Below are 227,073 nucleotides of genomic sequence, written 5' to 3' on the forward strand. Positions count from 1 at the left end.
CTCGACCGCGCGGCCACGTCTGCCGAGGAGGGGGATCGCGCATGCCGGTACGTCGCGGGGATAAGTGGGAGGGCCGGTTGAAGGTCGGCGGGCAGGTCGTTCGGACCAAGCGTTTCGATCTGCGGCGCGCCGCGGTGGCCTGGGAGCAGCGGCAACGGGCGACCTTCGAAGAGCACGGCTACGACCCGAGCACAGGAAGGGTCGCTGTGGAGGATCTGCTCCCGGAGTACCTGACGCAGCGCGAGGGTCAGGTGAGCAAGACGACCCTGGACACCGATCGCTACCTAATGCCAACCGCAGGCCAGCTCGCCGGCACGAGCAAGCGCGAGCCGGTACTGCCACTGTGGTTCCGCAAGCTCCAGGTCGGCAAGGTCACCAGCGCGGCGATCGCGAAGTGGCAGGACGACCTGGGCAAGCGCGGCCTGGTCGCGAGCACGGTGATCCGCTACCGCGACTCACTCTCATCGTTTTTCTCCTGGTGCGCCTCCGAGGGCTACATCGCATTCAACCCAGTGACGGCGACCAAGCCACCGAAGGACCGCCGCGCCCGCGAGGACATGCGCCCGCTACCGGCGCCCGAGTTCGACGCGGTCGTCAAGGATGTCACCGAGCTGAGCCCGGTCTTCGGCGACCTTGTCTTGGTGCTGGGCCGGACGGGGCTGCGCTGGGGCGAGGCGCGGGCCATGCAGGTCCGCGACTTCGTCGAGGTGCCCATGCCGATGCTGCACGTCATCCGCAACCAACCCGAGGGCGCAGCGGTCAAGGCACCGAAGTCAGGCAAGGGCCGCAACGTGCCGGTGCCGGACTACCTCGTGCCGGTCATCCGGCGTTTCGCCGCCGGCAAGGCACCGACCAATCTGCTGTTCACCAGCCCGCGCGGCGCGCAGCTCCACCGCACCTCGTTCGTCCGGGCGACGAACTGGGAGGCCACCGGACGCGGACGCACCCGGCACGACCTGCGACACACCGCCGCGTGCGAGTGGCTGATCCAGGGCGTGCCGCTGACCACCGTGCAGCACTGGCTCGGCCACGGCTCCATCGCGATCACCGCCCGCTACCTGCACCACCTCGGCGACTTCGCCGACCGAGCTGCGCTCGAGGTCCTCAACACCGCCGCGAAGAAGTCACTCGACGAGCGCGCCGCACGGCTGGGTCGAATCGACACCACGGCGCCACTCGGACGGACGCCCGACCGCGGACGCGGGCGAGGGCTGGGATAGACCAGCAAAGCAGGCCGGTTCTGCACCTCGGGGTGATCCCGGGGTGATTCCGAAGCATGCGACAGCCAAGGCGCCTCGGCCATGGAAACGAAAAATCCCTGGCCTGACCAGGGATTTTTCTTACTGTGGGCGATGCCGGACTCGAACCGACGACCTCTTCCGTGTGAAGGAAGCGCGCTACCAACTGCGCCAATCGCCCGCTGTTGTGCCCCTCGATGCTAGCCGACCGGCGGCGCATTTCACGAATCGGGACACGGCCCACGCCGATTTGAACTCAGTGCAAAACGTGGGTTATGGTTGACAAGTCGCCGGGACGGGGCCGAGAGAAACCGGGCCGGAAAGACAAAATGCGGATGTAGCGCAGTTGGTAGCGCATCACCTTGCCAAGGTGAGGGTCGCGAGTTCGAGTCTCGTCATCCGCTCGAGTGTGAGGTGTTCTCCGACTTCATGCGGGCCTGGTGGCGTGGCCGAGAGGCGAGGCAGCGGCCTGCAAAGCCGTATACACGGGTTCGAATCCCGTCGCCACCTCCACACTCACTCCCGTCTTCTCCCTGTGGTTCGCTAGAGTGGTGAGGAACAGGGCGCGATTGGCGCAGCGGTAGCGCGCTTCCCTGACACGGAAGAGGTCACTGGTTCGATCCCAGTATCGCGCACAAGTAAACCCCCAGGTCACTGGGGGTTTCTTGCGTTAACAGATCAGGCACGAGCCCCTCACCCGCGCCGAGGGGTGGCGAAACCGGGTTCTGGGAGCGGAATTCCCCGGTTTCGCCACCCCTCGGCGGCGCGAGCTCAGCCCGCTACTTCAGCTGCCACGGGCCGTTCTTGTCGCCCGGCTTCTGGTTGCGGGTCCACCATTTGGCGACGTAGGTCTTGCCGTCGTAGACGACGACGTCGCCGGTGGTGAAGACGCGGCTCGCGGTCCAGACGGCGGTGCCGTCCTGCGTGGTCACGATCTGCTCCCACGGCCCGTTCGGGTCGCCGGGCTTCTGGTTCTGCGTCCACCACTGGGCGAGCCAGGTCGACCCGTTGTAGAACACGTAGTCGCCCGTGTTGTAGACGGTCTTCGCGTTCCACGTCGGCGACACGGTCGGGTTCAATCCCACGACGACCGGGTCGTGATCGGATGCCGCGAACGGGTCGGCGCCATTGAAGAGCAGCGTCGCGTTGTAGTTGTACCGGCTGTACGCGTAAGCGACGGATTCCTGCGCGTTGATCTGCCAGACATCCGCACCCGTCGCGAGCTTCACCGCGGCGGCGTTCGCCAGCACGTGGTCGAGAGAGCCCTCGAGGCCGTTGTACGAGTACGTCTGCTCGGTCGGGTCCAGCGTGCTGCCCAGGTCGGTGTAGCCATCGGCATACAGCGTCTCGAGCGGGTCCTCATGCGTGTAGGCGTTGAAGTCGCCGACGAGGAACACCGGCTGTGCAGGCGCCGCGATGGTGCTCACCCAGGCGTTCACGGCCTCGGCCTCGTGCACGCGGGTCGCGTTGAACGCGCCCTGGTCGACGGCCGGCGAGGAGGTGTCCTCGGCATCACCGGGGTAGAGGCCCGCCGAGTCGGAGCCCTTCGACTTCCAGTGGTTCGCCACGACCAGGAACGCCTGGCTGTCGAGCGCGCCGGCTGCCTTGAACTGCTGCGCGAGCGGCTCGCGCGCGATCGAGAAGGGCTGACCGTCGCCCGACTGGTCCGCGAGCACCTGCGAGGCGCCCACAGGGCTGACGTCGGCCGGCTTATAGATGAACGCCGTGCGGATGACGTCCTGCTCGTCGAGCGGCGGCAGCTTGTCGGCTGCGGGCGAGGGCACGTAGGCCCAGACATCCGACCCGGCCGCCGCGTTCAGCGCGTCGACCAGCCCTGCCAAGGCGGTGTCGCGCGGCTCGCCGAACTTGGCGGAGTTCTCGATCTCCTCGAGCGAGACGACGCTCGCGCCGAGGCGGTTGATGCCGGTGACGATCTTCGCCTGCTGACGCGCGAAGCTCACGTCGTTCGCGGCGCCGCGCGGGCCGGCGCCGCCATCGGCGGTCGTGCACGTGTTGACCGCGATGCGGTTGCCGTCGCGGTCCGTGTAGTAGGAGCAGGTGCCCTGCCCGCTGTTCACGAAGTCTTCGCCGGTCGTCGCGAAGTAGTTCTCGACGTTGAACGTCGCGAGGCGGATCGCGCCACCGGTCGCGCTCGGCTGCGCGTTGCCGGTGCGCAGGTCGCTGAAAGTGGCGACGGCTGCCCCGTCGTCGGTCACCGGAGCCGTGGGCTGGAAGTTCCACAGCGAGAAGCGGTAGTCGAGAACGACCGGCTCGTGGAAGGTGACGGCCGAGCCGACGGTCACCGGGTTGCTCGGTGTGAGCCAGGGCAGCGGCGTGTCGGCAGCCGCGCCCCCCGAGAAGTTCGTGCTCGAGCCGTCGTCCAGCGTGATGGTGCGCGCGGCGTTGTCCGCGGCGGCGGCCTGCGCCGCGGCGGAACCCGCGGGGCCGGCATCCGTCGGCTGGCGCAGCGGGGTCGTGCCCGCGGCCAGCGTGAACGAGCCGTAGAAGTTGGCGTCGTAGTTGTCCGTCACGGTGAAGGCGCCCTGCGGGGCGATCAGCTCGCCCTCGTGCGCCTCCTTCTGCGCATCGGTCGTGAGCTCCGACCAGGGCAGCGCCTCGGGGGTGACCGGCGCGAGCGCCGTCGCCAGCTCGGTGACCGTCGGCGAGCTGATCTCGGTCTCGCCCTGGTACTCCTGCACCGTTCCGGCGACGCTCACGCTGTCGCCGACGTGCACCTGCTTGGCGGAGTTCGACCCGAAGACGAAGACCGCGTCGGACTCGCCCGGGGTCTGATCGGGGCCGGACCCGGTGCCGGCGGTCTCGAGGAAGAATCCGTTGAATCCTCCGGTCGCGTAGACGGCGGTGACGACGCCCTGCGTGGTGACCCTCTGGCCGACGTATGGCGAGGTGTCCGTGGTGCCCTGGATCTGGGCGATCGTGAGGGCCGTGCCGGGGTCGGTGCCGCCGTCTCCGCCGCCGGGGGGAGTGGTGCTGCCGCCCGTGCCACCTGAGTTCTCGGGCGTCGGCGCCGCGACGCTGAAGTCGGCCGCGTTGTCGTCGGTGTCGGTGCCGGCCGCGTCGCGCTGGTAGCTCAGTGTGATGGAGTTGCCGCTCGCCGCGGTGCCCTCCGGCGAGTTGCTGGTGCCCCAGCCGATCTTGTCGATCACGCTCGGATCGGTCGGCAGGACGCCGGCCGTGCTCGCGGCGATGAACAGCGTGCCACCGCCCGCGCCCGGGTTGATGCTGCCGCCGGTCGACAGGTCAGGCGTCGGCAGCGCCGCGCCGGGGTTCGTGCTCGCGTTGTTGCTCGGCAGCTGGATCAGGAAGTGCGTGTGAGCTGCGACCGAGCCGCTCAGGGCGAAGACCTGTGAGCCGCTCGGCGTCACGGTGCTCGTGGGCGCGCGGTACTGCAGCGTGTCCCCGTCGAGCGAGATCGCGGCGGAGCTCGGGTTGTACAGCTCGACGAACTTGTTCAGGTAGCTCGCCCCTGACGAGCCGCCGTTGACGTAGGCCTCGCTGATGACGAGGCCGGTGCCTGCGGTGTTGGCGAACGCGGGCGCGGTGAGGCCCGCGCCGAGCAGGCAGGCCGCCGTGGCGGCCGCGGCGAGTGCGATTCGCCGCGAGAAAACAGAGGGCATCGATGCCCACCTCCGTGGTCGGTGGATTGCGTGGAAATCCCGGGTCGCGCAGAGCGCGGCCCAAGATCACGACGCTATGTCCCCGAGACGGGTGACGGGAAGAGCGGGGTGTTAACAGCAGGTGACGGATTCCCCACCGGGCCCTGCCCGAGCCCTCATGCGCCCGCCACTAGAGTTGAGGCATCCCTCGTACGACTGAATTGGAGTGGTTCACGTGGCCGACGGCTTCGAGCTCTTCCCTGACCGGAGCGTTGTCGCGATTCGCGTCAACGGCGAGCTGAAGGACAAGGCGACCACGACCACGACGGAGGACGTCGTCGAGCCGATCACGATCAATTCTCCCGACGGTCTGAGCATCCTGCGCCACTCGGCCGCGCACGTGCTCGCCCAGGCCGTGCAGCAGGTGAACCCCGACGCGAAGCTCGGCATCGGCCCGCCCATCACCGACGGCTTCTACTACGACTTCGGCGTCGCAGAGCCGTTCACCCCCGAGTCGCTCAAAGAGCTCGAGAAGACGATGCAGCGCATCGTCAACCAGGGCCAGCGCTTCGTGCGCCGCGTGGTGACCGAGGACGAAGCGCGCGCCGAAGAGGCGAACGAGCCGTTCAAGCTCGAGCTCATCGGGCTGAAGGGCGGCTCGTCCGCGGGCACCGACGTTGCGCCGTCTACTCGCCCTTCGGGCGACGAGAACGTCGAGGTCGGCGCCGGCGAGCTGACCATCTACGACAACGTCGACGCCAAGACCGGCGAGACGGTCTGGAAGGACCTCTGCCGCGGACCGCACCTGCCCGACACCAAGCTGATCGGCAACGGCTTCGCGCTCACCCGCGTCGCCGCCGCGTACTGGCGCGGCAGCGAGAAGAACCCGCAGCTGCAGCGCATCTACGGCACCGCGTGGCCGTCCAAGGACGAGCTGCGCGCCTACCAGGAGCGCCTCGCCGAGGCCGAGCGCCGCGACCACCGCAAGCTCGGCAAGGAGCTCGATCTGTTCTCGTTCCCCGACGAGATCGGCTCTGGGCTCTCGGTGTGGCATCCCAAGGGCGGCATCGTCCGCTACGAGATGGAGCAGCACGCACGCCGCCGTCACCTCGAGCAGGGCTACTCGGTGGTCTACACCCCGCACCTCGCGAAGTCCGACCTGTTCTCGATCTCGGGCCACCTGCAGACCTACGCCGACGGCATCTGGCCCCCCATCCGCATGGACGAGGAGCGGAACGCCGACGGCCAGGTCGTCAAGCAGGGCGCGGACTACTACCTGAAGCCCATGAACTGCCCGATGCACATCCTGATCTACAAGGAGCGCGGGCGCAGCTACCGGGATCTTCCGCTGCGGCTGTCCGAGAACGGCACGGTCTACCGCAACGAGCTGTCGGGTGCGCTGCACGGTCTCACCCGCGTGCGCGGCTTCACTCAGGACGACGCGCACCTGTTCGTCGCGCGCGACCAGCTCGAGGCCGAGACCACGAAGGTGCTCGAGTTCGTCATCTCGCTGCTGAAAGACTTCGGCCTCACGGACTTCAAGCTCGAGCTGTCGCTGCGCGACGACGAGAAGTCGAAGTGGATCGGCGACGAGCAACACTGGGCCGAGGCGACCGACGCGCTGCGGCGCGTCGCACTGGCATCCGGTCTCGAGCTGACCGAGGAGCCCGGCGAAGCCGCGTTCTACGGTCCCAAGATCGACCTCAAGACCACCGACGCCTTGGGTCGCAGCTGGCAGCTCTCGACCGTGCAGGTCGACTTCAACCTGCCCGAGCGCTTCCAGCTCGAATACACGGCGCCCGACGGCTCGAAGCAGCAGCCGATCATGATCCACCGCGCGCTGTTCGGCTCGATCGAGCGGTTCTTCGCGATCCTGCTGGAGCACTACGCCGGGGCGTTCCCGGTGTGGCTCGCGCCCACGCAGGTCATCGGCATCCCGGTTGCCGAGGAGTACGCGGCGTATCTCGACGAGATCGTCGGGCGGCTCACCGCGCAGGGCGTTCGGGCCGAGGTCGACCACTCGGCCGACCGCATGCAGAAGAAGATCCGCAACGCGGCCAAGTCGAAGGTGCCGTTCCAGCTCATCGCCGGCGAAGAGGACCGTTCGAAGGGCACCGTCAGCTTCCGCTTCCGCGACGGCAGCCAGCTGAACGGCATCCCGGTCGATGACGCGATCGCACGGATCCTGTCGTCGATCGCGTCGCACGAGCAGGTCGACACCGCCTGGGCCCAGAACTCCTTCGCGGAGGAGTGATGGCGCGGCTCTCGCTCGACGACTACGGGGACAGCGATGAGACGGATGCCTCGGCATCCGTCTCTCTCGACGATCCGTCGCATCTCGCGGGCGTGCCCGACGAGTTCCAACGGCTGTGGACCCCGCACCGCATGGTGTACATCCAGTCGGGTCAACAGCAGCCGCACGGCGACGACTGCCCGTTCTGCGTCGCACCGACGCTGAGCGACGAGGAGTCCCTCATCGTGCACCGCGGCCGCACCGCGTTCGCGCTGCTCAACCTGTTCCCCTACAACAGCGGGCACCTGCTCGTATGCCCGTACCGGCATATCTCGCTCTACGACGAGGCGAACGAGGAGGAGGTCGGCGAGATCGGCGCGATCACGCAGACCGCCATGCGGGTGATCCGCGAGGTCTCGCGCAACGACGGCTTCAATCTCGGCATGAACCAGGGCGCCATCGCCGGCGCGGGGATCGCGAGCCACCTGCACCAGCACGTCGTGCCGCGCTGGGCCTCCGACGCGAACTTCCTGCCGATCATCGCGAAGACGAAGGCCCTGCCGCAGCTGCTGGGCGAGGTGCGCGCGACGATCGCCGCCGCCTGGCCGCAGTAGGGCCCGAGCGCGGCTACCGCAGCCGGCGGGGTTCGAACTCCATACGGGGATGCGCGTAGTGTTCCTGCGCCTGGACGAGCTGCAGTTCGCGGTCGCCGGACGCGAGGGTCTGCTCGATCAGGCCGAAGACGCTCGAGGCGGTGCGGGCCAGCGCGTCGGCGGCCGAGCCCGTCGCGCGGTAATGCGCGGTGAACAGCGCCGCCGTGACATCCCCCGATCCGTTCGCCTTGAGCGGCAGCAGCGGCGTGCTGACGATCCAGGCTCCCTCGTCGTCTGCGGCGATCATCTCGATCGTGCCGGGCTCGGCATCCGGCCGCTCCACACTCGTGACGAGCACCGCGCGCGGGCCGAGGGCGCGCGCCCGCTCGACCGCGTCGAGGGTCGAGGCGAGGTTGTGCGGGTCAGTGCCGGTCAGGTAGCCGAGCTCGAACTGGTTCGGGGTGATGAGATCGGCGACGGTGACGACCCGGTCGCGCAGCAGCACCGGGATCGCGGGGGCGACGAAGCATCCTGACTTCGCGTTGCCCATGACCGGGTCGCACGCGTAGATCGCGCCGGGGTTCGCCGCCTTGACCTTGGCCACCGCCTCGACGACGACGTCGGCGATGCCCTCGCTGCCCTGGTAGCCGGACAGGACGACGTCGATGTCGCCGAGAACGCCTCGCTCCTCGATGCCGGCGATCACCGCGCGCACGTCCTCCGGGGCGATCATCGGACCGCGCCAGGCCCCGTAGCCCGTGTGGTTCGAGAAGTTCACCGTGTACACCGGCAGCACCTCGACTCCGATGCGCTGGAGGGGGAACACGGCGGCCGAGTTGCCCACGTGCCCGTAGGCGACGGCGGACTGGATCGAGAGGATCTTCACCCGTCGATCCTCCCATCCCGCTGACAGGGGGCCGCGCCGCCGCCCCCGGTAGAATCGAGAGCACTATGACCAACGGAGAAGTCGGCTCGAGCCGCGTCAAGCGCGGGCTCGCCGAGATGCTGAAGGGCGGCGTCATCATGGACGTCGTCACCCCCGAGCAGGCGCGCATCGCCGAGGACGCGGGAGCGGTCGCCGTCATGGCGCTCGAGCGCGTCCCCGCCGACATCCGCGCGCAGGGCGGAGTGGCGCGCATGAGCGACCCCGACCTGATCGACCAGATCATCGCCTCCGTCTCGATCCCCGTCATGGCGAAGGCCCGCATCGGGCACTTCGTCGAGGCACAGGTGCTGCAGGCGCTCGGCGTCGACTACATCGACGAGTCAGAGGTGCTCTCGCCCGCGGACTACGTCAACCACATCGACAAGTGGAACTTCACGGTGCCTTTCGTGTGCGGTGCCACCAACCTGGGCGAGGCGCTGCGCCGCATCAACGAGGGCGCCGCGATGATCCGCTCGAAGGGCGAGGCGGGCACCGGCGACGTCTCGGAGGCGACGAAGCACATCCGCAAGATCACCTCGGAGATCAACGCCCTGAAGTCGATGACGAAGGACGAGCTCTACGTCGCCGCGAAGGAGCTGCAGGCCCCGTACGAGCTCGTGGCAGAGATCGCCGAGACCGGCAAGCTGCCCGTCGTTCTCTTCACCGCGGGCGGTGTCGCCACCCCGGCCGACGCGGCCATGATGATGCAGCTCGGCGCCGACGGCGTGTTCGTCGGCTCGGGCATCTTCAAGTCGGGCGACCCGGCGAAGCGCGCCGCCGCCATCGTCAAGGCCACCACCATGTACGACGACCCGCAGACGATCGCCGAGGTCAGCCGCGGTCTCGGCGAGGCGATGGTCGGCATCAACGTCGCCGACCTGGCTGCGCCGCATCGCCTGGCCGAACGCGGCTGGTAAGTGACCTCGGAAGAGAAGGTGCGCGTCGGCGTCCTCGCGCTGCAGGGCGACTTCCGCGAGCACCTGGCGGTGCTGCGCGAGCTCGGGGCGGATGCCGTTCCGGTCAGGCGACCTGAGGAGCTGGCATCCGTCTCGGGTCTCGTGATCCCCGGCGGCGAATCGACCGTCATGGACAAGCTGTCGCGCACCTTCGGGCTGCGCGAGCCGCTTCTCGACGCGATCGCGGGCGGTCTGCCGGTTTACGGCACCTGTGCCGGGCTGATCATGCTCGCCGACCGGGTGCTCGACGCGCCCTGCGGCCAGCAGACCCTCGGCGGCCTCGACGTCACCGTGCGCCGCAACGCCTTCGGCTCGCAGCTCGACTCCTTCGAGACCGAGCTGCCGATGCCGGTGCTGGGCCAGCCGCCGGTGCATGCGGTCTTCATCCGCGCGCCCGTCGTCGAGGAGTTGGGGGAGAGGGCGACCGCCCTTGCCTCCCTCGAAGACGGCCGCGTCGTCGCGGTCGAGCAGGGGAACCTGCTCGGCACCTCGTTCCACCCCGAGGTGACGGGTGACTACAGGTTCCACGAGTACTTCCTGTCGAAGGTGCGCGCGGCATAGTTTTGGCTTATGACGTCATACGTCGCACTGCTGCGCGGGGTCAACGTCGGCGGCATCACGATCAGGTCCGCCGAGCTCGGGGAGCTGTTCCGCTCGCTCGGCTTCGGGGGAGTGCGCACGGTGCTTGCGAGCGGCAACGTCGTGTTCGAGAGCGATGAGACGGATGCCGCGCAGCTGAAGGCGCGCATCGAGGCCGCTCTGCGCGAGCGCTTCGGCTATGACGCCTGGATCGTTCTCCTCACAAAGGGGAAACTCGCCGAGATCGTCGCAGGGTTCCCCTTCGACGCGGAGCGCGAGGGCTGGCATCCGTACGTCCTGTTCGCCTCAGATGCCACGCACCTGGCCGAGCTGCTCGCAGCCGCGCCCACCCTGGATCCCGCCGAGGAGATCGTCGCGGCCGGCGACGGCGTGCTCTACTGGCAGCTCAAGATCGCCGTGGGCAGCACCAACACGAAGCTCGCGAAGCTCGCCGCCAAGCCGCGCTTCAAGCCGACGACCACGAACCGCAATCTCCGCACGCTGAGGAAGCTGCTCTAGCCAGATCTCAGCGGCGGGCGTTCGCGGCCCAGTGCTCGCGCACGATGCCGGCGACCGCGTCGGCGTCCTCGAGGGGCGCGATGTTACGCACCCCGTGCATCGTGCGGGTGCGCGCGTTCATCATCCTGTCCGTGACGGACTCGGCCTCTGCGGGGCCCCAGCCCGCGCGCGCGTCCCCCGCGACGAACACGGTCGGCGCCTCGACCGCGAGGGCCGCGTCGTCGAGCGACGGCCGGTCGAGGACGAAGGAGCGGGCGGCCTTCACGAATCCCGCGCGGTCGGCGCCGAGGAATCCGTTCTTCACGATCCGCACCGCCTCGGCGTCGACCGCGATCGTGCGCTCGGTAAGGATCGAGCGCAGCAGGCGCGACTGGATCGGCGCGGGGAAGCCGAAGAGACGGACGAAGGGAAGTGCGGTCGCCAGGTCTCTCCGCTCACGGCCCGCGAGCGGGGTCGTGGGGGACCCGATGGCGACGAGGGAGCGAATGCGACGCGGCTCCTCGACGGCGGCAGCGATGCCGACCTGGCCACCCCAGCCGTTGCCCACCCAGTCGACCCGCTCGATGCCCAGGCTGTCGAGCACGTCGAAGGTCGCGAGCGCGCAGTCCTCGATCGTCGCGGGGCGGGTCAGCGGGTCGCTCGCTCCGAACGACGGGCCGTCGATCAGGACGACGGTGCGCAGCCTCGTCAGCACAGGCAGCACGCGGTCCCAGCTGTGCGAGTCGACGAAGAAGCTGTGCCACAGCACCGCGACCCGCTTGGGACCCTCTTCGACCCTGACCCCCAGGCGCCCGAGGCGCGTGGCGAGCTTGATCGGCATATCCGCAAGCCTAACGATTGAGCGCCCGTAGAATTGACCGAACGCTATTTCAACCAGGAGACGTATGTCCGGGCATTCCAAGTGGGCGACCACGAAGCACAAGAAGGCCGTCATCGACCAGCGCCGTGCCAAGTCGTTCGCGAAGCTGATCAAGAACATCGAGGTCGCGGCGAAGATCGGCGGCGCCGACCTCACCGGCAACCCGACCCTCGCCGACGCGGTCCAGAAGGCCAAGAAGACCTCGGTCCCCAACGACAACATCGACCGCGCCATCAAGCGCGGCGCGGGTCTCACCGGCGAGACCATCGACTACGCGACGATCATGTACGAGGGCTACGCCTCGGGCGGCGTCGCGCTGCTCGTCGAGTGTCTGACCGACAACAAGAACCGCGCGGCGGCCGAGGTGCGCACGGCGATGTCACGCAACGGCGGAACGCTCGCCGACCCCGGCTCCGTCGCCTACAACTTCAGCCGCAAGGGCGTCATCGTGGTCCCCGCAGAGGGCACCACCGAGGACGATGTCCTCGCCGCGGTGCTCGACGCAGGCGCCGAGGAGGTCACGCCGCAGGGCGAATCGTTCGAGGTGCTCACCGAGGCGAGCGAGCTGGTCGCGACCCGCACCGCCCTGCAGGAGGCGGGCATCGACTACGACTCGGCGGACGTCGAGTTCGTGGCATCCGTCAAGGTCAACGCCGACGCAGAGACAGCGCGCAAGGTCTTCCGCCTGATCGACGCCCTCGAGGACAGCGACGACGTGCAGAACGTCTACACCAACCTCGATCTGTCGCCCGAGGTCCAGGCCGAGCTCGAGGAAGACGAGGACTGAAGCTGTGGCGCTGCGCGTGCTCGGGGTCGACCCCGGCCTCACGCGCTGCGGCTACGGGGTCATCGACGCCGACCGCGCACCGAGGCTGGTGCGGGTCGGCGTCGTGCGCACTCCCTCCGACCTCGAGCTCGGGCAGCGCCTCGTGCGGATCATGACGGGGCTGCGCGAGGTCATCGACGAGACCCGGCCCGACGTGTTCGCGCTCGAGCGGGTGTTCGCGAACAACCAGCTGAACACCGTGATGGGCGTGGCGCAGGTCTCGGGGCTCGTGATCCACGAGGCGGCGAGCCGCGGCATCCCGCTCGAGCTGTTCACGCCGAGCGAGGTGAAGAACGCGATCACCGGCTACGGCGGCGCCGACAAGCCCCAGGTGGGCGAGATGGTGAGACGGATTCTTCGCCTCGAGGCCGTGCCGAAGCCGGCCGACGCCGCCGACGCGCTCGCCCTCGCCATCGCGGCGTCGTGGCGCACCGCGCGGGGGATTCCGTCGGGCGGCCGGGCGCCTGCCGCGGCATCCGGCACCCTGACGCCCGCGCAGCAGGCCTGGCTCAACGCCGAGAAGGCGACCCGCAAGCAGTTCTGAATCTATGTTCGAGTGTCGCTGCCGCCCGATGTCGCCCCCGGCACGTAGCCTGACTGCATGATCAGCTCACTGCGCGGCACCGTCCTGCGCGCCTCCGGCGCCGAGCTCGTGATCGAGGTGTCGGGCGTCGGCTATCTCGTGAGCGTGACGCCCGAGCACGCGCTCTCCCTGCGGGTCGGCGACGAGGCGCTCCTGCACACGGCGCTGATCGTGCGGGAGGACGCGCTGTCGCTCTTCGGCTTCGCGGATGCCGAGCAGCTCGACGTCTTCCAGCTGCTGCTCGGCGTGAACGGCGTCGGCCCGAAGTCGGCGCTCGGCGTGCTCGCGGTGATGACGCCCGATCAGATCGCCGCCGCCGTGCAGAACGACGACGACGCGGCCTTCCGCAAGGTGAGCGGCATCGGGCCGAAGACGGCCAAGCTCATCGTCGTGCAGCTCGCGGGGAAGCTGCATGCGGTGGCTCCCGCCGCCGTCGCGCCCGCAGCAAAGCAGAAGCCGACCGTCGGCGACGACGTGCGCGTCGCGCTCGTGGGCCTCGGCTGGCCGGAGAAGGTCGCGGCGGACGCCGTGGCCGAGGTGCTGGCCGAGCTGGGCGATGCCGCGGCCGACGCCACCGCGGCATCCGTGCCCGCCCTGCTGCGCCGCGCGCTCGCACTGCTCGGGCCTGCACCCCAGCACCAGCCCGCAGGGGCCGGGCGATGAGCGACGACCTCACCACGCCTCAGGCGCAGAACGAGGCCGAGCTCGCCTTCGAGGGCGCGCTGCGGCCCAAGTCGCTCGGCGAGTTCGTCGGCCAGTCGAAGGTGCGCGGCCAGCTGCAGCTGCTGCTCACCGCTGCGCGCATCCAGGAGCGCACGGCCGACCACATCCTGCTCGCGGGCCCCCCGGGGCTCGGCAAGACGACGCTCGCGATGATCGTCGCGACCGAGAGCGACCGGCCGCTGCGCATGTCGAGCGGCCCGGCGATCCAGCACGCGGGCGACCTCGCCGCCGTGCTGTCGTCGCTCGTGCCCGGCGAGGTGCTGTTCATCGACGAGATCCACCGCATGGCGCGCAGCGCGGAGGAGATGCTGTACCTCGCGATGGAGGACTTCCGCATCGACATCATGGTCGGCAAGGGCGCAGGCGCCACCAGCATCCCGCTCGACCTCGCGCCGTTCACCCTCGTCGGCGCGACCACGCGCTCCGGGCTGCTGCCGAACCCGCTGCGCGACCGCTTCGGGTTCACCGCGCACCTCGAGTTCTACTCGGACGACGAGCTCGAGAAGGTGCTCGACCGCGCCGCCGGCATGCTCGAGCTCGACATCGACCGCGAGGCGCTCGCCGAGATCGCCGGGCGCAGCCGCGGCACGCCGCGCATCGCCAACCGGCTGCTGCGGCGCGTGCGTGACTACGCGCTCGTGCACACGGGGCGCGCCGACCTGCCCGCGGTGCGCGCTGCGCTCGAGCTGTACGACGTCGACGAGCTCGGCCTCGACCGGCTCGACCGCGCGGTCATGCAGACGGTGCTGACCCGCTTCGACGGGGGCCCCGTCGGCCTCTCGACTCTCGCGGTGTCGGTAGGCGAGGAGGCTGAGACGATCGAGTCCGTCGTCGAGCCGTTCCTCGTGCGCATCGGGCTGATCTCGCGTACTCCGCGCGGCCGCGTGGCGACCGCGCAGGCCTGGCGGCACTTCGGGCTGGAACCCAGCAGGCCGACAGGCGGCGCTCAGCAGGCGCTTTTCACCGATGACCTATAATCCTTCGAAGGCCCGCTCGGGCCGTTTCCCCCGCGTGAGGCCGACTCGCTGAGCCGAGTGTTTCCCCTCGCACCGAAAGGACTTCGCCTTCATGGGCAACAACCCCACTCTGATCGTGCTGATGGTCGTCATCATCGGGTTCTTCTTCTTCTGGACCTGGCGGAACAACCGCAAGCGCCAGCGCGATGAGGCCGAGAAGTCGTCGCAGCTCGTCAAGGGTGTCGAGATCATGACGAACTCGGGCATCTTCGGCACCATCGAGTCGGTCGATCTCGAGAACAACAAGGTCGTGCTCGAGACCAGCCCCGGGCAGTTCCTCACGGTGCACCGCCAGGCGATCTCGCGCATCGAGACCCCGCTTCCGGCATCCGATGACTCCGACACGGCCGAGTCGAGCACCGCCGCGTCGTCCAGCGCCATCGACCAGGCGAACGCTGAGGCGCAGGCTCAGGCGGCCAAGGCCGCCGACCAGAAGCCCGAGTTCGGCGAGCGCATCCCGCCGACCAAGAGCGACGACTAAGCCCCGACCCCATTCCCCGCCGCGGCGCCCCCGCCGCCTGCGGCAGAAAGCTGAGTTCCGCCCGTGGCCAAGACGTCACCTGTTCGGCACGCGTCCCGCTCCCTGATCTGGTTGGGCGCACTCGTCGTCGTCCTTGCCGCCGCGCTGACCAGCGGTGTGCTCTGGGGCAGCGCGACCATTGCGCCCAAGCTCGGCCTCGACCTGCAGGGCGGCACCGAGGTCATCCTCACCCCGGCCCTCGAGGGCAACCAGCAGATCACGAGCGATGAGCTCAATCAGGCGGTCTCGATCATCCGCCAGCGCGTCAACGCCTCCGGCGTGTCCGAGGCGACGGTCTCGACCCAGGGCAACTCGAACATCGTGGTCGATGTGCCCGGCAGACTCGACGATGCGACGAAGCAGCGCATCGAGGCGTCCTCCAAGATGGAGCTGCGGCCGGTGCTGCTCGCGCAGACGCCGCCGACGACGTCGTTCACGGGCGACGACGGCAAGGAGACGCCGTACCCGACGCCCGCCCCGACGCTGCAGTCCACACCGACGGCGAAGCCGACGGACGGCAGCGACCTGAACTGGGTGACACCCGCCCTGCAGGCCAAGTTCAACGCCTTCGACTGCTCGAGCCTGGCGGATGCCGCGACCAACGTCGCCCCGGCCGACGAGCCGCTCGTCACCTGCGAGTCCGACAGCTCGGCGAAGTACCTGCTCGGGCCGGTCGAGGTCGAGGGCAGCGACATCACCAACGCCACCGCCGGCATGGAGACCTCGCAGCAGGGCGTCAGCACGGGCCAGTGGGTCGTCAACCTGACCTTCAACTCGCGCGGCGCCAAGGCGTTCGACGCGGTCAGCCAGCGCCTCAATGCGTTCTACGTCGCGGCGCAGTCCAGCGGCCAGCAGGACCCGCGCTCGCAGTTCGCCTTCGTGCTCGACGGCAAGGTGCTCTCCGCCCCGCAGATGCAGGGCATCATCACCGGCGACACCTCGACCATCTCCGGCAACTTCACGCAGCAGAGCGCGCAGTCGCTCGCCGACCAGCTCAAGTTCGGCGCTCTGCCGGTGAGCTTCAAGGTGCAGAGCTCGAACACGATCTCGGCGACGCTCGGCTCGGCCCAGCTGCTCTCGGGCGTGATCGCCGGCGCGATCGGCCTGCTGCTCGTGTTCGTCTACACGCTGTTCCAGTACCGCACGCTCGGCTTCGTGACGATCTTCTCGCTCGTCATCGCGGCGGCCCTCACCTACCTGACGATCGCGCTGCTGTCGTGGCAGATGGGGTATCGTCTCTCCCTCGCGGGGGTCGCGGGCCTCATCGTCGCGATCGGCTTCACCGCCGACTCCTTCATCGTCTACTTCGAGCGAATACGCGACGAACTGCGCGAGGGAAGAGGTCTCGAATCGGCCGTCGAGGCGGGCTGGAAACGCGCCCGCCGCACGATCTACGCCGCGAAGAGCACGAACATGCTCTCCGCCATCGTCCTCTACATCTTCGCCGTCGGAGACGTGCAGGGCTTCGCTTTCACGCTCGGGCTCACCACGATCCTCGACGTCATCATCGTCGTGCTGTTCACCCACCCGATCATGCAGTTGTTCGCGCGCACCGAGTTCTTCGCCTCCGGCCACAAGCTCTCGGGCCTCGACCCGACGGCGCTCGGCGCCGTGTACCGCGGTGCCGGCCAGTTCCGGCCGTCTGCCGCGGTCGGTGCGGCGAAGCTCGCGTCGTCGAGCCGTGAGGCGGCCAAACGCCAGACCATCGCCGAACGCAAGGCCGCAGAGCTCGCGGCCGCCGGCACCCGTCGTGACGGAAAGGACGACTGATGCCCTCCCCATTCCAGCGCTTCGGCAATGACCTCTTCACCGGCAACCGGTCGATCAGGTTCATCCAGCGCAAGAACCTCTGGCTCGGCATCTCCGCCGTCCTGATGATCCTGTGCATCCTCATCCCCGTGGTGCGCGGCTTCAACTGGGGCATCGACTTCCGCGGCGGTTCGCAGTTCCAGATCTCCGACGTGCACACCACCGACCAGTCGGTCGCGACCGACGCGGTGCGGGCGGTGAAGTCGGACGCCGTCGTGCAGGTGTCGGTCGTCAACCGCACCGGCATCCGCGTCACCACCGACCAGCTGACCACCGGTCAGACCAAGCAGGTGACCAACAAGCTCGCCGATGCCTACGACGTGAGCACCGACGAGATCACCTCGTCGTTCATCGGGCCGGCCTGGGGCCAGGACGTGTCGCGGAAGGCCCTCGAAGGCCTCGGCGTCTTCCTCGCGCTCGCCTTCATCGGCATGGCGCTGTACTTCCGCACCTGGAAGATGTCGCTGTCCGCGATCATCACGCTGTTCCACGACCTGATCTTCACGGCGGGCGTCTACGCGCTGACCGGCTTCGAGATCACGCCAGCGACGGTGATCGGCTTCCTCACGATCCTCGGCTACTCGCTCTACGACACCGTCGTCGTCTTCGACAAGGTGCGCGAGAACACCACGGAGGACGTGGAGAAGCTGAACCGCACCTTCGGCGAGTCGGTGAACCTCGCGGTGAACCAGACGCTGGTCCGCTCGATCAACACTGCCGTCATCGCGGCGCTGCCCGTCGGCGGCATCCTGTTCATCGGCGGCTTCGTGCTGAACGCGACGACCCTCGAGGACATCTCGCTCGCGCTCTTCACCGGCATCCTGATCGGCACCTACTCGACCGTCTTCGTCGCGGCACCCCTCTACGCGTGGCTGCGGCAGGGCGAGCCGGCCATCGCGAAGCACGACAAGCGCGTGCTCGCGGCGCGTGCCAAGGCACCCGTCGGCACGGAGAGTGTCGCCGTCACGCGATAATGGCCTAAGGAGGCGGTGCTGATGGTCGATACGACAACGAGCAACAATCAGACCGCCTCACTGCGCCGTCTCGTGCCGAGGCTGTTCTCACGCTCGGTGCAGAACGGTGCGCTCGACACCCTGCTGCGCACCGTCAGGCAGCACCACCCCCGCGCCGACACCGCCCTGATCGAGCGGGCGTATGCCACGGCCGATCGCGCCCACGCAGGGCAGACCCGGCGCAGCGGAGAGCCGTACATCACGCATCCGCTCGCCGTCGCCCAGATCCTCGCGGACCTCGGCATCGGCTCCAAGACGATCGCCGCGGCGCTGCTGCACGACACCGTCGAGGACACCGACTACAGCCTCGACCAGCTCACCGCCGATTTCGGCTCGGAGATCGCGATGCTCGTCGACGGCGTCACGAAGCTCGACAAGGTCAAGTACGGCGACAGCGCGCAGGCCGAGACGGTGCGCAAGATGATCATCGCGATGTCGAAGGACATCCGCGTGCTGGTCATCAAGCTCGCCGATCGCCTGCACAACGCACGCACCTGGGGCTTCATGCCGACGGCGAACGCCGAGCGGAAGGCGAAGGAGACCCTCGAGATCTACGCGCCGCTCGCACACCGGCTCGGCATCCAGACCATCAAGTCAGAGCTCGAGGACCTGAGCTTCGCCGTGCTGCAGCCGAAGCTCTACGTCGAGATCGAGAACCTCGTGAAGCAGCGCTCGCCCGAGCGCGAGCGTGTCGTGCAGCAGGTGATCGACGCGATCGACGAGGACCTGCGCGCCGCCCGCATCCGCGGCAAGGTCGTGGGGCGACCGAAGCAGTACTACTCGATCTACCAGAAGATGGTCGTGCGCGGGCGCGAGTTCGACGAGATCTACGACCTCGTCGGCATCCGCGTGCTCGTCAACACGGTTCGCGACTGCTACGCCGTGCTCGGGCAGATCCACGCCAGGTGGACGCCGATGCCCGGCCGCTTCAAGGACTACATCGCAACCCCGAAGTACAACCTCTACCAGTCGCTGCACACGACCGTCATCGGGCCGAACGGGCGCGCCGTCGAGATCCAGATCCGCACGGAGGAGATGCACCAGCGCGCCGAGTACGGCGTGGCCGCGCACTTCAAGTACAAGGAGCGCGCCGCAGGCGGCAAGGACGAGAAGACGAATGCGGATGCCGACCTGACCTGGCTCGCGCACATCACCGACTGGCAGGCAGAGACCGAGGACCCGAGCGAGTTCCTCGACTCGCTGCGCTACGAGATCGGCGCGAAAGAGGTCTATGTCTTCACCCCGAAGGGCAAGGTCATCGGCCTGCCGCAGGGCGCGACGCCGGTCGACTTCGCCTACGCCGTGCACACCGAGGTCGGCCACCGCACCATGGGCGCGAAGGTCAACGGCCGGCTCGTGCCGCTCGACTCCGGGCTCTCGACGGGCGATGTCGTCGAGGTGTTCACCTCGAAGAACCCCGACGCCGGCCCCAGCCAGGACTGGCTGAACTTCGTCAAGAGCCCCCGCGCGCGCAGCAAGATCCGGCAGTGGTTCACCAAGGAGCGCCGCGACGAGGCTATCGAGCAGGGCAAGGATGCGATCGCGCGCGCCATGCGCAAGCAGAACCTGCCGCTCACCCGCCTGATGAGCGCGGATTCGCTGAGTGACGTCGCGCAGACCCTGCACCTCGAGGGCGTCGAGGCGCTCTACGCGGCGGTCGGCGAAGGCCACGTCTCGACGCAGTCGGTGCTCGAGAAACTCGTCGCCGGCCTGCAGACCGAGACCGAGAGCACCGTCGCGGAGGCCGAGCCGATCGTCCGCGGCCGCCGCCCGCGGACCTCGAGCGATTCCGGCGTGCTGGTGCGCGGCGCCCCCGACATCCTCGTCAAGCTCGCGAAGTGCTGCACCCCGGTGCCCGGTGACGAGATCGTCGGCTTCATCACCCGCGGCGCCGGCGTCTCGGTGCACCAGGCCAGCTGTCAGAACGTCAAGAGCCTGATGGAGCAGCCCGAGCGCATGATCGACGTCGAGTGGGCGGGCGAGAACAAGGGCGTCTTCCTGGTGCAGATCCAGGTCGAGGCGCTCGACCGCTCGGGGCTGCTCTCCGACATCACGCGGGTGCTCTCCGAGCATCACGTCAACATCCTGTCCGCGACGGTCTCCACCTCGCAGAACCGGCTCGCCCTCTCGCGCTACGTCTTCGAAATGGGCGACACGACGCACCTCGACCGCGTGCTCAACGCCGTGCGGCGCATCGACGCCGTCTACGACGTCTATAGAGTCAGCGCTGGTTAGTCGCGCCGGTCCTCACCCGGCGCCCCGATCGAGCGCAGCTCGATCGGCGTTGTCCGCGCGACAGCCCACCGGGCTGTCGCCGCTGAGCGGCCAATGCTGCGCGACGCGCCGTACACGCCGCGGCGTCGCTGTGGCTGGGTCCGGCGGGCGGCCCACGCTCCATTCCCTGAGGCGGTCGATCGCCCGCAGCTTCCCAGGGGTGTGGCCGAGTTGCAGCGCGATCGTGAGCGCTTCGGCGGCCACCTGGGCGGAGCCGCAGAGCTCGCGCACGGCGGCTCCGCGCTCGGGCGGCACGGCATCGAGCAGGGCGACGTCCACGGCGGTGCGGCCGCGCGTCGTGATCCGGATGCCGGCGAGCGAGACGATCTCCTCCTCAGGCACGGTCGTCTCGCGCAGTGTCAGGCGTGTCGTCGAGAGCAGCCGGCCGCGGGTGTCTCGCCGGATCGAGCCGGTGTGGACGGCGGGTGGCCGGCTCAGGCATCCGTACACCCAGAGCGCCGTATCGAGCTCGACGACCATGCGCGGGGTGAACAGGCCGGCCAGCGCCGCCGCGCGGTTCACGGCGAGCTCCGGCTCGTCGACGGCGATCACGGCCTCGTCGAGTGCGAAGGCCTCGCCGTCGAGCCGCAGCGCCGAGAGCTCGGCGACGGGCAGGTCGAGTGAGGTCAGCACGGGGGAGTAGCGCATGCGCGAAATGGTGTCAGAGACAGGAAAGGCCCGGGCGTGAGCCCGGGCCGCCTGTGGAGAAGTGCCTATCGCAGCGCGTTGAGCCACGCCTTGCGGGCGTCGATGGCCTCCTGCGCCTCGGCGATCGCCGCCTTGTCGCCTGAGGCCTGCGCCTCCGCGAGCTCGGCCTCGAGTCGCTCGATCGCCTCGGTGAGCTGGGCGGCGAGCCCAGCGCTGCGCGCCTGCTTCTCAGGGTTGTTCGCGCGCCAGTGCTCCTCGTCGAGTTTGCGCACCGCGGTCTCGACCCGGCGCAGCCGGTCTTCGACGGGGCGCACCTGCTCGCGCGGCACGCGGCCGATCTCGTCCCAGCGGCGCTGGATGTCGAGCAGCTTCGCCTTGGCGATGTCGCGGTCGGTCTCGTTCAGCAGCGGCTCGGCCTCGGCGAGCAGGGCGAGCTTCGCGTCGAGGTTCGCGGAGTACTCCTCGTTCTCGACCGCGTCCTGCTCGGCCTTCGCCGCATAGATCTGGTCGCCTGCGGCCTTGAAGCGCGCCCACAGGGCGTCGTCGTCGCGCTTGCCGGCACGGCCGGCCCGCTTCCACTCATCGAGCAGCTCGCGGTACTGGGGGATGCCGTCGATCCCACGCGGCACGAGCGCCTCCGCGCGCTCGATGAGCGCCGTCTTGGCGGTGCGCGCGTCGCGGTGCTGCGAGTCGAGCTCGGCGAAGAAGGCCTTGCGGTTGCGCTCGATCACCGATCGCGCGGCGCGGAACCGCTTCCACAGCTCGTTCGCCTCGTTCTTGGGAAGGCGCGGCCCCTCCTTCTGGTGCTGCTGCCAGCGGGCGAACAGCTCGTCGAGGTGGGCGCTGGTGCGCTTCCACTGCGTCTTGGCGGGGTCCTCGGCGGCGAGGGCCTCGACCTCGATGACGATCTGCTCGCGCACGACGAGCGCGTCGGCGAGGGCCGCCTTCGCCTCGGCGCTCTGCTGCTCCGTGAGCTCGTCCACCGCGCCGCCCAGTTTGTCGAGCCGAGCCTCGAGCGAGGCGAGATCGCCCACGGCGCTCGCACCGACGATGCTGGCCTTCAGCGACGCGACCGACTTGGCGACGTCGGCCGCCGGCGCGCCCCGTCGCGCACGCTGCTCGAGGATCGAGACCTGCCCGGCGAGGTCCGCGAACTTCCGCTCGTAGTAGGCGAGCGCCTCTTCTGCGGTCGCGCCGGGGAACTCGCCGACGGCGCGCTCACCGTCGCCTTCGCGCACGTAGACGGTGCCGTCCTCGGCCACACGGCCCCAGGGCTGCTGTTGGGAATCGGACAAGATGCTCCACCTTGCTCATGGATCGGCCCAGGGGAAGGCCGATGCTGACACTCGGTGGCCAGCCTATTGCACCCCGCGCGGGCGAGCGCGAGCTACTTGATCGTGAAGCCGGTGATGGTCGTCGGCACCTTCGGAACGCCGTCGTCCGTGCTGTTGCTGTTGTCGGAGCCCTTCGCGGTGACGTCGGTGATCAGCTTGTCGAGGCCGCTCGTCACCTTCCCGACGACGGTGTATCCGCCCGCGGAATCCGCCGGGATCGTGGTGTCGCCGTAGACGATGAAGAACTGGCTGCCATTGCTGTAGGCGTTGTTCTGCTGCCGCGCGAGGGCGATGACGCCCTTCTTGTAAATGTTGTCGCTCGGGGCGTTCTCGATGGGCCCGAAACTGAAGCCCGGGCCGCCGGTCGGCCCATCGGCGACGGTCTTCGCGCCGCCGCACTGCAGCACCTTGAAGGTAGACCCGGTCGTCAGCCGGTGGCAGACAGTGCCGGTGTAGAAGCCCTTCTGCACCAGGCTGATCATCGCGGAGGCCGCCTGCGGCGCCGCCTTGCCGTCGAGGGTGACGCCGAGCGGGATGTCCTTGTTGAGTGTCAGGGTGCCGGTCCAGTCGCGGCCGTCGGCGATCGACTTGCTGGGCACGTCGCCCTGGTTGGCGCCTGTCGCCGTGGGCGTCGGAGTCGCGGTGGCCGTGGCGGTCGACTTCGGCTTCGCCTCGGGTTTGCCCGGGCCGACGCCGAAGTAGGCGAGCTGCGCGCCGATGGCAGCGGCCGCGACCACGACGATGGCGATGCCCGCGATCAGGTTGTCGCGACGCCGGCGCTTCTTCCCGGTCTCGTGGACGGTCTGCCTGGCCTGATAGGCACGCAGGCGCTCGCGGGCGATGCGGGCTTCGCGGTCGTTCTTGCTGGGGGCCACCCGCGCACTTTATCGGGTCGCCATATGTGCATCGAAATCCGGAGGAGAGCGGATGCCTACGGCCGCGCCGCCCCGCCCTATGTCAGTGCACTGTCGTACAGTTGTTCTATGTCTGATGCACGGGTGGGTCTGCGCAGCGGCGCGGTCCCGCTCGCGGTGCGCATGCGACCGAAGAGCCTCGCCGAGGTCGCCGGTCAGCGTCATCTGCTGACGCCCGGTTCGCCGCTCGTCGCGCTCGCGAACGACAAGACGGGGGAGCGCGGCTCGGTCTCGGTCATCCTGTGGGGCCCGCCTGGCACCGGCAAGACGACGCTCGCGCAGGTCATCGCCCATTCATCCGGCCGGCGCTTCGTCGAGCTGTCCGCCGTCACGGCCGGCGTCCGCGACGTGCGCCAGGTGATGGACGAGGCGATGTCGAATCGCGATCTCTACGGCATCTCGACGGTTCTCTTCCTCGATGAGATCCACCGTTTCACGAAGGCCCAGCAGGACGCGCTGCTGCCCGGCGTCGAGAACGGCTGGGTCATCCTGGTGGCGGCCACGACCGAGAATCCGTCGTTCTCCGTCATCTCGCCGCTGCTCTCGCGCTCTCTGCTGCTGACGCTCGAGACGCTCACGGAAGACGACCTCGGCGCCCTCGTCGACCGAGCCGTTGCCGACCCGCGCGGCCTCGGCGGCCGCTTCGAGCTCGAGCCCGACGCCCGGGCCGTGATCGTGCAGCTCTCCTCGGGCGATGCGCGTCGCGCGCTCACGGCGCTCGAGGCGGCATCCGTCACCGCCGATTCCGAACAGCAGACGACGATCACGGCCGAGCAGGTCTCGCGCGCCGTCGACCGGGCACTGCTGCGCTACGACCGCGACGGCGACGAGCACTACGACGTCATCAGCGCGTTCATCAAGTCGATCAGGGGATCCGATGCGGACGCCGCGCTGCACTACCTCGCCCGCATGATCGAGGCGGGCGAGGACCCGCGGTTCATCGCCCGCCGCTTGATCGTCTCCGCCTCTGAGGACATCGGCATGGCCGACCCGACCGCGCTGGGCGTCGCGGTGGCGGCGGCCGACGCCGTGCAGTACATCGGCATGCCCGAGGGTCGCATCCCGCTCGCGCAGGCCACCGTGCACCTCGCCACCGCGCCGAAGTCGAACGCGAGCTACATGGCGCTCGACGCCGCCCTCGCCGATGTGCGAGCGGGCAAGGCCGGCCGTGTGCCCAAGCATCTCCGCGACGCGCACTACGCGGGCGCGAAGAAGCTCGGGCACGGCAAGGGCTACATCTACCCCCACGACGACGAGCTCGGTGTGGTCGGTCAGCAGTACCTGCCCGACACCTTGAAGAACGTCGAGTACTACCGGCCGACCGACCACGGCAACGAGCGCGACATCGCCTCCCGATGGGAGAAGCTGAAGCGCATCATCCGCCGGCGCTGAGGCTCACGAGGCGGCGAGCAGCTCCAAGGTGTCGACAACCCGGTTCGAGAAGCCCCATTCGTTGTCGTACCAGGCGACGACCTTGACGTGCTTCCCGTCGACGCGGGTGAGCGCGGAGTCGAAGATCGAGGATGCCGCGACACCGACGATGTCGGAGGAGACCAGCGCGTCCTCCGAGTACTCGAGGATGCCGGCGAGCGGGCCGTCGGCCGCGGCGCGGTATGCGGCGAGCACCTGGTCGCGGGTCACCTTGCGGGCGACGGTCGTGTTGAGCTCGACGATCGAGCCGACGGGCACGGGCACGCGGATCGAGTCGCCCGACAGCTTCCCGTCGAGCTGCGGCAGCACGAGGCCGATGGCCTTCGCCGCGCCGGTCGTCGTCGGCACGATGTTCACACCGGCGGCGCGGGCACGGCGGGCGTCGCGGTGCGGGCCGTCCTGCAGGTTCTGCTCCTGCGTGTAGGCGTGCACGGTCGTCATGAAGCCGTGCTCGATGCCGGCGAGCTCGTCGAGCACCGCCGCGAGCGGCGCGAGGGCGTTCGTCGTGCACGAGGCGTTCGAGATGATGGTGTGCGCCGCGGGGTCGTAGGCGTCGGTGTTCACGCCATAGGCGAGCGTCACATCGGCGCCGTCGGAGGGCGCGCTCACGAGCACGCGCTTCGCGCCGGCCTCGAGGTGCGCGCGGGCGGCGGTCGCCGAGGTGAAGCGGCCGGTCGACTCGAGCACGAGGTCGACGTCGAGCTCGGCCCAGGGCAGCTTCGCGGGCTCGCGCTCTGCGGTGACGCGGATGCGGCGGCCGTCGACGACGAGCACGTCGCCGTCCACGGAGACAGGGCGGCCGAGGCGGCCGGCGGTCGAGTCGAAGGCGAGCAGGCGCGCGAGTGCGGCGGGCTCGGTGAGGTCGTTGACGGCGACGACTTCGAGGGCGCTGTCGCGCTCGAGCAGGGCGCGCAGCACGTTGCGGCCGATGCGTCCGAAGCCGTTGATGGCGATGCGGGTCATGGGGCGGTTCCTTCAGATCAGATCGTTTCGAGACGCGCGCTCTGCGCGCTCCTCAACGATCGTGAAACGGGTGGCGCGCCCAGGACAGCGGCGCGAGCGCCATGGTCCGTAAGGATCTCGCCAGGCATCCGTTGTGGGAGCTTCGCCGCTACTCGCCGCGAGAGAAGGTGCGCCGGTATTCGCTCGGAGTCGTGCCGAGGATGCGCTGGAAGTGCAGCCTGAGGTTCGCCGCCGTGCCAAGGCCGACGCCGGCCGCGATCTGCTCGACGCTCTGCTCCGATCGCTCGAGCAGCTCGCGGGCCACGTCGATGCGGGCGCGCATCACCCACTGCATCGGGGTGTAGCCGGTGTCCTCGACGAAGCGCCGTGAGAAGGTGCGCGGCGACACCGCGGCGTGCCGGGCGAGCGCGTCGAGCGTGAGCGGGTCGCCGAGCCGCGTGAGCGCCCACTCGCGCGTCGCCGCGAAGCGCTCGCCCAGCGGCTCGGGCACGCTGCGCGGCACATACTGTGCCTGGCCGCCGCTGCGATAGGGCGCCGCGACGAGCCGCCGCGCGGCGTGATTCGACACCGCGACGCCCTGCTCGCCGCGCAGGATGTGCAGGCACAGGTCGATGCCGGAGGCCGCGCCGGCCGAGGTCAGCACGCTGCCCTCGTCGACGAACAGCACGTTCTCGTCGACGGAGACGAGCGGATGCCGGGCCGCGAGCGCCCGCGTGTAGTGCCAGTGCGTCGTGGCGCGCTTCCCGTCGAGCAGCCCCGTCGCCGCGAGCGCGAAGGCGCCCGTCGAGATGGCGGCGAGCTTCGCGCCGCGCGCGTGCGCGCGCTGCAGCGCCTCGACGGCGGCGGCCGGCGGGTCGTCGCGGTCGGGGAAGCGGTAGCCGGGGACGAACACGAGGTCGGCCCACTCGAGCGCCTCGAGCCCGTGCGCGACGTGGTAGGAAAGACCGTCGCCACCGGCCACCAAGCCGGGCGCAGGCCCGCATACCCGCACCTCGTACGGCATGCTCGCCCGCGTCGTGAACACCTGCGCCGGGATGCCGACGTCGAGGGGCTTCGCCCCCTCGAGCACCAGCACGGCGACGCGACGCAGGGGTTCGGGCACGTCTGGTAATCTAGTCAGGTTGTGTCGGTGCCCTTTGGGCCCCTCAACGAATCCCACTAGACGATGACCGCTCTCCGTTAGGGCGGTTCACGTGCGCATCGAACGCACGCGCTCCGATGAGGAGATCACAGAATCGAAAGGAACCACGTGTCCTCGCAGTCACGTAGCAAGACCCGCCTCTCCCGTGCCCTCGGCATCCCGCTCACCCCGAAGGCTGCGCGCTACCTCGAGAAGCGCCCCTACGCCCCCGGTGAGCACGGCCGCACCAAGCGCAAGGCCGACAGCGACTACGCCGTCCGCCTGCGCGAGAAGCAGCGCCTGCGCGCCCAGTACGACCTGGGTGAGAAGCAGCTGCGCATCGCCTTCAACGAGGCCCACCGCCGCGCCGGCATGACCGGTGACAACCTGGTCGAGCTGCTCGAGACCCGTCTCGACGCCCTCGTGCTGCGTGCCGGCTTCGCCCGCACCACCTCGCAGGCCCGCCAGTTCGTCGTGCACCGCCACATCCTCGTCGACGGCAAGATCGTCGACCGCCCGTCGTTCAAGGTGAAGCCGGGCCAGCTCATCCACGTCAAGCCCAAGTCCGAGGGCACCGAGCCGTTCCAGGTCGCGGCCGCCGGCGGCCACCTCGACGTGCTGCCCAAGGTCCCCGGCTACCTCGAGGTCGAGATCGACAAGCTGCAGGCCCGCCTCGTGCGCCTGCCGAAGCGCGCCGAGGTCCCCGTGCAGTGCGAGACCCAGCTGGTCGTCGAGTACTACGCGGCGCGCTAGCACCGTGTACATCGCCGCCGAAGCGGCGGCGATCGACAAGCACAGTTCGCTCGCGACTGGCGCTGTCACTCGGCCATATACCCTGGAGAGCGGATGCCTTGCGGCATCCGCTCTTCGCCTTTAAATCTGCGGACTACGGAGCTAACACATGAAGACCTTCCTCGCCCTCGTTTTCGGCGTCGTGCTCGGGTTCGTCGCAGCCCATCAGTTCAACCGCACCGAGCAGGGCCATCGCTTCTTCAGCGACCTCGACGCGAAGGCGCGCGAGTTCGGCGCCGCGGTGGCCGACGGCTACCACGCGCGCGAGGCAGAGCTGCGCACGCCAGAGGCCTGAGGCCGGGCATCCGCTCGCACCGATCCACCTGCACACCCTTCGCACCCCACAGGCAGAACCCCTCTTCGATGCTCACTTCTGAGATCCACAGCCGCTTCCTCGACTTCTTCGCGCAGCGCGAGCACACCATCGTCCCCTCCGCCTCGCTGATCAGCGACGACCCGTCGCTGCTGTTCACGATCGCGGGCATGGTGCCCTGGGTGCCGTACCTGACGGGCGTCGTGCCCGCCCCGTACCCCCGCGTCGCCGACGTGCAGAAGTGCATCCGCACGCTCGACATCGAAGAGGTCGGCAAGACCCCGCGGCACGGCACCTTCTTCCAGATGCTCGGCAACTGGTCGTTCGGCGACTACTTCAAGGCAGAGGCCATCCAGTACGCCTGGGACCTGCTGCTCACCCCCGAGAACCAGGGCGGCCTCGGCTTCGACGAGAAGGACCTCTGGTTCACCGTCTACGAGGACGACGACGAGGCCTACAACGAGTGGCTCAAGGTCGGGGCATCCCCAGCGCGCATCCAACGACTCGGCAAGGACACGAACTACTGGTCGACGGGGCAGCCCGGGCCGGCCGGCCCGTGCTCGGAGATCTTCTTCGACCGCGGCCCCGCGTACGGCGTCGACGGCGGCCCGGCCACCGACGACGACCGCTACGTCGAGATCTGGAACCTCGTCTTCATGCAGTACCTCATCAAGGACGTGAAGTCGAAGTACGACTTCACCGTCGTGGGGGAGCTGCCGCAGAAGAACATCGACACGGGCGCCGGCCTCGAGCGCATCGCGTTCATCAAGCAGGGCGTCGGGAACTTCTACGAGATCGACCAGGTGCGGCCGGTGCTCGACCGGGCGGCACAGATCGCGGGCAAGACGTACGGCGCGAACCACGAGGAGGACGTGCGCCTGCGCGTCGTCTCCGACCACGTGCGCTCCTCGCTGATGCTGATCAGCGACGGCGTCACCCCGTCGAACGACGGCCGCGGCTACATCCTGCGCCGCCTGCTGCGCCGCACCGTGCGCGCGATGCGCCTGATGGGCGTCGACACCGCGGTCTTCCCCGAGCTGTTCACGGCGAGCCGCGACGCCATGAAGGCCGCGTATCCCGAGGTCGAGACGGACTTCGGCCGCATCTCGCACGCCGCCTACGCCGAGGAGGAGACCTTCCTGCGCACGCTCGCGGGCGGCACCACGATCCTCGACACGGCCGTCGCCGAAACCAAGGCGGCGGGCAAGTCGCAGCTCTCCGGCGACACCGCGTTCCTGCTGCACGACACCTGGGGCTTCCCGATCGACCTGACGCTCGAGATCGCCGACGAGGCGGGCCTCGCGGTCGACCGCGCCGCGTTCGACACGCTCATGCAGGAGCAGCGTCAGCGGGCCAAGGCCGACGCCCGCGCGAAGAAGGGCCAGATCGCGGACCTCTCGGTCTACAGCCCGTTCCGCACTCTCGGCGAGACGGTGTTCACCGGCTACACCGATTTCACGACGGACTCAGAGGTGCTCGGCATCATCGTCGACGGGGTCGCGGTCGACCGTGCCCGAGAGGGCGAGGTCGCCGAGGTGATCCTCAAGGAGACGGCGCTCTATGCCGAGGCGGGCGGCCAGGACGCCGACCAGGGCACCATCGTCGGCCCCGGCTACGAGCTCGAGGTGCTCGACGTGCAGCGGCCGGTCGCCGGCCTCATCAGCCACACGGTGCGCGTGAGCGTCGGCGAGGTCGGCGTGGGCGCCAAGGCGACCAGTGTCGTCGACCAGGAGTACCGTCGCGGCGCCAACCAGGCGCACTCCGGCACGCACATCGTGCACGCTGCCCTGCGCCAGCTGCTCGGGCCGAACGCGCACCAATCCGGCTCGTACAACAAGGCCGGCTACCTGCGCCTCGACTTCTCGTGGAACAAGCCGCTGTCGGCGGAGACCCGCAGCGAGCTCGAGGAGATCTCGAACAACGCGATCCGCGAGAACCTGCAGGTGACCACCCGTGTGCTGCCGCTCGCCGACGCGAAGGCCCTCGGAGCCATGGCGTTGTTCGGCGAGAAGTACGGCGATCAGGTGCGCATGGTCGAGATCGGCGGCCCATGGAGCCGCGAGCTGTGCGGTGGCACGCACGTCGCCGGCAGTTCCGAGATCGGCATGATCAACCTGATCGGCGAGTCGTCGGTCGGGTCGACCAACCGCCGCGTCGAGTCGCTCGTCGGCATCGAGGCATTCCGCGACCTCGCCGCCGAGCGCGCGATCGTCACCGAGCTGACCACAAACCTCAAGACCCCGCGCGAGAAGCTGCCCGAGCGCATCTCCGAGCTCGTCGCGAATCTCAAGGCCGCGGAGAAGAAGATCGCGCAGTTCGAGGCGAAGCAGCTGCTCGAGCGCGTGCCGGCGCTCGTCGAGACCGCCTCGCGCGTCGGCGCGGTGCGCCTCGTCGCCCAGGATGCCGGCCAGCTGCGGGGCGGCGACGAGCTGCGCCAGCTCGCCATGAGCGTGCGCGAGCGGCTCGGCAGCGACCCGGCCGTCGTGGCGCTCACGGCGACCGTCTCTGAGCGGCCGATCGTGATCGTGGCGACCAACCAGGCCGCGCGCGACGCCGGCGCCAAGGCGGGCGCGCTCGTCTCCGTCGCCGCCGGCGTGCTCGGCGGCCGCGGCGGCGGCAAGGACGACCTCGCGCAGGGCGGCGGCGCGGACATCGCAGCCGTCCCTGCCGCGCTTTCGGCCATCGCCGACGCGCTCGGCGCCTAGGGGAGACGTGCGCACCGGCATCCGTCTCGGCGTCGATGTGGGCACCGTGCGGATCGGCGTCAGCCGCTCCGACGCGTCCGGCTTCCTGGCGTCTCCGCTCGAGACCGTGCCGAGATCGGATGCCGGGGCCGACGTCGCCCGCATCGCCCAGCTCGTCACCGAGCACGAGGCGATCGAGCTCGTGGTCGGGCTGCCGCTCGCCCTCTCGGGCCGCCGCACGGCGAGCACGGAGGACGCGGTCGGCTTCGCCGAACGCCTCGCCGCGGCCGTCGCCGTTCCCGTGCGCCTCGTCGACGAGCGCCTGTCGACCGTGACGGCCACCGTGTCGCTGCGCCAGTCGGGCAAGAATTCACGGAAGTCGCGTAGCGTGGTAGACCAGTCTGCGGCTGCGATCATCCTGCAGCACGCGCTCGACGCCGAGCGGTCCACCGGCCGGCCGGCGGGCAGCGAAGTCCTGCCGCCGAGTTCCTGACCCCCGTAAGGAGCGCTTCCCACGTGACTTTCCGAGCCACGCCGCCCGAGCAGCACGACCCGAACGTCGCTACCGGGCAGCCCAGGCAGCCGCGCACGCGGCGTGAGGCCCGGGAGATGGCGGCGCGCGCCGAGGCGGAACGGGCCGCGCAGGCAGGGCAGCCGGAGCCGCAGGCAGGGCAGCCGGAGCCGCAGGCAGCGGCGCCCCAGCCCGAACCTGAATCCCGGGTCGAGCCCTCGCCGGCCGAGAAGACGCCGACCGGCGCCGCCATGTGGGCAGCGCACCCGGTGACGGCGCAGACGCCGACGATCCCGGCGCAAGCCGCACCCGAGCAGGCATCCGTCGACTCCTCGGCTGCTCACGAGACGGAGCACGGCGATTTCGCCTGGCTGCACGCCGCCACGCACCATCACGACGACGGTGGCGGGCGCGGCGGCAGGAAGCCGCCGAAGCCGCCGCGCAAGGGCGGCGGCGGGCGCCGCGCCGCGACCTGGATCATCTCGATCGTCGTGATCCTGGCCCTCATCGGCGGCGGCGGGCTCTACGCCTGGAACACCTTCAAGCCCCAGGTGCAGGCCGTGATGGAGCACTTCCAGCCGAAGCAGACGGACTACACGGGCGACGGCACCGGCTCGGTGCAGATCACGATCAAGCAGGGCGACACGGGCTCGGCGATCGCGCGCACCCTCGCCGACGCCGGGGTGACGAAGACGCCGGATGCCTTCTACCAGCTGCTGCTGTCGACGAAGCCCGACCCGAACCTGCAGCCCGGCGTCTACCAGCTGCGCAAGCGGATGAGCGCCGCGAGTGCGCTCGCGCTGCTGCAGGACCCCAAGTCGAAGCTCGCGCACACGCTGCTGATCCGCGAGGGCGACCGCGAGGCGACGATCCTGCAGAATGCGTCGACCGCGACCGGCATCCCGCTCGATCAGCTGAAATCGGCCGCGGCCAACCCCGCGAAGTTCGGACTGCCGCCGCAGGCGAAGTCCCTCGAGGGGTTCCTGTTCCCGGCGACGTACACCTTCGACCCGGGCGTCACACCCGACGCGGTGATCACGACGATGGTCGATCGCGCGAAGCAGGCGTTCCAGGACGTCGGCATGCCGAGCGACCAGAACCGGCTCTGGAACACGGTGATCCTCGCCTCGGTCGTGCAGGCGGAGACGGGGCCGAACCCCGACGATCCGCCCCTCATCGCCGGCGTCTTCACGAATCGCATCGCGAAGGGCATGCCGCTGCAGTCGGATGCGACCGTCCACTACGGCCTCGGCACCTTCGACACCGTGTTCACGACCGACTCCGAGCGCGCCGACGCGTCGAACCCGTACAACAGCTACGTGCACAAGGGCCTGCCGCCCGGGCCGATCGGGAATCCGGGCGAGGCGGCGCTCAGGGCGGCGCTCGCGCCGCAGGGCGACTACCTGTACTTCACGACCGTGAACCTGCAGACCGGCAAGACGGCGTTCGCCAAGACCCTCGACGAGCAGAACGCGAACGTGCAGCAGCTGCAGACCTGGTGCAAGGACCCGGCGAACAAGACGTGGTGCGGGTGAGCGGCGAGACACGACTGGCGGTGCTCGGGAAGCCGATCGCCCATTCGAAGTCGCCGCAGCTGCACGCCGCCGCCTATGGCGTGCTCGGGCTGCCCTGGGTGTACGAGCGGCACGAGATCGACGAGACGACGCTCGCGGCGTTCGTGAAGTCGCGTGACACGGCATGGCGCGGACTGTCCCTCACGATGCCGCTCAAGCAGACGATCCAGCCGCACCTCGACCGCATCGACCGCATCGGCGAGCTCACCGGAGCCGTCAACACCGTCCTGCTCCAGTGGGGCGGCGACACGGTGCACCGCACCGGCTTCAACACCGATGTGCCCGGCATCGTCCGGGCGCTGCGGGCGGCGGGGGTCACGTCCGCGCGGCACGCGCACGTGCTCGGCGGGGGAGCGACGGCCGCGTCGGCGATCGTCGCCGCGAGCGAGCTCGGGGCAGAGAGCGTGCGGGTGAGCGTGCGGGCGCCGGAGCGCGCCCAGGCGCTCGTTCCGCTCGCGGCATCCGTCGGCCTCACGATCGAGATCGCGGAGTTCGCTGCGCCGCGCGACGACGACGCGACGGAGCTGGTCGTGAGCACGCTGCCGGGCGGGGCCGAGGCGCCTCTCGCGTTCTCCGCGGGCTTCCGCGCCCGGGTCCCTCTGCTCGACGTGGCGTACGAGCCGTGGCCGACGACGCTGGGGCGGGCATGGGCGGATGCCGGGGGAGTCGTGCTCGGCGGCCTGGCCATGCTCGTGCATCAGGCGCTGCTGCAGGTGCGCATCTTCGTGACGGGTGACCCGTTCGCGCCGCTTCCGAATGAGGAATCCGTGCTCTCCGCCATGCTGGCGGCGGTCGGCCTCGCGGCGGACGGCACTCCGGCACCCCGGTAATCTTGCTTTCATGCTTCGTTGGCTCACCGCAGGGGAATCGCACGGACCCGAACTGATCGCCATGCTCGAGGGTCTTCCCGCCGGTGTCCCGGTCAGGATCGAGGAGATCCAGGGCGATCTGGCCCGCCGCAAGCTCGGCTACGGCCGCGGCGCGCGCATGAAGTTCGAGCAGGACGAGCTGACGCTGTCGGGCGGGGTGCGCCACGGCTTCAGCATGGGCAGCCCCGTCGCGCTGCGCATCGGCAACACCGAGTGGCCGAAGTGGGTCGACGTCATGAGCCCTGAGCCCGTCGACCCAGCCGTGCTCAGTGGCGGCCGGGGCGCGCCGCTCACCCGGCCCCGCCCAGGCCACGCCGACCTCGTCGGCATGCAGAAGTACGGCTTCGACGAGGCCCGCCCCGTGCTCGAGCGGGCGAGCGCCCGCGAGACCGCCGCCCGCGTCGCGCTCGGCGCGATCGCCAAGTCCTTCCTGCGCGAGCTCGGCGTCGAGACCGTCGCGCACACCCTGTCGATCGGGCCGGTGCGCGTGCCCGAGGGCTCGCCGCTGCCGGTGCCCGGCGATGTCGCGGCGCTCGACGCCGACCCGCTGCGCTGCTTCGATCCGGCTACGAGCGCGCTCATGGTCGCCGAGGTGGACGCCGCGCACAAGGAGGGCGACACCCTCGGCGGCGTCGTCGAGGTCCTCGCCTACGGCGTGCCGGTCGGGCTCGGCTCGCACGTGCAGTGGGACCGCAAGCTCGACGGCCGCCTCGCGCAGGCCCTCATGAGCATCCAGGCGATCAAGGGCGTCGAGATCGGCGACGGCTTCGAGACCACCCGGCGCCGCGGCTCGCAGGCGCACGACGAACTCGTCGTGGACGACGGCCTCATCGAGCGCACCAGCGACAAGGCCGGCGGCACAGAGGGCGGCATGTCCACCGGGACCGTGCTGCGGGTGCGCGCCGGCATGAAGCCGATCGCGACCGTTCCGCACGCGCTGCGCTCGATCGACGTCTCAACCGGCGAGGCCGCGCCCGCGCACCACCAGCGCTCGGATGTGTCCGCTGTGCCTGCCGCCGGCGTCGTCGCCGAGGCGATGGTCGCGCTCGTGCTGGCGGATGCCGTGCTCGAGAAGTTCGGCGGCGACTCGCTGGCCGAGACGAAGCGCAATCTCGACGCCTACGTCGCCGCGATCCCCGCGACGCTGCGCACGGCGGTCTCGACGGCCCCCAGCGCATCGGGCGCCGGGGCCTGACCGTGGCGATCGTCCTCATCGGCCCACCTGCCGCGGGCAAGTCGAAGGTCGGCAAGAAGCTCGCGAAGCTCCTCGGGAAGGACTTCATCGACACCGACGCGATCATCGTGCGCGACCACGGCGCCATCACCGACATCTTCGCCGAGCACGGCGAGCCGTACTTCCGCCGCCTCGAGCGCGCGGCCGTGCTCGAAGCGCTCGCGCAGGACGCGATCATCTCCTTCGGCGGCGGCGCCGTACTCGACGAGCACACGCAGCAGGACCTCAAGAGCCATGTGGTCGTGCTGCTCGATGTCGACGCCGACTCGGTCGAGGGCCGCATCAAGCTCGACGGGAAGCGCCCACTCGTGCCCGACATCGAGTCGTGGAAAGCGCTCGTCGCCGCCCGTCGCCCCCTCTACGAGCGGCTCGCCGACCGACGCGTCGAGACTGCGAACCGCCCGCGCGACCAGATCGCGCAGGAGCTGGCGAAGTGGATCCACTCGGGAAAGGAATTCGCCGAATGAGCACAAGCGACATCACGCAGATCCCGGTGCCCGGCGCCGACCCGTACACCGTCACGGTCGGCTACGGCATCCGTGCCGGACTCGCCGACCAGCTCGGCGGCGACGTCGCCAAGGTGCTCATCGTGCACCCGCCGACACTCGCGGCCGCGGCGGCCGAGCTGCGCGAGTCGCTGGCCGGGCGCTACCAGGTGCTCCTCGCCGAAGTGCCCGACGGCGAGGCCTCGAAGCGCGTCGAGGTCGCCGCGTTCTGCTGGCAGATCATGGGCCAGGCCGACTTCACCCGCTCCGACGCGGTCATCGGCTTCGGCGGCGGCGCGGCCACCGATCTCGCGGGCTTCGTCGCCGCGACCTGGCTGCGCGGCGTCAAGCTGATCCAAGTGCCGACGACCGTGCTCGGCATGGTCGACGCCGCCGTCGGCGGCAAGACCGGCATCAACACCGCAGAGGGCAAGAACCTCGTCGGATCCTTCTACGCCCCCTCGGCGGTCGTCGCCGACCTCGACACCGTCTCGAGTCTGCCGCGCAACGACGTGCTCGCGGGCTTCGCCGAGATCGTGAAGTGCGGCTTCATCGCCGAGCCCGAGATCCTCGAGATCGTCGAGGCGGACGTCGAGAAGGCGACGGATGCCGCAAGCGACGAGTTCCGCCGCGTCGTCGAGCTCTCCATCGCGCTCAAAGCGCGCGTCGTGGGGGAGGACTTCAAGGAATCCGGCCTGCGCGAGATCCTCAACTACGGTCACACCCTCGGCCACGCGATCGAGCACGCCGAGCGCTACCAGTGGCGACACGGCGCGGCGATCTCGGTGGGCATGGTGTACGCCGCCGAGCTGTCGAGGCTCGCCGGGCGGCTGTCGGATGCGGCGGCCGATCGGCATCGCAGCATCCTCACCTCCCTCACGCTGCCGACCACCTATCCGCTCGGCCGCTGGCAGATGCTGCTCGCGACCATGCGGCGCGACAAGAAGGCGCGCGGCGCGATGATGCGCTTCATCGTGCTCGACGACATCGCGCGCCCGACGGTGCTGCGCGGCCCCGACGAGTCGCTGCTCTTCGCCGCCTATCAGGAGGTCGGCGTCTAGCCTGCCTGCGTTTCGGCCCTGCGCTGCCCCGAGGGGTGCGCTTGGGCTGCATACTCGCGCAGCCAGCGACCCGAACTGAACCTTCGGGTGTATTCCTACCGGGGTACGGTCTGACCATGAGTGTCGGGGCGCCTCCGCACCGGCGCCGGCAGCGCACCTTGTGGATCGCCGGCGGGGTGGCCGCCGCTCTTGCCGTCGCCGGCCTGCTCTCGACCGGCCGGCTCAATGCCGACCTCGTGCCGCAGCCCGCGGCGAAGCCCGCGCCGCACACCGTCGACTGCTACGGCGTTGACGCCGCGCCGGACTACAGCTGGGATGCCGGCGTCACGGAGCGCACGGGCTCCGACGTGCCCCGGGTCGACCCTGTGGTGGTCTGCGCTGCCCTCATCCGCAACGCCGAGGCTGTCGAACAGCTCGACCAGCTCGCGAGGCAGCAGCAGGTGCTGGGCCGGGACTGCGTCGTCTTCGCGACGAGCGACGGCGGCTCGTGGGCGCTCACCGGGCTGCAGTCGGTCGACAAGACCTACACGGCGAGCGGCGGCCCCGCCCCGGGGAAGCTGCCCGGCTTCGGCGTCGTCTCGCAGCCGGCGCCGCTCGCCTCGCTCGCGCCCGTGCCGGCGCCGACCGCCGGGTGCGTGCGGCTGTCGACCGTCACCTGGCGTCTTCCCGTGCCGCCCCTCGCCGCGTGCACCGTCGACGGCACCGCCGTCTCCGTGTATCAGCGGGCGCTCGCGCAGACCGCCCGCGAGCTCTGCTCGGCGAAGGGCCTCGTCGTCGCGGAGGAGTGAGCGGGCAGGTTTCTGGCGGTGCCTGCTTGCGCCCGGCATCCGTCTGTCATATTTTTTGAACGTGTTCAAAAACGGATGCCGAGCATGAAGTCGGCACAGACCCGCGAGCTCATCAGGGGTATCGCGCTGCGGTCGTTCCGCGAGCAGGGCTTCGAGGCGACGACGATGCGCACCATCGCGACGCAGGCGGGGGTTTCGCTCGGGAACGCGTATTACTACTTCCCGACCAAGAACCACCTCGTGCAGGAGCTGTACCTCGAGGTGCAGCAGGCACACCGCGCGGCCGCGGCCCCGCTGCTCGCGACGAGCGACGACCTCGCGACCCGACTCGGCATCGTCTTCCGCGCAGGGCTCGAGCAGCTCGCGCCGTTCCGGGACTATGCGTCCGGATTCCTCACCGCCATGGTCGACCCGAACTCGCCGCTCAATCCCACCTCGCCGGAGTCCGAGCCGGCGCGCAGCATCACGGTCGGGCTCTTCCGCGACGCGCTGACGGGCGCGAGGCAGACGTTGCCGAAGGATCTCGGGGCACGGATGCCGCACGCGCTCTGGCTCGCCTACCTGCTGCTCTGCCTGTACTGGAGCTACGACCGTTCGCCCGAGCAGCGCAACACCACTCGCCTCCTCGAGCAGGGTCTGCGCCTGTTCACGGCCGCGCTGCCGCTGCTGCGGGTGCCGGGCGTGCGCGCTCCGGTGCGGAAGCTGCTCGATCTGGTCGCCGAGGTCGGGGCATGAGCACCCTCGAGACCCGCTACGGCACCACGTCGCCGCGCACTGATGAGCTGCCGCGCGCGTTCACCTTCGGCGAGTTCGCCCGCGGCGCCGCGTGCGCCTGGCTCTGGTTCCAACCGATCGGCGTGTTCCTGGGCGGCATCGGGTTCGGGATCGGTGAAGGAGAGACGGGGTTCGGCATCATTGCGACGGTCTTCGGAGTGCCCGTGAGTTTCGCGGCGACCGTCGCCGGCTCGCCGCTGGCGTTCCTGCTCGGCCTCCGGCTCCGCCGCCGACGTCGCGACCTGACTCATGTCACGGCATTCGCGCTGTACGGCGGCGCATGGGGCTACCTGGTGCAATGGCTGATCTTCGGGCACCCGACAGAGCCCGCCGCCGTCGCGATCGCGTACACCCTCGCGACATCTGCCGCAGTGGTTCTCGGGTGGTGGACCACCTCACGGCTGGCGCTGCGCCGCGACCGGATCGGCCGCGACGAATGATGACGCCGACCGCGCTCATCACGCCGTGGTATCGGCGGCTCGCGAAGCCGCCGACGTCGAGGGACGAGCGGGGTTCGACCGCGGCGACCGCGATCCTCGACCATCGTTCGGCGGAGATCCGCGGTCTGATCGCCCGAGCGGGCTGCGATGCGAAGCCCGAAGGCCCGTCGGCCGTTCTGGAAGCCGCCTACGCGCTCATCCGCGACGAGGTGCGCGCCGTCTACGCACTGGAGGAGACCACACCGGCGTCGCGCACGCTTGCGCGCGGCTTCGGATCGTGCAGCCAGCGGCTGGCGATCCTCGAGAGCGCGGCGCGCGGCCTCGGCATCGCCACTCGCGCACGCGCACTTCTCGTCGACCGCTCCTTCTGGTACCCGCGCTTCCCGCGGGTGCGACGCCTCCTGCCCGCTCAGGTGCTTCTCGTGTGGCCCGAATTCGAGATCGCGGGGGAGTGGCGGCCCGCCTCCGAGCTGTTCGGGGCGATCGGATGCCGTGGCGGGCGCGGCTTCCGCAACCAGGGTGCAGAGACCCTGTTCGAGGCGGCCGGGCGCTGCGCCGTCGACTGGGACGGGCACGGAGATGCGGGGGACCCGTACGATCTGTCGCACTTCGTGCGAGCCGACCTGGGGCACTTCGCTGATCGCGACACGGTGTTCGCCCGCTTCGGTCAGACGCTCTGCGCGCCGAGCCGCGCTCTCGCCGACCCGATCCTGCGCCGCATCGCGGCCTGACCCCTGTCGGGGCCGGGTGCCCTGCCCACGCAAGGGAAGGGATCCGGAGCGACACGCCGAACGACGGTGCCGACACGCCGCATCCTCGCCCGAATCTCTTCCGCAAGCGAGCCCCGCGGCTCGGCCAGTAGTCTGGCGACCGTGACCCACGTGCTCGTCCTGAACGGCCCCAACCTCGGCACCCTCGGCACCCGCGAGCCCGAGATCTACGGCAGCGAGACGCTCGACGACCTGCGCGCGCTGCTCGAGGAGGATGCCGCGGCGCTCGGCGCCACCGTCGAGGTGCGCCAGACCGATCACGAGGGTGAGCTGCTCGGCTGGCTGCACGCGGCCGCCCAGGCGAAGACGCCGGTCGTGCTGAACGCGGGCGCGTGGACCCACTACTCGATCGCGGTGCACGACGCCGTGCAGTACGTGACGAGCTCAGGCGTGTCGCTCATCGAGGTGCACATCTCGAACCCGCACGCCCGCGAGGAGTTCCGCCACACGAGCGTCATCACCGCCGTCGCCACCGGGGTGATCGCGGGCTTCGGCTTCGACTCATACCGGCTGGCCCTCGCCCAGCTCGCGCGCTGAGCCCGCTGGTAGGCTTGCCGAGGCCCTTTTGGCTGCACAGCCGGCCCCGCACACTTGCAACTCGAGACATCGAACGGATTCCCCATGGCTTCAACCGCTGACATCAAGAACGGCGTCGTCCTCAACATCGACGGCCAGCTCTGGAGCATCGTCGAGTTCCAGCACGTCAAGCCGGGCAAGGGCGGCGCGTTCGTCCGCACGAAGATGAAGAACGTCGTCACGGGCAAGGTCGTCGACAAGACCTACAACGCCGGCACGAAGATCGACATCGAGACCGTCGACCGCCGCGACTACCAGTACCTCTACAACGACGGCGACTCGTTCGTCTTCATGGACCAGACCGACTACGACCAGATCAACGTGCCGGCTGCCACCGTCGGCGACGCGGCGCACTTCATGCTCGAGAACCAGATCGTGACGATCGCGATGAACAACGGCAACCCGCTGTACGTCGAGCTCCCCGCATCGGTCGTGCTCGAGGTCACCTACACCGAGCCGGGCCTGCAGGGCGACCGCTCGAGCGCCGGCACCAAGCCCGCGACGCTCGAGACCGGCTACGAGATCCAGGTTCCGCTGTTCCTCGAGACCGGCACGAAGGTCAAGGTCGACACCCGCACGGGCGACTACCTCGGCCGCGTGAACGACTAGTGAGCGCACGCACGAAGGCCCGCAAGCGGGCCCTCGACATCCTCTACGTGGCGGACCTGCGCGGCATCCCGATCCCGCAGGCCCTGGCGGCCGAGGCCGAGCGCGCCGCGAACGAGCCCGCCCGCGAGGCCTCCTGGCTGTACGCCCGCGACATCGTCGACGGCGTCAACGACCACCGCGCCGAGATCGACGAGCTCATCGAGACCTACTCGCACGGCTGGACGCTTGCCCGCATGCCCCTCGTCGACCGCGCCATCGTGCGCATCGGCGTGTGGGAGCTGCTCTACAACCCCGAGGTGCCGACCGGTGTCGCGATCTCGGAGGCCGTCGAGGCGGCCACCGTGCTCTCGACGGAGGACTCGTCGGGCTTCATCAACGGCCTGCTCGCCAAGATCGCGCAGACCACGGGGGACGACGGGGCGACGGATGCCCCGGCCGAGGTGCCCGCGGAGTAGGCAGCGGTGCTTGCGGGCGACCGGCCCGGATAGGGTGCGGGTATGCCCCTGTCGCCGCTCGAACTGCCCGCCGTCGACGCCGATTGGCTCGGGTGGGCGGAAGCCCACACCCGAGCACTGATCGACGGATTCCACGCGAGCGTCGCCGCGCTGAAAGACGGCTCGCCGCGCAGTGCCGCCGAGGTGCTCGCGCTGTGGAACGACGGCGACATGGCGATCGGCGACGTCGCGGCGGCGTCCGAACTGCTCAGCGAGGTGCACCCCGACGAGGCGGTGCGGAAGCTCTTCGAGGACCGCGCGCGCGAGGCTGACCGCCTCGCCACCGAGCGCCAGCAGGACACCGAGCTGTACGAGCTGGTGGCCGCCCTCGAGCCTGCTGGGCTCTCGACGGAGGCAAGCCGACGCCTCACGCGGCTGCTGCGCGATTTCCGCCTCGCCGGCGTCCACTTGCCCGCCGAGACCCGCGCCGAGGTCGCAGCCCTCGATGAACGCATCACCGAGCTCTCGCAGGACTTCAGCCGCAACATCCGCGACGACGTGCGCAGCGTGCGGCTCGCGCCCGAGCGCCTCGCGGGCCTGCCCGCCGACTGGATCGCGGCGCACCCGGTCGACGAAGACGGCCTCGTCACCGTCACGACCGACTACCCCGATCTCGTCCCCTTCCGCACCTACGCCGTCGACGCCGACGCGCGCCGCGAGCTCACCATCGCGAGCCAGAACCGTGCGTGGCCCACCAACGACGGCATCCTCGCCGAGTTGCTCGAGTTGCGCGCGCAGAAGGCGGCGCTGCTCGGCTTCGGCAGCTGGGCCGAACTCGACAGCCAGACCAAGATGACCGGCTCGGCCGCCGCGATCGAGGAGTTCATCGCGCGGCTGCACGAGACGGTGGCGCCGCAGGCACAGGCCGACTACGCGGTGCTGCTCGCCGCCCTGCAGAAAGAAGACCCGACACAGGCATCCGTCGATTTCTCGGCCAATATGCACGCGCTCGAACTCGTGCGCCGCGCCGAATTCGACGTCGACACGCAGCTCGCACGCCGCTATCTCGATATCGCGAAAGTGCGGCAGGGGCTGCTCGACGTGACGAGTCGGCTCTTCGGGCTGCAGTACAGCGAGGTGGCGGATGCCCCGCGGTGGCACCCCGAGGTGCACGTCTACGACGTCGCGGCGGGCGGTGCGCCGCTCGGCCGCATCTACCTCGACCTGCACCCACGCGACGGCAAGTTCAAGCACGCCGCCGCCTTCGGGCTGCAGCAGGGCGTCGCGGGCCGACAGCTCGCCTCGGCCGCGCTCGCCTGCAACTTCAACCGCGGGCCGCTGCTGCACTCCGAGGTCGTGACGCTGTTCCACGAGTTCGGGCACCTGGTGCACCAACTCATCGCGTCGCGGCACGAGTTCGCGGCGCTCAGCGGCATCACGACCGAGTGGGATTTCGTCGAGGCGCCCAGCCAGCTGTTCGAGGAGTGGGCGTGGGATGCCGGCGTGCTGCAGACCTTCGCGACGGACGACGACGGCGCGCCGATCCCGGCCGACCTCGTCGAGCGGATGCGGGCGGCCAACGCATTCGGCCGTGGCCAGGCCGTCGCACGCCAGCTGTACTACACGGCGGTCTCGTACTTCCTGCACCGCGACCGGCCCGCCGACCGCACTGAGTATGCGCGTCGGCTTCAGGCCGAGTACGACGTGCTCGCCCCGCTGCCCGACGATCATCAGCACGTCTCCTTCGGTCACCTCACGGGCTACTCGAGCGCGTACTACACCTACATGTGGAGCAAGGTCATCGCCGCCGACCTCTTCGCGTCATTCGACCGCGACGACATGTTCGACGAGGCCGCCGCGCACCGCTACCGCGACCTGGTGCTCGCCCCCGGCGGCACGAAGGATGCGGCCGAGCTCGTCGAGGACTTCCTCGGCCGGCCGTACGCGTTCGGCGCGTTCGGAGACTGGCTCGCCGGCAAGTAAGGTCGCGCGCGCTATCAGGATCCGCTTTGCGCGCCTCGGATCCGAGTAGCGCAAAGCGGATCGTAGTGGCGCAAACAAGTGCGCCGGACGCGCTCAGGGGGCTCCCGATTCGCTGGTGGTCGCCCTGATAGGGTGATGCGAGTAGGCACTCTTTAAAGACCGTCCCGTGAGGCGGAGAAGGGAGTCGGCGGATGAGCACGAGAACCGTGCTGAGTGAGGCTGACATCGCCCGAGCGTTGACCCGGATCTCCCACGAGATCCTCGAGTCCAATCGGGGAACGGAGGGCCTCGTCATCCTCGGCATCCCGACCCGCGGCGTGACGCTCGCCCAACGCATCGCCGCGAACATCGCGGAGATCGAGCCGGGCAGCGCGGTCTTCGCCGGCAGCCTCGACGTCACCATGTACCGCGACGACCTCGCCCACACCCGCACCCGCACGCCGGGGCGCACCAGCGTGCCGGCCTCGATCGACGGGGCGACCGTGGTGCTCGTCGACGACGTGCTGTTCTCCGGCCGCACGATCCGGGCGGCGCTCGACGCGTTGAACGACATCGGCCGGCCGCGCATCGTGCGCCTCGCCGCGCTCGTCGACCGCGGGCACCGCGAACTGCCGATCCGCGCGGACTTCGTCGGCAAGAACCTGCCGTCGGCCTACGACGAGCGCATCAACGTGCACCTCGCGGAGCACGACGGCGACGAGTTCGTCGCGATCGAGAGCAAGCGCGAGGGGGCGGATGCCTGAGATGCGCCACCTCCTCTCCACCAAGGACCTCTCCCGGGAATCCGCGATCCACCTCCTCGACATCGCCGAGGACATGGCCGACGTGCAGAACCGCGAGGTCAAGAAGCTCCCGACGCTGCGCGGCAAAACCGTCGTGAACCTGTTCTTCGAGGACTCCACCCGCACTCGCATCAGCTTCGAGGCCGCGGCGAAGCGCCTCTCGGCCGACGTCATCAACTTCAGCGCCAAGGGCTCGAGCGTGAGCAAGGGCGAGAGCCTCAAGGACACCGCACAGACACTGCAGGCGATGGGCGCCGACGGGGTGGTGATCCGGCACCAGGCCTCAGGCGCCCCCTTCACCCTCGCGACCAGCGGCTGGATCGACGCCGGTGTGATCAACGCGGGCGACGGCATGCACGAGCACCCCACGCAGGCGCTGCTCGACGCGTTCACCATGCGGCGGCGGCTGCACGGCGCGGCGAGCCGCGGGAAGGCGCTCGACGGCGTCGCGGTGACGATCGTCGGCGACATCCTGCACTCCCGCGTCGCCCGCTCGAACGTCTGGCTGCTCGACACGCTCGGCGCCGAGGTCACCCTCGTCGCCCCGCCGACGCTCGTGCCCGTCGACACCACGACCTGGCCGGTGACGATCGGCTACGACCTCGACGCGGCCATCGACGAGGGCGTGCCCGACGTGCTCATGATGCTGCGCATCCAGGGCGAGCGGATGCATGCCGCGTTCTTCCCGAGCGAGCGCGAGTACGCCCGCACCTGGGGCCTCGACGACGAGCGCCTCGCACGGCTCGCGGGCGACACGATCGTGATGCACCCCGGCCCCATGAACCGGGGCCTCGAAATCTCGGCGGCGGCCGCCGACTCGCCCCGCTCGACCGTGCGCGAGCAGGTCGCCAACGGGGTATCGGTGCGCATGGCGGCGCTGTATCTATTGCTTGCAGGTGAGGAGAGCTGATGGGTTCGTATCTGATCGAGGGCGCGACGCTGCCCGACGGGGAACGCGCCGACCTGCTCATCGAAGACGGAGTGATCGTCGAGCTCGGCAACGACGTGACCGAGACGGATGCCGAGGTGATCGACGCCGACGGGCTGATCGCCCTTCCCGGCCTGGTCGACTTGCACACGCACCTGCGCGAGCCCGGCTACGAGCAGTCCGAGACGGTGCTCACCGGCACGCGCGCGGCGGCGGCGGGCGGCTACACGGCGGTCTTCGCGATGGCGAACACCTCGCCGGTCTCCGACACCGCGGGCGTCGTCGAGCAGGTGCTCTCGCTCGGCGAGGCCGCGGGGTACGCCACGGTGCGCCCCATCGGCGCGGTCACGGTCGGCCTCAAGGGGGAGCGGCTCGCCGAGCTCGGCGCGATGGCCGCCAGCCGCGCGCAGGTGCGCGTCTTCAGCGACGACGGCTTCTGCGTCGCCGACCCGCTGCTCATGCGCCGCGCGCTCGAGTATATGAAGGCCTTCGGCGGCGTCATCGCCCAGCACGCGCAGGAGCCTCGGCTCACGCAGGGCGCCCAGATGAACGAGGGCGCGCTCTCGGGCGAGCTGGGGCTCGCCGGCTGGCCGGCCGTCGCCGAGGAATCCGTCATCGCCCGCGATGTGCTGCTGGCCGAGCACGTGGGAAGCCGCCTGCACGTCTGCCACGTCTCGACGGCGGGGTCGGTCGAGGTGATCCGCTGGGCGAAGTCACGCGGCATCGACGTCACCGCCGAGGTCACGCCGCACCACCTGCTGCTCACCGAGGACCTCGTGCGCGGCTACGACGCCCGCTACAAGGTGAACCCGCCGCTGCGCACCCGCGAGGACGTCGAGGCGCTGCGCGAAGCGCTCGTCGACGGCACGATCGACATCGTCGCCACCGACCACGCCCCGCATCCCGTCGAGGCGAAGGACACCGAGTGGGACGTCGCCGCGAACGGCATGGTGGGGCTGGAATCCGCCCTCTCCGTCGTGCACGCCGCGCTCGTCGCCGACGGGCGCCTCGACTGGGCAGACGTGGCCCGCGTCATGAGCGCGAAGCCGGCCGAGATCGGCTCGCTCGGCGGCTACGCCGACGGGCTCGTCGTGGGCGCGCCGGCGAACGTCACGCTGTACGACCCCGGGGCGAGCCGCTCGTTCTCGACGGCCGACCTCGCCGGCAAGGGCGTCAACTCGCCCTACCTCGGCCTCGAACTGCCGGGCCGCGTGGTGCACACCTTCCACGCGGGCCGGCGCACCGTCGCCGACGGCGCCGTGCTCGAGCTCGCGGAGGTGGCCGGTGCCTGAGTGGGCTGCGACCCTCATCGTCGTCCTCGTCCTGTTGCTCGTGCTGTTCGGCATGTGGCAGGGCTGGCGCGCCATGGTGCGCCGCTCGGCGCACTTGACGCCGTCGCACGAGGTGCCCGGTGATCTCGGCGCGCCGCTCGCGGCATCCGCCGCGCTCTACGTCGCCACCACCGCGCACGGCAAGCCGCTCGAACGGCTCGCGATCACGGGACTCGGATTCCGTGCGCAGGGCGGCATCGCGGTCTACGGCTCCGGCGCGGTGCTGAGCGTCACCGGGTCGGAGGATGTCTGGGTGCCGGCGTCCGATCTGCTCGGCGCCGCGCCCGCCCAGGTCGTGATCGACAAGGCCGTCGAGAAGGACGGCCTGCTGGTGCTCTCCTGGAACCTCACGGGGACCACGGTCGACTCCTACTTCCGCGTCACCGAGCCGGAGAAGATCCGGGCCTTGTACGACGCGATCGATTCTCTCAACGCACAAGAAAGCGAGGTGTGACGTGCCTGTTCCTTCCCCCGCCGTCCTGGTTCTCGAGGACGGGACCCGCTATGAGGGTCGCGCCTACGGCGCCCAGGGCCGCACGCTCGGCGAGCTCGTCTTCGCCACCGGCATGACCGGCTATCAGGAGACGCTGACCGACCCGTCGTATGCGGGCCAGATCGTCATCCAGACCGCGCCGCACATCGGCAACACCGGCATGAACGACGAGGACATGGAGTCGCGCCGCATCTGGGTCGCCGGCTACGTCGTGCGCGACCCCAGCCGCGTCGTCTCCAACTTCCGCTCGATCCGCACCCTCGACGACGAGCTCGAGTCGACCGGCATCGTCGGCATCTCGGGCATCGACACGCGGGCAGTCACGCGGCACATCCGCGACCTGGGCGCCATGCGCGCCGGGATCTTCTCCGGAGAGGATGCGGGCCTGTCGCAGTACGAGCAGCTCGAGCTGGTGCGCGGCGGCGACGAGATGGCCGGCCTCAATCTCTCAGCCCAGGTCTCGGTCACCGAGGACACGGTGACGCCGGCCGTGGGCGAGAGGATCGGCAACCTCGCCGTGCTCGACCTCGGCGTCAAGCAGTCGACCGTCGACAACCTCGCGAAGCGCGGCTTCGAGGTGCACGTGCTGCCGCAGGACTCGACGGTCGAGCAGATCCTGAGCCTGGAGCCGGTCGCCGCGTTCTACTCGAACGGCCCGGGCGACCCCTCGGCCTCCGAGAGCCAGGTGCAGGTGCTGCGCGGGCTGCTCGATGAGAAGCTCCCGTTCTTCGGCATCTGCTTCGGCAACCAGCTGCTCGGCCGGGCGCTCGGCCTCGACACCTACAAGCTGCCCTTCGGCCACCGCGGCATCAACCAGCCCGTGCTCGACAAGTCGACGGGCCGCGTCGAGATCACGGCGCACAACCACGGCTTCGCGGTGAAAGCCCCGACGAGCGACGAGCCCTTCGATTCGCCGAACGGCTACGGGCGCGTCGAGGTCAGCCACGTCGACCTCAACGACGACGTCGTCGAGGGGCTCAACGCCCTCGACATCCCCGCGTTCTCGGTGCAGTACCACCCCGAGGCCGCGGCGGGCCCGCACGATGCCAACTACCTCTTCGACCGGTTTGCCCAGATGGTGAAGGATCACATTGCCTAAGCGCCCCGACATCAACAGCGTCCTCGTCATCGGCTCAGGGCCGATCGTCATCGGCCAGGCCGTCGAGTTCGACTACTCCGGCACCCAGGCGTGCCGCGTGCTGCGTGCCGAGGGCGTGCGCGTCATCCTGGTCAACTCGAACCCGGCGACGATCATGACGGACCCCGACTTCGCCGACGCGACCTACGTCGAGCCGATCACGCCAGAGGTGATCGAGACGATCATCCAGAAGGAGAAGCCCGACGCGATCCTCCCGACGCTCGGTGGGCAGACGGCGCTCAACGCGGCCATGGCGCTGCACGAGCAGGGCATCCTCGAGAAGTACGGCGTCGAGCTGATCGGCGCGAAGGTCGACGCCATCCGCAAGGGCGAGGACCGGCAGATCTTCAAGGAGCTCGTTCTCGAAGCGGGGGCCGACGTCGCGGCATCCGTCATCTGCCACTCCATGGACGAGCTGCTGGCCGGCGCCGAGAAGCTCGGCTACCCGCTCGTCGTGCGCCCGTCCTTCACGATGGGCGGCCTGGGCTCGGGCTTCGCCTACGACGAAGAGGACCTGCGCCGCATCGGCGGTGCCGGGCTGCACGACTCTCCGACGCACGAGGTGCTGCTCGAGGAGTCGATCCTCGGGTGGAAGGAGTACGAGCTCGAGCTCATGCGCGACACCGCCGACAACACGGTCGTCGTCTGCTCGATCGAGAACGTCGACCCCGTCGGCGTGCACACCGGCGACTCGATCACGGTCGCACCGGCGCTCACACTCACCGACCGCGAGTATCAGAATCTGCGCAACATCGGCATCGAGATCATCCGCCGCGTAGGCGTCGACACCGGCGGCTGCAACATCCAGTTCGCGGTCGACCCCGAGAACGGCCGCGTCATCGTGATCGAGATGAATCCGCGCGTCTCCCGGTCTTCCGCACTGGCGTCGAAGGCGACCGGATTCCCCATCGCGAAGATCGCCGCGAAGCTCGCCATCGGCTACCGGCTCGACGAGATCCCCAACGACATCACGCGCGTCACGCCGGCGAGCTTCGAGCCGACGCTCGACTACGTCGTCGTCAAGGTGCCGCGCTTCGCGTTCGAGAAGTTCCCCGCCGCCGACCCGACGCTGACCACGACCATGAAGTCGGTCGGCGAGGCGATGGCGATCGGCCGCAACTTCTCGACCGCCCTGCAGAAGGCGCTGCGCAGCCTCGAGAAGCGCGGCTCGTCGTTCCACTGGGACGAGGAATCGCGGTCTGTCGAGGAGCTGCTCGAGCTCGCCAAGACGCCGACCGACGGGCGCATCGTGCTCGTGCAGCAGGCGCTGCGGAAGGGCGCGACGGTCGAGCAGGTCTTCGACGCCACCAAGATCGACCCGTGGTTCCTCGACCAGATCGCGCTGATCAACGAGGTCGCCGCCGACGTGCAGGCCGCGCCCACCCTCGACACCGCGACCATGGTGTGGGCGAAGGAGCACGGCTTCTCTGACGCGCAGATCGGCCAGCTGCGCGGCTTCCGCGAGGCGGATGTGCGCGAGGTGCGCCACATCCTCGGCGTGCGGCCCGTCTACAAGACCGTCGACACCTGCGCGGGGGAGTTCCCGGCACTCACGCCGTACCACTACTCGAGCTACGACCTCGAGACCGAGGTCGCGCCGAGCGACCAGAAGAAGGTCGTCATCCTCGGCTCGGGCCCGAACCGCATCGGGCAGGGCGTCGAGTTCGACTACTCGTGCGTGCACGCCTCGTTCGCGCTGCACGATGCCGGGTTCGAGACGATCATGATCAACTGCAACCCCGAGACGGTCTCGACCGACTACGACACCTCCGACCGCCTGTACTTCGAGCCGCTCACCCTCGAGGACGTGCTCGAGGTCATCGACGCCGAGTCGAAGTCCGGCGAGCTCGTCGGCGTCGTCGTGCAGCTCGGCGGGCAGACGGCCCTCGGCCTCGCGACCGGCCTCAAGGAGGCGGGCGTCACGATCCTCGGCACGAGCCCCGAGGCGATCGACCTCGCCGAGGAGCGCGGCCTCTTCTCCGGCATCCTCGAGAACGCCGGACTGCTCGCGCCGCGCAACGGCACCGCCTACGACCTCGAGGGCGCCAAGCAGGTCGCCGGCGACATCGGCTACCCGGTGCTCGTGCGCCCGAGCTACGTGCTCGGCGGCCGCGGCATGGAGATCGTCTTCGGCGAAGAGCAGCTGGTCGACTACTTCGACCGCATCGCCGACCAGGCGATCGTCGGCCCCGGGCACCCGCTGCTCGTCGACCGCTTCCTCGATGACGCAACCGAGATCGACGTCGACGCGCTCTACGACGGCGAGCGGCTCTACATCGGCGGCGTCATGGAGCACATCGAGGAGGCCGGCGTGCACTCGGGCGACTCGAGCTGCACCCTGCCGCCCGTGACGCTCGGGCGCAGCGACATCGCCGGCGTGATCGCCGCGACGGGCAAGATCGCTTCAGGGCTCGGCGTGCGCGGGCTGCTCAACGTGCAGTTCGCGATCAGCGCGGGCGTGCTCTACGTGCTCGAGGCGAACCCGCGCGCGAGCCGCACGGTGCCGTTCGTGAGCAAGGCGCTGGGGATTCCGCTTGCCAAGGCCGCGAGCCGGGTGATGGCCGGCGCGACCATCGCAGGTCTCATCGACGAGGGGCTGCTGCCCGCCGCTGACGGCTCGGCCGTGCCGCTCGACGCGCCGGTCGCCGTGAAAGAGGCCGTGCTGCCCTTCAAGCGCTTCCGCAGCAAGAACGGCCAGGTCGTCGACTCGCTGCTCGGGCCCGAAATGCGCTCGACCGGCGAGGTCATGGGCATCGACCGGGACTTCCCACGCGCCTTCGCGAAGAGCCAGGCGGCGGCGTACGGCGGCATCCCGTCCTCCGGCACCGTGTTCGTCTCGGTCTCCGACCGCGACAAGCGGAACATCATCCTGCCCATCCTCCGGCTCACCGAGCTCGGCTACCGCGTCGTCGCGACCGAGGGCACCGGCGAGGTGCTCGCCCGCAACGGCATCGCGAGCGAGACGGTGCGGAAGTTCAGCGAGAGCGAACTGGGCGGCGAATCCGTCGTCGACATGCTGAACCGGGGCGAGGTCGACATCGTCGTGAACACCCCGACCGGCGGCACGACGCGGCACGACGGCTATGAGATCCGCGCGGCGGCCGTCGCAGCCGACAAGCCGCTGTTCACCACGATCAGCGAGCTGTCGGCCGCCGTCGCCTCGATCGAGGCGGTGCGCGCCGGCTTCGACGTGAAGAGCTTGCAGGACTACCAGCGCGACCGGGATGCCAGGCTCGAGGGGAGCGCGGCGTGAGCGACGGCGGCTTCGGCCTGGGCTTCGGATTCGGGGGAGTGCTGCACTCGGCGCTCGAGGCCTTCGGCCCCCTGTGCGTCGGCATCGACCCGCACGACTTCCTGCTCGAGGAATGGGGCCTGCCGTCATCGGCGGCCGGCGTTCGCGAGTTCGGGCTGAGGGCGGTGGATGCCGCGGCCGGCCGCGCCGGCGTCGTGAAGCCCCAGGTGGCGTTCTTCGAGCGCTTCGGCTCGGCCGGGTATGCGGCACTGGAAGACGTGCTCGCCGCGGCACGGGCGGCCGGCCTCATCGTGATCGCCGACGCGAAGCGGGGCGACATCGACACCTCGCTCGCGGGCTACGCCGAGGCGTGGCTCACGCCCGGCTCGCCGCTCGAGGCGGACGCCATGACGATCAACCCGTTCCAGGGCGTCGGCTCACTCGCCGGAGCCCTGGAATATGCGGTCGCGAACGGCAAGGGCATGTTCGTGCTGGCCGCGACCTCGAACCCCGAGGCGGCCGCGCTGCAGGGGGCGACGCTGCCCGGTTCCGGCTCTGATCAGGCATCCCTCGCTCCTTCGCTTGCCACCGCCACGGTCTCTCGTGCGATCATCGATGATGTGAGCGCGTTCAATGCGGGTCGCATCGAAGAGGGGCCGGTCGGCTCCATCGGCGTCGTGCTGGGCGCCACGGTCGACTTCGCGGCACGCGGCATCGATGTGACGGCGGCCCACGCGCCTGCGCTGCCCGTGCTCGCGCCGGGCTTCGGTCACCAGGGTGCCCAGGCTGCCGACGTGCGCCGGCTGTTCGGGGCTCTCGCGCCGTACACGCTCGCCTCTGAGTCGCGCAGTCTGCTGCAGGCGGGCCCCCGGGGCCTCGCCGCTGCCATCGACGCCCGTGCCGCCGAGCTGCGAGCCGCCCTTGTCTGAGGCGACGGCAGCGGCGAACGGCGGGAGCGGGGCGCAGGCGCGACCCACGCCGCCTGACGTCGACCGCGCGGCGGCGTCGCGTGCGGCCGTGGCGGCGCGCCGGGCGCGCGCCGAGCTCAAGGCGCAGATCTCCTCGGGCAGGCGCAGCGCGGAATCCGTGCTCGACGAGGGCGCGCGCGAGCCGAACGGGCCCGCAGGCACCCTGCGGGTCACCGATTTCCTGCTCGCGATCCCCGCGATCGGCGTCACGAAGATGAAGGCGACGCTCGAGCGCCTCGAGATCTCGCAGGTGAAGCGCGTCGGCGGCCTCGGCCGTCACCAGCGCGAGCGGCTGCGCGAGTTCCTCCGCGAACGCGCGCGGCTGTCCGCGCGGGTGCGCGGCGCCGCCCGCCTCGTCGTGCTCGCCGGGCCGACGGCGGTGGGCAAGGGCAGTGTGTCGTCGTACATCCGCGAGAACTACCCGGAGGTGAAGTTCTCGGTCTCGGCGACCACCAGGAAGCCCCGCCCCGGCGAGGTCGACGGCGTGCACTACTACTTCGTCGACGACGCCGAGTTCGACCGCATGATCGCGGCCGGCGAGTTCCTCGAATGGGCGACCGTGCACAACCAGAGCCGCTACGGCACCCCGCGCGGCCCCGTCGACGAGGCGCTGGCGGCCGGCCGCAACGTGCTGCTCGAGATCGACCTGCAGGGCGCCCGCCAGGTGCGCGCCAACGACCCGAACGCGCTGCTCGTGTTCCTCGCCCCGCCCACCTGGGACGAGCTGGTGCGGCGCCTCGTCGGCCGCGGCACCGAGCCGCCCGAGGAGCAGCGCCGCCGACTCGAGACCGCCAAGGTCGAGCTGGCCGCAGAGGGCGAGTTCGACCGCACCGTCGTGAACACCACCGTGCCAGAGGCGGCGCGCGAAGTCGTAGACTTGATGAATGTGCGTGCGCGCGACTGACGCGCGCCCCCTGAACTTCCCCGTTAGGAGAACCCCCATGGCGACGTCCCAGAAGGGCATCATCGACCCGCCCATCGACGAGCTGCTGAGCAAGGTCGAGTCGAAGTACGCGCTGGTCATCTTCGCGAGCAAGCGCGCCCGCCAGATCAACGACTACTACGCCGACCTGCACGAGGGCAGCCTGTTCGACAACGTCGGGCCGCTCGTCGACTCGTCCGTCGACGACAAGCCGCTGTCCGTCGCCCTCCACGAGATCAACGAGGACAAGCTCGTCGTCAAGCCGATCGCCGAGCAGTAGCAGCCCGCGCAGTCGACACCGTGAGCAAGGATGCCGCCGGAGCGCCCCGTCTGACCATCGTCGTCGGGGTGACCGGCGGCATCGCCGCGTATAAGAGCGTCTCGCTGGTGCGCAGCCTCGTGCTCGCCGGCCACGACGTGCACGTGGTGCCGACGGATGCCGCGCTGAAGTTCGTCGGAAAGCCCACGTGGGAGGCGATCAGCCGCAACCCCGTCACCGCCGACCTCTATGACGGCGTCGACGAGGTGCGCCACGTGGCCCTCGGCCAGAAGGCCGACCTCATCATCATCGCCCCCGCGACCGCGAACACCATCGCGAAACTCGCGCACGGCATCGTCGACGACCTGCTCACCAACACCGTGCTCGCCTCGAAGGCGCCCGTCGTGATCGCCCCGGCGATGCACACCGAGATGTGGCAGGCGCCCGCGACGCAGGCCAATGTGCGCACGCTGCGCGAGCGGGGCGTCGTCGTCATCGGGCCCGCCTCCGGCCAGCTCACGGGCGACGACTCCGGGCCCGGCCGCATGGAGGAGCCCGAGACGATCGCGCACGCCGCGCTGAAGCAGCTCGCCGGCGTCGGGCAGGCTCCCCAGGCATCCGTCACCCGTGCGCGCCGTGCCCGCGTCGAGGAGGCGAACGACGCCGCCCGCCTCGACCTGGACGGCCTGCGCGTCGTCGTGACTGCGGGTGGCACGCGCGAGCCGTTCGACCCGGTGCGCTTCATGGGCAACCGCTCGAGCGGCAAGCAGGGCATGGCGATCGCGGCGGCGGCCGCCGCGCGCGGCGCGAACGTCACGCTGATCGCGGCCAATATCGGCACGGAGGCCGTTCCGGACGGCATCGCCGTCGAGCCGGTCGGCACGACGCTCGAGCTCGAGAAGGCCGTGACGGATGCCGCGCGAGAGGCCGACGTCGTCATCATGGCCGCCGCCGTGGCCGACTACCGGCCGGCGCAGGTGCAGCAGGGCAAGATCAAGAAGGAGCACACGGGCGACCGGCTCACGGTCGAGTTCGTCGTGAACCCCGACATCCTCGCCGAGCTGTCTGCCGCGCGCCGCGAGGGGCAGCTCGTCATCGGCTTCGCCGCCGAGACCGAGAGCGACCCGGCGACGCTGCTCGAGCTGGGGCGCTCGAAGATCGCGCGCAAGGGCTGCGACTTCCTGGTCGTCAACAATGTCGGCTGGAACCACGGATTCGCCGCAGATGACAACGACGTGATCGTCTTGAACACGTCCGGCGATATCGTGATGGAGGCCTCCGGGACCAAGTTGTCGGTGGCCGACCGTATCCTCGACGCGACGCTGTCCCGCGTCCCGTAGAGAACCCATCGCCTGACGCGAACCAGACGCTTACGGCCCTGATTGAGGGAGATTCATGTCCGCTTTGCGCCTCTTCACCTCTGAGTCCGTCACCGAGGGGCATCCCGACAAGATCTGCGACCAGATCTCCGATGCGATCCTCGACGCGCTGCTCACCGTCGACCCGCATGCCCGCGTCGCCGTCGAGACGATGGTCACGACCGGCCAGGTGCACGTCGCCGGCGAGGTCACGACCTCCGGCTACGTCGAGATCCCGCAGATCGTGCGCGAGAAGATCACGTCGATCGGCTACACCTCCTCCGACGTCTGGTTCGACGGCCGCTCCTGCGGTGTGTCGATCTCCATCGGCGCCCAGTCGCCCGACATCGCGCAAGGCGTCGACGACGCGTTCGAGACGCGCGAGGGCGCGAGCGGCGACGAGCTCGACAGGCAGGGCGCCGGCGACCAGGGCATTATGTTCGGCTTCGCCACGACCGAGACCCCGCAGCTCATGCCGCTGCCGATCTGGCTCTCGCACCGCCTCTCCGAGCGGCTCACCGCTGTGCGCAAGTCAGGCGAGCTCGACTTCCTGCGCCCTGACGGCAAGACCCAGGTCACGGTCGGCTACGACGGATTCACGCCGAAGAGCATCGACACGGTCGTCCTGTCCACCCAGCACTCGCCGGCCATCGGGCTCGCCGAGCTGCGCGAGGCCGTCGAGCGCGTCGTGATCCGCCCCGTGCTCGAGACCGTCGACCTCGACACGTCCGATCTCAAGCTGCTCATCAACCCCACCGGCAAGTTCGAGATCGGCGGCCCGCACGGCGACGCCGGTCTCACGGGCCGCAAGATCATCGTCGACACCTATGGCGGCGCGAGCCGCCATGGCGGCGGCGCGTTCAGCGGCAAGGACCCGTCGAAGGTCGACCGCTCCGCCGCGTACGCGATGCGCTGGGTCGCGAAGAACGCCGTCGCGGCCGGCCTCGCCGACCGGCTCGAGGTTCAGGTCGCCTACGCGATCGGCGCCGCGCACCCCGTCGGCCTGTACGTCGAGACCTTCGGTACCGAGAAGGCGCCCGTCGAGCGCATCACGTCCGCGATCCAGGAGGTGTTCGACCTGCGCCCCGCCGCGATCATCCGCGACCTCGACCTGCTGCGCCCGATCTACTCGCAGACGGCCGCCTACGGTCACTTCGGCCGTGAGCTGCCCGACTTCACCTGGGAGCGGACCGACCGGGCCGAGGCGCTGCGCGTCGCCGCCGGCCTCTAGCGCGGGGCTCGCGTGGCGTCCGTCGCGAGGGTGCTGATCGACACGCCGCTGCCGCAATTGGACCGCCTGTTCGATTACGCAATCCCGTCGGCGCTGAGCGATCAGGTGGTGCCTGGGGTGCGGGTGACCGCCCCCCTGCGCGCCGAAGGGCGGCTCGCCGACGGGCTCGTCGTCGAGGTCGGCGACACGAGCTCCTTCGACGGGGCGCTCACGCCGCTGGAATCCGTCGTCTCTCCCGCTCGCGTCCTCGCGCCCGAGGTCTGGGCGCTCGCCCGGCGCATCGCCGACCGGCAGGCGGGCAGCGCGAACGATGTGCTGCGGCTCGCGATCCCGCCGCGCTCGGTCGCGGCCGAGCGCAAGTGGCTCGCGCAGGGCTCGCCACGCGAGGTGCCCATGGTCGCCCACCCCGTCGAAGGCTACGAGGGCGGCCTCATCGAGTCGGCCATCGACGGCGACGGGCGCCTCGCGCTGCGCTCGCTGCCCGGGGTGATCGAGCTTCCCGACGGGACCTGGGTCGGGCGGTGGGCCGTGACCCTCGCGCAGGCGGCCGTGCGCGCGGTAATCGACGGCCGCAGCGCGATCCTCGCGGTTCCCGACTACCGCGACCAGGAGCAGCTCGAGGCTGTGCTGCGCACGCTCGTCCCTGCGGGCACGGTCGCGGCGCTCGACGCGCGCCGCACCAACGCACAGCGCTACGCGGCGTTCCTGTCGTGCCTCACCCAGCCGGCCGATGGCGCGCACACCCCGCGCATCATCGTCGGCAACCGCTCGGTCGTGTACGCCCCGGCGGCAAGACTCGGCCTGATTGCGCTCTACGACGACGGCGATCCGCTGTTCGCCGAGCCGCTCGCGCCGTACGCGCATGCCCGCGACGTGGCGCTCGTCCGTCAGCAGCAGCAGCAGGACTGCGCCGTGATCTTCGCGGGGCACACCCGCTCGGTCGAGGTCCAGCGCCTCGTCGAGCTCGGCTACCTAAGCGACGTCGCGCCGGTGCCGCTCGTGACGCCCAAGGTCGTGCCGACCGCGGCCCAGCAGTCGCAGCAGGCCGCCGACGGGGGGCGGGTGCCGTCCTCCGCGTTCCGCACCGCGAGCGAGGCGCTGCTCGCGGGGCCCGTGCTCGTGCAGGTCGCCCGCCCCGGCTACGTCTCGCTGCTCGCGTGCCGGCGCTGCGGCCAGGCGGCGCGCTGCACGAACTGCGCCGGCCCGCTCCAGCTCGCCTCGTCGCATGCGGTGCCGAGCTGCGCATGGTGCGGGCGCCTCGCGGGCGACTGGGCCTGCTCCGAGTGCAACAACCGCACGTACCGCATGGTGACGCGCGGCTCGGCCCGCACCGCCGAGGAGCTCGGCCGCGCCTTTCCCGGCATGCGCGTCGTCGTGAGCGACGGCGAGCGCCCGCTCACCCGCGTCGAGGGGGAGCCGCGGACCCTCGTCGTCGCGACCCGTGGCGCCGAGCCGATCGCCGCCGGCGGGTACGCGGCGGTCATCCTGCTGGACGGCGAGCGGATGCTGCAGCGCGAGAGCCTGCACGTCGGCGACGACTGCCTGCGCTGGTGGTCCAACGCCGCGGCGCTGGCGGCTGTCGGGGCCCCGACGCTGCTGGTCGGCGTCGGCGGACCGCTCGCGCAGGCGCTCGCCCTCTGGCAGCAGCACAGCTACGCGGCCGCGCAGCTGCACGATCGGCGCACGCTCGGCTTCCCGCCGGCGCTCCGCGTGGCATCCGTCACCGGCAAGCCGGCCGCCGTGCAGTCGGCGATCGACGCGCTCGCGCTCGCGCCGATCCGCGATGTCCTCGGCCCCGCACCGGTCGCGCCCGAAGGCCCGCGCTCGCTCGACGACGGCCTCGTGCGCGCGATCGTGCGCTTCGACTACGCACACGGCGACGCCGTCGCGACCGCACTGCGCGGGGCGATCGTGCGGCAGGCGACGGGCGCGCGCCGGCCGCCTGGGGAGCGCCGGCGCGGGCGACCTGCTCCTACACTGAGAGTCAAGCTGGACGACCCCGAGATCCTCTAGGAATCGACCTCATGCCCTCCGCCGCACCTTCCCTGCGCATCGTCTTCGCAGGAACCCCGCCCGTCGCGGTTCCCGCCCTCGATGCCCTCGCCGCGAGCCGCCATCCCGTTGTCGGAGTCGTCACTCGCGACGACGCACCCCTCGGCCGCAAGCGCGCGCTCACGCCGTCGCCCGTCGCGGCCCGCGCCGCCGAGCTCGGCCTGCCGACCATCAAGGCGAACCGGCTGCGCGAGGCTGAGACCGAGGCCGTCGCCGCGCTCGAACCCGACCTCGGCGTCATCGTCGCCTACGGCGGGCTGCTGCGCGCGCCCATGCTCGCGGCGCCGCGGCTCGGCTGGATCAACCTGCACTTCTCGCTGCTGCCGCGGTGGCGCGGCGCGGCGCCCGTGCAGCGCGCCGTGATGGCGGGGGACTCCGAGACCGGCTCCGCCGTGTTCCAGCTCGTCGAGGAGCTCGACGCCGGCGACGTCTTCTCGCTGGAGCGGCGCGCCATCGGGGCCGACGAGACGGCCGGAGACGTGCTCGAGGCGCTCTCCGTGAGCGGCGCCGCGCAGCTGGCATCCGTCGTCGATGCGATCGCCGACGGGCGCGCGGTCGCGACCCCGCAGACCGGCGCGCCGACGCTGGCCGCCAAGCTCACCCTCGATGACGCGCGGCTCACGCTGACGGATGCCGGCGATGCGGTCTACGCCCGACTGCGCGGCGTCACGCCCGAGCCCGGCGCCTTCGTGCTCGTCGGCGGCGAGCGATTCAAGATCCACGCCGCGCGCCTCTCCCGGGGCGCGGAGCGGCTCGCGCCCGGCGCGTTCGGCGCCCGTTCCGGCCGCGTCTACCTCGGCACCGCGACCTACCCGCTCGAACTGCTCACGGTGCAGCCCGCGGGGAAGAAGGCGATGGCCGCGGCCGACTGGTGGCGTGGCCTCAAGCTCACGGAAGGACTGATGGCGGAATGAGCGACCTGCCCCGCACGCCGAGCCCCCGCCGCATCGCGTACGACGTGCTGTCGGCCGTGCGCGAATCGGATGCCTACGCCAACCTGCTGCTGCCGGTGCGGCTCGAGCGCTCGGGCCTGTCGTCCGCCGATGCGGCGCTCGCGACCGAGCTCACCTACGGAACGCTGCGCATGCGGGGCTACTACGACGCCGTCATCCGCATCGCCGCGCATCGCGAGATCGACCAGATCGAGCCGGCCGTGCGCGACCTGCTGCGCCTCGGCGCGCACCAGCTGCTCTCGATGCGCGTGCCATCGCACGCCGCCGTCAATGAGACCGTCACCGTCGCGGCGCAGGCGATCGGCCGCGACCGGGTCGGCTTCGTCAACGGCGTGCTGCGCGGGATCGCCCGCACCAAACCCGAGAAATGGCGCGAGCGCGTGCTCGCCGATGCGGGCTCGCGCGACGAGGCGATCGCCGAGCTCGGCTCGCACCCCGTGTGGATCGTGCGCGCGCTGCGCCAGGCGCTCACCGCCGAGCGCCGCCCGCGCACCGACGTCGAGGCCGAGCTCGAGGCGCTGCTCGAGGCCGACAACACCGCGCCGCGCGTCAACCTGGTCGCGCTGCCCGGCGGACCGGGCGTTCCCGACGGCGCCGAGCCCGACCCGTACTCGCCGTACGGCTTCACCATGCCCGGCGACCCGTTCCGCCTCGTGCGCGACTCGGGCGGCTGGGTACGCGTGCAGGACGAGGGCTCGCAGCTCGCCGCTCTCGCGCTCGTCGCCGCGCGGCCGGTGCGGGCGGGGGAGCGCTGGCTCGACCTGTGCGCGGGGCCCGGCGGGAAGGCCGCCGTGCTCGGGGCCGAGGCGCTGCGCGGCGGGGCGAGGCTCGTCGCCAATGAGATCGTGCCCGCCCGAGCCGGGCTCGTACGCAACGCCGTCACGCCGCTCGGCGATGCCGTCGAGGTGGTGGAAGGCGACGGGCGCGGCATCCCGGCCGAGCACGCCGGCCAGTTCGACCGTGTGCTGCTGGACGCGCCCTGCACCGGACTCGGCGCGCTGCGCCGCCGCCCCGAGTCGCGCTGGCGTAAGCAGCCGCGCGATGTCGCCGAGCTCGAACGGCTGCAGGCTTCGCTGATCGACGCGGCCGTCGAGGCGCTGCGCCCGGGCGGCATCCTCGCCTACGTCACCTGCTCGCCGCACCTCGGCGAGACGCGCATCGCCGTCGCCGAGGCGCTGAAGCGCCACCCCGGCGTGCTCGAGGAGCTGCCGACGCAGGAGATCCTGCAGGGCGCCGTGAAGCAGCCGCTCGATCTCGCGGGCGACCCCGCCCAGGTACAGCTGTGGCCGCACCGGCACAACACCGACGCGATGTTCATCGCACTGCTGCGCAAGGCGTAGCCCGCGATCGGGGTGCCTCGCTGCGGTTGCGCTACCAGGATCCGCTTTGCGCTACTCGGATCCGAGGCGCGCAATGCGGATCGCAGTAGCGCACGCGAAACGGATCAACGAGAGCGGCGCTCCGGCTCAGTCCTCCGCGAGGGCGTACGACGAGCCCGAGCGGGTGCGCACCAGCAGCCCGAAGTCGACCAGGTAGCGGCGCAGCACCGCGACGTCGTCATGGAAGGACGCCAGCCGCTCATTGACCTCGCGCTCGTCGAGCACCTCGCCCACACGGAACGCGCGACCCGCGACGAGGGCGAGCAGCTCGCCTCGCTCGGTCTGCGATGCGGGGTACCGGTCGATGCGGCCCCCGCGCAGGAACCGCTCGGGCCCCGTCGGCTGGGGCGCCACGGGCGCGGCGGCGAGCGCCTCGGCGAACACCGAGGAGCGGGGTGCGGATGCCTCGTCGAGGAGCCCCGCGCCGCGCAACCCGTCGAGCACCTTCCGCCGCCGTGCGGGGGAGAGCCCGGCCGTGGCATCCGTCTCGTCCGCCCCCAGGACGAGCCGTGCCCACGTGAGCCGCATGTCGGGGTTCGCGAGCGCCGCGACGACGCGCCGCCATTCCTCAGCCATGCCCCAAGGCTAGGCTCGATCGCATGGCCGCCCGCATCAACCCGAGCATCCTGTCCGCCGACTTCGTGAACATGCAGCGCGACCTGGAGCGCATCGCGAGCGCCGACTACGTGCACGTCGACGTGATGGACAACCACTTCGTGCCGAACCTCACCTTCGGCCCGCAGATGGTCGAGCGGGTGCAGGCGACGAGCCCGGTGCCGCTCGACGTGCACCTGATGATCGACGATCCCGATCGCTGGGCCCCGCAGTATGCGGAGATCGGATGCTTCTCCGTCACCTTCCACGCCGAGGCGGCCACCGCGCCCGTTACGCTCGCCCGCACCCTGCGCAAGCTGGGCGCCCGTGCCGGCATCGCGCTCAGCCCGAAGACCGATGTCGGGGCCTACCTCGAGCTGCTGCCCGAGTTCGACCAGGTGCTCGTGATGACGGTCGAGCCGGGTTTCGGCGGGCAGAAGTTCCTGCCCCACGTGATGTCGAAGCTCACCCGGCTGCGTGAGGCGGCGGCTCGACTCGGCACCGACGTGTGGCTCGAGGTCGACGGCGGAGTGACGGAGGAGACCATCGGGATCGCGGCGGATGCCGGCGCCGACACCTTCGTCGCGGGCTCCAGCGTCTTCGGCGCGAGCGACGCGGCCGCCGCGATCGAGGGGCTGCGCAGCGCGGCATCCGCTCACGTGCACTAGGTAGGCTTAGCTGCGTGAAGACCTTCGACGACCTCTTCGCTGAGCTCAGCGAGAAGGCCACGACCCGCCCTGAGGGCTCCCGCACCGTCGCAGAACTCGACGCGGGCATCCATCAGATCGGGAAGAAGATCGTCGAAGAGGCCGCCGAGGTGTGGATGGCCGCCGAGTACCAGAGCGACGCCGACTTCGCCGAAGAGGCGAGCCAGCTGCTGTACCACCTGCAGGTCGCGGTGCTCGCGAAGGGGCTCACCCTCGAGGACGTCTACCGACATCTGTGAATCGGATGCCTGATCAGACGACCCTCGACCCGGAAAGACCTACCCCCATGCTCAGAATCGCCGTGCCCAACAAGGGCGCCCTCGCCGAGACGGCCGCGGAATACCTCAAGGAGGCCGGCTACAACGGCCGCCGCGACCCCAAGGAACTGATCGTCGCGGACCCGAAGAACGACGTCGAGTTCTTCTACCTGCGCCCGCGCGACATCGCGACCTACGTCGGCAGCGGTGCTCTCGACGTCGGCATCACCGGCCGCGACCTGCTCATCGACTCGGGCTCCGACGCCCACGAGGACGAGCCGCTCGGCTTCGCCGTCTCGACCTTCCGCTTCGCCGGCCCCGCCGGAGCGTTCCAGACCCTCGACGACCTGCGCGGCAAGCGGCTCGCGACCAGCTACCCGGTGCTCGTCGGCGGCTACCTGGCCGAGCGGGGCGTCGAGGTGCATCTCGTCAAGCTCGACGGCGCCGTGGAATCCGCGATCCGTCTCGGCGTCGCCGACGTGATCGCCGACGTCGTCGAGACCGGCAGCACGCTGCGCAAACAGGGGCTCGAGGTGTTCGGCGAGCCGATCCTGCGCTCAGAGGCCGTGCTCATCGCCGGCCCCAACGAGGCCCCGGGCCTCGGCACCCTGCACCGCCGCCTCGAGGGCGTCATGGTCGCCCGCCGCTACGTGCTGATGGACTATGACCTGCCGAGCGAGCTGATCGAGCAGGCGACCGCCATCGCCTCCGGCATGGAGTCGCCCACGATCTCGCCCACCCGCGACCCCGCGTGGGTGGCCGTGCGCGTGATGATCCCGCGCGACGAGATCAACCACATCATGGACGCGCTCTACGAGCTCGGCGCCCGCGCGATCCTGGTCACGCCGATCCACGCGGCCCGGCTGTGAGCGGGGTGCTGTCATGAGTGTCGCCGTCCGCGTCATCCCGTGTCTCGACGTCGCCGACGGGCGCGTCGTCAAGGGCGTCAATTTCCTGAACCTGGCGGACGCAGGTGATCCAGTGGAGTTGGCTCGGCGGTATTACGAGCAGGGCGCCGACGAGGTCACCTTCCTCGATGTCACCGCGACGGTCGAGGGTCGCGCCACCACCTACGACATGGTGCGCCGCACGGCCGAGCAGGTGTTCGTGCCGCTGACCGTCGGCGGGGGAGTCCGCTCGCCCGAAGACGTCGCCAAGCTGCTCGCGCACGGCGCCGACAAGGTGGGCGTCAACTCGGCCGCGATCGCTCGCCCAGGTCTGATCGGCGAGATCGCCGATCGCTTCGGCGCCCAGGTGCTCGTGCTCTCGCTCGATGTGAAGCGCAGCCCGCGCACGGATTCCGGCTTCGTCGTCACCACACACGGGGGGCGCACCGAGACGTCTCTCGACGCGCTCGCCTGGGCACGCGAGGCGATCGAGCGCGGCGCGGGCGAGCTGCTCGTCAACTCGATCGACGCCGACGGCACCAAGGCCGGCTACGACCTCGAGCTCACGCAGGCGATGCGCGAGCTGTCCCGGGTTCCCGTGATCGCGAGCGGCGGCGCCGGCAAGCTCGCCGACTTCGTGCCGGCCGTCCAGGCCGGGGCAGACGCCGTGCTCGCGGCATCCGTGTTCCACTACGGCGAGCTCACGATCGGCGAGGTGAAGGGCGAGCTGCGCGCCGCCGGAATCGAGGTACGGCCATGACGCCCCCTGACGTCGACACGATCCTGACCCGCGTGCGCTTCGGCAGCGACGGGCTCATGCCCGCGATCATCCAGCAGCACGATACCCGCGAGGTGCTGATGCTCGGCTACATGGACGCCGAGGCGCTGCGCCGCACGCTCACCGAGGGCCGCGTCACCTTCTGGTCGCGCTCCCGCCAGGAGTACTGGCGCAAGGGCGACACGAGCGGCCACGTCCAGTACGTGCGCCAGGCTGCCCTCGACTGCGACGGCGACACCCTGCTCGTCGAGGTCGAGCAGATCGGCGCGGCCTGCCACACGGGCGACCGCACCTGCTTCGACGCGGACCAGCTCGACCCGGCTGTGATCGAGGCCGAATGACGACGACCAGGTATGCCTTCGACGCGCTGCTTCCGGGGCATCGCGTCGTCCCCGTCGTGCGCGAGCTCTTCGCCGACGGCGAGACCCCCGTGGGGATCTACCGCAAGCTGGCGGCCGGGCGCCCAGGCACCTTCCTGCTCGAGTCTGCCGAGCAGGGCGGAATCTGGTCGCGCTACTCCTTCGTCGGCGCGAACGCCTTCGGCGTGCTGACCCAGGCGGCCGACAGCGCGGAATGGCAGGGCGACGGCCTCTCCGCGCAACGCGCGCTCGGGGCATCCGTCGACCCCGAATCGAAGCCGCTCGACGTGCTCGCCGCGCTCTACGCGCGCTGGCAGACGCCGCGCATCCCCGGCCTGCCGCCGCTCACCGGCGGGCTCGTCGGCTTCATCGGGTGGGAGGCCGTTCGGCAGCTCGAGCGCCTGCCCGACCAGCCGCCGGCCGACTTCGACGTGCCGGGCCTCGCCTTCAGCTTCGTCGCCGACCTCGTCGTCGTCGACCACCGCACGGGCGTCGTGCAGCTCATCGCGAACGCGCTCAATGACGGCGAGACGGATGCCGACGGGCTGTGGCTCGACGCGCAGCGGCGTCTCGACGCGCTGCAGTCGCAGCTCGCGCAGCCGCTCGAGGCCCAGCTCGCGGTCGTCGACCTCGCCGCCGAGCCGAGCCCCGAGAACCGCACCGCACGCGAGGACTACCTCGCCGCCGTCGAGCGCTCGAAGGACTTCATCACCGCGGGCGACGTCTTCCAGGTCGTCATCTCGCAGCGCTTCCAGCAGCCGGTGACCGCCGACCCGGTCGACGTCTATCGCGTGCTGCGCAGCCTCAACCCGAGCCCGTACATGTACCTGCTGCAGCTTGCGACGCCCGCCGGCGAGCCGTACACGGTCGTCGGCTCGAGCCCCGAGGCGCTCGTCAAGGTGGAGGACGGCCGCGCCTACTCGCACCCGATCGCCGGCTCGCGCCCGCGCGGCGCGACGCCAGAGGCCGACGCCGAGCTCGAGGCGAGCCTCATCGCCGACCCGAAGGAGCGTGCGGAGCACCTGATGCTCGTCGACCTCGCCCGCAACGATCTCGCAAAGGTCTGCCGGGCGGGCTCGGTCGAGGTCACCGAGTTCATGCGCGTCGAGCGATTCAGCCACATCATGCACCTGGTCTCGTCGGTCGAGGGCGATGTGCGGCCGGATGCCTCGGCCGTCGACGTCTTCCGCGCGACCTTCCCCGCGGGAACCCTGTCAGGCGCTCCCAAACCGCGCGCTCTCGAGATCATCGACGAGCTGGAACCTGCGCAGCGCGGCGTCTACGGGGGAGTGGTCGGCTACTTCGGCTTCGCCGGCGACGCCGACCTCGCCATCGCGATCCGGACGGCGACGCTCATCGGCGGCATGGCCTACGTGCAGGCGGGGGCGGGCCTCGTCGCCGACTCGGACCCGGCCAGCGAGTACGAGGAGTGCCGCAACAAGGCCGCGGCGCCCCTGCGCGCCGTCGCGGTCGCGAACGCGATGCAGCGGGTCATCTCGACAAGCTCGATACGGCGGCTCTCGTGACAGGCGGCCGCCTCAAGCTGCTCACGATCCTGGTGGTCGTCGTCGGCGCGGGCCTCGGCCTCGCCGGAGCGACGCAGACCTGGTTCACGGTGACGCTCACGAAGGAGGCCGGGCACCCGACGCCGATCGCCGTGAGCGGGTCGGATGCCTCACCGGCGCTCACCGCGCTGTCGCTGGCCGCCCTCGCCCTCGCCCTCGCCTTCGCCATCGCGGGCCGCGTGGCTCGCATCATCATCGGCGTCATCGGGGTGATCCTCGGCGCCACGGTCGTCTTCGCTGCTGCGGGCGACCCGATGCGCTCGACGGGGGTGCGCGACGCGGTCTCGGCGGCCACCGGCATCACCGGTGATTCGTCGGTGCACGACCTGTTCGCCTCGGTCGATGCGAGCGCGTGGCCGACGCTCGCACTCGTCGGCGGCGTCCTGATCGGGCTCGGCTCGCTGTTCGCGCTGATCACCGGCGGTCGCTGGCCGGGTGGCTCGCGGCGGTACGACGTAGCGACCGGTAACGGCGCGTTGCGCTTCGAGGATGCGGATGGCCAGGCATCCCCGGCTCCCAAGCGCGTCCCAGAGTCGCGCCCCGGCGACGCCGCCGTCGACGACTGGGACGAGCTGACCCGCGGCGACGACCCCACGGCCGACCCCGAGTAGGACGATGGGTGGTTGGTGTTCCATGCGATGCCTGCGAGCCAGAAGGTTCTTGTCGAGCTAGTGGGGGCTCAGGCGCGCCCGTTTACTCTGCGGCTCGACGCCGCACGCCGCGCGAAGCTTGACGAGGTGGCTCATGAGCGGCACACCACGCCCTCACAGCTCATGCGTGAACTCATCGACTCGTTTTGACTCCGCAAGACGTGGTCCACATGTGAACGCAACGGAAGAGATCTGGTCAATGCCTCGGCGTGTCCAACACGACGCGCCGCCGCCGTAGACAAATCCCTTCCGCCACGAATCGGCGTCGCGCGAGGCTCGCGACCGACCCCGTCCCGGAGAATGCCGATGTGCCGCTGCTGACGACACGGTGAGCCGGCCTGCTCGCGAACCGTCGGCCGCTCATCGCCGTCGGCCCAGCGCCGATAGTCTCGACGGATGGTCGACATCGCCCCCGTACGCCCCGACGATCGCGCCGAATGGCTTGAGCTCTTCCACGGCTACCTCACCTTCTACGAGGCGACCCTCGACGAAGCCACCATCGAGAAGACCTTCGCCCGCGTGATCGACCCGGCATCCGAGATCCAGGGGGCCATCGCCCGCGGCGAAGACGGGACGGCGATCGGCCTGGTCCACTGGCTGACCCACCCCGCGACGTGGACGAGCACGGACTACTGCTACCTGGAAGACCTCTTCGTCGCCCCCGTCGCGCGCCGTAACGGAGCCGGGGCGGCACTGATCGAGCACGTCCGGGCCTGGGCCGAGCAACACGGCTCTGCGAAGGTCTACTGGCTGACCGCAGAAAGCAACTCGACGGCCCGCTCGCTCTACGACCGAGTGGCCACGCGCACCGGCTTCATCCAGTACCAGATCGCCCTGTAAGCGCCGCGGCTGCAGCCCGCCATCCGACCGTAGGTGGTGCGACGACAATAGATGCGGGAATCATCGCGTCCACCCCTCGTGCGGCGACAATAGATGCCGGAATCTGCGTGGCTTTCCGGCGCCTACTGTCGCCCGGCGAGATGCGGGCGCTCCGATAAGGTCCTCGCATGCGCGCTGTTCCGCCTGAGCTCGACCCGCTCGTCGTCGCCCGGATCGATGACCGCCTCGCGACCGTCGAGGCCGAGCAGCACGTCCGGGTGGCGTGGGCCATCGAGAGCGGCAGCCGGGCCTGGGGATTCCCCTCGCCGGACAGCGACTACGACTGCCGGTTCATCTACATCAGCCCTGTTGAGCGCTACCTCTCGCTGTGGCCACGCCGCGATGTGATCGAGACGCCGCTGGACAAGGTGCTCGACGTCAACGGCTGGGACCTCTCCAAGGCGATCGCGCTCATCACGAAGGGCAACGCCACCGCGATCGAGTGGCTGCGGTCACCCATCGTGTACGCCGGGGATGCGACTTTCCGCGACGACATGCTGGCGTTCGCCGACGAGGTCGTCGAGCGCGTTCACGTGGGTCGCCACTACCTGCACGTTGCGCGACAGCAGCAGGCCGGTGCGGCGACACTCAAGCGCTTCTTCTACGTGCTGCGCACCGCGACCGCCCTGCGGTGGCTGCACGAGCACCCCGAGGAATCGGTGCCGCCGATGAAGCTGCAGGCGCTTCTCGACGAGAGCGCGGTCGGCCCCGGCATCCGTAATGCTGCTCTCGACTTGATCGCGAAGAAGGCGCTCACCCGCGAACTGGGCGCCGGCTCGCCGCCGCCTGTTCTCGAGGCGTTCGTCGCAGGGGAACTGGAACGCGCCGAGCACTTCGACTCGGATCCCGTGGCCCGCCCCGCAGAAGAGCTGCGCGCTCTCGCGGACGCCTTCTTCCGCGCGGCGATCACGGAACCGGCCGACCTGTGACGCCCGGTAGACTTTTCCCAAGTTCGAGACCAGGAGAGACATGAGCGGCACCACGAACGCCCCCGAACACGAGGAACTCGGCGAAGGCCACTCGCCGGCTGCGTGGACGGCGGTGATCATCATGCTGCTCGGCTTCACCCTCGGCACCCTGTTCTTCTGGTTCGACCAGCCCTGGCTGGTCGCGTTCGTCGGCGGCGGCCTCGTCGTGATCGGCCTCATCGTCGGCTGGGTCATGAAGAAGGCCGGCTACGGCGTGGGCGGCGAGAAGTACCAGCCCAAGGGTCACTAATGTCCCTGCTCGCCGACCTCACGGCCGGCTCGGTCGCCGACGCGAACGCCCGCAAGGCCGCCCGACCGAAGTCGGCGGTCGAGAAGGCCGCGCTCGCGCAGGCTCCCGCGCTCGATGCGCTCGAGTGGCTCGCCCCCGCCGAGCAGGTCAAGATCATCGCCGAGGTGAAGCGCGCGAGCCCCTCGCGCGGCGACCTGTCGGAGATCCCCGACCCCGCGCAGCTCGCGGTGACCTACGAGACCGGCGGTGCGAGCGCGATCTCGGTGCTCACCGAGGAGCGCAGGTTCAAGGGCTCCCTCGCCGACCTCGAGGCCGTGCGCTCCGCCGTGAGCATCCCCGTGCTGCGCAAGGACTTCATGGCCACGGAGTACCAGATCTTCGAGGCGCGCGCCGCGGGCGCCGACCTCGTGCTGCTGATCGTCGCGGCGCTCGAGCAGAAGAAGCTCGCGGGCCTGCACCAGCTCGCGCGCGAGCTCGGCATGACCGCGCTCGTCGAGACGCACTCCGAAGAGGAGATCGACCGCGCGCTCGAGATCGGCGCAGGCCTCATCGGCGTGAACGCCCGCGACCTCACCAACTTCGAGCTCGACAAGGACCTGTTCGGCCGTGTCGCCGACCGCATCCCCGCCGGGGTCGTCCGGGTCGCGGAATCCGCTGTCCTCAAGCGCAGAGACGTCGCGCGCTACCGCGAGGCGGGCGCAGACGTCGTGCTGGTCGGCGAGGCGCTCGTCACCGACGGCGACCCGATCCGCACGCTCGAGAAGTTCCTGTCCGTCTGAGACGGACCCAGCTAAGGACCACCCATGACACTCCGCGAAGTCGCCGGACCCGATTTCGGCGCGTTCGGCGGGCGCTTCATGCCCGAGTCGCTGATCGCCGCGCTCGACGAGCTGACGGATGCCTGGCACGCCTCGCAGCAGGACCCGGGCTTCGCCGCCGAGCTCGCCGCTCTGCACAAGACCTACTCGGGCCGGCCCTCGATCATCACCGAGGCCCCGCGCTTCGCGCAGCACGCCGGCGGCGCCCGCATCATCTTGAAGCGCGAGGACCTCAACCACACCGGCAGCCACAAGATCAACAACGTGCTCGGCCAGGCGCTCTTGGTGAAGCGGATGCTGGGCAAGACGCGCCTCATCGCCGAGACCGGTGCCGGCCAGCACGGCGTCGCGACCGCGACCGCGGCCGCCCTGTTCGGCATGGAGTGCACCATCTACATGGGCGAGGTCGACACCGAGCGGCAGGCGCTCAACGTCGCCCGCATGCGCCTGCTCGGCGCCGAGGTCGTGCCGGTCACGACCGGCTCGCGCACCCTGAAGGACGCCATCAACGAGGCGTTCCGCGACTGGGTCGCCAACGTCGAGACGACGCACTACCTGCTCGGAACGGTCGCCGGCCCGCACCCGTTCCCCACGATGGTGCGCGACTTCCACAAGATCATCGGCGAAGAGGCGCGCGCCCAGGTGCTCGAGCTGACCGGCCGGCTGCCGGACGCGATCGCCGCGTGCGTCGGCGGCGGCTCCAACGCGATCGGCATCTTCCACGCCTTCCTCGACGACACCGACGTCAAGCTGTACGGCTTCGAGCCGGGCGGCTACGGGCTCGACTCGGGCAAGCACGGCGCCACGCTCGAAGAGGGCCGGCCGGGCATCCTGCACGGCAACAAGACGTATGTCCTGCAGGACGAGGACGGCCAGACCCTCGAGTCGCACTCGATCTCGGCCGGCCTCGACTACCCGGGCGTCGGCCCCGAGCACGCCTGGCTCAAGGATCTGGGCCGCGCCGAGTACCGCAACATCACCGACGACGAGGCGATGCAGGCGTTCCGGCTGCTATGCCGCACCGAGGGCATCATCCCGGCGATCGAGTCGGCGCACGCTCTTGCGGGCGCCATCAAGCTCGGGCACGAGCTCGGGCCCGACGCGCTGATTCTCGTGAATCTCTCAGGCCGCGGTGACAAGGACGTGGCGACCGCGGGGAAGTACTTCGGCCTGCTCGACGAGGGGGCCGAGCAGTCATGACCGACACCACGACCTCGCCGGTCGCGGCCGCCGTCGCGGGCGCCCGCGTGAGCCGCAAGGGCGCCCTGGTCGGCTACCTGCCGATCGGATTCCCCGACCTCACGACCTCGATCGACGCGGCGGTCGCCCTCGTCGAGGGCGGCGTCGACGTGCTCGAGCTCGGGCTGCCGTATTCCGATCCCGTCATGGACGGCACGGTGATCCAGGCGGCGACGCAGCAGGCGCTGTCGAACGGATTCCGCATTCGAGACGTCTTCGAGGCGGTGAGGCGGATCCGCGAGCAGGTCTCGGCACCCGCCCTCGTGATGACCTACTGGAACCCTGTGGTGCAGTTCGGGCTCGACCGCTTCGCCGACGAACTCGTCGAGGCCGGCGGCGCGGGGCTGATCACCCCCGACATCACGCCCGACTCGGCATCCGATTGGATCGCCACCAGCGAGCGCACCGGGCTCGATCGCGTGTTCCTCGCCGCGCCCACCTCGACCGACGAGCGGCTGCGGCTCGCGACCGAGACCTCGCGGGGCTTCGTGTACGCCGTCTCGACCATGGGGGTGACCAGCGCCCGGGCATCCGTCGACGACGCCGCGCGCGTGCTCGTCGGGCGGCTGCGCGAGGCCGGCGCCGACTCCGTGTGCGTCGGTATCGGCATCTCGACGGGCGAGCAGGTCGGCGAGGTGCTCGACTACGCCGACGGCGCGATCGTCGGCTCGATGCTCGTCAAGGCGCTCGCCGACGGGGGAGTGACCGGCGTCCGCGCCGCCGCCGCGTCCCTCGCAGCGGGCACCGCCCGCTGAGCGCCCGTAACAGAGCACATAGGCTCGCCCCCTAGACTTCTCCCGGCCCCGCAGCACCGCGGCGGCGACACCCACGGAAGGCACCATCACCTTGCAGGAAGCGCTTGTCTCGAGCATCCCGAGCCCGCCGGCCTCATGGCAGTCGTTCCCGATCGGGCCGCTGACGATCCACCTCTACGCGCTCCTGATCCTCGCGGGCATCATCGTCGCCGCCTGGTGGACGCACGCGCGCCTGACGAAGCGCGGCGGCGAGCCGGGCATCGTCCTCGACGTGGTGCTGTGGACGGTGCCGCTCGGCATCATCGGCGCCCGCGCCTACCACGTGGTCACCCACCCGCACGACTACTTCGCGACCGGCGACAACCTCTGGAACGTGTTCGCCATCTGGGACGGCGGCAACGCGATCTTCGGCTCGCTGATCGGCGGCGCCGTCGGCCTCTGGCTCGCGTGCATCACCCCCAAGCACAAGCTGCGCTTCTGGTCGTTCGCCGACGCGCTCGTGCCCGGCCTGCTGCTCGCGCAGGCGGTCGGCCGTCTCGGCAACTACGTCAACAACGAGCTGTTCGGCCTGCCGACCAGGCTGCCGTGGGGGCTCGAGATCCCGAGCACGAACAAGGCATACCCGGCCGGCCTGCCCGACGGCACCGTGTTCCACCCGCTGTTCCTCTACGAGATCATCTGGAACGTGCTCGGCATCGTCGTGCTGCTCGCGATCGAGCGGCGCTTCAAGCCGCGCTGGGGCATGTTCTTCGGCATGTACCTGATCTGGTACGGCGCGGGCCGCAGCTGGCTCGAGTCGATCCGCATCGACCCGAGCGAGTTCGGCTTCGCCGGCATCCCCAGCAACGTCTGGGCGGCCTTCGCGGCCGTCGTGCTGGGCATCGTGATCATCGCCGTGCAGCACCACCGCCACCCCGGCGCCGAGCCGAGCGTGTACCGACGCGGCTTCGAGTGGACGCCGAATGCGGACGCCAAGACCGAGGCGACGGATGCCGCGGGCGAGACGCCGCAAAACGATGTCGTACACTCGGAAGAGCCCGTGCAGGGCGATGCCGAGGCCACAAGCCACACCGGCTCATAACGCACCGTCGGCAAGGCACCCGCACCGCACAGACCGACTTCTCGTGGGCCGATGGCGTCCCAAAAGTCACTATCCCCGATTCACGTGAGGACGGTTGAAAATGGCGCCTATGCCTTTCAGTTCTCTGCCTGCCGCGCAGGGCATGTACGACCCGCGCTTCGAGAAGGACGCCTGCGGCCTCGCCATGGTGGCGACGCTGCGCGGCACCGCAGGCCACGACATCATCGACAACGCGCTGAACGCGCTGCGCCACCTCGAGCACCGCGGCGCGGTCGGCTCCGACGCGGGCACCGGTGACGGCGCCGGCATCATCACGCAGATCCCCGACGCGTTCCTGCGCGCCGTCGCGCCGTTCGAGCTGCCCGAGGTCGGGCGCTACGCGGTGGGCAACGCCTTCCTGCCGACCGACGAGGTCGAGCGCGCCCAGGTCAAAGAGGCCATCGCCCACATCGCCGAGGAAGAGCAGCTGACCGTCATCGGCTGGCGCGAAGTGCCCACCCGCCCCGACGAGATCGGCAACCTGGCCCGCGGGGCGATGCCCGCGATCGAGCAGCTCTACGTGACGACCGACCACCTCGACGAGAGCTTCCGCCCCCGCAGCGGCGTCGCGCTCGACCGGCTGGCGTTCCGCCTGCGCAAGCGCGCGGAGCGCGAGCTCAGCACCTACTTCGCGTCGCTGTCGGCGCGCACGCTCGTCTACAAGGGCATGGTCACGACGCTCCAGCTCGAGCCGTTCTACCCCGACCTCTCCGACGAGCGCTTCGCCTCGAAGCTCGCCCTGGTGCACTCGCGCTACTCGACGAACACCTTCCCGTCGTGGCCGCTCGCGCAGCCGTTCCGCATGCTCGCGCACAACGGCGAGATCAACACGGTGCAGGGCAACCGCAACTGGATGCGCGCCCGCCAGTCGCAGCTCCAGTCCGAGCTGCTCGGCGACCTGCGCCCGCTGTTCCCGATCGTCACCGAGGGGGCCAGCGACTCGGCGAGCTTCGATGAGGTGCTCGAGCTGCTCAACCTCGCCGGTCGCTCGCTGCCGCACGCCGTCATGATGATGGTGCCCGAGGCGTGGGAGAACGCCACGGAGATCGACCCGGCTCGCAAGGCGTTCTACGCATACCACGCGGCGCTCATGGAGCCGTGGGACGGCCCCGCCGCGCTCGTCTTCACCGACGGCTCGCTCGTCGGCGGCACGCTCGACCGCAACGGCCTGCGCCCCGCGCGCTACCTTGTGACCGACGACGGCCTGATCGTGCTCGGCAGCGAGACCGGCGTGCTCGACATCGACCCCGCGAAGGTCGTGCGCAAGGGCCGCCTGCGCCCCGGCCGCATGTTCCTCGTCGACACCGAGGCCGGCCGCATCATCGAGGACGACGAGATCAAGGCGCAGCTCGCCGCCGAGCAGCCGTACGACGAGTGGCTGAAGAACTCCATCAACCTCGCCGACCTTCCCGAGCGCGAGCACATCGTGCACACGCCCGCGTCCGTCCGGCGCCGTCAGCGCACCTTCGGCTACACCGAGGAAGAGGTGCGCATCCTGCTCACCCCGATGGCGAAGAACGGCGCGGAGCCGCTCGGCGCCATGGGCAGCGACACCCCGATCGCGGTGCTCTCGAAGCGCCCCCGGCTGCTGTTCGACTACTTCACGCAGCAGTTCGCGCAGGTCACCAATCCGCCGCTCGACTCGATCCGGGAAGAGGTCGTCACCTCGATGCGCCTCGGCCTCGGCCCTGAGCGCAATCTGCTCGCGGCGACTCCGCAGCACGCTCGCCAGGTGGTGCTCGACTTCCCGGTGATCGACAATGACGAGCTCGCGAAGATCCAGCACATCGACCCGCGGCCCGGCTCGCGCCTCACGCGGGTCATCAAGGGCCTGTATCGACCGGATGCCGGCGAGAAGGCCCTCGAGGAGCGCCTCGCCGAGATGTGCGACGAGGTCGACCACGCGATCGACGAGGGCGCGGCGTTCATCGTGCTCTCCGACCGCGACTCGACGAAGGACCTCGCGCCGATCCCGTCGCTGCTCATGGTCTCGGCGGTGCACCACCACCTGATCCGCACCGAGAACCGGATGCGCGTCGGCATCGTGGTCGAGGCGGGCGACGTGCGCGAAGTGCACCACGTGGCGCTTCTCGTCGGCTACGGCGCCTCTGCGGTGAATCCGTATCTCGCCATGGAGACCGTCGAGGAGCTCGTCCACGCGGGCATGATCACCGGCCTCACCGTCGAGAAGGCGGTCAAGAACCTGATCAAGGCGCTCGGCAAGGGCGTGCTCAAGATCATGTCGAAGATGGGCATCTCGACGGTGGGCTCCTATGCCGGCGCCCAGGCGTTCGAAGCCGTCGGCCTCTCGCAGGAGCTCGTCGACACCTACTTCACCGGCACCGTCAGCAAGCTCGGCGGCGTCGGAATCGACGTCATCGCCGCCGAAAACCTGTCGCGCCACCGCCAGGCCTACCCGGAGGAGAGCGCAGTGCGCGTGCACGAGCGCCTCAACACGGGCGGCGAGTACCAGTGGCGCCGCGACGGCAGCCCGCACCTGTTCAACCCCGAGACGGTCTTCCGCCTGCAGCACTCGACGCGCACGCGCCGCTACGACGTGTTCCGCGACTACACCAAGCTCGTCGACGACCAGGCCGAGCAGCTCATGACCCTGCGCGGCATGTTCACCTTCAAGCAGGGTCTGCGCCCCGCCGTGCCGCTCGACGAGGTCGAGTCGGTCGCATCGATCGTGAAGCGCTTCTCGACGGGGGCGATGAGCTACGGCTCCATCTCGAAGGAGGCCCACGAGACCCTCGCGATCGCGATGAACCGCCTCGGCGCGAAGTCGAACACGGGCGAGGGCGGCGAGGACCCCGAGCGCCTGCTCGACCCCGAGCGCCGCAGCGCGATCAAGCAGGTCGCTTCGGGCCGCTTCGGCGTCACGAGCCTGTACCTGACGCACGCCACCGACCTGCAGATCAAGCTCGCCCAGGGCGCCAAGCCCGGCGAGGGCGGCCAGTTGATGGCGCAGAAGGTGTACCCGTGGGTGGCGCGCACCCGGCACGCGACGGCCGGCGTCGGCCTCATCTCGCCGCCGCCGCACCACGACATCTACTCGATCGAGGACCTGAAGCAGCTCATCTTCGATCTGAAGCGCGCGAACCCGAAGGCCCGCATCCACACGAAGCTCGTGTCCGAGAACGGCATCGGCGCGGTCGCGGCGGGCGTCGCCAAGGCGCTCTCCGACGTCATCCTCGTCTCCGGCCACGACGGCGGCACGGGCGCGAGCCCGCTCAACTCGCTGAAGCACGCCGGCACCCCGTGGGAGCTCGGCCTCGCCGAGACGCAGCAGACGCTCATGCTCAACGGGATGCGCGACCGGGTCGTGGTACAGGTCGACGGCCAGCTGAAGACCGGCCGCGACGTCGTCATCGGCGCGCTGCTCGGCGCGGAGGAGTTCGGCTTCGCGACCGCCCCGCTCATCGTCGAAGGCTGCGTCATGATGCGCGTGTGCCACCTCGACACCTGCCCGGTCGGCGTCGCGACGCAGAACCCGGTGCTGCGCGAGCGCTTCAGCGGCAAGCCGGAGTTCGTCGTGAACTTCTTCGAGTTCATCGCGCAGGAGGTGCGCGAGTACCTCGCCGAGCTCGGCTTCCGCTCGATCGACGAGGCGATCGGCCACGCCGAGGTGCTCGACACGGGCCGTGCGATCGAGCACTGGAAGGCCTCGGGGCTCGACCTCACGCCGATCCTGCGCGGCCCGGAGTTCTCCGACGACGAGCCGCGCAAGAACGCCCGGCAGCAGAACCACGAGCTCGACAAGCACTTCGACGTGCAGCTCATCCAGGCGGCGACGGATGCCTTGGCGAACGGCACCCCCGTGAAGCTCGACCTGCCGATCCGGAACACCGAGCGCGCCGTCGGCACGATGCTGGGCCACGAGGTCACGCTGCGCCACGGCGAGAACGGACTGCCGTCCGGCACGATCGACGTCACGCTGACCGGCTCCGCCGGCCAGTCGTTCGGAGCGTTCCTGCCCGCGGGCATCACGCTGCGCCTCGTCGGCGACTCGAACGACTACGTCGGCAAGGGCCTCTCCGGCGGCCAGATCGTCGTGCGCCCCGGCAGCACGGCGGGCTTCGCCGCTGAGGAGAACGTCATCGCCGGCAACGTCATCGGCTACGGCGCCACCCAGGGCACCATGTTCATCCGCGGCATCGTGGGCGAGCGGTTCCTCGTGCGCAACTCGGGTGCGACGGCGGTCGTCGAGGGCGTGGGCGACCACGCGCTCGAGTACATGACCGGCGGTCTGGCCGTGATCCTCGGCGAGACGGGCCGCAACCTGGGCGCGGGCATGTCGGGCGGCACCGCCTACGTGTACCAGCTGCACGAGGGCCGCGTGAACGCCCAGTCGCTCGCCTCCGGCGAGCTCAGCCTGCTGCCGCTCGAGAGCGTCGACGCCGAGATCCTGCGCGACCTGCTCGAGAAGCACGTGGCCGAGACCGGCTCGCCGCTCGCGGCGGCGCTCCTGGCGGACTTCGAGGCGTCCGCCGCCAAATTCGTGAAGGTGCTGCCCCGCGACTACGCCGCCGTCCTCGAGACGCGGCAGCAGGCGGTCAGCGAGGGACTGGACCCCGACGGCGACGTCGTCTGGTCAAGGATTTTGGAGGCCACCAATGGCTGACCCGAAGGGCTTTCTGAAGACCACCGAGCGCGAGCTGCCCAAGCGGCGGCCGGTCTCGGTGCGGCTCATGGACTGGAAAGAGGTCTACGAGCAGGGCGACGCGACGCAGCTGCGCCGCCAGGCGGGTCGCTGCATGGACTGCGGCATCCCGTTCTGCCACCACGGCTGCCCGCTCGGCAACCTGATCCCCGAGTGGAACGACCTCACGTGGCGCGGCGAGGGCCGCCAGGCGATCGAGCGCCTGCACGCGACGAACAACTTCCCCGAGTTCACGGGGACGCTGTGCCCGGCGCCCTGCGAGTCGGCGTGCGTGCTCGGCATCAACCAGCCTGCCGTGACCATCAAGCAGGTCGAGGTCTCGATCATCGACGACGCCTGGAATCACGGCTGGGTGGAGCCGAACCCCCCGCAGCGCCTCACCGGCAAGACCGTCGCGGTCGTCGGCTCGGGCCCCGCCGGACTCGCCGCCGCGCAGCAGCTGACGCGCGCCGGCCACACGGTCGCGGTGTACGAGCGCGACGACCGCATCGGCGGGCTGCTGCGCTACGGCATCCCCGACTTCAAGATGGAGAAGAGGCGCCTCGACCAGCGCCTCGCCCAGATGACCGCCGAGGGGACCCGCTTCCGCGCCGGCATCGACATCGGCACCGACATCACCTGGAGCGACCTGCGCAACCGCTACGACGCGATCGTCGTCGCGACCGGCGCGATGGTGCCCCGCGACCTGCCGATCCCCGGTCGCGACCTGCCCGGCGTGCACTTCGCGATGGAGTACCTCACCCAGCAGAACCGTGTGGGAGCGGGGGATGCCGTGGCGAACCAGATCACCGCAGAGGGGAAGCACGTCGTCGTGATCGGCGGCGGGGACACCGGCGCGGACTGCATCGGCACGGCGCACCGCCAGGGTGCGGCATCCGTCACCAACCTCGCCATCGGCGCCCGCCCGCCGCTCGAGCGCGCCGAGCACGAGCCGTGGCCGATGGACCCGCGCGTCTTCGAGGTGTCGAGCGCCCACGAGGAGGGCGGCAAGCGCGAGTTCCTCGCGTCGACCGTCGAGTTCCTGCGGAACGACGCCGGCGAGGTGCGCGCCCTGCGCGTCGCCGAGACCGAGTTCGTCGACGGCCGCCGCGTGCCGAAGTCGGGCACCGAGCGCGAGATCCCCGCCGACCTCGTGCTGATCGCGATGGGATTCACCGGCCCCGAGCAGCAGTTCCTCACCGAGCAGCTCGGCCTGCGCTTCGACGGCCGCGGCAACGCCGTGCGCGACGACGAGTACGCGACCGCAGAGCCCGGCGTGTTCGTCGCGGGCGACGCCGGCCGCGGGCAGTCGCTCATCGTCTGGGCGATCGCCGAGGGCCGTGCCGCGGCCGCAGCGGTCGACCGCTACCTCGAGGGGGAGACCCAGCTGCCCGCGCCTATCAAGGCGACCGAGCGAGGCATTAGCCTGTAAACGCGCTGAAGGCCTCCGCCCGCGCCATCCGACACGAGTCCAGAAAGCTGAACACGGAACCTATGAGACGAGCCAAGATCGTCGCCACCCTCGGCCCCGCAACATCGAGCTACGAAGCGATCCGCGCGATCATCGAAGCCGGCGTGGACGTGGCTCGCATGAACCTCAGCCACGGCAGCTACGACGTGCACGAGGGCGTCTACGCGAACGTGCGCAAGGCCGCAGACGACCTGAAGAAGCCGGTCGCCGTCATGGTCGACCTGCAGGGTCCGAAGATCCGCCTGGGCAAGTTCGAGGCCGGCCCCTACGACCTCGCCGAGGGCGACACCTTCACGATCACCACCGACGAGATCGTCGGAAATCAGGAGATCTCGGGCACGACGTTCAAGGGCCTGCCCCATGACGTCAAGCCGGGCGACCCGCTGCTCATCGACGACGGGAAGGTCGGCTTGCGCGTCGTCTCCGTCGACGGGCCCCGCGTCGTCACCGAGGTGACCGTTCCCGGCGCCGTCTCGAACAACAAGGGCATCAACCTGCCCGGCGTCGCCGTCAACGTGCCCGCGCTCAGCGAGAAGGACGAGGCCGACCTGCGCTGGGGCCTGCGCCTCGGCGCCGACTACATCGCGCTCTCCTTCGTGCGCAATGCCAAGGACATCGATCGCGTGCACGAGATCATGGCCGAAGAGGGCCGCAAGATCCCCGTCATCGCGAAGATCGAGAAGCCGCAGGCCGTCGACGCCCTCGAGGAGATCATCGATGCGTTCGACGCCATCATGGTCGCCCGCGGCGACCTCGGTGTCGAACTGCCGCTCGAGCAGGTGCCGATCGTGCAGAAGCGCGCCATCGAGCTCGCGCGCCGCATGGCGAAGCCCGTCATCGTGGCCACCCAGGTGCTCGAGTCGATGATCTCGAGCCCGCGGCCGACGCGCGCCGAGGCATCCGACTGCGCCAATGCGATCCTCGACGGCGCCGACGCCGTCATGCTCTCCGGCGAGACCAGCGTGGGCGAGTTCCCGACCATCACCGTGCAGACCATGGCCCGCATCATCGAGTCGACCGAGGAGCACGGCCTCGAGCGCGTGCCCCCGCTCGGCACGAAGCCGCGCACCCAAGGCGGCGCGGTCACGCTCGCCGCGGCCGACGTGGCCGAGTTCGTCGACGCGAAGTTCGTCTGCATCTTCACCGAGTCCGGCGATACGGCGCGCCGCATGTCGCGGCTGCGCCACCGCATTCCGATGCACGCCTTCTCGACCGACCCGGCGATCCAGCGCCGCATGGCGCTCGTGTGGGGCATCCAGTCCTCGCTGGTCGAGAAGGTGACCTACACCGACGAGTACTTCCGCGAGGTCGACGACACGCTGGTCGGCGAGGGTCTCGCGAGCTACGGCGAGAAGGTCGTCGTGATCTCCGGCTCGCCCCCCGGGCTTCCCGGCACGACCAACGACATGCGCATCTACACGGTCGGCCACGCTCACAACGAGGTCGCGCCCGCGTACGCCCAGTCCTGAGTCGCATCGCCGAGTGCGGCTCGCACCTCGTCGGCGGTGACGTCCGGCAGCCGCGCATACCAGCGGCGGATGCCTGAGCCGGGGTCGGGCCGCACCACCGCGTAGAGATCGGCGGCGAGCCTGCTGACGCGGTGTCGCTGCGGCGCGATCGGCACGGCGGCGACGACGTGCGCCGGGCCGGCCGCAGCGATCTTCTCGAGTGCGGCCTGCATGGTCGCGCCCGTGTCGATGCCCTCGTCGACCACGATGACGGTGCGGCCGGAGAGGGCGCCGGCGGTCAAGGGTGTGCCTTCCAACGACCCGGCTGCCAGTGCACCCAGCGGCGCACCCAGCCGGTCGGCGACGACGCGCGCGACGAGCACGCCGCCCGGTGGGATGCCGAGAACGAGAGGGTGCGCGCCCCTCAGGTTCAGGAGCACGTCGGCGAGCATCTCGCCCGCCTCGTCGCGGTCGCGGAACAGCACGCTGGCAGGCTACGCCGGGCCCGCCTGCTGTGCGACGGCGGCAGCCTGTGAATCAGGTTCGCGATGGCTCAAGATCGCGACGGCCGAGCTCGCGATGACGAGCGCGATGCCGGCGATCATGGCGAGCGTGAAGCTCTCCTGCAGCACGAGCCAGCCGAACACGGCTGCCACCGCGGGGCCGAACGCTGTCACCACGGCGTAGATGCGGGGCGTCAGACGACGCAGCACGAAGGCGTCGAGGCTGTAGGGCACCGCGCTCGACAGCACGCCGAGCGCGAGCAGCAGCAGTGCGTCGCGCAGCGTCACGCGCTGCCACGAGACCGTGGCGAGCGCGACCGGAACCGCGAGGACGGTGGTCACGATGCTGGCGACGGTGATGCCCTCGAGTCCAGGCAGCGCGAGCGCGACGCGGCGCGAGAGCAGGATATAGGCGGCCCAGAACGCGGCGGCGAGCAGTGCGCAGACCACGCCGAGGGGATCGAGGCGACCAGATGCCTCGGACAGCAGCACCACCCCGCCGGCAGCACCGGCCGCGCAGAGTCCGTCGACGAGCCGCCGCGAGCCGAGCACGGCGAGAGCGAAGGGGCCGAGGTACTCCAGCACCGCCGCGATGCCGAGGCCGAGCAGGTGCACGGCGAGGTAGAAGGTCAGGTTCATGCCGACCAGGGCGAGACCGAGCACGACGGCCGGCCAGAGCCGCCGCCATGTGAGACTCGCACGCGTCGGCCGCCAGAACGGCGCGAGCGTCGCGGCGGTCACGAGCTGCCGGGCGGCGACGACGGGGATCACCCCCACCGCGGGGATCAGCAGGCCGGCGACGGCCGAGCCGAAGTTGACGCTGACGAGGCTGCCGAGCTGCACCGCCGAGCCGCTCCAGAGGCGGCGGGGTGCGGTCACCCCTCCACACTAGGTGCGGGGCACGCATGGCGGCGCTCGTCGAGACGCGCGATAACGGGGCTCTGCGCGATCAGAAGCCCGTTTCAGCGCGTCTCAGCGGAGTGTCGGCTAGCGTCGGAAGGGTGCGCCTCCTCCTCATCCGCCATGGTCAGACCCCCGCCAACGTCGCCGGAGTCCTCGACACGGCGGCGCCCGGCCCCGGCCTGACCGAGCTGGGGGAGAGGCAGGCGCGTGCCGTGCCCCACGCACTGCGCGACGAGAACGTGCAGGGCATCTACGCCTCCCGCCTCGTGCGCACGCAGCTGACGGCGTCTCCGCTCTCGTCGGAGCGCGCGCTCGATGTCGTCGTGCACGACGGCCTGCACGAGATCGAGGCGGGCGCGCTCGAGGCGAAGTCCGACGAGAGCTCGATCAAGGCCTATCTCGACACGATCATCCGGTGGGGCACCGGCGAGCTCGATGCCCGCATGCCGGGGGCGTCCGACGGGCACACGTTCTTCGGCCGCTTCGATGCGGCCGTCGCCGAGATCGCGGGCGCCCACGACGACACAGTGGTGGTGTTCAGCCATGGGGCGGCGATCCGCGCGTGGGTCGGCGCCCGCGCACTCAATGCGAGCGGCGAGTTCACGCTGAAGAATCCGCTCGACAACACGGGCGTCGCGGTGCTCGACGGCTCGCTCGCCCACGGCTGGGACCTGGTCAGCTGGGCGGGCACCCCCGTCGGCGGAGAGTCCCTGGTCGACAGGGCCGCGCCGGACCCCACCGGCGAGGCCGTGGAATAGCCCGCCTCCCGCATCCGCCTCCCGCACTCCCGTGACCCAGTGGAAGGGATTCGGGCACTCGCCGGCGTGTCGCGGCGCGCGTACGGCGTGTCGAGCAGAATCCCTTCCGTGAGGAACGCGGGCGAGGTCGACCTCGAGGCCGAGGGCCGGCGCGTGGGCCGCGAGCTCTGGCCGGCGGGCGCGAGCTGGGTGCCCGACGAGGTGCTCGAGGCCTGGCAGGAGCTCACGGTGAGGCATCCGATCATCGATACGGATGCCGCACGCGCCCGTTTTCTGAACGCGGCACGCGCCGCGCGGAAGTCCGCGCCGACCGCGTCGGAGGCCGTCGGACGTGCTGAACTCCTCGCCCGCCTCCAGGCGGCGAACGCGGCGCGCACGGCGGCCGAGCGCGCAAGCCACGACGCCGAGGGTGCCGAGCGCGACCCCGACGCGGCCGCCATCGCCCGGCGCCGCCGCGCATCCCTCGAGCGGCGCCGCGCCCGACACGAGAACGGGTGACGGCCGGAAGCGCGCCCGCGGCGTTACAGTCAGCGCATGGCCGGGATCGTCCTGTTCGACTTCGACGGCACGCTGGCGCGGCGCCCCTGGATCAGCTTCGGCCGCATTCTGCTCGACGCAATCCGGAAGGAGCAGCCCGACACGGTCGTGACGGCGAGCGATCTGTGGGCGGGCCTCGAAGACGGATTCCCCTGGCATCACCCGGACCAGGCGCATCCTGAGCTGAACGGCGACCCCGACGGCTGGTGGCAGCGACTCGAGCAGGTGCTGCTGATGTCGTGCGTGTACGCCGGCGTCGACGCCGAACTGGCCCAGGCGGCGGTCGCCCAGGTGCGCCCACGCTTCTCCGACCCCGCCGAGTGGGAGCTCTACCCCGAGACGCTCGACGCGCTCGAGGCCTTGCAGGAGGAGGGCTGGCGGCTCGCGATCGTGAGCAACGCCGTGCCTGAGCTGCGCCGCACCGTGCAGGGACTCGGCATCGCCGGCTACTTCGACGCGATCATCGCGAGCGCCGAGGTCGGCTACGAGAAGGGCCACCCCGAGATCTTCCGCACCGCGCTGCGCGCGCTCGGCGAGCCCGACCCGTCAGGCCCCGTCTGGATGGTCGGCGACAACCTCGAGGCCGACATCGAGGCGGCCACGCGGCTCGGCTTCGGCACGGTGCTCGTGCACTCGCCGGCGTCCAACGGCATCGCCCACGATCTGCGCGACGCGGCCTACATCATCCTGATGGCCGCCGAGCGGGCGTAGCGCGTCGCGCCTCTGCGCCCGTTCGGCGCAGTCGTGCCCGCTGCACCGGGCGCAGGTGCGCCGTTCGGGCGCGGCCTGCCGCCGAACGGGAACAGCTCCCGCTACTCCGCCGCGGCGAGCTGCCCGCAGGCGCCGTCGATCTCCTTGCCGCGGGTGTCGCGCAGGGTCGTCGGGATGCCGGCCGCCTCGAGCCGCCGGATGAACTCGTTCGTCACCGCCGGCTCCGACGCCGTCCAGATCGAGCCGGGCGTCGGGTTCAGCGGAATCGGGTTCACGTGCACCCAGCCGCGCCCGCGCGCGTTGAGCTTCTCTGCGAGCAGATCGGCGCGCCAGGCGTGGTCGTTCATGTCCTTGATGAGCGCGTACTCGATCGAGACGCGGCGGCCCGTCTTCTCGAAGTAGTACCGCGCGGCATCCAGCGCCTCGTCGACCTTCCACCGGTCGTTCACGGGGATCAGCTCGTCGCGCAGCGTGTCGTCCGGCGCGTGCAGCGACAGCGCGAAGGTGAGCGGCAGGTCTTCGTCGGCGAGCTTGCGGATCGCGGGCACCAGCCCGACCGACGAAACCGTGATGTGCCGGGCGCTCATGCCGAGCCCCTCTGGGGCGGGCGCAACCATGCGGTTCACGGCGTTCATCAGGCGCTTGTAATTGGCGAGCGGCTCGCCCATTCCCATGAAGACGATGTTGGTGACGCGCGGCGAGTCGAAGCCGCCGTCCTTGCGCAGCCCGCCGAGCTCGCCGTTCGCGATGGCACGGTTGGCGGCGACGACCTGATCGACGATCTCAGCCGCGGAGAGGTTGCGGGTGAGGCCCGCCTGGCCGGTCGCGCAGAAGGGGCAGTTCATGCCGCAGCCCGCCTGGCTCGACACGCAGAGGGTGACGCGCCCGGGGTAGCGCATGAGCACCGACTCGACGAGCGCCCCGTCGAACAGGCGCCAGAGGAACTTGATCGTCTCGCCTTTGTCGGTGCGCAGGCGGCGCACCTCGGTGAGCAGGGGCGGCAGCATCTTCTCGACGATTTCCGAACGGGCGGATGCCGGCAGATCGGTCATCTGCTCGGGGTCCACCGTGTAGTGCTCGAAGTAGTGGGTGCTGAGCTGGGTCGCGCGGAAGGCCGGGTGGCCGAGCTCGACGAGCTTCGCCTTGCGCTCGGCGAGGCTCAGGTCGGCGAGGTGGGTCTCGGGCTGCGTGCGCCGGGGCTCACGGAACTGCAGCAACGGCCGGCCGCCGGCATCCGTCGCCTGGGTCCAGCCCTCGGCCTTGGGGCGGACCTGCGGGCGCGTGCGGTGCGCAGCCGTCGTGTGCTCAGTCATGAGGCCATTGTCTCAGGCACTGCGAGCGGTATGACTGGAAGCATGACGATCAACGAGGATCAGTTCCCCCTTCCGTACAACTCTTCCGACCTCACCGGGCAGGTAGCGCTCGTGACCGGCGCCTCGTCGGGCCTCGGGCGGCGCTTCGCGAGGACGCTCGCCGCCGCCGGCGCAGCCGTCGCGGTGGCCGCGCGCCGCGTCGATCGGCTCACCGAGCTGGTCGCCGAGATCGAGGCGGGCGGCGGGACCGCTGTGGCCGTCGAGCTCGACGTGCGCGACGCCGCGGCCATCGCCGGCGCGGTGCAGAGGGCGGAGGACGCGCTCGGCCTCGTGACGATCCTCATCAACAACGCCGGCATCCCCGACGCACAGTACGTGACCAGGATGCCGCTCGAGCTCATCGACTCGGTGATCGACACCAATCTGCGCGGGCCGTTCGTGCTCTCCGCCGAGGTCGCCAGGCGACTCATCGCAGCGAAACGGCCGGGCCGCATGGTCAACATCTCCTCCGTCGGCGGATTCAGCTACAGCGGGGGCGGCGCCGCGCTCTACTCGATCACGAAGTCGGCGATCGCGCGCATGACCGAGGTGCTCGCCGTCGAGTGGGCGCGCTTCCACATCAACGTGAACGGCATCGCGCCCGGTGCGTTCAGCTCCGAGATGATGGACGGCATGATCGCACGTGTCGGCGATCACTCCGCGCATTTCCCGCGCGGCCGCTACGGCGACCCGGCGCAGCTCGACAGCACCCTGCTCTACCTGTGCGCGCCGTCGTCTGAGGCGGTGACGGGCACAGTCATCAAGGTCGACGACGGGCAGGGCGGCCGGTGAGCGCGGGCTGAGGCGGCGCCCCGTGCGCTTCCTTGTTGGTATGTATGGTCCACGGTGCGTCTTTACCAGTACCTCTTTGCGTCAGAGCGGTCTACTGCGAATCGTGCCTCTCCTGTGCCAGCAGAAGCCGGAGCGTTGCGGTGACAGCCGTCTCCGCAAGCATCGGCGGCACGTGTGTCGGGTACCTCGCGTACTTGCGCTGATACTCCTGGTTGATCAGCGGGTGGGCTGCGTCGTCGCGCGGCACGTCGATCACTGCGATGTCGTACTCCGCGCTGCCGGCTCTGATGCGTGCTTCGCTGTGTGCGGACACGTGGCGGAACCAGGCGGCGCTCCGCCCGCGCCATGACCTGATGTACAGCTCGTCACCTGCTCCGATCACCCAGATCGGCACCCACGGGCGGAGAGTGCCGTCTGTGCGCCGTGTGGTGATCTCTATCTCGACTGCGCTGGCGATGCTCAGGTATTCGACCTCGGACCAGTTGCTCATGCGATTCCTCTCTGCGTTGTTGCGGGGCCCTGGTTAGACCGTGAGCATCACCTTGGTGGCGCGGCGCTCGTCCATGGCTTTGTAGCCGTCGGCGGCCTGGTCGAGGGGCAGGGTGAGGTCGAACACCTTTCCGGGGTCGATCTTGCGGTCCCAGATCAGCTGGATGAGATCCGGCAGGAATCGGCGCACCGGCGCCGGGCCGCCGTGCAGGTGGATGCCGGTGCCGAACATCAGCTCGCCGGAGATCTCGACGTCGTGCGAGACGCCGACGAAGCCGACGTGGCCGCCGGGGCGTGCCGAGTTGATGGCCTGCATCATCGCCTCCTGCGTCCCCACTGCCTCGATGACGGAGTGGGCGCCGAGCCCGTCGGTGAGTTCCTTGATCTTCGCGACGCCGTCATCGCCGCGCTCTGCGACGATGTCGGTCGCACCGAACTCGCGGGCGAGCGCCTGACGGCCGGCGTGGCGCGACATGGCGATGATGCGTTCTGCCCCGAGTTGCTTGGCGGCGAGCACCCCGAGCAGGCCGACGGCGCCGTCGCCGACGACCGCGACGGTCTTGCCAGGGCCGGCCTCGGCGGCGACGGCGGCGAACCAGCCGGTGCCGAGCACGTCGGACAGCGCGAGGAACGAGGGGATCAGCTCGTCGTCGGGCATGCCGGGGGTGGCGACCAGGGTGCCGTCGGCGAGCGGGATGCGGGCGCGCTCGGCCTGGGTGCCGATGGTTCCCATGAGCACACGGTGGACGCAGTGGGATTGGTAGCCGGCCCGGCAGATCTCGCAGGTGTTGTCGGAGGCCCAGAAGGAGCCGATGACGAAATCGCCAGGCCTCACGGTCTTCACCTCGGCGCCGACCTCTTCGACGACGCCGACGTACTCATGGCCCATGGGGGCGTCGTGGACGTCGTCGGCGCCGCGGTAGGGCCACAGGTCTGACCCGCAGATGCAGGTGGCGGAGAGGCGGATGATGGCGTCGGTGGGTTCGATGATCTTCGGGTCGTCGCGCTCCTCGACTCGGACGTCGCCGGGGGCGTGCATGATGACTCCGCGCATGGTGAGGCTCCTCTGGTTTCAGTGGTTGTTCGGTACGGCAGGCCGGCTCGGTGGGGTGATACCCATCCGTGTCCGGGATGGTCGGATGAGGGTGAGTGCGGCGCCGGCTGCGAGCGTGACGGCGGGCGCCGGGAGCGCGGGGAGGTAGAGGTCCATCGAGATCGGCCCGAACACGGTCAGCAACAAGAGCAGCGTCGGCAGGAACCGAGCAACGGGGCTGGCGGCCGCAGAGTACGGGGTGGGCATGTATTCAGAGTTCGCCCGATCTCACGACGCAGGGAGTCCCTGGCGTGAGGTGTACTGGCAGGGCATCCCTCGTTGCCGCACTCCGACCTACTCTCGGAACGTGGACAACCGAGAAGAAGTCCGCGAGTTCCTGGTCTCGCGGCGAGCGAAGGTCACACCGGAACAGGCCGGGCTTCCAGCCGGCACGAATCGCCGCGTCCCCGGGCTGCGGCGCACCGAACTGGCGACGCTCTCCGGGATCTCCGTCGAGTATTTGTCGCGCCTTGAGCGCGGGCAGATCGCCGGCGCATCCACATCGGTGCTCGACGCGCTCGCCCGCGCCCTTCAACTCGACGACACGGAGCGAGCGCACCTGTTCGACCTCGCTCGCGCCGCCGACGGCATACCCATCTCCGGCCGGCCGCGACGCCGCGCCGCATCGAAGGCATCGTCGCGACCCAGCATGCAGTGGGCGCTCGATGCGATCACCGACGGCGTGGCCTTCGTCCGCGACCCCCGGCAGAACATGATCGCCGTCAACGCGCTCGGCCGCGCCTTCTACTCGCCGCTCATCGGGGACGGCGGCCGCATCCCGAACCTGGCACGCTTCCAGTTCCTCGACCCGGTCTCGCGAGAGTTCTACCCGGACTGGGAGCGGTTCGCCGATATGTGTGTGGCGATCATGCGCGCCGAGGCCGGCCGCGACCCGCACGACAAGGAGATGCAGGACCTCGTCGGCGAGCTGTCCACCCGCAGCGAGACGTTCCGCAACCTCTGGGCCGCCCACAATGTGCGCACCCACGGCACCGGGACCAAGCGCTTCGTCCACCCCGTAGTCGGTGAGCTCACCCTCGCTTACGAAGAGCTGGCCGTGACCGCCGAGCCCGGCCTGGTGCTCCTGATCTACACCGCGGAGCCCGGCTCGCCCTCCGCCGAGCGGCTGCGCCTGCTCGCGTCGTGGGGCGCCAGTACCGACGCCGCTCCGATCCCTGAGAAAGAGAACCTGTGAACATCGAACCCACCGCTCCCACGAGCAAGAATCCACCCGAGCAGTTCGCCGGCGACGTCTGGCTCGATCCGATCGCTCTGCCACACGACGGTGACCAGCGGATGATCGTCTCCAAGGTCCGATTCGCGCCCGGTGCACGCACCGCCTGGCACTCCCACGCCCGCGGCCAGTACCTTCACGTCACGCAGGGCATTGCACGCTTCGGAACCCGCGACGGCCAGATCATCGACGTCCACGCAGGCCAGACGCTCTACACGCCGCCCGGGCAGGAGCATTGGCACGCAGCCGCACCCGGCTGCTTCATGGAGCACCTCGCCATGCTCGAGAACGCCGACGACCCTGCGGGCACCACCACCTGGCTTGAGCACATCACCGATGACGAGTACAACGGGAGCGTGGCATGAGCGATACGCAGCCGTCTGCCATCCGGCAGCAGCTCGGCGACTTCGCCCCAAAGCTCGTCGACGCCACCGACGACGTGCTCTTCGGCGACATCTGGAAACGCCCCGAACTCAGCCCGCGCGACCGTAGCCTCGTGACCATCACCGCGCTGATCGCCGGCGGCCACACCGAGCAGCTCCCGTTCCACCTCAGACTCGGGCGAGATAACGGGCTCAGCGAGAGCGAGATCGTCGAGACCATCACCCACCTGGCGTTCTACGCGGGTTGGCCGCGGGCGATGTCCGCGATCAACGTCGCGAAGCAGGTGTTTGCGGGCTGAGCCGCATGCAAGAAGCGCCCGCCGAGTCGTAGCGGCTACGTGGCGGCTCTGGCCGCCGCGGCGTTCCTCGCCGAACAGGTTCGCGCTCTTCGTGCGGCTCGCATCGAAAGCGATACGTCCTCGCACTCAGCCTCGAGCCAGAAACGGTCGCTACGACAGAAACACGTCCGCCGCCTGCCATGATGAGCGTCATGCGAATCGGCCCCGCCATCACGACGCTATTGCTCGGCCTTCTGGTGCTCGGCGTCACCTACGCCGAGGGGTATGGCGAGGGTGTTTGGCTCGATGAGAACGCGCCCGGCGCAGGGTCGCCGAGCATCATCCCGCTTCTGCTGCTGGGGCTGGCCGGGCTCGCCCTCGTCGCCTGCGGCACCGTGTGGGTCATCATCGCGGCTACGCGTGCGCCCCAGACCGAACTGCACCGTTAGCCTGCACTCGTGCCTCGCCCGCCCGCCCGCCATCACCGGTGCGATGCGGCTCGTGCTCGCCCGAGTGCGTGTCGTCGGCCTGAGCCTCTGGCACACTTCGGACGAACAACGGGGCATGAGTGACGCAACCCGAGGCTACAGACAGTGCCGGCAGAGGGACTCGAACCCTCACGCCCTCTCGGACAAAGCATTTTGAGTGCTCCGCGTCTGCCATTCCGCCATGCCGGCCGACACTGCCCTACGAAGATACCGCAGGCGGGCATCCGTACTCCGCCGTCCGCCCCGCGCCTTCAGAAGCCGACCGCCGCGCTCGTATACGCTTGAACCGTGACTGACCAGCCGGAGAACAACGCGCCCCGTCGCGTCGTCGTTGCCGAAGACGAATCCCTCATCCGCCTCGACATCGTCGAGATCCTGCGTGACAACGGCTTCGAGGTCGTGGGGGAGGCGGGCGACGGCGAGACCGCCGTGGCGCTCGCCACCGAGCTGCGCCCCGACCTGGTCGTGATGGACGTGCGGATGCCGAAGATGGACGGCATCGAAGCGGCGGACCGCCTCAACAAGAACCACATCGCGCCCGTCGTGCTGCTGACCGCGTTCAGCCAGAAAGAGCTCGTCGAACGGGCCTCCGAGGCCGGAGCGCTCGCCTACGTCGTCAAGCCGTTCACGCCCAACGACCTGCTGCCCGCGATCGAGATCGCGCTGGCGCGCTACGCGCAGATCATCCAGCTCGAGGCCGAGGTCAGCGACCTCGCCGAGCGCTTCGAGACCCGCAAGCTCGTCGACCGCGCCAAGGGCCTGCTCAACGAGAAGATGGGGCTCACCGAGCCCGAGGCGTTCCGCTGGATCCAGAAGGCGTCGATGGACCGCCGCCTGACGATGCACGACGTCGCGAAGGCGATCATCGAGCAGCTCGCGCCGGGCACCGCGAACAAGAAGTAGGGAGTGAGCGGATGCCGCAGGCATCCGCATAGCCCCACTCCCGCACGTCTCGAGGTCGCCTTCACGGACGCGCCCGCCGGCGGGTCCTCCACGAATGGCGCAGGTCGATGATGACAGCGGCCGGCTTCAACCACCACTGCTCGCCGAAGCGGTAGTCGTCGGCGCGGGCGAGTCGCGACGCGAGGTCGGGACGCAACTGGCGCAGATACCCGCGCGCTTTCGCGGCATGCAGGGAATTCGAGACGATCTTGATCGTCGCCGCGCCCTCGATGAGCACCATCGCGTTCTCGACGTTCTCCCATGTTGTCCGGCTCGCGCGCTCACGCGTGATCAGACCCACGTAGCCGAGTTCACGGGCGTACGCCGCCATGAGCTCGGCCTCGGGAACGGAGCCGCCGACCGAGCCCCCGCACAGCACGAGCAGCCGTTCCCGCGCGGCCGGATCGAACGAGCGGATGCCTGCCCGGACCCGCCAGCGATTCACCCTGTTCGCCCGACCGCCTCGGTTCCGGTACCCGAGCACGACGACGGCTTCCGTGCCGTCGCCGCGTGCCCCACCGCCGAGCTCGCTGCGGCTCGCGCGCCAGTGCAGCACTTCCGCGGCCATGACGGCGCACGCACCCAGCGCCGCGGAAGTGATCGCCAGGTGCCGCGGCCACGCGCGTCGGGAAACCGCGGGACCTGGCGACCGTTTGCGCGGCGTGGCGCTACTTGCTCTCTCGAATGAGGTTCGTGATGCGGATCGTGGAGCAACGGCGGCCGCTCTCGTCGGTGACGACGATCTCGTGCACGGTGATCGTGCGGCCGGCCGAGAGCACACGGCAGGTTCCCGTCACCCAGCCTGAGGTCGCCGACCCGGTGTGCGTCGCGTTGATGTCGACGCCGACGGCGTAGCGATTCTCGCCGCCCTGCAGCGCGAGGTAGTTCGCGTGCATCGAGCCGAGCGACTCGCCGAGCACGCAGTAGGCGCCGCCGTGCAGCAGCCCGAGGGGCTGCGTGTTGCCCTCGACAGGCATCCGCGCCACGGCGTGCTCGCGGTCGAATTCGAGGATCTCGATGCCCATGCGATCGGCCAGGACGCCCTGACCGCGGGCGATGTACCAAGCGGTGTCGTCGTTGCTCACCTAGCGACACTATCGCCGGAACCGATGTCGGAGGCGCGGGCTACGCTGGCATCCGTGACCGACGCCCGCAAGCCCACCCTGATGATCATCGACGGCCATTCGCTGGCGTTCCGCGCGTTCTTCGCGCTGCTGCCCGCCGGCCGCTTCATCACCGACGACGGGCAGCACACCGAGGCGATCCACGGCTTCATCTCCATGCTGCTGAAGCTGCTCAAGGACTACGAGCCGACCCACCTCGGCGTCGCGTTCGACATCAGCCGATTCTCGTTCCGCACCCGCGAGTACCCCGAGTACAAGGGCGGCCGCGGCGAGACACCGCCCGAGTTCATCGGGCAGGTGCCGCTGCTGCAAGAGGCGCTGACCGCGATGAACGTGCAGTGGCTCCAGAAGGAGGACATCGAGGCCGACGACATCTTGGCGACCCTCGCCAAGCAGGGCGCAGAGCAGGGCTTCGACGTGCTCGTCGTCTCGGGTGACCGCGACAGCTTCCAGCTCGTCGATGACAGCGTCACCGTGCTCTACCCGAGCGTGCTCGGCGTCAGCGAGCTGAAGCGCTACGACGCGCAGGCGGTCTTCGACAAGTACGAGGTGTGGCCGCACCAGTACCCCGAGCTCGCGGCCCTCACGGGCGAGAAGGCCGACAACCTGCCCGGCATCGACAAGGTCGGCCCGAAGACGGCCGCCAAGTGGATCGCCCAGTGGGGCACCGTCGACGAGATCGTCGCGCACGCCGACGAGATCAAGGGCGTGGTCGGCGAGAAGTTGCGCGAGCAGAAGGAGAACGCCCTGCGCAACCGGCGCCTGAACCGCCTGCTGACCGACGTCGAGCTGCCGGTCGGCCCCGCCGACCTCGAGCGCCGCGCCGTGAACGAGCAGGCAGTGCGCGACGTGTTCGGGCGCCTCCAGTTCCGTACGCTCCTCGACCGGGTCCTGAAGGTCGGGCCGACGGATGCCGCACCCGACGGCGCCTCCACCGAGCCGGTCGCCGAGCCCGAGATCGAGACGGCGCCGCCGGTGAAGACCCTCGTCGATGAGGAGCTCGCACACTGGCTCGCGAAGACCGCGGGGAAGCCGGTCGCCGTTCAGCTCGACTACGGCCCCGCCGGCGTCGCGGGCTACGGGCTCTCGGTCAGCGACGACAGCGCCTACGTCCCCTTCAAGGAGGGCACGGGCGACTATGAGGCGTTCGCGGCGTGGCTCGCCGACCCGGCCCGGTCGAAGCTGTTCTTCAACGCGAAGGCGCAGATCGAGGCATCCGCCCGCGTCGGCCTGCCGATTCGCGGCGTCGGGGGCGACACGCGCGTCGCCGGGGCGATCCTCAACCCCGCGAAGGCGCCCGCGAGCCTCGCCGATCAGGTCTACGAGGTGCTCGGCGAGAACCTGCCGACGCCCGACCCGAACCAGCTCGTGCCCGACTCCGAGCCGATCAGCGCGGCGAGCCAGGCGTGGTACGTGCTGCGCATCGCCGATGACCTCGACCTCGCCTTCGCCGAGGGCACGAAGCGCGTCTACGAGACCATCGAGGTGCCGCTCGTCGAGGTGCTCGCCCAGATGGAGCTCACCGGTGTCGCCGTCGACGCCGAGGTGCTGAAGGGCCAGCGCGAGGCGCTCTCGGGCTGGGTCGACACCTACCAGCAGGCCGCCTACGCCGCGATCGGCCACGAGGTGAACCTCGGCAGCCCGAAGCAGCTGCAGACCGTGCTCTTCGACGAGCTGCACCTGCCCTTCACGCGCAAGACCAAGACGGGGTACTCGACGGATGCCGACTCGCTCGCCGATCTGCGCGAGGGCATCAGCGAAGAGAACGCCGGAACCGTCTTCCTCGATGCGCTGCTGCGACACCGCGACGCGACGAAGCTGCGGCAGATGATCGAGACCCTCGAGAAGTCGATCGACGACACGGGCCGCATCCACACCACCTACGACCAGGTGGGTGCGGCGACGGGCCGCATCTCGTCGAACGACCCGAACCTGCAGAACATCCCGGTGCGGAGCGACACGGGGCGCCAGATCCGCTCCGCGTTCGTCGCAGGCGAGGGCTTCGAGTGCCTGCTGACGGCCGACTACTCGCAGATCGAGATGCGCATCATGGCGCACCTCTCCGGCGACGCCGGGCTCATCGCGGCGTTCCAAGAGGGGGAGGACCTGCACCGCTTCGTCGGCTCGCACGTCTTCAACGTCACCCCGGACGAGGTGACCCCGCTGATGCGCTCGAAGGTCAAGGCCATGTCGTACGGGCTCGCCTACGGCCTCGGCCCGTTCGGCCTGGCCAAGCAGCTGCGCATCTCGCAGGCCGAGGCCAAGCAGCTGATGGCCGACTACTTCGAGCGCTTCGGCGGTGTGCGCGACTACCTGCGCAACGTCGTCGCCCAGGCGAAGGTCGACGGCTACACCGAGACGATCTTCGGCCGCCGCCGCCCGTTCCCCGACCTCAACAGCCTGAACCGTGTGCTGCGCGACAACGCCGAGCGCGCAGCGCTCAACTCGCCGATCCAGGGCTCGGCTGCCGACATCATGAAGATCGCGATGCTCGGCGTCGCGCGTGACATGGCCGAGGCATCCCTCAGCTCCCGCATGCTGCTGCAGGTGCACGACGAGCTCATCTTCGAGGTCGCGCCGGGGGAGTGGGACGCCCTCGAGCAGATCGTGAAGCACCGCATGGCGGGGGCCGCCGAGTTGAGCGTGCCGCTCACGGTGCAGGTCGGCCGCGGCCCGAACTGGCAGGCCGCCGCGCACGATTAGGCTCGAATCATGACCGACGAACGCACTCCGACCGAGATCGATCGCATCGCCGAGCGCTGGCTCGAGGCCGAGCTCGACCTGTACCCAGAGATGCGGGTCTACCTCGGCCGCCCGGGCCGCGAAGGCGAGTACGGCGACCTCTCCCCGGCGGGCCACCAGGGCGCAGCGGATGCCGCGCGCGCGGCCCTCGCCGAGATCAACGCCGCCGAAGCCGCCGACGAGACCGACACCATCACCAAGCTCGACCTCGCCCGAGAGCTCGAGCTGCAGATCGAGAAGCACGAGGCCGGCTTCTGGCAGCGCGACCTCAACAACATCGCCTCGCCGCTGCAGAACCTGCGCGACATCTTCGACCTCTCGGCGACCGACACGGCCGACGACTGGGCCGTCATCGCAAAGCGCATGGGGAATATCCCGGCGGCGATCCGCGGCTACATCGAGTCGCTGCGGGTCGGCATGTCGAGCGGCAACGCCCCCGCGGTGCGACAGGTGCGCATCGGCATCCAGCAGGCCGACGAGCTGAACGCCCGCGACGGCTTCTTCTTCACGCTCGCGAACGGGGCGAAGACGGCCGACGGGGCTGAGCTGCCCGAGTCGCTCAAGGCCGATCTGCAGCGCGGTGCCCAGGCCGCCGCCGCGGCGTATGGCGAGCTCAGCTACTTCCTCGACGACGAGCTGCAGCACGAGGCGCCAGAGCGCGACGCGGTCGGGCGCGACATCTACGCCCTCGCGAGCCGCGGCTTCGTCGGCGCGAAGCTCGACCTCGATGAGACTTACGAGTGGGGCATCGAAGAGCTCGCCCGCATGGTCGCCGAGCAGGAGGCGATCGCGAACGAGATCAAGCCGGGCGCCTCCGTGCGCGAGGCGATCGAGTTCCTCGACCAGGACGCGTCGCGCAAGCTCAAGGGCACCGACGCGCTCAAGGCCTGGATGCAGGAGACGGCCGACCAGGCGATCGCGGAACTCGCGGGAACGCAGTTCGACATCCCCGAGCCGCTGCGCCGCATCGAGGCGATGATCGCCCCCACGCAGAACGGCGGCATCTACTACACGAGCCCCTCGGAGGACTTCTCGCGAGCCGGCCGCATGTGGTGGAGCGTGCCGCCGGGCGTCACCGAGTTCGACACCTGGCGCGAGAAGACGACCGTGTACCACGAGGGCGTCCCCGGTCACCACCTGCAGCTCGGCATCGGCGTCTACAACACGGCCAAGCTCAACGCGTGGCGCCGCAACCAGTTCGTCTCGGGCCACGGCGAGGGCTGGGCGCTCTACGCCGAGCGCCTCATGGACGAGCTCGGCTACCTCAGCGACCCCGCCGACCGGCTCGGCATGCTCGACGGCCAGCGCATGCGCGCGGCCCGCGTGGTGCTCGACCTGGGCGTGCACCTCGAGAAGCCGCTCCCCGATGGCAGCGGCATCTGGACGGGCGACTACGCCTTCGGCTTCATGGGCCGCAACGTCAACATGGAGCAGGGCTTCGTCGACTTCGAGGTGAACCGCTACCTCGGCTGGCCCGGCCAGGCACCCGCCTACAAGGTCGGCCAGCGGGTCTGGCAGCAGCTGCGCGACGAGCTCAAGGCACGCGAGGGCGACGCCTTCGACATCAAGGCGTTCCACAAGAAGGCGCTCGATCTCGGCGGCGTCGGCCTCGACACGCTGCGCACGGCGCTCCTCGGCTGAGTTCAGGAGAAGACGGATGCCTCGCGCGGGAATGCCGGCGTTGAGGCATCCGTTTCACATCAGGTAAACTTGAACGTCACTCTCGTGACTTCTCTATCCGCTCGCCTGATGCGGAAAACACACACAACGTTCGTATCAGGCCTGATTCATGTCCATCCCGGAGTAACTACTCAATGACTACCACTACGACCGAAAAGGCAGCCAAGCAGGTCGCCATCAACGACATCGGCTCTGCTGAAGACTTTCTTGCCGCGGTCGAGAAGACTCTGAAGTTCTTCAACGACGGTGACCTCATCGAAGGCACCGTTGTGAAGGTCGACCGCGACGAGGTGCTCCTCGACGTCGGTTACAAGACCGAGGGTGTCATCCCCTCACGTGAGCTTTCCATCAAGCACGACGTCGACCCCAGCGAGGTCGTCGGCGTCGGCGACACCGTCGAGGCCCTCGTTCTCCAGAAGGAGGACAAGGAAGGCCGTCTGATCCTGTCGAAGAAGCGGGCTCAGTACGAGCGCGCCTGGGGCGATGTGGAGAAGATCAAGGAAGCCGACGGCGTCGTGACCGGCCAGGTCATCGAGGTCGTCAAGGGCGGCCTGATCGTCGACATCGGCCTGCGCGGCTTCCTGCCCGCCTCGCTGATCGAGCTGCGCCGCGTGCGCGACCTGACGCCGTACCTCGGCCAGGAGATCGAGGCGAAGATCCTCGAGCTCGACAAGAACCGCAACAACGTGGTCCTCTCGCGCCGCGCCCTGCTCGAGCAGACGCAGTCCGAGTCGCGCACCACCTTCCTCAACAACCTGCACAAGGGCCAGGTCCGCAAGGGCGTCGTCTCGTCGATCGTCAACTTCGGTGCGTTCGTCGACCTCGGCGGCGTCGACGGCCTCGTGCACGTCTCCGAGCTCAGCTGGAAGCACATCGAGCACGCCAGCGAGGTCGTCGAGGTCGGCCAGGAGGTCACCGTCGAGATCCTCGAGGTGGACCTCGACCGCGAGCGCGTCTCGCTGTCGCTCAAGGCCACCCAGGAGGACCCGTGGCAGGTCTTCGCCCGCACCCACGCGATCGGCCAGGTCGCGCCCGGTAAGGTCACGAAGCTCGTTCCGTTCGGTGCGTTCGTTCGCGTCGCCGACGGCATCGAGGGCCTCGTCCACATCTCCGAGCTGTCGGGCAAGCACGTCGAGCTCGCCGAGCAGGTCGTGTCCGTCGGCGAAGAGGTCTTCGTCAAGGTCATCGACATCGACCTCGAGCGTCGCCGCATCAGCCTCTCGCTGAAGCAGGCCAACGACGGTGTCGACCCCGAGGGCACCGAGTTCGACCCGGCCCTCTACGGCATGCCGACCGAGTACGACGAGCAGGGGAACTACAAGTACCCCGAGGGCTTCGACTCGGAGACCGGCGAGTGGAAGGAAGGCTTCGAGGAGCAGCGCGCCAAGTGGGAGGCCGACTACGCGGCCGCTCAGGAGCGCTGGGAGGCTCACAAGAAGCAGGTCGCCCGCCAGCTCGAGGAAGAGGCGAACACGAGCGGCCAGTCCAGCTCGTCGTCGTTCTCGACCGAGTCGGCCGGCACCGGCACCCTTGCCGACGACGAGTCGCTCGCCGCTCTGCGCGAGAAGCTCTCGAGCAACTGAGCTGAGTAGCACACAGGGGCCGGATTCCTTCGGGAGTCCGGCCCTTTGTCGTTGACGGATGCCGCACCCTTCGCGCGGCGACAGTAGACGTGGCTTCGCGCGTCGGATTCCGGCCTCCGTTGTCGCCGCGCGGGAGTCACGGGGCCGGGTAGCGTGGCATCCGTGAAGCTCATCGCTCTGACCGGGGGCATCGCCTCGGGGAAGTCCACCGTCTCCGCGCGGCTCGCCGAGCACGGCGCCGTGATCCTCGACGCGGACAAGCTCGCGCGCGAGGTCGTCGAGCCGGGCCAGCCGGCCCTCGCGCAGATCGTGGCCGAGTTCGGCGAGGGGGTGCTGCTGCCCGACGGTTCGCTCGACCGGCCGGCGCTCGGCCGGCTCGTCTTCGGCGACCCCGCCGCGCTGCAGAAGCTCAACGACATCACTCACCCGGCCGTGTGGCGGCTCGGGCAGGCGAAGCTCGCCGCGGCAGAGGCCGAGAATCCCGAGGCGATCGTCATCTACGACGTGCCGCTGCTGGTCGAGGCATCCCGCGATCGTCCGCTGCGCTTCGAAAAGGTCGTCGTCGTCAATGCGCGCCGCGACGAGCGCCTCCGCCGGCTCGTCGCCGACCGCGGCCTGAGCGAGGCCGAGGCTGAGGCGCGCATCGGCTCGCAGGCGACGGATGCCGAGCGCGTGGCCGTCGCCGACGTGGTGCTCGACAACGACGGCAGCCGCGAGGAGCTGCTCGCGGCCGTCGACGAGCTCTGGGCGACGCTGACCGCATGACGGATGCCGCGGGCGTCAGGCGCACGTAGCGGAAGAGATTCTGCGCGACACGCCGTCGGCGTCTGCGGACACGCCGCAGCCGTGCCCGAATCTCTTCCCCACGACGGTTTGACCCGCGGCATAGCCGTCGCGCAGGAGGCGCTCCATGACGCCTACTAGCCTGGAACGGTGAGTCTGAGCGCCGACGGTTCCAGTGGGGGAGACGGCGAGACCCTCGCCGAGCTCATCGCAAGACGGGGCATCGAAGACCCTGACGCCGTGTTCCTCGAGGACGCCCGCTCCGAGCGGGTCATCCGCTACCGAGACCTCGTAGAACTGCCCGCCCGTGCCGCCGCGCTCGGCGCCGAAGCCGTGCTGATCGCCCCAGAGGACCCGATCGACTTCGCCCTCGTCTACCTCGCGGTGCTTGCCGCAGGCCTGCGCGCGGCGCCCGTCGCGCCCGACTCGTCAGCGGCGGCACTCGAGACGCTCGCCGGACAGTTCCCCGGCTCGGCCGTCGTCGTGCGCGCGCTCGACGAGCTGCCCGCAGCAGCACACGCCGCGCCATCGGGGGAGCGCGGCAGCGCCGTGCTCTTCACCTCGGGCTCGACCGGCACGCCGAAGGGCGTCGAGCTCAGCGAGGAGCAGCTGCTGCACGTCGCGCGCGCCGTCGCGGCCCACAACGAGTTGAGCCCCGAGGACCGCGGCTACAACCCGCTGCCTCTGTTCCACATCAACGCCGAGGTCGTCGCGCTGCTCGCGACCCTCGTCGCCGGCGGCACGCTCGTCCTCGACCGCCGCTTCCACCGCACCGGCTTCTGGGAGCTGATGCGCGAGCGGCGCGTCACCTGGATCAACGCGGTCCCCGCGATCCTCGCGATCCTCGCGAAGGAGCCCGTCGAGGCGCCCCGGGGCCTGCGCTTCATCCGCAGCGCCTCGGCACCGCTGCCCGACCCGGTCGCCGCGGCGTTCGACGGGGTGCCGCTCATCGTGAGCTACGGCATGACCGAGGCCGCCAGCCAGATCACGGCCACGCCGCTCGACGGCAGCGCGCCGCGCGGCTCGGTGGGGCGCGCGGTGGGGGCCGAGCTCGAGGTGCGCGACGATGACGGGGCGCTCCTGCCTGCGGCATCCGTCGGTCTCATCTGGATCCGCGGGCGCGGCGTGATCTCGCACTATTTCGGCGATGTCGCCGCCGACCGCTTCGACAAGGACGGCTGGCTGCGCACCGGCGACCTCGGCAGCGTCGACGCGGACGGCTTCGTCACGCTCGTCGGCCGCAGCGATGACGTCATCAACCGCGGCGGCGAGCTCGTGTACCCGGCCGATGTCGAGGATGTGCTGCTCGGCGACGCGCGGGTGCGCGAGGCCGTCGTGGTGGCGAAGCCCGACGAGGTGCTGGGGCAGGTGCCGGTCGCCTTCGTGATCCCGGACGGGGACGAGACGGATGCCGAAAGCCTGCGCGTCGCGCTGCTCGAGCGCGCCGCCGCCGAGCTGCCGCGCCATCTGCGCCCGGTGGAGCTCACCGTGACCGACGAGTTGCCGCGGGCGGCGACGGGGAAGGTGCAGCGCGCGCGCATCCGTGCGGCGCTCCAGGAGGACGACGCGTGACGGAAGCGACGGAACCCACCGCCGAGCCGAAGAGCACACCGGTCAGGAAGCGCCGGCACATCCACGAGATCGACGTCATCCGCATCCTGACGTTCGCGTCGGTCATCGGGGTGCACACGATCAGCCACACCGCGCCGTCCGACGGCGTCGGCCTGCACGTGCTGCTCGCGTTGCTGCACTTCACCCGCGAGCCGTTCTTCTGGATCACGGGCTTCGTGCTGATGTGGAGCTACTTCCACAAACCTGTGCCGATGCGGAGGTTCTGGCCGCGCCGCTTCCTGCTCGTCGGTGTGCCCTACCTGGTGTGGTCGTTCGTCTATCAGTTGCTCTACGACTACCCGCGCACCCACCACGACCCGAGCGTCGGCGGCTTCCTGCTCGACTACGTGCACTCCGTGCTCACCGGCACGGCCTGGTACCACCTGTACTTCCTGCTCGTGACGATGCAGGTCTACCTGCTCGTCCCCGCGATCGCGTGGCTGGTCCAGAAGACCCGCGGCCGTGGCCACTACGTCGTGCTCGCGGCGGCGGCCGTGCTGCAGCTGGGGTTGATGAGCTGGTACCACTACTGGCCGCACGTGCTGCCCGGCTTCGTCGCCTACGACAAGCAGTACTTCTTCAGCTACAGCTTCTTCATCCTCGCCGGCGCGATCTGCGCCGACCACGGCGAGGGATTCCTCGGCTGGGTCGCCCGGCACCGCGGCCTCGTCGGCCTCATCACCCTCGCGTGCGCGGCCGTCTACCTCGGCGTGTTCGCGATCCAGGTGGCGACGGGGGCGAGCCTGTACTCGGCCGGCTCGCCCGTGCAGCCCGCGATCGTGGTCTGGGGCGTCGGGGTCGGGCTCGGCTTCACGGCGATCGGCAGCCTGTGGTCCGACAGGCGCCGAGAGGGCAGCCTGCTCGCCCGGTCGGTCGACACGGCGACGGACCGCTCCTTCGGCATCTTCCTGTCGCACCCGCTGATCCTGTGGACCCTGCTGTGGGTCGCGGACGGCTGGTTCGCGAAGGCCGTGCCCGATCCGTGGCTGTCGCTCGCCGCCTATCTGATCGTCGTGCTGGGCGCCATCGGGCTCACGGAGCTGCTGCGCCGCAGCCCGGCGAGCCTGTGGTTCACCGGGCGTCCGCGACGTCGTCGACACCGAGCGGAAGCACGCGCCGCGGCTTCATAATGGCGGCGACCACAGCCACGGCCGCGAGCAGTGCGATCGAGAGGCCGAACGGCCACTGCCAGCCGACCGAGTCGACCATCGCACCGAACACGATCGGCGAGAAGATGCCGGCGACGCCGAATCCGGTGTTCATCATGCCGCTCGCGGTGCCCGACCACTCGGGGGCGACGTCCATCGGGATCGCCCAGAGCGTCGCGTTGCACAGTTCGAGGAAAAAGAACGAGAGGGACAGCGAGACCGTCGCGACGGCCAGCGTATGGCCGAACAGCAGGGGCACGAGCCAGACCATCGAGCCGATCAGCCCCACGAGGAGCACGGTGCGGCGCGAGTTGCGCAGGTTCCCCGTGCGGCGCAGCAGGAAGTCCGCGAACACGCCGCCGACGGTGTCGCCCACGACACCGCCGACGAGCACCACCGAGGTGAACAGCGCGTACTTCGACAGCGGCAGGTCGAAGGTGTCGGAGAGGAACGTGGGGATCCAGGTGAGGAACACCCACAGCACCCAGCCGTAGCCGAAGTCGACGATCGCTACGGGCAGGATCGTCCGGATCAGCCGCACCCACGGCGTTGCCGGGCGGGCGGCCTTCTCAAGCTCGCGCGGGATCTCGGAGAGCTCCAGTTCCGTGACCTTGGGATGGTTCTGCGGACGGTCGCGGTAGGAGATCATCCACATCAGCGCCCAGATCACACTGAGCAGGCCAACGAGCAGGAACGAGATCTGCCAGCCCGCGAGGAAGGTGTCGAGGCTGTCGCCCCAGATGATCAGGCCGCCGACGAGGATCGGGGCGACGGCGTTGCCGAGGCGCGAGGCGGAGTGCACGACGCCCTGGGCGAAGCCATTGCGGTCGGGCGGCACCCAGCGCGACATGGCGCTGGTCGCCGTCGGGAACGCGGCGGACTCGGTGAGCCCGAGCAGCAGGCGCGCGCCCACGAGCGACCACAGGCCGACGGAGAAGCCGGTCGCGATCGTGGCGACACCCCAGAGCACGCCGATCCAGAACAGCGACTTGCGCGCGCCGAAGCGCTCGCCCAGGTTCCCGCCGAAGATCTGCAGCAGCGCGTAGGGGATCGAGAACGCCGAGACCGCGATGCCGAACTGCGTCGCGTTCAGGTGCAGCGCGCCCATGATCGTGGGGCCGGCGGTGGAGATGTTCGTGCGGTCCAGATACGAGATCGCGTACATCACGCACAGGAGCAGAAGCACCTTGCCGCGCACCCTGTGCAGAATGGGGCTCGCGCCCTGCTTCGGGGGAGAGACGGATGTCTGAGTACTCAATGTGCGGCTCCGATCGGCTGCTCGTGCGAATGCACTGCACATCCTTGCTATCAGCCAGGTACCCCGAACACGTCACTCCCAGTTCAGGATTTGTTCAAGATCCGACGGTGCGGTCACGCGCCGCGGAGGCGCGCGACGCGGGGCGCGACGGCCGCGGCATCCGTGCCCGCGACCGCGGTGACGGCCGAGGCGAGCACACTGTCGGGCACGACCTGCCGCGCGTCGTCGTCGGCGAGCAGCTCGACGAGCAGCGCCACCGCCTCCTCGGCGCGGCTCGCGATCGGGAACCACGGCAGAGCCGTGCGCCACGCCTTGAACGCCATCAGCACGATGTGGTGATGCTGGGTCATATGGGCGCGCTCGTGCGCGACGACGGCGGCGAGCTCCTCCTCGGAGAGCAGGCGCAGCAGCCCGTCGGAGAGCACGGTCACCGAGCGCGGCACGCCCGGCAGGCAATAGGCCACGGGCGCCTCGTTCTCGATGAGGCGTGTCCCCGGCCGGTCGGGCATCGGCGTCGAGAGCAGCTCGACGAGCTGCCGGTGGCGGCGGCGCTGCCGTGAGGTGCCGACGGCCGTCAGGCCGAGGTTCAGCAGCAGGTGCAGCGCGAGCAGGGCCGCGGCCCCCTCCGAGACGGACCAGAGCGCGCCGATCATGGACAGGCCGCCGGCCACGGCGATGGCCTGCCAGCAGAGCATGGCCACGGCAGGCATCCGTATCGTCCATCTCGCGCGTGCGAGCAAAACGGGCACCGGCCAGGCCAGCGCAACCGCGATCATGCCGAGGATCAGGACTTTCGTCACTGCGTCAGCGCCCTACGACCCGAGAAGCTTACGGAGATGATCCGTCTCGCTCTTGCTCGCACGGCCGACGAAGCGCGCCAGCACCGCCTCGCGGTCGGGTGCCGAGCCCAGCACCTCGTGCATCAGCTCGGCCATGTAGTCATCACGCGAGAGGGTCGCACCGAACAGGTGCGGGCGGCGGCCCCGGTCGCGCGTGACGAAGCCCTTGGCCTCGAGGCGCGTCAGCACCGTGAGCACGGTCGTGATCGCGGGGGAGCCCGGCAGCGCGTCGCGCACCTCGGCCGCCGCGAGCGGGGCGGGGGACTGCCAGAGCAGATCCATCACCGCGCGTTCCAGTTCCCCTAGCGATGCCACGGCGCTATTCTACGCGTGGTAGAAAGTAACAAGTTCTACGTTATGTAGAAGTCGGTGCGAGCCGGCACCTTTCTCATCAGTCGCCCGCAAGGGCAGCCCGAAAGGGCACGTCCGAGAGGACAAAGCAGTGCATCTGACCGCGTTAGACCCCGTGCTGATCGCCCGCTGGCAGTTCGGCATCACGACCGTCTACCACTTCTGGATGGTGCCGCTCACGATCGGCCTCGGGCCGGTGGTCGCCTACTTCCAGATCCGCTGGCACCGCTCGGGCGACGACCGCTTCTACCGTGCGACGAAGTTCTGGGGGAAGCTCTACCTGATCAACTTCATCATGGGCGTCGCCACCGGCATCGTGCAGGAGTTCCAGTTCGGCCTGGCATGGTCGCAGTACTCCCGCTTCGTCGGCAACATCTTCGGCGCCCCGCTCGCGATGGAGGCGCTGCTCGCGTTCTTCCTCGAGTCGACCTTCCTCGGCCTGTGGATCTTCGGCTGGGGGCGGCTGCCCAAGGGCATCCACACCGCCACGCTCTGCATCGCGGTCGCCGGCTCGATCGTCTCGGCGTACTTCATCATCGTGGCGAACTCGTGGATGCAGCACCCGGTCGGCGTCGTGCTCGAGCACGGACAGCCGGTCATGAACGACATCTGGGCGATCCTCGGCAACAACACCGCGATCTGGTCGTTCCTGCACACGATCCTCGGCTCGCTGATGGTGGGCGGCATGTTCCTGCTCGGCATCAGCTGGTACCAGCTCTGGCAGCGCCGCAAGGACGGCATCGACACCGTGGGCGCCGACGGGCGCGTCATCGCGGGCGAGAACCCCGAGATCCCCGGCCGCGACGCCCTCGACCACCGGCTGTGGCTCGACTCGCTGCGGGCCGGCGCCTGGGTCGCGATCGTCGCCTTCGTCTTCGTGTTCCTGACGGGTGACCAGCAGGGCAAGCTCATGTTCGTGCAGCAGCCCATGAAGATGGCCGCCGCCGAGGCCGCGTGCGACACGACGACCGACTTCTCCCTGCTGTCGTTCGGCGCGTGGAACGCGGAGAGCTGCCACAGCGTGCGCGACGTCATCACCGTGCCCGGCGTGCTGTCCTTCCTCGCCAACGGCAACTTCGACACGCCGGTGAAGGGCGTGAACCAGCTCATCCCGATCTATCAGGAGCGCTACGGCACGCAGGCCTCCAACGGCAACGAGATCAACTACGTGCCGCTGATGCCGGTGACGTACTGGGGATTCCGGGTCATGATCACCCTCGGCGCGCTCTCGGCCTTCGCCGCGCTCGTCGCACTGTGGATGACGCGGAAGGGCACCGTGCCGCGGAACCCGTGGGTCATGCGGCTCGCCCTGCTCGGCATCCTCGCCCCCTTCGCCGCCAACTCGGCGGGCTGGGTCTTCACCGAGATGGGACGCCAGCCGTTCGTCGTGGCGCCGAACCCGACGGGAGACGACAAGATCTTCCTGCTCACCCAGGTGGCGAGCTCGCCCAACGTGACCGCGGGGGAGTTCATCTTCTCGATCGCGTCGCTCGGCGGCCTGTACCTGATCCTGATGATCGTCGAGGTCTGGCTGATCACGAAGTACGTGCGCGGCGGCGCGGCGAGTGCGATCCCCGAGCTCGGCAAGAGACCCGACGACACGGATGCCGGCGGGCCGGGCGGCGGCGCGAAGTCGTCCGACGACGTCCTGGCGTTCGCGTACTAGGGAGGAGAGAGCATCATGGTTGATTTCCTGCCCACCCTGTGGTTCATCCTCATCGCGGTCCTGTGGACCGGCTACCTCTTCCTCGAGGGCTTCGATCTCGGCGTCGCGATGCACATGGTGCTGCTCGGGCGCGACGAGAAGGACCGCCGCGTCATGCTGAACACCATCGGCCCCGTCTGGGACGGCAACGAGGTGTGGCTGCTGACCGCCGGCGGCGCAACCTTCGCCGCGTTCCCGTTCTGGTACGCGTCGCTGTTCTCGGCGCTGTACATCCCGCTGATCCTCGTGCTGCTGGGGCTGATCCTGCGGGCGGTCGCGATCGAGTACCGCGGCAAGGGGAACTCGCAGCGCTGGGTCGACGTGTGGACCTGGTGCCTCGCGCTCGGCTCCTTCGTCGCCGCGTTCGGCATCGGCGCGGGCCTCGCGCTCACCTCGACCGGGCTGCCGCTCAACGCGCACGGCGACATGACCGGCGGGCCGTTCGCGTGGTTCAACGGCTACGCCGTGCTCGGCGGCCTGGCGGTCGTCGGCTTCGCTCTCGTGCACTCCGCCGACTTCCTCGCGCTCAAGACCGACGGCCCGGTTCGTGAGCGCGCGGCGGCATTCGCCTGGCCATGGGGTCTCGTATGCCTCGTGCCGATCGCGCTCTGGGCGATCTGGGTCACCGTGAAGAGCGGCCACCCGGTCGCCTGGGTGACCCTCGTCATCGGTGTCGCCGCCGTCGTGTGGTGGGCGATCGAGGCGCGGGCGCGGAAGGAGGGGCTCGCCTTCCTCGGCCTCGGCATCTTCATCGTCGCGGGCACGGCGACGATCTTCGAGGCGATGTACCCCGTCGTGCTGCCGTCGTCGACCAACCACGCGTGGGACCTCACGGTCTCGAACGCCTCGGCCGCGCCGTACACGCTCGAGGTGATGTCGTGGGTGGCCCTGATCGGCGTGCCGCTCGTGCTCGCTTACCAGGTATGGACCTACTGGGTGTTCCGCCGCCGGCTGTCGAGCGACTCGATCCCCGACGCGACGCCGTTCCAGGCGGCCGTGGCCGCCGCGACCGGGCGCTCCGACGCCGCGACGCAGCCCTTCGCCAAGTGAAGCCCGTTCTCGACGACCTCGGGCGGCCCGCGCTCTACCTGCTCGGGCTGCTCGGGGCCGTCAAAGCGGCGGGGCTCGTGCTCGTCGCGCAGGGGGTGGCGAGCGGGCTCGCCGCGCTCTTCGAGCACACGGATGCCTGGCGGGGAGCCATCTGGATCGGGCTGCTGGGAGCGGTGCTGCGCGGACTCGCGACGTGGGGGCTGCAGGCGGCATCCGCCCGCGTCTCGCTCGGCGTGAAGGAGAAATTGCGCGCGCGCGTGCTGGATCGCGCCGTGACGGATGCCCGCGGCGGTGTCGGCGCGACGACGACGGTCGCGACGACCGGGCTCGACGAGCTCGACCGCTACTACACGGTGTTCCTGCCGACCCTGGTCGGCGCGGTCGCCGTGCCGCTGCTCGTGGGCCTGCGCATCCTCGCCGCCGACTGGGTCTCGGCCCTCATCGTCGTGCTGACGATCCCGCTGATCCCCGTCTTCATGGCGCTCATCGGGCTGCACACGCGGGATTCGGTTGCGACCGCGACGAACGCGCTCACGCGGATGTCGGACCACATGGTCGAGCTCGCCCGCGGCCTGCCCGTGCTGATCGGCCTCGGGCGGGTGCGCGAGCAGAGCGCCGCCTTGCGGAAGCTGTCGGACGACTGGCGGGTGACGTCGCTCGGCACGCTGCGCACCGCGTTCCTCTCGGCGCTCGCGCTGGAGCTGATCGCGACGCTCTCGGTCGCGGTCGTCGCCGTGTTCGTCGGCGTGCGGCTCGTCGCCGGGACGATGCCGCTCGAAGCGGGTCTCATCGCGCTCGTCCTCGCGCCGGAGTGCTACGCGCCGTTCCGCGACATCGGCTCCGCGTTCCACGCCTCGCAGACGGGGCTCGACGCCCGGCGGCGGGTGCAGGAGGTTCTGGACGGGGCATCCGTCTCGACCCCGCTCGTGCGGACCGTCGCGGAATCCGGCGTCAGCGTGCACGCCCTGGCGGTGCGGCATGCGGGGCGCGGCTCTGATGCCGTTCGCTCGGTCTCGTTCGAGGTGCGGCCGCGCCAGGTGCTCGCGCTCGAGGGGCCGAGCGGCGCCGGCAAGTCGACGGTGCTGCGCGTGCTCGCGGGGCGGGGCGCACAGCTCGACGCCGAGGCGGTCGTCACCGGTTCTGTCGCTGCGCCGCGCGAGCTCGCGTGGCTGCCCCAGCACCCGCAGTTCGCGCGCGAGGGGGCGGCCGCCGAACTGGGCGCCTATGGGGCGACGGATGCCTCAGCCTCGTCCCTGCTCGAGCGGCTGGGCCTGCCCGATGCCGACCCGGCACGACTGTCGCCTGGGGAGCAGCGGCGGCTGGCCTTCGCGCGCGTGCTCGTCCGCGTCGACGCGGGGGTGCGCGTCGCGCTGCTCGACGAGCCGACGGCGCACCTCGACGCCGCGTCGGCCGCGGTGGTGCGCGCCGAGATCGCGGCGCTCGCGGCTCGGGGCGTCGCCGTGGTGGTGGCCTCGCACGACCCCGAGCTGCGCGCCCTCGCCGACGAGCGTGTGGCGCTGAGCCCGGTCGAGCCCGCAGCTGGGTCCCCGGTCGTCACGTTCTCACCGCTTTCCGCCCCTGAGGCGCGCTTTTCCGACGACCCGCGCGCGGACCCCGACGGCGGGTCGTCACAAACGCCCACCCAGCCGGCCTCGAAGCGGGCATTCGTGACGACCGGGGGAGACAGAGGGGCCCGTGCGGGGGCGCGCCTCGCCGCCCTGCGCGAGCTGGGGCGGGTGCTCGCCCCCGCCGGTTGGAAGCTCGCCGGCGCGATCGGCCTCGGCACGCTCGCGGCGCTCTTCGCCACGGCACTCACGGCGCTCTCCGGCTGGCTGATCGTGCGGGCGGCAGAGCACCCGCCGATCCTCTTCCTCGAGGTCGCGATCGTCGGCGTGCGCTTCTTCGGCATCGGCCGCGCGGCGCTGCGCTACGCCGAGCGGCTCGTCACCCACGACGCCGTGTTCGCCGACCTCACCGAGCTGCGCATGCGACTGTGGCGCGGTCTCGCCGCCCAGGGGCCGGCGGGACGCGTCGAGCTCACCGCCGCCAACACCCTCGACCGGCTCATCGGCGACGGCGATCGCGTGCGCGACCTCGCGCCGCGGGTGGTCGTGCCGCTCGCCTCCGGCGTCGTGGCGCTGGCGGGCGCGGTCGTCGCGCTCTGGATCCTCTGGGCGCCGGCCGGCCTGCTGCTGCTCGCCTGCTGCGCCGTCGCGCTCGGCGGGGGAGCGGCGGTCGCGATCGCCGCCGACGCCCGTGCCTCCCGAGGACGCGACCTCGACCGCTCGGCGGTCGTGCGGCGGGTCGCGGCACTCCTCACCGCGCGCGACGACCTCGCGGCGAACGGCGCGGCCGAGGGCGAGCTCGAGGAGGTCTCGCGGCTGGGCCGGCGAGCCGCGGCATCCGCCACCCGGACCTCGACCGCGCTGGGAGCGGGCTCCGCTCTCGCCGTGCTCGTCTGCGCCGCCACCGCGATCGGCATGCTGCTGCTGGCGGCGCACGCGCACGCGGCAGGCGCGCTGCCCGTCCCGCTCATCGCCGTGCTCGTGCTCACCCCGCTCGCGCTCATCGAGCCGGTGCTCGAGGCCATCGGCGCCGCGCAGCACTGGCCGGAGCTCGCGCAGGTGCTTCGTCGCGTGAGCCCTGTGACCGTGGCTGCCGATGAGGCCGAGCACGAGGAGCCCGGTGCGCCGGTGGCGCCCGTGCGCGGCATCCGTCTCGACGACATCGCCTACCGCTACCCGCATGCCGAGCAGAACGTGTTCGCCCACGTGACGGCGGCCGCGCGGGCGGGCGAGACGCTCGTCGTCACGGGGCCGTCTGGCAGCGGCAAGACGACGCTGCTCGGCGTGCTGCTGCGCTATCTCGCGCCGACGTCGGGCCGCTATCTCGTCGACGATGCCGATGCCGCGCGGCTCGACGCGGAGGAGCTGCGGCACCGCGTCGCCTGGTGTCCGCAGGAAGGCCACCTGTTCGACTCGACGCTGCGCGGCAACCTGCAGATCGCGCGCGGGCGCGAGGACCAGGCGACGGATGCCGAGCTGCACGCCGTTCTCGAGAGGGTCGGCCTCGGCCCGCTGCTCGAGACGCTGCCCCTCGGGTTGGACACGCCGATCGGGGCGGCCGGGGCGTTCCTCTCGGGCGGGCAGCGGCAGCGCGTCGCGGTCGCCCGCACTCTGCTCGCCGAGGCCGACGTCGTGCTGCTCGACGAGCCGACCGCGCACCTCGACGACGAGGCGGCGACGGCGCTCATCGCCGATCTGACCGCCGCGCTGCGCGAGAAGACCCGGGTGCTCGTGACGCACGACGTGCGCTTCCGTGGTGCGGGCGCCGTGCTCGAGCTGGGGGTCGGCGATGCGGCCCGGCTCAATGTCACACCTGCTTCCTAGACTGAATGCATGGCCCAACCCACGCGCGCCGTGCGTCCCTTCGAGGTGATCAGCGAATACGAGCCGAGCGGCGATCAGCCGCAGGCGATCGCCGAGCTCGCCGCCCGCATCAACGCCGGCGAGACCGACGTCGTGCTGCTCGGCGCGACCGGAACGGGCAAGTCGGCGACCACCGCGTGGCTCATCGAGCAGGTGCAGCGGCCGACGCTCGTGCTCGCGCACAACAAGACGCTCGCGGCGCAGCTCGCGAACGAGTTCCGCGAGCTGATGCCGAACAACGCCGTCGAGTACTTCGTCTCGTACTACGACTACTACCAGCCCGAGGCCTACGTGCCCCAGACGGACACCTTCATCGAGAAGGACTCGTCGGTGAACGCCGAGGTCGAGCGCCTCAGGCACTCGACGACGAACGCGCTGCTGTCGCGGCGCGATGTGGTGGTCGTCTCGACCGTCTCCTGCATCTACGGCCTGGGTGCCGTCGACGAGTACCTGGGCGCGATGACCGTGCTGCAGGTCGGCGACCAGGTCGGCCGCGACCGGCTGATCCGCACTTTCGTCGACGCGCAGTACGAGCGCAACGACATCGACTTCTCGCGCGGCAAGTTCCGGGTGCGCGGCGACACGATCGAGATCATCCCGATCTACGACGAGAACGCGGTGCGCATCGAGCTGTTCGGTGACGAGGTCGAGGCGATCTCGCTGCTGCACCCGCTCACGGGGCAGGTGCTGCAGAAGCTCGACTCGGTGTCGATCGCCCCGGCCACGCAGTACGCGGCGAGCCAGGCGGCGGTGCACCGCGCCATCGGCACGATCCGCGAGGAGCTCGCCGAGCGGCTGGAGGAGCTCGAGCGCCAAGGCAAGCTGCTCGAGGCGCAGCGGCTGCGCATGCGCACGACTTTCGACCTCGAGATGCTCGAGCAGATCGGCTTCTGTTCCGGCATCGAGAACTATTCGCGGCATCTCGACGGCCGCAATCCCGGCGAGCCGCCGACCTGCCTGCTCGACTACTTCCCCGACGACTTCCTCGTCGTCATCGACGAGTCGCACCAGACGGTGCCGCAGATCGGCGCGATGTACGAGGGCGACGCGAGCCGCAAGCGCACGCTGGTCGAGCACGGATTCCGGCTGCCGAGCGCCCTCGACAACCGCCCTCTCACGTGGGACGAGTTCAAGAACCGCGTCGGGCAGACCGTGTATCTGTCGGCGACCCCCGGCCGGTACGAGCTCGGGGTGGCCGACGGCATCGTCGAGCAGATCATCCGCCCGACGGGACTCGTCGATCCGAAGGTCGTCGTCAAACCGACGAAGGGGCAGATCGACGACCTGCTCGAGGAGATCACCACGCGCACGGAGCGCGACGAGCGGGTGCTCGTCACGACGCTGACGAAGAAGATGGCCGAAGAGCTGACCGACTTCCTCACCGAGGCGGGCGTGCGGGTGCGCTACCTGCACTCCGACGTCGACACCCTGCGGCGCGTCGAACTGCTCACCGAGCTGCGCCAGGGCGTCTTCGACGTGCTCGTCGGCATCAACCTGCTGCGCGAGGGCCTCGACCTGCCCGAGGTGTCGCTCGTCGCGATCCTCGACGCCGACAAAGAGGGCTTCCTGCGCTCGGGCACCTCGCTCATCCAGACGATCGGCCGCGCGGCGCGCAACGTCTCGGGCGAGGTGCACATGTACGCCGACACGATGACCGACTCGATGAAGTCGGCGATCGAAGAGACCGACCGCCGCCGCGAGATCCAGATCGCGTACAACGCCGAGCACGGCATCGACCCGCAGCCGCTGCGCAAGCGCATCGCCGACATCACCGAGGTGCTCGCCCGCGAAGAGGCCGACACCGCGAAGCTGATGGCCGACCGCGACGGCGGGAAGGGCAAGGGGAAGGGCGCGAAGACGCAGCGCGTCGGAATCGCAGCCCAGGGCGCCACCGAGCTCGAGAACCTGATCGCGGACCTCAACGGGCAGATGCTCGAGGCCGCCGCCGAGCTGAAGTTCGAGTTGGCCGCCCGGCTGCGCGACGAGCTCTCCGACCTCAAGAAGGAGCTGCGGCAGATGGAGAAGGCGGGGCACGCCTGAACCGTCCGAGTCTCCGGAGCCGCGTGGGCCGGCACCGCACGCTGATCGGATGCGCCGTGCTCGGCGTCGTCCTGATCGCGGCGGTGTCGTTCGGGGGAGTGCCGCACTTCGGCGGACCTGTCTGGGTGCCGGGGCAGGTCGCGCCGCCGCGGCAGCCCGCGCCCACGAACACTTCGACGCTGCCACCGAGCGAGCCCCAGCTGCACGGCACCGACTCGGTGGCCGGCCCGCTCGTGCTCACCGTGATCCTGCTGATCGCGGCGGCCGTGCTGCTCTGGTTCATGCTGCGGGCCGTGCTACGGGCGCGCGGGCGCGGTCGCACACTCCCTGTGCTCACCGCCGTCGAAGCCGATGCGCCGCCGCTGCCCGACGACCTCGGGCATGACCCCGACGCCGAGCCCGACGCGCCGATCGTCCACCGCGGCCTGCGGCTCGCGCTGGACGCGCTCGACGAGCAGCGGGAGCCCGCCGACGCGGTCGTTCGAGCGTGGCTCGGGCTGCAGTCCGCCGCCGAGGACTCCGGCGTCGAGCGGCGCCCGGCCGAGACGCCGACCGAGTTCACGGCACGTGTGATCACCCGGGTGCAGGCCGACGCCGGGGCGGCCGCTCAGCTGGTGGACGTCTATCAGGCCGTGCGCTTCGGCGGGCATCCGATCTCCTCCGCCGAGGTGCGGGCGGCGCGCTCCGCCATCGAGAGGCTGCTCGACTCGTGGCATGAGCCGATCCTGCGGGCGCGCCGGTGAGGGCGCTCGTGCGCGCCCGCGTGCTCGGGCCGGCTGTGGCGGTCGGCGTGATCGTCGGCGTCGCGGTGTGGTTCTTCGGCGCCTCGCCGTGGTGGGCGGTCGCGCTCGCGCTCGTCGGCGCCGCGGCGATCGCCCTGTGGCGCGCGATGCCCGGCCTCGAGGAGCCGATCTGGCCGAAGCGCGAGCCCGAGACGGGCCCGGGCGCCCGCGACGACGTGCACGTGCTCGGCTGGGCGGTCGCCGATCTGCGCGGCCACGTGCAGTTGCGTGCCCTCGACCGGGTCCGGGCCGTCGCGCGGGACCGGCTGGCGCAGCGGGGGCTCGACCTCGACGCGGAATCCGATCGGGCGGCCATCGAGTCGCTGCTCGGGACGCGCGCCTACCGGACGCTGCACAGTAACGTGTCGAGCATGCCCAGCCAGTCGGCGCTGCTCGCCTGCTTGGACGCCCTCGATCGAGTGAAGGAGCTCGCATGACCGACGCGCAGCCCGAGGCGGCGCCGCTCGCCGTCGCCGAGATCTCGCGCCTCGCGAACGAGGTGCTCGACCGGGTCGGCAGCGTCGTCGTCGGCATGCGCGAGCCGCTCGCGACGGCGCTCGCGACGATCCTGGCGGGCGGCCACGTGCTCTTCGAGGACGTCCCAGGGCTCGGCAAGACGCTCGCCGCGCGCAGCCTCGCGGCGGCCCTCGGCCTCGACTTCCGTCGGCTGCAGTGCACGCCCGACCTGCTGCCCTCCGACATCACGGGGTCGTACGTCTACCAGCCCGGCACGGGGGAGTTCGTGTTCCGCGAGGGTCCCGTGTTCACGGGCCTGTTCCTCGCTGACGAGATCAACCGCACTTCGCCGAAGACGCAGTCGGCGCTGCTCGAGGCGATGGCCGAAGGGCAGGTCACGGTCGAGGGGCGCAGCTTCCCGCTGCCGAAGCCGTTCCATGTCGTCGCGACGAGCAACCCGATCGAGTTCGAGGGCACCTATCAGCTGCCCGAGGCGCAGCTGGACCGCTTCATGGTGCGGCTCGCGGTCGGCTACCCGGGGCGCGAGGGAGAGCAGCGGGTGCTGCTCGCCCGCGTCGCGCGCCGGCACGAGCTTGCGACGATGGAGCCCGTGGTGACGGCCGAGACGCTCGCGGCGATGCAAGCCGGCGTCGAGACGGTGCACGTCGACCCCGACATCGTGGCGTACTGCGTCGACCTCGCCGTCGCGACCCGCGGCCACGCCTCGGTGCAGGTGGGCGCGTCGCCACGCGGCTCGCAGGGGCTCATGCTCGTCGCTCGCGCCCGCGCGGTGATCGCGGGCCGCGACTTCGTGACGCCCGACGACGTGAAGGCGGTGGCGATCCCGGTGCTCGCGCACCGGCTCTCGCTCACGGCGCAGGCTTGGGCGACCGGGGTCAACCCGCGCGATGTGGTGACCGAGCTCGTCGGCGTGGTCGCCGGCCCGCCGGCCGTCGGCGCCCTGGGCGGCTCCGGCGGCGCATGAGCGCGCCGAGGCCGTCCGAGCCGTCGCCGCGGTGGCGGCTCACCGTCGCGCAGACCGGCGCGATCGCGGTCGGATTCCTCACCGCGGGCGCCGGCGTCGCGGTCGGCCACGCCGACGTGGTCGTGATGGGCCTGCCGCTGCTCGCACTGGCGGCCTGGGCGTGGGATCGGCGTCCGCATGCGGCCAGCGGCAGGCAGGCGACGGATGCCTCGCCCGCGGCGCCCCTTGACGTGCAGCTCACTGCCGACCGCGCCGCCCGCGAGCACTCCATCGGCTATCGGGTGCGGCTCGAGACACCGCCGGGCGTCGAGGCGGTGCAGCTGCGGGTCCTCGAGCTCGGCGTGCGGCCGCGGCTGCACGTGCTCGCGGCCTCGCCCGCTCGGCCCATCGACGTGCGCGGCCGTGTGCCCGCGCCGCACTCCGGGCCGCAGCGCGTCGTCGCGGTCGATCTGCGGCTGGTCGCCGCGGGGTCGGCGCTCATCACCGACGTGGCCGCGCCTGTCGCGGTCGATCGCACCGTCGACCCGGCCTTCACTCCGATCGGCGCGCTTCCCCTGCCGCCGCGGCTCACCGGGCTCACCGGCTCGCACGACTCCTCCCGCCCAGGCGACGGCGGCGACTTCCACGACATCGACCGCTTCCGGCCGGGTGACCGGCTGCGCCGCATCGATTGGAAGGCGACGGCGCGGCTCGCCAGGGAGCCCGGCGAGCTCTACGTGCGCCGGACCCGGGCGCAGGCCGACGCGACCGTGTTCGTCGTGATCGACAGCGCCGACGACGTGGGCGAGAACGTCGACACGTGGGCGCACTTCGACCCGCTGAACAGCGGCACGACCTCGCTCGACATCGCCCGTGCGGCGGCCTCGGCGATCGCGGCCGGGTACATCAGACAGGGCGATCGGGTCGCGCTCGCCGACCTCGCCGTGCCGGGCAGGGTCGCCCTCCCCGGCGCGGGCGCGCGCCATCTCGACCGGCTGCTGCGCGCCATCGCCGCAACCCGTCCGTCCGGGGCGCTGCGTGCGACGCGGCGCCCTCCGCTCGTCACGCAGGGCGCCGCCGTCTACCTGCTCTCGACCTTCCTCGACGACCACCCGGCCGCCTCCGCCCTGCAGTTCGCGGCGACGGGCCACCGCGTCATCGCCGTCGACGTGCTTCCACCCGCCCGCACGAACGAGCTCACCGTCGAACGGCGCATCGCCCACCGCCTTGTCGTGATGGATCGCGACAACCGCCTGACGGCGCTGCGTGGCGGCGGTGTCGAGGTGCTCGCATGGGGGCTCGAACAGGACGATCCGGCGCGCGACGCCGCCCTGCTGGCGCTCGCCCGGCCGGGGCATCCGTCCGCCCGGCCTGCGGCGGTGTCGCGATGAGAGGCCGCGAGCTTCCCGCCTGGGCGGTCCGCGCCGTGCTCGGCGTTCTGCTGCTCGCCCTCGCCGCACTGCACGCCGGCGATGCCTGGGGCTGGATCGCCGCCCTCGCCGGTGTCGCGGCCGCCGTCTCGCCGTGGCTGCAGCTCGCCTGGGTGGCGATGCTGAGCCTCGTGCTGTCGGAGCTCATCCAGCCCGCGGGCGCCGGCGCGTGGCATCCGTATACCGTGCTCGCGGGCGTCGCGCTCGCGCACGTCCTCGCCGCGCGGGCCGCTGTCACGCCGGTGCGGGCGCGCGTCGAGTTACGGGTCTTCGCGCGGCCGCTGCTCATCGCAGCGGCGGTCACCGCGCCGTCCGAGGGGCTGCTCGCGCTGACGCTCTGGCTGCGCGGCGCCGCCCTGCCGTCGTGGGTCCCTGCGACCGTGGTGGGTGCGGCCGCCCTGCTCGCCCTCGGCGCGCTGCTGTTCGGCCGGCTGCTGCGGCGCGCCTAGCTGGGGCTGCCGCGCGTTCGAGCGCCGAGATACACCGCGCCTCCTGATCCCACCGCGTTTCTGAGCAGGATTCCCTCACCGTGCGGAAGGGATTCGGCGCGACACGCCGTGCACGAGCGCCGACACGCCGGGGCCGCCCCCGAATCCCTTCCGCACGGCCCGGCGGCGCGCTCACACCCGACTGAGGACTCCGGATGCCTCGAGCCGGAGTTCCGCGTCGAGGTGCAGGCGCTCGAGGAATCCGCGGTCGTGGCTCACGACGATGAGCGCGCCGCGGTAGGCGGCGAGCGCCTCGACGAGCCGGTCGATCGAGTCGAGGTCGAGGTTGTTCGTCGGCTCGTCGAGCACGAGCAGCTGCGCGGGCGGGTCGGCGAGCAGCAGTCGCGCGAGCGCCACGCGGAACCGCTCGCCGCCGGAGAGGCTCGAGACGGGGCGCGAGATCGCGTCGCCGCGGATCAGGAAGCGCGCGAGCCGGTTCCGCAGCTCAGCCGTCGTGGTGTTCGGCGCGGCGCGTTCCACGTTGGCGAGCACCGTCGCCTGCTCGTCGAGCGTGTCGATGCGCTGCGGCAGATAGGCGACGCGGTCGGCGAGCAGCCCGTCACCGGCCACCAGCCTCTCGATGAGCGTGGTCTTCCCGGCGCCGTTGGGTCCGGTGAGCGCGACGCGCTCGGGCCCCTGCACGATGAACTCGCGCCCGTCCGAGCCGCGGAGTGTCGCGATGCGCCGCCCCCGGGCGACACCCGGATCGGGCAGGTCGACGGCGATGTGGTCGTCGTCGCGGATCAACAGGTCCGCCGCCTCGACCGCGGCCTGCGCCTCGGCCTCACGACCGGCATGCAGACCGCGGATCTTCGCCGCCGACTTCTCACCCGAGTTCTTGAGTCCGTCGAACATGGCCTTGCCGAAATCCCCGTTGGCGCGCTTCTTGCGGCCGTCTGCGGCGCTGCGCGCCACCTTCGTCTCCGCCCTGATGCGGTCGCGCCTCTCGACGCGCAGCCGCTGCTTCGCGGTCGCGAGTGCCTGACGCGCCGCCGCCTGTTGCTCGTCGAGCCACGCGCGGTACGCGCTGAACGGGCCGCCGAACACGGTGAGCGCGCCGCCGCGCAGCTCGGCGGTGTCGTCCATCAGCTCGAGCAGGGCCGTGTCGTGGCTCACCACGATGAGCGCCCCGCGCCAGGCGCGCACCAACTCGTAGAGCCGCTCGCGCGCGTCGCCATCGAGGTTGTTGGTGGGTTCGTCGAGCAGGGCGACGGATGCCCCGCGCAGCCGTACCCCGACCACGCCGGCGAGCATCGCCTCGCCGCCTGACAGCTCGCCGACGCGTCGGTCGAGCTCCCCGGGCAGGCCCGCTGCGGCGAGCGCGGCGGCCGCGCGCTCCTCGGCGTCCCAGCCGTCGGCGCCGATGGCATCGAAGAGCTCAGGGCTCGTGTCGCCGTTCGTGATGGCGCGAACGGCGTCGACGACGGCGCGCACACCGAGAAGGTCGGCGAGCGTGGCATCCGTCTCGATCGTGAGGTGCTGCGGCAGGTAATCGACGGTGCCGGTGATCGCGACGCTCCCGCGGGTCGGGGTGAGATGTCCGGCGATGAGCCGGAGCAGCGTGGACTTGCCGGCCCCGTTGGCGCCGATGAGTCCGGTGCGGCCGCGGCCGAAGGCCCCGGTGAGGCCATCGACGGCGAGTTCGCCGTCTGGCCAGGTGAAAGTCAGGTCGTTCAGGACGACGGAGGGTGCGGAAGGCATGGAGAAGGCTCCGGTTCGTGTCGAGGGTGGTACGCCGACACGGCGGAGCCTGGGCTTTCAGGAGCGGGCAGGCAGCAGTGTCAGCGCGTGATCGCGAGACCGGTGCTGTCCGTCATTCCTGTTTCCTTCGTCCCGTTCCCTGGCATAGCGGGCGGGTGATGAGTGCGGAGCCCGCGGGAACGGATCAATGATGACACGGATGCCTGTGCTGGTCTTTCCGTCCACAGGAGCGAAATCAAGGATTCATACACAGATTCGGATATCAGCCCTTGAATGTCGGTGGCCCAGTCTAGCCTGATGGCATGTCTTCGGTACTCGAATCGCTGGAGAGCCTCGCCGCCACGGTGGCCGAGGCCCTTCCGTGTGCCGACGACCTCGGGGCGCTTACGCCCGACGAGGAAGCGCAGGCGACGCGGGTGCTGGGCGGCATCCGATCGAGCGTCGGCGCGACCATCTCACTGCTCGCCGCCGACATCGAGCGAAGGTCGGCTCGAGAGCTCGGCACCGAGGGGCTCGCGCAGCAGCGTGGCTTCAAAGACGGCATCGGGTTGGTTCAAGACCTCGCCGGGGTGGGGCGCGCCGAAGCGACGCGGCTGATCCGCGTCGGCGGGCTGCTCGAGACCGCCCAGGCGATCGCGCCCGTGCACGTGCCAGATGGCGCCCCGCCGTTCGATCCGGGGGAGCGGTCGCTTCCTGCCCTCAAGGCGCTGCCCGGCGAGTGGGACGCGCCGATCGCCGTCGCGGTGCGGAACGGCTGGCTCAGCGCCCCGCAGGGGGATGCGCTCAGGCAGGCCCTCGGCGGACCTCGGATGCGCGACCTCGCGCCCGCGTGGCGAACGGCCGCGCTCGAGCTGATCGGCGACTGCTGGTCCGGCCGCTGGACGCCGGAGGATCTCACCAGAGCGGCCAAGCGCGCGCGTGCGTCGCTTGACACGTTCGCCGCCGCACACGAGGCCGAGCAGCGGAAGGAGCTGCGCTCGTTCAAGCGCCACGTGCGCGCGAGCGGCATGGTGCACTACGACATCGACCTCGATCCGGAATCCGATGCGCGCTTCTATGGGCCGATCCGCACGATGCTCTCGCCGCGACTCGGCGGGCCGCGATTCCGCGATGCGGCCGAGATCGCACGAGCCCGTGAGCTCGATGAGGACCCGCGGACGAACGAGCAGCTGCAGGCCGACACCCTCGTCGAGCTCGTGGAGTGCGGCGGTCAGTCCGAGAGCAACGTGCTGCTCGCGCGGCACCGGCCGCAGGTCATGGTGGCGGTGACCGCCACGGACCTCGCGAAGGCGCGGGCTGCACAAAATGCCTTGGCCCGACACCATGCGGGCGATCACCGTGGCTGCTCAGGGGCGGGCTTCGGAGTCACCTGCGCAGGCCCCGACCAGGGAATCGCATGGATCGACGGCACTGACACCCCGATCACCGCGACGGATGCCATGCGCATGCTGTGCGGCGACGGATTCACCCCGATCCTGTTCGACGAGAGCGGTCAGGCGATCGACATCGGGAAGGACCAGCGGCTGTTCACGCCGAAACAGCGCCGGGCGATGGCCAAACGCGACGGCGGCTGCCTGTGGACCGACTGTCCGATGCCGCCGGATGCGACCGAAGGACATCACCTCAACCCGTGGAGTGAGAGCCCCGCGAACCACAAGACCGAGACACGCGACGGCATTCTGCTCTGCAAGCGACATCATCTGCTGCTGCACAACCACGGCGAGCGCATCGAGAGACGCGGAGCTGAGTACTGGCTGCTGTGGCCGGGGCGCGATCCGATCCGGCTGCACTCGAAAGCAGGCATCCGAACCCAGCTGCGAATGCAGAGGCCCTCTGGGTGAAGGGTCACTTCTCGCGCGTCAGGATTCGGGTCAGCAGTTCGGTGAACTGGCGTTGCTCATCCGCATCAAGCGGTGCCAGCAGGGTCAGCTGCACACCCTCGATGACGTGATCGAGCTCACGCAGCATCCGTTCGCCGCTCGCGGTGATCGTCACGATGTTCCTCCGCTTGTGCGCAGGGTCGACCCGGCGCGTCACGAACTCGCGTGCCTCGAGCTCAACCAACGCGGCCGTCATGTCGCTCGGGTCGATGCCGGTGTCGCGACCCAGGGCCGCCTGACTCTCGGCGCCCCATTGCTCGAGCGCCGAGAGGATGCGGTAGTGGAACGGCCGCAGACCGGTGCCGCTCGCCTCGAACGCCGAGACGAGCAGCCCGAGCGAAGTGGCGTGCGCACGACCGACGAGCCAGGACGGGCGCTTCTTCACCCGATCGGGCGTGCGGTCGTTCGCATGGGAAGGCAGAGGCACGGTTCAGGTGTATCACTGTCCGCGACGCCGAGAGCGTACTATATTGGCACAACCAATATTGGGGCGACCAATATCAGACGAGCGGATGCCGGAGATGACCGACAGGACGATCGAACCGCACGGAGCCCGCGCCCTTCCCGGCCAGCGGGCGATGAATGTGCTGATGCGCGGCGTGCTGGCGGCGCCCGGGCTCGCGCACCTGGCGGGTAAGCGCCTCCTGGTGCTCTACGTGATCGGGCGCAAGTCGGGCAAGGAATACCGGATCCCGGTCGCCTACGAGCGCGAAGGCGGGGAGCTGCTGATCGGCACCTCCGCACGCTGGGCGCGGAATCTTCGCACGGGCGACATCGTGACCATGCGGTTCCTCGGCAAGCTGGTCAAGATGCGGGTGTCGATGGACGTCACCGAGCGAGCCGCCACCGCCGACTATGCGCTCATCGCGAGCAAGAATCCGGCCTTCGCGAAGTTCAACCGGCTGACGGTCACCGACGGCGTCGTGAGCGCAGACGATCTGCGTGCCGCCTGGGCGGCCGGCGCACGCGGAATCCGGCTGGCACCGCTGCGCTGAGTGTCGCTGCCCCGAGCGCCGCTGCCCCGAGCGGCGCTGCTGCCGGGCCGCGCCCAGCGCAATGTCGGTGGTCGAATCTAGACTCGACGGGTGACGTCCCCCACCTCTTCCGCAGCGTTCGGGCACGTGCATCCGGTCGACTCGCGCGCCAAGCTCAGCGTGCGCGGCGCCCGCGTGCACAACCTGCACAACGTCGACCTCGAGATCCCGCGCGACGCCCTCGTCGTCTTCACCGGCCTGTCCGGCTCAGGCAAGTCGTCGCTCGCCTTCGACACGATCTTCGCCGAGGGCCAGCGCCGCTACGTCGAGTCGCTGTCTGCCTACGCGCGCCAGTTCCTCGGCCAAGTCGACCGGCCCGACGTCGACTTCATCGAGGGGCTGAGCCCTGCCGTCTCGATCGACCAGAAGTCGACCAACCGCAACCCGCGCTCGACGGTCGGCACCATCACCGAGATCTACGACTACATGCGCCTGCTGTGGGCGCGCATCGGCGTCGCGCACTGCCCCGTGTGCGGCGAGAAGATCCAGCGGCAGACCGTGCAGCAGATCGCCGACCAGCTGATGGAGCTCGACGAGCGCACCCGCTACCAGGTTCTCGCGCCCGTCGTGAAGCAGAAGAAGGGCGAGTTCGTCGACCTCTTCAAGGAGCTCGCGGCGAAGGGCTTCGCCCGCGTTCTCGTCGACGGCGAGCAGCACGCGCTCACCGAGCCGCCGACCCTGAAGAAGTCCTACAAGCACGATATCTCCGTCATCGTCGACCGCCTGGTCGCCGGCCCCGAGATCCTCGGCCGCCTCACCGACTCGATCGAGACGGCGCTCGGCCTCACCGACGGCCTCGTCGATGTGAACTTCGTCGACGAACCCGCCGACTCGCCCGACGCGTGGGTGACCTTCAGCGAGAAGCTGGCCTGCCCGAACGGCCACCCGATCCAGCTGACCGAGATCGAGCCGCGCACCTTCTCGTTCAACGCGCCCTTCGGCGCCTGCCCCGAGTGCTCCGGCCTCGGCGTGCGCATGGCCGTCGACGACGAGCTGCTACTCGGCGACCCCGAGCTGAGCCTCGCCGAGGGCGTCATCATCCCGTGGACCAGCCAGGGCAAGAGCCTCTACCAGTACTACGAGAAGCTGCTCGCCGGCCTCGCCAATGATCTCGGCTTCGACCTCGACACCCCGTGGAACCAGCTGCCCGAGCGCGTCCGCAGCGCCGTCATGCATGGCGAGAACTTCGAGGTGAAGGTCCGCTGGCGCAACCGCTTCGGGCGCGAGATGAGCTACACGAGCGGCTTCGAGGGCGTCGTGCCCTACATCGAGCGACAGTACGCACAGGCTGAGACCGACACGCAGCGCCAGCGCTGGGCCGAGTTCCTGCGCGAGGTTCCCTGCCCCGTCTGCGACGGCAAGCGCCTCAAGCCCGAGGTGCTCGCCGTGCTCGTGCACGAGCACTCCATCGCCGACGTGGCTGAGCTCAGCCTCACCGACTCGCGCGAGTTCATGAACAGGCTCCAGCTCACCGATCGCGAGGCCACGATCGCCGCGCAGGTGCTGCGCGAGATCAAGCTGCGACTCGACTTCCTGATCCAGGTCGGGCTCGGCTACCTCAACATGGCACGCGCCGCCGGCACCCTGTCGGGCGGTGAGGCGCAGCGCATCCGCCTCGCGACCCAGATCGGCTCGGGCCTCACCGGCGTGCTGTACGTGCTCGACGAGCCGTCGATCGGGCTGCACCAGCGTGACAACCGCCGCCTCATCGACACCCTCGTCGCGCTGCGCGACCTCGGCAACACGCTGATCGTCGTCGAGCATGACGAAGACACCATCCGCACCGCCGACTGGGTCGTCGACATCGGCCCCGGCGCCGGCGTCAACGGCGGGAAGGTCGTGCACTCGGGCACCTATGACGAGCTCGTCGACAATCGCGACTCGCTCACCGGCGACTACCTGGCTGGGCGCAAGTCGATCGCGATCCCCCCGAAGCGCCGCAAGATCGACAAGAAGCGCATGCTCCAGGTGGTCGGCGCCAACGCCAACAACCTGAAGGACCTGACCGTCGAGTTCCCGCTCGGCGTCTTCACGGCGGTGACGGGCGTGAGCGGCTCCGGCAAATCGACGCTCGTCAACGACATCCTCTACCGGGTGCTCGCGCAGCGCCTCAACGGGGCCCGCAAGGTCGCCGCCAAGCACACCCGGGTCACCGGCGTCGACAACCTCGACAAGGTCGTGCACGTCGACCAGGCGCCGATCGGCCGCACCCCGCGCTCGAACCCGGCGACCTACACGGGCGTGTTCGACAAGATCCGCACCCTGTTCAGTGAGACGGTCGAGGCGAAGTCGCGCGGCTACCAGCCGGGCCGGTTCAGCTTCAACGTCAAGGGCGGCCGCTGCGAGAACTGCCAGGGCGACGGCACGATCAAGATCGAGATGAACTTCCTGCCCGACGTCTACGTCGACTGCGAGGTGTGCCACGGCGCGCGCTACAACCGCGACACCCTGCAGGTGCACTACAAGGGCAAGAACATCGCCGAGGTGCTCGACATGCCGATCGCCGAGGCGGCCGAGTTCTTCGAGCCGATCAGCTCGATCCACCGCTTCCTCAAGACCTTGGTCGACGTCGGCCTCGGCTACGTGCGCCTCGGCCAGTCCGCGACGACGCTCTCCGGCGGCGAGGCGCAGCGCGTCAAGCTCGCGACCGAGCTGCAGCGCCGCACCAACGGCCGCAGCGTGTACGTCCTCGACGAGCCGACCACCGGACTGCACTTCGAGGACGTGCGGAAGCTCCTGCTCGTCTTGAGCAGCCTCGTCGACAAGGGCAACACGGTCATCGTCATCGAGCACAACCTCGACGTCATCAAGAGCGCCGACCACATCATCGACCTCGGCCCTGAGGGCGGCGCGGGCGGCGGCCAGGTGATCGCGACGGGCACTCCCGAGCAGGTCGCCCGGGTCGAGGCGAGCCACACCGGGTACTTCCTGCGCGAGATCCTCGGGCTCGACGTGACGCAGGCGAAGGCCTCCGCCTGACCGTGTCGCCGAGCGCAGAAGAGACACGGGCGCGGGGCATCACCAACGGCCGCGCGCCGTCGCAGACCGTGCCCTACAAGCCCAAGACCGGCGAGATCCCCACCGCGCCAGGCGTCTACCGCTTCCGCGACGCCGGCCGGCGGGTGCTCTACGTCGGCAAGGCGAAGAATCTGCGCGCCCGCCTCTCGAACTACTTCCAGCCGCTGCGCAATCTGCACGAGCGCACCCGCCGCATGGTCACGACCGCGGCGAGCGTCGAGTGGACCGTGGTCGGCAACGAGTTCGAGGCGCTGCAGCTCGAATACACCTGGATCAAGGAGTACAACCCGCCGTTCAACGTCGTCTTCAAGGACGACAAGAGCTACCCCTACCTCGCCGTCACCCTGGGCGAGAACGTGCCCCGCGCGCTCGTCACCCGCAACCGCAAAGACAAGACGAGCCGCTACTTCGGCCCGTACACGAAGGTCTGGGCGATCCGCGAGACGCTCGACCTGATGCTCAAGGCGTTCCCGATGCGCTCCTGCTCCGACGGCGTCTTCCGCCGCGCCGAGCAGACCGGCCGGCCCTGCCTGCTGGCCGACATCGGCAAATGCGCGGCGCCGTGCGTCGGCCGCGTCACGGTCGAAGAGCACCGCGAGCTCGCGAACGAGTTCGTCGACTTCATGTCCGGCAGCGACCAGCGCTACCTGCGCACGCTGACGAAGGAGATGACGGATGCCTCGGCCGAGCTGAACTTCGAGGCGGCGGCCCGCTACCGCGACCGCATCCAGGCGCTCACCGCCGTGATGGAGAAGACGGCCGTCGTGCTCTCCGACAACGTCGACGCCGACGTGTTCGGCATCGCGCACGACGAGCTCGCGGCGGCGGTGCAGCAGTTCATCGTGCGCGGTGGCCGCATCCGCGGGACCCGCAGCTGGGTGGTCGACAAAGAGCTCGACCTCGAGCTCGCCGACCTCGTCGAGACGGTGCTGCAGAACGCCTACGACGGCGATTTCGCGCCACCTCGCGAGGTCATCGTGCCCGAAGTGCCCGACGACAGCGCCGTGCTCGAGCAGTGGCTCACCGCCCGCCGCACCGCGTTCGACGGCGCGAGCCGCGGGGGAGCGGTCGTCCTGCGCACTGCTCAGCGCGGCGACAAAGCGCAGCTCGCGCAGACCGCCGAGCTCAACGCCAAGGGCGCCCTCACGCTCTACAAGACGCGCCGCAGCGCTGACTTCACCGCGCGCTCGCAGGCCCTGAACGACATCCAGGACGCGCTGGGCATGACGGATGCCCCGCTGCGCATCGAGTGCTACGACGTCTCACACCTCTCGGGCACGAACGTCGTCGCATCGATGGTCGTCATGGAGGACGGGCTGCCCCGCAAAGACCAGTACCGCCGCTTCTCGATCCCCGAGACGACCGACGACACCGACTCGATCTACCAGGTGCTCACACGCCGCCTCGCCTACCTTAAGGAGGAAGCCGCGACCCCGGTCGCGGAGCGGGATGACGAGACCGGCGAGACCCGCCGCAAGAAGTTCGCCTACGCGCCGCAACTCCTGCTCGTCGACGGCGGCCAGCCGCAGGTGAACGCGGCGAAGCGCGCCCTCGACGAGTCGGGAGTGCGGGGCATCCAGCTCGCCGGCATCGCGAAGCGCCTCGAAGAGGTCTGGCTGCCCGACTCCGACTTCCCGGTGATCCTGCCGCGCAACTCCGACGCGCTGTTCCTCATCCAGCGCATCCGCGATGAGGCGCACCGCTTCGCGATCACCTACCAGCGGGCGACCCGCAAGCGCGACATCTCGACCGTGCTCGGCACGGTGCCCGGCCTCGGTCCGGCCCGGGTGAAAGAGCTGCTGGGGCACTTCGGCTCGGTGAAGCGCCTCCGCGAGGCATCCGTCGAGGCCATCGCCGAAGCCCGCGGAATCGGGCCCGCGCTCGCGCAGGCGGTCTACGGCACCCTGCACGACGCCCCCGACACCCCTGACGCCCCGGAGGCGCCCGACGGCGAATAGGGTGGAGGGGTGACGGCCACGCCACCACCGCAGCAGGAAGTCCTGATCGTCACCGGCATGTCCGGCGCCGGCCGATCGACCGTGGCGAAAGCCCTCGAGGACCTCGACTGGTTCGTCGTCGACAACCTGCCGCCGCAGATGCTGCGCCCCCTGCTCGACCTCGCGGGCCGCACCGAGCAGGACACCCCGCGCATCGCGGCCGTGCTCGACGTGCGCGGCCGCGACTTCTTCACCGAGCTGCAGGACCTGCTGCCGTCGCTGCGCGACAATGTGCGCCTGTCCGTCCTGTTCCTGGACGCATCGGATGCCGCGCTGGTGCGCCGCTTCGAGTCGGTGCGCCGACCGCACCCCCTGCAGGGCAATGGCACGATCCTCGACGGCATCATGGAGGAGCGCACGCGGGTGAAGCAGCTGCGCGAGTTCGCCGACCAGGTGATCGACACCTCCGAGCTGAACGTGCACCAGCTCACGAACCGCATCCACGACGCGTACAAGACCGAGACGACCCCCGGTGTGCAGGTCACGATGACGAGCTTCGGCTTCAAGTACGGGCTGCCGAGCGACGCCGACATGATCGCCGACGTGCGTTTCCTGCCGAACCCGTTCTGGGTGCCCGAGCTGCGCGCGCTGAGCGGCATCGACGAGGCGGTGCGCGACTACGTCTTCGCCCAGGACGGCGCCGCGGAGTTCGTCGATCTGTGGAGCCGGATGCTCGAGGTGGCGCTCGCGGGCTACCAGCGCGAGAACAAGCGGCACGCCCTGATCGCGATAGGCTGTACCGGCGGCAAGCACCGCTCCGTCGCGATCGTCGAGGAGCTGGCGCGGCGGGCGTCTGACCTGCCCGGTGTCGCCGTCAACGTCAAGCATCGTGACCTTGGCCGCGAGTGACGCGGCAGATTGGACGTAACTCAGTGGCACTGACCGCGGACGTGAAGGACGAGCTTCTCTCGGTCGAAGCGGGCAAGACCACGGTGCGTGCGGCTGAGCTCGCGACGATCCTCCGTCTCGCGGGCGGTCTGCACATGATCTCGGGCCGCATCGCCATCGAGAGCGAGCTCGACAGTCCGCAGCTCGCGCGGCATGTGGCCCGCGCCCTGGCCGAGCTGTACGGGGTGCGGTCAGAAGGCGCCGCCATCAAGGCATCCGGCACGCGCCGCACCGACCAGTTCGTCGTGCGCGTCGTGGAGGGCGGCGAGACGCTCGCCCGCCAGACGGGTCTGCTCGACGCTCGCCGCCGGCCCATCCGCGGGCTGCCCAACAAGCTCACCACCGGCGCCCGCGACGAGCTCGCCGCCGTGTGGCGTGGCGCCTTTCTCGCGGCCGGCTCCCTCACAGACCCCGGCCGCTCTGCGGCACTCGAGATCACGACACCCGGCAACGAGACCGCGATGGCGCTCGTCGGCGCCGCGGGCCGCCTCGGCATCGCCGCGAAGGCGCGCGAGGTGCGCGGTGTGCACCGCGTCGTCATCCGCGACGGCGAGGCGATCAGCGGGATGCTGTCGCTGATGGGCGCCGCAGGCACCGTGCGCAGCTGGGAGGAGCTGCGCCAGCGCCGCGAGGTGCGCGCGACCGCGAACCGCCTGGTGAACTTCGATGACGCGAACCTGCGCCGCAGTGCGCAGGCCGCCGTCGCCGCGTGCGCGCGGGTCGAACGGGCCCTCGAGATCCTCGGTCCCGACCTGCCCGAGCACCTCAGGTACGCGGGCGAGCTGCGTCTCGCGCACCGTGACGCGAGCCTCGACGAGCTCGGCCACCACGCCGACCCGCCGATGACGAAGGACGCGGTCGCCGGCCGCATCCGCCGCCTGCTCGCGATGGCCGACAAGAAGGCGGCCGACCTGGGTATCCCCGGCACTGAGGCGAACCTTCCGCCCGAGCTCGAGGACTGACCGCGGGCCCCTCGCCTCACTAGAGTTGAGAACGTCTGCAGAAGATACGAGGAGAAGAGTGAATGGCTGACTACACGCTCGCTGAGCTGCCCTACGACTACTCGGCACTCGAGCCGAACATCTCGGGCCGCATCATGGAGCTGCATCACGACAAGCACCACAAGACCTACGTCGACGGCGCCAACACCGCGCTGGCGAAGCTGGCCGAAGCACGCGACGCGGGCGACCTCACCTACGTCAACAAGCTCCAGAAGGACCTGGCCTTCAACCTGGCCGGACACGTGAACCACACCGTGTTCTGGAACAACCTCTCGCCGGACGGCGGGGACAAGCCCGAGGGCGAGCTCGCCGCGGCGGTCGACGAGTTCTTCGGCTCGTTCGACAAGTTCCAGGCGCACTTCACCGCCTCCGCCCTCGGCATCCAGGGCTCCGGCTGGTCGATCCTCGCGTGGGACTCGCTCGGGCAGAAGCTCATCATCGAGCAGCTCTACGACCACCAGGGCAATCTGGCCGCCGCGACTGTCCCGCTGCTGCTGCTCGACATGTGGGAGCACGCGTTCTACCTCGACTACGTCAACGTCAAGGCCGACTACGTCAAGGCGTTCTGGAACATCGCGAACTGGGCCGATGTCGCCGCCCGCTTCGAGAAGGCACGCACCACCACCTCCGGCCTGCTGCTTCCGTAGGAACCTCCGGCGCCCGGCACACGATGCCGGGCGCCGGTTCTACAGCACCCCACCCTCACCAGCCGGCATCCGCCCGGCACTGTACACAACTGGAGAACCCCGTGTCCGTAAAGATCGGAATCAACGGCTTCGGCCGCATCGGTCGCAACTTCTTCCGCGCTGCGCTCGAGAAGGGCACCGAGCTCGACATCGTCGCCGTCAACGACCTCACCGATGCCAAGACCCTCGCGCACCTGCTCAAGTACGACTCGATCCTGGGCACGCTGAAGCAGGACGTCTCGGTCGACGGCGACAGCATCGTCGTCGATGGCCACCACATCAAGGTGCTCGCCGACCGCGACCCCGCGAACCTGCCCTGGGGCGAGCTCGGCGTCGAGATCGTGATCGAGTCGACCGGATTCTTCACCGACGGCGAGAAGGCGAAGGCCCACCTCGCGGCCGGCGCCAAGAAGGTCATCATCTCGGCCCCCGCCAGCAACGAGGACGGCACCTTCGTCATCGGCGTCAACGAGCACCTCTACGACCCCGAGAACCACCACATCATCTCGAACGCCTCCTGCACGACGAACTGCCTCGCGCCGCTCGCCAAGGTGTTCAACGACAAGTTCGGCATCGAGCGCGGCCTCATGACCACGATCCACGCCTACACCGCCGACCAGAACCTGCAGGACGGCCCCCACAAGGACCTGCGCCGCGCCCGCGCCGCCGGCCTGTCGATCATCCCGACCTCGACCGGCGCCGCGAAGGCCATCGGCCTGGTCCTGCCCGAGCTCAAGGGCAAGCTCGACGGCTTCGCGCTGCGTGTGCCGACCCCCACCGGCTCGATCACCGACCTCACGGTCACGACGAAGACCCCGGTCACCGTCGACGAGATCAAGGCCGCCTACAAGGAGGCCGCGGAGGGCCCGCTCAAGGGCGTCCTCGAGTACACCGAGGACCCGATCGTCTCGCGCGACATCGTCGGCAACCCGCACTCGTCGATCTTCGACGCGGGCCTCGTGAAGGTCATCGGCGACCAGGTGAAGCTGTCGTCCTGGTACGACAACGAGTGGGGCTACTCGCGCCGCCTCGTCGACCTGGCCGACCTCGTGGCCGAGAAGCTCTAAGCGGCGATCGAGAGGTAGAGGAAGAGCAGTGGCGCTTCGCACCCTGGAATCACTGGGCTCGCTCGCAGGCAAGACGGTCGTGGTGCGCCTCGACCTGAACGTGCCTCTGAAGGACGGCGTCATCACCGATGACGGCCGCGTGCGCGCGTCCCTGCCCACCCTCAACGCGCTGCTGTCGCAGGGCGCCCGTGTCGTGGCGATCAGCCACCTCGGGCGCCCCGACGGCGCACCCGACCCGAAGTACTCGCTCGCGCCCGTCGCGACGCGGCTCTCGGAGCTGCTCGGCAGGCCCGTCGCGTTCGCGAGCGACACGGTGGGCACGGATGCCGAGGCGAAGGTCGCCGCCCTCGCCGACGGTGACATCGCGGTGCTCGAGAACCTGCGCTTCAACCCGGAGGAGACGAGCAAGGACGCCAGCGAGCGCGCCGCGTTCGCCGCCAAGCTCGCCGCCTTCGGCGACGCCTTCGTGTCGGACGGCTTCGGCGTGGTGCACCGCAAGCAGGCATCCGTCTACGAGCTCGCTCAGGCCCTGCCGAGCGCAGCCGGCCTGCTGATCGCGACCGAGCTGGACGTGCTGGACCGCCTCACCGAGAACCCCGAGCGGCCCTACACCGTCGTGCTCGGCGGCTCGAAGGTCAGCGACAAGCTCGGCGTCATCGGCCACCTCCTGCCGCGCGTCGACGCGCTCGCGATCGGCGGCGGCATGCTGTTCACCTTCCTCGCCGCGCAGGGCCACAAGGTCGGCTCGAGTCTGCTCGAGACCGACCAGATCGACACCGTGAAGGGCTACCTCGCCAAGGCCGAGGAGCTCGGCGTCGAGATCCTGCTGCCCACCGACGTCGTGGTCGCCTCGAAGTTCGGCGCTGATGCGGAGCACGAGGTGCGCGCCGCCGACGACATCGAGGGCTCGCCATGGGGCTCGACGGGTCTCGGCCTCGACATCGGCCCCGAGACGGCGGCGACCTTCGCCGCGAAGATCACCTCGGCGAAGACCGTGTTCTGGAACGGCCCCATGGGCGTCTTCGAGCTCGCGCCGTTCGCGGCGGGCACGAAGGCCGTGGCGCAGGCGCTCACCGAGGTCGACGGGCTCGCCGTCGTGGGCGGCGGCGACTCGGCCGCCGCGGTGCGCGCCCTCGGCTTCGAGGACTCGCAGTTCGGGCACATCTCCACCGGCGGCGGCGCGAGCCTCGAGTTCCTCGAGGGCAAGAAGCTGCCGGGACTCGAGGCCCTCGGCTGGGAGGCCGCGCAGTGACCGACCAGACCGGCCGCACCCCGCTCATCGCGGGCAACTGGAAGATGAACTTCGACCACCTGCAGGCGATCGCGTTCGTGCAGAAGCTCGCGTGGACCCTGAAGGACGCGCACCACGACTACGACGACGTCGAGGTCGCGGTGTTCCCGCCGTTCACCGACCTGCGCAGCGTGCAGACGCTCGTGCAGGCCGACAAGCTCGAGCTGAAGTACGGCGGGCAGGACGTCTCGACGCACATGTCGGGCGCGTTCACCGGCGAGATCTCGGCGAGCTTCCTGAAGCAGCTCGACTGCGACTACGTCATCGTGGGCCACTCGGAGCGGCGCTACCGCCACGTCGAGTCCGACGAGACCATCGCCGCCAAGGCGAAGGCCGCGCGCGACGGCGGACTCGTTCCGCTGATCTGCGTCGGCGAGACCGCGAAGGACCTCGAGCGGCACGAGCCGAGTGCCGTTCCCGCGAACCAGCTGCGCGGCGCGCTCATCGACTTCAAGCCGGGCGACGACTTCGTCGTCGCGTACGAGCCCGTGTGGGCGATCGGCGCGGGCTCGCCTGCGACGCCCGAGCAGGCCCAGAATGTGGCATCCGTTCTCCGCACGGTCGTGCGGCAGGCCGTGGGGGAGGAGACGGCGGCGAAGACCCGCATCCTCTACGGCGGCTCGGTGAAGTCCGACAACATCGTGGGCTTCATGAAGAGCCCGGATGTCGACGGCGTGCTCGTCGGCGGCGCGAGCCTCGACGTCGACGAGTTCGCGGCGATCGTGCGCTACAAGAAGCACGCGACCTACTGAGCCGGCGAACACAGCCCGATCCACAGACGCGGCGGCGAACGGCGCTCGCTTATACTGGCAGACGGTGCCGCGCCCCGGGCGCGCACCGATCCGCGACGAAAGGTCCCACACCGTGCAAATCCTCCAGGTCGTCCTGCAGGTGCTCCTCGGCATCACCAGCCTGCTGCTGACCCTCCTGATCCTGCTGCACAAGGGGCGCGGCGGCGGCCTCTCCGACATGTTCGGCGGCGGCATGACCTCGAACCTCGGCGCCTCCGGCGTCGCGGAGCGGAACCTCAACCGCATCACCGTGATCCTCGGCCTCGTCTGGGTGATCTGCATCGTGGTGCTCGGTCTGATCACCCGCTTCACGTCGTAAGCCCCGCACCCTTACGACGCGCACGCACACGAAGAACATCTAGGAGGAGCAATGGTTTCCGGAGGCAGCGCCATCCGCGGTTCCCGCGTCGGAGCGGGTCCGATGGGCGAGCAGGACCACGGCCACCACGCCGACCGCATCGCCATCTCGTATTGGGACGCGCTCGGCAACGAGACCGTCCGCTACTTCGCGGCGAACCTGCCCGACGAGGAGATCCCCGAGACGATCGACTGCCCGTCGTCGGGTCTGCCCGCGGGGCGCGATCGCGAGAACCCGCCGGCCCTCGCCAAGAACGAGCCGTACAAGACGCACCTTGCCTACGTGAAGGAGCGGCGCACCGAGGAAGAGGCCGAGGCGCTTCTGCAGGAGGCGCTCGACAAGCTCCGCGCCCGCCGCGGCACGGTCGCCAGCTAGGCAGTCCAGCCACGAAGAAAGCCCTCGCCTCGGCGGGGGCTCTTTTCGTAGCTCGCTCTACGAGGCGACGACCGGCTCAGTAGCTCTCGGCGATGAGTTCCTCGGGAACTTCGGCCGCGGCATCCTGATCGACGAAGAAGACCGTGCGGCGACGCCCCTTCGCTCCAGCGGCAGGCACCTCGAAGTACGACGCGCCGGCGAGGGCCAAGCCGAGGGCAGACGCCTTGTCGGCACCGGCCAGCACGAGCCAGACCCGCTCTGACGAGTTGATGACGGGCCGCGTCAGCGACAGCCGCAGGGGCGGCGGCTTCGGTGAGTTCTCGACCGAGATGACGGGCACATCGGTGACCCGGATGCCGGCCAGGTTCGGGAACAGCGAGGCGATGTGGCCGTCGGGTCCGACACCGAGGAAGGTGATGTCGAAGCGCGGCCATTGACCGCCGTCGGGGGAGAAGCGGGCGAGCTCGGCCGTGTAGGCCGCCACGCCCTCCTCAAGAGAGCCGACCTCGTCGCTCGCCGCGAACGCATGCACGTTCGAGGCAGGAACCGCGATGTGGTCGAGCAGCGCCTCGCGCGCCTGCAGCTCGTTGCGATCGCGATCGCCGCTGGGCACGAAGCGCTCGTCGCCCCACCAGAAGTGCACCTTCGACCAGTCGACGCTGTCGCGCGACGGCGACTCGTTCACCGCGGCGAGCGAGCCGATGCCGATGGTGCCGCCTGTCAGCACGATGTGCGCGTCGCCGTGCTCGGCGACGATGTCGCCCACCTTGGTGAGGAAACGAGCCGCGACCGAAGCGGCGAGTGCTTGTTTGTTCGGGTGGACAAGCACCCGCCGTTCGTTCGTCATAGTTCTCTCAGACTAGGCCAGGAGCTCCTCAGTGCCCCAGCAGGGCGATGCCCTTGGTGATGACCTGCCCGTACAGCTCGTCGGGGTCGAGCCTGCGCAGCTCCTCGGCGAGGCAGTCGCGCAGGTTGCGGCGCGGCAGTGCCAGGTCGTGGGTCGGCTGATTCGGCTGCTTGAGCGTCGCGATGCCGGGCACGTCGCGCTCGAGGTCGATGTCACCCGACGCACGCGTGAGGCGCACACCGTGGATGCCGCTCGAGCCGTTCGCCCGGGTCGTGATGTCCTTGTTCACCGGGGCGTCGAGCGCCATGCGCAGCCATGCCGCGAGCAGGTACGTCGACGGCGAGTCCTCCGCGCCGGTGACGTGCACCGCCGTGACCGGCTCGAACGGCGCCTGGTCGAGCGCCGCGGCGAGCTGTGCGCGCCACAGGGTCAGGCGCGTCCAGGCGAAGTCGGTGTCGCCGGGGGCGTAGGTGACCGAGTTGTGGCGGATCGCGGCCGCGGGGTCGGGCTGCGTCGAGGCATCCGTGATCCTCCGCGTGGCGATGCGGCCGAGCGGAGAGTCGGACACCTTGATCGGCGCCTTGCGCGGCCACCAGGCGACCACCGGGGCGTCCGGCAGCAGCAGGGCCGTGACGAGGCCCTCCTCGTCGTCCGCCACGTCGCCGTAGGCGCGCAGGATGATGACCTCGGAGGCGCCGGCGTCGGCCCCGACGCGGATCTGCGCGTCGAGCCGGTGGCCCACCGCGGCGATCGCCGGGTCCTCGTCGTCGGCCTTGGCGATCACGATGACGCGCATCGGGTGCTCGCGCGAGGCGTCGTTCGCGGCCTCGATGGCCTCTTCCTCCTCGCCCATCGCGGTCGAGATGACCAGCGTGAGCACGCGGCCGAGGGTGACGACGCCGCCCTCGTCGCGGATCTTCACGAGGGTCTTCGCGACGCCGTTGGTGGTGGTGTCGGAAAGGTCGACGATCACGGACGCCTCCAAACTCGGCCGTCGCGGGCCATCATGTCGTCTGCGGACTTGGGGCCCCATGAGCCGGGCTTGTACTGCTCCGGCTGGCCCTGAGTGGCCCAGAACTCCTCGATCGGGTCGAGGATCTTCCAGGAGAGCTCGACCTCCTCGTGGCGGGGGAAGAGCGGCGGGTCGCCGAGCAGCACGTCGAGGATGAGCCGCTCGTACGCCTCGGGGCTCGCTTCGGTGAACGAGTGGCCGTAGCCGAAGTCCATCGTGACGTCGCGCACCTGCATGCCCGCGCCGGGCACCTTGGAGCCGAAGCGGATCGTGACGCCCTCATCGGGCTGCACGCGGATCACGAGGGCGTTCTGGCCGAGCGCCTCGGTCTGCGAGCCGTCGAACAGCTGCTGCGGGGCGCGCTTGAACACGACCGCGATCTCGGTGACGCGGCGGCCCAGGCGCTTGCCCGTGCGCAGGTAGAACGGCACACCGGCCCAGCGGCGGGTGCCGATCTCGAGCTTGATGGCCGCGTAGGTCTCGGTCGTCGACTGGGGGTTCATGCCCTCCTCGTCGAGGAATCCGAGCACCTTCTCGCCGCCCTGCCAGCCGCCCGCGTACTGGCCGCGCGCGGTGGCCTGGGACAGGTCTGCGGGCAGGCGGACGGCCGCCAGCACCTTCTCCTTCTCGGCGCGCAGGTCGTGCGCGTCGAAGCTGATCGGCTCCTCCATGGCGGTGAGCGCGAGCAGCTGCAGCAGGTGGTTCTGGATGACGTCGCGGGCCGCACCGATGCCGTCGTAGTAGCCGGCACGGCCGGCCACGCCGATGTCCTCGGCCATCGTGATCTGCACGTGGTCGACGTAGTTGGCGTTCCAGATCGGCTCATACAGCTCGTTGGCGAAGCGCAGCGCGAGGATGTTCTGCACCGTCTCCTTGCCGAGGTAGTGGTCGATGCGGAACACCGAGTCGGCCGGGAAGACCGACTCGACGACCGCGTTCAGCTCGCGCGCCGTCTTGAGGTCGCTGCCGAAGGGCTTCTCGATGACGACGCGGCGCCACTGGCCCTCCTGCGGCTCCGCCAGCTTCGACTTCTTCAGCTGCTCGGTGACGAGCGGGAAGGCCTTCGGCGGGATGGACAGGTAGAACGCGTGGTTCCCGTTGGTGCCGCGCTCCTCGTCGAGGGCGTGGATCGTCTCGGCGAGGCGCTCGAACGCCGCGTCGTCGTCGAACTCGCCAGGGACGAAGCGGATGCCCTGGGCCAGCTGCTGCCACACCTCGTCGTGGAACGGGGTGCGCGCGTTCGCCTTGACGGCGTCGTAGACGACCTTCTCGAAGTCCTGGTCGACCCAGTCGCGCCGGGCGAAGCCGACGAGGGCGAAGCCGGGGGGCAGCAGGCCGCGGTTGGCCAGGTCGTAGACCGCCGGCATCAGCTTCTTGCGGGACAGGTCGCCCGTCACGCCGAAGATGATGAGTCCGGACGGGCCGGCGATGCGGTTGAGCCGCTGATCGTCACGGCTGCGCAGCGGATTGAAATCCTTGGTGATCTCCACCGGTGACATTGAGCTCGCTTACTCCTCGTTGACCGCGCCGAAGAGGCTCGCGATGTTCGCCTCGGGGTCGGTCAGGTTCAGGGTCAGCACCGGGCGGCCGTGCTCGGCGAGCACGGCACCGTCGCCCGCGGCCTGGGCGTTGATCAGCTGGCCGAAGGTGAACGGGCGCTCAGGGATCTGCAGGTCCTGCGGGTGGGCGGACGTGATCTGGAGGAACACGCCGACCGCCGGGCCACCCTTGTGGAACTGGCCCGTGGAGTGCAGGAAGCGCGGGCCCCACCCGAAGGTGACGGGCCGCTTCGCGCGCGCCGCGATCAGGTCGCGGACGCCGGCGAGCTGCGGCAGGGCGAGACGGTCGACGTAGGCCTGCACCGCGACGTAGCCGTCCTCGGGCAGCTGAGCGAGCAGCGCGCCGATGGCGGAGTCGAGATCGGATGCCCCATCGAGGAACCCCTCGGTCGCGCGCACCTCGACACCGGCATCCGTGAACACGGGCGCCGTGGGCTCGGGAGTCGCGTCGAGCAGCGCACGGGCCGCGGCCTTGGCGGCCTCGACGTCGGGCTGGTCGAAGGGGTTGATGCCGAGCAGGCGGCCCGCGACCGCGGTCGCGAACTCCCACAGCACGAGCTGCGAGCCGAGCGAGCCCGAGACGAGGACCTCGCCCTCGTGGCGGTCGCGGCGCAGCAGGTGGAACTCGGTCGCGTCCTCGACGAGGCGGGCGATCTGCAGGTCGGCGAGGTCCAGGTCGAGCTCGGGAGCCTCGGTGCCGAGGACGACGGGCAGGACGCCCTTTCCGAGCTTGCCGGTCGACTCGGCGATCAGCTGCTCTGCCCAGTCGCCGAAGCCGACCAGGGGAGTGCCGTCGCTCACGATGCCGAGCTTGCCCTTCGACGCCATGGCGGCGCCGAGGATGAGGCCGGGGTTCTTCTCATCGTCGACGGCGAGCTCGCGCAGCACGGCCTCGGCCTCGAGCAGGAGCTCCTCGAGGTCGACGCCGGCGAGACCGGACGGCACGAGACCGAACGCGGTGAGCGCCGAGTAGCGGCCGCCGACGTTGGGGTCGGCGTTGAACACCGTGTAGCCGGCCTCGCGGGCGCTCTGATCGAGCGGCGAGCCCGGGTCGGTCACGATGGCGATGCGCTCGGTCGGCTCGATGCCGGCGTCGCGGAACGCCTTCTCGTAGATGCGCTTGTGGCTGTCGGTCTCGAGCGTCGAGCCCGACTTCGACGACACCACGACGGCCGTCGTGGCGAGCCGGTCGTTGATGGCCGCGAGCACCTGGCCGGGGTCGGTCGTGTCGAGGATCGTGAGCTCGACGCCCTCGGTGCCGGTGATCACCTCGGGGGCGAGTGACGAGCCGCCCATGCCGCCCAGCACGATGTGGTCCACACCGGCCGCGCGCAGCTTGTCGCGCAGCGCGTAGATGTCGGCGACGAGCGGGCGCGAGATGTTCACGGCGTCGATCCAGCCGAGGCGCTTGCTCGCCTCCGACTCGGCGTCGGGGCCCCACAGCGTGGGGTCCTGGGCGAAGATGCCCGACGCGACGAGGTCTGTCACGAGCCCGGGAAGGGCGGCCTCGACGGCCTCCTTCACCGCGCCGCTGACGTGGATCTGGACCGTCACTTGGCGGCCTCCAGCGAGGACTCCAGCGCGCCCTGGACGGACTCGACGAGCTCGTTCCACGAGGCGATGAACTTGTCGACGCCCTCGGTCTCCAGCACGGCGACGACGTCCTCGTAGCTGACACCGACCTTGGCGACCTCGTCGAGCACCGCCGCGGCCTCGGCGTACGCGCCGGTGACCGTGTCGCCGGTGACGACCGCGTGGTCGAAGGTGGCCTCGAGGGTCTTCTCGGGCATGGTGTTCACGACGCCCGGGGCGACCAGGCCGGTCACGTAGAGGGTGTCGGGCAGGCTCGGGTCCTTGACGCCGGTCGAGGCCCACAGCGGGCGCTGCAGGTTGCCGCCGGCGGCGAGCAGGCCCTGGGCGCGCTCGGTCGCGAACTCCTGCTCGAAGAGCTGGTAGGCGAGCACCGCGTTGGCGACGCCGGACTTGCTCTTGAGCGCGAGCGCCTCGTCGGTGCCGATGGCGGTCAGGCGCTTGTCGATCTCGGTGTCGACGCGCGAGACGAAGAACGACGCGACCGACTGGATCTTCGAGATGTCGATGCCGGCGGCCTTCGCGGTCTCGAGACCGGTCAGGTAGGCGTTGATGACCTCGCGGTAGCGCTCGAGCGAGAAGATCAGTGTGACGTTGACGCTGATGCCCTTGCCGATGACCGCGGCGATCGCCTCGAGGCCCTCCTTGGTGGCCGGGATCTTGATCAGCGCGTTCTCCTTGCCGACCTTCTTCCACAGCCGCTCGGCCTGGGCGATGGTTCCGGCGGCGTCGTTGGCGAGGTTCGGCTCGACCTCGATCGACACGCGGCCGTCGACGCCGTCCGTCGCGTCGTAGACCGGCTTGAAGATGTCGGCGGCGTCGGCGACGTCGGCCGTGGTCAGCTCGAAGATCGCGTCGGTGGCCGACGCGCCGCCGGCCGCGAGCGCGGCGAGCTTCTCGGTGTAGCCCTCGCCCTTGCCGATGGCGGCGGCGAAGATGGTCGGGTTCGTGGTGACACCCGTGACGTTCTTCTCGTCGATGAGCTTCTGGAGGCCGCCCGAGGTGATGCGGGTGCGCGACAGGTCGTCCAGCCAGATGCTGACGCCGGCTGCCGCGAGTTCTGCGGTGGGAGTAGTCATGTTCTCTTTCCTCACTTGCCGTTCGCGGCCAGGGACTCCTTGGCCGCGGCGATGACGGATTCGGTCGTCATGCCGAACTTCTCGAACAGGGTCTTGTAGTCGGCCGACGCGCCGAAGTGCTCGATCGACACGATGCGGCCCTTGTCGCCGACCCAGGTGTGCCAGGGCAGGGCGATGCCCGCTTCGACGGCCACACGGGCGGTGACGGATGCCGGGAGCACGGATTCCTGGTACTCGGCGCTCTGCTCGGCGAACCACTCCTGGCTCGGCACCGACACGACGCGCGCGTTGATGCCCTCGCCGGCGAGCACCTGGCGTGCCTCGACGGCGATCTGCAGCTCGGAGCCGGTGGCGATCAGGATGATGTCGGGCGTGCCGTTCGGCGCCTCGGCGAGCACGTACGCGCCCTTGCCGACGAACTTCGCCGACGCGAGCGTGTCGCCAGAGGCCTCGCCGTCGCCGCGCTCGAAGACCGGCAGGTTCTGCCGGCTGAGGGCGAGGCCGACGGGGCCGCCGCGGCGCTTGAGGGTCTCGAGCCACGCGTACGCCGTCTCGTTCGCGTCGCCGGGGCGCACGACCGCGAGGTTCGGGATCGCGCGCAGCGCGGCGAGGTGCTCGACCGGCTGGTGCGTGGGCCCGTCCTCGCCGAGGGCGACGGAGTCGTGCGTCCACACGAAGATCGACGGGATGTCCATCAGGGCCGCAAGACGCACAGCCGGGCGCATGTAGTCGGCGAACTGCAGGAAGGTGCCGCCGTAGGAGCGGGTCTTGCCGTGCAGCGTGATGCCGTTCAGGATCGCGCCCATGGCGTGCTCGCGGATGCCGAAGTGGAGGATGCGGCCGTAGGGGTTGCCCTGGCCCCACTCGGGAGTCGTGATGGAGGCGGGCAGGAACGAGCCGCCGCCCTCGATGGTGGTCAGGTTCGACTCGGCGAGGTCGGCCGAGCCGCCCCACAGCTCGGGCAGCTGGGCGGCGAGGGCATTGATCGCCTTGCCGCTCGCGGCGCGGGTCGAGACGTCCTTGCCGGCCTCGAACACCGGCAGTGCGGCCTCGAGCCCCTCGGGCAGCTCGCCCGCCTCGAGGCGGTCGAAGAGCGCCTTGCGCTCGGGGTTCGCGGCGGCCCAGGCGTCGAAGCCCTTCTGCCACTGCGCGCGCTGCTCCTTGCCGCGCTCGAGGGCGCCGCGGGTGTGTGCGAGCACCTCGGGGTCGACGTCGAAGCTCTTCTCAGGGTCGAAGCCGAGCGCCTTCTTGACGCCGGCGACCTCGTCGGCACCGAGCTTGGCGCCGTGCACCTTGCCGGTGCCCTGCTTGGTCGGCGCGGGGTAGCCGATGAGGGTCTTCAGGATGATGATCGACGGCTTGTCGGTGACGGCCTTCGCCGCCTCGATCGCGTCGAACAGCTCCTGGACGTCTTCCTTGTACTCCCCGGTCTTGAACCAGTCGACCGTGCGCACGTCCCAGCCGTAGGCCTCGTAGCGCTTCGCGGTGTCCTCGGACAGCGCGATGTCGGTGTTGTCCTCGATGGAGATGTTGTTCTTGTCGTAGATGACGACGAGGTTGCCCAGCTGCTGGGTGCCGGCGAGCTGGCCGGCCTCGCTGGTGACGCCCTCTTCGATGTCGCCGTCGCCTGCGATGACGTAGACGTGGTGGTCGAACGGCGAGGTGCCCGGAGCGGCCTCGGGGTCGAAGAGGCCGCGCTCATAGCGCTGCGCGAAGGCGAAGCCGACGGCGGAGGCGAGGCCCTGGCCGAGGGGGCCGGTCGTGATCTCGACGCCCTTGGTGTGGCGGTACTCGGGGTGGCCGGGGGTCAGCGAGCCCCAGGTGCGCAGCGCCTCGATGTCGGAGAGCTCGAGGCCCCAGCCGCCGAGGTAGAGCTGGATGTACTGGGTGAGCGAGGAGTGGCCCACGGAGAGGATGAAGCGGTCGGCGCCGATCCACTGGTCGTCGCTCGGGTCCTTCCGCATGACCTTCTGCCACAGCAGGTAGGCCGCGGGGGCCAGGCTCATGGCGGTGCCGGGGTGGCCGTTTCCGACCTTCTCCACAGCGTCGGCCGCGAGGACGCGGACCGTGTCGACCGCCTTGTTGTCAATGGGATCCCATTGCAGAGCTGCCACTGGAACTGACCCTTCACTATTCAGTGCGGCCGGGCCGTCTTGCATACCCGCCGCTTCTTATCGGTTGTGCCGCCACGAACATCATTGGCAACCGCGGCTCTTCGCAGACTTCTCCCAGCCATGAGGTTGGAATGTGGTTTTGTCTGTGTGAAGCCTCGGAAGGCGAGCACCCAACAGCATAGTCGCGCCCGTGCACCCCGAACCACGCTCGGCGAGGTCAACTGTGTCTACTGGCGCGCCGGTCCCCGCCCGGCGCGCACGACGAGGCGCCGTACACGCCGCCGCCTCGTCTAGACTCGACGCGAAACGAAACCCCTTCGAGGAGCCATGGGCATTGCCGTAGAGCGCCGGGCCAGTCCCGATCAGCACAGCGTCGCCGCACCCATCGGGCTGAAGCGCAAGACCCTCGCGTACATCGCGCTGACGAAGCCGCGCGTGATGGAACTGCTGCTGGTCACGACGATCCCTGTGATGATCCTCGCCGCGCACGGGCTGCCGAACCCGTGGCTGATCGTCGCCACCGTCATCGGCGGTGCACTCTCCGCGGGCAGTGCCGCGAGCTTCAACATGTACATCGACCGCGACATCGACGCGGTCATGAAGCGCACCAAGAACCGCCCGCTGGTCACGGGCGAGGTCAGCCCGCGCGAGGCATACGTCTTCTCCTGGGTTCTCGGCATCGCCTCGACGGTCTGGCTCGCGCTCACCACCAACCTGCTCGCCGCCGCGCTCTCGGTCGCCGCGATCCTCTTCTACGTCTTCGTCTATACGCTGTGGCTCAAGCGCCGCACCGCGCAGAACATCATCTGGGGCGGCATCGCCGGCTGCTTCCCGGTGCTCATCGGCTGGTCGGCCGTCACCGCGAGCCTCGACTGGGCCCCGTTCATCCTCTTCGCGGTCGTCTTCCTCTGGACCCCGCCGCACTACTGGCCGCTGTCCATGAAGTACCGCGACGACTACAAGGCCGTCGGCGTCCCGATGCTCGGCGTCGTGCGCGGTCGTGCCCAGGTCGGCCTGCAGGTCATCCTGTACGCGTGGGCGACCGTCGCGTGCTCGCTGCTGCTCATCCCGGTGGCGAACATGGGCTGGCTCTACGCGATCGGCGCGGCAGCCTCCGGCGCGTGGTTCATCTACGAGACGCACCGCCTCTACCACCTGGCGATCAAGCATGAGGACGTCTCGCCCATGCGCGTCTTCCACGGCTCGATCACCTACCTCTCGATCCTGTTCCTCGCGGTCGCCATCGACCCGCTGCTGCACTTCTAGTAGGTACCCGGATGCCTCGACTGCGGACCCCGCTCGGGTGGGCTGCCGACCGCTGGACTCTCTCGCCCCGCGTCCTGCGCTGGGCGACCACCTTCGCGCTCGTCACAGGCGTGCTCATCGTGCTCGGCGGCGGCATCGTGCGCGTCACGGGCTCAGGCCTCGGCTGCCCCACCTGGCCCGAGTGCCAGCCCGGCTCCCTGACGGCGACGCCCGAGCTCGGCATCCACGGCGTCATCGAGTTCGGCAACCGCATGATCACCGGCCTGCTCGAGGTCGCGGTCGCCTGCGTGATCATCGCCGCCCGCCTGCAGAAGCCGCGGGTGCGCAGCATCACGCGGCTCGCCTGGAGCCAGTTCTGGCTGGTCGTCGCGAACGCCGTCGTCGGGGGAGTGAGCGTGCTCGCGAAGCTCAACCCCTACGTGGTCGCGCTGCACTACATCATGGCGATGGCGCTGCTGACGGCGATCGCGCTCACGTGGCATCGCGTGCACGAGCGGCCCGACCGCCCGCGCGAGGTGCGACCCGCAGCCAGGGCGCTCAGCTGGTTGACGGCCGCGGTCACCCTCGTGCTGATCCTGGCGGGCACGCTCGCCACGGGCTCGGGGCCGCACTCCGGTCAGGCGCCCGACGGCTCGCCGGTCGCGCGAATGGCCTTCGACTGGCTCGCCGTGACCTGGGTGCACGGACTGCTCGCGGCGGCGACGCTGGCCTTGGGCATCCTTCTGCTCCTGATCTTGCGTGCGCCGGGCGAGCGGGTGGCGCGCGAGCGCGCCTGGTTCTTCGTCGGCGCGGTCGTCGTGCAGGGTGTGATCGGCGTCGTGCAGGCGGTCGCGGGGCTGCCGGATGCCCTGGTGATCCTGCATGTCGTGGGCGCGGCCCTCGTGTGGGTCGGCGCGGTGCGCGTCGTGCTCGACGTGCAGCCCGGGCTGTTCCCGTCGGTGCACGTCGGGCCATCCTCCGAGGTCACGGCCAGTTCAGCGCAGGCGCGCGCAGCAGTTCGATAGACTTGCGAGGTTCAGGGGTGCGCGAGAGCGCATCCGCCAGCCATCCGCACAATCAGCCGTTGCGACGGACTCGTGACCGTCGCATCCAACGCGACTGAGCCGGTCTGATAACCGGTCACGGGCGGCAGTTAAGCGAGGTAAACAATGTCAGACGTTCTCATCGACCGTCCTGAGCTCGCGGGCCTCGGCCAGTACGAGTTCGGGTGGGCCGACTCGGACACGGCGGGTGCATCCGCACGCCGCGGCCTGTCGAAGGAAGTCGTCAGCGACATCTCCGCTCTGAAGAACGAGCCGGAATGGATGCTGCAGCGCCGTCTGCGCGCTCTCGAGATCTTCGGGAAGAAGCCGATGCCCACCTGGGGCGCGGATCTCTCCGACATCGACTTCGACAACATCAAGTACTTCGTGCGGTCCACCGAGAAACAGGCCCAGTCATGGGAAGACCTGCCAGAGGACATCCGCAACACCTACGAGAAGCTGGGGATTCCTGAGGCCGAGCGCCAGCGCCTCGTCGCCGGCGTCGCCGCCCAGTACGAGTCCGAGGTGGTCTACCACCAGATCCGCGAGGACCTCGAGGCGCAGGGCGTCATCTTCATGGACACCGACACCGCACTGCGCGAGCACCCCGAGTTCTTCGAGGAGTACTTCGGCACCGTCATCCCCGCAGGCGACAACAAGTTCGCCGCGCTGAACACCGCGGTGTGGTCGGGCGGCTCCTTCGTCTACGTGCCGAAGGGCGTGCACGTTGAGATCCCGCTGCAGGCCTACTTCCGCATCAACACCGAGAACATGGGCCAGTTCGAGCGCACGCTGATCATCGCCGACGAGGGCTCGTACGTGCACTACATCGAGGGCTGCACCGCACCGATCTACAAGAGCGACTCGCTGCACTCGGCCGTCGTCGAGATCATCGTGAAGAAGAACGCCCGCGTGCGCTACACGACGATCCAGAACTGGTCGAACAACGTCTACAACCTCGTCACGAAGCGTGCGATCGCACACGAGGGCGCGACCATGGAGTGGATCGACGGCAATATCGGCTCCAAGGTGACGATGAAGTACCCGTCGATCTACCTGATGGGCGAGCACGCCAAGGGCGAGACCCTGTCCGTCGCGTTCGCGGGCCCCGGCCAGCACCAGGACGCCGGCGCGAAGATGATCCACATGGCGCCGTACACGCAGTCGTCGATCGTCTCGAAGTCGATCGCCCGCGGCGGCGGCCGGGCCGGCTACCGCGGCGAGGTGCGCGTCGACCCGAAGGCGCACCACGCGGCCAACACGGTGCGCTGCGACGCGCTGCTGGTCGACACGATCTCGCGGTCGGACACCTACCCGGCGATCGACATCCGCGTCGACGACGTGCAGCTCGGCCACGAGGCCACCGTCTCGAAGGTCTCGGAGGAGCAGCTCTTCTATCTGATGAGCCGCGGCCTTCCCGAGGACGAGGCGATGGCGATGATCGTGCGCGGCTTCATCGAGCCGATCGCCCGCGAGCTGCCCATGGAGTACGCCCTCGAGCTCAACAAGCTCATCGAGATGGGCATGGAAGGATCGGTCGGCTAAGCGTGAGCACGACATACACCGAGACCGAGGTCCCGGCGCTGCCCAGCGTGCCGGTGCAGACCCGTTCAGAGCGCCCCACCTCCGTCGACGTCGCCGACTTCGCGTCGGTGACCGGCCGCGAGGCGCAGTGGAAGTACACGCCCGTCGGCGAGCTCACCGAACTCACCGAAGGCGCGCTCGACGGCAGCAGCTATGACTACACGGTCGCGAACACTCGCGGCATCCGCACGTCCTGGGTCGCCCGCGACCACAAGCTGGTCGGCTCCGCCGGCCTTCCGGAGGATCGCGCCAGTGCCAACGCCTGGACGCACTTCGAGCGCGCGCTGCTCATCGAGCTGTCGGGTGACGAGCCTTTTGAGGCGACGCTCACTAGGGCATCCCTCGGCACCGCCGCGCGCGCCGCGCACACGATCGTCTCCGTCGCGCCGAACACGCACGCGACGCTCGTGCTCGAGAACCGCGGCGACGCCGTGCTCACCGAGAACGTCGAGATCGTGGTCGGCGACGGCGCGAACCTCACGCTCGTGACCGTGCAGGACTGGTCGGATTCCTCGAAGCACGTCGCCGCGCACTTCGCCACGGTCGGGCGCGACGCGAAGCTCAAGCACGTCGTCGTCTCACTCGGCGGCAAGATCGTGCGCCTGAACCCCTCCGCCCGTCTTGCCGGCCCCGGCGCCGACACCGAGCTGCTCGGCGTGTACTTCGCCGACTCCGGCCAGCACCTCGAGCACCAGGTCTACGTGTTCCACGAGGCGGCAAACGGGAAGAGCCGCGTGACCTACAAGGGCGCGCTGCAGGGCGAGGCCGCGCACACCGTGTGGATCGGCGACGTGCTGATCGGTCCGGATGCCACGGGCACCGACTCGTACGAGCAGAACCGCAACCTCGTGCTCACCGAGGGCACGCGCGCCGATTCCGTGCCGAACCTCGAGATCGAGACCGGCGACATCGCGGGCGCGGGCCACGCGAGCGCGACAGGCCGGTTCGACGACGAGCAGCTGTTCTACCTGCAGTCGCGCGGGATCCCCGAGGACGAGGCGCGCCGCCTCGTCGTGCGCGGATTCCTCGTCGAGATCATCCAGCAGATCGGCGTCGCCTCGCTCGAAGAGCGGCTGAACACCGCGATCGAGCAGGAGCTCGCGCTGTCGTCGGGAGCAGCCCGCTGATGGCATCCGTCAAGGTCTGCGCATTCGACGAGCTGGTCGTGAACCAGGCCAAGCGCGTCGTGCTCGACGGAACCGCGATCGCCGTGGTGCGCGACGCTGACGACAACGTCTTCGCGATCGGCGACACCTGCACGCACGGCGACATCTCGCTGGCCGAGGGCTTTGTCGAGGGCGAGACGATCGAGTGCTGGGCGCACGGATCGCAGTTCTCGCTCACCAGCGGAAAGCCGCTCAACCTGCCGGCCTACGAGCCGGTCCCCGTTTTCGAGGTCGAGATCGCCGACGGCGATGTGCTGATCGACCCAGCTGTGAAGAAAGTGAATTCCTAATGTCTGTTCTCGAGATCCGCGACCTGCAGACCACGGTCGAGACCGAGCAGGGCACCAAGCAGATCCTCCGCGGCGTCGACCTCACCGTGAAGTCGGGCGAGATCCACGCCGTGATGGGCCCCAACGGCTCGGGCAAGTCGACCCTCGCGTACACGATCGCGGGACACCCCAAGTACACCGTCACGGGCGGCACCATCACGCTCGATGGCGAGGACGTGCTCGCGATGACCGTCGACGAGCGCGCCCGCGCGGGCCTGTTCCTCGCGATGCAGTACCCCGTCGAGATCCCCGGCGTGACCAACACCAACTTCCTGCGCACCGCGAAGACCGCGATCGACGGCGAGGCGCCCTCGATCCGGCAGTGGTCGAAGGTCGTCAAGGGCGCGATGGAGAAGCTGCGCATGGACCCGTCGTTCGCGGCTCGCAACGTCAACGAGGGCTTCTCGGGCGGCGAGAAGAAGCGCAACGAGATCCTGCAGCTCGAGCTGCTGAAGCCCCGCTTCGCGGTGCTCGACGAGACCGACTCCGGCCTCGACGTGGATGCTCTCAAGATCGTGTCGGAGGGCGTGAACCGCGCGCACCAGGCATCCGATCTCGGCATCCTGCTGATCACGCACTACACGCGCATCCTGCGCTACATCAAGCCGGACTTCGTGCACGTCTTCGTCGCCGGCAAGGTGGCGGAGGAGGGCGGCCCCGACCTCGCCGAGCGCCTCGAGGAAGAGGGCTACGACCGTTATGTCGATGCTCTCAATGTGAGCTGATCGCCATGGCCACCGCACTCGCTCCGGAGAAGTTCGACCAGGTCGTCGAATCGCTCAAGGACGTCATGGACCCCGAGCTCGGCGTCAACGTCGTCGACCTGGGGCTCATCTACGACCTCGCGTGGGACGACGAGCACGACGCGCTCATCATCTCCATGACGCTGACCAGCGCCGGCTGCCCGCTCACCGATGTGCTCGAGGAGCAGACCGGCGAGGCGCTGGACGGCGTCGTCGAGCGGTTCCGCATCAACTGGGTGTGGATGCCGCCGTGGGGCCCCGAGCGCATCACCGACGACGGGCGCGACATGATGCGCGCGCTCGGCTTCTCGATTTGAGGTACTGATGCTTGCGGTCTCGAACCTCGAGATCCGGGTCGGCGCCCGCACACTCATGGCGGGCGTCGACTTCCGTGTTCAGAAGGGCGACAAGATCGGCCTCGTCGGCCGCAACGGCGCCGGCAAGACCACGCTCACCAAGGTGCTCGCCGGCGACCTGCCGCCGACCGACGGCAACGTGACGCGCTCGGGTGAGCTCGGCTACCTGCCGCAGGACCCGCGCACCGGCGACCCCGAGATGCTCGCGCGCACCCGCATCCTCGACGCGCGCGGGCTGGGAACGCTGAACCTGCAGATCCATGAGCAGACGCTCAAGATGTCGGATGCCGACCCCGCGGTGGCCGACAAGGCGATGCGCCGTTACGCGACCCTGCAGGAGCGCTTCGAGGCGCTCGGCGGCTACGCGGCCGAGGCCGAGGCGGCGTCGATCGCGTCGAACCTCAATCTGCCCGACCGCATCCTGGATCAGCCGCTCAAGACGCTCTCGGGCGGCCAGCGCCGCCGCATCGAGCTCGCGCGCATCCTGTTCTCCGACGCCGAGACGATGATCCTCGACGAGCCGACCAACCACCTCGACGCCGACTCGGTCGTGTGGCTGCGGGAGTTCCTCAAGAACTATCAGGGCGGCTTCATCGTGATCTCGCACGACGTCGTCCTCGTCGAGGAGGCCGTCAACAAGGTCTTCTACCTCGACGCGAACCGCGCGGTGATCGACATCTACAACATGGGCTGGAAGAAGTACCTCGCCCAGCGCGCCGCCGACGAGGAGCGCCGCAAGAAAGAGCGCGCCAACGCCGAGAAGAAGGCGTCTGCGCTGCAGCTGCAGGCCGCGAAGTTCGGGGCGAAGGCGACCAAGGCCGCCGCCGCGCACCAGATGATGGCACGTGCCGAGAAGCTGCTCTCCGGGCTCGACGAGGTGCGCCAGGTCGAGCGCGTGGCGAAGCTCAGGTTCCCCGAGCCCTCGCCGGTCGGGCGCACGCCGCTCAAGGCATCCGATCTCTCCAAGTCCTACGGCTCGCTCGAGATCTTCACCGCCGTCGATCTCGCGATCGATCGCGGCTCGAAGGTCGTCATCCTCGGTCTCAACGGCGCCGGGAAGACGACGCTGCTGCGCATCCTCGCAGGTGTCGACGAGCCCGACACCGGCGAGCTCGAGCCGGGTCACGGCCTGAAGATCGGCTACTACGCGCAGGAGCACGAGACGCTCGACGTGCACCGCTCCGTGCTGCAGAACATGGTCTCTGCGTCGCCGCACCTGACCGAGACGGATGCCCGCAAGGTGCTCGGCTCGTTCCTGTTCTCCGGCGACGACGTGCACAAGCCGGCCGGCGTGCTCTCGGGCGGCGAGAAGACCCGCCTCGCGCTCGCGATGCTCGTCGTCTCGTCGGCGAATCTGCTGCTGCTCGACGAGCCGACGAACAACCTCGACCCGGCATCCCGCGAGGAGATCCTCGACGCGCTCGCGCACTATGCGGGCGCCGTCGTGCTGGTCTCGCATGACCCCGGCGCCATCGAGGCGCTGAACCCCGAGCGCGTGCTGATCATGCCGGAGGGCACCGAGGACCTCTGGACCCCGGACTACGCCGAGCTCGTCGAGCTCGCGTAAGGAACCGCCAAGCAAGCCGCGAGAAGATCAATTTCGTGTCCGATCGTTCCCCGCAGGGTTCGCTGCAGCGCCGCGCGTCGCGCGACGTGGAGGCACGCCGCCCCGGGGCCCTCGAGCGGAAGACCGCGGCCGTCTACGACACGACCACAGAGGGCATGGTCGGGTGGGAGTTCGTCGGCACCCGCCGCTGGATCGTGTACATCGCGGCCGCCGTCGTGTTCGCCATCGCGTGCGTCTTCCTCTCGCACTGGCAGTACGACCGCGGGCAGCAGGCGACGAGGTACAACACGCGTGTCGCGACGAACTTCCATGCGGCACCCGTCGCGCTCGACAGCGTGCTGCCCACCCTCGACGCGTACGACGCCCACGACGTGTGGAAGCCGGTCGCCGTCACGGGGGAGTACCTCATCAAGGACCAGCTCTTCGTGCGCACCCGCCCCTGCGGCGACTCGACCGGCTTCGAGGTGCTGACGCCGCTCAAGCTCGCCGACGGCACGATCTTCATCGTCGACCGCGGCTGCATCGACGCCGGTTCCGACCCGCAGCGTCCGAAGGCAGAGCCCACGCCGCCCAGCGGCACGGTCAGCGTCGTCGCCCGCCTCCAGGCGGGGGAGACCGCGAAGGGCTCGACGCCCGCCATCAGGAATCAGATCGAGTCGATCGACCTGGCCGAGATCAAGCAGCGACTCGGCGGCGGCGCGGTCTACACGGGCGCGTACGGCGTGCTCGACACGCAGACGCCCGCCTCCGCCACCGCGCTCACGAAGATCGTGACCGGGGCGCCCACGGCCGGCACGGTGATCCACTGGTCCTACATGGTGCAGTGGGTGCTCATCGCCCTGATCGGCTTCGGGGGCCTGTGGTACGGCATGCGCACCGAGTTCCGGCGTCTCAACGCCGATCACCCCGAGGAGCGCGAGCGCGCTCGCAAGCGGCGGCAGAAGGCCGCCAAGAAGAAGTTCACCGACGCCGAGGTCGAGGACGAGCTGCTCGACGGCTACCTGCCCCTGTCCCGTTGGGGGATCGAGGGCACCGTCACGGTCGCACCGCCCGCGCCGCGCTCGTTCGGCGCGATCGGAGAAGCGGGAGAGGCGGATGCCGCGGACGCGTCGCGCCCGGCGCGCGCTGCGCGCCCCAGCCGCCCCGAGGTGATCGTCATCCAGCCGAGCGAGCCGACTCCTGCGGACCCCGCGACTCCGAGTCAAGAGGACTGACCTCGACGGGGAAGCCGCGCGAGCTGAGGAATCCGTTCAGGAACTCGCGATGCTCCTCGCACGCGAGCCACGTCTTGAATCGGCCGTCGCTGTGGATCTTCGGGTTGCGCCAGTCGATGCGCCACACAGCGGCCGCACGGCAGCCCGCCCGCGAGCACTCCGTCGCGGCAGGCTCCCCGAACAGGCTCACGGGCGCCGCTCGAGAGCGCCCGGGCGCTCGACCTGGCCGCCGTCGCCCGCCTGCACGGCGTTCGCGACCACGACGGCGAAGTACGGCAGGAAGATCGCGCCGAGCGCCGGGATCAGCAGCCACCAGCCGCGCACCCAGATGCACGCGAGCACGCACAGCACTCGGATGCCCATCATGATCGAGTACTCGATCATGCGCTTGTGCCGTTCCTGATCAGGTGACGGCGGCAGCGAGGTGATGGTGTGCGCGGTGGCTTTCATGGGCTTCGGTCCAGCCTACTTCCGGGTTGCCATTATTGGTCGGCGCGCCGGTCCCCGCCCGGCGCACAGGCAGGGCCGCCGTGCACGCCGCCGGCCCTGCCATACGATTCCCGTATGCCTCAAATCACCACCCCCCGTACCGTGCTCGTCACCGGCGGAAACCGCGGAATCGGCTTCGCCATCGCCCAGGAGTTCGTGGCGCAGGGCCACCGCGTCGCCGTGACGGCGAGGTCGGGCGAAGGGCCGGAGGGCACCCTGACGGTGCGTGCGGATGTGACGGATGCCGCAGCCGTCGACGCCGCGTTCGGCGAGGTCGAGTCGGCCCTCGGCCCCGTCGAGGTCGTCGTCGCCAACGCCGGCATCACCCGCGACACCCTCATGCTGCGCATGGCCGAGGAGGATTTCGACGCCGTCGTCGACACCAACCTCGGCGGATCGTTCCGCGTCGTCAAGCGCGGCCTGAAGGGCATGCTCAAAGCGAAGTTCGGCCGCATCGTCTTCATCTCCTCGGTCTCAGGCCTCTACGGCAACCCCGGCCAGGTGAACTACTCGGCGTCGAAGGCCGGCCTCATCGGCATGGCGCGCTCGATCACCCGCGAGCTCGGCAGCCGCGGCATCACGGCGAACGTCGTCGCGCCGGGCTTCATCGAAACCGACATGACCGCAGAGCTGCCCGAGGAGCAGACCGCCGCTTACAGGAAGGCCATCCCGGTCGGCCGCTATGGCACCGCGAACGAGGTCGCGAAGGCGGTCGCGTGGGTCGCCGGCGATGACGCCGCCTACATCTCCGGCGCCGTCATCCCCGTCGACGGCGGCTTGGGCATGGGGCACTGACCGTTCGGCTGCGTCTCAACTGCGCCGAACGGTCAGTGCTGCACGCTATGACCGTGCGCACGGTGCAGCGATGATCGTCTGGCGCAGTTGAGGTGTGGATCGTCTCAGCCGCGCAGGCCGAGCAGGGGGAGGAGCTGGGAGAGGTCCTGCACGTCGATGATCACGTCGGCCTGCTCGCGGACCCGCGGCTTCGCGTTGAACGCGACGGCGAGGCCGGCGACGGCCATCATCTCGAGGTCGTTGGCGCCGTCGCCGACGGCGATCGTGCGGGATTCACGGAGCCTCAAGGCATCCGCCCACTCCTTGAGCGCCTGCGCCTTGCCGAGCGCGTCGACGATCTCGCCCGACACGCGGCCGGTGAGCCGGCCGCCGTCGACCTCGAAGCGGTTCGCGCGCCAGAAGTCCAGCCCGAGCTCGGCACCCAGCGGGTCGAGCACCTCGTGGAAGCCGCCGGAGACGACGCCGAGCTTGCCGCCTGCCGCATGCACGCCGTCGATCAGCTCGCGCACCCCGGCCGTGACGGTCAGCCGCGAGCGCACCTCGGCGAAGGCATCCGTCGTGAGGCCTGCGAGCGTCGCGACGCGCTCGCGCAGCGATTCTGCGAAGTCGAGCTCGCCCTGCATCGCCCGCGTCGTGATGTCGGCGACGAGGGCCGTCGTGCCCGCGTGGTCGGCGATGAGCTCGATGACCTCATCGTGGAGGAGTGTCGAATCCGCGTCGAGGACGACCAGGAATGGAACAGCGGCCTGCGCGGCAAGCGAGCTCATGGAACGACGCGGACTCCCTTTCCGACCACGACCAGGCCGGACTCGGTGACGGTGAACCCTCGTGCGCGGTCGTGCGCGAGGTCGATGCCGACCTCGGCGCCCTGCTCGATGACGACATCCTTGTCAAGGATGGCACGGCGCACGTGCGCGTCCGGACCGATGGTGACCCGATCGAAGGCCACGGTGTCGGTGATGTTCGCGCCGGAGTCGATGAGCGTCCACGGCCCCAGCACGCTGCGCTCGACGTGCGCCCCTGAGATGACCGAACCGAGCGAGACGATCGAGTCGATGGTCGCGCCGATCGAACCGCGGGCGTCGCGCACGACCTTGGCGGGCGGCGAGTTGAGCTCCTGCGAGTAGATCGGCCACTCGCGGTTGTACAGGTTGAAGATCGGCAGCGCCGAGATCAGGTCCTGGTGCGCCTCGAAGAACGACTCGATGGTTCCCACATCGCGCCAGTAGGCGCGGTCGCGCTCGGTCGAGCCGGGGACGTCGTTGTCCTTGAAGTCGTAGACGCCGGCCTCGCCGCGCTCGACGAAGTACGGGACGATATCGCCGCCCATGTCGTGGTTCGACTCGGGTCGCTCTGCGTCGCTCTCGACCGCCTCGATGAGCGCATCGGTGTCGAACACGTAGTTGCCCATCGAAGCGAACACCTCATGGGGCGAGTCGGGCAGGCCGACCGGGTCCGACGGCTTCTCGCGGAACGCGCCGATCTTGTCGGGATGCTTCGCGTCGACCTCGATGACGCCGAACTGGTTCGCGAGCGCGATGGGCTGGCGGATCGCAGCAACCGTCGCGCGCGCACCGGAGGCGACGTGCGCCTCGATCATCTGGGCGAAATCCATGCGGTAGACGTGGTCGGCGCCGACCACGACGACGATGTCGGGCCGCGCGTCGTTCAGCAGGTTGAGGTTCTGCAGGATCGCGTCGGCGGAGCCCGAGAACCAGCGCTTGCCGAGGCGCTGCTGGGCGGGCACCGACGAGACGTAGGAGTTCAGCAGCTGCGGCAGGCGCCAGGTCTGCGAGATGTGCCGGTCGAGGGAGTGCGACTTGTACTGCGTGAGAACAACGAGCTGCCGCAGGTCGGAGTTGACGAGGTTCGACAGCGCGAAGTCGATGAGGCGGTACTGGCCGCCGAAGGGGACCGCGGGCTTCGCTCGGTCCGCCGTCAGCGGCATCAGGCGCTTGCCCTCGCCGCCGGCCAGAACCACCCCGAAGATCTTCCTGCCAGCCCTCATGGAACCGACATTAGTTGGCCCGGCGTGCCTGTACTAGCGTCATGACCATGCGAGTCGACCTCATGACACGTGAGTATCCGCCGGAGGTATACGGGGGCGCGGGGGTCCACGTCGCCGAGCTCGTGAAAGCGCTGCGCGCACACGCCGAGGTGCGAGTCCACGCCTTCGGAAAGCCGCGCGATGAGGCAGATGTCTTCTCCTACGGGGTGCCCGCCGAGCTGGCATCCGCCAACGCCTCGCTCACGACCCTGGGCGTCGATCTGCAGATGGCCCAGGCCGCCCAGGGCACCGATCTCGTGCACTCGCACACCTGGTACGCGAACGGCGCAGGCCACCTTGCGAAGCTGCTGCACGGCGTCCCGCACGTCGTGACCGCGCACAGCCTCGAGCCGCTGCGCCCATGGAAGGCCGAGCAGCTCGGCGGCGGCTACCGGGTCTCCAGCTGGATCGAGAAGACAGCATATGAGGCGGCGGATGCCGTGATCGCCGTGTCTGAGGGGATGAGGCGCGACATCCTGCGCTCGTATCCCGCGATCGACCCCGCCAAGACCCACGTGGTCTACAACGGCATCGACCTCTCGGCCTGGCAGCCGAACCCCGATCACGAGGTCGCGCGGGCGCTGGGCGTCGATCCCGACCGCCCTGCCGTGGTCTTCGTGGGGCGCATCACGCGGCAGAAGGGGCTGCCCTACCTGCTGCGCGCGGCCGCCGCGCTTCCCGCCGACGTGCAGCTCGTGCTGTGCGCCGGCGCCCCGGACACCCCCGAGATCTTGGCCGAGGTGCAGGGGCTCGTCGCCAAGCTGCAGGCCGAGCGCTCGGGTGTGGTGTGGATCGAGCAGATCCTGCCGCGCGAGCAGCTCACCGCCGTGCTCTCGGCCTCGACCGTGTTCGTGTGCCCCTCGGTCTATGAGCCGCTCGGCATCGTGAACCTCGAGGCGATGGCCTGCCGGCTGCCCGTCGTGGGCACCGCGACCGGCGGGATTCCCGAGGTCGTCGTCGACGGCGTCACCGGCCGCCTCGTGCCGATCGACCAGGCGCAGGACGGCACGGGAACCCCCCTCGACCCCGAGCGCTTCGTCGCCGATCTGGCCGCGACGCTCACCGAGGTGGTCGCCGATCCGACGCGGGCGCAGGCCATGGGGGAGGCGGGCTACGAGCGCGCCCGGGATGCCTTCTCATGGTCCTCGATCGCCCAGCAGACGGCATCCGTATACGAAGCCCTGCTGTGTTGATTGCCGCGCCGGTCCTCGCCCGGCGCGGGTCGCTGCGCGATTCGCCGTCACGCCGCCGAATCGCTATGGCTGGCTGATCGAGGCCCGTCACCTTGGATAGGGTTGAAGCTATGTCGAGCACCGTCGTCAGCATGCAGTCCGCCGCAGTCGAGCGAAACGGCAACACGATTCTCGAGGGCGTCGACTGGCAGGTGACGAGCGACCAGCGCTGGGTCGTGCTCGGCCCGAACGGCGCGGGCAAGACGACCCTGCTGCAGCTCGCGGCGGCGCAGCTCACCCCGAGCTCGGGCACCGTCACGCTGCTCGACCAGAACACCTCTGAGGCCGACCCGGCAGAGCTGCGGCCGCACATCGGCTTCGCCTCGAACTCCCTCTCGCGCCGCCTGCCCTATGGCGAGACCGTGCTCGACATCGTGCTCACCGCCGCCTACGGCATCACCGCCCGCTGGAAAGAGGAGTACGAGGACATCGACGAGCGCCGCGCCCACCGTGTGCTCGCCGAGTGGAAGGTCGACCACCTCGCCGAGCGCAAGTTCGGCGAGCTCTCCGACGGCGAGCAGAAGCGGGTGCAGATCGCCCGGTCCGTGATGGCCGACCCCGAGCTGCTGCTGCTCGACGAGCCGGCCGCCTCGCTCGACCTCGGCGCCCGCGAGGAGCTCGTGCAGCTGCTCGGCGGCTACGCCAGCTCGGCCTCCGCCCCCGCCATCATCATGGTCACCCACCACGTCGAGGAGATCCCGGTCGGATTCACCCACGCGGTCGTCCTCGCGGGCGGGAAGGTCGCAGCCGCGGGCCCCATCGACGAGACCCTCACGTCCGACATCCTGTCCTCCGCCTTCGGCGTCCCGGTCGAGGTCACCGGCAACGACGGGCGCTTCACCGCGCGCGCGAAGTCGTGACCGCCCCCTCCGACCTGATAGAATCAGTCTTTGGCCCCCTGCGCCACCGCGCATCGGCTGGGCCGACGATTTCACACCACATCCATTCGACTGTTTCAAAGGCACTGACTTATGAAGGCTGACATCCACCCGAACTACGCCCCGGTGGTCTTCCGCGACCTGGCTTCGGGCGCGACGTTCCTCACGCGTTCGACCGTGAACAGCGACAAGACCATCGAGTGGGAAGACGGCAACACGTACCCCGTCATCGACGTCGAGATCTCCTCGGAGTCGCACCCGTTCTACACCGGCAAGCAGCGCATCATGGACTCCGCCGGCCGCGTCGAGAAGTTCAACCAGCGCTTCAAGAACTTCGGTTCCAAGAAGTAGGCAGGGTTTTCGAAGGGCCCCGGGCACACGCCCGGGGCCCTTCGCATGCCCAGGGTGCCGTGGCTGGACGATCCGTCACGCAACGCACGGTTTGTCACCTCGGGTTGCGCAGCGGAGGTGACAAACCGTGCGTCTTGCCGCCGAGCGCTCACGCCTGAGGGAAACCGGTGGGCGTCTTTCCCCCTGTGGGGTAGACGCGGTGCTGCTCGGGCATGCCCTCGAGCAGCGGGATCGCCTGCCGCACGAACTCTTGCATCGACGGCGTCGACATGGCCGCCTGATGCGCGCCTTCGTCGGTCCATACGTCCTGCACCCAGATGACGTCGGGATCGTCCGCGTCGTGGGTGACGAGCGACATGATGCATTCTTCGCGCGACTCAAATGCCGCAGCCGACTCGATCAGGACTGCCGTGACCTCATCGCGCTTGCCGGACTTCACCGTCATCTTGTTGATCAGCATGAGCGAACTCATGCCAACCGGTTTAGCGCGTCAATAGCGCTCAGGCCAGGTGCCTGTCGCCACGAAGTTCAGGTCGCCGAGCTTGTTGCGGCGGAACTCGGCGTAGCTCTCCTCCTGCTGACGGAACCAGTCGACCTGCTTGGCGTGCAGCTCAGCGGCCGTCATCGCGAGCTCGGCGGCGTACTTGACGGCAATCGCCTGCGCGACGCGACCGGCCGCGATCGCATCGAAGCCGGCGTCGTGCGCGTCGTCGCCGAGGTCGACGCCGTAGAACTGCGCCGTCATCTCGAGGGTGCGCTTGCCCTTCCGGTAGCGGTCGACCGCCTTGTCGATCACGAGCGGGTCGATGATGGGCAGCGGGTTCTCGAGCGGCGCGATGCCGAAGCGCTTCGCCTCGCGGTTGAGCACCGTGAAGTCGTACGGCGCGTTGTAGGCGACGACGGGGACCCCGCGCTCGAACAGCACGCGCAGCGCCGCGACGATCTCGGCGATGCCCGTCGCGGCGTCCATCCCCTCGAGGCGCACGCGCTCGGTCGTGTAGCCGTGGACGGCGGCCGCAGCCTCGGGGATCTCGACCATCGGGTCGATCACCCAGTCCTGCCGCGAGACCGTGATGCCCTGCTCGTTGATCACGCCGACGTGCGCCGTGACGATGCGCGCGGTCTCGGTGTTGACCCCCGTCGTCTCGAGGTCGAACACACCCAGCTGCTCATGCCATCCGCTCATGCCTCCAGGTTAGGAGCGACCCCTGACACCCGACGACTGCGACGCTCGGTAGCCTGAGAGCGATGCACGAGATCGAGCTGGCCGGCGGAGTGACACGCTGGGTCGAGTATGAGGAGCGAGCGGATGCCGGCACCGGGCCGCTCATCGCCGTGCACGGCTTCCGCGGCGACCACCATGGGCTCGAGCCCATCGTCGAACGGCTCTCCGGCCGGCGCGTGATCGCCCCAGACCTGCCCGGTTTCGGGGCATCGGATGCCTTCACCGACCGCCCCCACGACATCGACGGCTACGCGAGCTGGCTGGGGGAGTTCACGCGGGCGGTGGCGCCAGGCGAGCCGGTCACGCTGCTCGGGCACTCCTTCGGCTCGATCGTGGTGGCCGCCGCCCTGGCAGAGCGTCAGGTGCAGGCATCCGTCGCGATCCTCGTCAATCCGATCGGCGCGCCGGCGCTCAAGGGTCCCAAGGCGATCGGCACGGGCGCCGCGGTTTTCTACTACTGGCTCGCGCGCGCTCTCCCGGCGCGGGCGGGCAACGCGCTGCTGCGCAGCCCGGCGATCGTGCGCACGATGAGCGTCGCGATGGCGACGACCCGCGACCCTGAGCTGCGCCGCTGGATCCATGCGCAGCACGACGCCTATTTCTCGCTGTTCGCCGACCGCGGCTCGCTGCTCGAGGCATTCCGGGCGTCGGTGTCGCACGACGTCAGCGAGTACGCCGAGCGGCTGGAGCTGCCCGTGCTGCTCGTCGCCGCCGCACAGGATCAGATCACGCCCCTTGCCGCCGAACGGCGCCTCGCGGGATTGCTGCCCGACGGCGCGCTCGAGGTGATCGACGGGGTGGGGCATCTCATCCACTACGAGAAACCCGCAGAGGCCGCGGCCCTCATCGATGCGTTCCTCGAAGCCCACGTCGGCCGGCTGTCGTGAGGGTCCTGTTCGACTGTCGCTACGTGCGCACGGGGCGGCACGACGGCATCAGCCGGTACAGCGCCGAGCTCGTGCGCGAGCTCGCGAAGCTCACCCCCGTCGAGATGCTGATCAGCGACGAGGCGCAGCTCGCCAATCTGCCCGAACTGCCCTGGCACCTGATCGGCTCGCAGACCGGTCCCGGTGAGCCGTGGCGCGCCCGCGAGGTCAACCGCCTGCAGCCCGACGTCGTCTTCACCCCGATGCAGACGATGGGTTCGCGCGGTCGCCGCTACAGGCTCGTGCTCACCGTGCACGACCTCATCTACTACCGCCACCGAACACCGCCGCGCTCGATGCCGTGGTACGTGAAGATCGCGTGGCGGCTCTATCACCTCGCGTGGTGGCCGCAGCGCCGGCTGCTGAACGGCGGCGACGCCATCGTCTCGGTGTCGCAGACGACCGCCGACCTCATCGCGGCGCACCGCCTCACGACGCGGCCCGTGTTCGTCGTGCACAACGCGGCCGCAGACCCGTCGCCTGCGGCGCTGGCCGCGGCATCCGATCGCACACCGCCCGTCGGGGTGCCGCGGCGGCTCGTCCACATGGGCCAGTTCGTGCCGTACAAGAACATCGACACGCTCGTGCGCGCGATGCCGCTGCTGGGCGCGGATTACGAGCTGCACCTGATGAGCCCGGTGACGGATGCCGAGCGCGAGCGCCTCGCCGAGCTGGCCCCGGGAGCCGCGCTCGTGTTCCACGACGGCGCGAGCGACGCGGATTACGAGACGGCGCTGCTCGGCGCGCACGCGCTGGTCACGACCTCGTGGGACGAGGGCTTCGGCATCCCGGTGATCGAGGCGATGCGCCTCGGCACGCCGGTCGTCGCGAGCGATATCGCGATCTTCCACGAGGTCGGGGGAGAGGCCGCCGTGTTCGTCGACCCGGCGTCGCCAGGCGACGTCGCGCGCGGCATCCGCTCGCTGGAGGACACGGATGCCTGGGCGCGCGCGAGCCGCGCGGGGATCGCGCAGGCCGCGACGTTCAGCTGGGCCGCCTCGGCCCGCGCCCTCTACGAGGTGCTGCGCGCGGTCGCGGGCTGAGCCTGCTAGCCGGCTAACCCAGCTCGACGTCGACGTCGAGCTCGTCGGCCGCCGCCAGCTCGTCGAGCGCCACGTTGAAGCGCACCAGCGTCAGCTCGCCGCCCGTGACCTCGAGGTCGTGCACCGACCCGTTGCCGACGAACTCGCCCTTCGCGGGCCGCTCGCCGCCGGTGAGATGCTTCGCGATGGCGCCGATCACCCCGCCGTGCACCACCACGAGGATCCGCTCGCCCGCATGCTGCGCCGACAGCGCCGCCAGCGCCCCCAGCACGCGCCCGAGCAGCGCCGCGTCGTTCTCCCACTCGGGGATGTCGGCGCGGTTCTCGCCGAACGCCTCGCGGATCTCGGGGCCGGTCATGCCCTCTGCGCGCCCGTACGACCGCTCCTCGAGTCCGGGGACGGCGACCGGCTCAGGCATCCCCAGCTCCCCGGCGATGATCGCGGCGGTCTCGAACGCGCGCGACAGGGGCGAGGCGTAGATGCCGTCGAAGCGGCGAGTGCGCAGCGCCCGCCCGGTCTCGCGCGCCTGCTCGCGGCCGGTGTCGTTGAGCGGCACATCGGTTCGCCCCTGGAGCAGCCCGTCACGGTTCCAGTCGGTCTGTCCGTGGCGGACGAGGGAGATGCGAGTCACCGCTCCAGTCTGTCAGCCAGGGCTGTGAGGTACTCGGTGGTGCCGCCGTCGATCTTCACCGTCGCGCGCGCATCGCCCTTGGTCGCGCCGCGGTTGATCACGACGATCGGCAGTTTGCGGCGCCTGGCCTGCTCGATCAGGCGGATGCCCGTGTTGACCACGAGCGACGACCCGGCGACGAGCAGGGCGTCGGATGTCGCGATGAGCGCCTTCGCCTCGTCGAAGCGGTCGACGGGCACGAACTCGCCGAAGAACACCACGTCGGGCTTGAGCGGGCCGCCGCAGACCGTGCACTCGGGCACGACGAAGTCGTCGACGTCGGCGACCTCGGCGTCGCCGTCGGGGTTGATCACCACGGCCTCGGGCCGGGTGAGCCACGGGTTCGCCGCGTTGATGCGGGTCTCGATGTCGGGGCGGGCGAACACCTGGCCGCAGTTCAGGCACACGACGCGGTCCATCGAGCCATGCAGGGGCACGACGCGGCGCGAGCCGGCACGCACATGCAGGCCGTCGACGTTCTGCGTGACGACGCCCGCGACCTCGCCGTGTGCCTCGAGCTCGGCGAGCGCGAAGTGGCCCGCGTTCGGCTGGGCCGCGTTGAACAAGGGGTAGCCGAGGTGCGAGCCGGCCCAGTAGCGCTTGCGGGCGCGCGGCGAGGCAAGGAACTGCTCGATGGTCATCGGGGTGCGCTTCGGCGCGCCGGCGCCGCGGTAGTCGGGGATGCCGGAATCCGTGCTCACACCGGCGCCCGTCAGCACCGTGATCGTGCGGCCGGCGAGCGCCTCGACGGCGGCGTCGAGCAGGGTGTCGGTCGACTCCATCTCGAGCATCCGCGCACCTTCCTCGCCGTTCTCCTTAAATGCTACGGGCAAGATGTTTCCTATGGATGTCCGCCCGATCGACGACCTCGACGACCCCGCCCTCGCCGACTACTCGCGACTCACCGATGTGGCGCTGCGTCGAGTCGCCGAGCCCGCGGGCGGGCTCTACCTCGCCGAGTCGACGAAGGTCATCCAGCGCGCGATCGAGGCCGGGCACCGGCCGCGCTCCGTCCTTGTGCAGGAGCAGTGGCTCGACGACGTCGCACCGCTGCTCGACGGATTCCCCGAGGTGCCCGTCTTCGTCGGCGAGGCGCCCCTGCTCGAGCGCCTGACCGGCTACCACCTGCATCGCGGCGCGCTCGCCTCGATGCACCGGCCCGTGCTGCCGGGCGTGCAGGAGGTGCTGGCGGATGCCCGGCGCGTCGTCGTCCTCGACGGGCTGGTCGACCACACCAACGTGGGCGCGATCTTCCGCTCGGTCGCGGGCCTCGGCGCCGACGCCGTGCTCGTGACGCCGACGTGCGCCGACCCGCTCTACCGCCGCAGCGTGCGCGTCTCGATGGGCACCGTGCTGCAGGTCCCGTGGACGAGGCTTCCGGAATGGGGCGATTCCGCACACCGGGATCGCCTCGGCGCGGCTGATCTCTTGCACGCGAGCGGATTCCACATCGCCGCGCTCGCTCTCGCCGACGACGCGGTCACTCTTGACGCCTTCGCCGCGGCGCCGCCCGAGCGGGTCGCGCTCGTCATGGGCGCGGAGGGCGACGGGCTGGGGCGCCGCGCCCTGGCCTCCGCCGACACGATCGTCACCATCCCGATGCTGCACGGCGTCGACTCGCTGAACGTCGCCTCCGCAAGTGCGGTGGCGCTGTGGGCGCTTCGGGCTGCTTCCTAGCCGGGTCGGCGGCGTGTACGGCGACTCGGCGACTCGGCGTGCGCGCCGGGCGCGGACCGGCGCGCCATCGGCACAGCTGGATTGCGTAGCATCGCCTCGTGACCTCCGCCGTCGATCTCGAGCCCGACCCCGAGCTCGGGGCGTCGAAGGCCGCCGCGGCAGCCTCGAAGCCCCGCCGCCTGCGCCGCGGGGCCGTAGCGACGATCACCACGGCATCCGTCGTCGTGCTCGCGATCGCCGCCTACGTGGGCGGCGCACTGCTGCACCCGCTGCCGGCGTCCGCCGCCGTCATCCCGGCCGACGCGATCACGCCGATCGAGACGGCGGCCGTGGCTCCCGCGTGGCCGACGCAGGGCGGCGCAGCGGTCGGGCTCGTGGGCCAGCCCGGCCTGCTCGGATCGAGCGGCAGCGACGCGAGCGTGCCGATCGCGAGCATCACGAAGACCATCACCGCGCTCGTGCTGCTCGACAAGTACAAGCTGAAGGCCGGCCAGCAGGGGCCGACGATCACGTTCGGGCAGGCGGACGTCGACATCCTGAACCAGGTCTGGAGCGAGAACGGATCGTGGGCCGCCGTGCAGGCGGGGGAGAAGCTCACCCTGACGCAGGCGATGACCGCGATGATGCTGAAGAGCGCGAACAACTATGCCCGCTCGCTCGCGGTGTGGTCGTACGGCTCGCAGCCGGCGTTCGTGAACGCCGCGAACGCCTGGCTGAAGAGCCACGGCTTCACCCACACCCACATGACCGACCCGTCCGGATTCGATCCGGGCAGTGTGAGCAACATGACCGACCTCGTCGGCATCGGCGAGCTCGCCATCGCCGACCCGGTGCTCGCGAAGATCGTCAACAGCTCGAGCGCGACGCTTCCCGAACCGCTCGGCGAGATCCACAACACCGACCCGCTCATCGGCAAGAACGGCATCGAGGGCGTCAAGACCGGGTTCACCGACCAGGCGGGGCACTGCCTGCTGTTCGCCGCGACGGTCGACATCAACGGCACCCCGCGCACCCTCGTCGGCGTCATGGTCGGTCAGCCCACCTACGACGCGCTCTGGAAGGGCGTGCCGAAACTGCTCACGAGCTACGAGCAGGCCTTCCACAAGATCGATCTGACGGATGCCGGCAAGACCATCTACGCCACGTATCGCACCCCATGGGGGGCGAGCACCCGGCTCGTCGCGGTGACGCGGCCGAGCGTCGAGATCTACTCCGCCAGCACGGTCGACATCTCGGTCGTCGCCGACAAGCTCACGACGGCGGACGCGAAAGAGAAGGCGGGCACCGTCACCTTCACGTATGGCGGCAAGCAGGTCGTCGCCGACCTCGCCACCGATGCGGCGCTGGCCGCGCCGAGCGCCGGGTGGCGGCTGACCCACCCCGTCGAGCTGTTCCGGCTCGACGAGCTGCCCGTCTGGCGCGACCTGTTCGACAAGCGCAGCCTGCTCGGCTCCTAGCCTGCGTCGTCGGCGGTCGCGCGCTCCGGCTCGGCGAGGGGTGCGAGAGGCGCGAGCGCAGGCCGCTTCGGCGGCAGGCCGTCGCCGCTCGAGACGTGCTTGATGCGGCGCACGACCCACGGCCAGGCGTACTCCTTCGCCCACTGCAGGTCCTGCGCGCGGGCCTCACGCCAGCTGCGCGGCGGCACCGGCGCGGGCTCGAGCACGGGCAGGTCGTTCGGCACGTGCAGCGTGCGCAGCACCAGGCGCGCGACGGCCTGGTGGCCGAGCGGGGACATGTGCAGGCGGTCGATCGACCACATCCGCTGGTCCTGGATCTCGGTCAGCGACCACTGGTCGGCGACGAGGGCGCCGTACTTCTCGGCGATGCCGCGCACGTCCTCGTTGTAGACGGCGACCTTGCCGCGGATCGCCTTGAAGGTGCCCGACCAGCCCACGTCGACGCCGGTGAACACGACGATCGTGGCACCGGTCGTCGCGAGCCGTGCGATGGTCTGGTCGAAGATCGCGGCGATCTCATCGGGGTCCGTGCCGGGGCGGATGACGTCGTTGCCTCCCGCCGAGATCGTGATCAGGTCAGGCTGCAGCGCGATGGCCGGCTCGACCTGGTCGGCGAGGATCTGGCGCACCAGCTTCCCACGCACGGCGAGATTGGCGTAGGCGAAATCGGATGCCTGCGCGGCGAGCACCTCGGCGACGCGGTCGGCCCAGCCGCGGAATCCGTCGGCCGGATCGGGGTAGGGGTCGCCGAGACCCTCGGTGAAGCTGTCGCCGAGCGCTACGTATCGGGTGAAAGTAGATAGTTCGGGCATGTTAAATAGTTTGCCACTCTGTGCGCATCTCCGCAGACGCGCCCTGGGGGACACGCCCGGCCATGTCGGTGCCTGTTGTTAGCATCGCATCCGCATGTCTGATTCGGCCATCTCCGCGCTTCCCGATCCGGGTGAATCTGCTGCGCACACCCCGGGAACCTTCGCGGCCGAGCACCTCTCGCCGGCCTTCCCGGCGCGCGCCCCGTGGGGCACCGCGACGCGCCTGCGCGCCTGGCAGCAGGAGGCGCTCGACGAGTACTTCCGCACCGAGCCCCGCGACTTCCTCGCCTCGGCGACGCCCGGCGCGGGCAAGACGACCTTCGCGCTGCGCCTCGCGACCGAGTTGCTCGGCCGGCGCACGGTCGACCGCATCGTGGTCGTCGCTCCGACCGACCACCTGAAGCGGCAGTGGGCCGAGGCGGCGGCCCGCGTCGGCATCCACCTCGACGCCGAGTTCAAGAACGCACACAGGCGCTTCGCCCGGCACTACCGCGGCATCGCCGTGACCTACGCGCAGGTCGCCGCGAAGGCGTCGCTGCACAAGGACATCGTCGAGGACGGGCGCACGCTCGTGATCCTCGACGAGGTGCACCACGGCGGCGACGCGCTCTCCTGGGGCGACGCCGTGCGCGAGGCCTTCGAGCGGGCGACCCGGCGGCTCTCGCTCACGGGAACGCCGTTCCGAAGCGACACTTCGCCGATCCCGTTCGTGACGTACCTGCCCGATGCGAAGGGCATCCGCACCTCGGTCACCGACTACAACTACGGCTACGGCCGGGCCCTCGCCGACGGGGTCGTGCGGCCGGTGCTGTTCATGGTCTATGCCGGCCACATGCGCTGGCGCACGCGGGCCGGCGAAGAGATGGAGGCGCGGCTCGGCGAGGGCAACACGAAGGACGTGACCTCGCAGGCGTGGCGCACCGCGCTCGACCCGGAGGGCGACTGGATTCCCGCCGTGCTGTCGGCCGCGACCCGGCGGCTCGACGAGGTGCGGCTTCAGGTTCCGGATGCCGGCGGCCTGGTCATCGCGACCGACAAGGAGCAGGCGCGGGCGTATGCCGCCATCCTCGACACGATGACGGGGGAGAAGACCACCGTCGTGCTGTCGGACGAGAAGGAGGCGTCCGACCGGATCAGCGCCTTCGCGGCATCCGATGCCAAATGGATGGTCGCCGTGCGCATGGTGTCGGAGGGCGTCGACGTGCCCCGGCTCGCCGTCGGCGTGTACGCGACCAACTCGTCGACCCCGCTGTTCTTCGCGCAGGCGATCGGCCGCTTCGTGCGGGCCAGGCGCCGGGGTGAGACGGCCTCCGTGTTCCTGCCCGACGTCGAGCCGCTGGTCGCACTGGCCGGCGCGCTCGAGCTGGAGCGCGACCACGCGCTCGACCGCGACGTCTCGGCCGAAGAGGGCGACCTCTACAACCCCGAAGACGCGATGATGCAGGCCGCCGAGAAAGACGACAAGGCATCGGATGCCTTGGAGGGCGAGTTCTCGTACCAGGCGCTCGGCTCGCAGGCCGCCTTCGACCGGGTGCTGTTCGACGGGCAGGACTACGGCGGCTACGCCGAGCCCGAGACCGAGGAGGAGCTCGACTTCATCGGCATCCCCGGCCTCCTCGAACCCGACCAGGTGCACGAGCTGCTCATGCACCGGCAGGCGCGGCAGTCGCGCCGCGCCGCATCGCGGCCCGCACCCGCGCCCGAGGAAGAGCCGTCGCCCGCCAAGCCGCTGCCGCTGTACCGCACACTCAAGGAGCAGCGCTCGCTGCTCAACTCCCTCGTCGGGCTGTACGCGAAGTCGCACGATCAGCCACACGGCCTCGTGCACGCCGAGCTGCGGCGCATCTGCGGCGGCCCCGCCGTCGCGAAGGCGTCGATGACGCAGCTCGAGGCGCGCATCCAGCTGCTCAGGAAACGCCTCGGGCACAAGTAGCTTGTTGCCATGAGCGAGGACGCGCGGCCCGACAGCCTGAATCGCCCCGGCGAATCGGATGCCCAGCGCTACGACCGCAACTGGGAGGACATCCTGCAGGAGCTGCGCGTGACGCAGACCGGCAACCAGATCCTCACGGGCTTCCTGCTCGCCCTCGCGTTCCAGCAGCGCTTCCACGAGCTCGAGCCGCTCGGCATCACGATCTACCTCGTGCTGGTCGGGCTCGCGTGCACGGCGACGCTGCTCTCACTCGCCCCCGTGTCGCTGCACCGCTGGCTCTTCCGGCATCACGCCAAGAAGGAGGCGGTGCTGATCGGCAACCGGATCCTCCGCTTCGCGCTCGTCGCCGTCGCTCTGCTGATCATCGGCGTGGCGCTGTTCCTGTTCTACTTCGTCGTCTCGCTCACGGCGGGCATCATTGCGGCCGTCGTCGTGGCGCTCATGATCATCGGGCTCTGGGTCTTCCTGCCGATCTCGGTGCGGCGCCGCGAAGCCCACGCGCATCCGTGAGGCATTCGCCTCTCGCCGTCACAACGTCACAGCCGGAGGCAAACGAGTCAGACGCTACAGGCGACGCGTCGCGAACGCGAGCTCGACGAAGCGCAGCTCCTCGCGCGGGACGACGGCCGTGACCGTGCTGCCGTTGTCGAGCGCGACGCCGACGCCGTACACGTCGGGGTCCGTGTCGATGCGGACGCCCACCCGCTCATAGCCGTTCACGAGCACTGTCAGCCCGTGCTCGACGTGGCGCTCGTCGACCGGGCTGTCGAGATCGCCAGGAAGCTCGCCGCGCACCCGCGTCTCGCGGTATCCGTTCATCAGGATGTGGTTCACATGGCTGACGAGTCGCGCCTCGACCGCGTCGTACTCGCGCGGCTCGGCTCTCCAATGCGTGGTCACGGCCTCCCACAGCAAGGGGAAGCGCATGCGGTGCACCCGCTCGAGCAGCCAGGCCGGCCGTTCCCACGGCACCTCGCGGTCGAGGCTCGCGCGGCACTCGTCGTCGAACTCGGCGAGGTTCACCGGGTCGTCGAGGTTGTCGGGGTTCCGCCACAGGGTGTAGCTGATCGAGACCTCACACGTGTCGAGCACTCCGTTGTGCGTGCCCGTGTTGAGGCCGAACGCATCCCAGTCCTCGAGGTGGCGCTGCGGCACGAGGCCCAGCACGGGCACCGGCATCCGTCTCACCTTCTCGATGAGATCGAGCGCCGGGTCGGGCGCGGCGGCGTCGAGTCGCCCGCTGATGTGCACGAGGTCAGTCTGAGTGCTCGAACCCCGTCTCGCCAGCCCTGCCGCCCCATCAGGCCGCGATGACCGGCAACTGCGCGGTGACGGACGGCCGCGTCGTCACGACCGGCTCGCTGGCGACGAGTTCGGCGAGTCGTGTCAGCCTGCGGGCGTCCGCCGCGGTGACCGGTTGCATCGAGATGAGCCGCACCGATGGCGTGTTCTCGAGCCAGAGCCGCATGAAGTGCACCCGGACCGCACCCACCCGGCGGCTGTGGAACACCTGCTGGGGAGCCGCGGATGTGACGACCTCGCGCTGCTGCCAGAGCTGACGGAATCGGGGTGACTCAGTGCGCATCCGCTCGATCAGGGCGGTCCACGACGGGTCATCGAGATGGCGTGGCAGTGCCGAGCGCAACCGCCCCACCATGCGTGCCGTGGCCTCCTCGTAGTCGGGGTAGGTCGCCGCCCAGACCGGGTCGAGGAAGGCGCGCACCATGCAATTGCGATCGGCGACGGGTCCATTGTCGAGGTCGTCGATCAGGAAGCGATACGAGGCGTTGCTCGCCAGGATGTCGAACTTGTCGGTCTGAATACACGCAGGGGTCGGCATCAGAGTGGCGAGCAGAGCGAGGTGCCCCTCGGTCACCACACCGTCGCTCGGATCGACCTCGCCTGCGACACGGCCGGCGGCGAGCAGCCAGAGATGCTCGCGTTCGTCAGAGTCCAACCGCAGAGCACGAGCGATCGCGTCGATCACCTCGGGCGACGGAGAGATGTCGCGGCCTTGCTCAAGCCAGGTGTACCAGGTGACACCGACCCCGGCGAGCATCGCGACCTCCTCGCGGCGCAGCCCCGGCGTGCGACGTCTGCCGCCCGCGGGCAGGCCGACGTGATCGGGAGTGATGCGCTCGCGCCGGCTGCGCAGGAACGAGCCGAGCTCCCGGCGCGCGGTCAGGTTCCCCTGGGGTGTCATGACTACCAGGATAAGCACGCACTGGATACCTGGATAGAACGGCGCTCGGATGAGTTCATGAATGAGACCTCCGCGGTTGTCGAGGACAACCGCATCCGCGCCGTGGCGCTGCCCGCATCCGGAGCCATCGTGCTGCTGCTAGGCGGCATGCTGGGGAACTTCGTCTTCGGCGCTTCCACGATCGCGCTGCCCGAGATCGCAACCGCGCTGCACTTGGACGCTGGCACGGCCGGCCTGGTCGTCAGCCTCTTTGCGCTCGGCTTCGCGTCCTCACTGGTGCTCGGAGGCAGGCTCGGCGATCGTGCGGGGCGCCGCCTGCTCTTTCGGCTCGGCCTCGTCGCACTCGCGGTCACCTCCCTCGCGGCGGGTGCAGCGCCAGGAGGAGTCGTGCTGCTCGTCGCCCGAGTGCTCCAGGGCATCGCCGCGGGGCTGATGCTGCCGCAGGTGCTCTCGACCATCCAGCACGCGGCGACCGGGGCAGCCCGCGCGCGCTGGCTGGCAGGCTACGCCTTCGCCGTCGCAGCGGGGGCGACCGCCGGGCTGCTCGTGGCCGGCGCCCTGGCATCCGTCTCGCCCGAGGGCTGGCGTGCCCTGTTCGTCGTCGTCGCCGCGATCAGCGTGCTCGTGCTGGCGTGCACCCGCTCGGTGCCCGACACCCGCTCGGTGCGCAGTGCGGGACTCGACCCGGTCGGTTCGGTGCTGTTCGCCATCGGCATCGCGGCGATTCTGCTGCCGCTCTCGCTCGGCCCGCAGCATGGCTGGCCGTGGTGGACGATCGTCCTCTTCACCGTCGCCGTCATAGCGCTCGTGGTCTTCGCTCTCTGGGAGCGGCGCATCGATGAGGGCCGCGCCCTTGTGCCGATGGCCGTTCTGCGCGAGCCCGTCCTGCTCGCCGGACTCGCGATGACGGCGACCTTCTTCTGCGGCTACGGCGCGTTCTTCTACCTGTTCTCTCTCAGCGCCGAAAACGGCATGGGTCTCTCGGCGCTCGGCGCCGCCGTCGCGCTCGTGCCGTTCGCTGTCGGGTTCCTCATCGCCGCAACGCTCGCGCCACGTCTCGCCGCGGTGTGGCGGCCGGTGACCATGATGCGCTTCGGCGCTGCCGCGCAGGTGGTGATGCTGGTGCTCATCGCGATCATCCTGATGGTGCAGTGGCCGACCCCGAACGAAGCGCTGCTGCAACCCGCGCTCTTCCTGTTCGGCGCGGCACAGGCGATCATGTTCACCCCGCTCATCTCGACGGTGATGAGCTCGGTGTCTCATCACGTCTCCGGCCTTGCGAGCGGACTGTTCACGACAGCGCAGCAGCTCGCCACGGCGCTCAGCGTCGCCCTGCTCGGTGCGCTCTATACCGCCCTCGGGTCAGGCGGTGTCGCCTTCGCAGGCTGCCTGCTGGTGGACGCGGCCCTCGGCGCGGTGTTCTTCGCGCTCGCAGGACTGACCCGGCCCGGCACATCCTCCGCCTCGACCGCCAGCATGCCGAGCCGCCCGTAGCGCGGCTCGCGTGCCGCCGACGCCGAGCCGGCCGGCACCCGTCACTGGAAGTCGCGGGACGTCATCGCGACGGGGAGCTCGAGCAGCTGCAGCTGGTCAGCGGCGATGTTCACGACGCCCTCGGGGCTGCGCTCGAGGATGCCGCGCACGACCATTCCCTGCGCCTCGCGCGCGACGCGGCGATGCCGCTTCCAGACCCCCGCGGAGACGATGACGTTGACCATGCCGGTCTCGTCCTCGAGGTTGAGGAAGGTGATGCCGGAGGCCGTCGAGGGGCGCTGCCGGTGGGTGACGACCCCGCCGACGAACACGCGGCTGCCGGAATCCGCGCTCCCCAGCTCGGCGGCGCTCAGCACGCCTCCCGCCCGCAGCGCCTCACGGCGATAGCGCATCGGGTGGTCGTCGGGGGAGAGGCCCATGGCCCAGATGTCGTAGGCGAGCCGGTCCTCCTCGCTGGGCGCCGGCAGCAGCGGAGGCTGCACGACGACCGCGGTGTGGGGCAGGTAGTCGGCGCGCTCCTTCCCCGCCGAGCCCGCCTGCCAGAGCGCCTCGCGCCGCCCGAGCCCCATCGACTGGAAGGCGCCCGCCGCCGCGAGGGCGGTGAGCTGCGGCTCACTCAGCCGCGCGCGACGGGCGAGGTCATGCAGATCGAGGTAGGGGCCGCCCTCCGTGCGCGCGGCGACGATGCGCTCGGCCACCTTCTCGCCGATCGACCGCACCCCGGCGAGCCCGAGCCGCACGGCGAAGCGGCCGTCGCGGCGATGCGCGGCGCTCTCGTCGGGGCGCGTCGGGTCGAACGGCGTGCCCTCCTCGACATCCTCAGGGTTCCCTCCGGCCTCGTGCCAGCCCAGGCACTCATCCATCCCCGTGATTCCCGGGCGGGGCACGGATGCCTCACCCCATGGACCCTTCTCGTCGAGCGGCTCGAGACTCGCGTGCACGCCAGAGCGGGCAAGGTCGACGCCGCGGACCTCGACCCCGTGGCGCCGCGCATCGCGGACCAGGGTCTCCGCAGAGTAGAAGCCCATCGGCTGCGCCCGCAGCAGCCCGGCGAGGAAGGCGGCGGGGTAGTGCAGCTTGAGCCAGGAGCTCGCGTAGACGAGCAGCGCGAAGCTGAGCGAGTGGCTCTCGGCGAAGCCGAAGTCGGCGAAGGCCTGGATCTGCTCGTAGATGGCATCGGCCGCCTGCCCGGTGAGTCCGTTCTCCGCCATGCCGGCGAAGAGCTTCTTCTTCAGCGACTCGATCTTCTCGACCCCGCGCTTGGAGCCCATCGCGCGGCGCAGCAGATCGGCGTCCTCGGGTGAGCAGCCGCCGACGGCCATCGCCATCTGCATGATCTGCTCTTGGAAGAGCGGCACCCCGAGGGTGCGCCTCAGCACGGACTCGAGCAGCGGGTGCGGATAGCTCACGGGGTCGCCGGCACCGCCCTGAGGGTTGCGCAGCCGCTCCCGTCGCCGCAGATACGGATGCACCGCGCCGCCCTGGATCGGGCCCGGGCGAATCAGGGCGACCTCGACGACGAGGTCGTAGAAACGGCGGGGCTGCAAGCGGGGGAGCGTGGCCAGCTGCGCGCGCGATTCGACCTGGAACACCCCGACCGCGTCCGCCCGGCACAGCATGTCGTAGACGGCAGGTTCCTCCTTCGGCAGGCGCGCGAGGCTCCACTCCTCGCCGACGCCGTCGCGAACGAGATCGAAGATGTACTGCAGCGCCTCGAGCATGCCGAGGCCGAGCATGTCGAACTTGACGAGCCCCATCCACTCGACGTCGCCCTTGTCCCACTGCAGCACGGTGCGGTCCTCCATCCGCGCGTGCTCGATCGGGCAGATCTCTCCGACGGGCCGCTTGGTCAGCACCATGCCGCCCGAGTGGATGCCGAGGTGGCGCGGTGCCTTGCTGAGCTGACGCGCAAGCCCGAGAACCGTTTCGGGGATGCCGTCGGCATCGGCCGAGACACCGCCTCCCCAGTCCTCGATGCGCTTACTCCAGGCATCCTGCTGCCCCGCCGAGTACCCGAGCGCCTTCGCCATATCGCGCAGGGTCGCCTTCGGCCGGTAGCTGATCACATTGGCGACCTGGGCGGCATTCCGCCGCCCGTACTTCTCGAAGGCGTACTGAATGATCTCCTCCCGCCGCCGCGAATCGAAGTCGACGTCGATGTCGGGCTCCTCGTCGCGCAGATGGGACAGGAAACGCTGGAACGGCAGCCGGTAGCGGATCGCGTCGATCGCCGTGATGCCGAGCACGTAGCAGACGGCCGAGTTGGCGGCCGAGCCGCGTCCCTGGCACAGGATGCCCCGCGCGCGGGCTTCTCGCACAAGGTCGTGCACGATCAGGAAATAGCCGGGAAAGTCCTTCTTCTGAATGACCGCGAGCTCGTCTTCGAGGCGCTTCTCGATCTCGGCCAGAGGCGCCGGACGCCGCCCTTCCGGGTAGCGCTCCTCGACCCCGAGCCGCACGAGCTCGCGCAGCCAGCTCATCTGCGTGTGCCCCTCCGGCACCTCCTGCTCGGGCAGCCCCGGCTTCACGCTGTTCAGTTCGAAGGCGAGATCGGATGCCAGTTCCACCGTCGTCTCGATCGCCCCGGGGTACCGCCCGAACAGCCGCTGCATCTCGGCCCCGCTGCGCAGGTGGGCGTTGCCCGCAGCCGGAAGCCAGCCGTCGAGCTCGTCGAGGCTGCGCCGGGCGCGCACGGCCGCGACAGCAGTGGCGAGCGGCCGACCCTGCGGAGTCGCGTAGTGGACGTTCCCCGTCGCGACGACCGGCAGCCCGCGCTTCTCGGCGAGCTCGTACAGCACATCGTTGTAGGAGCTCGCGAGCGGGTCGCCGTGGTCGAACAGATCGACCACGACGTTGCCTGTGCCGAACAGGTCGACGAGCCGGTCGAGCTCCCACGCGGCGGCATCCGTGCCCCCGTCGGCGGAGACCAGCGCCTGTCGGACGGCGCCCTTGCGGCATCCGGTCAGTACTGCCCACCGACCTGCGGATGCCTCGGCCAGCGCGCCGAGCTCATAGATCGGCCGTCCCTTCTCCGCTCCTTCGGCGAGCTGCGCCTCGGTGATCGCTCCGGCGAGCGCGTGGTAGCCGGCCTGCCCGCGCGCGAGCACGAGCAGGTGCGTTCCCTCAGGGTCGGCTGCGCCGTTCTGCGGGGCGGAGAGCCCGAGGGACAGCTCGGCGCCGAACACGGTCTTCACCTCGGCGTGGTCTCGGTAGGCGGCCGCCGCCTCCGCCAGCTGCACCGCGCCGTAGAACCCGTCATGGTCGGTGACGGCGAGGGCGGAGAGCCGCAGCCGCGCCGCCTCCCGCAGCAGCTCCGCCGGCGAGCTCGCGCCGTCGAGGAAGCTGTAATGCGAGTGCGCGTGCAGCTCGGCGTAGGGCACGAGAGGCCCGTCGTCGAGCGTGAGCGGCTGCGCCTCGATCGGCTCGCGCCTCCGCGAGCCCGGCCGCTCGACCAGCTCGTCCGGCTGATCGGGCCGGGCGCGACCAGGTTTTGGACGAGCAGAGAGCGTCCGCTCGAACTCGGACCACGGCATCGCCGGGTTATTGAAGCCCATACGAACCTCTAGTCATAGCGCGCCTCGGCAAGCCAGGACTCCCCGTCGAACAGCAGCAGCCAGGCGATGCCGTCGGCATCGACGACGTTGAAGCGGTGCACCCGGCGCGCGGCCGCCCGGTCCCACCAGCGCTCGTCGACCGTCCACGGGCCGGCCCAGCCGCCGATGGGCCGGGCGAGCCGCAGCGCCTCGGCATGCGAGCCGATCGGGCGCGCCCCGGCCGCGGCGGCGAACAGAGCGGGCTCGCCGTCGACGAGCCCGCGATCGGTGACCGACACAGGCGAGCCCTCTTCCGTCAGCAGCGCGACGGCCACCCGCGGCAGGAACACCGTCGCAGGCAGGGGGTCGGGCAGCGCGCCGGGCCACGGCTGCCCGGCCCGTTCGGCCGTGCCCGCGGGGGAGCGGTCACCCCACGGCACCAGCACCTGCCGGTCGTCGAGCAGCCGGCCGCCGCCGATCTCGGCGGTCACGACGGCATCGTGGCCGAGCATGCTCTGCACGCGGGACAGCGCATGGTGCACCCGCTCGTCGGGCGCGTCGCCCCACAGCCCCTGTTCGTGGTGATGCGCCGCGTCGACGCTCTCGGGCGAGAACACCACCTGCGCGACCGGCGCCGCGAGCGCGCCCGTGCCCGGGCCGGCGCCCTGCAGCTGCCAGCGCAGCCGGTCGACGAGGTCGACGGCGGTGAACCAGCGCGGATGCAGCCAGGTGCGCGAGCTCTCCGCCCCGTCCTCCGTCAGGATCGTCACCGTCACCGCGGTCGCCACCAGCTTCGCCGCGGTGAGCCCGGTGATCACGTCGTCGGCGGTCTGGCGAGCGGCGAAGGCGAGCTGGTCGACGCGATCGACCCCTTCGTCGAAGGCGAGCCGCCGCTCGAGCGCCCGCTGCGGAGCCCGCGGCACGACGACCTGCGCGTCGCGGCCCGTGACGAGGGCGTGCACGCGCGCGCCGGTCGGGCCGAAGCGCTCGGAGAGATCGTCGACGCCCATGCCCGCGAGCGCACCGAGCGTCGGCAGCCCGAGCCGGCGGCACAGTGCCGCGAAGGCCTCGTCGCCCATGACTTCGACGGGCAGCGCAGCGAGGAAGGCGGGGGAGCCGCCCTCGGGCACAACGAGCAGAGGATCGGCAGACGGATGCCTGGCCGCCTGCTCCGCCGCGAACGGGCCGTTGGCAATGCCCGCGCGCGCATCGGGCACCCCGTGCTCGGCGAGCACCCTGAGCAGCACTTCGGCCGCCTCGGCCTCGCCGCCGTAGTACCGGGCCGGCCCGCGCGAGCGCAGGGCGCACATTCCGGGCCTGATCGGCTGCACGCCGGGCACGGTCTGCTCGACGGCGGCGAGGATCGGCTCGAAGAACCGCGCATCGGCCTGCGGGTCATAGGGCAGCACCACGAGCTCCGGGCAGCGCGCCTGCGCCTCGCGCACGCGCAGCCCGCGTCGCACGCCCGCGGCGCGCGCCGTCGCCGAGCAGGCGAACACAAGCCCCTTCTCGATCAATGCGATCGCGTTGTCGCCCGTGATCGAGGGGTGGTCTGGACCGGCTCGACCCGGCGATTTGAGCAGCGCCGCCCTGATCGGCCAGTCGGGGCACCACAGCACGATCGACCGGGTCAGCGCCTGCCCGGCATCGCCCCCGCTCACGAGACCCGCTCCCACCGCAGAGCAGGCACGGCAGCGGTCGGCTGCGCGTCATGGCCATAGTCGCCGGGCAGTCGCAGCCGCGCGACCCGTGGACGGCCGGAGCGCACCTCGGAGCGCACCGTGACGAGCCGCTCGCGCGGGTAGCCGTGCCCGCGCCCAATGCCGACCCAGCGGCTCTCGGTGATGGCGAGCGTCGCCTCTGACCCCGGCCATGCGGGCGCCCCTTGCGGCAGCAGCGAGATCAGCACGGCGCCGCGCTGACGCAGGCGGGCGGCCAGCTTCGCGGCATCCGTATCGCTCACCCGATCGCCCTGCCGCACGACCACGATCGTGAGCGCGTCGGCGAGCGCGGCGGCGACCGACAGCCACGCGCGCCCGGGCTCGCGCACAAGCACGAGCCGGCCCAGCTCGATGCCGAAGTGCGCCGCGGCCTCTGCCCCGAACTCGGGCACGCCGACGACCCCGCACCATGCCCCGTCGGCGCTCGCGGCCGCCATCAGCCCCATCGTGAGGGTCATCGAGCCGGCGACGGAATACACCGCGCCCGCCTGCAGCGCCCCGCCGGGCAGCAGCGAGAGGAAGGCGGGCAGCGTGGGCAGGGCACGGGTGTCGAGCCGGGTGCGCTCCATTCCGGAGATGCGCGACCTGAGCTCGCGGATGCGCTCGAGATCGGCCTGCGCCTTCTCAAAGACACTGCCTTTCTCGAGAGCATCGGATCGAACGGCGTTCCCCACCTCTCCATGTTCGAAGTCTCATTCGAATCTGTCAAGATGAGGAATCCGATCACATCGAACGCTCCTCGAACACCCAGCAAGCGCTCACGAGTCTTCCACGTGCCTCCGACACGGAGTCGCCGGCACCGCCAGAATGGGCACCATGGCACTGCTGGCGGGCGCGACCCGGGCCACCTGGCGCGGCGAGGCCCTCATGGGCATCCCGCTCGCCGCCATGTCGGCGCCGGTCGCGATGGCCTTCGCCCAGTTCGCCGGGCTGCCGCCCACCACGGGGCTCTACGCGCTCATCATCCCCGGCATCGTCTTCGCCTTCTTCGCCGCAACGGGGCGTCTCACGGCCGCCCCGGACGCGGTCGTCGTCGCGCTCATCGCGGCCACGCTGACCCCGCTCGCGCGCCCCGGCACCGCGCACTACGCCGAGCTCGCCGCCGCGCAGGCGCTCGTCGCCGCGGCGGCCTACGCCGTCATCGCCGTCTTCCGCCTCAGCCGCATGACGGTCCTGCTGCCCCGGCCGCTGCTGATCGGATTCTCGGCGGCCGTCGCCCTCGACCTGCTCGTGCGCGAGATCGCGGAGATGTTCGGCATCCGGCTGGCGAGGACCGTGACGGATGCCGCAGCCGACGGCTTCCCGCAGCACGCCGGCACCCTCGTCGCCCGGCTCGACACCGCGAACGTCTGGGCGATCGCGGTCGCGGCGGGGGCGCTCGTGGTGCTGCTCGTCGGCCGTCGGATCGCCCGCCGACTGCCCTGGGAGCTCGCCGTCTACCTCGCCGGGTTCGCGAGCTACCGGGTGTTCGAGCTCGCCGGGCACGACGTCGCGACCGTCGGCCATGTCGGCGGCGGCCGACCGTCGTTCGGCGTGCCGCTCCTCACCGCGGGGGACTGGCTCGCCCTCGTGCCCGGCGCCGTCGTCATCGCGTTCGCCGCCTTCGCCCTGCATCACCACGAGGACCCCGGCTACCAGCCGGCGAGCGCGCGCGACGGCATCGTCTACGGCCTCGCCAGCGCCGCGAGCGGCGTCTCGGGCGGCGTCACGATCGGTCCGTCGCCCGCCCGACGTGCCCGGCTCGACGAGCTGCGCTCGCGCTCCCAGCTGCCGACGCTCGTCGCCGCCCTGCTGATCCTGGTGGGCGTCGTCTTCGGCGGCGGCTTCCTCGGCGACCTGCCGACGCCCGCCTTCGGCGCCATCGCGGCGGTCGCGACCTGGCCGCTGCTGCGCCTGCGCGAGGCGCGCACGCTCTGGCGCGTCTCGAAGGGGGAGTTCCTGCTCGCGCTCCTCGTGTTCGCGGCGACGCTGGCCTTCGGGCCACTGTGGGGGCTCGCGCTGGCGGCGGCACTCGGGCTGCTGCGGCTGCTGCTCGCGGCATCCGCCCCTCCGCTCGACGTCATCGACGCCGACGGGCGCCCCATCGCCTCGCTGCGCGCCGGAGCCCCGCCGCCGCGCGCGACAGCGCCCGGCATCGTGATCGTGCGCCTGGCCGCGCCCATGAACGCGACCACGGCGGGGGCGCTCGCCCGGGGCATCCGCTTCGTGTCGGACGACGCCGGCCCCGGCATCCGTCACCTCGTCCTCGATGGCGAAGCCATCACCGGGATCGACGCGACGGGCGCCGCCGTGCTGCGCCGCGCACTCGCCGAGCTCGCCGACCGCGGCATCTCCGTCGATTACTGCCGAGCGCGCGCGGTGCTGCGCGTCGACCTCGAGCACCACGGCCTGCTCGGCGGCAGCCGGGTGTTCCGCACCTGCCGTGAGGCGCTCGACGAACTCGGTTGAAGGCGGATCGGCCCGATAACCTGTCCGCCTGTGCCCTTTCTCACAGAGCACCCGAAAGGATCCCCGCGTGAATCTCCTGCAAGCGATCATCCTCGGCCTCGTCGAGGGCATCACCGAGTTCCTGCCCGTATCGAGCACGGGGCATCTGACGATCGTCGAGAAGCTGCTCGGGCTGCAGGTCAACGACAAGGGCGTGACGGCCTTCACCGCGATCATCCAGGTCGGGGCGATCATCGCCGTCATCATCTACTTCTGGCGAGACATCGTGCGGCTCGTCGCCGCCTGGTTTCGCGGGCTCGCGAACCGCAACGCGCGCGGGCAGGACTACCGCCTCGCCTGGTTCGTGATCCTCGGCACGATCCCGATCGGCATCGTCGGCCTGCTCGGCCGCCACTTCATCTCGGGGCCGCTGCGCAATCTGTGGGTCGTGGTCGTGGCGCTCGTCGTCTGGAGCGCCGTCATGTGGTTCGCCGAGCGCGTCGCGCTCAAACAGCGCAGCGAAGCGAAGATGAATCTGACGGATGCCATCTTCATCGGCATCGTGCAGTGCTTCAGCCTCGTGCCCGGCGTCTCCCGCTCGGGCGCCACCATCAGCGCCGGCCTGCTGCGGGGGCTGGATCGCGTCGCCGCGACTCGCATCTCCTTCTTCCTGTCGATTCCCGCGCTGATCGCCGCGGGCGGTTTCGAGGCCGCCACCTCGGCCAGCGACATCTCGGCCACCGTCGGCTGGGGCGCGACCGCGGTCGGCACCATCGTCAGCCTGATCGTCGCCTACGTGTCGATCGCGTGGCTGCTGCGCCTCGTGCAGCGTCACCCGATCACGGTGTTCATCTGGTACCGCGTCGCGGTCGCGATCGTGGTCGCACTGCTGCTCGCCTTCGGGGTCATCACCGCGACGTAAGGCGCACCGTCACGTCACCGGTCCTGGCGCCGGTGTCGAGATCTCGGAGCCGGACGCGGCGACGCAACGCCCTCTACGACTCATAGTGCGCGAGCCACGCGGCGAGCGCGGCCTCGAGTGAGGCGCGATCGCGCTCGGGCACCTGCGCGAGCAGCCGCTGCTCGTTGGCGGTGTGCGCGGTAACCGCCGCGTCGATCACCTCGCGCCCGTGCGGGGTGAGCCCGATGACGCGGCCGCGGCCGTCCGCCTCGCTCGGCCGCCTCGTGACCAGCCCCGCCTTCTCGAGCCGGTCGAGGCGCTTCGTCATGCCGCCGGTCGTGATCATGGTCGACTCGGCGAGCTGCCCCGCGCTCAGCTCGAACGGCGCGCCCGCGCGCCGGAGCGCCGCGAGCACATCGAAGTCGCCTTCGGCGAGCCCGTGCCGACGGTATTCGGCGGTGAGCTCGTCGGTGAGATGGGCCGCGAGCCGGTGCAGCCTGCCGATGACGCCCATCGCGCTCGTGTCGAGCTCGGGCCGCTCGCGCGACCACTCGGCCTGGATCTGCGCGACTCTGTCTTCGAACTTCGCCATGGACAGGAATATACCTTTCGGGGAAGCTATTTTAACTTCCATGGAAGATATCAAGCGGTGGCTGCCCGTCGCCGCGATCGCGCCGATCGCCTGGGGCAGCACGTACTTCGTCACGCGCGAGTTCCTGCCGCCCGATCCGCTCTGGGGCGCGGCGATCCGCGCGTTGCCGGCGGGTCTCGTGCTGCTCGCGTTCGTACGACGGATGCCGCACGGGTCATGGTGGTGGAAAAGCGCGGTGCTCGGCATCCTGAACGTCGGCGCCTTCTTCGTGCTGGTGTACGCCGCGGCGCAGCTGCTGCCGACGAGCCTCGCGTCGACGATCATGGCGAGCTCGCCGGTCGCCCTCGCGCTGATCGCCTGGCTGATCGTGGGGGAGCGGCCGAGCGGCGTGCGGCTCGCCGGCGCCGTCGTCGGCGTCGCCGGGGTGTGCGTGATGCTCTGGGGCGGGCGGATGCCCGTGAGCGGCACCGGCGTCGCGGCATCCGTCGCCGCCATGCTGATGTCCTCGTTCGGCTTCATCCTCGGCAAGCGGTGGAACGACGAGGTCGGCCTGCTCGCCTCGACGTCATGGCAGTTGACGGCCGGCGGCCTGATGCTGCTACCGGCCGCCGCGATCGTCGAGGGCCCGCCGCCTGCCGTCGACGCACGCGCGCTCGCGGGCTACGCGTACGTGACGGTCATCGCGACGGCCGTCGCCTACGTCGCGTGGTTCGCGGCGCTGCGGCACCTGCGCGGGGACGCCGTCGGCCTCGCCGGCCTCCTGAACCCGGTGACGGGCGTCCTTCTCGGCGTCTTTCTCGCCGGAGACGCCTTGGGGGTGCGCCAGCTGCTCGGGCTGGCGCTCGTGCTCGGCGGCATCATCGCGCCGCTGATCCCCAGACGGGCACGCCGTAACCCGCAGGAAACCCGGGCCGACATAGTGTGGGAACGCTCGAGTTCAACATGACAGCGAGGCCCTTCGGCCGGGAAAGCGGACACCTCCGAGCGGTCACCGTCACGCCCACGCGAAGGAGAACCATCATGAGCACATTCGAAGTCCCCACCGTCGACATCACTCCGTACGTCGCAGCCGGTACGACCGCCGAGAAGGCCGCCGTCGCGGCCGCGGTCGACGCAGCCTGCCGCGAGGTCGGCTTCATCCAGATCACCGGCCACGGCGTAGACCCTGCGGCCGCCGACGGCCTCGCCAGCGCCATCGACGACTTCTTCGCGCTGCCGCTGGAGACCAAGAAGCAGTGGGTGCGCCCCGCTGCGGAGAACCGCGGCTACACAGCCCCGAAGTCGGAGACGCTGGCGCTCAGCCTCGGCGTGCAGTCCGAGACCCGCATGAAGGACTTCTTCGAGGCGTTCAACGTGGGCTCCGCGGCATCCGATTATCCCGATATCGCGCTGCTCGCCGAGCACTACGCGGAGAACACGTGGCCAGAGATTGCGGGCTTCCGCGAGCGTATCGACGCCTGGCGGGAAGAGGCGGGCCGTGTCGCCCGCACCGTGGTCGCGATCTTCGACGATGCGCTCGGGCTCCTGCCCGGCACGATCGAGGCCCTCGCCGCGCACCCCATCGAGGTGTTGCGCATGAACAACTACGCCCTGCCCGACGGCACCACGGTCGAGCTCGACGAGGACTTCATCGGCATGGGGGAGCACACCGATTACGGCATCGTGACGATCCTGTGGGCCGACCAGGCGAAGGGTCTGCAGGTGCTGCACGGCGGCGAGTGGCACGACGTGAGCCCCGCCGACGGGGCGCTGCTCATCAACCTCGGCGACCTCACCACGCGGCTCACCAACGAGCAGTGGCTGTCGACGCTGCACCGCGTCAAGCCGCCGATCCACGTGGTCGACGGCATCGGGACGATCCAGCGCCGCCGCTCGGCCGCCTACTTCTTCGACGGTGACGCCGAGGCGACGGTCGGCCCGCTCCCCGGTTTCGTCGACGACGCGCACCCGCGCGTCTACAGCGACGTCACGGTCGACGAGCACATCCAGGCGAAGCTGCGCGGCTCGCGCGCGGGAGTGGTGAATACGGATGCCGCACGCGAGGCAGACCGCGTGCTGAACGCCCTGAGCTGAGCCACTTAACGAGAAGAACCCCTGGTCGCCCAGGGGTTCTTCTCGTGTTGATCACACTGTGCGCGAGGGGGGACTTGAACCCCCACGCCCTAATACGGGCACTAGCACCTCAAGCTAGCGCGTCTGCCTATTCCGCCACCCGCGCGCACTTTCCGGCTGCCGAATCTCTCAGGCCGCCGAAGAAAAACCTTAGCACGGATTCAAGGACGACCCGTTCACCCGGGCCCTCTGCGAAGACCCCTTCGCGCACCGGCTAGCGTAAGAACATGACCGACCTCGCGCGCCCCGAACCCGACGAGACCGCGCTCATCGCGAGCGAGCTGATCCGCTTCGACACCACGAACTACGGCGAAGGGAAGTCGAAGGGCGAGACGGAGGCCGCGGAATACGTCGCTGCGAAGCTCGAAGCGCTAAGCCTCACGCCGCAGCTGTTCGACTCTGCGCCCCGGCGCACCAGCGTCGTCGCGCGCGTGCCCGGCCGGAACAGCGCGAAGCCGGCCCTCGTCATACACGGCCACCTCGACGTCGTTCCCGCGGACCCCACGCAGTGGAGCGTCGACCCGTTCGCCGGCGAGATCAAGGACGGCATGCTGTGGGGCCGCGGCGCCGTCGACATGAAGAACGTCGACGCGATGATGCTCACCGCGCTCGGCGATGTGCTGAAGGACGGCGGCCAGCCCGAGCGCGACCTCGTCATCGCGTTCTTCGCCGACGAGGAGAACGGCGGCGGCTTCGGCTCGCATTTCCTCGCGCGCGAGCACCCCGAGCTCTTCGCCGGCGCCACCGAGGCGATCAGCGAGGTCGGCGGCTACTCGATCGACATCGAAGGCAAGCCCGCCTATCTGCTGCAGACGGGCGAGAAGGCGATGATCTGGGCGAAGCTCGTCGCCGAGGCGCCCGCCGGGCATGGCTCGCGGCTCGTGAAGCGCAACGCGGTCACCGAGCTCGCCGAAGCGGTGGCGAAGATCGGCCGCCTCGAGTTCCCGGTGCAGCTGACCGAGACGACGAGTGAGCTCATCGCCGAACTTGCCCGCATCCTGGGCACCGACCCCCAGCAGCTCGGCCCCGACGAGCTCGTGCTCCGCACCGGCTCCGCTGCCGGCTTCATCACGGCGACCCTGCGCAACACCGCCAACCCGACGATGCTGACCGCCGGCTACAAGTCGAACGTCATCCCCGAGCGGGCCGAGGCCCGCCTCGACATCCGCCCCCTGCCCGGGCAGGAGAACGAGGTGCTCAGGCTCATCGACGAGCTCATCGGCGAGAACGTCCGCATCGAGCTCGTCGTGAAGGACACCGGACTCGAGAACCCGACCACGGGCGAGCTCGTCGACGCGATCGGTGCCGTGATCGAGCGCCACGACCCCGGCGTGCCCGTGCTGCCGTACCTGATGCCCGCCGGCACCGACAACAAGGCGCTGTCGACGCTCGGCATCAGGGGGTACGGATTCGCCCCGCTCAAGCTCCCCGCCACGCTCGACTTCCCGGCCCTGTTCCACGGCATCGATGAGCGTGTGCCGCTCGACGCGCTCACCTTCGGCCGCGCGGTTCTCGCCGACCTGCTGGCGAGCTACTGATGGCGCAGGCGTGGCCGCAGCCTGAGCTTCCCGACGTGCTCGGCCGCGGCCTGGCGCCGCTCGTGTACGACAGCGCGAGCGACGCCCTGGTCACAGCGGCGCCCGCGGGCGAGACGGCGACCCTGTACGTCTGTGGCATCACGCCGTACGACGCGACGCACCTCGGGCACGCGAACACCTACGTCGCCTTCGACACGCTGCAGCGCCTCTGGCGCGACGCGGGATTCGCAGTGCGGTACGCGCAGAACATCACCGACGTCGACGACCCGCTGCTCGAGCGGGCGGCGCGCGACGGCATCGACTGGCGCGACTTGGCGGCGACGGAGATCGACGGATTCCGCGCGGATATGGCCGCTCTCGAAGTCATTCCCCCCGACGCATATGTCGCGGTGACCGAACGCATCGAGCCGACCGCCGTCGCCGTCGCCGAGTTGCTCGCCCAGGGGCTCGCCTACCGTGTGGACGACGACATCTACTTCGACGCCACCGCGGCCGCCGACGTGTCGCCCTGGAGCCTCGGGCAGGAGAGCCGGCTCGCGCCCGACGAGATGCTGCCGATCTTCGCCGAACGCGGCGGCGACCCAGACCGCGCCGGCAAGCGCGACCCGCTCGACCCGCTGCTGTGGCGCGCCCGCCGCGACGGAGAGCCCTGGTGGGACTCACCCGTCGGCCCCGGCCGGCCTGGCTGGCACATCGAGTGCGCCGTCATCGCCCTCGACGAGCTCGGCGACACGGCGACCGTGCTGGCCGGCGGCTCCGACCTGCTGTTCCCGCACCACGAGTTCAGCGCGGCGCACGCTTCTGCGCTCACCGGCGAGCCGGCCGCACAGTTATATGCGCACGCGGGCATGGTCGCCTATCAGGGCGAGAAGATGTCGAAGTCGCTCGGCAATCTGGTGAAGGTGAGCGAGCTGCGGGCCAGGGGGGCCGACCCGCGCGGCATCCGTCTCGCGCTGCTCTCCCACCACTACCGCGATGATTGGGAGTGGACGGATGCCTCACTGCCCGACGCGCTCGCGCGCCTCGGGCGCTGGCAGGCCGCGCCGATCGCCGACGACGGTGGCGCGTCGCTCGCCGCCCTGCGCGAGGCGCTGCACCGCGACCTCGACACCCCCGCCGCATTGGCGGTCGTCGACGCCGCGGTCGCGGCCGGCGGTCTGTCGCCCGAGCTGCGGGCAGGCATCCACCTGCTCCTCGGCATCAAGCTCTGACGCAGCGCACGTCCGCACCCCGCCCGCCCCGCCTCTCCCCGCCAGCGGAAGGGATTCGGCTCTCATGCCGGCGTGTCGTCAGCAACACGCCGAGCCCGCTCCCGAATCCCTTCCGATGGCTCGACCAGCACAGGCGCCAACTCGGCGGAGATCTCCACAGAACAGAGTCCGGCGCCCGGCGCCACCCCGCTGCGCCGGTCACACTCGCCTGATGCAGACTCCGCTGTGCGCACTCGGCCACATCGCCTCGCTCGCCGAGCTGCGCCGACGTGGATTCGGCCCACGAGAGATCGCCGCGCTCCGCACGAACCCCCTGTGCTACCAACCCCGCCGAGGCTGGTATGCCTGCGCCCACCTCAGCTCAGACGAGATGGTCGCCGTCTCGTGCAGCGGCAGGATCGACTGCGCCAGCGCACTCCGCGCCGACAAGATCTGGGTCGGCGACGTCAAGGGACACCTTCACCTTCGTCTTCCCGGCACCGGTGGCAGGACGACTCAGCGCCTTCGTGCCACCCGACGACGAGTGGTCGCGCACTGGCTGCGCCCGAGAAGGCGCGGCGACAAACTCTACGTCTCGGTCTTCGATGCCCTGCGGCAGGCGATGGACTGTCTGCCGCCCGACGATCTCATCGCCGCGATCGAGTCTGCGGTTCACCTGACCAAGCTCACGAAGGAAGCAGCCCTCGAGCTGATCGCATCGGCACCGAAGCGCCTGCGAAAAGTCCTTCGCGAGGTCGACACCGAATTCCGCGCTCAATCGGGGCTCGAGACCAAGGTGCGGCTGCGGTTCACCCGGCTCGGCTATCACGTCGAGCCGCAGGCGTACGTGCCCGGCGTCGGACACGTCGACAACCTCATCGAGAACATCATCGCCCTCGAGACGAACGGCCGCGATCACGAGGACAGCCGCAGCGACGACTACTACCGCGACCTCGGAACCGAAGCCTGGGGCATCCGTGTCCTCATCGCGGACCCTGCCCTGATCGATGAGCACTGGTCGGTCATTCAGGGGGTGGTCGAGCGGACGATCGCCGAGGTGCGGCAGCTGCGCGCCCTCAACGGAAGGGATTTGGACGGCGCGCCGCGAAAAGCCCGACGACACGCCGACCGCGCGCCCGAATCCCTTCCGCTGGGCGTGAGATGGGCAGCGAGACCGGAGAGCGAGCCGCCTCAGCTGCTGGGGCGCCAGGGCTCAGACGGGCCGCCGCCGCCCGCGGTGCCCCCGTCGCGGCCGTCCCGCCCGTCGGGGTTGCGGCGCAGGTAGCGCTCGAACTCCTGCGCGATCGCCTCGCCGCTCGCCTCGGGGGAGTCGACCGTGTCGCGCGCCTGCTCGAGCTGCTCGATGTAGGCGGCCATGTCCTCGTCCTCGCCGGCGAGCTGGTCGATGCCGCGCTCCCACTCGGCGGACTCCTCGACGAGCTCGCCACGCGGGATCGTCACGTCGACGAGCTCCTCGAGCTTGTCGATGATGGCGAGCGTCGCCTTCGGGCTCGGCGCGTTGTGCACGTAGTGGGGCACGGATGCCCAGATGGAGATCGTCGGAATGCCGACTGCCTCGGCCGCATGCCCGAGGACCCCCAGGATGCCGGTCGGCCCCTCGTACGTCGAGCGCTCCAGCGACAGCTCGCGGCGCACCGCCGCGTTGTCGCTGGTCGCCCCCACCGAGATCGGCCGCGTGTGCGGCACATCGGCGAGCAGGGCGCCGAGGAAGACGATCGCGTCGACGTCCGCGGCGAGCGCGGCGTCGATCAGCTCCCCGGCGAAGGCCTTCCACGCCCTCGACGGCTCGGTGCCGAGCAGCAGGTAGATGTTGCCGGCGTTATCACCCGTGATGCCGAGCTCGGCGTCCTCGGCGAGCGCGCGCGGCCGCCTGCCCGGCTCGGACGGCCCGTAGAGCACGGCGCCCGGCCACTGCAGGATGCGCTTGCCCTCGTCGTCGAACTTCGAGATCGGCCGCGTGAACTGGAAGTCGTAGAAGACCTCTGGGTCGATCTCATGCAGGGGCACGACGTCGAGCACGTCCTTCAGGGCTCTGACCGCGCCGGTGGCCGCTTCGCCCGCATCGTTCCAGCCCTCGAAGGCCACGACCAGGATTCGACCGTTCAGGATGCCCTTGTCGTCTGCGCCGTCAGTCAAACGCCACCTCGCCCTTCCGTAGCTCAGATTGCGTCTCACCAGGATAGGCCCGGGTGGCTCCGCACGCCCGGTGCGACCTGGGTCCCCGATAGACTCGAGACCCGTGACCCAGCTCCCCGCGGCCGTCCTCTTCGACATGGATGGCACGATCGTCGACACCGAGCCGTACTGGATGACGGCGGAGTCCGAGCTGGTGCACTCCTGGGGCGGCACCTGGACCCATGACGACGGCTTGACCCTTGTCGGCAACGGCCTCGAGGTCTCGGCCGCGGTGCTGCAGTCGCGGGGAGTAGACCTCGACATCGCGACCATCATCGAGAAGCTCACCGACCGCGTCACCGAACAGCTGGCCGAGGTCGGCGTGCCCTGGCGCCCCGGCGCGCAGGAACTGCTGCGCGAAGTGCGCGAGGCCGGCGTCAAGACCGCGCTCGTCACCATGTCCTTCCGCCGCATGGCCGAGCAGATCGCGAGCTACATCCCGTTCAACCCGTTCGACGTGATCGTCTCCGGCGACGAGGTCGAGAACCCGAAGCCCCACCCCGAGGCATACCTCACGGCGGCGCAGCGGCTCGGCGTTCCGGCATCCGATGCGGTCGCCATCGAGGACTCGCTCGGCGGGTTGGCCGCCGCGGTCGCCGCCGGCACCGTCGCGATCGGCGTGCCGCATCTGGTGCCGCTGCCCGAGACGGGCGACCACACCATCTGGCCGACGCTCAAGGGGCGCACGCTCGCCGATCTGCGCGCTCTGGCCGCAGAGAAAGCACCGCAGGCATGACCGAGACCCCCGTCGGCACCCTGGCCTTCAGCGGGCCGTTCCGCGCCGGCGACCGCGTGCAGCTGACCGGCCCCAAGGGCCGCATGAACACGATCACGCTGAAGCCCGGCGAGAAGTTCCACACCGAGCGCGGCTTCATCGCGCACGACGACGTCATCGGCCAGCCCGATGGCACGGTCGTCGCGAACTCGACGGGCGCCCTGCACCTCGCGCTGCGGCCGCTGCTCAAGGACTTCGTCATGTCGATGCCCCGCGGCGCCGCGATCGTCTACCCGAAGGACGCCGCCGCGATCCTCGCGAAGGCCGACATCTTCCCGGGCGCGACGGTGGTCGAGGCGGGAGTGGGTTCCGGCGCGCTCTCGCTCTGGCTGCTGCGCTCCATCGGCGCCGAGGGCCGGCTCGCCAGCTTCGAGCGCCGCCAGGAGTTCGCCGACATCGCCATGGGCAATGTGGCCGGGTTCTTGGGGTACCGGCCGGCCAATTTCGACATCACGGTCGGGGATCTGACGGATGCCCTGCCGAACGCATTCGCAGAGGGAACGGTCGACCGGGTGGTGCTCGACATGCTCGCCCCGTGGGAGCCGCTCGAGGCTGTCGCGACCGCCCTCAAGCCCGGGGGAGTGCTGCTCTGCTACGTCGCGACGGTGACACAGCTGAGCCGCGTCGCCGAGGCGATCCGCGACACCGGGCACTTCACGCACCCTGACGCCGACGAGACCATCGTGCGCGGCTGGCACGTCGAGGGGCTCGCCGTGCGCCCCGACCACCGCATGGTCGGCCACACGGGATTCCTCATCACGGCCCGGCGCCTCTCACCGGGGGCCGAGCTGCCCGAGCTCAAGCGCCGCGCCAGCAAGAAGAGCTACACCGACGAGGACGTCGAGCTGTGGACGCCCGGGGCGCTCGGCGAGCGCGGCAAGAGCTCCAAGGTGCTGCGCAAGAAGGCCCGCGAGGCCCAGCGCATCGCCGACGCCCGACTCGGCGACGAGACCAGCCCCGATGCCGACCCCGAAGAGACGCCATAGCTCTCTCCACTAGAGTGTCGTCCGCCACCACGAGCCCGTCCATCGAAAGAGCACCCGTGCGCCGTTCCCTTCCCGCCCTGATCGCCCTCGCCGTCATCGCAGGCACCGCCCTCACCGGCTGCGCCGGCAATTCCATCGGCGCCTCGGCCGCCTGCGACGTGAAGAGCGGCAGCGGCTCCGAGTCGATCAGGGCGACCGGCGGCTTCGGCAAGAACCCTGAGGCCAAGGTGCCTTCGCCCCTCAACGTGAAGACGGCGCAGTCGACCACCCTGATCCAGGGCGATGGGAAGAAGGTCGGTGACGGCGGCGTCGCCGAGGTGTACCTCACCCTGTTCGATGGCGCGAGCGGCCAGATGGGGGCCGAGACGTCCGCGAACTTCGTCCCGGTGACGTCGAAGGCGCTCGGCGCGGGTCTCGCCGGCGCGATCGGCTGCGCCACGGTCGGCTCGCGTCTCGCCGTCGTGATCCCGCCGAAGCAGGCCGCGCAGTTCAACGCCCCGGAGGGCTCGTCGATCGCCGCCATCGTCGACGTCAAGGACGCCTTCCCGAACCGCGCCACCGGCAGCCGCCGCACTCCGCCGGCCGGCTTCCCGACCGTGGTGCTGGCCCCGAACGGACAGCCCGGAATCGTGATCGGCTCGCACCCCGAGCCGAAGAAGGTCCAGTCGGCGGTGCTGCGGCAGGGCGACGGCAAGGTCGTGAAGAAGACCGACGCGCTGATCGTGCAGACGCAGATCGTCAACTGGTCAGACCCGACGAGCGCGACAGGCACGTGGGAGAACGGCTCAGCCACGCTGCAGACCCTCAGCGACGGCAGCGTCCTCTCGAAGGAGCTCATCGGCCAGAAGATCGGCTCGCAGATCATCGTGCTGACCCCGGCCAGCAAGAGCCAAGACGGCAACGCGTCCGTGACGGTCGTCGACATCCTCGGCAGTGTCCCTGCCGCCGCTGCGCAATAGGCCAAATAGGCTGGGGCATATGCCCCGTATCGTCCCGCCCGAAGAGCGGCAGTTCGCGCTTGTGCTCGCGCTGCTCGCGACCGAGCAGGGGCTGACGAAAGAGCAGATCCTCTCGACGGTCGACGGGTATCACCAGAAGTACACGCCGAACGGCGACAACGGGAACCTCGAGCGGCAGTTCGAGCGCGACAAGGACGCCCTGCGCGAGCTGGGCGTGCCGCTGGAGACAGTGGACGCGCCGGGGCAGCAGGGCAACAACCAGCTGCAGAGCTATCGCGTCTCCAAGGGCGACTACGAGCTCCCCGATGACGTGACCTTCACGCCGACCGAGCTCTCGCTGCTGCAGCTCGCCGGCACGGTCTGGCGCGAGGGGTCCCTCTCCGGCGATATGCGCCGCGCGATGATCAAGCTCCGTGCGGCAGGGATCGAGCCCGACGGCTCGATGCTCGGCTACGCGCCCCGGCTCAAGCAGCTCGAGCCGGCCTTCGCCCCGCTCACGCAGGCGATCGAACGCCACGAGACCGTGGTCTTCCCCTACCTGCGCCCCGGCCGCCGCGTCGCCCGCCAGCACACGATCAAGCCGCTCGCGCTGTTCCAGTTCCGCGGCCGGTGGCTGTTCATGGGACTCGACGCGGTGCCGTACGGCGCACGCGAGCACAAGCTCACCTTCCTGCTCTCGCGCATCGTCGGCGACGTCGTCTCGACGCACGAGCGCTTCGAGCCGCCTCCTGGCGACCACAGCGCAGAGGCGCTCGCCGAGCTCGAGCGGCTCTGGGAGCGCAACACGGCGACCGTCGCGGTCGAGCCGGGCAGCGACGCCGCGATCCGCCTCGGCCGGCGCTACGGCGGCACGACGCCCGACGGCCGGCTGCTGATCGTGCACTACAGCGATCTCACGCTGCTGGCCGACGAGCTCGCCGGCTACGGCCCCGAGGCGACCGTCATCGAGCCGATCGAGCTCGCGCAGGCCGTCGTCTCGCGGCTCGAGGCCACCGCCTGGGCGCATCGGGCGCAGGAGACGGCATGAGCCCCCGTCCCGCCTACGCCGCCGACCGGCTCGCGTTCCTGCTCTCGGTCGTGCCGTACCTCATCGACCACCCCGGCGTCCCGGTGGCGGAGGCGGCCGCCCACTTCGGTCTCACCCCCGACGAGATGCAGGCGCAGGTCGAGCGCATCACGGGCATGGGTGTGCCCGGCACGACGAAGACCTACGGCCCTGAGGACCTGTTCGACATCGACTGGGACGCGCTCGACGACGACGGCCGCATCTTCATCACGAACCGGGTCGTCATCGACGACGCCCCGCGCTTCTCCGCTCGCGAGGCCGCCGCCCTGATCGCAGGGCTGCAGTACCTGCAGGCGATTCCCGGAACGACCGACACCGAGGCCCTCGCCGGCCTGATCGCGAAGCTCGCACGCGGCGCGTCCGCCACGCCGCCGCCCGTCGCGATCGACCGGGGAGTGACGGATGCCGGGCTCGATGTCGTCCGCGACGCGCTCGCCCGCGGCATCCGTCTCGAGTTCGACTACCTGAACGGCCGCGGCGAGCTCGAGCGCCGCCCGGTCGACCCGCTGCGCCTCGAGAGCCGCGACGACGTCTGGTACCTGCGCGGCTGGTGCCACCTGCGCCGTGACGTGCGCGTGTTCCGCGTCGACCGCATGAACGACGTGACGGCGACGGATGCCCCGGCCGAGCACACGCCGGACGAGATCGCCCTCTCCGAGACGCTCTTCGACCCCAGCGCGGAGGATCTCGTGGTCGAGGTGCGGCTCGCGACGAGCGCGATCCCCGGGTTCGCCGAGTATCTCTCAGACGATTCGAAGCTCGTGCCCGACGGCGAGGGCTTCGTGCGCACCAGCATCCGCGTCGCCCATTTCCACAGCCTGAAGCGGCTGGCCGGCACCATGCCGGGGCTGCTCACGGTGGTGGGCCCGCCCGAGGCGCGGACGGCTGTGGCCGCCTGGGCGCAGGCCGGTGTCGAACGGTATCGAACCGCTCGCGCAGAACACGGTTAGACTGCGTGGGATGCCCGCACCAGGCATCCTCACACTCCCGCAAAACAAGGAACGAAAATGCCTTTTCTTCGCGACCTAGGCGGATGGCACCTGCTGATCATCCTCGTGATCATCGTGCTGCTGTTCGGGGCAACGAGGCTCCCGGCCGTTTCGAAGAGCATCGGCCAGTCCGTGCGCATCTTCCGCCGTGAAGTCAAGACCATGAAAGACGAGCCGAGCGCCGAAGACGACGCCGCTGCCGAGCGCAAGCCGTCCAGCACCGCCGCTGACGACAAGAAGTAATCCGTGAGCGCCACCGCCGCGAAGGCCGGGCGCGCCGCCAAAGATCCCGACGGGCGGATGTCGCTCGGTCAGCACCTGATCGAGCTGCGCAACCGCGCCATGATCGCCGCCGCCGGAATCATCGTGGCGGCGATCGGCGGCTGGTTTCTGCAGCCGTTCGTGTGGGACGCCCTGAGCGCGCCGATCCACGCGCTCGCCGACAGCCGGAACGCGACGCTGAACTATCCGTCGTTGACGGCCGCCTTCGACCTGCGGATGCAGCTGACGCTGTACATCGGGCTCGTCATCTCGTCGCCCCTGTGGCTGTACGAGATCTTCGCCTTCCTCACGCCCGGGCTCACCGGCAAGGAGAAGCGGTACATCTTCGGGTTCTTCTTCTCCGCGGTGCCGCTCTTCCTCGGCGGTTGCGCCTTCGGCTGGTATGTGGCGCCGCACATCGTGACACTGTTCGCGAGCTTCGCGCCCGAGCAGGACGCGTCGATCCTGAATGCGGGCGACTACCTCACCTTCATGCTGAAGCTGATCCTCGCCGTGGGTGTCGCCTTCGTGACGCCGGTGTTCATCGTGCTGCTCAACATGATGGGCATCATCTCTGCCGCCTCGATCATCAAGGCGTGGCGCTGGGCGGTCCTCGGCTCGATCATCTTCGCGGCGCTCGCCACGCCGTCGACCGATGTCGTCTCGATGCTGATCCTGGCGGTGCCGCTCGTGCTGCTGTATTTCGCGGCCGCCGCGTTCACGTGGGTGCACGACAAGCGGAAGAACCGTGCCGCCGCGAACCTGGATGCCGAGCTCGCCACCTGACGCGCAGCTCACCGCACAGCACCGGCACGTAGCATGAACGGGTGACCGACCAGCTCTCGCCCTCCGAGCGGTACGCGGCGTCGAAGACCCGCTCCCGGTCGCCCCGGCTGGACGAATTCCGGTCGCTGCTGCGTTTCGACCTCGACCCGTTCCAGCTGGATGCCTGCGCGAGCCTCGAGGCGGGCCGCAGCGTGCTCGTCGCGGCGCCCACCGGCGCGGGCAAGACCGCTGTGGCCGAGTTCGCGGTGCACCTCGCGATGTCGACGCCGAACCAGAAGGTGTTCTACACGGCGCCGATGAAGGCGCTGTCGAATCAGAAGTACAACGAGCTGGCCGAGCGCTACGGCACCGAGGATGTCGGGCTGCTCACCGGCGACACCAACGTCAACTCGCATGCCCGCATCGTCGTGATGACGACCGAGGTGCTGCGCAACATGCTCTACGCCGACTCCGACCTGCTGCCCGGCCTCGCCTATGTGGTGATGGACGAGGTGCACTACCTCGCCGACCGCTTCCGCGGTGCCGTGTGGGAAGAGGTCATCATCCACCTGCCGCAGCAGGTCAAGCTGGTGTCGCTGTCGGCGACCGTGAGCAACGCCGAGGAGTTCGGCGACTGGCTGCAGGCCGTGCGCGGCGACACCGACGTCGTCGTCTCCGAGGAGCGGCCGGTGCCGCTTGAGCAGCACGTGCTCGTGCGCTCGAAGCTCGTCGACCTGTTCGAAGGCGCAGGTCGGGATTCCGCCATCAAGGTGAATCCCGAGCTCGTGCAGCTCGCGCGCTCGGGCGGGCGGCCGTCCGGCGGTCGCGCCGCTGTCGACAGGGGCCGGCGCCACGGCGGCCGGTTCTCCGGGCACGGCTTCCGCCTCGACCGCTCGGAGCTCGTGAGCCTGCTCGACGGGCGCAGGCTCCTCCCCGCCATCTTCTTCGTGTTCAGCCGCAAGGGATGCGACCAGGCCGTGCAGCAGGTGCTGCGGGCAGGCATCCGCCTCACCGAAGCCTGGGAGCGTGAGGAGATCCGCCAGATCGTCGAGGAGCGCACCCGCACGCTGCTCGACGAGGACCTCGCGGTGCTCGGCTACTGGGAGTGGCTCGAGGGGCTGCAGCGCGGCGTCGCCGCGCACCACGCGGGGCTGCTGCCCGCCTTCAAAGAGGTCGTGGAGGAGCTCTTCCAGCGCAAGCTCGTCAAGGTCGTCTTCGCCACCGAGACGCTGGCCCTCGGCATCAACATGCCGGCACGCACGGTCGTGCTCGAGAAGCTCGAGAAGTTCAACGGCGAGGCGCGGGTGCCGATCACGCCGGGGGAGTACACCCAGCTCACCGGGCGTGCCGGGCGCCGCGGCATCGACGTCGAGGGGCACTCGGTCATCCAGTGGGTGGACGGGCTCGACCCGCAGGCCGTCGCCGCGCTGGCATCCCGGCGCTCCTACCCGCTGAACTCGAGCTTCCGGCCCACCTACAACATGGCCGTGAACCTCATCGAGCAGTTCGGGCGCGAGCGCACCCGCGAGATCCTCGAGTCGTCCTTCGCACAGTTCCAGGCCGACCGCGCCGTCGTCGACCTGGCGCGCACCGTGCGCAAGCGCGAGGAGTCACTGAAGGGCTATGCGGACGCCATGCAGTGCCACCTCGGCGACTTCGCCGAGTACGCGGCGCTGCGCCGCCAGGTCTCCGACCTCGAGAAGCAGAACTCCAAGATGCAGGGGCAGTCGGCTGCGGCCAAGACCCGGGTGCAGCGCGAGCTCGCCGATCTCCGGCAGCGCATGCGCCGGCATCCGTGCCACGGCTGCGCCGAGCGCGAGCAGCACGCCCGCTGGGCCGAGCGGTGGTGGCGGCTGAAGCGCGAGACCGACCAGCTGAACTCGCAGATCCGCAGCCGCACGGGCGCCGTGGCGCGCGTGTTCGACCGGGTCAGCGAGGTGCTCATCGCGATCGACTACCTGCGCGTCGGTGAGGATGGGCAGGTGCATCTCACGCCGCACGGCCGGCGGCTGAGGCGCATCTACGGCGAGCGCGACCTGCTCGTCGCCGAGAGCCTCAGGCACGGCCTGTGGGACGGGCTGGACGCCCCGAGCCTGGCCGCCATGGCGTGCGCGCTCGTCTTCGAGCCGCGGCGAGAAGAGGTCGAGCTTCCCGAGCACCTGCTGCCGAAGGGGCGGTTCCGCCAGGCGCTCGACAAGACCCAGAGGCTGTGGGCCGAGCTCGACGACCTCGAGCGCGAGCACCGGCTGCAGGGCAGCGACCCGCTCGCCATCGGGCTCGCACCGGCCATGCACGCGTGGGCGCGCGGTCAGAGCCTCGAGCGCGTGCTCGACCAGGCAGAGCTCGCCGCAGGCGACTTCGTGCGCTGGGCCAAGCAGACCATCGACCTGCTCGACCAGCTCTCCCTCGTCGCCGACGGGGAGCTCGGCCGCACCGCCCGGCAGGCGCTCGACGCCGTGCGCCGCGGGATCGTCGCCTACTCGAGCGTCGGGTAAGCGGGGCGACGGATGCTGCGGAAGATCGATTCACCGCCTGACGGCGTGTCGGGCCGCCTGCCCCGGCGTGTCGCGCGGAATCCCTTCCGCACGAGCGGCGGCGCGGTGACCGGGCGGCTGCGCGGCCTCCCGCTGTGGGCGGCGCTCCTCAGCGCCGCCGCCGGGGGAGTGCTCTTCGACGGCGCGTTCCCCGACCACTACATCTGGCCCCTCGTCTTCCCTGGGGTCGCCCTGCTGCTGCTCGCGCAGCAGGGGCGCCGCGCCTGGAGCGCGCTCCTCGTCGGGTTCGTCGGCGGCCTCGCGTTCTACATCTCCGACATCTACTGGACGGCGCTGTACCTCGGCCCGATCCCGTGGCTCGCGCTCTCGATCACCGAGGCGGCGTTCTGGGCGCTCGGCGCGCTGCTCTACACCCTCGCGTACCGCTGGGTGCCCCGGGCGTTGCCCGGCGTCTTCGGCCGGGTCGTCGCGCTGCCGCTGATCATCGCCGGGCTGTGGACCCTGCGCGAGCTGCAGACCAACCACTGGCCGTTCACCGGCTTCGCGTGGGGCCGCGTCGCCTACACCCAGTCGCAGAGCCCGTTCACCCATCTCGTCGCGTGGGTCGGCGTCTCGGGGCTCACCTTCCTGCTGGTGTGGCTCTCGGCGCTTGCGCTCGCCTGTGTGCAGGAGGTGGGCCTGAAGCGTGTGACGCGGGCGTTCATCCCGGTCGTGGCGGCGCTGGCCGTGGCATCCGTGCCCGCCTGGCCGAGCGCCGCGCACGGCACGACCCGCGTCGCCGCCGTGCAGGGCGACGGGCCGGCCGGCTATTTCGAGCCGCACCAGTACGGCGACGTCGAGAACGCGCAGATCAAGGCGACCGTTCCCCTCATCGGCAAGGGGCCCTACAGCATGGTCGTGTGGCCAGAGGGCGCCGCCGACGCCAACCCGCTCGCCGACCGGAGCAGTGCGAGCACGCTGAGCGCCCTGTCGAATGCGCTCGACGCGCCTCTCGTGGTCGGCGCCATCACGGAGGACGGGAAGAAGACGTTCAACTCCTCGCTGCTGTGGGACGGCAGCGACGGCAAGCTCGCGCAGTACGACAAGCAGCTGCCGGTGCCGTTCGGCGAATACATCCCGTACCGCAGCGTCTTCCACGCCATCGCGCCCGCGCTCGTCGATCTGGTGCAGCGTGACTACACGCCGGGCACGCGGCCGAACGTGTTCAGCATCGACGGGATCAAGGCCGGCATCTCGATCTGCTTCGACATCATCGACGACCGGCAGCTGCCGCAGATGATCAACGGGGGAGCGCAGCTCATCCTCGCGCAGACCAACAACGCCGACTTCGGGCAGACCGAGGAGAACGTGCAGCAGCTCGCGATCGCGCGCATGCGCGCCGTCGAGGCCGACCGCTCTGTGGTCAACATCTCGACGGTCGGCACGAGTCAGGTGATCGCGCCCGACGGGCACACGATCGCGTCGATCCCCGCCTACACGCCGGGTCGCCTGGTCGCGGACGTGCCGCTCTCGAGCGGCGTGACCCCGGCGGTCGTCATCGGCTCGGGGGTCGAGATCGGCGCGGCGACGCTGGGGGCGGCAGGGCTGATCGGATGCCTGGCGCTGGTGCTGGGTACGAGAAAGGGCCGGGTCCTTCCGGACCCGGCCCTGACGTCGTTCAGACTCTAGGCGCCGATCTGCTCCTGGCCGCGGCGGGAGCGCAGGTAGGTCAGGCGCTCCTGCAGCAGCTCTTCGAGCTCGGCCTCGGTGCGGCGCTCCAGCAGCATGTCCCAGTGGCTGCGCGGGGCCTTGGCCTCGGCGCGGTCGACCTCGACGGGCTTGTCGTCGACGAGCAGGGTGGCTTCGTGACCGCAGTAGCGGCACTCCCAGGTCTCGGGGGCCTCGGCCTCGGCGGCGAAGACCATGGTGGTCTCGCGTCCGCAGCTGGAACACACGTAGTTGTAGCTGGCGCGCGCGGAGAAGGCGACGCCCTCTTCGCTCTGCAGGCTCTGAGCACCGAGCCTCATTCCACGTAGGCTTCGATCTGCCATTCGGGACTCCTTCACGCTCGATACGAATTCATGAATTCGAAACGCTTGCACGTTCCCGGTGCTTCCCAGTGAAGCGGCAGACTCAGGGGTTTGCCAGGTCCTTGACAAGCTTCACAGCAAGGTCGGCGCGATCTGTCACGATTCCGTCGACGCCGAGCGCGATGAGGCGGCGCATGTCGTCCTCGTCGTTCACGACCCACACGTGCACTTCGACTCCCGCGCGGCGCACCGCGTCGACGAACCGGCGCGTGACGACGGTGAGCGGCCCCTGGCGTTCGGGCACCTGCACCGCGTCGACGCCCCCCAGCGCAGCGCGCACAACGAAGCCGAGCCCGAGGCGCGCGCCGACGAGGGCGCCGACCACGCCGCGCTGCGACGCAGAGGTCGCGACCGCTCCGCCGAGGGCGGCGAGCGTCGCGCGGCGCGTGGCGTCGTCGAAGCTCGTGACGAGCACCCGGTGGGCGGCCCTCTGCTCGAGGATCGCCGCGGCCGCGGCATCCGCCGCCGCCCTCGTTTTGATGTCGATGTTGAAGCGCGCGTCCGGCAGGGCGTGCAGCGCCTCGCCGAGCGTCACGAAGCTCTCGCCCGAGCCGAGGTCGACCTCGGCCAGCTCTGCCGCCGTCAGCTGGTCGATGCGGGCGCTGCGCCCCGTGAGCCGCATCAGGTCGGGGTCGTGGCTGATGATGGCGACGCCGTCTGCCGAGGCGTGCACGTCGGTCTCGACGTAGGGCGCGCCGGCGGCGAGCGCATGCGCGAAGGCGAGCAGCGTGTTCTCCGGCGCGTCGATCGCGAGCCCGCGATGCGCGAGCACGCGCGGGCGCGACGGTGCGAAGTAGCCGCTGTCGCGGCTCGCGGGAGGCAGGGTCACTCCGCCGGAGGCGTCGCCCCCGGTGCCTTCGCCCCGAATGCGCCGGCGAAGCCCTCCATCGCCTTGGTGAGCTCGGCGGGGATGACCCACACCTTGTTCGCCTGGCCGTTGGCGATCAGCGGCAGGGTCTGCAAGTACTGGTAGGCGAGCAGCAGGTCGTCGGGCTTGCCCTCGTGGATGGCCGAGAAGACGGTGTCGATCGCCTTCGCCTCGCCCTCTGCGCGCAGGATCGCGGCCTGCTTGTCGCCCTCCGCCTTGAGGATCGCCGCCTGCTTGAAGCCTTCCGCGTTCAGGATCTCGGCTTGCTTGGTGCCCTCGGCGTTCAGGATCGCGGCGCGGCGGTTCCGCTCGGCGCGCATCTGCTGCTCCATCGAGTCCTGGATGGAGGCGGGCGGGTCGATCGACTTGAGCTCGACACGGCCGACGCGGATGCCCCACTTGCCGGTGGCCTCGTCGAGGACGATGCGCAGCTGCGAGTTGATGTTGTCGCGGCTCGTGAGCACCTCTTCGAGGTTCATGCCGCCGACGACGTTGCGCAGGGTGGTGGTGGTCAGCTGCTCGACCGCGGCGAGGTAGTTCGCGATCTCGTAGGTCGCGGCCCGGGCATCCGTCACCTGGAAGTAGATGACCGTGTCGATCGAGACGACCAGGTTGTCCTCGGTGATGACGGGCTGCGGGGCGAAGGAGACGACCTGCTCGCGCAGGTCGATGAGCGGCCGCAGCCGGTCGACGTACGGCACAAGCAGGTTGAGGCCCGGGCTGAGCGTCTTGTGATAGCGGCCGAGCCGCTCGACCACGCCGGCGCGCGCCTGCGGCACGATCCGGATCGCCCGGAAGATCGTCACCAGCACGAAGATGATCACGATGATCACGACGATCACCACGACGATGGCGCCTACCTCGCCCATGTTGCCCCTCTTGGTTATTCCGGTTCGATGATGACGGATGCCCCGTCGACGGAGAGCACGCGCACCTCGGTGCCCGGCTGGATGGTCGCCGCGTCGCCCTCCGGCACCCGAGCACTCCAGGTCTCGCCGTTGGCGAGCTTGACCTGGCCGCCCGTCATGGTGACCTGCAGCAGCACGCGGCCGGTCGTCCCCACGATCGCGTCGATGTTGCTCTTGGTCGGATCGCCGCTGCGCTCCAGCAGATGCAGCAGCCGGGGCCGCAGCAGGAAGGTGCCGAGAATGGCGACGACCGCGGCGATCACGGTGGACAGCCACCATGGTGCGCCGAACAGCTCGGCGATCAGGCCGCCCAGCGCACCCAACGCGAGGAGCATGAACTCGATCTCGGCCGTGAGCATCGCGATCGCGACGAACACGATGATGAGCGCGGCCCAGACGATCCACTCGAACCCACCCATGAGGCTCACCCTAGTGGGAATCGGCGACATGCGCGGCGATTTCCACGTGGCCGCCGGGCGGGGACCGGAGGCTCAACCAGCACTGTGATTGATATCGTCGTTGGGGGTTTTCTCTGCCCGTGATTCGCACCCCCATTAGGAGTTCCTCGTGACCAATCCCCTCGCCGCCGGATCGCTCGAAGGCACCCGCGTGCTCGTCACGGGATCGAGCCGTGGCATCGGCGCCGACACCGTCGCGTACTTCGCCGAGGCGGGCGCGAAGGTGGTCATCAACTACCGCAACAAGGCCGCGCGGGCCGAGAAGCTCGCGGCGCAGTTGGCATCGACCGGCGCCGAGGCGCTCGTCGTCGCGGCGGACCTCACGGATCCGGCATCCGTCGCCGCCATGTTCGCGCAGGTGAAGGAGGCGTGGGGCGGCCTCGACATCCTGGTGCTCAACGCCTCGGGCGGCATGGAGTCCGGCATGGGCGAGGACTACGCGCTGCGCCTCAACCGCGACGCGCAGGTCTCGGTGCTCGAGGCGGCACTGCCCCTCATGGCCGAGGGCGGCCGTGTCGTGTTCGTCACGAGCCACCAGGCGCACTTCATCCGCACGGCGCCGACCATGCCCGAATACGAGCCGGTCGCGAAGTCGAAGCGAGCGGGCGAGGACGCGCTGCGCGAGCGGATTCCCGAGCTCGAGTCTCGCGGCATCGACTTCGTCGTCGTCTCGGGCGACATGATCGAGGGCACCATCACCGCGACCCTGCTGAACCGGATGAATCCCGATGCGATCGAGGCGCGCCGTCAGGCCGCCGGGCGCCTGTACAACGTGTCGGAGTTCGCGGCCGAGGTCGCGCTCGCCGCGGTCGAGCCCGTTCCGGCCGATCACACCCGGCTCGTCGGCGACACGAGCGACTTCGCCGGGGAGTAAGGAGCGCGCATGAAGCCGAGCGACCTGCCCCTGATCAACACGGTCTCCGCGCCGTCCATCAGCCCGCGCGGCGACGCGGCCGTGATCGCGGTGACGCGCCCCGACCTGGACGCCGACTCCTACGTCGGGCAGCTCTGGATCGTGCCGCTCTCGGCCCATGGCAGCGGCCCGTTCCGCCTCACGCGCGGCTTCCGTGACACCGCGCCGCAGTTCTCGCCCGACGGGCGGCTGATCGGATTCCTGCGCGCGCAGCCCGGCGCCGCTGCGCAGCTCTTCGTGGTCGACGCGCACGGTGGCGAGCCCGTGCAGGTCACCGACCGCAAACTCGGCGTCGGCGCCTTCGCGTTCTCGCCCGACGGCGCCGTGCTCGCCTTCTCGAGCCGCGAGCCCGAGGCGGGGCGCTACGGCACGGTCGAGGGAGTCGGGGCGGATGCCGAACCCGCGCGTCGCTTCGACACCTACAACCGCACCTCCAACGGCCTCGGCTACTACCTCGACCGCCCGAACCTGCTGTTCACCGTGCCGGTGCCCGATGTGCAGGCCGAGCCGGTCGTGCAGCCGGTCGCCTCGCCCGCCGGGCCGGCGACGCCGAGGCCCGTCGTCGCCGAGCCGCAGCGCGTCTCGCAGCACGAGGTCGACCACGGCGGCTTCGCGTTCTCGCCCGACGGGCGCACCCTCGCCGCGGTCGCCGCCGTGCATGAGACGCGCGACGAGGATCTGCGCTCAAGCGTGGTGCTGCTGCCGGTGTCGGGGGAGGGGGATGCCGTCGACGCGACAATCGGGCACGGCAGCTTCGGCATCGATGCCGTGCGCTATGCGCCGGACGGCCGGCTGTTCTTCCTGGCCGGCGAGCTGGGCGAGGACGGCCTCGACTTCGTGGGCCGCAACTCCTCGCTCTACGTGATCGACGCACCCGGCGGCGCGCCGCGGCGGCTCACCGACCCCGAGCAGTACGACATCGGCGGCGGGGGAGCGCAGCCGACGATCGTCGCCCGCCCCGACGGCGCGGTTCTCGTGATCGAGGGCCGCAGGGGCACCCACCAGCTGCTTCACGTCGACCCTTCAGGCGCGGTGACGGCGCTCACCCGCGGCGAGGTCGAGGTGGGAGCGGCGGATGCCGCGGGCCAGGTGATCGTCGTCAGCTACGCGGACCCCGGCACCTCCGGCGACCTCGCCGTCGTTGAGGCCGACGGACTGCGCCGGCTCACCGACTTCTCCGCGCCGCTGCGGGCGGCGGGCGTCGTGACGCCGACCGAGCTCGAGGTGCCGAGCCGCGACGGCTACCCGGTGCACGGCTGGGTCGCCGTGCCGGAGGGCGAGGGGCCGCACCCCGTGCTGCTCATGATCCATGGCGGCCCGTTCGCCGAGTACGGCGTGCACCTCTTCGACGAGACCCAGGTACTCGTCGGCGCTGGTTACGCGGTCGTGTACTGCAACCCGCGGGGGAGCCGCACCTACGGCGAGGAGCACGGCCGAAGCATCCGTCAGGCCATGGGAACCGTCGACCTCGACGACGTGCTGGCCTTTCTCGACGGCGCGATCGCGGCCGACTCGCGCCTCGACGGCGCGCGCACGGGGATTCTCGGCGGGTCGTACGGCGGGTACCTCACGGCGTGGACGATCGCACACGACCACCGCTTCGCCGCTGCGATCGTCGAGCGCGGATTCCTCGACCCGGAGTACTTCGTCGGCACGAGCGACATCGGCTCGTTCTTCGGCGGCCAGTACGTCGGGGAGGACCCCGCCCAGATCGCGGCGCAGAGCCCTCAGGCTGTCGTCGGCCAGGTGACCACGCCGACGCTGGTGCTGCACTCCGAGCAGGATCTGCGCTGCCCGCTCGGACAGGCCGAGCGCTACTTCCACGCACTGAAGAGGAACGGGGTGGATGCCGAGCTGGTCGTCTTCCCCGGTGAGAACCACGAGCTGAGCCGTGCGGGCCGCCCGCGGCACCGCCTGCAGCGCTTCGAGGTCATCCTGGACTGGTGGCAGCGGCACCTGCCCGTGTGAGTCGGCGCTACCAGCCGCTGAAGGTGTCCGGCCAGGGGGCGATGTCGACCTCATTGCCCTCGGGGTCGGCGAGCGTCCACCAGTTCGGTCCGTTGTCGCGCACCACCGTGCCACCGGCCGCGAGCGCCGCCTCGATACGGGTAGGCGCGAGGTCCGCCGGCACGTAGAGGTCGAGGTGGATGCGGTTGCGCTGCGGCCGGGGCGCGTCCAGCTGCTGGAACCAGACGTTCGGGCCGGGTGCGGTGGGGCCGCCGACGTCCTCACTGCCGAACAGCTCGTAGCCGAGCACGGCCGCCCAGAACGGGCGGACTTTGGGGATGTCGAGGGCGTCGATCGCGATCTGCACGGTCTGCACCTTCGATGGGTCGGCCGTGGCGCCGAGCTCGCGCGCCGCCTGCGAGATCTGGGCGGCGAGCTCCGCGTCGCGCGCGCTGAGCACCCAGCCCTGGTCGATCACCTCGTGGGTGAGCAGCCGGACCTGCACGCTGCCGTAGCGCAGCTCGATATCGGGGTGGTGGTTCGCGGCATCCGCCAGCTCGCCGATGCGATCGACGAGCGCGACCCCCGTGGCGAATGAGCCGGTCTCGAAGTGCGTCGCGGCGCCGAAGGAGAGAACCCGCCAGTCCTCGACGCCGGGCGCGGCATGGAACTGTTGAGAGGTGATGACATCGACCATGCCCGCAGGGTACGCGCTGTCGGTGGTGGGCCCTAGCCTCGACTCATGACCTCTCTGGGCGTGATCTTCCAACCGTCTCTGCCACCCGAGGGCCTGCGCGCAGCGGCCGTCGCGGCCGAGCAGGCCGGCCTCGACGAGTTCTGGGTGTGGGAGGACTGCTTCAAGGAAAGCGGCATCACCGCCCTCGTCGCGGCGCTCGCGGCCACCGATCGGGTGCGGGTCGGCGTCGGCATCCTGCCCATGCCGCTGCGTAATGTCGCACTGCTCGCGATGGAGGCGGCGATGATCGAGCGGCTGTTCCCGGGCCGTGCGCGCTTCGGCGTCGGTCACGGCGTGCTGGACTGGATGGGTCAGGCCGGCGCCAGGGTCGCCTCGCCGCTCACGCTCATGCGCGAGTACGTGCCCGCGCTGCGCGGGCTGCTCGCCGGGCGGGAGCTCAGCGTCTCCGGCCGCTACGTGAAGCTCGACCGCGTGAAGCTCGACTGGCCGCCCGCCGCGCCGGTTCCCGTGCTCGCCGCTGCCGAGGGGCCGAAGACGACGGCGCTCGTCGGCGAGGTGGCCGACGGCCTCGTGCTGACCGGCGGCACGAGTGCGGGCATGGTGCGTGCGAGCATCGCGCAGGCTCGGGGCGCGCGATCGGATGCCGGGGTCGACGGCCCCTTCGAGGTGCCCGTGTTCCTCATGGCCGCCTTCGGCGACAACGCCGCGAAGCGCATGGAGGGGGAGTTCGACCGCTGGGAGCTCACGGGGGAGCGGCGGTACGCCGCCGCCGGCTCCGTCGAGCAGGTCGCCGCGACGGTCCGCGAGGTCTTCGACGCCGGGGCGACCTCGGTGCTGCTGCAGTCACCGAGCGCCGATGCCGACATGGCGGCTTTCGCGGCGAACGCTGGGCGGGTGCGCGAGCTGCTCGGCTCCTAGCTGCTCAGTGCTTCGGTTGCTCAGTGCTTCTTGACGACCGCGAGAGCCAGGTCGAGCTCGTCGACGTCGAGGGCGTCCTCCGGAAGCGTGGCGCAGCCGGTGCAGCGCAGCCCGTCGAGCAGCAGCCTGAGATACCGCTTCCAGACCGGCCGGCTTACCGCCTCGCTCACGGTGAACGTCGAGCCCATCATGAGCAGGATCGCGGCGAGGTCCGTGGGGGAGGCGTCCTGCCGCAGGCATCCGCTCTTCTTCGCCCGCTCCATGAGCGCCGCGACGGGCTCGAACAGCGCCTCGCGGATCGTCTCGAGCTTCCCGTCGACCTGCATGGGCTGCTCGTTCATCGCCCCGGCGGTCATCAGCTCGTGCAGGCCGCGATCGTCGGCCTGCTTCGCCACCGTCGACTCGATGAATCCGGTCAGCGCCTGCCACGGGTCTTCGACCTCGAGAGCCGCCCTGGCCGACTCGACGAGCTGCTCGAAGTCGTCCTTGAAGATCGCGGCGGCGAGCTCCTGCTTGTTGGCGAAGTGGCGGTAGGCGGTTCCGACGCCGACGCCGGCGTGGTGCGCGATCTCATCGAGCGTGGCCTCGAGGCCGCGGGCGGCGAACACCTCGCGGCCCGCGTCGAGCAGCGCGCGGCGGTTGCGGGCCGCGTCGCGCCGAAGCGGCCGGGTAGGGGCATCAGCGGTGCTCGTCACACCGTCCTCCTTTCCGGCCGCTTCGTCGCATGGCCTATGCGTGAATCATCGCAGGCTCGTCGCCGGTCGAGTGCAGGAATTCCTCAGGCACGCCGCGTCGCAGCACGATCGCGGTGACAACGGCACCGCCGGCGAAGATCGCCGCCGCGAGCCAGAATGCCACGTGGTAGCCATTGATCGCCGCCTGCGCCTGCACGCCGAGCTGAGCGGCCTTGGTGGTCGCCTGGGCGAGGTGGTCGGCGATGTAGGCGGTGATCGTGGTGCTGGCGATCGTGTTGAGCAGCGCGGTGCCGATCGAGCCGCCGACCTGCTGCACGGTGTTCACAGTGGCGGAGGCGACGCCCGCGTCCTCCTGACGAACGCGCAGCGTCGAGATGCTCATCGCGATGGAGAACAGGGTGCCCATGCCGAGGCCGAGCAGGATCAGGCTCGGCAGCACATCGGCCGCGTAGTCGCCCTGCACCTCGATGCGGGTGAGCAGCGCGAGCGCGACGGCGCCGAGGAACATGCCGGACGGCACCAGGATCTTCGGGCTGACGCGGCGCTGCAGGCGCGGCATGATGACCGCCGCGGTGAGCACGATGGCAGCGGGCAGGGGCAGGAACGCCACGCCCGTCTTGACCGCGCTGTAGCCGAGGTTCGACTGCAGGTAGTAGGTCATGAACAGGAACACGCCGAACATGCCCGTGGTCGCGAGGAACATCGCGATCAGGCCACCGCCGCGGGTGCGGTCGAGCAGGATGCGCAGGGGGAGCAGCGCGTGCTTCGAGCGCGCCTCGATCACCACGAAGGCGATGAGCAGGATGCCGGATGCGACGAGGAATCCGATCGTCTTGCCGTCGCCCCAGCCGTCGGTGTCGGCGAGCGAGAAGCCGTAGACGAGGGCGAACAGGCCCGCGGTGATGGTGACGGCCCCCGGCAGGTCGAGCTTCGGGCGATGTGTGCTGGCCGAGTGGCGCAGCAGCACGAAGGCGCCGATCAGCGCGGGAATCGCGAAGAAGATGTTCACGAACATGGTCGCGCGCCACGAGAAGTACTCGGTCAGCACGCCGCCGAGCAGCAGGCCGAGCGCCGCGCCGCCGCCGCCGATGGCGCCGAAGATGCCGAAAGCGCGACCGCGCTCGCGCCCGTCCCGGAAGGTCGTGGTGAGGATCGCGAGGACGGCTGGCGCGAGGATCGCGCCGAACGCGCCCTGAATGACACGGGCGGAGACCAGCATCGTGAAGGTCGTGGCGAAGCCGCCGAGAGCGGATGCCAGCGCGAAGCCCGCGAGGCCGATGATGAGCGCCCACTTGCGGCCGAACAGGTCGGCGAGACGGCCCGCGAAGAGCAGCAGGCTGCCGAAGGCGAGGGTGTAGCCGGTGATGATCCACTGCCGGTCGTTGTCGCTGAAGGCGAGCGCCTTCTGCGCGGTCGGCAGGGCGATGTTGACGACGGTGGAGTCGAGGATGACCATGAGCTGGCTGAGCGCCAGGACGACGAGGATGACCCAGCGGCGCGAGTGGTGATGCTCGGCGTGCGGGTCCGCGCTCACGAGTGGCGCGGTGGCGGTTGCTGACAAGAGTGCTCCCGAGGATGAGAACCGGATTCGGAGAGAAGTACTCCGGTTACTCTACGTCGAAAACGGAACCCCTACCTCCGGATTGGCTGGGCGTCTGGTTTCGCGCTCGTGAACAGCGGGGGAGCGTCGGGCTCAGGCGTTGCGTTCGTCGCGCCAGGCGAGCAGCTCGCGGATCGGCCCGAGGTCCCACGATGGCGCCTCGAGGCCGACCGTGAACAGGCGGGTGCCGACGGCGAAGAGCTTGTCCGCGGCGGCGGGGTAGTCGTCGAGGTCCTCGGGGAACCGGCCGGGCTTCGGGTTGACGCCCGCCGAGCGCTCGATCTCGCCGGGGTCGCGGCCGATCGCCGCGCACCACTCGTCGAGCACGGCGTGCTTGCGGGCGATGGTCTCGGCATCGCCGAAGGAGTGCCAGATGCTCGCGTGCTCGGCCGCGATACGCAGCGTCACCTTCTCGCCGCCGCCGCCGATCAGGATCGGGATGTCGCGGTTCGGGCGGGGGTTCAGCTTGGACCAGCGCTCGCGGATCACCGGCAGGTCGCCGCGCAGCTTCCGCAGCCGCTCGGGCGCGGTGCCGAACTCGTAGCCGTACTCGTCGTAGTCGCGCTCGAACCAGCCGGCCCCGATTCCGAGGATCAGACGGCCCTCGCCGCCCTTGGCGCTGATGTGGTCGACGGTGCGCGCCATGTCGGCGAGCAGGTTCGGGTTGCGGTAGCCGTCGGAGGACACGAGCGCGCCCAGCTCGATGCGCTCGGTCGCCTCCGCCCAGGCGGCGAGCATCGTCCACGCCTCGAAATGGGCGCCGTCGGGGTCGCCGGAGAGCGGGAAGAAGTGATCCCAGTTGAACAGCACGTCGGCGCCGAGCTCTTCGACGAGCGCCGCCTGCAGGCGGATCTCGGCATAGCCGGCGTGCTGAGGCTTGATCTGGACGGCGATGCGAACGGGACGGTCGGCCATGATGCGAGCCTACGGATGCCGCGCGCGTGCGCGTCGCATCCGTCATCGATCTCGGCGAGAATTCGACAGTGCCCCCTCACCGCCGCGTCATCCTCGACACCGACATCGGCAGCGACGTCGACGACGCACTTGCCCTCGCCCTGCTGCTCGGCAGCCCCACCGCCCGGCTGATCGGCATCACGACCGTCTACGGCGACACTGTGTTGCGCGCACGCCTCGCCGCCCGCGTCGCCGGCTCCGCCGGCTGGACAGGACCCGTGCACGCCGGACGGGCAGAGACCCTGTCAGGCAAAGAAGTGTGGTGGGCCGGTCACGAAGGCGCCCTCTACGACGACCTCGACGCAGAACGCGTCGCCTCCGAGAACGCCGTCCAGTACCTCATCGATCAGGTCGCGGCCGCTCCCGGAGCGATCGACGTCGTCGCTATCGGGCCGCTCACGAACATCGCCACGGCCATCAGCGCGGACGAACGGTTCGCCGGAAGCGTCCGGCACCTCTACGTGATGGGCGGAGCCTTCGGCGACGACGAGCCGGAACACAACTTCCGCAGCGACGTCGCCGCGGCGCGGATCGTCTTCGCAGCAGGCATCCCGACCACCGTCGCCGCGCTCGAGATCACCCGCCAGGTGCGCATCGAGCAGGAATCCCTCGACCGCATCGCCGCCGCGGGGGAGCTCGGGCGGATCCTCCTCGCGGAGATCGAGCAGTGGTGGCGGTACTGGGATGCCACCTGGAACGTTCCGCACGACCCGGTCACCGTCCTCACCATGACCGAACCCGAGTTGTTCACGTACTCCGCGCCGGGACGGATCAGCGTCGCCGACGACGGCACCAGCATCCTGCACGAGGGCGAGGGCACGACGCGCATCGTCACCGCGCTCGACGGCAACGCCGTCGCCGACCGGATCGTCGACGGCGTCGTCCGCGCCGGTCGCGCCGGCTGACGCGCCCGGCGTCGCCGAGACTCGCCGAATGGGACCTCTGGTGGCACAGAGCCCCATCCGCGCGCGTCTCGGCACAAACTCGCGCTCGAATGGGCGGCGAGAACACAGCAGCGCCGCGCGAGAAGTGAGGCGATGTCGTCTGCAGCAAGCGGACACGACATTCCTGCACTTCTCGCACATCGCGTATCTGCCGATAATGTCAGTTATGTCAAGAAAATCAGGCATTATTGCATCTGGTGAAACTGGTGGCGATCCCCCGACAGCCGGTGGCAACCCGCAGGTGAGGGTCTTCTCGATTTAGCCGGTGACCCGGTATTTACCCACCGAGGGAATCATCTTACAGGCCGGCCGTGCGCTCATGCATGAGTCGCGCGCTGGACTTCCACCACCCGTTGTCGTCCTCTACTTGCACGAAACTTCCAAGGGATGCGAGAATCATGCATCTGATGAAAGAGGTCGTGTGGCTGTCGACGAGGTTGGCCGGTACCGTGCGGTGGCGAGTTCGTTCCCACTTCTGCACCCCGAGGAGCAGACTTTCCGAGAGATGCTGGCGGGCTGGCGTAATCAGCAGCTCGTCCGTGGGCTATCGGTGCGGACGATCGAGGTGCGCGCTTCAGTGATCGAACGCTTCCACTCATCAGCTGGCGCGTATCCTTGGCGGTGGTCTGTAGCGATGGTCGACGAGTTCTTCGCTGATCGCCGGGCGGTACATCAGAACCGCCGCTCAACAATCCGCAGCTATCAGAACGCGTTGCAGTCGTTCAACAACTACTTGTGTGACCCGGCATACGGATGGGTGGATCGGTGCATCGACCTGTTCGGCGATCACCCCTCCCCCGTGCTGCACCACTGGAACACACAGCGGCACATTCTGGAGGCAGAGCATGGCGGACGTGTTCGCCCATTCACCCGCTCCGAGTTGCAGGCGTTGTTCGATCGCGCCGACGACGAAGTCGACGCAGCTGCGCACCGGAAGACAAAGGGGTGGGCAGCCGCATTCCGGGACAGCACGCTACTCAAAGTGAGCTACCTGTTCGGTCTGCGTCGCAACGAGGTGAGACATCTCCAAGACTTGGACTTCACGCGCAACCCGCATGCCGGCGAGTTCGGCCGGTATGGCCACTTGAACGTCCGGTTCGGCAAGGCCTCGGCTGGCACCGACTTCAAGCAACGGAACGTTCTCGCCGTGTTCCCCTGGGGCAGCGGAATCATCCAGGAGTGGGAAGAACGCGGGCGGCCGTTACTCCCCCACAGTCGAGATCTCTTTCCCTCCGAACGCGGAACTCTGGTCTCAGAGACTGCTTTGAACGCCCGCTTTCGGCAATATCGGAGCGATATCGGCCTCGGCGCTGAGGTCACCTTCCACTCCTTGCGCCGCTCCTACGTCACCCACCTCATCGAAGATGGACTCGACGCGCTATTCGTGCAACAGCAAGTCGGGCACGACTACGCGTCGACGACCGCCATCTATACCGCTGTCTCGAGCGACTATCGCACGAAGACCCTGCGCAAGGCACTCGACGGAACCATCGCTGATGCCCTACGTCTGGGCTCGAAGGAGTAATCGTGAACCGCACCATCTCTTACGACTGGCACCTCGCAGAGCTCATGGCCCGCAACGCAATGCACAACAGCACGGACCTCCTGCCCCACCTGGAGCAGCGCGGCATCACACTCTCGTCTGCGCAGATCTGGCGACTCGTCACGCAGCGCCCCGAACGGATCTCACTGCAGATGCTCGCCGCACTCTGCGACATCTTCCGCTGTTCACCCGCCGACCTCATCACCACCACCGCCGCGGACGAATCGAACAACATCCGCGTCAACGATGCGCCCGTTCGTGAGCTCCCCGAGTCACGTCACCGGCCACGCCGCGCCCGTGTGATTCGCGATGACACCTGAGCTGCTCCCCCAGCGCCCGACCCGCGGCCGCCCGCGGAAAGAAGGCGCCCACCTCTGCCCGCGATGCCAGCAGACAACTACTCGACTCGACAACCTCGCCCCAGGTGTCAAGCTCTGTCGAAGCTGCATCGAAACAGCCCTCCACACCCACGGCAACTGCGCCGTCTGCGCCACCGACCGCCTCCTCCCCGGTCAAGATCCGTCCGGCTCGCCGATCTGCGGCGACTGCGCCGGCTACTCGCGCGACTACCGTTGCACCCGCTGCAGCAACGAAAGAGCACCATATCGGCGCGGGCTCTGCGAATGGTGCTCACTTGCTGACGATCTCGACACGACCATGCTCCACGTCGACGATGACTCCGACCAGATCAGGGAAACCCTCCGAGAGCACTTCCTCGCGGCCGCGAGGCCACGGAGCATCATCCGCTGGTTACAGAGCCAGCAAGTCCGGCACCTCCTCGCTGGCATCGCCGACGGCAGTATCGCGGCCACGCACGAGGCGCTCGACGACCTGCCGCAAACAGCGACACTCAGACACATCCGAGCCCTGCTGATCGACCGAGGGCATCTCCCGCCCCAGGACGCCGCGCTCGCCCGGTTCGCCGCCTGGATCCCCACCAAGATCGACACCATCGAATCGCCAGACAGTCGTGACGCGCTGCGTCGCTTCGCAACCTGGCACCACCTCAGAAAGGTTCGAGACTGCGCCGCATTGCCTCGCGGCGCAGCATCGGCCGCGCACAATGCGAAACAAGAGATCACGGTCGCGAGCAACTTCCTCAAATGGCTCGCTGACCGCAGCAGCACGCTCCGCAGCTGCTCGCAATCAGACATCGATGACTGGCTCGCCGATGGCCCCACCACTCGCTACACGGTGAAGAACTTCTTGACCTTCACTGCTCAAAGCCAGCTCTCCCCTGCGCTGACCGTTCCACGCCGCACGGTTAAGACCATCCGCCGGATCGACGCCGAGGAGCGTTTGGTCTGGATCCGGCGCTGCCTGGAAGCCGAGCAATACCCAGCCGCACCCCGTCTCATCGCTCTCCTGCTGCTCGTCTTCGGTCAGCCGATCACCCGGATCGCCGCCATGCCCATTACCGCCGTCGACGTCGACGACTCAACCGCAAGAATTCGCTTCGTCGATGACTGGATCGACCTGCCGGCCCCGATCGCCGCGTTGCTCACGCAGCACCTGGCCAATCGAGCCCCGACATCGACCAGGACAGTCGACACCAACCCCTACTTGTTCCCCGGCGCCCGCCCGGGAGAGCACGTCCATCGCCACTCGATCAAGCTCGCACTCAACCGCCTTGGGATCGACCTTCTTGGTAGCAAGAACACCGCCCTGGACGAGCTCGTCGCTTCCATGCCTGCCCCAATGGTCGCCGACGCACTCGGGTTCAGTTACAACGCAATGGCGCAGCACGAAGGCTTCAAGGGCCTCAGATTCGAGCGATACGTCAGCGGACGCTACCCCGGATAGTAGCGGCAGTGCTCAACTGGAATCACTTGCGCAGGCCTAGGGACAAGTCCCAACGCGACCGTCCAAATGGATCAGGCAGCTCCCCCGGCCGGTAGCTTGGGCGATGGCTCTCCGATATGGGAGACATCAGATCCATGCATGAGGGCTTTCGGCGTGGGGCCTGGCGCGGTGATTTCCTTAACCTCGTCGGTGCTACATCATGGGCTTGTGGCAAACTTCGCTTCAAACGGGACCCGTCGTCGAATCGGCGCTCTATTAGTCACCTTCAGCGCTGTCATGCTCGCCCTGGTGGCCTGCACGAATTCCGACTTCAACCTCACTAAAGAGGATGCGTACGGAACTTGGCGTGCGGGAAGCGGTCTGCCCACGACACTCGAGTTGGCTACCGACGGTACGTTCCAGGCGACCGCGTGGCCAGTGAGCGTGGGGTGCGACGGAGACCCTCCCGCGACGGCGAAGGAGTTGCGCGGGACAGAGACGATCGACTTCTCTGGCACCTGGGAGGAGGGCGCCTACGCCGCCTCTCCAAACGAAATCACGCTGACGCCGGCCCCAGAGTCGCCCTGTGGCACTCCATGGATCGACGCGGACCTCCGGAGCGAGGACGGCGTGCTGTACACCTGCACGAAACTCGATACGCCCATCGATCTTGCGAGCGCAGAGAACTGGTTCATCCTCTACCGGAGCACGCCGGAAGCGACGCCTGATTCCGGTCGCTGCTTCAACTACTAGCTGCAATCTTGAGGCGTCGTGACAGCGACTCCTTCTGGCCTCATGTGGTCCTCAGCTTCGACCGTGCACCGGGTCGTCACCGGTACGTACAAGCGTCCATGACCGCCAGGGCTGCAGCTGAGAATCTGTTTTCCATATAGCTCCGGGGCTGGCCTTAACTGTTGCGGAGGTTTCCGACGACCCCTTTTAGGAAGTCCCGGTATCGGACCCCACTGACTCGGACGACGGTGAATTGGCAGATGATGACACTGCCAAACATGAACAGCACGGCCCAGAGCCAATCGAGACCGGCGATGAGGTTGTGTTGGTAGCCGAGAACGATGCCTGTGATCGAAATTGGCAGCATGACGAATACAGCCGTGGCCATCCCCGGGGTGTACGGACGTTTCATCTTGAACAGCAGAATCGTGACAGTGTGCGCGAGGGCCTCGGCCATGCCGAGGATGAGGGGCGCGAGCTGCAGGAATATGACCGCTGGAAAGAACAGTGGTCCCAACCCGACCAGGATTACGAGCATCATCAGCACGAGGTCGCCGAAATGCGGGTTGACTTGGGTGAAGCCAATCTTTTCGCTGATCATGTGAGTGAATCCGCCGGGAAGACGTTGCTCTTCCCACAGATGCAGCACGATGGCGATGAACATGAGTGCGCTCGTGTGCCACATCAGCGGCATGGTCGTCCATCCCACGATCAGCCAGACCGCGACGATGACGCCGAGGCCGGTCAGGATGTATAGCGCGTACTTGCCGAGGAAGTTCACGATGCCTCGTGGAGGGAGTCACTCTGGCTCATGTCGGAGACGCGAGGCGGTTGAGCCGTCGGCCAGATCGCGGACGCTGCCCACGGGAAGAGGATGAGCGGGCTCGCAGCGAGCGTCATGATGACCATCGCAGCGCCTTCTGTGATGGTCGCCGTCGCGAGTCCCATCAGCAGGAGCAGCAAGACACCTTGTGTGACGATCGCAGCAAGGAAGATCGCTACCAGCACGGGGATGCGGACCTTGTTCCGGCCGAACTGCGTGAAGAAGACCCACAGGGACAGCGGAATGAAGATGACTGCGGCGGTGACGGCGCCAGGAGTGTATCCCGAGGTCGGAATGACGGCGAGGTGGCTGAGGGCGTTCGTGAACAGCACTGCAGACGCCGTCAGGCCGATGGCATGGTTGCGGCGGGACAGAAGCGCGGCGAGTACGAATGCAATCCACACGCACGGGATATTGACCGACACGAAGAACGCGGGTGTAAGCGGGCAGCTTTCGCCACCCGTGAAACCGAAGGTCTCGCACGCGGTGACAGGGAAGTGGAACGAGCGTCCAAGCGCGTCGATGCCGTATTCCTCGAAGTTGTGGAGCATGTAGGCGACGGCCATCGCCCACGCGAGCCAGACGGGGTCCTTCCAGCGGGTGATCTGCAGATTCTGCCTGAGGACGTTGGTGAAGAACAGCAGGGCGAGTAGCACGATAGCCATGCCAAGCCCGACCGAGCTCCAGTAGGTCTCGAACGACTCCCACATCTTCTCGAACCACATGATGGGCGGCCTTTCTGTTGTCGTCTCGGCAATGGTTGTTGGTGCTATTGGCGTGCGAGGTCGCGGCGTCGGAATCCGGCGAACCCGATGGCGAGGAAAAGTATGGTGACGAGGCTGATCCAGACCAGCCCCATCCAGTCGGCATCGGGGTCGGTGACGTTGGGGATGTGCCAGAACGGGCTGATCGCGAGGATCCAGTCCCACAGGTTGAAGGTGGGGCCGAGGATCGTGAGCGCGAACGAGGCGAGCACGCCGAGCCAGGCGGCCAGAACGACCTGGGGGCGGGCGCCGACCACGGCGACGGCGAGAGCGACGACTGTCCACACTGCGGGGATGGTGGCGACGGCTTGGAGCAGCACGTCACCGAACGTGACGCCGATGTCCGCGGTGCCGGCGAGCCAGCCGATCAGCGCCCCCGCGATCAGCATGTATAGGGCGGGCGCGCCGAGCGCGATGGCGGCGTTGCTGGCGTAGTAGCGGGGTCGGGCGGTCGCGGTGGCGATGAGCGGCTCGACGCGGTCTTCCATCTCTTCGGTGCGGACCTTGAGCATGGTCTGCACGCCGGGGATGGACGCGAGGATGCCGACCATGCTGAGGATGGTGACCAGGAACGCGCTGACCAGGTCGTCGGAGGTCGCCGCTCCCGCGGCGAGGATCTGCTGGATGGCGGGGTCGGATCCGAAGATGTCGGATACCGAGGTGGCGAGGTAGCCGAACACGAACCCGAGCGCGACGAACGCGACCGTCCACGACAGGAACGGTCCCCGGTTGATCCGGACGGCGAGCCGCCAGGTGGAGCGGTCTTTGCCACGGGCAGGGCCCGGGCGTGGTGCGATCGCACCGGCGCCGAACTCCCTACGTGACTGCAGCACGAACGCGATCGCGAGCAGCACCAGGGTGAGCGCGACGGCCAGCAGCAGCGGCCACCAGTTGTTGTCGACAGCGGGTTTGGTTTCGGTCATCCAGCCGAGCGGGTTGATCCAGATCACCCAGTCCGGGGCTTCGAGGGCGTAGCTGACGCCGCGGGCGATGAACAGCACCCCGAGGGTGGCGACGGCTAGCGAGTTGGCGGTGCGGGACTCTGAGCCCAGCTGCGCGGTCACGGCGGCGACGCCGGTGAACATCCACGCGGTGGCCGACATGGTCGCTGCCAGCAGCAGGGAGGCGTTCCAGTCACCACCGAACAGCACGGTCACCAGCCCGGTCACGAGGCCGAGGACGATCGCGAACACCAGGCACATCCACACCGCGGCCATCAGCCGGGAGGCGCGGCCCATCACACCGGAGGCGAGCAGTTCGGCCTGTCCGGAGTCCTCTTGGGCGCGGGTGGCGCGGGTGACGGCGAAGATCACCCCGAGCGCGGCGATCAGCCCGCCCAGGGCGAGGGACCGCCAGGCGTTGAACCCGTCGGCGGTGGACAGGTCGAAGGCGGGGCCGAAGATGATCGCCATCGCCGGGTTGGCACCCACCGCGGCGGCGAATGCGGCACGGTCCTGGTCGGTGGGAAAGATGACCGGGTACAGCATCGATGACGCCGACAGAACGGTCGTCAGCAGCGCCCAGGGTGCGAGCATCCGCCCGTCGTAGCGGACGTTCGCGCGCAGCAGCTGCGGGGTGCCGGTGATCGCGGGCGCGGCCATCAGGACGCCTTCTGGTCGGCGCCGGCCGGCTCGTACAGGCGCAGGAACAGCGACTCCAGCGACGGCGGCTCCACCGTCAACGCGGTGATCCCCAGCGGAGTCAGCCGGGTCATCGCATCGCCGACGTGGGCGGCGTCGACGGACGCGGTCAGCCGGTTGCCGTCCACGTGGATCTCGCTGAGCCCCGCCAATATGGCATCGGTCACCGGCTGGGCGAGGGTGGCGTGAATGGTGGTGCGGGCACCCTTCTGCAGATCGGCGAGAGTGCCGGTCTGCACGATCTTCCCGTCCCGGATGATCGACAACCGGTCGGCGAGAGACTCCAGCTCGGACAAGATGTGGCTGGACAGCAGCACCGACGTGCCGCGGGCTTTCGCCTCCCCGACGACCTCCTGGAACACACTCTCCATCAGCGGGTCCAGGCCGCTGGTGGGCTCGTCCAGAATCAGCAGCTCCACATCGGAGGCCAGCGCGGCGACGATAGCGACCTTCTGCCGATTGCCCTTCGAGTACTGCCTGCCCCGCTTGGTCGGATCCAGCTCGAACCGCTCGATGAGGTCTTTCCGCCGCGTCTCATCCAGACCACCGCGCAGCGATCCGAGCAGGTCGATCGCCTCACCACCGGTCATCCCCGGCCACAACGACACGTCTCCCGGTACGTACGCCAACCGGCGGTGCAGCTCGACGACGTCCTTCCACGGGTCACGCCCCAGCACCGTCGCAGAACCGCCGTCACCGCGCAGCAGCCCCAGCAGCACCCGGATCGTCGTGGACTTGCCGGCACCGTTGGGGCCGAGGAACCCGAGGACCTGCCCCTTCTCCAGGGTGAGGTCCAGGCCCCTCAGCGCCTGGAACTTGCCGTACGACTTCGTCAGCCCAGCAACTTCGATCACCGCATCCGCGCTCATATCCCGCTACTCCGCATCAGCCATAAACTCTGCGAGCGGGGAAATCCTCGCTCGTGGAGTAAAATAGCATGCATGACGGTCGAGCAGACACCCCGCAAACGGCCCACCGGCCGCCGCGGCGGCGACAGCGGCACTCGGGACGACATCCTCGACGCTGCCCGTGATCTCTTCGCCGAGCGCGGCTACGACGGTGCCTCGATCCGCGCGATCGCCATGACCGCAGGTGTGGACCCGGCACTAATTCGGCACTTCTTCGGCGACAAGGACAACCTTTTCGCCACCACCGTTGCCGACCGCACGGCCATTCCGCAGCGCATCGCCGAAAGCCTCGCCGGCGACCTTGACACCATCGGAAGACGGGTCACGGACGCCTATCTGCGGATGTGGGAAGAGGACGATACGAGGCCCGTGTTGCTCTCGCTCGTCCGCTCCGCTGTCACGTCTGATCGCGCCGCCGAGATGCTGCTCGAGATCCTCGGGTCGCGCGCGCGGTCAACCGAAATGAACGCCGACTTCACCGACGAACGAATGCGACGCATCGCCCTCGCCGCCGCACACCTGTTCGGCATAGCTGTTGCCCGCCATGTGATCAAGATCCCACCGATCGCTGAACTCAGCCACGACACGCTCGTCGACGACGTCTCGCCCGCCATCCAGCGCTACCTCACCGGGACCTAGTCAGCCAAGCCCCCTGGCCTGGCCCACGATGGACCCGACCTGCACACGCCGCCGCGGAGGATTACCCCCGTCGACGCTGCGCGGAGGACGGGACCATGGAGCGCAGGCGCGTGCGAATCGCGTCAAGCTTTTCGGCGAGCTCCTTGACCTGGTTATCGCTGAGCACATCGAACATTCCGGCCTGAACAACCGCCTGATGCCCGGGAATGACCTGCTCCAGCCGGCGCCGCCCTTCGTCGGTAATCACCGCGGTCACGGACCGTTCATCCTCCTCACTGCGCTCGCGCCGCAGGAGGCCGGCGGCCTCCAATCGCGTCGCCTGATACGTCAAGCCGCTGCGGCTGTGCAGGACGGTATCAGCGAGATCGGTCATTCGAAGACGGCCCTGGGGCGCCTGCGCGAGTTGGGCGAGCAAGACGAACTGTACGTAGGTGACGCCCCCGTCGCGCCGCAGCTGCTCGTCCATCAGCAGTTGCAGAAGGTTGTAGGCCTCCGCGAGAGCGAAGTACGCCTGCGAACGCAGATCTGCCCCCACTGCAACCTCGAACTCGCTCATGAAGACTCCTCCACTTTTGTTTCGACTTCGAAACAATGTTAGCATCGGGACATCTGTTTCGAATACGAAGCAATTTCGGCGGTCTCCCGCCCCTCACTGCACCCCCATTGGAGTCACTGTTATGAAGCTCGTTGTCCTCGGCGCCAACGGTCACGTCGGCGCGCACGTCGTCACCGAAGCCCTGCTTCGGGGCCACCAGGTCGTGGCCTATGTGCGTCACCCCGACGCCGTTCAGCCCCGCGACGGTTTGACGGTTGTGCAGGGAAGCGTCGAAGACGAACTCGCGATGACGGACGCGTTCACTGGCGCCGATGCCGTCATCACTGCGATCGGGCTGCGCCCTGGAGCCAAGAAGCCGATCAACTTGATGCAGCGGGCCTTGCCCGTCATCACCGCCGCGGCCAAGAAGGCTGCCGTCGGGCGGTTCGTGCTCGTCTCGGCATTCGGCGTCGCGGAGACCGCCGCCATGGGATCACCGATCGCAAAACTCATCTTCGCGACATTGGTTGGCGCGATCTTCCGTGACAAGACCCTGTCGGAGAAGATCATGCCCTCCACTGGCCTGAACTGGACCACCGTCTACCCCGTCAACCTCAAGGAAGCGCCCCACGGGCCCAAGGCCGTCGTCAAGCCCCTCGCCGACGTCGCCAAGGTCCCGGGCATCCCCACCCTGACCTTCGCGACGGTCGCAGCCACACTGCTCGACATCGCCGCTGACCAGAACATGTCCGGCCTGCGAGTGCTCATCACCACCGACAAGGGCTGGAAGTAGTTGGTCGCAGAGTTTGGTCGGTCGCCCCGCTCGCTGCTTCACGGCGGACAGGAAGAGGGCGTGCATCTGGGTAGTGCACGGTTCGCGATATGCGAAACGACCGACATTGTGGTCAGCGTTCCGTGAGCCAGTGGTCATGGGATCGCGGCGTACTCGATGCGATCGTGCCAGCTGTGGCCCCATCTGCACGCTGACGGTCTTTGGGTTTGTTCGACTGCTGGGTCTTCGGTCGGGTGCCGGCTTCCGTGCCGGCGCACGACCTGGCCCCGCTGGGTGGGCACCCAGGCACCACTTCGGCTGGGCCATCGCAATTCTGCTCAGACTGATATCGCTCGTTCCCAGCAAGCGATTCGGAGCACCTCTCCCAGCTCTCAGCGCTTCCCGTGGCCGACGCCGGGCCGCGATGTGATCTGCGTCATCCAATCGGCAATCTGGCGCTCGTCGATCTCAGAAGCCGATCGCAGCTCGACACCCCGCGTCATCTTGCCCATGCCGACGGGCGTCACCGGCGGCACCGGGTCGAGCGTCACTCCGTTCACGAACATGAGCTTGACGTGGTCGGCGAACGCTCCGCAGCAGAAGCACCAGCCGTCGCCGACCCCGTAGTACGCCATTCCCCATTTCACCGACCGCTGCAGCCCGGGAAGCGTCGCGGCTGCCAGCGCGTCGACCGATTCGGCGATGCCGCGCTGCGGCTGTGGAAGGCTCGCGAGATATGCGAAGACCGGCTTGTCACCGACTGCGGCCTTCGCGGGGCTCACCCTGCCGGTCATCTCCGTCGGCAGCGCACTCGGTTTCGTCGCCTCCGGGCTGCCGGCCTGTCCGCTGTCCATGGCGGATTCTAGGCCGAATCCGCGACCGGCCGCGAAGCTACGCCGCTGAGCGCTCAGCCGCCGCGCGTCGACGCAGCCGAGGCTCGCCGACCTCCGGCCCCCGGTAGACCATGTCCATCGCGCCGATGCTCTCGCCGGGCGGGACGATCGCGTCGATGCGGTCCAGGATCTCATCCGAAAGCGCGACGCCGACTCCGGCAAGCGTGTCCTCGAGCTGTTCCATGGTGCGCGGCCCCGCGATCGCCGAGGTGACGCCCGGGTGCGCGATCACAAACGCCATGGCGAGATGCGTCAGCGGAATGCCGACCTCATCGGCCAGAGCCACCAGCTGTTCGACAGCCGCGAGCCGGCGCTCGTCGCGGAAGTGCCGCATGCCCGTGCGCGTCGAGCGGAAGTTGTCGTTCTCTCCCCCGGCCCGATAACGCCCGGTCAGCGTTCCACCGGCGAGCGGACTGTACACGAGCGTGCCCATCCCGTAGCGCTGGGCAACCGGCAGGATCTCGCGCTCGATCTCGCGGTCGAGGATCGAGTAGTTCGGCTGCTCGGTGCGGAAGCGCTCGAAACCGCGCCGTTCGGCGACCCACTGCGCCTCGACGATCTCGGAGCCGCGCATCGATGACGAGCCGATCGCGCGCACCTTGCCCTGCCGCACGAGATCGGTGAGCGCCGAGAGCGTCTCGTCGATATCGGTGTCGGGGTCGGGCCGGTGCAGCTGGTACAGGTCGAGGTAGTCGGTCTGCAGGTTTCGCAGCGAGCGCTCGACGGCCTGCACGATCCAGCGACGCGAGGCACCGCGGTGATTGATGTCGTCATCGACGGGACCCCAGAACTTGGTGGCGAGCACGACGTCGTCGCGCCGGCCCTTGAGCGCCTCCCCCACGACCTCCTCTGAGTCGCCGTAGCGATCGGCGGTGTCGATGAAGTTCACTCCCCCGTCGAGTGCGCGGTGGATGATCCGGATGCCTTCCTGCCGATCCGGATTGCCGAGCGACCCGAGCATCATGGCGCCGAGTGCGTATGGGGTGACCTTGATGCCGGTTCGGCCGAGGGTGCGGTACTGCATGGCTACTCCCCTGCTGGCATCCGTTCGGATGCCGTGTGATGATAGAAACGGAACGATGTCCCGTTAGCCGATGACTATACGGAACACTGTCCCGTTTATCAAGTGAGCAAGGAGAGATCGGATGCCGAGAGCCGACGCGCAACGCAACGTCGACGCCCTCCTGGCCGCCGCCAAGGAGGAGTTCGACGCTCACGGCGTCGATGTCGGCATCCGTGCCATCGCCGCACGCGCCGGCGTCGGAACCGCGACGCTGTACCGCCACTTCCCGCACCGCTCCGACCTGATCGCCGCCGTCTTCCGACGCGAGATCGACGACGTCACCGCCCAGGCCGCGCAGCTCGCGCAGTCACACGAGCCCGGCGAGGCTCTCGAGCTCTGGGTGCAGCGCTACACCGCGTTCGTTGCGACCAAGCACGGCCTCGGGTCGGCCCTGCACTCGGGCAACCCGGCCTACAGCGGCCTGCGGGAGTACTTCGAGGGCAATGCCGGGCCCGCGCTGCAGCGGCTGCTCGACAGCGCCGCCAAAGCCGGGGTGATCCGCGACGGCGTCGACCCGTTCGAGCTCATCAGCGCGATCGCCAACCTGTCTGCGCCGGCGCCGGCAGGCGCAGACCCGGCACGCGCGACGCGCATGGTCAGGTTGCTGCTCGACGGGCTGCGCTACGGGGCGGGCGCGACCGAGATCGAACGGCGCTCCGCGGCCGGCTGAGCCCGGCATCCTCCGTTCAGGCGCTCGGTTCCCACGGATTCACAAGAGGGACCCCGAGCGGCTCGACGTGCTTGAGGTTGCGCGTCGCCATCGTCAGGTCGTTCGCCGCCGCGACCGCGGCGATCAGCGCGTCGTCCATCGGCGCACCCTCGGGCACGGGCCAGCCGGCGAGCACGCGCGCAGCCGCGAAGTCGAACGGCAGCACCCTCCCCGCGAAGCCCGGCACGACACCCTGCTCGAACCAGTGCCGCAGCATCTCGCCCTGCGCGGGATCGCTCGATTCGGCTCGACGAACTCCGCGCTCGATCTCGGCGACGGTGAAGGCGGAGATGAACAGCTCCCCCAGCGGAATCCCGGACGCCCACTCGGCCGCCCGGGGATTCAGCCCCGGTCGGCGCAGCGCGGAGACGACATTGGTGTCGAGCAGGTAGCCCATGCGCGCGCTTACAGGTCGGCCGTGCGCGCGGTGGCGCCGAGGCGCTCGGGATCGAACTCGATCTCGACGCTCTCCGGATGTGCGAGGAAGTCGACGATGGTCTTCGTCGCCCCTTCGAGCGCGGCGCCGAGGATGTCGCGCGCCTCCGCCTCCATCGAGCGGCGATTGCGCTGCGCCCGCGCCGCCAGCCGGGCCTTCGTGCCCTCGGGCAGGTTGCGGATCAGAATGCTCTCCACGCGACTCCCTCAGCAGTCATCCGTTTGATATCACTTCATGATATCGCCAGGGTCTCGTCACTGCACCGGCGGCCGATCCCGTTGTGATCGCCTCGCCGTTCCGCCACGCTTGACGGCCATGGACGTTGATGAGGCCGCTGCGGCCGTTCGCGCCGAGCGCCGCGTCCTCACCGTGTCGCTGCTCGCCGCCGCGGTGCTCGGCGTCGGCGCGGTCGTGTGGGGCCTCGTCGCGGACGCGGGGGCGCTGATCTTCGACGGGGTGTACACCCTCGCCGGGATCGCCCTGTCGGCCGCCTCGCTGCTCGCCTCCCGTGCGGCAGCCTCGGCGCCCTCCCGCCGCTTCCCGTTCGGGAAGCAGGCCGCGGTGCCGATTGCCGTCGTGATCCAGGGCGCGGCGCTCGGCGGAACGCTCCTCTACGCGGTCATCACCGCCGTGCAGACGATCATCGCGGGCGGCTCGGCGGCCTCGCAAACGGCGCTGCTCGCCTACGGGGTGCTGGCCGGGGTGTACTCGGTGCTCGTGGCGCTGATCCTGCGCTCGCCCGCGCGCGACTCGGATCTCGCGCGGGCCGAGGTCGTCAGCTGGCGGGCAGGAACCGTCCTCAGCCTCGTCATCGCCGTCGGCGGCGCCGCGGGCCTGCTTCTTGAGCGCACCGCGCTCGGAGGGCTGAGCGTGTTCATGGACCCCGTCCTCGTGCTGATCGCCGTGGCGATCACGGCTGCGATGCCGTTACAGCTCATCCGCAGCGGCATGCACGAGCTTCTCGAGGGCGCCCCGCCGCCGGAGATCCTCGCCCGCATCGAAGCAGCCGTCGAGGAGGCGCGCGCAGCCTTCGGGCTGCCGGTTCCCCTGATCCGGTCGACGAAGCTCGGCCGGCGCCTGTACGTCGAGGTCGACTTCGTCGTCGCCCACGACCGCTGGGACGTGGATGCCGAGGACCGCGTTCGACACGCCATCGTCGACCGCCTCGAAGAGCTTCCGTTCGATCTCTGGGCGGCCGTCGAGCTGACAACCGACGAGAGCCTCGCCACCTGAGCCCAGCGAGCGGAGCGAGCGGCGGACGACGAGCTGCGCCTCAGCCGACGCGCTCGCCGTCGGCGAAGATCGCGCCGCTCGGGCCGCCTGCCGGCAGCGTCGCGGCCTGCACGATCCACCCGGCCGCGACCGACGGCGGCTGGTCCTCCTCGTCGGCGCCGAGCTCGGGGTGCGTATCGGCGCGACCCGGGTCGACCGCGTTCACGAGCACCTCGGTGTCGCGGAACGCCGCCGCGAGCATCTGCGTGAGGTAGTTGAGCGTGTGCTCGGCAAGAGAGTACGCCGGGGCGCCCACGTCACCGGGGTGCTGCCCCAGATAGGAGATCTGCTGGTAGGCGCCGCTCGAGAGGTTGACGACGCGCGCCGCAGGCGCCGCCTCGAGCACTCCGCGCAGCGCGACGGTGAGCAGCCACGGGCCGATGACGTCGACGTCGAAGGCCGCCTGCACGTGCTCGATCGACACATCCAGCGCGGAGCCCGTGTTCATGTCGGGGAAGACGCTCGCGTTGTTGATGAGCGCGTCGAGCTGCCCGTGATCGACTCGGATGCGCTCCGCGATGCGCGCGAACTCGGTGGGGTCGCCGAGGTCGAGCCGGTACCCCTCTGCGCTGAACCCCGCCTCGCGCAGCGCCATCGCCTGCTCTTCGGACTGGGCGTCGGTGCGCGAGGTGACGATGACATGGAAGCCCTGCTCGCCGAGAGCGAAGGCCGTGGCCATGCCGATTCCTGCGGGCCGGCCGGCGCCGGTGATGAGTGCGACCTTCTGGGTCATGGTGCTCCTCTTTCGTGTGCTGCACCACATACTCTCGTGGAATGACCGACAGTCAGGCATCCGATCACCTGCCCATCGCCCTCGTGACGGGTGCGACGCGCGGAATCGGGCACGCGATCGCCGTCGAATTGGGGCGCACGCATCACGTGCTCGTGGGCGGACGCAGCACGGATGCCGCCGCCGCGGTCGCCTCCCGGCTGCCGTCGGCCGAGCCGTACGTCGCCGATCTCGCGGCGGCTGAGCTGCCCCCGCTCCCCCAGCGCCTCGACGTGCTCGTGCACTCCGCCGGCGTCGAGGAGGGCGGCCGCATCGCCGACACCGACCGCGCCACGTGGGAGCGCGTGTTCGCGACCAACGTCTTCGCCGTCGCGGAGCTGACCCGGCTCGCCTGCCGCCGCTGCGCGCCGCGCGCGGCATCGTGGTCGCGATCAACAGCGGCTCGGGGTTCAACTCCGGCCCCGGCGGCGGGGTCTACGCCGCCTCGAAGTTCGCCCTGCGCGCCTTCGCCGACGCGCTGCGCGAAGAGGAGCGGCCGAACGGCGTGCGCGTCTCGAGCGTCCATCCGGGCCGCACGGATTCTGACATGCAGCGCACCCTCACGGCGAAGCTCGGCGAGGAGTACGACACCGCCTACTTCCTCGCCCCAGAGGACGTCGCGGCCGCCGTGCGCCTCGTCGTCGACCTGCCCGAGCGCGGCACGGTCGAGACGCTCTCGGTGCGGCCGACGCGGCGCCGCTGAACCGGCCGCCCTCGCTACGCTCGACGAGTGACGTACCCCGACTCCCCCACTGACCTCGGCAGCGCAGTGCTGCGACGCGCGCAGCCCGGCGACGAGGTCGGCATCCTCGCTTGTATTCAGGCGCTCGCCGACTACGAGCACGAGCCGGATGCCGTCAAGAACACGCCGAAGGCGCTCGCCGCGACGCTGTTCGGCGAGAACCCTTGCGTGTTCGCCCACGTGGTCGAGAAGGGCGGCGAGATCGTCGCGATCGCGATCTGGTTCCTCAACTACTCCACCTGGAACGGCACGAACGGCATCTACCTCGAAGACCTGTTCGTGCAGGAATCCGAGCGCCGCAACGGCTACGGCCGCGCACTGCTGCAGCGGCTCGCGCAGCTCGCCGTCGCTCGCGGCTACGGCCGCTTCGAGTGGTCGGTGCTCGACTGGAACGCGCCCTCGATCGCGTTCTACCGGTCCATCGGCGCCGTGGGCATGGACGAGTGGACGGTGCAGCGGGTGACCGGGGATGCCTTGACCGCGCTCGCCGCAGCACGGTAGCTCAGAGCCGGCAGCTCAGTCAGCCGCGGTGCCGCCCGCGAGCGAGCCGCGCAGCTCCATCGCGATCTCGCTCGCGTCGAGGTTGAGCAATGCGTTCTCGAGCACGTCGGCGTCGAAGGTGCCGGTGTCGCGCGCGTCGAGCAGCGCCGCGCGCTGGGCCGCGATCACCGCGAGCCGGTGCGCTCTGGCCTGCTCGAAGCGCTGCGCGGTCGGCGCGCCCTCGAGCTTCGGCAAGTCGGGCACCGACTGGGCGCTCGTGCGCAAGATCTCGAAGAGGCGGTTCCGCTCTGCCTCCGCCTGCTCGGCCACCGCCTTCTCGTCGACCTTCGGCGCGAGCAGCCTGAGCAGCCATCCGACCGTCCCGCCCTGGACGAGCAGCGAGAGCGCGGCCACGGTGAACGCGATCAGCACGAGCACGGATCTCTGGGGCGTGTCCACGGGCAGTGTCTGCGCGGCGGCGACCGTGACCGCCCCGCGCATGCCGGCCCAGACGACGATGCCGCCCTCCCGCCACCCGAGCGGCTGGCGGCGGAAATAGTCGATGTCGGCGAGCATCTGGGTGACGCGCCGGGCCACCATGTCGAGCCGCCGCGGCGATGCGGGGCGGCCGAGCTCGTTCGCACGCTCGATGACCTTGAGGCGGCCGGTCTCGGTACCGAACTGGTCCTGCATGCTGAGCAGGCGGTCCTCTGATCGCCTGCCCCGATGCGTGCGCCGGCCGAGCACCAGGAGCAACGGCGCGACATAGGCGGCGCGCACGAGCAGCGTGACGCCGAGCGCCGCGGCTGCGATCAGCACCGACACGAGCACGCCGGCATGATCCCGCTCGACGCCCTCCACGATCTGCTTGATCTGGATGCCCATGGTGAGGAACACGACGCCCTCGAGCACCAGCTCGACCGTGCGCCAGTTCTGCGAGTCCGAGAGCCGGTTCTGCGGCGACAGATCACGAGGGGCACGGATGCCGGTCACGAGACCCGCCACGACGGCGGCGACGAGCCCCGACGCCTGCAGCACCTCGGCCGGCACCGACGCGAGGAACGGCACCGTGAAGGAGATCAGGGTGTTCACCGCCGGCTGCCGCACGTGCTTGCGCGCGATCAGTCCGAGCCAGCCGACCACCCAGCCGATCACCGACGCGACGACCACCGAGAACGCGAAGCTGCCCACGGCCCCCCAGAACGAGAAGCTGGCGGCCACGGCGACGATGGCCGTGCGCAGCAGCACGAGGGCGGTCGCGTCGTTCAGCAGGCTCTCGCCGTCGAGCAGCGCGACAACCCGCTTGGAGACCGGCGTCTTCTTGATGATCGAGGTGGCCACGGCATCCGTCGGGCTCACGATCGCGCCCAGCGCGACGCCCCACGCGAAACCCAGCCCGGGCACGACGAGCGCGAAGAACGCGCCGAGCACGAGCGAGCTCGCGACCACGAGCAGCACCGACAGCCCGCTGATCGCGCCGAACTCGCGGCGGAAGTTCATGGCAGGCATCGACACGGCCGTCGAGTACAGCAGCGGCGGCAGCACGCCGGCGAGGATCAGCTCCGGCTCGACATGCACCTGGGCGAACACCGGCAGGAAGCTCGCCGCGACGCCGACCGCGACGAGCACGAGCGGTGCTGCGATGCCGAGCCGGGGCCCGAAGACGCTCGCGCCGGCGATCGCCACGAACGCGGCGACCATCAGGATGAGCAGTTCCGTCACGCTCTACAGAGTGGCACGAACGCCATGCGACTCGGCGGTCAGTGACCCGCGAGCTGCGACAGCCCGGTGACGGCGCCGAGGACGAGGAAGACGACGCCCGCGATCACGATGCCCCAGGCGATGAGCGGCCGGAAGTCGCGCTGGAGCAGCCGGGCGTAGGCCCGGTTGACGCGGGCGGCGACGACGGGCATCCGTCGCCATACGTAGCCTGCCGCGAGATACGGCCCGACGACCGCGACCAGGAATACGGCGAAGAGGACGAGCTGCAGCGTGATGTGCACCGTCGCACCGGCGATGACGCGCCCGGTGACGTACATCGTGACAGGGGGCCAGACGCCCAGCGTGTTGGCGAAGCCGACGCCGATCATCGCCTGCGGGTGCTGCTCGCGCACGTGCGCCTCGGCCGGAGCCGGGGTGCGTCGGGGGCGCCTGGCGTACCGGGCGAAGACCAGGCCGCCGATCACGAGCACCGCACCTGCGATGAGGTCGACGGCCGCCTGAACGAGCAGATGTGCGACCTGGCCGCTCAGCGCGGTCGCCAGCGTCGTGGGGTCGAAAGTGCGGAAGGCGAGCAGCAGCACCGTCGCGCTGAGCGCCATGCCGATGCAGAGGAACACGATCGGGCGCCGCGGGCTGCCGCCTCGGGCGAGCAGGTGCAGCGTCACACCGTAGAGCGGCGGGCTGAAGCCGAAGGTCAGCCCGAGCAGGACGAGGCTGACGAGCGCTCCGAGTACCCGCGCCAGTTCACCGCCCACTCCCCGATCGTAGGGTGAGTCCGCTCAGTCGCCGCGGTGCGACGCCGACGGCGAGGCCGGCGGGTGCGTTGGCTGCGGCTTGGGCGATGACGTGTGCCGCTGCGGACTCGGAGAAGGCGACGGATGCCCATGCGAGGTCCGCTCCGGCTGCGGCGACGACGTCGGAGCGGGCTCGGAAACCGGTGCGGGCGTGCTCGTCGGCTGCGGATATGGGGTCGGCGCCGGGTAGCCACCGGAGTCCGGATCACCCGTCGGTGCTGTGGAGGGGCTCGCCGGGTATCCGGTCGGTGTCGGCTGGGGCGTGCCCGTCAACGACGAGGAGGTCGAATACGAGGGGTACCACAATCGGCGCTCGGCGCTCCAGTCCGACCACCACTGCTCCGGCGCCGTGCCTGGAGCGGCAGCTGCTGCGCTCGCCCGACTCGGTGAAGGCTCGTCGGTCGCATCAGGCGTCTGAGCCCCGGAGCCGCCCTGCGGCGTGGTTCGCTCGGCCTCCGGCGCGCTGGGCGGCGGCGCCTCGGTCGGCGTGGCGATCACCTGTGCCGATGCCGGCGGAACCCCCTGTCCCACGTCGACGACGAACTGCTGCACCGGCGCGGGCAGCCGATCGGTCGCGGCTGCGCTCAGGCCGCCGCCCGCGGCGACCACGATCGAGACGCCGAGCGACACACCCCAGAGGCCGCCGCGGCGGCGCGGCACCCGCCGGCCGCCGCCGCCCGGAGCGTCGCGCGGGGTGAGGCCCCTCGCCGTCTCCGCGATCTCGGCGAGCAGGCGCCCGGCCGGGTCGTCGCCGGCGTCGGCGTTCGCCGCGACGGCGCTGAGCAGGGCGTCGTCGGCCTCGAGCTTCGCCAGGTCGTCGTCCTGAGGTGTCATCACGCCCCCCTCGTCGCGTCGTCGGGTCGGTCGCCGCCGCTCAGATCGGCCCGCAGCGCCGAGAGCGCGCGATGTTGGATGACCCGCACGTTCGCGGCCGTCGTGCCGAGCGCCTCGCCGACCTCTTCGGCGCTGAGCTCGCCGACGACGCGCAGCAGCAGCACATCGCGGTGACGGTCAGGCAGACCGTCGAGCTGGGTGAGCAGGCCGCGCAGCGCGTCGTCGCGCTCGGCCTGCTCCAACGGACCGGGCGCGCCCGAGCTCACCTCGGGCAGGTCGGCCACCGCCACCTCGGGCCGGCGCCCCCGGGACCGCTGCGACATCAGCACCTTGTTCGACGCGATGCCGAACACGAACGAGGTGAATCGTCCCGAATCGCCGTCGAATCGGGGCAGTGCCTCCGCCAGCGCCACGCACGTCTCCTGCGTCACGTCTTCTGCTTCCTCTCTGGTCCCGATACGCGCCATTGCGTATCGGAAGATGCGGGCACGGACGTGCCGGATGACATCGCTCACGGCAGCTGCGTCGCCGGCTTGCGCTCGGCTGATCAGCCCCGACAGCTCGTCTCCCCCGTCTGTCTGTTGCATCGCGGTCTATTGTCCCCCATAAGGGGGTCATGTGATCAAGTCCGGTTCCGGCCGGCGCGACCTGCCTCACCGGCCGGAACTCTGGGCGCTCAGCCGCGGAGCGGAAGAGGTACGAGTGCAGGCCTCGTGGCGGATGGTGCTGCGACTGCCTCGGCCGCCGTGGAGGCGATCGCCCTCGGCGCATTCGCGTTCGCGGCGAATGCTGCGACGACTCCGCCGCCTGTGACGGCGGCGATGCCTGCTGAGAGCCTGATCGATGTACCGGGCCGGTGCATGGTCGGATGCCTCCGTTCCGTTTCCCCTGCGGCGGCCGAGGCGGCCGTCATGAGGGTGCATTGCCGTGACCCCCGAATGTGTTACACGGATTCCGGAATCCGTCAGGTCCGACGCCCGCCGGGCATCCGCTCAGGCGGTCATCCCCCGCGCCTCGGGGCGCAGGCCCGCATGGCCGATCATGCGCTCCAGCAGGGTCTGCAGTTGATCTTGGGATGCCGCGTCGAGCCCGTCGATGAGCGGGGCGAGGGCGTCGCCGACGGAGGCCCGCACCTGCTGTGCCAGCACCTCTCCCGCCGGCGCGATCGTGACGCGCGATGCGCGGCGGTCGTCGCCGTCGGGCACGCGCTGCAGCAGCCCGCGCTTCTCGGCGCGCACCACGAGACCCGAGAGCGTCGACTTCTCGAGCCCCAGCACCTGCGCGAGCTCACTCATGCGCAGCGTGCGGTCGCGCAGGATCGCGATCGCCCGGAACTGCGTCAGCGACAGCTCGCGCTCGGATGCCGCGGCGCTCAGCACCGCCATGGTCGCGAACGCCACCTGCGCGAGCGCGTCGACGAGGTCCTCTTCCCCGTCCTCCGTGTCCGTCATCAGGCCAGCATAGTTGACATGGTTCGTCTTACCAACTATTTTGGTTCGTAACGCGAATCAATTCGGAGGTGCCCCATGAAAGCAGCCGTCGTCACCGACTTCACCCGACCGCCGCAGTACGCCGACTTCGCGGACCCGATCGCCCACGACGAGCACGAGCTCGTCGTCGAGGTGCTCGCCGTGGGGCTGCATCCGCGCGTGCGCTCGCAGGCGAGCGGCTCGCACTACACGAGCACCGACGCGCTGCCGCTGGTTCCCGGCGTCGACGGCGTGGGCCGAGACGCGGAGGGGCGGCTGCGCTACTTCGTGCTCGACGACCCGGTGCTCGGGGCCATGGCCGAGCGCACCGTGATCGACGCGCGCCGCAGCGTCGTGCTGCCTGACGGCGCAGATCCCATCGCAATCGCCGCAGCCATGAACCCCGTCATGTCGTCGTGGCTCGCGCTGAGGAAGCGCGCCTCCTTCCAGCCAGGGCAGAGCGTGCTGATCCTTGGCGCGACCGGCAGCGCCGGGCGTATGGCCGTGCAGGTCGCGAACCACTTCAGCGCGGGGCGCGTCGTGGTGGCCGGCCGGAACCCGGAGCGGCTCGCCCTCGCAG

General features: G+C 69.9%; 216 protein-coding genes, 6 tRNA genes and 3 pseudogenes (2 of these 225 only partly in view). 154 read left to right on the top strand and 71 right to left on the bottom strand.

Annotation, left to right across the window (positions count from 1 at the left end; genetic code table 11):
- On the top strand, positions 1–64 hold the 3' end of the coding sequence (locus ABD708_RS06555) for a helix-turn-helix transcriptional regulator (protein ID WP_344752516.1). The gene continues 188 nt to the left of window position 1, outside the view; only the last 64 of its 252 coding nucleotides appear in the window; its start codon lies beyond the left edge, outside the window; the stop codon is at positions 62–64.
- Complete coding sequence (locus ABD708_RS06560; protein WP_344752518.1) at positions 42–1,220, top strand: tyrosine-type recombinase/integrase; 1,179 nt, start codon at positions 42–44, stop codon at positions 1,218–1,220. Before ABD708_RS06555 ends, ABD708_RS06560 begins: the two co-directional genes overlap by 23 nt.
- Before the next feature lie 126 nt (positions 1,221–1,346).
- Here the strand turns inward: ABD708_RS06560 and ABD708_RS06565 are convergent.
- Positions 1,347–1,419 (bottom strand) — tRNA-Val (locus tag ABD708_RS06565).
- Positions 1,420–1,569: 150 nt separating this feature from the next.
- Here ABD708_RS06565 and ABD708_RS06570 point away from each other — a divergent pair.
- The 3 genes from ABD708_RS06570 (at position 1,570) to ABD708_RS06580 (ending at position 1,873) form a co-directional block, all read left to right on the top strand.
- A tRNA-Gly gene (locus ABD708_RS06570) sits at positions 1,570–1,642 on the top strand.
- Between the two features lie 35 nt (positions 1,643–1,677).
- Positions 1,678–1,751, top strand: a tRNA-Cys gene (locus ABD708_RS06575).
- Between the two features lie 50 nt (positions 1,752–1,801).
- A tRNA-Val gene (locus ABD708_RS06580) sits at positions 1,802–1,873 on the top strand.
- A gap of 144 nt (positions 1,874–2,017) precedes the next feature.
- Here the strand turns inward: ABD708_RS06580 and ABD708_RS19445 are convergent.
- The 3 genes and pseudogenes from ABD708_RS19445 to ABD708_RS19450 all read right to left on the bottom strand — a co-directional run.
- A complete protein-coding gene (locus tag ABD708_RS19445; protein WP_425553262.1) occupies positions 2,018–2,323 on the bottom strand; it encodes a carbohydrate-binding protein in 306 nt (101 codons plus the stop codon).
- Positions 2,324–4,405, bottom strand: a pseudogene (locus ABD708_RS06585) (ExeM/NucH family extracellular endonuclease); the annotation flags it as partial.
- A 141-nt stretch (positions 4,406–4,546) separates the two neighbouring features.
- A pseudogene (locus ABD708_RS19450) lies at positions 4,547–4,876 on the bottom strand (lamin tail domain-containing protein); the annotation flags it as partial.
- A gap of 214 nt (positions 4,877–5,090) precedes the next feature.
- Here ABD708_RS19450 and thrS point away from each other — a divergent pair.
- Positions 5,091–7,109, top strand: coding sequence for a threonine--tRNA ligase (thrS, locus tag ABD708_RS06590; protein WP_344752522.1), 2,019 nt, complete (start codon positions 5,091–5,093; stop codon positions 7,107–7,109).
- A complete protein-coding gene (locus ABD708_RS06595) occupies positions 7,109–7,702 on the top strand; it encodes an HIT family protein (protein WP_344752524.1) in 594 nt (197 codons plus the stop codon). Before thrS ends, ABD708_RS06595 begins: the two co-directional genes overlap by 1 nt.
- A 13-nt stretch (positions 7,703–7,715) precedes the next feature.
- Here ABD708_RS06595 and pdxY read toward each other — a convergent pair whose 3' ends face one another.
- Positions 7,716–8,567, bottom strand: a complete 852-nt coding sequence (gene pdxY / locus ABD708_RS06600) for a pyridoxal kinase PdxY (protein WP_344752526.1) — start codon at positions 8,565–8,567, stop codon at positions 7,716–7,718.
- A 65-nt stretch (positions 8,568–8,632) separates the two neighbouring features.
- On the opposite strand from pdxY, the gene pdxS reads away from it, so the two are divergent.
- The 3 genes from pdxS to ABD708_RS06615 are packed head-to-tail and all read left to right on the top strand — an operon-like array spanning position 8,633 to position 10,660.
- Positions 8,633–9,523: a pyridoxal 5'-phosphate synthase lyase subunit PdxS gene (gene pdxS / locus ABD708_RS06605; protein WP_344752528.1), complete on the top strand. Its 891-nt coding sequence runs from the start codon at positions 8,633–8,635 to the stop codon at positions 9,521–9,523.
- Entirely contained in the window at positions 9,524–10,123 is a 600-nt protein-coding gene (gene pdxT, locus ABD708_RS06610; protein ID WP_344752530.1) for a pyridoxal 5'-phosphate synthase glutaminase subunit PdxT, read from the top strand. It begins immediately after the preceding gene.
- 9 nt (positions 10,124–10,132) lie between these two features.
- Complete coding sequence (locus ABD708_RS06615; RefSeq protein ID WP_344752532.1) at positions 10,133–10,660, top strand: DUF1697 domain-containing protein; 528 nt, start codon at positions 10,133–10,135, stop codon at positions 10,658–10,660.
- Between the two features lie 7 nt (positions 10,661–10,667).
- Here the strand turns inward: ABD708_RS06615 and ABD708_RS06620 are convergent, their stop codons facing one another.
- Positions 10,668–11,480 (bottom strand): alpha/beta fold hydrolase, encoded by an 813-nt coding sequence (locus ABD708_RS06620; RefSeq protein ID WP_344752533.1) that lies wholly within the window; start codon positions 11,478–11,480, stop codon positions 10,668–10,670.
- Positions 11,481–11,544: 64 nt separating this feature from the next.
- On the opposite strand from ABD708_RS06620, the gene ABD708_RS06625 reads away from it, so the two are divergent.
- The 8 genes from ABD708_RS06625 to ABD708_RS06660 all read left to right on the top strand — a co-directional run bounded on the left by ABD708_RS06625 (position 11,545) and on the right by ABD708_RS06660 (position 20,244).
- Positions 11,545–12,306, top strand: a complete 762-nt coding sequence (locus ABD708_RS06625; protein WP_344752535.1) for a YebC/PmpR family DNA-binding transcriptional regulator — start codon at positions 11,545–11,547, stop codon at positions 12,304–12,306.
- 4 nt (positions 12,307–12,310) lie between these two features.
- Entirely contained in the window at positions 12,311–12,889 is a 579-nt protein-coding gene (gene ruvC / locus ABD708_RS06630; RefSeq protein ID WP_344752537.1) for a crossover junction endodeoxyribonuclease RuvC, read from the top strand.
- A gap of 57 nt (positions 12,890–12,946) precedes the next feature.
- A complete protein-coding gene (gene ruvA / locus ABD708_RS06635) occupies positions 12,947–13,591 on the top strand; it encodes a Holliday junction branch migration protein RuvA (RefSeq protein ID WP_344752539.1) in 645 nt (214 codons plus the stop codon).
- Positions 13,588–14,628, top strand: a complete 1,041-nt coding sequence (ruvB, locus tag ABD708_RS06640) for a Holliday junction branch migration DNA helicase RuvB (protein ID WP_344752541.1) — start codon at positions 13,588–13,590, stop codon at positions 14,626–14,628. The genes ruvA and ruvB overlap by 4 nt, the downstream gene beginning before the upstream one ends.
- 91 nt (positions 14,629–14,719) lie before the next feature.
- Positions 14,720–15,148: a preprotein translocase subunit YajC gene (gene yajC / locus ABD708_RS06645; RefSeq protein WP_344752543.1), complete on the top strand. Its 429-nt coding sequence runs from the start codon at positions 14,720–14,722 to the stop codon at positions 15,146–15,148.
- Positions 15,149–15,211: 63 nt separating this feature from the next.
- Entirely contained in the window at positions 15,212–16,957 is a 1,746-nt protein-coding gene (gene secD / locus ABD708_RS06650; protein WP_344752545.1) for a protein translocase subunit SecD, read from the top strand.
- Positions 16,957–17,970 (top strand): protein translocase subunit SecF, encoded by a 1,014-nt coding sequence (secF, locus tag ABD708_RS06655; protein WP_344752547.1) that lies wholly within the window; start codon positions 16,957–16,959, stop codon positions 17,968–17,970. The genes secD and secF overlap by 1 nt, the downstream gene beginning before the upstream one ends.
- A gap of 21 nt (positions 17,971–17,991) precedes the next feature.
- Positions 17,992–20,244, top strand: a complete 2,253-nt coding sequence (locus ABD708_RS06660; protein ID WP_344752548.1) for a RelA/SpoT family protein — start codon at positions 17,992–17,994, stop codon at positions 20,242–20,244.
- 12 nt (positions 20,245–20,256) lie between these two features.
- Here ABD708_RS06660 and ABD708_RS06665 read toward each other — a convergent pair whose 3' ends face one another.
- The 3 genes from ABD708_RS06665 to ABD708_RS06675 form a co-directional block, all read right to left on the bottom strand.
- Entirely contained in the window at positions 20,257–20,931 is a 675-nt protein-coding gene (locus ABD708_RS06665; protein WP_344752550.1) for a hypothetical protein, read from the bottom strand.
- Between the two features lie 65 nt (positions 20,932–20,996).
- Entirely contained in the window at positions 20,997–22,226 is a 1,230-nt protein-coding gene (locus ABD708_RS06670) for a DUF349 domain-containing protein (RefSeq protein ID WP_344752552.1), read from the bottom strand.
- A gap of 92 nt (positions 22,227–22,318) precedes the next feature.
- Positions 22,319–23,140, bottom strand: a complete 822-nt coding sequence (locus ABD708_RS06675; RefSeq protein WP_344752554.1) for a peptidylprolyl isomerase — start codon at positions 23,138–23,140, stop codon at positions 22,319–22,321.
- 108 nt (positions 23,141–23,248) lie between these two features.
- Here ABD708_RS06675 and ABD708_RS06680 point away from each other — a divergent pair, with 108 nt between their 5' ends.
- Positions 23,249–24,571, top strand: a complete 1,323-nt coding sequence (locus ABD708_RS06680) for a replication-associated recombination protein A (protein ID WP_344752556.1) — start codon at positions 23,249–23,251, stop codon at positions 24,569–24,571.
- Positions 24,572–24,574: 3 nt separating this feature from the next.
- Here the strand turns inward: ABD708_RS06680 and gap (ABD708_RS06685) are convergent, their stop codons facing one another.
- Both gap (ABD708_RS06685) and ABD708_RS06690 read right to left on the bottom strand, forming a co-directional pair.
- A complete protein-coding gene (gap, locus tag ABD708_RS06685) occupies positions 24,575–25,573 on the bottom strand; it encodes a type I glyceraldehyde-3-phosphate dehydrogenase (RefSeq protein WP_344752558.1) in 999 nt (332 codons plus the stop codon).
- Between the two features lie 148 nt (positions 25,574–25,721).
- The gene (locus tag ABD708_RS06690) at positions 25,722–26,663 is read right to left on the bottom strand and encodes a GlxA family transcriptional regulator (protein ID WP_425553263.1); all 942 of its coding nucleotides are present in this window, start codon (positions 26,661–26,663) and stop codon (positions 25,722–25,724) included.
- Positions 26,664–26,822: 159 nt separating this feature from the next.
- Between ABD708_RS06690 and rpsD the strand changes: the two genes are divergently transcribed.
- The 31 genes from rpsD to ABD708_RS06845 all read left to right on the top strand — a co-directional run bounded on the left by rpsD (position 26,823) and on the right by ABD708_RS06845 (position 59,577).
- Complete coding sequence (gene rpsD, locus ABD708_RS06695; protein ID WP_344752562.1) at positions 26,823–27,446, top strand: 30S ribosomal protein S4; 624 nt, start codon at positions 26,823–26,825, stop codon at positions 27,444–27,446.
- 148 nt (positions 27,447–27,594) lie between these two features.
- Positions 27,595–27,780: a hypothetical protein gene (locus ABD708_RS06700; protein WP_344752564.1), complete on the top strand. Its 186-nt coding sequence runs from the start codon at positions 27,595–27,597 to the stop codon at positions 27,778–27,780.
- A gap of 68 nt (positions 27,781–27,848) precedes the next feature.
- On the top strand, positions 27,849–30,503 hold the full coding sequence (gene alaS, locus ABD708_RS06705; protein WP_344752566.1) for an alanine--tRNA ligase: 2,655 nt from the start codon (positions 27,849–27,851) through the stop codon (positions 30,501–30,503).
- A 7-nt stretch (positions 30,504–30,510) separates the two neighbouring features.
- The gene (gene ruvX / locus ABD708_RS06710) at positions 30,511–30,975 is read left to right on the top strand and encodes a Holliday junction resolvase RuvX (protein ID WP_344752568.1); all 465 of its coding nucleotides are present in this window, start codon (positions 30,511–30,513) and stop codon (positions 30,973–30,975) included.
- Positions 30,976–30,998: 23 nt separating this feature from the next.
- Complete coding sequence (gene mltG / locus ABD708_RS06715) at positions 30,999–32,528, top strand: endolytic transglycosylase MltG (RefSeq protein WP_344752570.1); 1,530 nt, start codon at positions 30,999–31,001, stop codon at positions 32,526–32,528.
- Positions 32,525–33,397 carry a shikimate dehydrogenase gene (locus ABD708_RS06720; protein WP_344752572.1) on the top strand — a complete coding sequence of 291 codons (873 nt, stop codon included), beginning with the start codon at positions 32,525–32,527 and terminating at the stop codon, positions 33,395–33,397. Before mltG ends, ABD708_RS06720 begins: the two co-directional genes overlap by 4 nt.
- 10 nt (positions 33,398–33,407) lie before the next feature.
- The gene (gene aroC / locus ABD708_RS06725; RefSeq protein ID WP_344752574.1) at positions 33,408–34,631 is read left to right on the top strand and encodes a chorismate synthase; all 1,224 of its coding nucleotides are present in this window, start codon (positions 33,408–33,410) and stop codon (positions 34,629–34,631) included.
- Between the two features lie 2 nt (positions 34,632–34,633).
- Positions 34,634–35,137 carry a shikimate kinase gene (locus ABD708_RS06730; protein ID WP_344752576.1) on the top strand — a complete coding sequence of 168 codons (504 nt, stop codon included), beginning with the start codon at positions 34,634–34,636 and terminating at the stop codon, positions 35,135–35,137.
- Complete coding sequence (gene aroB, locus ABD708_RS06735; protein ID WP_344752579.1) at positions 35,134–36,216, top strand: 3-dehydroquinate synthase; 1,083 nt, start codon at positions 35,134–35,136, stop codon at positions 36,214–36,216. The genes ABD708_RS06730 and aroB overlap by 4 nt, the downstream gene beginning before the upstream one ends.
- Before the next feature lie 116 nt (positions 36,217–36,332).
- The gene (locus ABD708_RS06740) at positions 36,333–37,004 is read left to right on the top strand and encodes a hypothetical protein (protein ID WP_344752581.1); all 672 of its coding nucleotides are present in this window, start codon (positions 36,333–36,335) and stop codon (positions 37,002–37,004) included.
- A gap of 84 nt (positions 37,005–37,088) precedes the next feature.
- Entirely contained in the window at positions 37,089–37,739 is a 651-nt protein-coding gene (locus ABD708_RS06745; RefSeq protein ID WP_344752583.1) for a TetR/AcrR family transcriptional regulator, read from the top strand.
- On the top strand, positions 37,736–38,218 hold the full coding sequence (locus ABD708_RS06750) for a hypothetical protein (protein WP_344752585.1): 483 nt from the start codon (positions 37,736–37,738) through the stop codon (positions 38,216–38,218). The genes ABD708_RS06745 and ABD708_RS06750 overlap by 4 nt, the downstream gene beginning before the upstream one ends.
- Positions 38,215–38,949, top strand: a complete 735-nt coding sequence (locus tag ABD708_RS06755; protein ID WP_344752587.1) for a transglutaminase-like domain-containing protein — start codon at positions 38,215–38,217, stop codon at positions 38,947–38,949. Before ABD708_RS06750 ends, ABD708_RS06755 begins: the two co-directional genes overlap by 4 nt.
- 141 nt (positions 38,950–39,090) lie before the next feature.
- A complete protein-coding gene (gene aroQ, locus ABD708_RS06760; protein WP_344752589.1) occupies positions 39,091–39,525 on the top strand; it encodes a type II 3-dehydroquinate dehydratase in 435 nt (144 codons plus the stop codon).
- An 84-nt stretch (positions 39,526–39,609) separates the two neighbouring features.
- The gene (gene efp / locus ABD708_RS06765; protein WP_344752591.1) at positions 39,610–40,173 is read left to right on the top strand and encodes an elongation factor P; all 564 of its coding nucleotides are present in this window, start codon (positions 39,610–39,612) and stop codon (positions 40,171–40,173) included.
- On the top strand, positions 40,173–40,628 hold the full coding sequence (gene nusB / locus ABD708_RS06770; protein ID WP_344752592.1) for a transcription antitermination factor NusB: 456 nt from the start codon (positions 40,173–40,175) through the stop codon (positions 40,626–40,628). The genes efp and nusB overlap by 1 nt, the downstream gene beginning before the upstream one ends.
- A gap of 42 nt (positions 40,629–40,670) precedes the next feature.
- Positions 40,671–42,590, top strand: coding sequence for a M3 family metallopeptidase (locus ABD708_RS06775; RefSeq protein ID WP_344752594.1), 1,920 nt, complete (start codon positions 40,671–40,673; stop codon positions 42,588–42,590).
- A gap of 191 nt (positions 42,591–42,781) precedes the next feature.
- The gene (gene pyrR, locus ABD708_RS06780) at positions 42,782–43,333 is read left to right on the top strand and encodes a bifunctional pyr operon transcriptional regulator/uracil phosphoribosyltransferase PyrR (protein WP_344752596.1); all 552 of its coding nucleotides are present in this window, start codon (positions 42,782–42,784) and stop codon (positions 43,331–43,333) included.
- Position 43,334: 1 nt separating this feature from the next.
- Complete coding sequence (locus ABD708_RS06785; protein ID WP_344753369.1) at positions 43,335–44,282, top strand: aspartate carbamoyltransferase catalytic subunit; 948 nt, start codon at positions 43,335–43,337, stop codon at positions 44,280–44,282.
- Positions 44,282–45,592: a dihydroorotase gene (locus tag ABD708_RS06790; protein ID WP_344752598.1), complete on the top strand. Its 1,311-nt coding sequence runs from the start codon at positions 44,282–44,284 to the stop codon at positions 45,590–45,592. The genes ABD708_RS06785 and ABD708_RS06790 overlap by 1 nt, the downstream gene beginning before the upstream one ends.
- Positions 45,585–46,085 (top strand): PH-like domain-containing protein, encoded by a 501-nt coding sequence (locus ABD708_RS06795; RefSeq protein ID WP_344752599.1) that lies wholly within the window; start codon positions 45,585–45,587, stop codon positions 46,083–46,085. The genes ABD708_RS06790 and ABD708_RS06795 overlap by 8 nt, the downstream gene beginning before the upstream one ends.
- A 1-nt stretch (position 46,086) precedes the next feature.
- The gene (carA, locus tag ABD708_RS06800) at positions 46,087–47,223 is read left to right on the top strand and encodes a glutamine-hydrolyzing carbamoyl-phosphate synthase small subunit (protein ID WP_344752601.1); all 1,137 of its coding nucleotides are present in this window, start codon (positions 46,087–46,089) and stop codon (positions 47,221–47,223) included.
- Positions 47,216–50,515 (top strand): carbamoyl-phosphate synthase large subunit, encoded by a 3,300-nt coding sequence (carB, locus tag ABD708_RS06805; protein WP_344752603.1) that lies wholly within the window; start codon positions 47,216–47,218, stop codon positions 50,513–50,515. The genes carA and carB overlap by 8 nt, the downstream gene beginning before the upstream one ends.
- A complete protein-coding gene (pyrF, locus tag ABD708_RS06810; RefSeq protein ID WP_425553253.1) occupies positions 50,512–51,423 on the top strand; it encodes an orotidine-5'-phosphate decarboxylase in 912 nt (303 codons plus the stop codon). The genes carB and pyrF overlap by 4 nt, the downstream gene beginning before the upstream one ends.
- Positions 51,416–52,366, top strand: a complete 951-nt coding sequence (gene gmk, locus ABD708_RS06815) for a guanylate kinase (protein WP_344752605.1) — start codon at positions 51,416–51,418, stop codon at positions 52,364–52,366. The genes pyrF and gmk overlap by 8 nt, the downstream gene beginning before the upstream one ends.
- 37 nt (positions 52,367–52,403) lie before the next feature.
- On the top strand, positions 52,404–52,664 hold the full coding sequence (gene rpoZ, locus ABD708_RS06820; protein ID WP_344752608.1) for a DNA-directed RNA polymerase subunit omega: 261 nt from the start codon (positions 52,404–52,406) through the stop codon (positions 52,662–52,664).
- A 50-nt stretch (positions 52,665–52,714) separates the two neighbouring features.
- Entirely contained in the window at positions 52,715–53,983 is a 1,269-nt protein-coding gene (locus ABD708_RS06825) for a bifunctional phosphopantothenoylcysteine decarboxylase/phosphopantothenate synthase (protein ID WP_344753373.1), read from the top strand.
- A 55-nt stretch (positions 53,984–54,038) separates the two neighbouring features.
- A complete protein-coding gene (gene metK, locus ABD708_RS06830; RefSeq protein ID WP_344752610.1) occupies positions 54,039–55,232 on the top strand; it encodes a methionine adenosyltransferase in 1,194 nt (397 codons plus the stop codon).
- A gap of 12 nt (positions 55,233–55,244) precedes the next feature.
- Positions 55,245–57,245, top strand: coding sequence for a primosomal protein N' family DNA-binding protein (locus ABD708_RS06835; protein WP_344752612.1), 2,001 nt, complete (start codon positions 55,245–55,247; stop codon positions 57,243–57,245).
- A 32-nt stretch (positions 57,246–57,277) separates the two neighbouring features.
- Positions 57,278–58,198, top strand: coding sequence for a methionyl-tRNA formyltransferase (gene fmt / locus ABD708_RS06840; protein ID WP_344753375.1), 921 nt, complete (start codon positions 57,278–57,280; stop codon positions 58,196–58,198).
- Complete coding sequence (locus ABD708_RS06845) at positions 58,195–59,577, top strand: RsmB/NOP family class I SAM-dependent RNA methyltransferase (RefSeq protein WP_344752614.1); 1,383 nt, start codon at positions 58,195–58,197, stop codon at positions 59,575–59,577. Before fmt ends, ABD708_RS06845 begins: the two co-directional genes overlap by 4 nt.
- A gap of 126 nt (positions 59,578–59,703) precedes the next feature.
- Here the strand turns inward: ABD708_RS06845 and ABD708_RS06850 are convergent, their stop codons facing one another.
- The gene (locus tag ABD708_RS06850) at positions 59,704–60,192 is read right to left on the bottom strand and encodes a DUF2087 domain-containing protein (RefSeq protein ID WP_344752616.1); all 489 of its coding nucleotides are present in this window, start codon (positions 60,190–60,192) and stop codon (positions 59,704–59,706) included.
- Between the two features lie 23 nt (positions 60,193–60,215).
- On the opposite strand from ABD708_RS06850, the gene rpe reads away from it, so the two are divergent.
- From rpe to pyk, 17 genes are all read left to right on the top strand, one after another.
- Positions 60,216–60,878, top strand: coding sequence for a ribulose-phosphate 3-epimerase (gene rpe, locus ABD708_RS06855; RefSeq protein ID WP_344752618.1), 663 nt, complete (start codon positions 60,216–60,218; stop codon positions 60,876–60,878).
- A gap of 14 nt (positions 60,879–60,892) precedes the next feature.
- The gene (locus ABD708_RS06860) at positions 60,893–61,156 is read left to right on the top strand and encodes a phosphoribosyl-ATP diphosphatase (RefSeq protein WP_344752620.1); all 264 of its coding nucleotides are present in this window, start codon (positions 60,893–60,895) and stop codon (positions 61,154–61,156) included.
- A 47-nt stretch (positions 61,157–61,203) separates the two neighbouring features.
- Positions 61,204–62,043, top strand: a complete 840-nt coding sequence (hisG, locus tag ABD708_RS06865) for an ATP phosphoribosyltransferase (protein WP_344752622.1) — start codon at positions 61,204–61,206, stop codon at positions 62,041–62,043.
- Between the two features lie 13 nt (positions 62,044–62,056).
- Positions 62,057–62,821: an imidazole glycerol phosphate synthase subunit HisF gene (gene hisF, locus ABD708_RS06870; protein WP_344752624.1), complete on the top strand. Its 765-nt coding sequence runs from the start codon at positions 62,057–62,059 to the stop codon at positions 62,819–62,821.
- Positions 62,818–63,180, top strand: coding sequence for a phosphoribosyl-AMP cyclohydrolase (gene hisI / locus ABD708_RS06875; protein WP_344752626.1), 363 nt, complete (start codon positions 62,818–62,820; stop codon positions 63,178–63,180). The genes hisF and hisI overlap by 4 nt, the downstream gene beginning before the upstream one ends.
- On the top strand, positions 63,177–64,724 hold the full coding sequence (locus tag ABD708_RS06880) for an anthranilate synthase component I (protein ID WP_344752628.1): 1,548 nt from the start codon (positions 63,177–63,179) through the stop codon (positions 64,722–64,724). Before hisI ends, ABD708_RS06880 begins: the two co-directional genes overlap by 4 nt.
- On the top strand, positions 64,721–65,374 hold the full coding sequence (locus ABD708_RS06885; protein ID WP_344752630.1) for a Trp biosynthesis-associated membrane protein: 654 nt from the start codon (positions 64,721–64,723) through the stop codon (positions 65,372–65,374). Before ABD708_RS06880 ends, ABD708_RS06885 begins: the two co-directional genes overlap by 4 nt.
- Positions 65,375–65,809: 435 nt before the next feature.
- Positions 65,810–66,253, top strand: a complete 444-nt coding sequence (locus tag ABD708_RS06890; protein ID WP_344752632.1) for a GNAT family N-acetyltransferase — start codon at positions 65,810–65,812, stop codon at positions 66,251–66,253.
- Positions 66,254–66,420: 167 nt separating this feature from the next.
- Positions 66,421–67,221 (top strand): nucleotidyltransferase domain-containing protein, encoded by an 801-nt coding sequence (locus ABD708_RS06895; protein WP_344752634.1) that lies wholly within the window; start codon positions 66,421–66,423, stop codon positions 67,219–67,221.
- A gap of 40 nt (positions 67,222–67,261) precedes the next feature.
- Positions 67,262–67,510, top strand: coding sequence for an HGxxPAAW family protein (locus tag ABD708_RS06900; protein WP_344752636.1), 249 nt, complete (start codon positions 67,262–67,264; stop codon positions 67,508–67,510).
- A gap of 5 nt (positions 67,511–67,515) precedes the next feature.
- A complete protein-coding gene (gene trpC, locus ABD708_RS06905; RefSeq protein WP_344753377.1) occupies positions 67,516–68,289 on the top strand; it encodes an indole-3-glycerol phosphate synthase TrpC in 774 nt (257 codons plus the stop codon).
- 24 nt (positions 68,290–68,313) lie between these two features.
- The gene (gene trpB / locus ABD708_RS06910) at positions 68,314–69,528 is read left to right on the top strand and encodes a tryptophan synthase subunit beta (protein ID WP_344752638.1); all 1,215 of its coding nucleotides are present in this window, start codon (positions 68,314–68,316) and stop codon (positions 69,526–69,528) included.
- Entirely contained in the window at positions 69,525–70,322 is a 798-nt protein-coding gene (trpA, locus tag ABD708_RS06915; protein ID WP_344752641.1) for a tryptophan synthase subunit alpha, read from the top strand. Before trpB ends, trpA begins: the two co-directional genes overlap by 4 nt.
- An 85-nt stretch (positions 70,323–70,407) precedes the next feature.
- Positions 70,408–71,403, top strand: a complete 996-nt coding sequence (gene lgt, locus ABD708_RS06920) for a prolipoprotein diacylglyceryl transferase (RefSeq protein WP_425553264.1) — start codon at positions 70,408–70,410, stop codon at positions 71,401–71,403.
- Positions 71,404–71,512: 109 nt separating this feature from the next.
- Entirely contained in the window at positions 71,513–76,066 is a 4,554-nt protein-coding gene (gene gltB / locus ABD708_RS06925; RefSeq protein ID WP_344752646.1) for a glutamate synthase large subunit, read from the top strand.
- A complete protein-coding gene (locus ABD708_RS06930) occupies positions 76,059–77,516 on the top strand; it encodes a glutamate synthase subunit beta (RefSeq protein WP_344752648.1) in 1,458 nt (485 codons plus the stop codon). The genes gltB and ABD708_RS06930 overlap by 8 nt, the downstream gene beginning before the upstream one ends.
- 62 nt (positions 77,517–77,578) lie before the next feature.
- Positions 77,579–79,024 carry a pyruvate kinase gene (gene pyk, locus ABD708_RS06935; protein WP_344752650.1) on the top strand — a complete coding sequence of 482 codons (1,446 nt, stop codon included), beginning with the start codon at positions 77,579–77,581 and terminating at the stop codon, positions 79,022–79,024.
- Here pyk and ABD708_RS06940 read toward each other — a convergent pair.
- Together ABD708_RS06940 and ABD708_RS06945 are read right to left on the bottom strand one after the other, a co-directional pair.
- Positions 78,988–79,488, bottom strand: a complete 501-nt coding sequence (locus ABD708_RS06940; RefSeq protein ID WP_344752652.1) for a phosphoribosyltransferase family protein — start codon at positions 79,486–79,488, stop codon at positions 78,988–78,990. The genes pyk and ABD708_RS06940 overlap by 37 nt on opposite strands.
- A gap of 9 nt (positions 79,489–79,497) precedes the next feature.
- Entirely contained in the window at positions 79,498–80,385 is an 888-nt protein-coding gene (locus ABD708_RS06945; protein WP_344752654.1) for an EamA family transporter, read from the bottom strand.
- Positions 80,386–80,507: 122 nt separating this feature from the next.
- Here ABD708_RS06945 and ABD708_RS06950 point away from each other — a divergent pair, with 122 nt between their 5' ends.
- From ABD708_RS06950 to ABD708_RS06960, 3 genes are all read left to right on the top strand, one after another.
- Entirely contained in the window at positions 80,508–81,167 is a 660-nt protein-coding gene (locus tag ABD708_RS06950; protein ID WP_344752656.1) for a histidine phosphatase family protein, read from the top strand.
- A 108-nt stretch (positions 81,168–81,275) separates the two neighbouring features.
- Positions 81,276–81,665, top strand: a complete 390-nt coding sequence (locus tag ABD708_RS06955; protein ID WP_344752658.1) for a hypothetical protein — start codon at positions 81,276–81,278, stop codon at positions 81,663–81,665.
- Between the two features lie 36 nt (positions 81,666–81,701).
- Positions 81,702–82,415 (top strand): HAD family hydrolase, encoded by a 714-nt coding sequence (locus ABD708_RS06960; RefSeq protein ID WP_344752660.1) that lies wholly within the window; start codon positions 81,702–81,704, stop codon positions 82,413–82,415.
- A 101-nt stretch (positions 82,416–82,516) separates the two neighbouring features.
- Here the strand turns inward: ABD708_RS06960 and rlmN are convergent, their stop codons facing one another.
- Positions 82,517–83,728, bottom strand: a complete 1,212-nt coding sequence (rlmN, locus tag ABD708_RS06965) for a dual-specificity RNA methyltransferase RlmN (RefSeq protein WP_344752662.1) — start codon at positions 83,726–83,728, stop codon at positions 82,517–82,519.
- 42 nt (positions 83,729–83,770) lie between these two features.
- Between rlmN and ABD708_RS06970 the strand changes: the two genes are divergently transcribed.
- A complete protein-coding gene (locus tag ABD708_RS06970; protein WP_344752664.1) occupies positions 83,771–84,559 on the top strand; it encodes an SDR family NAD(P)-dependent oxidoreductase in 789 nt (262 codons plus the stop codon).
- Positions 84,560–84,650: 91 nt separating this feature from the next.
- Here ABD708_RS06970 and ABD708_RS06975 read toward each other — a convergent pair whose 3' ends face one another.
- Genes ABD708_RS06975 through ABD708_RS06985 form a run of 3 tightly spaced genes read right to left on the bottom strand, consistent with a single transcriptional unit; the run spans position 84,651 to position 86,348 of the window.
- Positions 84,651–85,049 carry a DUF2255 family protein gene (locus tag ABD708_RS06975; RefSeq protein ID WP_344752666.1) on the bottom strand — a complete coding sequence of 133 codons (399 nt, stop codon included), beginning with the start codon at positions 85,047–85,049 and terminating at the stop codon, positions 84,651–84,653.
- Positions 85,050–85,082: 33 nt separating this feature from the next.
- The gene (locus tag ABD708_RS06980) at positions 85,083–86,102 is read right to left on the bottom strand and encodes a zinc-dependent alcohol dehydrogenase family protein (protein ID WP_344752668.1); all 1,020 of its coding nucleotides are present in this window, start codon (positions 86,100–86,102) and stop codon (positions 85,083–85,085) included.
- Positions 86,103–86,120: 18 nt separating this feature from the next.
- Complete coding sequence (locus tag ABD708_RS06985) at positions 86,121–86,348, bottom strand: hypothetical protein (protein ID WP_344753401.1); 228 nt, start codon at positions 86,346–86,348, stop codon at positions 86,121–86,123.
- Positions 86,349–86,448: 100 nt separating this feature from the next.
- Here ABD708_RS06985 and ABD708_RS06990 point away from each other — a divergent pair, with 100 nt between their 5' ends.
- The 4 genes from ABD708_RS06990 to ABD708_RS07005 all read left to right on the top strand — a co-directional run bounded on the left by ABD708_RS06990 (position 86,449) and on the right by ABD708_RS07005 (position 88,485).
- Entirely contained in the window at positions 86,449–87,336 is an 888-nt protein-coding gene (locus ABD708_RS06990; RefSeq protein ID WP_344752670.1) for a helix-turn-helix transcriptional regulator, read from the top strand.
- Positions 87,333–87,740, top strand: coding sequence for a (R)-mandelonitrile lyase (locus tag ABD708_RS06995; RefSeq protein WP_344752672.1), 408 nt, complete (start codon positions 87,333–87,335; stop codon positions 87,738–87,740). Before ABD708_RS06990 ends, ABD708_RS06995 begins: the two co-directional genes overlap by 4 nt.
- Positions 87,737–88,057 (top strand): carboxymuconolactone decarboxylase family protein, encoded by a 321-nt coding sequence (locus ABD708_RS07000; protein WP_344752674.1) that lies wholly within the window; start codon positions 87,737–87,739, stop codon positions 88,055–88,057. The genes ABD708_RS06995 and ABD708_RS07000 overlap by 4 nt, the downstream gene beginning before the upstream one ends.
- Positions 88,058–88,248: 191 nt before the next feature.
- A complete protein-coding gene (locus ABD708_RS07005) occupies positions 88,249–88,485 on the top strand; it encodes a hypothetical protein (protein ID WP_344752676.1) in 237 nt (78 codons plus the stop codon).
- A 145-nt stretch (positions 88,486–88,630) separates the two neighbouring features.
- On the opposite strand, the gene ABD708_RS07010 is transcribed toward ABD708_RS07005, so the two are convergent.
- Positions 88,631–88,713, bottom strand: a tRNA-Leu gene (locus ABD708_RS07010).
- 99 nt (positions 88,714–88,812) lie between these two features.
- Between ABD708_RS07010 and ABD708_RS07015 the strand changes: the two genes are divergently transcribed.
- Positions 88,813–89,427, top strand: coding sequence for an ANTAR domain-containing response regulator (locus ABD708_RS07015; RefSeq protein ID WP_344752678.1), 615 nt, complete (start codon positions 88,813–88,815; stop codon positions 89,425–89,427).
- 61 nt (positions 89,428–89,488) lie between these two features.
- Here ABD708_RS07015 and ABD708_RS07020 read toward each other — a convergent pair whose 3' ends face one another.
- Both ABD708_RS07020 and ABD708_RS07025 read right to left on the bottom strand, forming a co-directional pair.
- On the bottom strand, positions 89,489–90,034 hold the full coding sequence (locus ABD708_RS07020; protein ID WP_344752680.1) for a YdcF family protein: 546 nt from the start codon (positions 90,032–90,034) through the stop codon (positions 89,489–89,491).
- A 100-nt stretch (positions 90,035–90,134) separates the two neighbouring features.
- On the bottom strand, positions 90,135–90,491 hold the full coding sequence (locus ABD708_RS07025) for a PaaI family thioesterase (protein ID WP_344753379.1): 357 nt from the start codon (positions 90,489–90,491) through the stop codon (positions 90,135–90,137).
- Positions 90,492–90,605: 114 nt separating this feature from the next.
- Between ABD708_RS07025 and polA the strand changes: the two genes are divergently transcribed.
- From polA to ABD708_RS07055, 6 genes are all read left to right on the top strand, one after another.
- On the top strand, positions 90,606–93,293 hold the full coding sequence (polA, locus tag ABD708_RS07030) for a DNA polymerase I (protein WP_344752682.1): 2,688 nt from the start codon (positions 90,606–90,608) through the stop codon (positions 93,291–93,293).
- A 9-nt stretch (positions 93,294–93,302) separates the two neighbouring features.
- Positions 93,303–94,973, top strand: coding sequence for a DUF885 domain-containing protein (locus ABD708_RS07035; RefSeq protein WP_344752684.1), 1,671 nt, complete (start codon positions 93,303–93,305; stop codon positions 94,971–94,973).
- A 173-nt stretch (positions 94,974–95,146) separates the two neighbouring features.
- Positions 95,147–96,595: a 30S ribosomal protein S1 gene (gene rpsA / locus ABD708_RS07040; protein ID WP_344752686.1), complete on the top strand. Its 1,449-nt coding sequence runs from the start codon at positions 95,147–95,149 to the stop codon at positions 96,593–96,595.
- 162 nt (positions 96,596–96,757) lie between these two features.
- Complete coding sequence (coaE, locus tag ABD708_RS07045; RefSeq protein WP_344752688.1) at positions 96,758–97,360, top strand: dephospho-CoA kinase; 603 nt, start codon at positions 96,758–96,760, stop codon at positions 97,358–97,360.
- Between the two features lie 168 nt (positions 97,361–97,528).
- Positions 97,529–98,950, top strand: coding sequence for a class I adenylate-forming enzyme family protein (locus tag ABD708_RS07050; RefSeq protein ID WP_344752690.1), 1,422 nt, complete (start codon positions 97,529–97,531; stop codon positions 98,948–98,950).
- Positions 98,947–100,119 carry an acyltransferase gene (locus ABD708_RS07055; protein WP_344752692.1) on the top strand — a complete coding sequence of 391 codons (1,173 nt, stop codon included), beginning with the start codon at positions 98,947–98,949 and terminating at the stop codon, positions 100,117–100,119. Before ABD708_RS07050 ends, ABD708_RS07055 begins: the two co-directional genes overlap by 4 nt.
- Here the strand turns inward: ABD708_RS07055 and ABD708_RS07060 are convergent.
- The 3 genes from ABD708_RS07060 to ABD708_RS07070 all read right to left on the bottom strand — a co-directional run bounded on the left by ABD708_RS07060 (position 100,061) and on the right by ABD708_RS07070 (position 102,549).
- Positions 100,061–101,395: an MFS transporter gene (locus tag ABD708_RS07060; RefSeq protein WP_344752694.1), complete on the bottom strand. Its 1,335-nt coding sequence runs from the start codon at positions 101,393–101,395 to the stop codon at positions 100,061–100,063. The two genes, ABD708_RS07055 and ABD708_RS07060, sit on opposite strands and share 59 nt — an antisense overlap.
- 113 nt (positions 101,396–101,508) lie before the next feature.
- On the bottom strand, positions 101,509–102,195 hold the full coding sequence (locus ABD708_RS07065; RefSeq protein ID WP_344752696.1) for a M56 family metallopeptidase: 687 nt from the start codon (positions 102,193–102,195) through the stop codon (positions 101,509–101,511).
- Between the two features lie 12 nt (positions 102,196–102,207).
- Positions 102,208–102,549: a BlaI/MecI/CopY family transcriptional regulator gene (locus ABD708_RS07070; protein ID WP_344752698.1), complete on the bottom strand. Its 342-nt coding sequence runs from the start codon at positions 102,547–102,549 to the stop codon at positions 102,208–102,210.
- 133 nt (positions 102,550–102,682) lie between these two features.
- On the opposite strand from ABD708_RS07070, the gene ABD708_RS07075 reads away from it, so the two are divergent.
- Genes ABD708_RS07075 through ABD708_RS07115 form a run of 9 tightly spaced genes read left to right on the top strand, consistent with a single transcriptional unit; the run spans position 102,683 to position 114,889 of the window.
- Complete coding sequence (locus tag ABD708_RS07075; protein WP_344753381.1) at positions 102,683–104,251, top strand: cytochrome ubiquinol oxidase subunit I; 1,569 nt, start codon at positions 102,683–102,685, stop codon at positions 104,249–104,251.
- Positions 104,252–104,266: 15 nt separating this feature from the next.
- Complete coding sequence (gene cydB, locus ABD708_RS07080) at positions 104,267–105,340, top strand: cytochrome d ubiquinol oxidase subunit II (protein ID WP_344752700.1); 1,074 nt, start codon at positions 104,267–104,269, stop codon at positions 105,338–105,340.
- Complete coding sequence (gene cydC, locus ABD708_RS07085; RefSeq protein WP_344752702.1) at positions 105,337–108,729, top strand: thiol reductant ABC exporter subunit CydC; 3,393 nt, start codon at positions 105,337–105,339, stop codon at positions 108,727–108,729. Before cydB ends, cydC begins: the two co-directional genes overlap by 4 nt.
- Positions 108,730–108,738: 9 nt before the next feature.
- On the top strand, positions 108,739–110,808 hold the full coding sequence (uvrB, locus tag ABD708_RS07090; protein ID WP_344752704.1) for an excinuclease ABC subunit UvrB: 2,070 nt from the start codon (positions 108,739–108,741) through the stop codon (positions 110,806–110,808).
- Between the two features lie 23 nt (positions 110,809–110,831).
- Positions 110,832–111,551: a DUF4129 domain-containing protein gene (locus ABD708_RS07095; RefSeq protein WP_344752706.1), complete on the top strand. Its 720-nt coding sequence runs from the start codon at positions 110,832–110,834 to the stop codon at positions 111,549–111,551.
- Positions 111,548–112,027, top strand: a complete 480-nt coding sequence (locus ABD708_RS07100; RefSeq protein ID WP_344752708.1) for a hypothetical protein — start codon at positions 111,548–111,550, stop codon at positions 112,025–112,027. The genes ABD708_RS07095 and ABD708_RS07100 overlap by 4 nt, the downstream gene beginning before the upstream one ends.
- Positions 112,024–113,031, top strand: a complete 1,008-nt coding sequence (locus ABD708_RS07105; protein ID WP_344752710.1) for an AAA family ATPase — start codon at positions 112,024–112,026, stop codon at positions 113,029–113,031. The genes ABD708_RS07100 and ABD708_RS07105 overlap by 4 nt, the downstream gene beginning before the upstream one ends.
- A complete protein-coding gene (locus ABD708_RS07110) occupies positions 113,028–114,401 on the top strand; it encodes a DUF58 domain-containing protein (protein ID WP_344752712.1) in 1,374 nt (457 codons plus the stop codon). Before ABD708_RS07105 ends, ABD708_RS07110 begins: the two co-directional genes overlap by 4 nt.
- On the top strand, positions 114,398–114,889 hold the full coding sequence (locus ABD708_RS07115) for a hypothetical protein (protein ID WP_344752715.1): 492 nt from the start codon (positions 114,398–114,400) through the stop codon (positions 114,887–114,889). Before ABD708_RS07110 ends, ABD708_RS07115 begins: the two co-directional genes overlap by 4 nt.
- A gap of 171 nt (positions 114,890–115,060) precedes the next feature.
- On the opposite strand, the gene ABD708_RS07120 is transcribed toward ABD708_RS07115, so the two are convergent.
- Positions 115,061–116,629: an ABC-F family ATP-binding cassette domain-containing protein gene (locus tag ABD708_RS07120; protein ID WP_344752718.1), complete on the bottom strand. Its 1,569-nt coding sequence runs from the start codon at positions 116,627–116,629 to the stop codon at positions 115,061–115,063.
- Positions 116,630–116,931: 302 nt separating this feature from the next.
- Between ABD708_RS07120 and ABD708_RS07125 the strand changes: the two genes are divergently transcribed.
- Positions 116,932–118,470 (top strand): HNH endonuclease signature motif containing protein, encoded by a 1,539-nt coding sequence (locus tag ABD708_RS07125; RefSeq protein WP_344752720.1) that lies wholly within the window; start codon positions 116,932–116,934, stop codon positions 118,468–118,470.
- 4 nt (positions 118,471–118,474) lie between these two features.
- Here ABD708_RS07125 and ABD708_RS07130 read toward each other — a convergent pair whose 3' ends face one another.
- On the bottom strand, positions 118,475–118,936 hold the full coding sequence (locus tag ABD708_RS07130; protein WP_344752723.1) for a MarR family winged helix-turn-helix transcriptional regulator: 462 nt from the start codon (positions 118,934–118,936) through the stop codon (positions 118,475–118,477).
- Positions 118,937–119,030: 94 nt separating this feature from the next.
- On the opposite strand from ABD708_RS07130, the gene ABD708_RS07135 reads away from it, so the two are divergent.
- The 11 genes from ABD708_RS07135 (at position 119,031) to ABD708_RS07185 (ending at position 131,015) form a co-directional block, all read left to right on the top strand.
- Positions 119,031–119,504, top strand: a complete 474-nt coding sequence (locus tag ABD708_RS07135; protein WP_344752725.1) for a nitroreductase/quinone reductase family protein — start codon at positions 119,031–119,033, stop codon at positions 119,502–119,504.
- A gap of 126 nt (positions 119,505–119,630) precedes the next feature.
- On the top strand, positions 119,631–122,522 hold the full coding sequence (uvrA, locus tag ABD708_RS07140; protein WP_344753383.1) for an excinuclease ABC subunit UvrA: 2,892 nt from the start codon (positions 119,631–119,633) through the stop codon (positions 122,520–122,522).
- Positions 122,523–122,524: 2 nt separating this feature from the next.
- The gene (gene uvrC, locus ABD708_RS07145) at positions 122,525–124,519 is read left to right on the top strand and encodes an excinuclease ABC subunit UvrC (RefSeq protein ID WP_425553254.1); all 1,995 of its coding nucleotides are present in this window, start codon (positions 122,525–122,527) and stop codon (positions 124,517–124,519) included.
- A 9-nt stretch (positions 124,520–124,528) separates the two neighbouring features.
- A complete protein-coding gene (gene rapZ / locus ABD708_RS07150) occupies positions 124,529–125,407 on the top strand; it encodes an RNase adapter RapZ (protein ID WP_344752727.1) in 879 nt (292 codons plus the stop codon).
- A gap of 23 nt (positions 125,408–125,430) precedes the next feature.
- Positions 125,431–126,408, top strand: a complete 978-nt coding sequence (whiA, locus tag ABD708_RS07155; RefSeq protein WP_344752729.1) for a DNA-binding protein WhiA — start codon at positions 125,431–125,433, stop codon at positions 126,406–126,408.
- Between the two features lie 62 nt (positions 126,409–126,470).
- Positions 126,471–127,094 carry a superoxide dismutase gene (locus ABD708_RS07160; protein ID WP_344752731.1) on the top strand — a complete coding sequence of 208 codons (624 nt, stop codon included), beginning with the start codon at positions 126,471–126,473 and terminating at the stop codon, positions 127,092–127,094.
- A gap of 101 nt (positions 127,095–127,195) precedes the next feature.
- A complete protein-coding gene (gene gap / locus ABD708_RS07165) occupies positions 127,196–128,200 on the top strand; it encodes a type I glyceraldehyde-3-phosphate dehydrogenase (RefSeq protein ID WP_344752733.1) in 1,005 nt (334 codons plus the stop codon).
- Positions 128,201–128,228: 28 nt separating this feature from the next.
- Positions 128,229–129,452 carry a phosphoglycerate kinase gene (locus tag ABD708_RS07170; RefSeq protein ID WP_344752735.1) on the top strand — a complete coding sequence of 408 codons (1,224 nt, stop codon included), beginning with the start codon at positions 128,229–128,231 and terminating at the stop codon, positions 129,450–129,452.
- Positions 129,449–130,243, top strand: a complete 795-nt coding sequence (gene tpiA, locus ABD708_RS07175; RefSeq protein WP_344752737.1) for a triose-phosphate isomerase — start codon at positions 129,449–129,451, stop codon at positions 130,241–130,243. The genes ABD708_RS07170 and tpiA overlap by 4 nt, the downstream gene beginning before the upstream one ends.
- A gap of 112 nt (positions 130,244–130,355) precedes the next feature.
- The gene (gene secG / locus ABD708_RS07180) at positions 130,356–130,601 is read left to right on the top strand and encodes a preprotein translocase subunit SecG (protein WP_344752739.1); all 246 of its coding nucleotides are present in this window, start codon (positions 130,356–130,358) and stop codon (positions 130,599–130,601) included.
- 51 nt (positions 130,602–130,652) lie between these two features.
- The gene (locus ABD708_RS07185; protein ID WP_344752741.1) at positions 130,653–131,015 is read left to right on the top strand and encodes an RNA polymerase-binding protein RbpA; all 363 of its coding nucleotides are present in this window, start codon (positions 130,653–130,655) and stop codon (positions 131,013–131,015) included.
- 76 nt (positions 131,016–131,091) lie between these two features.
- On the opposite strand, the gene pgl is transcribed toward ABD708_RS07185, so the two are convergent.
- From pgl to tkt, 6 genes are read right to left on the bottom strand one after another with little or no spacing between them, the layout of a single operon-like run.
- Positions 131,092–131,862, bottom strand: a complete 771-nt coding sequence (gene pgl / locus ABD708_RS07190) for a 6-phosphogluconolactonase (protein ID WP_344752743.1) — start codon at positions 131,860–131,862, stop codon at positions 131,092–131,094.
- A 28-nt stretch (positions 131,863–131,890) separates the two neighbouring features.
- Positions 131,891–132,835: a glucose-6-phosphate dehydrogenase assembly protein OpcA gene (locus ABD708_RS07195; RefSeq protein WP_344752745.1), complete on the bottom strand. Its 945-nt coding sequence runs from the start codon at positions 132,833–132,835 to the stop codon at positions 131,891–131,893.
- Complete coding sequence (gene zwf / locus ABD708_RS07200; protein WP_344752747.1) at positions 132,832–134,373, bottom strand: glucose-6-phosphate dehydrogenase; 1,542 nt, start codon at positions 134,371–134,373, stop codon at positions 132,832–132,834. The genes ABD708_RS07195 and zwf overlap by 4 nt, the downstream gene beginning before the upstream one ends.
- A 9-nt stretch (positions 134,374–134,382) precedes the next feature.
- Positions 134,383–135,987, bottom strand: coding sequence for a glucose-6-phosphate isomerase (locus ABD708_RS07205; protein WP_344752749.1), 1,605 nt, complete (start codon positions 135,985–135,987; stop codon positions 134,383–134,385).
- A complete protein-coding gene (gene tal, locus ABD708_RS07210; protein WP_344752751.1) occupies positions 135,984–137,102 on the bottom strand; it encodes a transaldolase in 1,119 nt (372 codons plus the stop codon). Before tal ends, ABD708_RS07205 begins: the two co-directional genes overlap by 4 nt.
- 11 nt (positions 137,103–137,113) lie before the next feature.
- Positions 137,114–139,216 (bottom strand): transketolase, encoded by a 2,103-nt coding sequence (tkt, locus tag ABD708_RS07215; protein WP_344752753.1) that lies wholly within the window; start codon positions 139,214–139,216, stop codon positions 137,114–137,116.
- A gap of 327 nt (positions 139,217–139,543) precedes the next feature.
- On the opposite strand from tkt, the gene ABD708_RS07220 reads away from it, so the two are divergent.
- From ABD708_RS07220 to ABD708_RS07260, 9 genes are all read left to right on the top strand, one after another.
- Complete coding sequence (locus tag ABD708_RS07220) at positions 139,544–140,482, top strand: heme o synthase (protein WP_344752755.1); 939 nt, start codon at positions 139,544–139,546, stop codon at positions 140,480–140,482.
- An 11-nt stretch (positions 140,483–140,493) separates the two neighbouring features.
- Positions 140,494–141,486, top strand: coding sequence for a COX15/CtaA family protein (locus ABD708_RS07225; protein ID WP_344752757.1), 993 nt, complete (start codon positions 140,494–140,496; stop codon positions 141,484–141,486).
- A gap of 144 nt (positions 141,487–141,630) precedes the next feature.
- Entirely contained in the window at positions 141,631–143,049 is a 1,419-nt protein-coding gene (sufB, locus tag ABD708_RS07230) for a Fe-S cluster assembly protein SufB (protein WP_344752759.1), read from the top strand.
- Positions 143,050–143,051: 2 nt separating this feature from the next.
- The gene (sufD, locus tag ABD708_RS07235) at positions 143,052–144,215 is read left to right on the top strand and encodes a Fe-S cluster assembly protein SufD (protein WP_344752761.1); all 1,164 of its coding nucleotides are present in this window, start codon (positions 143,052–143,054) and stop codon (positions 144,213–144,215) included.
- Entirely contained in the window at positions 144,215–144,544 is a 330-nt protein-coding gene (locus ABD708_RS07240; RefSeq protein WP_344752763.1) for a non-heme iron oxygenase ferredoxin subunit, read from the top strand. Before sufD ends, ABD708_RS07240 begins: the two co-directional genes overlap by 1 nt.
- On the top strand, positions 144,544–145,308 hold the full coding sequence (gene sufC, locus ABD708_RS07245) for a Fe-S cluster assembly ATPase SufC (protein WP_344752765.1): 765 nt from the start codon (positions 144,544–144,546) through the stop codon (positions 145,306–145,308). The genes ABD708_RS07240 and sufC overlap by 1 nt, the downstream gene beginning before the upstream one ends.
- A gap of 5 nt (positions 145,309–145,313) precedes the next feature.
- Positions 145,314–145,643 (top strand): metal-sulfur cluster assembly factor, encoded by a 330-nt coding sequence (locus ABD708_RS07250; RefSeq protein ID WP_120790386.1) that lies wholly within the window; start codon positions 145,314–145,316, stop codon positions 145,641–145,643.
- Positions 145,644–145,650: 7 nt separating this feature from the next.
- Entirely contained in the window at positions 145,651–147,249 is a 1,599-nt protein-coding gene (abc-f, locus tag ABD708_RS07255; protein ID WP_344752770.1) for a ribosomal protection-like ABC-F family protein, read from the top strand.
- Positions 147,250–147,284: 35 nt separating this feature from the next.
- Positions 147,285–148,463: an SURF1 family cytochrome oxidase biogenesis protein gene (locus tag ABD708_RS07260; RefSeq protein ID WP_344752772.1), complete on the top strand. Its 1,179-nt coding sequence runs from the start codon at positions 147,285–147,287 to the stop codon at positions 148,461–148,463.
- Between the two features lie 186 nt (positions 148,464–148,649).
- Here the strand turns inward: ABD708_RS07260 and ABD708_RS07265 are convergent, their stop codons facing one another.
- Positions 148,650–148,913: a DUF3099 domain-containing protein gene (locus ABD708_RS07265; RefSeq protein WP_344752774.1), complete on the bottom strand. Its 264-nt coding sequence runs from the start codon at positions 148,911–148,913 to the stop codon at positions 148,650–148,652.
- Positions 148,914–149,036: 123 nt separating this feature from the next.
- On the opposite strand from ABD708_RS07265, the gene fabG reads away from it, so the two are divergent.
- A complete protein-coding gene (gene fabG / locus ABD708_RS07270) occupies positions 149,037–149,747 on the top strand; it encodes a 3-oxoacyl-ACP reductase FabG (protein WP_344753387.1) in 711 nt (236 codons plus the stop codon).
- Between the two features lie 104 nt (positions 149,748–149,851).
- Here fabG and serB read toward each other — a convergent pair whose 3' ends face one another.
- Both serB and glgC read right to left on the bottom strand, forming a co-directional pair.
- Positions 149,852–150,514 (bottom strand): phosphoserine phosphatase SerB, encoded by a 663-nt coding sequence (gene serB, locus ABD708_RS07275; protein ID WP_344752776.1) that lies wholly within the window; start codon positions 150,512–150,514, stop codon positions 149,852–149,854.
- Complete coding sequence (glgC, locus tag ABD708_RS07280) at positions 150,511–151,755, bottom strand: glucose-1-phosphate adenylyltransferase (RefSeq protein ID WP_344752778.1); 1,245 nt, start codon at positions 151,753–151,755, stop codon at positions 150,511–150,513. Before glgC ends, serB begins: the two co-directional genes overlap by 4 nt.
- A gap of 47 nt (positions 151,756–151,802) precedes the next feature.
- Between glgC and glgA the strand changes: the two genes are divergently transcribed.
- The 3 genes from glgA to ABD708_RS07295 all read left to right on the top strand — a co-directional run bounded on the left by glgA (position 151,803) and on the right by ABD708_RS07295 (position 154,255).
- Positions 151,803–152,987 (top strand): glycogen synthase, encoded by a 1,185-nt coding sequence (gene glgA / locus ABD708_RS07285; protein WP_344753389.1) that lies wholly within the window; start codon positions 151,803–151,805, stop codon positions 152,985–152,987.
- 110 nt (positions 152,988–153,097) lie between these two features.
- The gene (locus ABD708_RS07290; protein WP_344752781.1) at positions 153,098–153,886 is read left to right on the top strand and encodes an ABC transporter ATP-binding protein; all 789 of its coding nucleotides are present in this window, start codon (positions 153,098–153,100) and stop codon (positions 153,884–153,886) included.
- 111 nt (positions 153,887–153,997) lie between these two features.
- Positions 153,998–154,255: a type B 50S ribosomal protein L31 gene (locus ABD708_RS07295; protein ID WP_344752784.1), complete on the top strand. Its 258-nt coding sequence runs from the start codon at positions 153,998–154,000 to the stop codon at positions 154,253–154,255.
- 148 nt (positions 154,256–154,403) lie between these two features.
- Here the strand turns inward: ABD708_RS07295 and ABD708_RS07300 are convergent, their stop codons facing one another.
- Together ABD708_RS07300 and ABD708_RS07305 are read right to left on the bottom strand one after the other, a co-directional pair.
- On the bottom strand, positions 154,404–154,715 hold the full coding sequence (locus ABD708_RS07300) for a putative quinol monooxygenase (RefSeq protein ID WP_344752787.1): 312 nt from the start codon (positions 154,713–154,715) through the stop codon (positions 154,404–154,406).
- 30 nt (positions 154,716–154,745) lie between these two features.
- A complete protein-coding gene (locus ABD708_RS07305) occupies positions 154,746–155,441 on the bottom strand; it encodes a 3'-5' exonuclease (protein WP_344752790.1) in 696 nt (231 codons plus the stop codon).
- A gap of 62 nt (positions 155,442–155,503) precedes the next feature.
- Between ABD708_RS07305 and ABD708_RS07310 the strand changes: the two genes are divergently transcribed.
- Positions 155,504–156,367: an alpha/beta fold hydrolase gene (locus ABD708_RS07310; RefSeq protein ID WP_344752793.1), complete on the top strand. Its 864-nt coding sequence runs from the start codon at positions 155,504–155,506 to the stop codon at positions 156,365–156,367.
- On the top strand, positions 156,364–157,449 hold the full coding sequence (locus tag ABD708_RS07315; protein ID WP_344752795.1) for a glycosyltransferase family 4 protein: 1,086 nt from the start codon (positions 156,364–156,366) through the stop codon (positions 157,447–157,449). Before ABD708_RS07310 ends, ABD708_RS07315 begins: the two co-directional genes overlap by 4 nt.
- A 13-nt stretch (positions 157,450–157,462) precedes the next feature.
- Here ABD708_RS07315 and ABD708_RS07320 read toward each other — a convergent pair whose 3' ends face one another.
- Both ABD708_RS07320 and ABD708_RS07325 read right to left on the bottom strand, forming a co-directional pair.
- The gene (locus ABD708_RS07320; RefSeq protein ID WP_344752797.1) at positions 157,463–158,080 is read right to left on the bottom strand and encodes a histidine phosphatase family protein; all 618 of its coding nucleotides are present in this window, start codon (positions 158,078–158,080) and stop codon (positions 157,463–157,465) included.
- Complete coding sequence (locus ABD708_RS07325) at positions 158,077–158,910, bottom strand: Sir2 family NAD-dependent protein deacetylase (RefSeq protein WP_344753391.1); 834 nt, start codon at positions 158,908–158,910, stop codon at positions 158,077–158,079. Before ABD708_RS07325 ends, ABD708_RS07320 begins: the two co-directional genes overlap by 4 nt.
- A 52-nt stretch (positions 158,911–158,962) precedes the next feature.
- Between ABD708_RS07325 and ABD708_RS07330 the strand changes: the two genes are divergently transcribed.
- Together ABD708_RS07330 and ABD708_RS07335 are read left to right on the top strand one after the other, a co-directional pair.
- Positions 158,963–159,796, top strand: coding sequence for a TrmH family RNA methyltransferase (locus ABD708_RS07330; RefSeq protein ID WP_344752799.1), 834 nt, complete (start codon positions 158,963–158,965; stop codon positions 159,794–159,796).
- A gap of 98 nt (positions 159,797–159,894) precedes the next feature.
- Positions 159,895–161,253: a D-alanyl-D-alanine carboxypeptidase family protein gene (locus tag ABD708_RS07335; protein ID WP_344752801.1), complete on the top strand. Its 1,359-nt coding sequence runs from the start codon at positions 159,895–159,897 to the stop codon at positions 161,251–161,253.
- Here ABD708_RS07335 and ABD708_RS07340 read toward each other — a convergent pair.
- Positions 161,250–162,065, bottom strand: a complete 816-nt coding sequence (locus tag ABD708_RS07340) for an SGNH/GDSL hydrolase family protein (protein ID WP_344752803.1) — start codon at positions 162,063–162,065, stop codon at positions 161,250–161,252. The genes ABD708_RS07335 and ABD708_RS07340 overlap by 4 nt on opposite strands.
- A gap of 94 nt (positions 162,066–162,159) precedes the next feature.
- On the opposite strand from ABD708_RS07340, the gene ABD708_RS07345 reads away from it, so the two are divergent.
- Both ABD708_RS07345 and ABD708_RS07350 read left to right on the top strand, forming a co-directional pair.
- Positions 162,160–163,998, top strand: coding sequence for a DEAD/DEAH box helicase (locus ABD708_RS07345; RefSeq protein ID WP_344752805.1), 1,839 nt, complete (start codon positions 162,160–162,162; stop codon positions 163,996–163,998).
- A gap of 9 nt (positions 163,999–164,007) precedes the next feature.
- Positions 164,008–164,508 carry a DUF6328 family protein gene (locus ABD708_RS07350; protein WP_344752807.1) on the top strand — a complete coding sequence of 167 codons (501 nt, stop codon included), beginning with the start codon at positions 164,008–164,010 and terminating at the stop codon, positions 164,506–164,508.
- Positions 164,509–164,562: 54 nt separating this feature from the next.
- Here ABD708_RS07350 and ABD708_RS07355 read toward each other — a convergent pair whose 3' ends face one another.
- Complete coding sequence (locus tag ABD708_RS07355; RefSeq protein ID WP_344752809.1) at positions 164,563–165,249, bottom strand: hypothetical protein; 687 nt, start codon at positions 165,247–165,249, stop codon at positions 164,563–164,565.
- Between the two features lie 49 nt (positions 165,250–165,298).
- Positions 165,299–166,201 carry a helix-turn-helix transcriptional regulator gene (locus ABD708_RS07360; protein ID WP_344752811.1) on the bottom strand — a complete coding sequence of 301 codons (903 nt, stop codon included), beginning with the start codon at positions 166,199–166,201 and terminating at the stop codon, positions 165,299–165,301.
- A 57-nt stretch (positions 166,202–166,258) separates the two neighbouring features.
- Here ABD708_RS07360 and ABD708_RS07365 point away from each other — a divergent pair, with 57 nt between their 5' ends.
- A complete protein-coding gene (locus tag ABD708_RS07365; protein WP_344752813.1) occupies positions 166,259–167,695 on the top strand; it encodes an MFS transporter in 1,437 nt (478 codons plus the stop codon).
- A gap of 41 nt (positions 167,696–167,736) precedes the next feature.
- Here the strand turns inward: ABD708_RS07365 and ABD708_RS07370 are convergent, their stop codons facing one another.
- The 3 genes from ABD708_RS07370 to ABD708_RS07380 are packed head-to-tail and all read right to left on the bottom strand — an operon-like array spanning position 167,737 to position 173,623.
- Positions 167,737–171,249, bottom strand: a complete 3,513-nt coding sequence (locus ABD708_RS07370) for an error-prone DNA polymerase (RefSeq protein ID WP_344752815.1) — start codon at positions 171,247–171,249, stop codon at positions 167,737–167,739.
- Between the two features lie 8 nt (positions 171,250–171,257).
- Positions 171,258–172,889 (bottom strand): Y-family DNA polymerase, encoded by a 1,632-nt coding sequence (locus tag ABD708_RS07375; RefSeq protein WP_344752817.1) that lies wholly within the window; start codon positions 172,887–172,889, stop codon positions 171,258–171,260.
- Positions 172,886–173,623 (bottom strand): hypothetical protein, encoded by a 738-nt coding sequence (locus ABD708_RS07380; RefSeq protein ID WP_344752819.1) that lies wholly within the window; start codon positions 173,621–173,623, stop codon positions 172,886–172,888. Before ABD708_RS07380 ends, ABD708_RS07375 begins: the two co-directional genes overlap by 4 nt.
- Before the next feature lie 142 nt (positions 173,624–173,765).
- On the opposite strand from ABD708_RS07380, the gene ABD708_RS07385 reads away from it, so the two are divergent.
- On the top strand, positions 173,766–175,397 hold the full coding sequence (locus ABD708_RS07385; RefSeq protein ID WP_344752821.1) for a SulP family inorganic anion transporter: 1,632 nt from the start codon (positions 173,766–173,768) through the stop codon (positions 175,395–175,397).
- Between the two features lie 67 nt (positions 175,398–175,464).
- Positions 175,465–176,298, top strand: coding sequence for an undecaprenyl-diphosphate phosphatase (locus ABD708_RS07390; protein ID WP_344752823.1), 834 nt, complete (start codon positions 175,465–175,467; stop codon positions 176,296–176,298).
- 73 nt (positions 176,299–176,371) lie between these two features.
- Here the strand turns inward: ABD708_RS07390 and ABD708_RS07395 are convergent, their stop codons facing one another.
- Positions 176,372–176,869, bottom strand: coding sequence for a MarR family winged helix-turn-helix transcriptional regulator (locus ABD708_RS07395; protein ID WP_344752825.1), 498 nt, complete (start codon positions 176,867–176,869; stop codon positions 176,372–176,374).
- Positions 176,870–176,909: 40 nt separating this feature from the next.
- Between ABD708_RS07395 and ABD708_RS07400 the strand changes: the two genes are divergently transcribed.
- Together ABD708_RS07400 and ABD708_RS07405 are read left to right on the top strand one after the other, a co-directional pair.
- Positions 176,910–177,815, top strand: a complete 906-nt coding sequence (locus tag ABD708_RS07400; protein WP_344752827.1) for a DMT family transporter — start codon at positions 176,910–176,912, stop codon at positions 177,813–177,815.
- A gap of 74 nt (positions 177,816–177,889) precedes the next feature.
- On the top strand, positions 177,890–178,942 hold the full coding sequence (locus ABD708_RS07405) for an isopenicillin N synthase family dioxygenase (protein ID WP_344752829.1): 1,053 nt from the start codon (positions 177,890–177,892) through the stop codon (positions 178,940–178,942).
- 59 nt (positions 178,943–179,001) lie between these two features.
- Here ABD708_RS07405 and ABD708_RS07410 read toward each other — a convergent pair.
- Positions 179,002–179,087, bottom strand: a tRNA-Leu gene (locus ABD708_RS07410).
- 121 nt (positions 179,088–179,208) lie between these two features.
- Between ABD708_RS07410 and ABD708_RS07415 the strand changes: the two genes are divergently transcribed.
- From ABD708_RS07415 to ABD708_RS07425, 3 genes are all read left to right on the top strand, one after another.
- Positions 179,209–180,519: a M20/M25/M40 family metallo-hydrolase gene (locus ABD708_RS07415; RefSeq protein ID WP_344752831.1), complete on the top strand. Its 1,311-nt coding sequence runs from the start codon at positions 179,209–179,211 to the stop codon at positions 180,517–180,519.
- Positions 180,519–181,730, top strand: a complete 1,212-nt coding sequence (mshC, locus tag ABD708_RS07420; protein ID WP_344752833.1) for a cysteine--1-D-myo-inosityl 2-amino-2-deoxy-alpha-D-glucopyranoside ligase — start codon at positions 180,519–180,521, stop codon at positions 181,728–181,730. Before ABD708_RS07415 ends, mshC begins: the two co-directional genes overlap by 1 nt.
- Positions 181,731–181,941: 211 nt before the next feature.
- On the top strand, positions 181,942–182,994 hold the full coding sequence (locus tag ABD708_RS07425; RefSeq protein ID WP_344752835.1) for a hypothetical protein: 1,053 nt from the start codon (positions 181,942–181,944) through the stop codon (positions 182,992–182,994).
- On the opposite strand, the gene ABD708_RS07430 is transcribed toward ABD708_RS07425, so the two are convergent.
- Positions 182,901–183,866, bottom strand: coding sequence for a PAC2 family protein (locus tag ABD708_RS07430; protein WP_344752837.1), 966 nt, complete (start codon positions 183,864–183,866; stop codon positions 182,901–182,903). The genes ABD708_RS07425 and ABD708_RS07430 overlap by 94 nt on opposite strands.
- A gap of 103 nt (positions 183,867–183,969) precedes the next feature.
- Between ABD708_RS07430 and ABD708_RS07435 the strand changes: the two genes are divergently transcribed.
- The 9 genes from ABD708_RS07435 to lnt are packed head-to-tail and all read left to right on the top strand — an operon-like array spanning position 183,970 to position 193,869.
- The gene (locus ABD708_RS07435) at positions 183,970–184,641 is read left to right on the top strand and encodes an HAD family hydrolase (protein WP_344752839.1); all 672 of its coding nucleotides are present in this window, start codon (positions 183,970–183,972) and stop codon (positions 184,639–184,641) included.
- Positions 184,638–185,666: a tRNA (adenine-N1)-methyltransferase gene (locus ABD708_RS07440; RefSeq protein ID WP_344752841.1), complete on the top strand. Its 1,029-nt coding sequence runs from the start codon at positions 184,638–184,640 to the stop codon at positions 185,664–185,666. Before ABD708_RS07435 ends, ABD708_RS07440 begins: the two co-directional genes overlap by 4 nt.
- A 56-nt stretch (positions 185,667–185,722) precedes the next feature.
- Complete coding sequence (locus tag ABD708_RS07445; protein WP_344752843.1) at positions 185,723–186,625, top strand: hypothetical protein; 903 nt, start codon at positions 185,723–185,725, stop codon at positions 186,623–186,625.
- Between the two features lie 19 nt (positions 186,626–186,644).
- Positions 186,645–187,652, top strand: coding sequence for a helix-turn-helix transcriptional regulator (locus ABD708_RS07450; RefSeq protein ID WP_344752845.1), 1,008 nt, complete (start codon positions 186,645–186,647; stop codon positions 187,650–187,652).
- Complete coding sequence (locus ABD708_RS07455; RefSeq protein ID WP_344752847.1) at positions 187,649–188,641, top strand: helix-turn-helix transcriptional regulator; 993 nt, start codon at positions 187,649–187,651, stop codon at positions 188,639–188,641. Before ABD708_RS07450 ends, ABD708_RS07455 begins: the two co-directional genes overlap by 4 nt.
- Positions 188,642–188,698: 57 nt before the next feature.
- Positions 188,699–188,923, top strand: a complete 225-nt coding sequence (tatA, locus tag ABD708_RS07460) for a twin-arginine translocase TatA/TatE family subunit (RefSeq protein WP_344752849.1) — start codon at positions 188,699–188,701, stop codon at positions 188,921–188,923.
- Positions 188,924–188,926: 3 nt separating this feature from the next.
- Positions 188,927–189,727: a twin-arginine translocase subunit TatC gene (gene tatC, locus ABD708_RS07465; RefSeq protein ID WP_344752851.1), complete on the top strand. Its 801-nt coding sequence runs from the start codon at positions 188,927–188,929 to the stop codon at positions 189,725–189,727.
- Positions 189,728–189,768: 41 nt separating this feature from the next.
- Entirely contained in the window at positions 189,769–192,201 is a 2,433-nt protein-coding gene (locus tag ABD708_RS07470) for a DEAD/DEAH box helicase (RefSeq protein ID WP_344752854.1), read from the top strand.
- 12 nt (positions 192,202–192,213) lie between these two features.
- The gene (gene lnt / locus ABD708_RS07475) at positions 192,214–193,869 is read left to right on the top strand and encodes an apolipoprotein N-acyltransferase (protein WP_344752857.1); all 1,656 of its coding nucleotides are present in this window, start codon (positions 192,214–192,216) and stop codon (positions 193,867–193,869) included.
- Here the strand turns inward: lnt and ABD708_RS07480 are convergent.
- From ABD708_RS07480 to ABD708_RS07495, 4 genes are all read right to left on the bottom strand, one after another.
- Entirely contained in the window at positions 193,866–194,231 is a 366-nt protein-coding gene (locus ABD708_RS07480) for an RNA polymerase-binding protein RbpA (protein WP_344752860.1), read from the bottom strand. The two genes, lnt and ABD708_RS07480, sit on opposite strands and share 4 nt — an antisense overlap.
- Before the next feature lie 82 nt (positions 194,232–194,313).
- Positions 194,314–195,099, bottom strand: coding sequence for a glycerophosphodiester phosphodiesterase family protein (locus ABD708_RS07485; protein WP_344752863.1), 786 nt, complete (start codon positions 195,097–195,099; stop codon positions 194,314–194,316).
- Positions 195,096–196,007, bottom strand: coding sequence for an SPFH domain-containing protein (locus ABD708_RS07490; RefSeq protein ID WP_344752865.1), 912 nt, complete (start codon positions 196,005–196,007; stop codon positions 195,096–195,098). The genes ABD708_RS07485 and ABD708_RS07490 overlap by 4 nt, the downstream gene beginning before the upstream one ends.
- A 14-nt stretch (positions 196,008–196,021) precedes the next feature.
- Positions 196,022–196,465 (bottom strand): NfeD family protein, encoded by a 444-nt coding sequence (locus ABD708_RS07495; RefSeq protein WP_344752867.1) that lies wholly within the window; start codon positions 196,463–196,465, stop codon positions 196,022–196,024.
- A 148-nt stretch (positions 196,466–196,613) separates the two neighbouring features.
- Here ABD708_RS07495 and ABD708_RS07500 point away from each other — a divergent pair, with 148 nt between their 5' ends.
- Together ABD708_RS07500 and ABD708_RS07505 are read left to right on the top strand one after the other, a co-directional pair.
- Entirely contained in the window at positions 196,614–197,378 is a 765-nt protein-coding gene (locus ABD708_RS07500; RefSeq protein WP_344752869.1) for an SDR family oxidoreductase, read from the top strand.
- A gap of 9 nt (positions 197,379–197,387) precedes the next feature.
- Positions 197,388–199,385, top strand: coding sequence for a S9 family peptidase (locus ABD708_RS07505; protein ID WP_344752871.1), 1,998 nt, complete (start codon positions 197,388–197,390; stop codon positions 199,383–199,385).
- Between the two features lie 7 nt (positions 199,386–199,392).
- On the opposite strand, the gene ABD708_RS07510 is transcribed toward ABD708_RS07505, so the two are convergent.
- Positions 199,393–200,061 (bottom strand): VOC family protein, encoded by a 669-nt coding sequence (locus ABD708_RS07510; RefSeq protein WP_344752873.1) that lies wholly within the window; start codon positions 200,059–200,061, stop codon positions 199,393–199,395.
- A gap of 45 nt (positions 200,062–200,106) precedes the next feature.
- Between ABD708_RS07510 and ABD708_RS07515 the strand changes: the two genes are divergently transcribed.
- The gene (locus ABD708_RS07515) at positions 200,107–200,979 is read left to right on the top strand and encodes an LLM class flavin-dependent oxidoreductase (RefSeq protein ID WP_344752875.1); all 873 of its coding nucleotides are present in this window, start codon (positions 200,107–200,109) and stop codon (positions 200,977–200,979) included.
- A 20-nt stretch (positions 200,980–200,999) separates the two neighbouring features.
- Here the strand turns inward: ABD708_RS07515 and ABD708_RS07520 are convergent, their stop codons facing one another.
- From ABD708_RS07520 to ABD708_RS07530, 3 genes are all read right to left on the bottom strand, one after another.
- Positions 201,000–201,674 carry a TetR/AcrR family transcriptional regulator gene (locus ABD708_RS07520; protein ID WP_344752877.1) on the bottom strand — a complete coding sequence of 225 codons (675 nt, stop codon included), beginning with the start codon at positions 201,672–201,674 and terminating at the stop codon, positions 201,000–201,002.
- 34 nt (positions 201,675–201,708) lie between these two features.
- The gene (locus tag ABD708_RS07525; RefSeq protein WP_344752879.1) at positions 201,709–203,208 is read right to left on the bottom strand and encodes an MFS transporter; all 1,500 of its coding nucleotides are present in this window, start codon (positions 203,206–203,208) and stop codon (positions 201,709–201,711) included.
- Positions 203,209–203,367: 159 nt separating this feature from the next.
- Positions 203,368–204,189: an LLM class F420-dependent oxidoreductase gene (locus ABD708_RS07530; protein ID WP_344752881.1), complete on the bottom strand. Its 822-nt coding sequence runs from the start codon at positions 204,187–204,189 to the stop codon at positions 203,368–203,370.
- 68 nt (positions 204,190–204,257) lie between these two features.
- Between ABD708_RS07530 and ABD708_RS07535 the strand changes: the two genes are divergently transcribed.
- The 5 genes from ABD708_RS07535 (at position 204,258) to ABD708_RS07555 (ending at position 209,250) form a co-directional block, all read left to right on the top strand.
- Positions 204,258–205,133 (top strand): nucleoside hydrolase, encoded by an 876-nt coding sequence (locus ABD708_RS07535; protein ID WP_344752883.1) that lies wholly within the window; start codon positions 204,258–204,260, stop codon positions 205,131–205,133.
- Positions 205,134–205,593: 460 nt separating this feature from the next.
- On the top strand, positions 205,594–206,697 hold the full coding sequence (locus ABD708_RS07540) for a tyrosine-type recombinase/integrase (RefSeq protein WP_344752885.1): 1,104 nt from the start codon (positions 205,594–205,596) through the stop codon (positions 206,695–206,697).
- 2 nt (positions 206,698–206,699) lie between these two features.
- On the top strand, positions 206,700–207,035 hold the full coding sequence (locus ABD708_RS07545; RefSeq protein ID WP_344752887.1) for a helix-turn-helix domain-containing protein: 336 nt from the start codon (positions 206,700–206,702) through the stop codon (positions 207,033–207,035).
- A 337-nt stretch (positions 207,036–207,372) separates the two neighbouring features.
- Entirely contained in the window at positions 207,373–208,518 is a 1,146-nt protein-coding gene (locus ABD708_RS07550) for a hypothetical protein (RefSeq protein ID WP_344752889.1), read from the top strand.
- 138 nt (positions 208,519–208,656) lie between these two features.
- Positions 208,657–209,250: a hypothetical protein gene (locus tag ABD708_RS07555; protein WP_344752891.1), complete on the top strand. Its 594-nt coding sequence runs from the start codon at positions 208,657–208,659 to the stop codon at positions 209,248–209,250.
- Between the two features lie 154 nt (positions 209,251–209,404).
- Here ABD708_RS07555 and ABD708_RS07560 read toward each other — a convergent pair whose 3' ends face one another.
- Genes ABD708_RS07560 through ABD708_RS07575 form a run of 4 tightly spaced genes read right to left on the bottom strand, consistent with a single transcriptional unit; the run spans position 209,405 to position 213,325 of the window.
- The gene (locus ABD708_RS07560) at positions 209,405–210,010 is read right to left on the bottom strand and encodes an HXXEE domain-containing protein (RefSeq protein WP_344752893.1); all 606 of its coding nucleotides are present in this window, start codon (positions 210,008–210,010) and stop codon (positions 209,405–209,407) included.
- Positions 210,007–210,777, bottom strand: coding sequence for an HXXEE domain-containing protein (locus ABD708_RS07565; protein ID WP_344752895.1), 771 nt, complete (start codon positions 210,775–210,777; stop codon positions 210,007–210,009). The genes ABD708_RS07560 and ABD708_RS07565 overlap by 4 nt, the downstream gene beginning before the upstream one ends.
- 44 nt (positions 210,778–210,821) lie before the next feature.
- A complete protein-coding gene (locus tag ABD708_RS07570; RefSeq protein WP_344752897.1) occupies positions 210,822–212,417 on the bottom strand; it encodes an ABC transporter permease in 1,596 nt (531 codons plus the stop codon).
- The gene (locus tag ABD708_RS07575) at positions 212,417–213,325 is read right to left on the bottom strand and encodes an ABC transporter ATP-binding protein (protein ID WP_344752899.1); all 909 of its coding nucleotides are present in this window, start codon (positions 213,323–213,325) and stop codon (positions 212,417–212,419) included. The genes ABD708_RS07570 and ABD708_RS07575 overlap by 1 nt, the downstream gene beginning before the upstream one ends.
- Before the next feature lie 72 nt (positions 213,326–213,397).
- Between ABD708_RS07575 and ABD708_RS07580 the strand changes: the two genes are divergently transcribed.
- Positions 213,398–214,003 (top strand): TetR/AcrR family transcriptional regulator, encoded by a 606-nt coding sequence (locus tag ABD708_RS07580; protein ID WP_344752901.1) that lies wholly within the window; start codon positions 213,398–213,400, stop codon positions 214,001–214,003.
- Positions 214,004–214,064: 61 nt separating this feature from the next.
- On the opposite strand, the gene ABD708_RS07585 is transcribed toward ABD708_RS07580, so the two are convergent.
- Complete coding sequence (locus tag ABD708_RS07585) at positions 214,065–214,559, bottom strand: MarR family winged helix-turn-helix transcriptional regulator (RefSeq protein WP_344752903.1); 495 nt, start codon at positions 214,557–214,559, stop codon at positions 214,065–214,067.
- Positions 214,560–214,680: 121 nt separating this feature from the next.
- On the opposite strand from ABD708_RS07585, the gene ABD708_RS07590 reads away from it, so the two are divergent.
- Positions 214,681–215,331: an NAD(P)-dependent oxidoreductase gene (locus ABD708_RS07590; protein WP_344752905.1), complete on the top strand. Its 651-nt coding sequence runs from the start codon at positions 214,681–214,683 to the stop codon at positions 215,329–215,331.
- A 371-nt stretch (positions 215,332–215,702) separates the two neighbouring features.
- Here the strand turns inward: ABD708_RS07590 and ABD708_RS07595 are convergent, their stop codons facing one another.
- Together ABD708_RS07595 and ABD708_RS07600 are read right to left on the bottom strand one after the other, a co-directional pair.
- A complete protein-coding gene (locus ABD708_RS07595) occupies positions 215,703–216,164 on the bottom strand; it encodes a DUF1801 domain-containing protein (RefSeq protein WP_344752907.1) in 462 nt (153 codons plus the stop codon).
- A gap of 37 nt (positions 216,165–216,201) precedes the next feature.
- Complete coding sequence (locus ABD708_RS07600; RefSeq protein ID WP_344752909.1) at positions 216,202–217,227, bottom strand: aldo/keto reductase; 1,026 nt, start codon at positions 217,225–217,227, stop codon at positions 216,202–216,204.
- Between the two features lie 121 nt (positions 217,228–217,348).
- Between ABD708_RS07600 and ABD708_RS07605 the strand changes: the two genes are divergently transcribed.
- On the top strand, positions 217,349–217,936 hold the full coding sequence (locus ABD708_RS07605) for a TetR/AcrR family transcriptional regulator (protein ID WP_344752911.1): 588 nt from the start codon (positions 217,349–217,351) through the stop codon (positions 217,934–217,936).
- A gap of 16 nt (positions 217,937–217,952) precedes the next feature.
- Here the strand turns inward: ABD708_RS07605 and ABD708_RS07610 are convergent, their stop codons facing one another.
- Positions 217,953–218,372 (bottom strand): type II toxin-antitoxin system VapC family toxin, encoded by a 420-nt coding sequence (locus ABD708_RS07610; protein ID WP_344752913.1) that lies wholly within the window; start codon positions 218,370–218,372, stop codon positions 217,953–217,955.
- A gap of 8 nt (positions 218,373–218,380) precedes the next feature.
- Positions 218,381–218,608, bottom strand: a complete 228-nt coding sequence (locus ABD708_RS07615; RefSeq protein WP_344752915.1) for a FitA-like ribbon-helix-helix domain-containing protein — start codon at positions 218,606–218,608, stop codon at positions 218,381–218,383.
- A 118-nt stretch (positions 218,609–218,726) separates the two neighbouring features.
- Here ABD708_RS07615 and ABD708_RS07620 point away from each other — a divergent pair, with 118 nt between their 5' ends.
- Positions 218,727–219,644, top strand: coding sequence for a cation efflux transmembrane domain-containing protein (locus ABD708_RS07620; RefSeq protein ID WP_344752917.1), 918 nt, complete (start codon positions 218,727–218,729; stop codon positions 219,642–219,644).
- 40 nt (positions 219,645–219,684) lie between these two features.
- Here the strand turns inward: ABD708_RS07620 and ABD708_RS07625 are convergent, their stop codons facing one another.
- Positions 219,685–220,416, bottom strand: coding sequence for an SDR family NAD(P)-dependent oxidoreductase (locus ABD708_RS07625; RefSeq protein ID WP_344752920.1), 732 nt, complete (start codon positions 220,414–220,416; stop codon positions 219,685–219,687).
- 41 nt (positions 220,417–220,457) lie between these two features.
- On the opposite strand from ABD708_RS07625, the pseudogene ABD708_RS07630 reads away from it, so the two are divergent.
- Together ABD708_RS07630 and ABD708_RS07635 are read left to right on the top strand one after the other, a co-directional pair.
- Positions 220,458–221,155, top strand: a pseudogene (locus ABD708_RS07630) (SDR family oxidoreductase).
- A gap of 27 nt (positions 221,156–221,182) precedes the next feature.
- Positions 221,183–221,695 (top strand): GNAT family N-acetyltransferase, encoded by a 513-nt coding sequence (locus tag ABD708_RS07635; protein WP_344752923.1) that lies wholly within the window; start codon positions 221,183–221,185, stop codon positions 221,693–221,695.
- Between the two features lie 15 nt (positions 221,696–221,710).
- Here ABD708_RS07635 and ABD708_RS07640 read toward each other — a convergent pair whose 3' ends face one another.
- The 5 genes from ABD708_RS07640 to ABD708_RS07660 form a co-directional block, all read right to left on the bottom strand.
- A complete protein-coding gene (locus ABD708_RS07640; protein ID WP_344752926.1) occupies positions 221,711–223,396 on the bottom strand; it encodes a cation:proton antiporter in 1,686 nt (561 codons plus the stop codon).
- A 38-nt stretch (positions 223,397–223,434) separates the two neighbouring features.
- Positions 223,435–224,151, bottom strand: coding sequence for a hypothetical protein (locus ABD708_RS07645; RefSeq protein WP_344752929.1), 717 nt, complete (start codon positions 224,149–224,151; stop codon positions 223,435–223,437).
- Positions 224,152–224,175: 24 nt separating this feature from the next.
- Positions 224,176–225,024 carry a hypothetical protein gene (locus ABD708_RS07650; protein ID WP_344752932.1) on the bottom strand — a complete coding sequence of 283 codons (849 nt, stop codon included), beginning with the start codon at positions 225,022–225,024 and terminating at the stop codon, positions 224,176–224,178.
- Positions 225,024–225,611, bottom strand: a complete 588-nt coding sequence (locus ABD708_RS07655; RefSeq protein WP_344752935.1) for a sigma-70 family RNA polymerase sigma factor — start codon at positions 225,609–225,611, stop codon at positions 225,024–225,026. The genes ABD708_RS07650 and ABD708_RS07655 overlap by 1 nt, the downstream gene beginning before the upstream one ends.
- A gap of 405 nt (positions 225,612–226,016) precedes the next feature.
- Positions 226,017–226,475: a MarR family winged helix-turn-helix transcriptional regulator gene (locus tag ABD708_RS07660; protein ID WP_344752938.1), complete on the bottom strand. Its 459-nt coding sequence runs from the start codon at positions 226,473–226,475 to the stop codon at positions 226,017–226,019.
- A 75-nt stretch (positions 226,476–226,550) separates the two neighbouring features.
- Between ABD708_RS07660 and ABD708_RS07665 the strand changes: the two genes are divergently transcribed.
- On the top strand, positions 226,551–227,073 hold the 5' portion of the coding sequence (locus ABD708_RS07665; protein WP_344752940.1) for a zinc-binding alcohol dehydrogenase family protein. Its footprint extends 437 nt past the window's final position; the window shows 523 of its 960 coding nt (coding positions 1–523); it begins with the start codon at positions 226,551–226,553; the stop codon falls past the right edge of the window.

The organism is Gryllotalpicola koreensis (assembly GCF_039538185.1).
GTDB lineage: Bacteria > Actinomycetota > Actinomycetes > Actinomycetales > Microbacteriaceae > Gryllotalpicola > Gryllotalpicola koreensis.

Excerpts from the sequence above, each read along its gene's own strand:
- ABD708_RS06560 (WP_344752518.1), top strand. The coding sequence starts at position 42 with ATGCCGGTACGTCGCGGGGATAAGTGGGAGGGCCGGTTGAAGGTCGGC.
- ABD708_RS06595 (WP_344752524.1), top strand. The coding sequence starts at position 7,109 with ATGGCGCGGCTCTCGCTCGACGACTACGGGGACAGCGATGAGACGGAT.
- pdxS (WP_344752528.1), top strand. The coding sequence starts at position 8,633 with ATGACCAACGGAGAAGTCGGCTCGAGCCGCGTCAAGCGCGGGCTCGCC.
- ABD708_RS06615 (WP_344752532.1), top strand. The coding sequence starts at position 10,133 with ATGACGTCATACGTCGCACTGCTGCGCGGGGTCAACGTCGGCGGCATC.
- ABD708_RS06620 (WP_344752533.1), bottom strand. The coding sequence starts at position 11,480 with ATGCCGATCAAGCTCGCCACGCGCCTCGGGCGCCTGGGGGTCAGGGTC.
- ABD708_RS06625 (WP_344752535.1), top strand. The coding sequence starts at position 11,545 with ATGTCCGGGCATTCCAAGTGGGCGACCACGAAGCACAAGAAGGCCGTC.
- ruvA (WP_344752539.1), top strand. The coding sequence starts at position 12,947 with ATGATCAGCTCACTGCGCGGCACCGTCCTGCGCGCCTCCGGCGCCGAG.
- ruvB (WP_344752541.1), top strand. The coding sequence starts at position 13,588 with ATGAGCGACGACCTCACCACGCCTCAGGCGCAGAACGAGGCCGAGCTC.
- yajC (WP_344752543.1), top strand. The coding sequence starts at position 14,720 with ATGGGCAACAACCCCACTCTGATCGTGCTGATGGTCGTCATCATCGGG.
- secF (WP_344752547.1), top strand. The coding sequence starts at position 16,957 with ATGCCCTCCCCATTCCAGCGCTTCGGCAATGACCTCTTCACCGGCAAC.
- ABD708_RS06660 (WP_344752548.1), top strand. The coding sequence starts at position 17,992 with ATGGTCGATACGACAACGAGCAACAATCAGACCGCCTCACTGCGCCGT.
- ABD708_RS06665 (WP_344752550.1), bottom strand. The coding sequence starts at position 20,931 with ATGCGCTACTCCCCCGTGCTGACCTCACTCGACCTGCCCGTCGCCGAG.
- ABD708_RS06680 (WP_344752556.1), top strand. The coding sequence starts at position 23,249 with ATGTCTGATGCACGGGTGGGTCTGCGCAGCGGCGCGGTCCCGCTCGCG.
- gap (WP_344752558.1), bottom strand. The coding sequence starts at position 25,573 with ATGACCCGCATCGCCATCAACGGCTTCGGACGCATCGGCCGCAACGTG.
- ABD708_RS06700 (WP_344752564.1), top strand. The coding sequence starts at position 27,595 with ATGAAGACCTTCCTCGCCCTCGTTTTCGGCGTCGTGCTCGGGTTCGTC.
- alaS (WP_344752566.1), top strand. The coding sequence starts at position 27,849 with ATGCTCACTTCTGAGATCCACAGCCGCTTCCTCGACTTCTTCGCGCAG.
- aroC (WP_344752574.1), top strand. The coding sequence starts at position 33,408 with ATGCTTCGTTGGCTCACCGCAGGGGAATCGCACGGACCCGAACTGATC.
- aroB (WP_344752579.1), top strand. The coding sequence starts at position 35,134 with ATGAGCACAAGCGACATCACGCAGATCCCGGTGCCCGGCGCCGACCCG.
- ABD708_RS06740 (WP_344752581.1), top strand. The coding sequence starts at position 36,333 with ATGAGTGTCGGGGCGCCTCCGCACCGGCGCCGGCAGCGCACCTTGTGG.
- ABD708_RS06745 (WP_344752583.1), top strand. The coding sequence starts at position 37,089 with ATGAAGTCGGCACAGACCCGCGAGCTCATCAGGGGTATCGCGCTGCGG.
- ABD708_RS06750 (WP_344752585.1), top strand. The coding sequence starts at position 37,736 with ATGAGCACCCTCGAGACCCGCTACGGCACCACGTCGCCGCGCACTGAT.
- ABD708_RS06755 (WP_344752587.1), top strand. The coding sequence starts at position 38,215 with ATGATGACGCCGACCGCGCTCATCACGCCGTGGTATCGGCGGCTCGCG.
- efp (WP_344752591.1), top strand. The coding sequence starts at position 39,610 with ATGGCTTCAACCGCTGACATCAAGAACGGCGTCGTCCTCAACATCGAC.
- ABD708_RS06775 (WP_344752594.1), top strand. The coding sequence starts at position 40,671 with ATGCCCCTGTCGCCGCTCGAACTGCCCGCCGTCGACGCCGATTGGCTC.
- pyrR (WP_344752596.1), top strand. The coding sequence starts at position 42,782 with ATGAGCACGAGAACCGTGCTGAGTGAGGCTGACATCGCCCGAGCGTTG.
- ABD708_RS06785 (WP_344753369.1), top strand. The coding sequence starts at position 43,335 with ATGCGCCACCTCCTCTCCACCAAGGACCTCTCCCGGGAATCCGCGATC.
- ABD708_RS06790 (WP_344752598.1), top strand. The coding sequence starts at position 44,282 with ATGGGTTCGTATCTGATCGAGGGCGCGACGCTGCCCGACGGGGAACGC.
- rpoZ (WP_344752608.1), top strand. The coding sequence starts at position 52,404 with ATGGCGACGTCCCAGAAGGGCATCATCGACCCGCCCATCGACGAGCTG.
- metK (WP_344752610.1), top strand. The coding sequence starts at position 54,039 with ATGTCCGCTTTGCGCCTCTTCACCTCTGAGTCCGTCACCGAGGGGCAT.
- ABD708_RS06845 (WP_344752614.1), top strand. The coding sequence starts at position 58,195 with ATGAGCGACCTGCCCCGCACGCCGAGCCCCCGCCGCATCGCGTACGAC.
- ABD708_RS06850 (WP_344752616.1), bottom strand. The coding sequence starts at position 60,192 with ATGGCTGAGGAATGGCGGCGCGTCGTCGCGGCGCTCGCGAACCCCGAC.
- rpe (WP_344752618.1), top strand. The coding sequence starts at position 60,216 with ATGGCCGCCCGCATCAACCCGAGCATCCTGTCCGCCGACTTCGTGAAC.
- hisG (WP_344752622.1), top strand. The coding sequence starts at position 61,204 with ATGCTCAGAATCGCCGTGCCCAACAAGGGCGCCCTCGCCGAGACGGCC.
- hisF (WP_344752624.1), top strand. The coding sequence starts at position 62,057 with ATGAGTGTCGCCGTCCGCGTCATCCCGTGTCTCGACGTCGCCGACGGG.
- hisI (WP_344752626.1), top strand. The coding sequence starts at position 62,818 with ATGACGCCCCCTGACGTCGACACGATCCTGACCCGCGTGCGCTTCGGC.
- ABD708_RS06880 (WP_344752628.1), top strand. The coding sequence starts at position 63,177 with ATGACGACGACCAGGTATGCCTTCGACGCGCTGCTTCCGGGGCATCGC.
- ABD708_RS06890 (WP_344752632.1), top strand. The coding sequence starts at position 65,810 with ATGGTCGACATCGCCCCCGTACGCCCCGACGATCGCGCCGAATGGCTT.
- ABD708_RS06895 (WP_344752634.1), top strand. The coding sequence starts at position 66,421 with ATGCGCGCTGTTCCGCCTGAGCTCGACCCGCTCGTCGTCGCCCGGATC.
- ABD708_RS06900 (WP_344752636.1), top strand. The coding sequence starts at position 67,262 with ATGAGCGGCACCACGAACGCCCCCGAACACGAGGAACTCGGCGAAGGC.
- trpB (WP_344752638.1), top strand. The coding sequence starts at position 68,314 with ATGACACTCCGCGAAGTCGCCGGACCCGATTTCGGCGCGTTCGGCGGG.
- trpA (WP_344752641.1), top strand. The coding sequence starts at position 69,525 with ATGACCGACACCACGACCTCGCCGGTCGCGGCCGCCGTCGCGGGCGCC.
- gltB (WP_344752646.1), top strand. The coding sequence starts at position 71,513 with ATGCCTTTCAGTTCTCTGCCTGCCGCGCAGGGCATGTACGACCCGCGC.
- ABD708_RS06930 (WP_344752648.1), top strand. The coding sequence starts at position 76,059 with ATGGCTGACCCGAAGGGCTTTCTGAAGACCACCGAGCGCGAGCTGCCC.
- pyk (WP_344752650.1), top strand. The coding sequence starts at position 77,579 with ATGAGACGAGCCAAGATCGTCGCCACCCTCGGCCCCGCAACATCGAGC.
- ABD708_RS06960 (WP_344752660.1), top strand. The coding sequence starts at position 81,702 with ATGGCCGGGATCGTCCTGTTCGACTTCGACGGCACGCTGGCGCGGCGC.
- rlmN (WP_344752662.1), bottom strand. The coding sequence starts at position 83,728 with ATGACTGAGCACACGACGGCTGCGCACCGCACGCGCCCGCAGGTCCGC.
- ABD708_RS06970 (WP_344752664.1), top strand. The coding sequence starts at position 83,771 with ATGACGATCAACGAGGATCAGTTCCCCCTTCCGTACAACTCTTCCGAC.
- ABD708_RS06975 (WP_344752666.1), bottom strand. The coding sequence starts at position 85,049 with ATGAGCAACTGGTCCGAGGTCGAATACCTGAGCATCGCCAGCGCAGTC.
- ABD708_RS06980 (WP_344752668.1), bottom strand. The coding sequence starts at position 86,102 with ATGCGCGGAGTCATCATGCACGCCCCCGGCGACGTCCGAGTCGAGGAG.
- ABD708_RS06985 (WP_344753401.1), bottom strand. The coding sequence starts at position 86,348 with ATGCCCACCCCGTACTCTGCGGCCGCCAGCCCCGTTGCTCGGTTCCTG.
- ABD708_RS07000 (WP_344752674.1), top strand. The coding sequence starts at position 87,737 with ATGAGCGATACGCAGCCGTCTGCCATCCGGCAGCAGCTCGGCGACTTC.
- ABD708_RS07005 (WP_344752676.1), top strand. The coding sequence starts at position 88,249 with ATGCGAATCGGCCCCGCCATCACGACGCTATTGCTCGGCCTTCTGGTG.
- ABD708_RS07020 (WP_344752680.1), bottom strand. The coding sequence starts at position 90,034 with ATGGCCGCGGAAGTGCTGCACTGGCGCGCGAGCCGCAGCGAGCTCGGC.
- ABD708_RS07025 (WP_344753379.1), bottom strand. The coding sequence starts at position 90,491 with ATGGGCATCGAGATCCTCGAATTCGACCGCGAGCACGCCGTGGCGCGG.
- ABD708_RS07035 (WP_344752684.1), top strand. The coding sequence starts at position 93,303 with ATGACCGACGAACGCACTCCGACCGAGATCGATCGCATCGCCGAGCGC.
- rpsA (WP_344752686.1), top strand. The coding sequence starts at position 95,147 with ATGACTACCACTACGACCGAAAAGGCAGCCAAGCAGGTCGCCATCAAC.
- cydB (WP_344752700.1), top strand. The coding sequence starts at position 104,267 with ATGGTTGATTTCCTGCCCACCCTGTGGTTCATCCTCATCGCGGTCCTG.
- uvrB (WP_344752704.1), top strand. The coding sequence starts at position 108,739 with ATGGCCCAACCCACGCGCGCCGTGCGTCCCTTCGAGGTGATCAGCGAA.
- ABD708_RS07105 (WP_344752710.1), top strand. The coding sequence starts at position 112,024 with ATGACCGACGCGCAGCCCGAGGCGGCGCCGCTCGCCGTCGCCGAGATC.
- ABD708_RS07110 (WP_344752712.1), top strand. The coding sequence starts at position 113,028 with ATGAGCGCGCCGAGGCCGTCCGAGCCGTCGCCGCGGTGGCGGCTCACC.
- ABD708_RS07115 (WP_344752715.1), top strand. The coding sequence starts at position 114,398 with ATGAGAGGCCGCGAGCTTCCCGCCTGGGCGGTCCGCGCCGTGCTCGGC.
- ABD708_RS07120 (WP_344752718.1), bottom strand. The coding sequence starts at position 116,629 with ATGCCTTCCGCACCCTCCGTCGTCCTGAACGACCTGACTTTCACCTGG.
- ABD708_RS07125 (WP_344752720.1), top strand. The coding sequence starts at position 116,932 with ATGTCTTCGGTACTCGAATCGCTGGAGAGCCTCGCCGCCACGGTGGCC.
- ABD708_RS07135 (WP_344752725.1), top strand. The coding sequence starts at position 119,031 with ATGACCGACAGGACGATCGAACCGCACGGAGCCCGCGCCCTTCCCGGC.
- ABD708_RS07160 (WP_344752731.1), top strand. The coding sequence starts at position 126,471 with ATGGCTGACTACACGCTCGCTGAGCTGCCCTACGACTACTCGGCACTC.
- ABD708_RS07185 (WP_344752741.1), top strand. The coding sequence starts at position 130,653 with ATGGTTTCCGGAGGCAGCGCCATCCGCGGTTCCCGCGTCGGAGCGGGT.
- pgl (WP_344752743.1), bottom strand. The coding sequence starts at position 131,862 with ATGACGAACGAACGGCGGGTGCTTGTCCACCCGAACAAACAAGCACTC.
- zwf (WP_344752747.1), bottom strand. The coding sequence starts at position 134,373 with ATGTCACCGGTGGAGATCACCAAGGATTTCAATCCGCTGCGCAGCCGT.
- tal (WP_344752751.1), bottom strand. The coding sequence starts at position 137,102 with ATGACTACTCCCACCGCAGAACTCGCGGCAGCCGGCGTCAGCATCTGG.
- ABD708_RS07220 (WP_344752755.1), top strand. The coding sequence starts at position 139,544 with ATGGGCATTGCCGTAGAGCGCCGGGCCAGTCCCGATCAGCACAGCGTC.
- ABD708_RS07225 (WP_344752757.1), top strand. The coding sequence starts at position 140,494 with ATGCCTCGACTGCGGACCCCGCTCGGGTGGGCTGCCGACCGCTGGACT.
- sufB (WP_344752759.1), top strand. The coding sequence starts at position 141,631 with ATGTCAGACGTTCTCATCGACCGTCCTGAGCTCGCGGGCCTCGGCCAG.
- ABD708_RS07240 (WP_344752763.1), top strand. The coding sequence starts at position 144,215 with ATGGCATCCGTCAAGGTCTGCGCATTCGACGAGCTGGTCGTGAACCAG.
- sufC (WP_344752765.1), top strand. The coding sequence starts at position 144,544 with ATGTCTGTTCTCGAGATCCGCGACCTGCAGACCACGGTCGAGACCGAG.
- ABD708_RS07250 (WP_120790386.1), top strand. The coding sequence starts at position 145,314 with ATGGCCACCGCACTCGCTCCGGAGAAGTTCGACCAGGTCGTCGAATCG.
- abc-f (WP_344752770.1), top strand. The coding sequence starts at position 145,651 with ATGCTTGCGGTCTCGAACCTCGAGATCCGGGTCGGCGCCCGCACACTC.
- ABD708_RS07265 (WP_344752774.1), bottom strand. The coding sequence starts at position 148,913 with ATGAAAGCCACCGCGCACACCATCACCTCGCTGCCGCCGTCACCTGAT.
- serB (WP_344752776.1), bottom strand. The coding sequence starts at position 150,514 with ATGAGCTCGCTTGCCGCGCAGGCCGCTGTTCCATTCCTGGTCGTCCTC.
- glgC (WP_344752778.1), bottom strand. The coding sequence starts at position 151,755 with ATGAGGGCTGGCAGGAAGATCTTCGGGGTGGTTCTGGCCGGCGGCGAG.
- glgA (WP_344753389.1), top strand. The coding sequence starts at position 151,803 with ATGCGAGTCGACCTCATGACACGTGAGTATCCGCCGGAGGTATACGGG.
- ABD708_RS07290 (WP_344752781.1), top strand. The coding sequence starts at position 153,098 with ATGTCGAGCACCGTCGTCAGCATGCAGTCCGCCGCAGTCGAGCGAAAC.
- ABD708_RS07295 (WP_344752784.1), top strand. The coding sequence starts at position 153,998 with ATGAAGGCTGACATCCACCCGAACTACGCCCCGGTGGTCTTCCGCGAC.
- ABD708_RS07300 (WP_344752787.1), bottom strand. The coding sequence starts at position 154,715 with ATGCTGATCAACAAGATGACGGTGAAGTCCGGCAAGCGCGATGAGGTC.
- ABD708_RS07305 (WP_344752790.1), bottom strand. The coding sequence starts at position 155,441 with ATGAGCGGATGGCATGAGCAGCTGGGTGTGTTCGACCTCGAGACGACG.
- ABD708_RS07310 (WP_344752793.1), top strand. The coding sequence starts at position 155,504 with ATGCACGAGATCGAGCTGGCCGGCGGAGTGACACGCTGGGTCGAGTAT.
- ABD708_RS07325 (WP_344753391.1), bottom strand. The coding sequence starts at position 158,910 with ATGCTCGAGATGGAGTCGACCGACACCCTGCTCGACGCCGCCGTCGAG.
- ABD708_RS07330 (WP_344752799.1), top strand. The coding sequence starts at position 158,963 with ATGGATGTCCGCCCGATCGACGACCTCGACGACCCCGCCCTCGCCGAC.
- ABD708_RS07340 (WP_344752803.1), bottom strand. The coding sequence starts at position 162,065 with ATGCCCGAACTATCTACTTTCACCCGATACGTAGCGCTCGGCGACAGC.
- ABD708_RS07345 (WP_344752805.1), top strand. The coding sequence starts at position 162,160 with ATGTCTGATTCGGCCATCTCCGCGCTTCCCGATCCGGGTGAATCTGCT.
- ABD708_RS07350 (WP_344752807.1), top strand. The coding sequence starts at position 164,008 with ATGAGCGAGGACGCGCGGCCCGACAGCCTGAATCGCCCCGGCGAATCG.
- ABD708_RS07360 (WP_344752811.1), bottom strand. The coding sequence starts at position 166,201 with ATGACACCCCAGGGGAACCTGACCGCGCGCCGGGAGCTCGGCTCGTTC.
- ABD708_RS07365 (WP_344752813.1), top strand. The coding sequence starts at position 166,259 with ATGAATGAGACCTCCGCGGTTGTCGAGGACAACCGCATCCGCGCCGTG.
- ABD708_RS07370 (WP_344752815.1), bottom strand. The coding sequence starts at position 171,249 with ATGGGCTTCAATAACCCGGCGATGCCGTGGTCCGAGTTCGAGCGGACG.
- ABD708_RS07385 (WP_344752821.1), top strand. The coding sequence starts at position 173,766 with ATGGCACTGCTGGCGGGCGCGACCCGGGCCACCTGGCGCGGCGAGGCC.
- ABD708_RS07395 (WP_344752825.1), bottom strand. The coding sequence starts at position 176,869 with ATGGCGAAGTTCGAAGACAGAGTCGCGCAGATCCAGGCCGAGTGGTCG.
- ABD708_RS07400 (WP_344752827.1), top strand. The coding sequence starts at position 176,910 with ATGGAAGATATCAAGCGGTGGCTGCCCGTCGCCGCGATCGCGCCGATC.
- ABD708_RS07405 (WP_344752829.1), top strand. The coding sequence starts at position 177,890 with ATGAGCACATTCGAAGTCCCCACCGTCGACATCACTCCGTACGTCGCA.
- ABD708_RS07415 (WP_344752831.1), top strand. The coding sequence starts at position 179,209 with ATGACCGACCTCGCGCGCCCCGAACCCGACGAGACCGCGCTCATCGCG.
- mshC (WP_344752833.1), top strand. The coding sequence starts at position 180,519 with ATGGCGCAGGCGTGGCCGCAGCCTGAGCTTCCCGACGTGCTCGGCCGC.
- ABD708_RS07425 (WP_344752835.1), top strand. The coding sequence starts at position 181,942 with ATGCAGACTCCGCTGTGCGCACTCGGCCACATCGCCTCGCTCGCCGAG.
- ABD708_RS07440 (WP_344752841.1), top strand. The coding sequence starts at position 184,638 with ATGACCGAGACCCCCGTCGGCACCCTGGCCTTCAGCGGGCCGTTCCGC.
- ABD708_RS07450 (WP_344752845.1), top strand. The coding sequence starts at position 186,645 with ATGCCCCGTATCGTCCCGCCCGAAGAGCGGCAGTTCGCGCTTGTGCTC.
- ABD708_RS07455 (WP_344752847.1), top strand. The coding sequence starts at position 187,649 with ATGAGCCCCCGTCCCGCCTACGCCGCCGACCGGCTCGCGTTCCTGCTC.
- tatA (WP_344752849.1), top strand. The coding sequence starts at position 188,699 with ATGCCTTTTCTTCGCGACCTAGGCGGATGGCACCTGCTGATCATCCTC.
- lnt (WP_344752857.1), top strand. The coding sequence starts at position 192,214 with ATGCTGCGGAAGATCGATTCACCGCCTGACGGCGTGTCGGGCCGCCTG.
- ABD708_RS07480 (WP_344752860.1), bottom strand. The coding sequence starts at position 194,231 with ATGGCAGATCGAAGCCTACGTGGAATGAGGCTCGGTGCTCAGAGCCTG.
- ABD708_RS07490 (WP_344752865.1), bottom strand. The coding sequence starts at position 196,007 with ATGGGCGAGGTAGGCGCCATCGTCGTGGTGATCGTCGTGATCATCGTG.
- ABD708_RS07495 (WP_344752867.1), bottom strand. The coding sequence starts at position 196,465 with ATGGGTGGGTTCGAGTGGATCGTCTGGGCCGCGCTCATCATCGTGTTC.
- ABD708_RS07505 (WP_344752871.1), top strand. The coding sequence starts at position 197,388 with ATGAAGCCGAGCGACCTGCCCCTGATCAACACGGTCTCCGCGCCGTCC.
- ABD708_RS07510 (WP_344752873.1), bottom strand. The coding sequence starts at position 200,061 with ATGGTCGATGTCATCACCTCTCAACAGTTCCATGCCGCGCCCGGCGTC.
- ABD708_RS07515 (WP_344752875.1), top strand. The coding sequence starts at position 200,107 with ATGACCTCTCTGGGCGTGATCTTCCAACCGTCTCTGCCACCCGAGGGC.
- ABD708_RS07530 (WP_344752881.1), bottom strand. The coding sequence starts at position 204,189 with ATGGCCGACCGTCCCGTTCGCATCGCCGTCCAGATCAAGCCTCAGCAC.
- ABD708_RS07550 (WP_344752889.1), top strand. The coding sequence starts at position 207,373 with ATGCTCCACGTCGACGATGACTCCGACCAGATCAGGGAAACCCTCCGA.
- ABD708_RS07555 (WP_344752891.1), top strand. The coding sequence starts at position 208,657 with ATGAGGGCTTTCGGCGTGGGGCCTGGCGCGGTGATTTCCTTAACCTCG.
- ABD708_RS07565 (WP_344752895.1), bottom strand. The coding sequence starts at position 210,777 with ATGTGGTTCGAGAAGATGTGGGAGTCGTTCGAGACCTACTGGAGCTCG.
- ABD708_RS07570 (WP_344752897.1), bottom strand. The coding sequence starts at position 212,417 with ATGGCCGCGCCCGCGATCACCGGCACCCCGCAGCTGCTGCGCGCGAAC.
- ABD708_RS07575 (WP_344752899.1), bottom strand. The coding sequence starts at position 213,325 with ATGAGCGCGGATGCGGTGATCGAAGTTGCTGGGCTGACGAAGTCGTAC.
- ABD708_RS07580 (WP_344752901.1), top strand. The coding sequence starts at position 213,398 with ATGACGGTCGAGCAGACACCCCGCAAACGGCCCACCGGCCGCCGCGGC.
- ABD708_RS07585 (WP_344752903.1), bottom strand. The coding sequence starts at position 214,559 with ATGAGCGAGTTCGAGGTTGCAGTGGGGGCAGATCTGCGTTCGCAGGCG.
- ABD708_RS07590 (WP_344752905.1), top strand. The coding sequence starts at position 214,681 with ATGAAGCTCGTTGTCCTCGGCGCCAACGGTCACGTCGGCGCGCACGTC.
- ABD708_RS07595 (WP_344752907.1), bottom strand. The coding sequence starts at position 216,164 with ATGGACAGCGGACAGGCCGGCAGCCCGGAGGCGACGAAACCGAGTGCG.
- ABD708_RS07600 (WP_344752909.1), bottom strand. The coding sequence starts at position 217,227 with ATGCAGTACCGCACCCTCGGCCGAACCGGCATCAAGGTCACCCCATAC.
- ABD708_RS07605 (WP_344752911.1), top strand. The coding sequence starts at position 217,349 with ATGCCGAGAGCCGACGCGCAACGCAACGTCGACGCCCTCCTGGCCGCC.
- ABD708_RS07610 (WP_344752913.1), bottom strand. The coding sequence starts at position 218,372 with ATGGGCTACCTGCTCGACACCAATGTCGTCTCCGCGCTGCGCCGACCG.
- ABD708_RS07620 (WP_344752917.1), top strand. The coding sequence starts at position 218,727 with ATGGACGTTGATGAGGCCGCTGCGGCCGTTCGCGCCGAGCGCCGCGTC.
- ABD708_RS07625 (WP_344752920.1), bottom strand. The coding sequence starts at position 220,416 with ATGACCCAGAAGGTCGCACTCATCACCGGCGCCGGCCGGCCCGCAGGA.
- ABD708_RS07650 (WP_344752932.1), bottom strand. The coding sequence starts at position 225,024 with ATGACACCTCAGGACGACGACCTGGCGAAGCTCGAGGCCGACGACGCC.
- ABD708_RS07655 (WP_344752935.1), bottom strand. The coding sequence starts at position 225,611 with ATGCAACAGACAGACGGGGGAGACGAGCTGTCGGGGCTGATCAGCCGA.
- ABD708_RS07660 (WP_344752938.1), bottom strand. The coding sequence starts at position 226,475 with ATGACGGACACGGAGGACGGGGAAGAGGACCTCGTCGACGCGCTCGCG.